The 229744-nt window shown below is 70.8% G+C and carries 214 protein-coding genes, 3 tRNA genes and 4 pseudogenes (1 of these 221 cut by a window edge); 69 read left to right on the forward strand and 152 right to left on the reverse strand.

Annotation, left to right across the window (positions count from 1 at the left end):
- Nucleotides 1–151: PHP domain-containing protein (locus tag JHE00_RS36115; protein WP_200320493.1), on the reverse strand; the 151-nt coding region annotated here is incomplete at its 3' end.
- 305 nt (nt 152–456) lie between these two features.
- Here JHE00_RS36115 and JHE00_RS20365 point away from each other — a divergent pair.
- Complete coding sequence (locus tag JHE00_RS20365; protein ID WP_200320495.1) at nt 457–1203, forward strand: PP2C family protein-serine/threonine phosphatase; 747 nt, start codon at nt 457–459, stop codon at nt 1201–1203.
- Between the two features lie 19 nt (nt 1204–1222).
- Here JHE00_RS20365 and JHE00_RS20370 read toward each other — a convergent pair whose 3' ends face one another.
- The 7 genes from JHE00_RS20370 to JHE00_RS20400 all read right to left on the reverse strand — a co-directional run bounded on the left by JHE00_RS20370 (nt 1223) and on the right by JHE00_RS20400 (nt 6720).
- Nucleotides 1223–2329 (reverse strand): sulfite oxidase, encoded by a 1107-nt coding sequence (locus JHE00_RS20370; RefSeq protein WP_200320497.1) that lies wholly within the window; start codon nt 2327–2329, stop codon nt 1223–1225.
- A 48-nt stretch (nt 2330–2377) separates the two neighbouring features.
- A complete protein-coding gene (locus JHE00_RS20375) occupies nt 2378–3322 on the reverse strand; it encodes a neutral zinc metallopeptidase (RefSeq protein ID WP_200320499.1) in 945 nt (314 codons plus the stop codon).
- Between the two features lie 110 nt (nt 3323–3432).
- On the reverse strand, nt 3433–4818 hold the full coding sequence (locus JHE00_RS20380) for a PhoX family protein (RefSeq protein ID WP_200320501.1): 1386 nt from the start codon (nt 4816–4818) through the stop codon (nt 3433–3435).
- A 226-nt stretch (nt 4819–5044) separates the two neighbouring features.
- Nucleotides 5045–5413 carry a hypothetical protein gene (locus tag JHE00_RS20385; RefSeq protein ID WP_200320503.1) on the reverse strand — a complete coding sequence of 123 codons (369 nt, stop codon included), beginning with the start codon at nt 5411–5413 and terminating at the stop codon, nt 5045–5047.
- Between the two features lie 209 nt (nt 5414–5622).
- Nucleotides 5623–5694, reverse strand: a tRNA-Val gene (locus JHE00_RS20390).
- A 39-nt stretch (nt 5695–5733) separates the two neighbouring features.
- Nucleotides 5734–6195, reverse strand: coding sequence for a peroxiredoxin (locus JHE00_RS20395; protein WP_200320505.1), 462 nt, complete (start codon nt 6193–6195; stop codon nt 5734–5736).
- Between the two features lie 99 nt (nt 6196–6294).
- Nucleotides 6295–6720, reverse strand: coding sequence for a DUF3052 domain-containing protein (locus JHE00_RS20400; RefSeq protein WP_200320507.1), 426 nt, complete (start codon nt 6718–6720; stop codon nt 6295–6297).
- 394 nt (nt 6721–7114) lie between these two features.
- Between JHE00_RS20400 and aceE the strand changes: the two genes are divergently transcribed.
- The 7 genes from aceE (at nt 7115) to JHE00_RS20435 (ending at nt 16249) form a co-directional block, all read left to right on the forward strand.
- Nucleotides 7115–9943 carry a pyruvate dehydrogenase (acetyl-transferring), homodimeric type gene (aceE, locus tag JHE00_RS20405; RefSeq protein WP_200320509.1) on the forward strand — a complete coding sequence of 943 codons (2829 nt, stop codon included), beginning with the start codon at nt 7115–7117 and terminating at the stop codon, nt 9941–9943.
- Nucleotides 9944–10028: 85 nt separating this feature from the next.
- On the forward strand, nt 10029–11240 hold the full coding sequence (locus JHE00_RS20410) for an alpha-hydroxy acid oxidase (RefSeq protein ID WP_307832030.1): 1212 nt from the start codon (nt 10029–10031) through the stop codon (nt 11238–11240).
- Nucleotides 11241–11420: 180 nt separating this feature from the next.
- Nucleotides 11421–12614: a PucR family transcriptional regulator gene (locus JHE00_RS20415; protein WP_200320511.1), complete on the forward strand. Its 1194-nt coding sequence runs from the start codon at nt 11421–11423 to the stop codon at nt 12612–12614.
- 160 nt (nt 12615–12774) lie between these two features.
- Nucleotides 12775–13671, forward strand: coding sequence for an ACP S-malonyltransferase (locus tag JHE00_RS20420; RefSeq protein ID WP_268958339.1), 897 nt, complete (start codon nt 12775–12777; stop codon nt 13669–13671).
- Nucleotides 13668–14654 (forward strand): beta-ketoacyl-ACP synthase III, encoded by a 987-nt coding sequence (locus JHE00_RS20425; RefSeq protein WP_200320515.1) that lies wholly within the window; start codon nt 13668–13670, stop codon nt 14652–14654. Before JHE00_RS20420 ends, JHE00_RS20425 begins: the two co-directional genes overlap by 4 nt.
- Before the next feature lie 70 nt (nt 14655–14724).
- A complete protein-coding gene (locus JHE00_RS20430; protein WP_110342395.1) occupies nt 14725–14970 on the forward strand; it encodes an acyl carrier protein in 246 nt (81 codons plus the stop codon).
- A 31-nt stretch (nt 14971–15001) separates the two neighbouring features.
- Complete coding sequence (locus JHE00_RS20435; RefSeq protein WP_200320517.1) at nt 15002–16249, forward strand: beta-ketoacyl-[acyl-carrier-protein] synthase family protein; 1248 nt, start codon at nt 15002–15004, stop codon at nt 16247–16249.
- Nucleotides 16250–16303: 54 nt separating this feature from the next.
- On the opposite strand, the gene JHE00_RS20440 is transcribed toward JHE00_RS20435, so the two are convergent.
- From JHE00_RS20440 to JHE00_RS20450, 3 genes are all read right to left on the reverse strand, one after another.
- A complete protein-coding gene (locus JHE00_RS20440) occupies nt 16304–16891 on the reverse strand; it encodes a hypothetical protein (protein WP_307832031.1) in 588 nt (195 codons plus the stop codon).
- A 22-nt stretch (nt 16892–16913) separates the two neighbouring features.
- Nucleotides 16914–17405 carry a DUF3145 domain-containing protein gene (locus tag JHE00_RS20445; protein WP_200320519.1) on the reverse strand — a complete coding sequence of 164 codons (492 nt, stop codon included), beginning with the start codon at nt 17403–17405 and terminating at the stop codon, nt 16914–16916.
- A 223-nt stretch (nt 17406–17628) separates the two neighbouring features.
- Complete coding sequence (locus JHE00_RS20450; RefSeq protein WP_200320521.1) at nt 17629–19110, reverse strand: S8 family serine peptidase; 1482 nt, start codon at nt 19108–19110, stop codon at nt 17629–17631.
- A 170-nt stretch (nt 19111–19280) separates the two neighbouring features.
- On the opposite strand from JHE00_RS20450, the gene JHE00_RS20455 reads away from it, so the two are divergent.
- Both JHE00_RS20455 and JHE00_RS20460 read left to right on the forward strand, forming a co-directional pair.
- The gene (locus tag JHE00_RS20455) at nt 19281–20645 is read left to right on the forward strand and encodes a hypothetical protein (RefSeq protein ID WP_200320523.1); all 1365 of its coding nucleotides are present in this window, start codon (nt 19281–19283) and stop codon (nt 20643–20645) included.
- Between the two features lie 183 nt (nt 20646–20828).
- Nucleotides 20829–21659 (forward strand): Lsr2 dimerization domain-containing protein, encoded by an 831-nt coding sequence (locus JHE00_RS20460; RefSeq protein ID WP_200320525.1) that lies wholly within the window; start codon nt 20829–20831, stop codon nt 21657–21659.
- A gap of 12 nt (nt 21660–21671) precedes the next feature.
- On the opposite strand, the gene JHE00_RS20465 is transcribed toward JHE00_RS20460, so the two are convergent.
- Genes JHE00_RS20465 through JHE00_RS20475 form a run of 3 tightly spaced genes read right to left on the reverse strand, consistent with a single transcriptional unit; the run spans nt 21672 to nt 24495 of the window.
- On the reverse strand, nt 21672–23060 hold the full coding sequence (locus JHE00_RS20465) for an NAD(P)(+) transhydrogenase (Re/Si-specific) subunit beta (RefSeq protein ID WP_200320528.1): 1389 nt from the start codon (nt 23058–23060) through the stop codon (nt 21672–21674).
- Complete coding sequence (locus JHE00_RS20470) at nt 23057–23365, reverse strand: NAD(P) transhydrogenase subunit alpha part 2 (RefSeq protein WP_200320530.1); 309 nt, start codon at nt 23363–23365, stop codon at nt 23057–23059. Before JHE00_RS20470 ends, JHE00_RS20465 begins: the two co-directional genes overlap by 4 nt.
- Nucleotides 23365–24495, reverse strand: a complete 1131-nt coding sequence (locus JHE00_RS20475) for a Re/Si-specific NAD(P)(+) transhydrogenase subunit alpha (protein WP_200320532.1) — start codon at nt 24493–24495, stop codon at nt 23365–23367. The genes JHE00_RS20470 and JHE00_RS20475 overlap by 1 nt, the downstream gene beginning before the upstream one ends.
- Before the next feature lie 136 nt (nt 24496–24631).
- On the opposite strand from JHE00_RS20475, the gene JHE00_RS20480 reads away from it, so the two are divergent.
- Complete coding sequence (locus JHE00_RS20480; protein WP_200320534.1) at nt 24632–25042, forward strand: YjbQ family protein; 411 nt, start codon at nt 24632–24634, stop codon at nt 25040–25042.
- Here the strand turns inward: JHE00_RS20480 and JHE00_RS20485 are convergent.
- A pseudogene (locus tag JHE00_RS20485) lies at nt 24986–26050 on the reverse strand (ABC transporter permease); the annotation flags it as partial. The gene JHE00_RS20480 and the pseudogene JHE00_RS20485 overlap by 57 nt on opposite strands.
- 103 nt (nt 26051–26153) lie before the next feature.
- Here JHE00_RS20485 and JHE00_RS20490 point away from each other — a divergent pair.
- On the forward strand, nt 26154–26855 hold the full coding sequence (locus JHE00_RS20490; RefSeq protein WP_307832032.1) for an HAD family hydrolase: 702 nt from the start codon (nt 26154–26156) through the stop codon (nt 26853–26855).
- Here the strand turns inward: JHE00_RS20490 and JHE00_RS20495 are convergent.
- Together JHE00_RS20495 and JHE00_RS20500 are read right to left on the reverse strand one after the other, a co-directional pair.
- On the reverse strand, nt 26852–27859 hold the full coding sequence (locus JHE00_RS20495; protein ID WP_200320536.1) for a DUF8017 domain-containing protein: 1008 nt from the start codon (nt 27857–27859) through the stop codon (nt 26852–26854). The genes JHE00_RS20490 and JHE00_RS20495 overlap by 4 nt on opposite strands.
- Nucleotides 27860–27869: 10 nt before the next feature.
- Nucleotides 27870–29609, reverse strand: a complete 1740-nt coding sequence (locus JHE00_RS20500; protein WP_200321231.1) for a proline--tRNA ligase — start codon at nt 29607–29609, stop codon at nt 27870–27872.
- Between the two features lie 125 nt (nt 29610–29734).
- On the opposite strand from JHE00_RS20500, the gene JHE00_RS20505 reads away from it, so the two are divergent.
- Both JHE00_RS20505 and yaaA read left to right on the forward strand, forming a co-directional pair.
- On the forward strand, nt 29735–30088 hold the full coding sequence (locus JHE00_RS20505; protein WP_200320538.1) for a VOC family protein: 354 nt from the start codon (nt 29735–29737) through the stop codon (nt 30086–30088).
- A gap of 18 nt (nt 30089–30106) precedes the next feature.
- Nucleotides 30107–30850, forward strand: coding sequence for a peroxide stress protein YaaA (gene yaaA, locus JHE00_RS20510; RefSeq protein WP_200320540.1), 744 nt, complete (start codon nt 30107–30109; stop codon nt 30848–30850).
- Here yaaA and JHE00_RS20515 read toward each other — a convergent pair.
- Nucleotides 30837–31937, reverse strand: a complete 1101-nt coding sequence (locus tag JHE00_RS20515; protein WP_200320542.1) for an NAD(P)/FAD-dependent oxidoreductase — start codon at nt 31935–31937, stop codon at nt 30837–30839. The genes yaaA and JHE00_RS20515 overlap by 14 nt on opposite strands.
- 209 nt (nt 31938–32146) lie before the next feature.
- On the opposite strand from JHE00_RS20515, the pseudogene JHE00_RS20520 reads away from it, so the two are divergent.
- A pseudogene (locus JHE00_RS20520) lies at nt 32147–33110 on the forward strand (serine protein kinase RIO).
- A gap of 188 nt (nt 33111–33298) precedes the next feature.
- Nucleotides 33299–34630 (forward strand): DEAD/DEAH box helicase, encoded by a 1332-nt coding sequence (locus JHE00_RS20525; protein ID WP_307832033.1) that lies wholly within the window; start codon nt 33299–33301, stop codon nt 34628–34630.
- A 168-nt stretch (nt 34631–34798) separates the two neighbouring features.
- On the opposite strand, the gene JHE00_RS20530 is transcribed toward JHE00_RS20525, so the two are convergent.
- Nucleotides 34799–35503: a PIG-L deacetylase family protein gene (locus JHE00_RS20530; RefSeq protein WP_230424708.1), complete on the reverse strand. Its 705-nt coding sequence runs from the start codon at nt 35501–35503 to the stop codon at nt 34799–34801.
- Nucleotides 35504–35574: 71 nt separating this feature from the next.
- Between JHE00_RS20530 and JHE00_RS20535 the strand changes: the two genes are divergently transcribed.
- Nucleotides 35575–36762 carry an 8-amino-7-oxononanoate synthase gene (locus JHE00_RS20535; RefSeq protein WP_200320548.1) on the forward strand — a complete coding sequence of 396 codons (1188 nt, stop codon included), beginning with the start codon at nt 35575–35577 and terminating at the stop codon, nt 36760–36762.
- Here JHE00_RS20535 and JHE00_RS20540 read toward each other — a convergent pair.
- From JHE00_RS20540 to JHE00_RS20550, 3 genes are all read right to left on the reverse strand, one after another.
- Complete coding sequence (locus tag JHE00_RS20540; RefSeq protein ID WP_200320550.1) at nt 36759–37265, reverse strand: pyridoxamine 5'-phosphate oxidase family protein; 507 nt, start codon at nt 37263–37265, stop codon at nt 36759–36761. The genes JHE00_RS20535 and JHE00_RS20540 overlap by 4 nt on opposite strands.
- A gap of 56 nt (nt 37266–37321) precedes the next feature.
- Complete coding sequence (locus JHE00_RS20545; protein WP_200321233.1) at nt 37322–37708, reverse strand: GNAT family N-acetyltransferase; 387 nt, start codon at nt 37706–37708, stop codon at nt 37322–37324.
- Nucleotides 37709–37777: 69 nt separating this feature from the next.
- On the reverse strand, nt 37778–38554 hold the full coding sequence (locus JHE00_RS20550; RefSeq protein ID WP_200320552.1) for a S1 family peptidase: 777 nt from the start codon (nt 38552–38554) through the stop codon (nt 37778–37780).
- Between the two features lie 91 nt (nt 38555–38645).
- Between JHE00_RS20550 and JHE00_RS20555 the strand changes: the two genes are divergently transcribed.
- Nucleotides 38646–40142: a cobyric acid synthase gene (locus JHE00_RS20555; protein WP_200320554.1), complete on the forward strand. Its 1497-nt coding sequence runs from the start codon at nt 38646–38648 to the stop codon at nt 40140–40142.
- Here JHE00_RS20555 and JHE00_RS20560 read toward each other — a convergent pair.
- The gene (locus tag JHE00_RS20560) at nt 40127–41134 is read right to left on the reverse strand and encodes a CobW family GTP-binding protein (RefSeq protein WP_200320557.1); all 1008 of its coding nucleotides are present in this window, start codon (nt 41132–41134) and stop codon (nt 40127–40129) included. The genes JHE00_RS20555 and JHE00_RS20560 overlap by 16 nt on opposite strands.
- Nucleotides 41135–41216: 82 nt before the next feature.
- Between JHE00_RS20560 and JHE00_RS20565 the strand changes: the two genes are divergently transcribed.
- Nucleotides 41217–42608 carry a mycothione reductase gene (locus tag JHE00_RS20565; protein WP_200320559.1) on the forward strand — a complete coding sequence of 464 codons (1392 nt, stop codon included), beginning with the start codon at nt 41217–41219 and terminating at the stop codon, nt 42606–42608.
- Here the strand turns inward: JHE00_RS20565 and JHE00_RS20570 are convergent, their stop codons facing one another.
- Nucleotides 42609–43841 (reverse strand): CynX/NimT family MFS transporter, encoded by a 1233-nt coding sequence (locus JHE00_RS20570; RefSeq protein WP_200320561.1) that lies wholly within the window; start codon nt 43839–43841, stop codon nt 42609–42611.
- A 50-nt stretch (nt 43842–43891) separates the two neighbouring features.
- On the opposite strand from JHE00_RS20570, the pseudogene JHE00_RS20575 reads away from it, so the two are divergent.
- A pseudogene (locus JHE00_RS20575) lies at nt 43892–44554 on the forward strand (FadR/GntR family transcriptional regulator); the annotation flags it as partial.
- A gap of 16 nt (nt 44555–44570) precedes the next feature.
- Here JHE00_RS20575 and JHE00_RS20580 read toward each other — a convergent pair.
- From JHE00_RS20580 to dxr, 12 genes are all read right to left on the reverse strand, one after another.
- Nucleotides 44571–46370: a helix-turn-helix domain-containing protein gene (locus JHE00_RS20580; RefSeq protein ID WP_200320565.1), complete on the reverse strand. Its 1800-nt coding sequence runs from the start codon at nt 46368–46370 to the stop codon at nt 44571–44573.
- 4 nt (nt 46371–46374) lie between these two features.
- A complete protein-coding gene (locus JHE00_RS20585) occupies nt 46375–47700 on the reverse strand; it encodes an MFS transporter (protein ID WP_200320567.1) in 1326 nt (441 codons plus the stop codon).
- 47 nt (nt 47701–47747) lie between these two features.
- On the reverse strand, nt 47748–48500 hold the full coding sequence (locus JHE00_RS20590; protein WP_200320569.1) for a 3-hydroxybutyrate dehydrogenase: 753 nt from the start codon (nt 48498–48500) through the stop codon (nt 47748–47750).
- A gap of 96 nt (nt 48501–48596) precedes the next feature.
- On the reverse strand, nt 48597–49454 hold the full coding sequence (gene map, locus JHE00_RS20595; RefSeq protein WP_200320571.1) for a type I methionyl aminopeptidase: 858 nt from the start codon (nt 49452–49454) through the stop codon (nt 48597–48599).
- Between the two features lie 44 nt (nt 49455–49498).
- Nucleotides 49499–51301, reverse strand: a complete 1803-nt coding sequence (locus JHE00_RS20600; RefSeq protein WP_200320573.1) for a penicillin-binding transpeptidase domain-containing protein — start codon at nt 51299–51301, stop codon at nt 49499–49501.
- 47 nt (nt 51302–51348) lie between these two features.
- Nucleotides 51349–52203 (reverse strand): GNAT family N-acetyltransferase, encoded by an 855-nt coding sequence (locus JHE00_RS20605; protein ID WP_200320575.1) that lies wholly within the window; start codon nt 52201–52203, stop codon nt 51349–51351.
- Nucleotides 52204–52270: 67 nt separating this feature from the next.
- Nucleotides 52271–52678, reverse strand: coding sequence for a VOC family protein (locus JHE00_RS20610; protein ID WP_200320578.1), 408 nt, complete (start codon nt 52676–52678; stop codon nt 52271–52273).
- Nucleotides 52675–53520: a helix-turn-helix domain-containing protein gene (locus JHE00_RS20615; protein WP_200320579.1), complete on the reverse strand. Its 846-nt coding sequence runs from the start codon at nt 53518–53520 to the stop codon at nt 52675–52677. The genes JHE00_RS20610 and JHE00_RS20615 overlap by 4 nt, the downstream gene beginning before the upstream one ends.
- Before the next feature lie 10 nt (nt 53521–53530).
- The gene (locus JHE00_RS20620; protein ID WP_200320581.1) at nt 53531–54580 is read right to left on the reverse strand and encodes an LLM class flavin-dependent oxidoreductase; all 1050 of its coding nucleotides are present in this window, start codon (nt 54578–54580) and stop codon (nt 53531–53533) included.
- A 5-nt stretch (nt 54581–54585) separates the two neighbouring features.
- Entirely contained in the window at nt 54586–55731 is a 1146-nt protein-coding gene (ispG, locus tag JHE00_RS20625; RefSeq protein ID WP_200320583.1) for a flavodoxin-dependent (E)-4-hydroxy-3-methylbut-2-enyl-diphosphate synthase, read from the reverse strand.
- Nucleotides 55732–55885: 154 nt separating this feature from the next.
- Complete coding sequence (locus JHE00_RS20630; RefSeq protein WP_200320585.1) at nt 55886–57094, reverse strand: M50 family metallopeptidase; 1209 nt, start codon at nt 57092–57094, stop codon at nt 55886–55888.
- Nucleotides 57095–57099: 5 nt separating this feature from the next.
- Nucleotides 57100–58305, reverse strand: a complete 1206-nt coding sequence (gene dxr, locus JHE00_RS20635; RefSeq protein ID WP_200320587.1) for a 1-deoxy-D-xylulose-5-phosphate reductoisomerase — start codon at nt 58303–58305, stop codon at nt 57100–57102.
- A gap of 89 nt (nt 58306–58394) precedes the next feature.
- Between dxr and JHE00_RS20640 the strand changes: the two genes are divergently transcribed.
- A complete protein-coding gene (locus tag JHE00_RS20640) occupies nt 58395–58655 on the forward strand; it encodes a DUF2631 domain-containing protein (protein ID WP_200320590.1) in 261 nt (86 codons plus the stop codon).
- Between the two features lie 119 nt (nt 58656–58774).
- Here the strand turns inward: JHE00_RS20640 and rlmN are convergent, their stop codons facing one another.
- On the reverse strand, nt 58775–59881 hold the full coding sequence (rlmN, locus tag JHE00_RS20645; protein ID WP_200320592.1) for a dual-specificity RNA methyltransferase RlmN: 1107 nt from the start codon (nt 59879–59881) through the stop codon (nt 58775–58777).
- Between the two features lie 96 nt (nt 59882–59977).
- On the opposite strand from rlmN, the gene JHE00_RS20650 reads away from it, so the two are divergent.
- On the forward strand, nt 59978–60580 hold the full coding sequence (locus JHE00_RS20650; RefSeq protein ID WP_200320594.1) for a PadR family transcriptional regulator: 603 nt from the start codon (nt 59978–59980) through the stop codon (nt 60578–60580).
- Here the strand turns inward: JHE00_RS20650 and JHE00_RS20655 are convergent.
- Nucleotides 60541–61320, reverse strand: a complete 780-nt coding sequence (locus JHE00_RS20655; protein WP_200320596.1) for a class I SAM-dependent methyltransferase — start codon at nt 61318–61320, stop codon at nt 60541–60543. The genes JHE00_RS20650 and JHE00_RS20655 overlap by 40 nt on opposite strands.
- Nucleotides 61321–61405: 85 nt before the next feature.
- Here JHE00_RS20655 and JHE00_RS20660 point away from each other — a divergent pair.
- Nucleotides 61406–62251, forward strand: a pseudogene (locus JHE00_RS20660) (VOC family protein).
- Between the two features lie 9 nt (nt 62252–62260).
- Here the strand turns inward: JHE00_RS20660 and JHE00_RS20665 are convergent.
- From JHE00_RS20665 to rpsB, 5 genes are all read right to left on the reverse strand, one after another.
- Nucleotides 62261–63154 carry a phosphatidate cytidylyltransferase gene (locus JHE00_RS20665; RefSeq protein WP_200320598.1) on the reverse strand — a complete coding sequence of 298 codons (894 nt, stop codon included), beginning with the start codon at nt 63152–63154 and terminating at the stop codon, nt 62261–62263.
- Complete coding sequence (gene frr / locus JHE00_RS20670) at nt 63154–63711, reverse strand: ribosome recycling factor (RefSeq protein ID WP_200320600.1); 558 nt, start codon at nt 63709–63711, stop codon at nt 63154–63156. Before frr ends, JHE00_RS20665 begins: the two co-directional genes overlap by 1 nt.
- 2 nt (nt 63712–63713) lie before the next feature.
- Nucleotides 63714–64463: a UMP kinase gene (gene pyrH, locus JHE00_RS20675; protein ID WP_200320602.1), complete on the reverse strand. Its 750-nt coding sequence runs from the start codon at nt 64461–64463 to the stop codon at nt 63714–63716.
- Between the two features lie 100 nt (nt 64464–64563).
- Nucleotides 64564–65379, reverse strand: coding sequence for a translation elongation factor Ts (tsf, locus tag JHE00_RS20680; RefSeq protein ID WP_200320604.1), 816 nt, complete (start codon nt 65377–65379; stop codon nt 64564–64566).
- 45 nt (nt 65380–65424) lie between these two features.
- The gene (gene rpsB, locus JHE00_RS20685) at nt 65425–66285 is read right to left on the reverse strand and encodes a 30S ribosomal protein S2 (protein WP_200320606.1); all 861 of its coding nucleotides are present in this window, start codon (nt 66283–66285) and stop codon (nt 65425–65427) included.
- Between the two features lie 367 nt (nt 66286–66652).
- On the opposite strand from rpsB, the gene JHE00_RS20690 reads away from it, so the two are divergent.
- Entirely contained in the window at nt 66653–67213 is a 561-nt protein-coding gene (locus JHE00_RS20690; protein WP_200320608.1) for a M23 family metallopeptidase, read from the forward strand.
- A 19-nt stretch (nt 67214–67232) separates the two neighbouring features.
- On the opposite strand, the gene JHE00_RS20695 is transcribed toward JHE00_RS20690, so the two are convergent.
- The 18 genes from JHE00_RS20695 to JHE00_RS20780 form a co-directional block, all read right to left on the reverse strand.
- A complete protein-coding gene (locus JHE00_RS20695; RefSeq protein ID WP_200320611.1) occupies nt 67233–68117 on the reverse strand; it encodes a FliA/WhiG family RNA polymerase sigma factor in 885 nt (294 codons plus the stop codon).
- On the reverse strand, nt 68089–69174 hold the full coding sequence (locus JHE00_RS20700; protein ID WP_200320613.1) for a tyrosine recombinase XerC: 1086 nt from the start codon (nt 69172–69174) through the stop codon (nt 68089–68091). The genes JHE00_RS20695 and JHE00_RS20700 overlap by 29 nt, the downstream gene beginning before the upstream one ends.
- Before the next feature lie 337 nt (nt 69175–69511).
- The gene (gene dprA, locus JHE00_RS20705) at nt 69512–70681 is read right to left on the reverse strand and encodes a DNA-processing protein DprA (RefSeq protein WP_307832034.1); all 1170 of its coding nucleotides are present in this window, start codon (nt 70679–70681) and stop codon (nt 69512–69514) included.
- A gap of 824 nt (nt 70682–71505) precedes the next feature.
- Nucleotides 71506–73017: a YifB family Mg chelatase-like AAA ATPase gene (locus tag JHE00_RS20710; protein ID WP_200320617.1), complete on the reverse strand. Its 1512-nt coding sequence runs from the start codon at nt 73015–73017 to the stop codon at nt 71506–71508.
- Nucleotides 73017–73409 carry a YraN family protein gene (locus JHE00_RS20715; RefSeq protein WP_372440485.1) on the reverse strand — a complete coding sequence of 131 codons (393 nt, stop codon included), beginning with the start codon at nt 73407–73409 and terminating at the stop codon, nt 73017–73019. The genes JHE00_RS20710 and JHE00_RS20715 overlap by 1 nt, the downstream gene beginning before the upstream one ends.
- A 185-nt stretch (nt 73410–73594) precedes the next feature.
- Nucleotides 73595–73918: a DUF2469 domain-containing protein gene (locus JHE00_RS20720; RefSeq protein WP_200320619.1), complete on the reverse strand. Its 324-nt coding sequence runs from the start codon at nt 73916–73918 to the stop codon at nt 73595–73597.
- Nucleotides 73919–73988: 70 nt separating this feature from the next.
- On the reverse strand, nt 73989–74768 hold the full coding sequence (locus JHE00_RS20725; RefSeq protein ID WP_200320621.1) for a ribonuclease HII: 780 nt from the start codon (nt 74766–74768) through the stop codon (nt 73989–73991).
- A 47-nt stretch (nt 74769–74815) separates the two neighbouring features.
- Nucleotides 74816–75754, reverse strand: coding sequence for a signal peptidase I (gene lepB / locus JHE00_RS20730; RefSeq protein WP_200321255.1), 939 nt, complete (start codon nt 75752–75754; stop codon nt 74816–74818).
- 42 nt (nt 75755–75796) lie between these two features.
- Nucleotides 75797–76156 (reverse strand): 50S ribosomal protein L19, encoded by a 360-nt coding sequence (gene rplS, locus JHE00_RS20735; protein ID WP_200320623.1) that lies wholly within the window; start codon nt 76154–76156, stop codon nt 75797–75799.
- 138 nt (nt 76157–76294) lie between these two features.
- Nucleotides 76295–77044, reverse strand: a complete 750-nt coding sequence (gene trmD / locus JHE00_RS20740) for a tRNA (guanosine(37)-N1)-methyltransferase TrmD (protein WP_200320626.1) — start codon at nt 77042–77044, stop codon at nt 76295–76297.
- Nucleotides 77044–77559, reverse strand: a complete 516-nt coding sequence (gene rimM, locus JHE00_RS20745; protein ID WP_200320628.1) for a ribosome maturation factor RimM — start codon at nt 77557–77559, stop codon at nt 77044–77046. Before rimM ends, trmD begins: the two co-directional genes overlap by 1 nt.
- A 10-nt stretch (nt 77560–77569) precedes the next feature.
- A complete protein-coding gene (locus JHE00_RS20750) occupies nt 77570–77809 on the reverse strand; it encodes an RNA-binding protein (RefSeq protein ID WP_200320631.1) in 240 nt (79 codons plus the stop codon).
- Entirely contained in the window at nt 77806–78255 is a 450-nt protein-coding gene (gene rpsP / locus JHE00_RS20755; protein WP_200320633.1) for a 30S ribosomal protein S16, read from the reverse strand. Before rpsP ends, JHE00_RS20750 begins: the two co-directional genes overlap by 4 nt.
- Nucleotides 78256–78410: 155 nt before the next feature.
- Nucleotides 78411–79931, reverse strand: coding sequence for an aldehyde dehydrogenase (NADP(+)) (locus JHE00_RS20760; RefSeq protein WP_200320635.1), 1521 nt, complete (start codon nt 79929–79931; stop codon nt 78411–78413).
- Complete coding sequence (locus tag JHE00_RS20765) at nt 79858–81444, reverse strand: tripartite tricarboxylate transporter permease (RefSeq protein WP_200320637.1); 1587 nt, start codon at nt 81442–81444, stop codon at nt 79858–79860. The genes JHE00_RS20760 and JHE00_RS20765 overlap by 74 nt, the downstream gene beginning before the upstream one ends.
- 11 nt (nt 81445–81455) lie before the next feature.
- The gene (locus JHE00_RS20770) at nt 81456–81941 is read right to left on the reverse strand and encodes a tripartite tricarboxylate transporter TctB family protein (RefSeq protein ID WP_200320639.1); all 486 of its coding nucleotides are present in this window, start codon (nt 81939–81941) and stop codon (nt 81456–81458) included.
- Nucleotides 81938–82945 (reverse strand): tripartite tricarboxylate transporter substrate binding protein, encoded by a 1008-nt coding sequence (locus JHE00_RS20775; protein WP_200320641.1) that lies wholly within the window; start codon nt 82943–82945, stop codon nt 81938–81940. The genes JHE00_RS20770 and JHE00_RS20775 overlap by 4 nt, the downstream gene beginning before the upstream one ends.
- A gap of 41 nt (nt 82946–82986) precedes the next feature.
- Nucleotides 82987–83931, reverse strand: a complete 945-nt coding sequence (locus JHE00_RS20780) for a 5-dehydro-4-deoxyglucarate dehydratase (RefSeq protein ID WP_200320643.1) — start codon at nt 83929–83931, stop codon at nt 82987–82989.
- A 69-nt stretch (nt 83932–84000) separates the two neighbouring features.
- Between JHE00_RS20780 and JHE00_RS20785 the strand changes: the two genes are divergently transcribed.
- From JHE00_RS20785 to JHE00_RS20800, 4 genes are read left to right on the forward strand one after another with little or no spacing between them, the layout of a single operon-like run.
- Nucleotides 84001–84810: an IclR family transcriptional regulator gene (locus tag JHE00_RS20785; protein WP_307832035.1), complete on the forward strand. Its 810-nt coding sequence runs from the start codon at nt 84001–84003 to the stop codon at nt 84808–84810.
- 2 nt (nt 84811–84812) lie between these two features.
- Entirely contained in the window at nt 84813–85577 is a 765-nt protein-coding gene (locus JHE00_RS20790; RefSeq protein WP_200320646.1) for a sulfite exporter TauE/SafE family protein, read from the forward strand.
- Nucleotides 85578–85617: 40 nt separating this feature from the next.
- Nucleotides 85618–86742, forward strand: coding sequence for an L-talarate/galactarate dehydratase (locus JHE00_RS20795; protein ID WP_200320649.1), 1125 nt, complete (start codon nt 85618–85620; stop codon nt 86740–86742).
- Entirely contained in the window at nt 86739–87422 is a 684-nt protein-coding gene (locus JHE00_RS20800; protein WP_200320651.1) for a FadR/GntR family transcriptional regulator, read from the forward strand. The genes JHE00_RS20795 and JHE00_RS20800 overlap by 4 nt, the downstream gene beginning before the upstream one ends.
- Here the strand turns inward: JHE00_RS20800 and JHE00_RS20805 are convergent.
- The 7 genes from JHE00_RS20805 to JHE00_RS20835 form a co-directional block, all read right to left on the reverse strand.
- The gene (locus JHE00_RS20805) at nt 87416–88228 is read right to left on the reverse strand and encodes a CPBP family intramembrane glutamic endopeptidase (RefSeq protein WP_200320653.1); all 813 of its coding nucleotides are present in this window, start codon (nt 88226–88228) and stop codon (nt 87416–87418) included. The genes JHE00_RS20800 and JHE00_RS20805 overlap by 7 nt on opposite strands.
- A gap of 52 nt (nt 88229–88280) precedes the next feature.
- Nucleotides 88281–89018, reverse strand: coding sequence for a CPBP family intramembrane glutamic endopeptidase (locus tag JHE00_RS20810; RefSeq protein ID WP_200320655.1), 738 nt, complete (start codon nt 89016–89018; stop codon nt 88281–88283).
- A gap of 88 nt (nt 89019–89106) precedes the next feature.
- Nucleotides 89107–90168, reverse strand: coding sequence for an amidohydrolase family protein (locus tag JHE00_RS20815; RefSeq protein ID WP_200320657.1), 1062 nt, complete (start codon nt 90166–90168; stop codon nt 89107–89109).
- A gap of 3 nt (nt 90169–90171) precedes the next feature.
- A complete protein-coding gene (ffh, locus tag JHE00_RS20820; RefSeq protein ID WP_200320659.1) occupies nt 90172–91713 on the reverse strand; it encodes a signal recognition particle protein in 1542 nt (513 codons plus the stop codon).
- 326 nt (nt 91714–92039) lie between these two features.
- A complete protein-coding gene (locus tag JHE00_RS20825) occupies nt 92040–94361 on the reverse strand; it encodes a [protein-PII] uridylyltransferase (RefSeq protein WP_200320660.1) in 2322 nt (773 codons plus the stop codon).
- 9 nt (nt 94362–94370) lie between these two features.
- Nucleotides 94371–94709, reverse strand: a complete 339-nt coding sequence (locus tag JHE00_RS20830; protein ID WP_200320662.1) for a P-II family nitrogen regulator — start codon at nt 94707–94709, stop codon at nt 94371–94373.
- A complete protein-coding gene (locus tag JHE00_RS20835) occupies nt 94706–95998 on the reverse strand; it encodes an ammonium transporter (protein ID WP_307832036.1) in 1293 nt (430 codons plus the stop codon). The genes JHE00_RS20830 and JHE00_RS20835 overlap by 4 nt, the downstream gene beginning before the upstream one ends.
- Before the next feature lie 189 nt (nt 95999–96187).
- On the opposite strand from JHE00_RS20835, the gene JHE00_RS20840 reads away from it, so the two are divergent.
- Together JHE00_RS20840 and JHE00_RS20845 are read left to right on the forward strand one after the other, a co-directional pair.
- Entirely contained in the window at nt 96188–97042 is an 855-nt protein-coding gene (locus tag JHE00_RS20840) for a putative RNA methyltransferase (protein WP_200320666.1), read from the forward strand.
- Nucleotides 97039–97662, forward strand: a complete 624-nt coding sequence (locus tag JHE00_RS20845; RefSeq protein WP_200320668.1) for a (2Fe-2S)-binding protein — start codon at nt 97039–97041, stop codon at nt 97660–97662. Before JHE00_RS20840 ends, JHE00_RS20845 begins: the two co-directional genes overlap by 4 nt.
- Here JHE00_RS20845 and JHE00_RS20850 read toward each other — a convergent pair.
- Both JHE00_RS20850 and JHE00_RS20855 read right to left on the reverse strand, forming a co-directional pair.
- Complete coding sequence (locus JHE00_RS20850; RefSeq protein WP_200320670.1) at nt 97659–99599, reverse strand: MmgE/PrpD family protein; 1941 nt, start codon at nt 99597–99599, stop codon at nt 97659–97661. The genes JHE00_RS20845 and JHE00_RS20850 overlap by 4 nt on opposite strands.
- A 28-nt stretch (nt 99600–99627) precedes the next feature.
- A complete protein-coding gene (locus JHE00_RS20855; RefSeq protein WP_200320672.1) occupies nt 99628–101181 on the reverse strand; it encodes an SLC13 family permease in 1554 nt (517 codons plus the stop codon).
- A 115-nt stretch (nt 101182–101296) separates the two neighbouring features.
- Here JHE00_RS20855 and JHE00_RS20860 point away from each other — a divergent pair, with 115 nt between their 5' ends.
- Nucleotides 101297–102091 (forward strand): IclR family transcriptional regulator, encoded by a 795-nt coding sequence (locus JHE00_RS20860; protein WP_200320675.1) that lies wholly within the window; start codon nt 101297–101299, stop codon nt 102089–102091.
- Here the strand turns inward: JHE00_RS20860 and alc are convergent.
- Both alc and allB read right to left on the reverse strand, forming a co-directional pair.
- The gene (gene alc / locus JHE00_RS20865; RefSeq protein ID WP_200320677.1) at nt 102088–103086 is read right to left on the reverse strand and encodes an allantoicase; all 999 of its coding nucleotides are present in this window, start codon (nt 103084–103086) and stop codon (nt 102088–102090) included. The two genes, JHE00_RS20860 and alc, sit on opposite strands and share 4 nt — an antisense overlap.
- Complete coding sequence (gene allB, locus JHE00_RS20870; RefSeq protein ID WP_200320679.1) at nt 103083–104411, reverse strand: allantoinase AllB; 1329 nt, start codon at nt 104409–104411, stop codon at nt 103083–103085. Before allB ends, alc begins: the two co-directional genes overlap by 4 nt.
- A gap of 94 nt (nt 104412–104505) precedes the next feature.
- On the opposite strand from allB, the gene JHE00_RS20875 reads away from it, so the two are divergent.
- Nucleotides 104506–105096: a helix-turn-helix domain-containing protein gene (locus JHE00_RS20875; protein WP_200320681.1), complete on the forward strand. Its 591-nt coding sequence runs from the start codon at nt 104506–104508 to the stop codon at nt 105094–105096.
- Nucleotides 105097–105166: 70 nt separating this feature from the next.
- On the opposite strand, the gene gcl is transcribed toward JHE00_RS20875, so the two are convergent.
- From gcl to JHE00_RS20890, 3 genes are read right to left on the reverse strand one after another with little or no spacing between them, the layout of a single operon-like run.
- Nucleotides 105167–106867: a glyoxylate carboligase gene (gcl, locus tag JHE00_RS20880; protein WP_200320683.1), complete on the reverse strand. Its 1701-nt coding sequence runs from the start codon at nt 106865–106867 to the stop codon at nt 105167–105169.
- A gap of 11 nt (nt 106868–106878) precedes the next feature.
- Entirely contained in the window at nt 106879–107754 is an 876-nt protein-coding gene (locus JHE00_RS20885) for a 2-hydroxy-3-oxopropionate reductase (RefSeq protein WP_200320685.1), read from the reverse strand.
- Nucleotides 107751–108575: a hydroxypyruvate isomerase family protein gene (locus JHE00_RS20890; protein ID WP_200320687.1), complete on the reverse strand. Its 825-nt coding sequence runs from the start codon at nt 108573–108575 to the stop codon at nt 107751–107753. The genes JHE00_RS20885 and JHE00_RS20890 overlap by 4 nt, the downstream gene beginning before the upstream one ends.
- A 112-nt stretch (nt 108576–108687) precedes the next feature.
- Here JHE00_RS20890 and JHE00_RS20895 point away from each other — a divergent pair, with 112 nt between their 5' ends.
- The 5 genes from JHE00_RS20895 to JHE00_RS20915 are packed head-to-tail and all read left to right on the forward strand — an operon-like array spanning nt 108688 to nt 112245.
- Entirely contained in the window at nt 108688–109158 is a 471-nt protein-coding gene (locus JHE00_RS20895; protein WP_200320690.1) for a helix-turn-helix domain-containing protein, read from the forward strand.
- Nucleotides 109159–109211: 53 nt separating this feature from the next.
- Complete coding sequence (uraD, locus tag JHE00_RS20900; protein ID WP_200320692.1) at nt 109212–109685, forward strand: 2-oxo-4-hydroxy-4-carboxy-5-ureidoimidazoline decarboxylase; 474 nt, start codon at nt 109212–109214, stop codon at nt 109683–109685.
- Nucleotides 109682–110002 (forward strand): hydroxyisourate hydrolase, encoded by a 321-nt coding sequence (gene uraH / locus JHE00_RS20905; protein WP_200320694.1) that lies wholly within the window; start codon nt 109682–109684, stop codon nt 110000–110002. The genes uraD and uraH overlap by 4 nt, the downstream gene beginning before the upstream one ends.
- 4 nt (nt 110003–110006) lie before the next feature.
- The gene (pucL, locus tag JHE00_RS20910) at nt 110007–110921 is read left to right on the forward strand and encodes a factor-independent urate hydroxylase (protein ID WP_200320696.1); all 915 of its coding nucleotides are present in this window, start codon (nt 110007–110009) and stop codon (nt 110919–110921) included.
- A 10-nt stretch (nt 110922–110931) separates the two neighbouring features.
- Nucleotides 110932–112245 (forward strand): nucleobase:cation symporter-2 family protein, encoded by a 1314-nt coding sequence (locus JHE00_RS20915; RefSeq protein WP_200320698.1) that lies wholly within the window; start codon nt 110932–110934, stop codon nt 112243–112245.
- Here JHE00_RS20915 and JHE00_RS20920 read toward each other — a convergent pair.
- A complete protein-coding gene (locus JHE00_RS20920) occupies nt 112226–113083 on the reverse strand; it encodes an alpha/beta fold hydrolase (protein WP_200320700.1) in 858 nt (285 codons plus the stop codon). The genes JHE00_RS20915 and JHE00_RS20920 overlap by 20 nt on opposite strands.
- A gap of 58 nt (nt 113084–113141) precedes the next feature.
- On the opposite strand from JHE00_RS20920, the gene JHE00_RS20925 reads away from it, so the two are divergent.
- On the forward strand, nt 113142–113714 hold the full coding sequence (locus JHE00_RS20925; RefSeq protein WP_443678459.1) for a TetR/AcrR family transcriptional regulator: 573 nt from the start codon (nt 113142–113144) through the stop codon (nt 113712–113714).
- A gap of 2 nt (nt 113715–113716) precedes the next feature.
- Here the strand turns inward: JHE00_RS20925 and JHE00_RS20930 are convergent, their stop codons facing one another.
- From JHE00_RS20930 to JHE00_RS20950, 5 genes are all read right to left on the reverse strand, one after another.
- Nucleotides 113717–115144, reverse strand: coding sequence for an NCS2 family permease (locus tag JHE00_RS20930; RefSeq protein ID WP_307832037.1), 1428 nt, complete (start codon nt 115142–115144; stop codon nt 113717–113719).
- 87 nt (nt 115145–115231) lie between these two features.
- On the reverse strand, nt 115232–117520 hold the full coding sequence (gene pucD, locus JHE00_RS20935; RefSeq protein ID WP_200320705.1) for a xanthine dehydrogenase subunit D: 2289 nt from the start codon (nt 117518–117520) through the stop codon (nt 115232–115234).
- Between the two features lie 5 nt (nt 117521–117525).
- Complete coding sequence (locus JHE00_RS20940; RefSeq protein ID WP_200320707.1) at nt 117526–118860, reverse strand: 8-oxoguanine deaminase; 1335 nt, start codon at nt 118858–118860, stop codon at nt 117526–117528.
- Nucleotides 118857–119318 carry a (2Fe-2S)-binding protein gene (locus JHE00_RS20945; RefSeq protein WP_200320709.1) on the reverse strand — a complete coding sequence of 154 codons (462 nt, stop codon included), beginning with the start codon at nt 119316–119318 and terminating at the stop codon, nt 118857–118859. The genes JHE00_RS20940 and JHE00_RS20945 overlap by 4 nt, the downstream gene beginning before the upstream one ends.
- The gene (locus tag JHE00_RS20950; protein WP_200320711.1) at nt 119309–120172 is read right to left on the reverse strand and encodes an FAD binding domain-containing protein; all 864 of its coding nucleotides are present in this window, start codon (nt 120170–120172) and stop codon (nt 119309–119311) included. The genes JHE00_RS20945 and JHE00_RS20950 overlap by 10 nt, the downstream gene beginning before the upstream one ends.
- A 123-nt stretch (nt 120173–120295) precedes the next feature.
- Between JHE00_RS20950 and JHE00_RS20955 the strand changes: the two genes are divergently transcribed.
- Entirely contained in the window at nt 120296–121705 is a 1410-nt protein-coding gene (locus tag JHE00_RS20955; protein WP_200320713.1) for a PucR family transcriptional regulator, read from the forward strand.
- A gap of 11 nt (nt 121706–121716) precedes the next feature.
- On the opposite strand, the gene JHE00_RS20960 is transcribed toward JHE00_RS20955, so the two are convergent.
- The 3 genes from JHE00_RS20960 to aceB are packed head-to-tail and all read right to left on the reverse strand — an operon-like array spanning nt 121717 to nt 125272.
- Nucleotides 121717–122478, reverse strand: a complete 762-nt coding sequence (locus JHE00_RS20960; RefSeq protein ID WP_200321261.1) for a LamB/YcsF family protein — start codon at nt 122476–122478, stop codon at nt 121717–121719.
- Between the two features lie 17 nt (nt 122479–122495).
- Nucleotides 122496–123698 carry a DUF6986 family protein gene (locus tag JHE00_RS20965; RefSeq protein ID WP_200320715.1) on the reverse strand — a complete coding sequence of 401 codons (1203 nt, stop codon included), beginning with the start codon at nt 123696–123698 and terminating at the stop codon, nt 122496–122498.
- On the reverse strand, nt 123698–125272 hold the full coding sequence (gene aceB, locus JHE00_RS20970; protein WP_200320717.1) for a malate synthase A: 1575 nt from the start codon (nt 125270–125272) through the stop codon (nt 123698–123700). The genes JHE00_RS20965 and aceB overlap by 1 nt, the downstream gene beginning before the upstream one ends.
- Nucleotides 125273–125370: 98 nt before the next feature.
- Between aceB and JHE00_RS20975 the strand changes: the two genes are divergently transcribed.
- Nucleotides 125371–126144, forward strand: a complete 774-nt coding sequence (locus JHE00_RS20975) for an IclR family transcriptional regulator (protein WP_200320719.1) — start codon at nt 125371–125373, stop codon at nt 126142–126144.
- 6 nt (nt 126145–126150) lie between these two features.
- Here JHE00_RS20975 and JHE00_RS20980 read toward each other — a convergent pair whose 3' ends face one another.
- From JHE00_RS20980 to ftsY, 7 genes are all read right to left on the reverse strand, one after another.
- The gene (locus tag JHE00_RS20980) at nt 126151–126633 is read right to left on the reverse strand and encodes a YbaB/EbfC family nucleoid-associated protein (RefSeq protein WP_200320721.1); all 483 of its coding nucleotides are present in this window, start codon (nt 126631–126633) and stop codon (nt 126151–126153) included.
- A complete protein-coding gene (locus JHE00_RS35180) occupies nt 126633–127415 on the reverse strand; it encodes a DUF4333 domain-containing protein (RefSeq protein WP_307832038.1) in 783 nt (260 codons plus the stop codon). The genes JHE00_RS20980 and JHE00_RS35180 overlap by 1 nt, the downstream gene beginning before the upstream one ends.
- Nucleotides 127416–127519: 104 nt before the next feature.
- On the reverse strand, nt 127520–128239 hold the full coding sequence (locus JHE00_RS20995; protein ID WP_200320723.1) for a hypothetical protein: 720 nt from the start codon (nt 128237–128239) through the stop codon (nt 127520–127522).
- Nucleotides 128236–128730, reverse strand: a complete 495-nt coding sequence (locus JHE00_RS21000; RefSeq protein ID WP_200320725.1) for a hypothetical protein — start codon at nt 128728–128730, stop codon at nt 128236–128238. The genes JHE00_RS20995 and JHE00_RS21000 overlap by 4 nt, the downstream gene beginning before the upstream one ends.
- Before the next feature lie 17 nt (nt 128731–128747).
- Complete coding sequence (locus JHE00_RS21005; RefSeq protein WP_372440488.1) at nt 128748–130151, reverse strand: putative T7SS-secreted protein; 1404 nt, start codon at nt 130149–130151, stop codon at nt 128748–128750.
- Nucleotides 130148–130651, reverse strand: coding sequence for a hypothetical protein (locus JHE00_RS21010; RefSeq protein WP_307832039.1), 504 nt, complete (start codon nt 130649–130651; stop codon nt 130148–130150). The genes JHE00_RS21005 and JHE00_RS21010 overlap by 4 nt, the downstream gene beginning before the upstream one ends.
- Before the next feature lie 91 nt (nt 130652–130742).
- Nucleotides 130743–132143 (reverse strand): signal recognition particle-docking protein FtsY, encoded by a 1401-nt coding sequence (gene ftsY / locus JHE00_RS21015; protein WP_200320729.1) that lies wholly within the window; start codon nt 132141–132143, stop codon nt 130743–130745.
- Nucleotides 132144–132276: 133 nt separating this feature from the next.
- On the opposite strand from ftsY, the gene JHE00_RS21020 reads away from it, so the two are divergent.
- On the forward strand, nt 132277–133482 hold the full coding sequence (locus JHE00_RS21020) for an anhydro-N-acetylmuramic acid kinase (protein ID WP_200320731.1): 1206 nt from the start codon (nt 132277–132279) through the stop codon (nt 133480–133482).
- Between the two features lie 10 nt (nt 133483–133492).
- Complete coding sequence (locus tag JHE00_RS21025) at nt 133493–135076, forward strand: sodium:solute symporter (protein WP_200320733.1); 1584 nt, start codon at nt 133493–133495, stop codon at nt 135074–135076.
- Nucleotides 135077–135106: 30 nt separating this feature from the next.
- Here the strand turns inward: JHE00_RS21025 and JHE00_RS21030 are convergent, their stop codons facing one another.
- A complete protein-coding gene (locus JHE00_RS21030) occupies nt 135107–135268 on the reverse strand; it encodes a hypothetical protein (RefSeq protein ID WP_200320735.1) in 162 nt (53 codons plus the stop codon).
- A gap of 57 nt (nt 135269–135325) precedes the next feature.
- Here JHE00_RS21030 and JHE00_RS21035 point away from each other — a divergent pair, with 57 nt between their 5' ends.
- Nucleotides 135326–135676: a hypothetical protein gene (locus JHE00_RS21035; RefSeq protein WP_200320737.1), complete on the forward strand. Its 351-nt coding sequence runs from the start codon at nt 135326–135328 to the stop codon at nt 135674–135676.
- Between the two features lie 517 nt (nt 135677–136193).
- On the opposite strand, the gene smc is transcribed toward JHE00_RS21035, so the two are convergent.
- Together smc and JHE00_RS21045 are read right to left on the reverse strand one after the other, a co-directional pair.
- On the reverse strand, nt 136194–139832 hold the full coding sequence (gene smc, locus JHE00_RS21040) for a chromosome segregation protein SMC (RefSeq protein ID WP_200320739.1): 3639 nt from the start codon (nt 139830–139832) through the stop codon (nt 136194–136196).
- 161 nt (nt 139833–139993) lie between these two features.
- Nucleotides 139994–140281: an acylphosphatase gene (locus tag JHE00_RS21045; RefSeq protein ID WP_200320742.1), complete on the reverse strand. Its 288-nt coding sequence runs from the start codon at nt 140279–140281 to the stop codon at nt 139994–139996.
- 142 nt (nt 140282–140423) lie between these two features.
- On the opposite strand from JHE00_RS21045, the gene JHE00_RS21050 reads away from it, so the two are divergent.
- On the forward strand, nt 140424–141107 hold the full coding sequence (locus JHE00_RS21050) for a hypothetical protein (RefSeq protein ID WP_200320744.1): 684 nt from the start codon (nt 140424–140426) through the stop codon (nt 141105–141107).
- A 3-nt stretch (nt 141108–141110) separates the two neighbouring features.
- Here JHE00_RS21050 and JHE00_RS21055 read toward each other — a convergent pair whose 3' ends face one another.
- Genes JHE00_RS21055 through kdpF form a run of 6 tightly spaced genes read right to left on the reverse strand, consistent with a single transcriptional unit; the run spans nt 141111 to nt 148841 of the window.
- Complete coding sequence (locus JHE00_RS21055; protein ID WP_200320746.1) at nt 141111–141806, reverse strand: response regulator; 696 nt, start codon at nt 141804–141806, stop codon at nt 141111–141113.
- The gene (locus JHE00_RS21060) at nt 141799–144351 is read right to left on the reverse strand and encodes a sensor histidine kinase (protein ID WP_200321265.1); all 2553 of its coding nucleotides are present in this window, start codon (nt 144349–144351) and stop codon (nt 141799–141801) included. The genes JHE00_RS21055 and JHE00_RS21060 overlap by 8 nt, the downstream gene beginning before the upstream one ends.
- 21 nt (nt 144352–144372) lie before the next feature.
- Complete coding sequence (locus JHE00_RS21065; protein WP_200321267.1) at nt 144373–144984, reverse strand: potassium-transporting ATPase subunit C; 612 nt, start codon at nt 144982–144984, stop codon at nt 144373–144375.
- Between the two features lie 7 nt (nt 144985–144991).
- Nucleotides 144992–147079 carry a potassium-transporting ATPase subunit KdpB gene (gene kdpB / locus JHE00_RS21070; protein WP_200320748.1) on the reverse strand — a complete coding sequence of 696 codons (2088 nt, stop codon included), beginning with the start codon at nt 147077–147079 and terminating at the stop codon, nt 144992–144994.
- A complete protein-coding gene (gene kdpA / locus JHE00_RS21075; protein ID WP_200320751.1) occupies nt 147076–148740 on the reverse strand; it encodes a potassium-transporting ATPase subunit KdpA in 1665 nt (554 codons plus the stop codon). The genes kdpB and kdpA overlap by 4 nt, the downstream gene beginning before the upstream one ends.
- Nucleotides 148737–148841 carry a K(+)-transporting ATPase subunit F gene (gene kdpF, locus JHE00_RS21080; protein WP_200320753.1) on the reverse strand — a complete coding sequence of 35 codons (105 nt, stop codon included), beginning with the start codon at nt 148839–148841 and terminating at the stop codon, nt 148737–148739. The genes kdpA and kdpF overlap by 4 nt, the downstream gene beginning before the upstream one ends.
- 375 nt (nt 148842–149216) lie before the next feature.
- Here kdpF and JHE00_RS21085 point away from each other — a divergent pair, with 375 nt between their 5' ends.
- Both JHE00_RS21085 and JHE00_RS21090 read left to right on the forward strand, forming a co-directional pair.
- Entirely contained in the window at nt 149217–150488 is a 1272-nt protein-coding gene (locus JHE00_RS21085; protein ID WP_200320756.1) for an ROK family protein, read from the forward strand.
- 90 nt (nt 150489–150578) lie between these two features.
- Nucleotides 150579–151097 carry a YflT domain-containing protein gene (locus tag JHE00_RS21090; RefSeq protein WP_200320758.1) on the forward strand — a complete coding sequence of 173 codons (519 nt, stop codon included), beginning with the start codon at nt 150579–150581 and terminating at the stop codon, nt 151095–151097.
- A gap of 79 nt (nt 151098–151176) precedes the next feature.
- On the opposite strand, the gene JHE00_RS21095 is transcribed toward JHE00_RS21090, so the two are convergent.
- The 10 genes from JHE00_RS21095 to rsmD form a co-directional block, all read right to left on the reverse strand.
- The gene (locus JHE00_RS21095) at nt 151177–152307 is read right to left on the reverse strand and encodes an HAAS signaling domain-containing protein (RefSeq protein WP_200320760.1); all 1131 of its coding nucleotides are present in this window, start codon (nt 152305–152307) and stop codon (nt 151177–151179) included.
- Nucleotides 152304–152627: a PadR family transcriptional regulator gene (locus JHE00_RS21100; protein WP_200320762.1), complete on the reverse strand. Its 324-nt coding sequence runs from the start codon at nt 152625–152627 to the stop codon at nt 152304–152306. Before JHE00_RS21100 ends, JHE00_RS21095 begins: the two co-directional genes overlap by 4 nt.
- A 99-nt stretch (nt 152628–152726) precedes the next feature.
- Nucleotides 152727–153593: a bifunctional DNA-formamidopyrimidine glycosylase/DNA-(apurinic or apyrimidinic site) lyase gene (gene mutM / locus JHE00_RS21105; RefSeq protein ID WP_200320764.1), complete on the reverse strand. Its 867-nt coding sequence runs from the start codon at nt 153591–153593 to the stop codon at nt 152727–152729.
- 26 nt (nt 153594–153619) lie between these two features.
- Nucleotides 153620–154357 carry a ribonuclease III gene (gene rnc / locus JHE00_RS21110; protein ID WP_200320766.1) on the reverse strand — a complete coding sequence of 246 codons (738 nt, stop codon included), beginning with the start codon at nt 154355–154357 and terminating at the stop codon, nt 153620–153622.
- 11 nt (nt 154358–154368) lie between these two features.
- Nucleotides 154369–154551: a 50S ribosomal protein L32 gene (gene rpmF / locus JHE00_RS21115; protein ID WP_200320768.1), complete on the reverse strand. Its 183-nt coding sequence runs from the start codon at nt 154549–154551 to the stop codon at nt 154369–154371.
- Between the two features lie 82 nt (nt 154552–154633).
- Nucleotides 154634–155236 carry a YceD family protein gene (locus JHE00_RS21120; RefSeq protein WP_200320770.1) on the reverse strand — a complete coding sequence of 201 codons (603 nt, stop codon included), beginning with the start codon at nt 155234–155236 and terminating at the stop codon, nt 154634–154636.
- A gap of 84 nt (nt 155237–155320) precedes the next feature.
- On the reverse strand, nt 155321–156043 hold the full coding sequence (locus tag JHE00_RS21125) for a flotillin family protein (protein WP_200320772.1): 723 nt from the start codon (nt 156041–156043) through the stop codon (nt 155321–155323).
- Nucleotides 156044–156154: 111 nt separating this feature from the next.
- Nucleotides 156155–156559, reverse strand: a complete 405-nt coding sequence (locus tag JHE00_RS21130; RefSeq protein ID WP_200320774.1) for a guanyl-specific ribonuclease — start codon at nt 156557–156559, stop codon at nt 156155–156157.
- 49 nt (nt 156560–156608) lie between these two features.
- On the reverse strand, nt 156609–157091 hold the full coding sequence (gene coaD / locus JHE00_RS21135) for a pantetheine-phosphate adenylyltransferase (protein WP_200320776.1): 483 nt from the start codon (nt 157089–157091) through the stop codon (nt 156609–156611).
- Between the two features lie 28 nt (nt 157092–157119).
- On the reverse strand, nt 157120–157683 hold the full coding sequence (rsmD, locus tag JHE00_RS21140) for a 16S rRNA (guanine(966)-N(2))-methyltransferase RsmD (RefSeq protein ID WP_200320778.1): 564 nt from the start codon (nt 157681–157683) through the stop codon (nt 157120–157122).
- A gap of 119 nt (nt 157684–157802) precedes the next feature.
- Between rsmD and JHE00_RS21145 the strand changes: the two genes are divergently transcribed.
- The 3 genes from JHE00_RS21145 (at nt 157803) to JHE00_RS21155 (ending at nt 161745) form a co-directional block, all read left to right on the forward strand.
- Nucleotides 157803–159953, forward strand: a complete 2151-nt coding sequence (locus JHE00_RS21145) for a HelD family protein (RefSeq protein ID WP_200320780.1) — start codon at nt 157803–157805, stop codon at nt 159951–159953.
- A gap of 8 nt (nt 159954–159961) precedes the next feature.
- Nucleotides 159962–160966, forward strand: a complete 1005-nt coding sequence (locus JHE00_RS21150; protein ID WP_200320782.1) for an LLM class flavin-dependent oxidoreductase — start codon at nt 159962–159964, stop codon at nt 160964–160966.
- A 65-nt stretch (nt 160967–161031) separates the two neighbouring features.
- Nucleotides 161032–161745 (forward strand): SagB family peptide dehydrogenase, encoded by a 714-nt coding sequence (locus JHE00_RS21155; protein WP_200320784.1) that lies wholly within the window; start codon nt 161032–161034, stop codon nt 161743–161745.
- A 3-nt stretch (nt 161746–161748) separates the two neighbouring features.
- On the opposite strand, the gene JHE00_RS21160 is transcribed toward JHE00_RS21155, so the two are convergent.
- The 5 genes from JHE00_RS21160 to JHE00_RS21180 all read right to left on the reverse strand — a co-directional run bounded on the left by JHE00_RS21160 (nt 161749) and on the right by JHE00_RS21180 (nt 171726).
- On the reverse strand, nt 161749–162564 hold the full coding sequence (locus JHE00_RS21160; RefSeq protein WP_200320786.1) for an arginase family protein: 816 nt from the start codon (nt 162562–162564) through the stop codon (nt 161749–161751).
- A gap of 866 nt (nt 162565–163430) precedes the next feature.
- Complete coding sequence (locus JHE00_RS21165) at nt 163431–166805, reverse strand: pyruvate carboxylase (protein ID WP_200320788.1); 3375 nt, start codon at nt 166803–166805, stop codon at nt 163431–163433.
- 89 nt (nt 166806–166894) lie between these two features.
- Nucleotides 166895–167836 carry a S8 family peptidase gene (locus JHE00_RS21170; RefSeq protein ID WP_200320790.1) on the reverse strand — a complete coding sequence of 314 codons (942 nt, stop codon included), beginning with the start codon at nt 167834–167836 and terminating at the stop codon, nt 166895–166897.
- Between the two features lie 160 nt (nt 167837–167996).
- Nucleotides 167997–170156 carry an ATP-dependent DNA helicase RecG gene (gene recG, locus JHE00_RS21175; RefSeq protein ID WP_200320792.1) on the reverse strand — a complete coding sequence of 720 codons (2160 nt, stop codon included), beginning with the start codon at nt 170154–170156 and terminating at the stop codon, nt 167997–167999.
- 4 nt (nt 170157–170160) lie between these two features.
- A complete protein-coding gene (locus JHE00_RS21180) occupies nt 170161–171726 on the reverse strand; it encodes a DAK2 domain-containing protein (RefSeq protein WP_200320794.1) in 1566 nt (521 codons plus the stop codon).
- A gap of 148 nt (nt 171727–171874) precedes the next feature.
- Between JHE00_RS21180 and rpmB the strand changes: the two genes are divergently transcribed.
- Nucleotides 171875–172066 carry a 50S ribosomal protein L28 gene (rpmB, locus tag JHE00_RS21185; protein WP_091800800.1) on the forward strand — a complete coding sequence of 64 codons (192 nt, stop codon included), beginning with the start codon at nt 171875–171877 and terminating at the stop codon, nt 172064–172066.
- A gap of 75 nt (nt 172067–172141) precedes the next feature.
- Here rpmB and JHE00_RS21190 read toward each other — a convergent pair whose 3' ends face one another.
- From JHE00_RS21190 to JHE00_RS21205, 4 genes are read right to left on the reverse strand one after another with little or no spacing between them, the layout of a single operon-like run.
- Nucleotides 172142–172819, reverse strand: coding sequence for a uracil-DNA glycosylase (locus JHE00_RS21190; RefSeq protein WP_200320796.1), 678 nt, complete (start codon nt 172817–172819; stop codon nt 172142–172144).
- Nucleotides 172820–172839: 20 nt separating this feature from the next.
- Complete coding sequence (locus tag JHE00_RS21195; RefSeq protein WP_200320798.1) at nt 172840–173361, reverse strand: gamma carbonic anhydrase family protein; 522 nt, start codon at nt 173359–173361, stop codon at nt 172840–172842.
- 7 nt (nt 173362–173368) lie between these two features.
- Entirely contained in the window at nt 173369–173848 is a 480-nt protein-coding gene (locus tag JHE00_RS21200; RefSeq protein ID WP_200320800.1) for a GNAT family N-acetyltransferase, read from the reverse strand.
- Nucleotides 173849–173865: 17 nt separating this feature from the next.
- The gene (locus JHE00_RS21205) at nt 173866–174837 is read right to left on the reverse strand and encodes a thiamine-phosphate kinase (protein ID WP_200320802.1); all 972 of its coding nucleotides are present in this window, start codon (nt 174835–174837) and stop codon (nt 173866–173868) included.
- A gap of 133 nt (nt 174838–174970) precedes the next feature.
- Here JHE00_RS21205 and JHE00_RS21210 point away from each other — a divergent pair, with 133 nt between their 5' ends.
- Both JHE00_RS21210 and JHE00_RS21215 read left to right on the forward strand, forming a co-directional pair.
- The gene (locus JHE00_RS21210) at nt 174971–175204 is read left to right on the forward strand and encodes an Lrp/AsnC family transcriptional regulator (RefSeq protein ID WP_200320804.1); all 234 of its coding nucleotides are present in this window, start codon (nt 174971–174973) and stop codon (nt 175202–175204) included.
- A 48-nt stretch (nt 175205–175252) separates the two neighbouring features.
- Nucleotides 175253–175759, forward strand: a complete 507-nt coding sequence (locus JHE00_RS21215; RefSeq protein WP_307832040.1) for a DUF3515 domain-containing protein — start codon at nt 175253–175255, stop codon at nt 175757–175759.
- Here the strand turns inward: JHE00_RS21215 and JHE00_RS21220 are convergent.
- Nucleotides 175756–176853: a D-alanine--D-alanine ligase family protein gene (locus tag JHE00_RS21220; RefSeq protein WP_200320809.1), complete on the reverse strand. Its 1098-nt coding sequence runs from the start codon at nt 176851–176853 to the stop codon at nt 175756–175758. The genes JHE00_RS21215 and JHE00_RS21220 overlap by 4 nt on opposite strands.
- A gap of 11 nt (nt 176854–176864) precedes the next feature.
- A complete protein-coding gene (gene pdxR / locus JHE00_RS21225; RefSeq protein ID WP_200320811.1) occupies nt 176865–178247 on the reverse strand; it encodes a MocR-like pyridoxine biosynthesis transcription factor PdxR in 1383 nt (460 codons plus the stop codon).
- Nucleotides 178248–178314: 67 nt separating this feature from the next.
- Between pdxR and JHE00_RS21230 the strand changes: the two genes are divergently transcribed.
- Nucleotides 178315–178974, forward strand: a complete 660-nt coding sequence (locus tag JHE00_RS21230; protein WP_200320813.1) for a pyridoxamine 5'-phosphate oxidase family protein — start codon at nt 178315–178317, stop codon at nt 178972–178974.
- On the opposite strand, the gene JHE00_RS21235 is transcribed toward JHE00_RS21230, so the two are convergent.
- The 4 genes from JHE00_RS21235 to JHE00_RS21250 all read right to left on the reverse strand — a co-directional run bounded on the left by JHE00_RS21235 (nt 178917) and on the right by JHE00_RS21250 (nt 182007).
- On the reverse strand, nt 178917–179501 hold the full coding sequence (locus JHE00_RS21235) for a hypothetical protein (protein WP_307832041.1): 585 nt from the start codon (nt 179499–179501) through the stop codon (nt 178917–178919). The genes JHE00_RS21230 and JHE00_RS21235 overlap by 58 nt on opposite strands.
- Nucleotides 179502–179574: 73 nt before the next feature.
- Nucleotides 179575–180060, reverse strand: coding sequence for a cysteine dioxygenase (locus JHE00_RS21240; protein ID WP_200320817.1), 486 nt, complete (start codon nt 180058–180060; stop codon nt 179575–179577).
- A 221-nt stretch (nt 180061–180281) separates the two neighbouring features.
- The gene (locus JHE00_RS21245) at nt 180282–181301 is read right to left on the reverse strand and encodes an NAD(P)H-dependent glycerol-3-phosphate dehydrogenase (RefSeq protein ID WP_200320819.1); all 1020 of its coding nucleotides are present in this window, start codon (nt 181299–181301) and stop codon (nt 180282–180284) included.
- Nucleotide 181302: 1 nt separating this feature from the next.
- Complete coding sequence (locus JHE00_RS21250) at nt 181303–182007, reverse strand: lysophospholipid acyltransferase family protein (protein ID WP_200320821.1); 705 nt, start codon at nt 182005–182007, stop codon at nt 181303–181305.
- A gap of 80 nt (nt 182008–182087) precedes the next feature.
- Here JHE00_RS21250 and cofC point away from each other — a divergent pair, with 80 nt between their 5' ends.
- The 3 genes from cofC to JHE00_RS21265 all read left to right on the forward strand — a co-directional run bounded on the left by cofC (nt 182088) and on the right by JHE00_RS21265 (nt 185973).
- Nucleotides 182088–182738, forward strand: a complete 651-nt coding sequence (gene cofC / locus JHE00_RS21255) for a 2-phospho-L-lactate guanylyltransferase (RefSeq protein WP_307832042.1) — start codon at nt 182088–182090, stop codon at nt 182736–182738.
- A gap of 65 nt (nt 182739–182803) precedes the next feature.
- Nucleotides 182804–185032: an RNA degradosome polyphosphate kinase gene (locus JHE00_RS21260; protein WP_200320826.1), complete on the forward strand. Its 2229-nt coding sequence runs from the start codon at nt 182804–182806 to the stop codon at nt 185030–185032.
- The gene (locus JHE00_RS21265; RefSeq protein WP_307832043.1) at nt 185029–185973 is read left to right on the forward strand and encodes an NUDIX hydrolase; all 945 of its coding nucleotides are present in this window, start codon (nt 185029–185031) and stop codon (nt 185971–185973) included. The genes JHE00_RS21260 and JHE00_RS21265 overlap by 4 nt, the downstream gene beginning before the upstream one ends.
- 116 nt (nt 185974–186089) lie before the next feature.
- Here JHE00_RS21265 and JHE00_RS21270 read toward each other — a convergent pair whose 3' ends face one another.
- The 3 genes from JHE00_RS21270 to leuC all read right to left on the reverse strand — a co-directional run bounded on the left by JHE00_RS21270 (nt 186090) and on the right by leuC (nt 189033).
- On the reverse strand, nt 186090–186761 hold the full coding sequence (locus tag JHE00_RS21270) for an HU family DNA-binding protein (RefSeq protein WP_200320828.1): 672 nt from the start codon (nt 186759–186761) through the stop codon (nt 186090–186092).
- Between the two features lie 228 nt (nt 186762–186989).
- Complete coding sequence (gene leuD, locus JHE00_RS21275) at nt 186990–187592, reverse strand: 3-isopropylmalate dehydratase small subunit (protein WP_200320830.1); 603 nt, start codon at nt 187590–187592, stop codon at nt 186990–186992.
- A 25-nt stretch (nt 187593–187617) separates the two neighbouring features.
- Nucleotides 187618–189033, reverse strand: a complete 1416-nt coding sequence (leuC, locus tag JHE00_RS21280; RefSeq protein ID WP_200320833.1) for a 3-isopropylmalate dehydratase large subunit — start codon at nt 189031–189033, stop codon at nt 187618–187620.
- 95 nt (nt 189034–189128) lie between these two features.
- On the opposite strand from leuC, the gene JHE00_RS21285 reads away from it, so the two are divergent.
- Nucleotides 189129–189848 carry an IclR family transcriptional regulator gene (locus tag JHE00_RS21285; RefSeq protein ID WP_200320835.1) on the forward strand — a complete coding sequence of 240 codons (720 nt, stop codon included), beginning with the start codon at nt 189129–189131 and terminating at the stop codon, nt 189846–189848.
- Between the two features lie 601 nt (nt 189849–190449).
- Here JHE00_RS21285 and JHE00_RS21290 read toward each other — a convergent pair.
- From JHE00_RS21290 to gltX, 4 genes are all read right to left on the reverse strand, one after another.
- Nucleotides 190450–190522: transfer RNA gene (locus JHE00_RS21290), tRNA-Glu, on the reverse strand.
- Nucleotides 190523–190585: 63 nt separating this feature from the next.
- Nucleotides 190586–190657 (reverse strand) — tRNA-Gln (locus JHE00_RS21295).
- 93 nt (nt 190658–190750) lie between these two features.
- Nucleotides 190751–191536 carry an HAD family hydrolase gene (locus tag JHE00_RS21300; RefSeq protein WP_200320837.1) on the reverse strand — a complete coding sequence of 262 codons (786 nt, stop codon included), beginning with the start codon at nt 191534–191536 and terminating at the stop codon, nt 190751–190753.
- Nucleotides 191537–191616: 80 nt separating this feature from the next.
- Nucleotides 191617–193104, reverse strand: coding sequence for a glutamate--tRNA ligase (gene gltX / locus JHE00_RS21305; protein WP_200320839.1), 1488 nt, complete (start codon nt 193102–193104; stop codon nt 191617–191619).
- A gap of 86 nt (nt 193105–193190) precedes the next feature.
- Between gltX and JHE00_RS21310 the strand changes: the two genes are divergently transcribed.
- Nucleotides 193191–194426: an FAD-dependent oxidoreductase gene (locus JHE00_RS21310; protein WP_200320841.1), complete on the forward strand. Its 1236-nt coding sequence runs from the start codon at nt 193191–193193 to the stop codon at nt 194424–194426.
- Here the strand turns inward: JHE00_RS21310 and JHE00_RS21315 are convergent.
- The 8 genes from JHE00_RS21315 to JHE00_RS21350 all read right to left on the reverse strand — a co-directional run bounded on the left by JHE00_RS21315 (nt 194401) and on the right by JHE00_RS21350 (nt 204159).
- Nucleotides 194401–195171 carry a fumarylacetoacetate hydrolase family protein gene (locus JHE00_RS21315; protein ID WP_200320843.1) on the reverse strand — a complete coding sequence of 257 codons (771 nt, stop codon included), beginning with the start codon at nt 195169–195171 and terminating at the stop codon, nt 194401–194403. The two genes, JHE00_RS21310 and JHE00_RS21315, sit on opposite strands and share 26 nt — an antisense overlap.
- 14 nt (nt 195172–195185) lie before the next feature.
- Nucleotides 195186–196802: a citramalate synthase gene (gene cimA, locus JHE00_RS21320; RefSeq protein WP_200320845.1), complete on the reverse strand. Its 1617-nt coding sequence runs from the start codon at nt 196800–196802 to the stop codon at nt 195186–195188.
- Between the two features lie 280 nt (nt 196803–197082).
- Entirely contained in the window at nt 197083–198123 is a 1041-nt protein-coding gene (locus JHE00_RS21325) for a 3-isopropylmalate dehydrogenase (RefSeq protein WP_200320847.1), read from the reverse strand.
- Nucleotides 198124–198440: 317 nt separating this feature from the next.
- Nucleotides 198441–200036: a phosphoglycerate dehydrogenase gene (gene serA, locus JHE00_RS21330; protein WP_200320850.1), complete on the reverse strand. Its 1596-nt coding sequence runs from the start codon at nt 200034–200036 to the stop codon at nt 198441–198443.
- Nucleotides 200037–200262: 226 nt separating this feature from the next.
- Nucleotides 200263–200523: a DUF397 domain-containing protein gene (locus JHE00_RS21335; RefSeq protein WP_200320852.1), complete on the reverse strand. Its 261-nt coding sequence runs from the start codon at nt 200521–200523 to the stop codon at nt 200263–200265.
- 100 nt (nt 200524–200623) lie between these two features.
- Nucleotides 200624–201637 carry a ketol-acid reductoisomerase gene (ilvC, locus tag JHE00_RS21340; protein ID WP_200320854.1) on the reverse strand — a complete coding sequence of 338 codons (1014 nt, stop codon included), beginning with the start codon at nt 201635–201637 and terminating at the stop codon, nt 200624–200626.
- Between the two features lie 53 nt (nt 201638–201690).
- The gene (gene ilvN / locus JHE00_RS21345) at nt 201691–202197 is read right to left on the reverse strand and encodes an acetolactate synthase small subunit (protein ID WP_200320856.1); all 507 of its coding nucleotides are present in this window, start codon (nt 202195–202197) and stop codon (nt 201691–201693) included.
- A gap of 99 nt (nt 202198–202296) precedes the next feature.
- Nucleotides 202297–204159, reverse strand: coding sequence for an acetolactate synthase large subunit (locus JHE00_RS21350; protein ID WP_200320858.1), 1863 nt, complete (start codon nt 204157–204159; stop codon nt 202297–202299).
- A gap of 293 nt (nt 204160–204452) precedes the next feature.
- On the opposite strand from JHE00_RS21350, the gene JHE00_RS21355 reads away from it, so the two are divergent.
- Together JHE00_RS21355 and ilvD are read left to right on the forward strand one after the other, a co-directional pair.
- Entirely contained in the window at nt 204453–204998 is a 546-nt protein-coding gene (locus JHE00_RS21355; RefSeq protein ID WP_307832044.1) for a PH domain-containing protein, read from the forward strand.
- A 145-nt stretch (nt 204999–205143) separates the two neighbouring features.
- Nucleotides 205144–206988 carry a dihydroxy-acid dehydratase gene (gene ilvD, locus JHE00_RS21360; RefSeq protein WP_200320863.1) on the forward strand — a complete coding sequence of 615 codons (1845 nt, stop codon included), beginning with the start codon at nt 205144–205146 and terminating at the stop codon, nt 206986–206988.
- Nucleotides 206989–207086: 98 nt separating this feature from the next.
- Here ilvD and JHE00_RS21365 read toward each other — a convergent pair whose 3' ends face one another.
- Nucleotides 207087–207737 carry a DoxX family protein gene (locus tag JHE00_RS21365; RefSeq protein ID WP_200320865.1) on the reverse strand — a complete coding sequence of 217 codons (651 nt, stop codon included), beginning with the start codon at nt 207735–207737 and terminating at the stop codon, nt 207087–207089.
- A 170-nt stretch (nt 207738–207907) separates the two neighbouring features.
- On the opposite strand from JHE00_RS21365, the gene JHE00_RS21370 reads away from it, so the two are divergent.
- The 5 genes from JHE00_RS21370 to JHE00_RS21390 are packed head-to-tail and all read left to right on the forward strand — an operon-like array spanning nt 207908 to nt 214113.
- Nucleotides 207908–208258 (forward strand): type VII secretion target, encoded by a 351-nt coding sequence (locus JHE00_RS21370; protein ID WP_200320867.1) that lies wholly within the window; start codon nt 207908–207910, stop codon nt 208256–208258.
- Nucleotides 208258–212697 (forward strand): DUF6531 domain-containing protein, encoded by a 4440-nt coding sequence (locus JHE00_RS21375; RefSeq protein ID WP_200320869.1) that lies wholly within the window; start codon nt 208258–208260, stop codon nt 212695–212697. Before JHE00_RS21370 ends, JHE00_RS21375 begins: the two co-directional genes overlap by 1 nt.
- On the forward strand, nt 212694–213050 hold the full coding sequence (locus JHE00_RS21380; protein WP_200320871.1) for a hypothetical protein: 357 nt from the start codon (nt 212694–212696) through the stop codon (nt 213048–213050). The genes JHE00_RS21375 and JHE00_RS21380 overlap by 4 nt, the downstream gene beginning before the upstream one ends.
- On the forward strand, nt 213047–213532 hold the full coding sequence (locus JHE00_RS21385) for a hypothetical protein (RefSeq protein WP_200320873.1): 486 nt from the start codon (nt 213047–213049) through the stop codon (nt 213530–213532). The genes JHE00_RS21380 and JHE00_RS21385 overlap by 4 nt, the downstream gene beginning before the upstream one ends.
- A 2-nt stretch (nt 213533–213534) precedes the next feature.
- Nucleotides 213535–214113 carry a hypothetical protein gene (locus tag JHE00_RS21390; protein WP_200320875.1) on the forward strand — a complete coding sequence of 193 codons (579 nt, stop codon included), beginning with the start codon at nt 213535–213537 and terminating at the stop codon, nt 214111–214113.
- Nucleotides 214114–214495: 382 nt separating this feature from the next.
- Here JHE00_RS21390 and JHE00_RS21395 read toward each other — a convergent pair whose 3' ends face one another.
- Nucleotides 214496–215410 (reverse strand): 2-hydroxyacid dehydrogenase, encoded by a 915-nt coding sequence (locus tag JHE00_RS21395; RefSeq protein WP_200320877.1) that lies wholly within the window; start codon nt 215408–215410, stop codon nt 214496–214498.
- A gap of 79 nt (nt 215411–215489) precedes the next feature.
- Here JHE00_RS21395 and JHE00_RS21400 point away from each other — a divergent pair, with 79 nt between their 5' ends.
- Nucleotides 215490–216674: a PQQ-dependent sugar dehydrogenase gene (locus JHE00_RS21400; RefSeq protein WP_200320879.1), complete on the forward strand. Its 1185-nt coding sequence runs from the start codon at nt 215490–215492 to the stop codon at nt 216672–216674.
- A 54-nt stretch (nt 216675–216728) separates the two neighbouring features.
- On the opposite strand, the gene JHE00_RS21405 is transcribed toward JHE00_RS21400, so the two are convergent.
- From JHE00_RS21405 to gatC, 4 genes are read right to left on the reverse strand one after another with little or no spacing between them, the layout of a single operon-like run.
- Nucleotides 216729–217235 carry a hypothetical protein gene (locus JHE00_RS21405; protein WP_307832045.1) on the reverse strand — a complete coding sequence of 169 codons (507 nt, stop codon included), beginning with the start codon at nt 217233–217235 and terminating at the stop codon, nt 216729–216731.
- Between the two features lie 5 nt (nt 217236–217240).
- Nucleotides 217241–218746, reverse strand: coding sequence for an Asp-tRNA(Asn)/Glu-tRNA(Gln) amidotransferase subunit GatB (gene gatB / locus JHE00_RS21410; RefSeq protein ID WP_200320881.1), 1506 nt, complete (start codon nt 218744–218746; stop codon nt 217241–217243).
- On the reverse strand, nt 218743–220248 hold the full coding sequence (gatA, locus tag JHE00_RS21415) for an Asp-tRNA(Asn)/Glu-tRNA(Gln) amidotransferase subunit GatA (RefSeq protein ID WP_200320883.1): 1506 nt from the start codon (nt 220246–220248) through the stop codon (nt 218743–218745). The genes gatB and gatA overlap by 4 nt, the downstream gene beginning before the upstream one ends.
- The gene (gene gatC, locus JHE00_RS21420; protein ID WP_200320885.1) at nt 220245–220544 is read right to left on the reverse strand and encodes an Asp-tRNA(Asn)/Glu-tRNA(Gln) amidotransferase subunit GatC; all 300 of its coding nucleotides are present in this window, start codon (nt 220542–220544) and stop codon (nt 220245–220247) included. The genes gatA and gatC overlap by 4 nt, the downstream gene beginning before the upstream one ends.
- Before the next feature lie 334 nt (nt 220545–220878).
- Here gatC and JHE00_RS21425 point away from each other — a divergent pair, with 334 nt between their 5' ends.
- Nucleotides 220879–221532, forward strand: coding sequence for an ACT domain-containing protein (locus tag JHE00_RS21425; protein ID WP_200321273.1), 654 nt, complete (start codon nt 220879–220881; stop codon nt 221530–221532).
- Between the two features lie 7 nt (nt 221533–221539).
- Here JHE00_RS21425 and JHE00_RS21430 read toward each other — a convergent pair whose 3' ends face one another.
- Genes JHE00_RS21430 through JHE00_RS21445 form a run of 4 tightly spaced genes read right to left on the reverse strand, consistent with a single transcriptional unit; the run spans nt 221540 to nt 225960 of the window.
- The gene (locus JHE00_RS21430) at nt 221540–222049 is read right to left on the reverse strand and encodes a GNAT family N-acetyltransferase (RefSeq protein ID WP_307832046.1); all 510 of its coding nucleotides are present in this window, start codon (nt 222047–222049) and stop codon (nt 221540–221542) included.
- Nucleotides 222046–224196, reverse strand: coding sequence for an NAD-dependent DNA ligase LigA (gene ligA / locus JHE00_RS21435; protein WP_200320887.1), 2151 nt, complete (start codon nt 224194–224196; stop codon nt 222046–222048). The genes JHE00_RS21430 and ligA overlap by 4 nt, the downstream gene beginning before the upstream one ends.
- An 11-nt stretch (nt 224197–224207) precedes the next feature.
- Entirely contained in the window at nt 224208–224903 is a 696-nt protein-coding gene (locus JHE00_RS21440; RefSeq protein WP_200320889.1) for a hypothetical protein, read from the reverse strand.
- 10 nt (nt 224904–224913) lie between these two features.
- On the reverse strand, nt 224914–225960 hold the full coding sequence (locus tag JHE00_RS21445; protein ID WP_200320891.1) for a uroporphyrinogen decarboxylase/cobalamine-independent methonine synthase family protein: 1047 nt from the start codon (nt 225958–225960) through the stop codon (nt 224914–224916).
- 57 nt (nt 225961–226017) lie between these two features.
- On the opposite strand from JHE00_RS21445, the gene JHE00_RS21450 reads away from it, so the two are divergent.
- Both JHE00_RS21450 and JHE00_RS21455 read left to right on the forward strand, forming a co-directional pair.
- Complete coding sequence (locus tag JHE00_RS21450; RefSeq protein WP_200320893.1) at nt 226018–226851, forward strand: nitrilase-related carbon-nitrogen hydrolase; 834 nt, start codon at nt 226018–226020, stop codon at nt 226849–226851.
- A gap of 112 nt (nt 226852–226963) precedes the next feature.
- Nucleotides 226964–228007, forward strand: coding sequence for an MBL fold metallo-hydrolase (locus JHE00_RS21455; RefSeq protein WP_200320895.1), 1044 nt, complete (start codon nt 226964–226966; stop codon nt 228005–228007).
- Nucleotides 228008–228112: 105 nt separating this feature from the next.
- Here JHE00_RS21455 and JHE00_RS21460 read toward each other — a convergent pair whose 3' ends face one another.
- Together JHE00_RS21460 and mnmA are read right to left on the reverse strand one after the other, a co-directional pair.
- Complete coding sequence (locus JHE00_RS21460; RefSeq protein WP_200320897.1) at nt 228113–229627, reverse strand: fatty acyl-CoA synthetase; 1515 nt, start codon at nt 229625–229627, stop codon at nt 228113–228115.
- A 28-nt stretch (nt 229628–229655) separates the two neighbouring features.
- Nucleotides 229656–229744 carry the end of a tRNA 2-thiouridine(34) synthase MnmA gene (mnmA, locus tag JHE00_RS21465; protein WP_200320899.1) on the reverse strand. It continues 1000 nt past the right edge of the window, so the window shows 89 of its 1089 coding nt (coding positions 1001–1089); its start codon lies beyond the right edge, outside the window; its stop codon occupies nt 229656–229658.

The following is a 229744-nucleotide window of genomic DNA, read 5'->3' on the forward strand; positions in this document are numbered from 1 at the left end:
CCGCCCCGTACATGTTGCCGTGGTCGGTCATCCCCACCGCCGGCATCCCCAACCGCGACGCCTCCGCGAACAACGGAGCGATCTTCGCCGCACCATCGAGCATCGAATACTCGGTGTGCACATGCAGGTGGACGAAAGAATCGTTCGACACCAGCGAAAACCTCCCCTTGACGAGACCGTCAGACGCGCGCGAACTCCGGGCCCCACCCTAGACCGAGCCTCCGACGGAACGGGGCACGACGTGCCGCTGCGGGAGCCGATGCCATCCGCTAGTGGGCGCCCGGCAGGCCCACGGGGAAGACACCGTCGCCGGACGCTCACCCGCTGTCAGCGCCTCCAGCGCGCCCCCACGCGAGAGTGGATCGAGGGCGCCGTCACCCCTGGAGGGTGTCCGGTACGACCGGCTACGACCTATCGGGCGTCGTCAACGGAGGCGGCCAGTGGTTCACTGCACCCATGACACGTGACGAGGCGCCCGGAGTCCACTACGCCGTGGGCTCGGACGTCGGCCGGCGCCGCAGCGCGAACGAGGACTCCGCTTACGCGACCCCGCGCCTGCTCGCCGTCGCCGACGGGATGGGCGGGCACGCCGCGGGAGAGGTGGCCAGCGCGATCGCGATCGAGGCGATGGCCGACCTCGACGGCAGGCTGGCCGACGCTGACCCCGAGAAGCGCAATCTCCTGCACGAGCTGGGCGAGGGCGTCTCGGACGCCGCGACCCGCCTCAACGAGCGGGTGGCCGCCGAGCCCGAGCTGGAGGGAATGGGCACCACGCTCACGGCCATCCTGTGGGACGGCACCACCTTCGGTCTCGCGCACATCGGCGACTCGCGTGGCTACCTCCTCCGCGAGGGCGAGCTGAGCCAGCTGACGAAGGACCACACGATGGTCCAGTCCCTCGTCGACGAGGGCAAGATGCCCGCCGAGCTCGCCGCACGCCACCCGGGCCGCTCGGTGCTCATCAGGGCGCTCATGGCCGGCTCGTCCGCCGAACCGGACCTCACGACGCACACCGCCGAGCCGGGCGACCGGTACCTGCTGTGCTCCGACGGGCTCACCGACGTCACCACGCCCGACGAGATCCTCGAGGTGCTGTCGTCCTCCGAGACGCCGGAGGACGCCGTGGGCAGGCTGATCGACATCGCCAACGAGGGCGGCGGCCCCGACAACATCACCTGCGTGATCGCCTACGTGGACCACTGAGGCGACGTGCCGCCGTGAGTCACGGCAGGCACCACACCGGCACGCGGTGCACGGCGTTGTTGGAGAAGCCGCCGCGGTTCCACGGCTCGCGCAATGGCTGACTGGCACCGTCGGCGTCGGTGGCGCGCGCGGCGAGCGTGTACCGCCCCGGCTCGGCGTGCCAGGTGGCGCTCCAGCGCCGCCACGCGTGCCGGTGTCGCGTCTCGGGGTCGAGTCTCGCCCGCGCCCATGTGGCCCCGCCGTCGGTGCTCACCTCCACCCCGGCCAGCGGCGCACGGCCTGACCACGCTCGGCCGGTCAGCCGCACCGGGCCCGGCCGCACGACGCGCTGCCGGGTCTGGAAGTCCGGGAAGCCGGGAGGCACGAGCAGCGCCCTCGGCGCGATGCGGGTGACCGGCTCGCCCTCCTCGTCGGCCCGTCGCCTGGTCACGTAGGCCACGGCGTTCTGGTAGCCGGTGAAGCGCGACTCCGTCACCTCGATCGAGCGCAGCCACTTCACGTGGGCCATGCCGTACCAGCCGGGCACCACGAGCCGCACCGGGAAGCCGTGCTGCGGCGGCAGCGGCGCACCGTTCATCTCGTAGGCGAGCAGCACGTCCTCACCGAGCGCCTCGGCCAGCGGCAGCCCGCGCTGGTAGTCCTGCTCGACGCCGCGCTCCACACCGTGGTCGGCTCCGGTGAACACCACGTCCACCGCGGACTCGCCGAGCCCGGCCTCGGCGAGCACGTCGCGCAGCGGGACGCCGGTCCAGTCCGCGGTGCCGACGGCCTCGACGAGCCACGGCTGGCTCACCGGCCGGGGCCGCAGCGCCGCCCTGCCGTTGCCAGCGCACTCCATCGTGACCCGCACGGTGCGAGAGGGGCGGGCGCGCAGGTCGGCGAGCGAGAGCGTGAGCGCGGTACCGGTGCTGCCGCCGACGGTGAGCCGCCAGCTCTGCGCGTCGACGACCGGGATGTCGTAGTGGACGAGCACGTAGTGCAGTCCCGCGGGCGTCACGTCGTGGACCAGCGCCTCCAGCGGCAGACCGTGGTTGCGGGTGGCCAGCGCGAGCTCGGCCAGTGTGACGCCCTCGTCCTCACGCGCGAGGCGGGCCGGCAGGCTGATGTCGGAGAGCCGCGGGTCCATGCGGTCAGGATGCTCGGCCGTCAGGCCGCGCACGAGGGCCCAGAGACCCTAGAGCACGTGGGAGGACGGGACCGCCCACGTGTCGCACGTGGCGACCGTGCCGTCGTCGAAGCCCGCTCGCGCCCACCGGAGCTGGGTCTCGCTGCTGCCGTGGGTGTCGCTGTCGACCCAGTTGCGGAAGTCGTTCACCGCGGCCTCGGCGTCGGCGGCGCTGATGGAGCCGCGGCCGGAGGCGCTCGCGAGGAACAGCCCCGCGAAGCAGTTGGCCTGCAGCTCCACGCGGCGGTGCAGCTCGTGGTCCTGCGGACTGTCCCGCTCGTAGGAGCCGAGCTCGCGGTTGGCCATGTCCAGGATTCCGCTGAGCCGCTGCACGTGGTGCCCGTACTCGTGGGCGACGGTGGCCAGGTGCGCCTCGGTCGACGGGCCGAGCGAGGCGAGCACCCGGTCGTGCGGCAGGTAGATGGTGTCGTCGAGGTGGCAGTAGAGCCCCGTCGCCTCGGTGGCGGGCGGCAGCGCGCCGCAGCGGGTCGACGGGTCGTCGTCGAGCCGCACGGAGACGCCGGAGACCGTCGCGCCCACCTCGGCCAGCACGGGCGTCCAGGCCTGTTCCAGGCAGCGGATCTCGGCGTCGTAGTAGTCCTGCAGCGCCGAGGGGTCCAGGCCGAGCTCCGGCAACGAGCACGCGACGGACGGCAGCGGGACGGACAGGGTGAGCAGCGCGTTGTCCCGTGGGTCCGGTGCGGCGTCGGCACCGGGCCGGTCCGCGGCTCCCACGGCGCCGGGCCGGGTCTGGATCGCGGCGACCACGGCCACGAGGACACAGGCGAACAGGGAGCACACCACGAGCGGCAGCGCCCGTCGCCAGCGCGGAGGACGCCGCCGCGCCGGTTCCGCGGGAGGCTCCTGCCGGTCCCACCGCGACAGGGGCAGATCCTCGATCAGGGGAGCCGACGCGCGGCGCGGCACGGCGGAGTCCCGGTCAGCAACCCCCACGACAGACCTCTGCTCGGTATCCGACAACTTGGACAAAGAATCATTGCGGCAGAGGCGACCAAGGTCACGCGACGTTGCCGTACCGTGATCTTGGTCGCCTCCGTGTGGGTTCAGAGTGAACCGCGCCGCCAGGGGCCGGTGATGGCGAACGTGATCCCGGGGTTCTGCGCGTTGACGAAGAGCCAGTTGCCCCGCTTCGGCTCGAACGTCGAGCCGCACCACTCCGAACCCGAGTAGTCGCCGGGCTCCACGGACTTGCCCTCGACCCCGCCGTCGGGGATCACGATCCGGTTGAGGGCGAACGGGAAGATCTCGCCGTCGGTGGTGAGCCCGTGCAGGTACTCGCCCTCGTCGCCGTCCTCGCACAGCACGATGCCGCCGCGCGGGCTGACGCAGATGTTGTCGGGGTTGTTCAGCACCGTCGCGTCGGGCGAGGCGAACAGGATGCGCAGCCTGCCCCGCATCGGGGCGTACTCGAACACCTGGCCCTGTCCGCTCGGGCCGCCGCTGGTCGAGACGATGTACACGCGGTCGTTGCCCCACCACGCGCCCTCGAGCCTGCGGAACACGGCCGCACCCAGCGCGGCGCCCTGTTCCGCGGGCCGGGTCTCACCCGGCGCGTAGTCGGGGTTGGGCACGGTGACCCACGACGTGCGGTAGGTGGTGCCCGTGCCGTCCTCGTAGGTCGAGTACGAACCGCCCTCGTCGGTCTCGATCACGAGCATCTGCAGCGTGCCGCCCGCCTCCATCCGGCCCCGCTTGCGCGGCAGGAACCGGTAGAAGCCCGACGGGGTGGCGTCCTCGGTGAGGTAGACGATGCCGGTGGTCGGGTCGACGGCGACGGCCTCGTGGCTGAACCGGCCCATCGCCTTCAGCGGCGTCGCGTCGCCCAAGCGGTCGAACGGCACCTCGAAGACATAGCCGTGCCGGGTGCCGTCCGGGCCGACCTCGCTGGTCTCCTCGCAGGTCAGCCACGTGCCCCACGGCGTGGGACCGCCCGCGCAGTTGCGGATGGTGCCCGACAGGCTCGCCCACGACTCGAGGAACTCGCCGCGCTCGGGGTCGAACACCAGGTTGGTGGTGCCGCCCGTGGCGGCCGGGTCGTAGGCGGGCTCGGTGAACGCTCCGGTGTAGCCGCCCTGCTCGTGGTTGCGGACCAGGGCGATCCTGCCGTCGCGACGGCGGAACGCGGCCATACCGTCGTGCGCGCCGGGGGTCGGGACGCCGTCGGACATGACGTCACCCGTCCAGCCGTAGCTGACGTACTCGAAACCCCTGGGCAGCGCGAGCAGGGGCAGTCCGGTCGTCTGGTCCCTGACCGGCGAGAGCGGGCCGTAGTCGGGACTGGCGGGGCGCTTGGTCAGAGGTGCGGCACCGGCCGTGCGGGCGCCGAGCGCCTCGAGCGGGCCGAGTGCGGCGAGGCTCGCGGTGGCGGCCACGCCCGCGCGGAAGAAGCCCCTCCGGTCGAGGCCTCCGGTGGGTGCGGTGTCGGTCACGGGTTACCTCCCGTATTCGGGTACGAGAGGGACGCTAACCAGCGGATTTGTCCGTTCCGCCGAGTCCGGGCAGCCGCGTGACGAACCGGCGGTGAACCTTCGCCGACGGATCCAGCGGCGGGCGCGCGGGAAGCCCCGGGGGGAGTCTTCCCGGGTTCCCCGGAGCCCTCGCCTCGCGCGTCGGGTCGCCGCCGCGGGAGGTCCGCGACGGCGACCCGGCTCACGGTCAGGGCAGCTGGACCGACTGGCTCTGGCAGTAACCGCTGTCCTCGTAGCGGACTCCGGTGTAGTACTTGCCCGCCTTGGGCAGCCTGCCCGAGATGAGGATGGAGACGCCGTCGTTGACACCGCCGACGGTCGTGATGATCGGGTCCACCCCGAACTGGACGTCCTCGTTCACCTCGACACCGAACTCGTGGCCCCCGTCTCCGGTGACCCGTGCCACGCCGGTGAACGTGCCGTCCGCGTTCATGGCGGGTGGATACACCTCGATGGTGCCCAGGTTCTTGGCCTCACAGGTGACCGCACGCGGCGTCCCGTCGGCGGCAGTGTCGGCGGTGTCGGCGGCGGCGGGCACACCGGACATGGTCGTCACGGCGAGCACGGCCGCCGCAGAACAAGTGATGCGTGTTCGGCTACGCACTGTCAATCCCCCTTGGTCGACTGGATCTTGGTGAAACGTGACCGTAGGGACGCGCCACGGCAGCCAGGTGGCAACCAGGTGGCACCACGAGGGTGCGAGAGAACCGCGAGAACACGGATCGACTAGTCCGCTGACATTCTCGCTGGTACGAGACTTTCCGGTGGGCGCAGCAGGGTTCGAACCTGCGACCCCCTGCTTGTAAGGCAGGTGCTCTTCCGCTGAGCTATGCGCCCCGACGGCGGCGTCCCTGACCGGGACGCCGCCCGCGTGGATCAGGCGAGTTCGGAGACCGCCTTCTTCCACGACTGCTGGTCACGAGCCTCGCCGGGCTGGTTGACCTCGGCGAAGCGCACGACGCCCTCCTTGTCGATCAGGAAGGTGCCGCGGACCGCGAGACCGGCCTTGTCGTTGAAGACGCCGTAGGCCTGCGCGACCTCGCCGTGGGGCCAGAAGTCCGACAGCAGCGGGAACTGGTAACCCTGCTGCTCTGCCCACGCCTTGAGCGAGAACGGCGTGTCCACCGAGACACCGAGGACCTGGACGCCCTCGTTGTCGTACTCGGCGAACTCGTCCCTGAGCTGGCACAGCTCGCCCTGGCAGATGCCACTGAACGCGAACGGGTAGAAGACAAGCAGAACAGGCTTGTCCCCCCGGAACGACGACAGCGTGACTTCCTGCTTGTTGTAGTCGTTGAGCGTGAAGTCCGGGGCTTGCGAACCGACCTCGACCGCCATACCGAGTGTTTCCTCTCCCGTAGGTCGTCCGGCGAAAAACCGTGTGTGCAGGACAACCCTATCGTGGGCGCAGGCCCGTCACATGGGCCAGTGTCGTCGCTACCGGCGTGATTTCGACCTCGGTACCAGCCTGGTCGCCGCCCACGCCTCACTGAGGCTGAGATTCGACGTCTGGGACAACCCCACGGTCGGTACAGCCTCGGCGATATCGCTCGGCTCGACGTGACCGGGCTGACCGGTCTTGGGAGTCAGGACCCAGATGATGCCGTTCTCGTCGAGCGGCGCCCTGGCATCGACCAGGGCGTCTCCGAGATCCCCATCACCGTCGCGCCACCACAGCAGCACCACATCGATGACCTCGTCGGCATCCTCGTCGAGCAGGTCCGCACCGGTGTGCTCCTCGAGGGCCGTCCGGACGTCTTCGTCGACGTCCTCGTCCCAGCCGACCTCCTGGACCACCATGTCCGGCTTGATCCCAAGCCTCTCGGCGACGCTGCGCTGATCAGCGTCTCCCGCGGCGACCACGACCTCACTCCTCCAACTACAACTCGGTGCGGGACGTCACCCGAATATGACGACGACCCGCACGCTTCGTACACAGATGGGCTTAGCGAACACGGCCGGGGCGCACGACGCAACCGTCCACACCGGATCGCTGGCAACTCGTGTCCCGGAGCGTAGGTGCGCGAGCCGTCGAAAGCGAGTGGAAACACGTTGCTCACACCGCCGCGACGTCCCCCTTCCGAGGGCACTCAACTAGGGTGGGAGAGAAGCTCCAACTGGGGCTTCAACAGGCCAAACACGGCGTAGCCCGCCGGTGCAACGTTACCGCTGAGTAGCGGTGACGTGAGCCGCAGATGCGACGACGATGGGCTGGAAGAAGCACACAACACGAAGCGACAAACGGCGAGGAGATCCCTTGGCCCCCCAGAACGACAAGGCCGAGCAGGGCGCACTGGAAGGCACAGTCGGCGTCCCCGGTCAGGGAGCCCCGGCGCGGGTCCGCGTCATCCGTGACGGACTGGCGGCGCACCTGCCCGACATCGACCCCGAGGAGACGGCCGAGTGGCTCGACTCCTTCGACGCGGCGCTGGCGAGGGGTGGTCAGCAGCGCGCGAGGTATCTGATGCTGCGGGTGCTGGAGCGCGCCCGGGAACGCAACGTGGGCGTGCCGCCACTGACCGCGACGGACTACGTCAACACGATCCCCACGGAGAACGAGCCGTGGTTCCCGGGTGACGAGGAGATCGAGCGGCGCTACCGGGCCTACATCCGGTGGAACGCGGCGATCATGGTGCACCGGGCGCAGCGTCCCGGCGTCGGCGTGGGCGGGCACATCTCCACCTACGCCTCCTCGGCCGCGCTCTACGAGGTCGGCTTCAACCACTTCTTCCGGGGCAAGGACCACTCCGGCGGTGGCGACCAGATCTTCATCCAGGGTCACGCCTCCCCCGGTGTCTACGCGCGCGCGTTCCTCGAGGGCAGGCTCACCGCCGACCAGCTGGACGGGTTCCGGCAGGAGTACTCGCACGCCGGTGAGGGTGGCGGGCTGCCGTCGTACCCGCACCCGCGGCTGATGCAGGACTTCTGGGAGTACCCCACCGTCTCGATGGGCATCGGCCCGATGAACGCGATCTACCAGGCGCGGTTCAACCGCTACCTGCGCGACCGCGGCATCAAGGACACGAGCGACCAGCACGTCTGGGCGTTCCTCGGCGACGGCGAGATGGACGAGCCGGAGTCGCGCGGGCTGATCCACGTCGCCTCCGGCGAGGGCCTGGACAACCTGACCTTCGTGATCAACTGCAACCTGCAGCGGCTCGACGGTCCGGTGCGCGGCAACGGCAAGATCATCCAGGAGCTCGAGGCCTACTTCCGGGGCGCGGGCTGGAACGTGATCAAGGTCATCTGGGGCCGCGAGTGGGACTCGCTGCTGCACGGCGACCGCGACGGCGCGCTCGTCAACCTGATGAACACCACGCCCGACGGCGACTTCCAGACCTACAAGGCCAACGACGGCGCGTACGTCCGCGAGCACTTCTTCGGCCGTGACCCGCGCACGAAGGACCTGGTTAAGGACCTCACCGACGCCGACATCTGGAACCTCAAGCGCGGCGGCCACGACTACCGCAAGGTCTACGCGGCGTACAAGGCCGCGCTGGAGCACAACGGCAGGCCGACCGTGATCCTCGCCCACACCATCAAGGGCTACGGTCTCGGTCCGGCGTTCGAGGGCCGCAACGCCACGCACCAGATGAAGAAGCTGACGATCGACGACCTCAAGCTGTTCCGCGATGCCCAGCGCATCCCGATCAGCGACGAGGAGCTCGACAAGAACCCGAAGCTCCCGCCGTACTACCACCCCGGCAAGGACTCCGAGGAGATCCAGTACCTGCTCGGCCGCCGCACGGCGCTGGGCGGGTACCTGCCGGAGCGGCGCAGCGCGCGGGCCAAGCCGCTGGTGCTGCCGGGCGACAAGGTCTACGAGTCGATCCGCAAGGGCTCGGGCAAGCAGGAGGTCGCCACCACGATGGCGTTCGTCCGCCTGGTGCGCGAGCTGGCCAAGGACTCCGAGATCGGCAGCCGGATCGTGCCGATCATCCCGGACGAGGCCCGCACCTTCGGGCTCGACTCGATGTTCCCGACGGCCAAGATCTACAACCCGCACGGCCAGAGCTACACCTCGGTCGACGCTCAGCTGATGCTGGCCTACAAGGAGTCCGAGCAGGGCCAGCTCCTGCACGAGGGCATCAACGAGGCGGGCTCGACGGCGTCGTTCACCGCGGTGGGCACCTCGTACGCCACGCACGGCGAGCCGATGATCCCGATCTACATCTTCTACTCGATGTTCGGGTTCCAGCGGACCGGCGACGGCCTGTACGCGGCGGCCGACCAGATGGCGCGCGGCTTCGTGCTGGGCGCCACCGCGGGCCGCACCACGCTCACCGGCGAGGGCCTGCAGCACGCCGACGGGCACTCGCTGCTGCTCGCGGCCACCAACCCGGCCGCGGTGGCCTACGACCCGTCGTGGTCGTTCGAGATCGCCCACATCGTGCGCGACGGTCTCCGCCGGATGTACGGCGAGACCGGGCCGGACGGCAACGGCGAGAACATCTTCTACTACGTGACCATCTACAACGAGCCGTACCAGCAGCCGGCCGAGCCGGAGAACCTCGATGTGGACGGCCTGTTGAAGGGTCTCTACCGCTACGCCGAGGCCCCGCAGGGCGAGGGCCCCGAGGCCCAGATCCTGGTCTCGGGCGTCACGATGCCGGACGCGCTCAAGGCACAGCAGCTGCTCCTGGAGGAGTGGGGCGTGCGGGCCGCGGTGTGGTCGGCGACGTCGTGGACCGAGCTGCGGCGCGAGGCCGTCGACGTGGACAGGGACAACTTCCTGTACCCGGGCGACACCCCGCGCGTGCCGTACGTGACCTCCGCGCTGAAGGACGCCACCGGCCCGGTCGTGGCCGTGTCGGACTGGATGCGCGCGGTTCCGGACCTGATCCGGCCGTGGGTCCCCGGCGACATGCTCACGCTGGGCACCGACGGGTTCGGCTTCTCCGACACCCGTCCTGCCGCGCGCAGGCACTTCCTCGTCGACGCCCAGTCGATCGCGGTCGGCGTGCTGACGACGCTCGCCCGCCGTGGCGAGATCGACCAGGCGAAGGTCGTCGAGGCGGCGCAGAAGTACCAGATCGACGACGTCAGCGCGGCAGGTCCGCAGACGTCGGACTCGGGCGTGGCCTGAGCGAACGGCACCACCAGCACGACGACCCGTCACCGGCCCCGCGCCGGTGGCGGGTCGTTCGTCTTTCCAGCGAGAGGAGCGCATCGTGACCAAGCGCAGGCTGCCGAGGCCCGCGGAGCTCGCCCAGGTGCTGCGGCCGAAACCGGTGGTCCTCAACCCGACCGACCGGCGGCTCGGGGCCGCGCACACGATCGCCGACCTGCGCACGATCGCGAGGAAACGGACGCCGAGGGCCGTGTTCGACTACACCGACGGGGCGGCGGAGCTGGAGGACAGTCTGCGCAGGGCGCGCCAGGCGTTCCGCGGCGTCGAGTTCCATCCCAACGTCCTGCGCGGCGTGTCCGATGTAGACACCAGCGTAGAGGTGCTCGGCGCACGCTCGGAGCTGCCGTTCGCGCTGGCCCCTACCGGGTTCACGCGCATGATGCACCACGAGGGCGAGTCTGCGGTCGCGCGCGTGGCCGAGCGCGCCGGCATCCCGTACACGCTGTCCACGATGGGCACCACGTCGATCGAGGCCGTCGCCCAGGCCGCCCCCGGCGCTCGGAGGTGGTTCCAGCTCTACGTGTGGCGCGACCACGCCGCCGGTGCCGACCTCATGCGCAGGGCGTGGGAATCCGGTTACGACACGTTGCAGCTGACGGTGGACACGCCGGTGGGTGGCGCGCGGATGCGGGATGTGCGAAACGGTCTCACGATTCCGCCCGCCCTGACGCTGCGGACGTTCCTCGACGGCGCCACACATCCGGCGTGGTGGTTCAACCTGCTCACCACGGAGCCGTTGCAGTTCGCCTCGCTGAGCCAGTGGAGCGGCACGGCGGCCGAGCTCATCAACGCGATGTTCGACCCGACGCTGTCCTACGACGATCTGGCGTGGGTGCGCGAGAGCTGGCCCGGCACGCTCGTCGTGAAGGGCATACAGAATCCCGCCGACGCCAGGGACGTGGTGCGGGCGGGAGCCGATGCGGTGGTGCTGTCCAATCACGGCGGACGGCAGCTCGACCGCGCGCCGACACCGCTGGAGCTGCTGCCCGCGACGCTGGACGCCGTGGCGGGCGAGGCCGAGGTGTGGGTCGACACCGGCATCCTCTCGGGCGGCGACGTCGTGGCGGCCACGGCGATGGGCGCCGGCCTGTGCCTCGTCGGCAGGGCCTACCTCTACGGGCTCATGGCGGGCGGCGAGCGGGGCGTGCAGCGAGCGGTCGACATTCTGCGCGCGGAAATCGTGCGCACGCTGCAGTTGCTCGGCGTCCGCACCATCGGCGCGCTCACGCCGAGCCACGCCACCCTGCGCTGACCCGGGGAAAGGGGCCCACGAAAGGGTGAGTGCACTGGCGTTCGATGATCCACAAGGTCCATAGTGGAATCACCGGTGGGGACCGGGGAGACGAGACCGCCCGACGCAGCGAAAACCGCAGCGCGTCGGGCGGTCTCGTATTTAGGGCCTCGAACGCCGGGGACGTAGTATCGCAACACGATGGCAACCCCGAAGCGGCAGCGCCTGTCCGCGAAAACCCTGCGCGAACTCGAACGAGCCTCCGGTCGCCTCGCCAAGGCGAGCGTCGCGGCCATGGAGGAACGCCTGCCGTGGTTCGGGCGGATGCCCGCCGACCAGCGTGCCAGCGTCCTGTTGATCACCCAGACCGGAGCGGCGGGCTTCGTCAGGTGGCTGCGCGACTCCAAGGAGGCGCTCAAGCTCACCACCGAGGCGTTCCGCGCCGCGCCCCGCGAGCTGTCCCGCTGGATCAGCCTGCGGCAGACGGTGGGGCTCGTCCGGCTGGCGATCGAGGTCTTCGAGGAGCAGCTGCCCGAGTTCGCCGCCGACGACGATGAGCGCGCCGCGCTCATCGAGGGCATCCTGCGCTACGGCCGTGAGGTCGCCTTCGCCGCGGCCAACTCCTACGCGGCCGCCGCCGAGGCCAGGGGCGCGTGGGACGCGCGGCTCGAGGCGCTCGTCGTGGACGGCGTGGTGCGTGGCGACGCCGAGGAGTCGGTGCTGTCCCGGGCGGCGGCGCTGGGCTGGGACCCGGCCTCCGACGTCACCGTGCTCGTCGGCAACCCGCCCTCGGACGATCCGCCGACGGTCGTGTTCGAGGTCCGCAGCAGGGCGGCGAGGGCGGCCCGCCCGGTGCTGCTCGGCGTGCAGGGCTCACGGCTCGTCGTGCTGGTGGCCGGGCCCACCGGCGGCAGCGCGAAGGACCGCGCGATCCTGACCTCGTTGTCGACGGCGTTCGCGGAGGGACCCGTGGTGGCAGGACCCACGGTGGCGGGTCTCGCCGAGGCACACCACAGCGCCGTCGAGGCCCTGTCCGGGCTGCGCGCCGTGGTCGGCTGGCCGTCTGCGCCCCGGCCGACGCGCTCGGCCGACCTGCTGCCCGAGCGCGCCCTCGCCGGCGACGCGGAGGCCGAGCGGCAGCTGATCGAACTCATCGCGCGCCCGCTGGAGGACGCGGGTCCCGCGTTGCTGGAGACCATCGAGACGTACCTGGAGAGCGGCGGCGTGCTGGAGACGTGCGCGCGGCAGCTGTTCGTGCACTCGAACACCGTGCGCTACCGGCTGCGCAAGGCCGCCGAGCTCACCGGCCGCAACGCGGGCGACCCCCGCGACGCGGTCGTGCTGCGGACCGCGCTGACGGTCGGCAGGCTCGCCCGCGCCCGCGGCCTGTGGTGACACCAGTCACAAACAAACTGCTCGAACCCGACAATATCGCCACGTCGACGCCGGGTCGGTAAGCAGGAGCTTTGTAGGCTCCCCACAACGTCACGGGACGTACTTGGTCACCGGCCAGGATTCCCCGCGACCACCCTGTACGTGTTCCCTTAGAGAGGTGATGGCACTTCTCTGCCCCGGACAGGGGTCGCAGGCCCCCGGAATGCTCACTCCCTGGCTCGAACTCGGCGGCACGCGCGACCGCATCGGGCAGTGGTCCGAGCGCGCCGGACTCGATCTGCTCCGGCTCGGCACTGAGGCCGACGCCGAGGAGATCCAGGACACCGCCATCACGCAGCCGCTGATCGTGGCACTGTCGCTGCTGGCCGCCGAGCACCTGCCGGAGAGCGTCCCCGCCGACGCGCCGGTCGCGGGCCACTCCGTCGGCGAGCTCGCCGCGGCCGCGATCGCCGGGGTGCTCTCGCCGGCGGAGGCCGTCGCGCTGGCCGCCGTCCGCGGCGCCGAGATGGCCAAGGCGTGCGCGATCGAGCCCTCCAGCATGGCCGCCGTGATGCTGGGCGAGCCGGAGCGGGTCGTCGCGTGGCTGCACGAGCAGGGACTCGAGGCCGCCAACCAGAACGGGGCGGGCCAGATCGTCGCCTCCGGCTCCGCCGCGCAGATCGAGCAGATCGCCGCCGAGCCGCTGGAGGGCACCAAGGTGCGCCCGCTGAAGGTCGCGGGCGCGTTCCACACGAAGTACATGGCACCCGCCGAGGACGCCGTCCGGGCCGCGGCCGCGGCGATCACGCCGGCCGACCCGGTGCGCCCGCTGCTGTCCAACGCCGACGGCGCCGTGGTGACGAGCGGCTCCGAGTACCTGGAGCGCCTGGTCAAGCAGGTGACCCGGCCGGTGCGCTGGGACCTGACGATGCGCGAGCTCGCCTCGCTCGGGGTCACGAGCACCGTCGAGCTGCCGCCGGCCGGAACACTGACGGGCCTGGTGAAGCGCGAGCTCAAGGGCACCGTCACCTCGTTCGTCGCGCTCAAGACCCCCGCGAACCTGGAGGACGTCAAATGACGGGTGACCGGCCCGCGTTGCAGCTGCGGCAGGGCCCCGCCGCCACCCGGATCCTCGGCGTCGGCAGCACCCAGCCGGACCGCGTCGTCACCAACGACGACCTGTCCGAGGTGATGGACACCAACGACCAGTGGATCCGCGAGCGCGTCGGCATCATCGAGCGCCGGTTCGCCGACAAGGACGAGCTGCTGGTCGACATGGCCGTCACGGCGGGAGCCAAGGCGCTCGCCGACGCGGGCACCGATCCGTCCGAAGTGGACACGGTGATCGTGCCCAACTGCACGATGCCCGCTCCCATCCCCAACGCGGCGGGACAGGTCGCCGACCGCATCGGCATCAAGGCCGCGGGCGCGTTCGACCTCAACGCCGCGTGCGCGGGCTTCTGCTACGGCCTCGGCGTGGCGTCGGACCTGATCCGCGCGGGCTCGGCCGGCAAGGTGCTGGTGATCGGCGCCGAGAAGCTCACCGACGTCGTGGACCCGCAGGACCGCTCCACCGCGATCATCTTCGCCGACGGAGCGGGCGCGGCACTGGTAGGCCCGTCCGAGCAGCCCGGCATCGGCCCGGTCGCCTGGGGCAGCGCGGGCGACCTCGTCGACATGATCTACATGCGCGAGCACCGCTACCTGTTCCAGGAGGGGCAGGCCGTGTTCCGCTGGGCCACCACGCAGATCGCACCCATCGCCATGCGCGCCGTGGAACTGGCGGGCATCCAGCTGTCCGATGTGGACGTGCTGATTCCCCACCAGGCGAACCTGCGGATCGTGGAGGCCATCGCCAAGCGGCTGCGCGCGAAGGGCGCCAGGGAGGACCTGGTCGTCGCCGACGACATCCGCTACTCCGGCAACACCTCGTCGGCCTCGATCCCGATCGCGCTGGACCACATGCGCGCGGCGGGCACCGTGAAGTCCGGTGACGTGGTGCTCCTGGTCGGCTTCGGCGCCGGCCTCTCCTACGCGGGTCAGGTCATCGTCTGCCCGTGATTCACCCGGCTCCGGCGGACGTTAAGGTCCGTCGCAAGCACAAGTGCTTCGATTAGGAAGGAACCACCAAGTGGCAGACAAAGAAGAGATCCTGTCCGGACTCGCCGAGATCGTCGAAGAGGTCGCGGGCGTCGCGCAGGACGACGTGAGCACCGAGAAGTCCTTCGTCGACGACCTCGACATCGACTCGCTGTCCATGGTGGAGATCGCCGTGCAGGCCGAGGACAAGTTCGGTGTCAAGATCCCGGACGACGAGCTCGCGAACCTCAAGACCGTCGGTGACGCCGTCGACTACGTCGCGGCGAACTCCAAGTAACAACTCGGTTGGCTACCTCGGGGAGACTGCAATGAGCAACATCGACGTGGTGATCACCGGGCTCGGCGCCACCACGCCGCTCGGCGGGGACGTCACGTCCACCTGGGACGGCCTCCTCGCGGGCCGCAGTGGCGTCCGCGCCATCGAGGCGGACTGGGTCGAGCGCTTCGACCTCCCGGTGAAGATCGGCGCCAATCTCGCCGAGGAGCCGACGGAAACGATCCCGCGTGTGCAGGCGCGCAGGCTGGACCGCTGCGAGCAGGTCGCGCTGATCGCGGCGCGACAGGCCTGGGCGGATGCCGGCTTCGCGGAGCAGACGGACGAGCACACGGATGTCGAGCCGAACCGGCTCGGCGTCTCGATCGGCACCGGCATCGGCGGCCCCATGACGCTGCTGAACCAGGACGACCTGCTCGAAGAGCACGGGATCCGCAAGGTGTCGCCGCTGACGGTGCCGATGCTGATGCCGAACGGGCCCGCCGCGCACGTCGGGATCGACCTCAAGGCCCGTGCCGGGGTGCACTCGCCCGCGTCGGCGTGTGCCTCCGGTGCGGAAGGCATCGCCACGGGCGTCCAGATGATCCAGTCGGGCAGGGCCGACGTCGTGGTCGCGGGTGGCGCGGAAGCCTGCATCGCCCCGATCACCATCGCCGGCTTCGCGCAGGCCCGCACGGTCTCCACCCGCAACGACGACCCGCAGCACGCGTCGAGGCCGTTCGATACGGCACGCGACGGCTTCGTGCTCGGTGAGGGTGCCGGCGCCGTGGTGCTGGAGCGGGCGGACCGGGCGGCGGCCCGCGGCGCCCGGATCTACGCGCGGCTCGGTGGCTTCGGCATCACCTCGGACGCCTACCACATCACGGGCAACCACCCCGAGGGAATCGGTCAGATCGCGGCGATGCACCACGCGATCCAGATGGCGGGCCTGACCCCCGGCGACATCGGCCACGTGAACGCGCACGCGACCTCCACGGTCGTCGGCGATGTCGGCGAGGCGGCGGCGATCCGCAAGGCGATCGGCGAGCACCCGGTCGTCACGGCTCCCAAGAGCGCGCTCGGTCACCTCGTCGGCGGTGCCGGTGCGGTGGAAGGGATCCTGACGATCCTGGCGATCTACCACGGCCTGGTCCCGGCAACGCTCAACCTCGAGAACCTCGACCCGAAGGTCGACCTCGACGTCGTGGCGGGCGAGGCACGCAAGGTCGAGCTGAACGCCGCGATCAGCAACTCGTTCGGTTTCGGCGGGCACAACACGGCTCTGCTGTTCACCGCAGCCTGAGCGAACAGGCTCACCGAAGGCCCGGGGTCCGCGTGACCCCGGGCTTTCGTGTGCTCAGCAGGCTTCGCGCTCCGGGATGGTGCCCGTGGTGACGGCATCGATCTTCCACTCGCCGCCGACCTGCGTGAGCGGGAAGGCGAGGCGCCAGATGATGCACGGCTCCTGAAGGTCGGGCGGGCCGTCCGAGGCGTCCTGCGTGCTCGTGAAGCCGATCAGCGCCGTGAGGGTGTTCTCCGGCGCCGCCTCCAGCCGGAAGACGCGGATGCTGCCGTCCCTGGTGGTCTGGTAGTTCTTCTGCCATTCCTTGCGGGGCTGGGCCTGGACTCGTTCGGCCACGACCGTGTTGGACCACCGGTCGTAGTCGCCAGCGTTGATGGAGTCGAAGTGCCGCTGCAGCAGGTCACGCACCGGCTCGGCCTCGGGGTGCGCCGCGGCGTCGCTGGCCAGCTCCACCGTGGGCGGGCCGGGCTGCTGCTGCGGCCGCAACGGCGGCGGCGCGGGATCATTCGCCACCGCGGGCTCCGCGGTGCTGGGAGTTTGGTAGAGCTCCCTGGCCAGCAGGCCGCCTCCGACCGTCAACGACACCACCACGATGAGCACGGGCACGAGCCAGCGCGGGCGGGCAGGAACGACGGAAGGCACCCGGCAAGGGTAACCAGCTGGTTCAGCCCACCTGGTGCAACCACGTCACGGGCGCGCCGTCACCCGCGTGGCGGAACGGTTCGAGGGCTTCGTCCCAGCTCGCGCCGAGCAGTTCGTCCAGTTTGTGCGCGAGCTGCTCCCCCGCCCTGTTCCGGGACACGAGGCTGCGCAACTGGTCCTCACCGACGACGATGTCGCCGTTCGCGCTCGTGCGCGCATGCCAGATTCCGAGACCGGGCGCGTAACAGATGCGCTGCCCGTCGACGCCGGGGCTCGGCTCCTCGGTGACCTCGAACCGGACCATGGGCCAGGCTTTGAGGGCACCGGCGAGCTTGCCCGCCATGCCTGCGGGCGCGCGCCAGTCACACTCGGCACGGAGCTGCCCGGGGGCGGCAGGTTGTGCCGTCCACTGCAACTCGACCCGGACCCCGAGGGTGCCCGAGATCGCCCACTCGACGTGCGGACACACCGCAGACGGCGACGAGTGGACGTACACCACGCCACGAGTGCTCACTGCTGACCTCCGCTGCTCGACGAGGGGCGTCTTCCCCTACGACCTCGCGAGGTGACGGACGATCTCAGTGTCGTGACTGCTCCACTGGGTATTCTGCACTCAGCTCACCCATTTGACCACACGAGCACCAGAAATCACACCGGTCAGTGAGCATCGGGGCAAGGAGGGCAAGCACGCTGCCCGACCTGGAGCAGTCGCGCTCCCCCACCCGCCTTTCCTCAGGTCACGCAGGGGCCGCGCCGAACGCGGTCGTCGCCGCCACGACGTCGACGAGCCCGGCACCCTTGTCGAAGCTCGATGTGTACTGCCCCGCCTGCTCGTACGGGGCGCCGTCCACGAACTTGTGGGCGGTCGACTTGAGCACGTGCTCGATCTCCTCGGGCGTCGCGCCGGGCTTGGCCTGGAACAACTGCGCGACGATGCCGGCGATCTGCGGCGCCGCCATCGACGTGCCACTGATCACGTTGTAGGTGCCCAGATCCAGCGGGCCGGGGCCGTTCACCGGCTGCAAGCCGGTCGAGCAGATCGGCAGATAGGGCCTGCACGAGGACACGATGTTCTCGCCGGGAGCGGAGAGGTCGGGCCAGCTCTGCTGATCGCCTGCCGCGCCGCGCGAGGAGTACTCCGACACCGCGCCATCGCGCGTGCCCGTCCCCTGATCGTTGTACGAGGCGACCGACACGATGCCGGGGGTCGGGTCCTGGCCGGGCGGGTTGGACAGGTTCCCGGAGCCGTCGCCGCCGTCGTTGCCGTTGGCCCACACCGTCACGACGCCCTCCGCGGCCAGCGCGCGCTGGAGCTTGACGGTCGCCGAATTCGGGTCGAAGCCGCCGCCACCGCCCGGGCCGTAGGAGTTGTTGACCACCTTGATCGGCGGGCAGTCCTCAGCGGACACTCCCTCGCCGCACGGCGCGTCGTGGTTCTCCAGCACCCAGTTGAGCGCCGCGTCGCTGCCGAGGACCAGCAGCGCCGCACCGGTGGAGAGCGACACGATCTTCGAGCCCGGCGCCGAGCCACCCACGCGGGTCTCGCCGCCGAGGGTGAGGTCGTTGCCCGCCGCGATGCCGGTGACGTGCGTGCCGTGACCGCCGAGCGAGAGCGTGTCGGTGTCCACCGTGTTGGGGACCTTGGCGATGCAGCCGGTGTCGGTGCCCTGCAGGCACAGGCTCTTGAGGTTGGCGACGACCCTGCTCGTGCCGTCAGGTCCCCGGAACGCGGGGTGCGTGGGGTCGACGCCGGTGTCGATCACCGCGACGCTCACACCGCTGCCGTCGAGCGCACCGCCGTCGGCGCCGGTCAGTGTCTCCCGCGCCTCGGTGGAGCGGGTCGCGGCGGTGCCGCTGCTCGCGTGGACACGCAGCGGGTCGTTGTTCTCGACGTAGGCGACGCCCGGCGCGGAGCGCACCGCGGCCACCTCGTCGGCCGTCCCCGACGCCGCGACGACGCCGATGCGGGAGAAGCTCGTGATCGGCGTCAGTCCCGCGTCGCGCACGGCGGCCTCGGCCGCGGCGAGGTCGGTGCCGTGCACCAGTGCGGTCACCGGCGCGGCGCCGGATGCCGTCGAGAGCAGAGCTCCGAGCGTCTCCGACACGGGCGCAAGCGGTTGCGCCGACTGGGCGGGGGCGGCACCGGCGAGTATGAGGACCGCGGCTGACGCGGTGATCCACCAGGGGCGTCGGGAACGAGTCCAGCGCCGTGAGCGCATCTCAGCCTCCAAAACGGAGAGATCAACATTGACCTACTGTCGAGTAAGTACTCAACTAGGTGACGGCAATCACTGTCAATGACTACGTTCCGTGCACCCTGCCGCGCCCCGGCCCGGTAACTTGTCGCGCTAGCGTGTCAACGCGACGTACGGCTGCAGGGGAGGTCCGCGTGCGACTCGTCCGCTTCCCCCGGCAACCCGCACGGGTCTCCGAGGACATCCGCGCCGCACTCGCCTCGCTCGGCCGGGGCCGCAACATCGTCGGTGGCGTCGCACTCGCCGGCGTGCAACCGCCAGGCATGCCGAAAGCCGTCGACGCGGTACTGATCGTGCCGGGCGGCGTGCTGGTCGTGGTCGGCGTCGACCTGCCGGACCCGGCGATGCGGCTGGAGGCGCCGCTACAGGGCCGGTGGAAGTCCGACGGCTGGCCGCTGGTCAGCACCGACGACGCGGGCAACCCCGGCACCGCCGCCCTCGCACTGGCCGCGACGGTCGGCGAGCGCGTCCAGGCCGCCGCGCCCGGCGCCACGCTCGGCACCGTCATCGCGGTGGGCCCGTTCGTCGAGACCGTGGAGCAGCCGCCCGCCGACCTCGCCGGCTCGGTACGGGTCATCCACCCGACTCCCACGAGCATGCTCGCCGCCGCCGTGTCGCTCGCCGCCGCGGAGGAGCCGTTCACGGCGAGCCAGGTCCGCGCACTCGTGCAGGCACTCGAGCCGTCCACACCGGAACTGGACGACGACACGCTCGCCGCGGAAGGCTTCTCCACCGAGGAGCACCCGCTGGCACTGGCTCCACAGACCGTGCCGATCGACTACCCCTCGACCCCGGCCGCGATCCCCTCCCCCAAGCCCGTCACGGTCGCCGTCGCACCGGAACTGAACAGGCCGCCGCGGCCGGCTCCACTGCGCTCCCCCGCGCCGGCTCCGGCCCCGGCCGCACCGCCACCGTCGTTCACCACACCGCGGCGACCGCTGCGCTGGCGACCACTCGCCGCCGCGGGCGTCGCCGTGGCCGTCGTCGGCGCGGTGCTCGCGATCGTGCTCGCTCAGGGCGGTGACGACAGCGTCTCGCCGTCGGTCACGCCTGCCGCCGTGGCCACCGCGGCAGGCGTCGAGTTCACCGAACGCGCCGCGTCCGCCGCCGACGACTGCGCTCCGCACGCGGCGGGCGACCTGCAGGTCGCGCTCCAGGACCTCGGCTGCACCGGGATCCGCAGAGCCAGCTTCGACACCACGGCCGACGGCACCGCGATCGCGGTCTCCGTGGCCGCACTGGAGTTCTCCGACGAGGCCGCGGCACAGGACTTCCTCCGGCTCGCCGACACCCCCGGCAGCGGCACGATCATCGACCTGGCCACCGAGAACACGAGCTGGCCCGGCGCCGCGCCCTCGTTCGCCAACGCGGCCTACGCGGGCTCGCTCGACGGCAGCACGGTGCGCCTGGTGCTCACCTGCGTGCTCGACGGGCCGTCGCGCCCCGACGACCCCCGGCTCGCCGAGGCCGCCAAGGCCGCACTACAGCTGCCGGTCTGACCTGGTCACTCCATTTCGGACATCATTTCCGCTTTCGTCCACAGTGGAGCAAAGACGAGCTCGGCACGGTGGGTGATCTCACATTCATCGCCTCGTGAAACTCGCATCCCGGGCACCCCCAAGGGAAAACGCGTCAGGCGCTATCCTTGCTGCGAAGCAAGATTTCAGTACGGGGAGGTCCTCATGGCCAGGAGCACGGCGGTCGAGGTACTCGACGACATCAATGGAGAGCCCGCCGGGGAAACCGTGCGGTTCGCGTTGGACGGCGTCGAGTACGACATCGACCTCTCCGGCGACAACGCGGAAATCCTGCGCGAGACACTCGGCCGCTACGTCAGCGGCGGACGTCGGACCGGCGGCCGCAAGCGCATGCCCCGGGTGATCGCCGCCCCGGCGAAGTCGGCCAAGGCCTCGCCCGCAGGCACGCGAAAGTCGGCCGCCGCAAAGAAAACGGCTCCGAAAAAGGCCGCGGCCGTCACGAAGGCCACCCGCGGACGCACCGCGACGACCGCCGCGGCAAAAACCGCCAAGTCGACAAAGAAGGCCAAGTCCGCGGCCACGTCCACGGCGGCCAAGCCCGGTCGCAAGGCGGCGGGCACGAAGGCGGCTGCGAAGCCCGCCACCAAGGCCACACCGGCCCGCGGCACCGCGCCGAGCGCCCCCGCCAAGAGGGCCGCCGGGAAGACCGCAGCCGCTACGGGCGCCAAGACCGCGAAGGCCACACCGAAGACCACCGCCACGGCAACGACGAGGAAAACCGCCACGGGCTCGGGCGCCAAGACCGCCAAGGCTGCCCCGAAGGCCCCCGAAGCCTCGAGCGCCACAGCCGCACCGAAGACCGCCGCGGCTTCGAGCACGAAGGCTGCCCCGAAGACCACCGCCGCCAAGACCCCGAAGACCGCCAAGGCCGCTCCGAAGGCCGCCGCGCCCAAGAAGGCCGCGGCGAAGAAGCCCCGCGGTGCCGCGAGCGCGGCACCGATCCCGCAGGTCAGCTTCTCCGCCGCGGCCCGCTGAGCCGCGCCGGGCTCACAGCGCTTTGAGCTCCTCCACGATCTCGGCCACCGACGACTTCGCGTCGCCGAAGAGCATGGCCGTCTTCGGGTCGTAGAACAGGTCGTTGTCGATTCCGGCGAACCCGGAGCTCATCGAGCGCTTCAGCACGATCACCGAGCGGCTCGAGTTGACCGTCAGGATCGGCATCCCGTAGATCGGCGAACCGGGGTCGGTCTGTGCCGCCGGGTTGGTCACGTCGTTCGCGCCGATCACCAGCGCGACATCGGTCTGAGGGAACTGCGAGTTGCTCTCGTCCATCTCCTTGAGGCTCTCGTAGCGAACGTCGGCCTCGGCGAGCAGCACGTTCATGTGGCCCGGCATGCGCCCGGCCACCGGGTGGATCGCGTAGAGCACCTCGATGCCCTTGCCCTCCAACAGGTCGGCCATCTCGCGCACGGCGTGCTGCGCCTGCGCCACCGCCATGCCGTAGCCGGGCACGACCATGACCTTGCTGGCATAGGCCATCTGGATCGCGGCGTCGCCCGCGCTGGTGCTGCGCACCGGACGCTGCTCCTCCGAACCGGAGCCCGCCGTCACCGCGGTGCCGCCGCCGAACCCGCCCGCGACGATGGCCGGGATCGAGCGGTTCATCGCCTTGGCCATCAGGTTGGTGAGGATCGAGCCGGACGCGCCGACGATCATGCCTGCCACGATGAGCGCGGTGTTGTCGAGCGCGAGTCCCATCGCCGCGGCCGACAGTCCGGTGAAGGCGTTGAGCAGCGAGATCACCACGGGCATGTCGGCGCCGCCGATGGGCAGCACCACCATGACGCCCAGCGCGGCCGCCGCCAGCAGGACCCCGATGATCAGCAACTCGGAGTTCGCCCCCGAGGCGATCGCGACGGAGCACGCGAGCGCGACGAGCACCAGTACGACGTTGAGCGGCTGCTGCAGCCTGCCCACGGTGATCGGTCGCCCGGAGATCAGCTCCTGGAGCTTGCCGAACGCGATGTTGGAACCCCAGAACGACACCGAACCGACGATCGCGGCGAACAGCGAGGCGATGGCGACGTAGAGCGGTTCGTGCGCGTAGCCGTCGGTGGTGCGGAACTCGACCCAGGCGATCAGCGCGACCGCGCCACCGCCGACACCGTTGAACAACGCCACCATCTGCGGCATCGCGGTCATCTTCACCCTGCGGGCCGCGGGGACGCCGACCACGGTGCCGAGCACGAGGCCCAGCACGATCAGCCACCAGTTGCCCATGCCCGGCAGCAGCAGCGTCGCGATCACCGCGATTCCCATGCCGACGGCGGCGATCCAGTTCCCGCGCACCGCGGTGCGCGGTCCGGTCAGGCCCATGAGGCCGTAGATGAACAGTGCGAACGCGATGATGTAGAGGACGGAGACGAAGGTCGTCACTTCTCGACCTCCTTGGCGGCGTCCTGCTTGGGTTTCTCCTTGAACATCGCGAGCATGCGGTCGGTGACGAGGAATCCGCCGACGACGTTGATCGTGCCGAACGCGATGGCGATGACGAGCAGGATCTTGTTCAGCACGCCCTCGGCGCCCATGCCGAGCACGATCAGGCCGCCCAGCAGCACGATGCCGTGAATGGCGTTGGTGCCCGACATCAGTGGCGTGTGGAGCGTGTTGGGCACCTTCGAGATCACCGCGAACCCGACGAAACCGGCGAGCACCAGCACGGCGAGGCTTTCGACCAACATCAGTTCACCTCCTCGTCACGGCCGGCGACGCACGCGCCCGCCACCACCTCGTCGGAGAAGTCGACGGCGAGTCGGCCCTCACCGTCGACGATCAGCTCCAGCAGCTCGGTCAGGTTGCGCGCGTACAGCTCGCTCGCGTGCACGGGCATCTCGGCGGGCAGGTTGAGGGGCGAGCTGATCGTCACGTCGCCGACGACGATGTCCTCGCCAGGTTCGGTGAGCTCGCAGTTGCCGCCGGTCTCACCGGCCATGTCGACGATGACGCTGCCGGGCTTCATGCCGCGCACGGCCTCCGCGGTCACCAGCGTCGGCGCCTTGCGTCCCGGTACCAGCGCGGTGGTGATCACGACGTCGAATCCGCCGATGGCCTCGGTGAGCCGCCGCTGCTGGTCCGCGCGTTCCTCCTCGGTGAGCTCCCGCGCGTAACCGCCCTCGCCCGCCGCCGAGATGCCGAGGTCGAGCCACTGCGCGCCGACCGAGCGGACCTGCTCGGCCACCTCGGGCCGCACGTCGTAGCCCGTGGCCTGCGCACCGAGCCGCTTGGCCGTGGCCAGGGCCTGCAGCCCCGCGACCCCGACGCCGAGCACCAGTGCCTTGGCGGGCGGCACCGTGCCCGCGGCGGTGGTGAGCATGGGGAAGAACTTGGGCAGCCGCTGGGCCGCGAGCAGCACCGCGCGGTAGCCGGCGACGTTGGCCTGCGACGACAGCGCGTCCATGGCCTGCGCCCGCGAGATCCGCGGGATCGACTCGACGGCGAACGCCGTGACGCCTGCCTTCTGCATGGCGGCGACCTCGGCCTTATTGGTGAGCGGCGCGAGGAACCCGATCAGCACGGTCCCCGGTTTGAGCCGTTCGATGTCGGAGACGCTCGGCGGCACGACGGTGAGCACGATGTCGGCGCTCCACGCGTCGCCCGTCGTCGCGCCCGCCTCGGTGAACAGCCCGTCGGCGAGCTGGGCGCCCTCGCCCGCGCCCGGTTCGACGACGATCTTCAGCCCTCGTCTGGCGAGCCGCTCGATGAGCTTCGGTACCAACGCGACGCGGCGTTCACCCGGTTTGGTCTCCTTGACCACGCCGATCGTCAGCGGCGGTCCGGTCTGAGATTCGGTAGGCGATTCGGTCTCGGTCACCTTGGCGTCCTCTCGGGCCTGCGGTCCGGCGTGGTGACCATACTGGACGACAACGTAATCCAGATCACGTGACGAGTGTCGCAATCACCACAGTTTGGCATACAGTATGCACTATGTGGCCGGTTACGGTTGTGGTATGCACTCCACCGAAATCGAGCTGCGGACCGGCGGAAACGCCGTGGTCCACGACCTGACCAAGGACGCGGAACGATTCCTCACCGAGGCCGACGCCGGCGACGGCCTCCTGCACGTCTGGGTTCCGCACGCCACCGCGGGGCTCGCGATCCTGGAGACCGGCGCGGGCAGCGACGACGACCTGCTCGCCGCGCTCGACCACCTGCTCCCCCGCGACGACCGCTGGCGGCACCAGCACGGCAGCCGTGGTCACGGTCGTGACCACGTGCTGCCGGCCTTCCTACCGCCATACGCGAGCGTTCCCGTCCTCGGCGGCGTGCTCGCGCTGGGCACCTGGCAGTCGATCTGCCTGGTCGACACCAACATCGACAACGCCGTGCGCCGCCTGCGGTTCAGCTTCCTCGCCGGCTGAGCCCCGGCGGCGAGGCCACAGCACCACGACGAGCCCGGCGACGAGCATCGTCGCGAGCACCAGGACCCCGGTCCCGACGTCGGCGCTGTCGCCCGCGCCGACCAGCAGGCTCCGCAGGCCCTCCGCCGAGAACCGGAACGGAGTCCACGACCACAGCAGGTTCTGGTACGCCGGGTTCAGCATCTCGGGCACCTGACTCGCCACCGAGGGCGCGAGCAGGTAGAGCGGGCCGAGGATCGCCATGGCCCTGATGCCGAGCAGCCGCAGCAGTCCGCCCTGCAGCGCCGCGAACGCCGTCGCGGTGAGGAACACGAACCCGACGGTGTTCCAGCCGAGGTGCAGCGACGAGTCCCACAACGCGAGCAGGCCCACGAGGACACCACTCACCAGCACACCCGCGCCGAGCACCTGGGCGAGCCGTGCGAGCGGCGACGGCGTCCGGCCCGCCCGTAGCGAGAGCAGCGTCAGCACCGCCCCGGCGGCGAGCCCGCCGACCCACGCGAGCGCGCTGATGCCGAGCGGAGCGATCCGGCCTGCCACGCCGGTCTCGTGCAGGGTCTCGACGGCCACCTGAGGTACCGCCGCGCCGGGTGCGCTCTGGGCGAGCGCGCCCGTCACGGCCTGCCCGGCGCCGGTCAGGGCCTGCTGGGCGAGCTGCGTGCCAGCGGGGTTCACCGCGCCGGAGACCACCACGGTCGCGGCCGGTCCGGCCTGGCTCGCGGTGAGTTCGAGAACGCCGTAGACCTCCTTGTCCTCGAGCAGTTGCCTGCCCTCCGCAGGTGTCGTGACCCGCCAGGCGAGCGCCTCCCCGCCCTGGCCCGCGACCCGCACGGCCGCCTGACGCAGCGGCCCGTTCTCCGGCGCCGCGACGGCCACCGGCACATCCCTTGGCGCCGACGTGGTCTGCGCACCGAAGGTCAGAAACCCCAGCACCGTGGTGGCGACCGCGCCGACGAGCATCGCCAGCACGACGAGCGGCGCGACCGCGCGCCTCGGTGGATCAGCCATTCCGACCTCCAATTCTCGACACGTTGAATTAAGAGGAACGGTACGACCGAGCCTCCGAAAATGTCAACGCTTGTTGAAATAGGGGGCCGGTAGCGTGGTCCCGGTGAACGACGATCCGAACCGCCTCGTGCTGTGGGACATCGACCTGACGCTCATCGAGCTACCGGGAATCGGCGGGAGCTGGTACACCGAAGCCCTCGCCACCGCCGCCGGGATCGACCTCACCGAGATGCCGAAGTTCGCGGGCCGCACCGAACTCGCCATCACCAGCGAACTGCTCACCGCACACGGCGTCGAGCCGACCGGCGCACTCGTGCGGCACGTGTGGCGCGAGCTGATCTCGGCCTCGACGCGGTCGCGGCCGACGTTGAGCGAGCACGGGCGCGCGCTGCCGGGAGCCGCCGACGCGCTGACCGCGCTCGCCGCGCGGGACGGCGTCGTTCAGTCACTCGTCACCGGCAACCTGCCGGAGATCGCCGAGCACAAGCTCAGCGCGTTCGGGCTGCACGCCCACCTGGACTTCGAGATCGGCGGTTACGGCTCGTTCTCCGCGCACCGACCCGATCTCGTCGAGCGGGCCGTCGCGCTGGCGGAAGCCAAGCACGACACCCGGTTCGCGCCCGAGGCCGTGGTGGTGGTCGGCGACACCCCGCACGACGTCGAGTCGGCGCTGCGCCACGGCGCGATGGCCGTGGGCGTGGCCACGGGCTGGTTCGGCGGGGACGAGCTCCGCGAGAGCGGCGCACACCTCGTGCTGGACGATCTCTCCGACACCACGGCCGTACTGTCCGGGTTTCTGTCCTAAGAGGTCGGTGAGGCAGGGACGGTCGTGCGATCGCGCTCGGGAACCGACCGGAGGCTGCGCACGATCTCGACCAGCTCGTCGCGCGTGGGCGCGCCCGCGTAGCCCTGGTCGGCGTAGGCCACCGCGACCGGGTACTTGCCTCCGCCCGCCGGCTCGACCGCGAGCGCGGCCACGAGCGCCCGTTCCGGAACGCAGTCGCCGCCCGCCGCGGGCGTCACCTCCACGACCGTGATGCTCGCAGCGCGGCCGTCGCCCTGCCCGAAGGACACGGTCACCGGCTCGTCCTCACCGGTCTCGAGTGCGGGCGCGTCGCCGCCGTCCGGCGAGTAGGCGTAGCCGGCGAGACTCTCGGCGGTACTCCTCGCCGCGTCGGCGAGGCCGCTGCTCTCGACGGGCGTCACTCCCGCGCCGCCCTGGGAACTGCGGTCCTCGCACACTTCGTCGCCGGTGAACGCGCTGGCGGCGAGCGTGATGCCGGGGCCGGTGTCGTCGGCCTCCCAGCCGTGGATCACGCCCGGCTCGGGCGTCCACGACGGCGGCACGTCGTAGGCGTAGGCACCATCACCGCCCGGCACGGACTGCCAGCCCTCGACCACGGCGGGCACCACGACCTCGGGCCGCGGCGTGTACGGAGCCGCGGAGGCCGACGGCGGCGCCTCCTGCTCCGCGGAGTCGTCGGAGTCGTCGTTCGAGAGGCCGAAGGACAGACCGAGGCCGCTACCGAAGACGACCAGCGGCACGATGAACGCGAACGGGGCCTTCACGCGGCGCGGTCCCGGAGCGCGCTGGGGCCGCTGCGTGGGCTGCGTCTGCGGCGTCGGCTGCGTCTGCGGCGTGGGCCGGGTACGCGGAGCCTGCGGGGTCTCGAGCGACGACCGGATGTAGTCCGGTGTCGCGTCATTGGGGTCGGCGGGCTGGTAGCCGCCGATCCCCTTGAGCGCCGCACGGTCCTCGTAGCCCAACCGGCTCGACAGGTCGTCCGGTTTGCGGCGCCACCACCCCATGCGCGAAACCCTACCGCTTGGTCAGCGCGACCACGTGCTCCACGACGTCGTCGACGGCGATCTCGGAACGCTCGCCCGTGGCGCGGTCCTTGACCTCGACCACACCGTTGGCCAGGCCCCGGCCGACCACGAGGATCGTCGGGACGCCGACGAGTTCGGCGTCGGCGAACTTCACACCCGGCGACGCCTTGCGGTCGTCGAGCAGCACCCGCACGCCGCGCTCGGACAGCTGCGCCGCCAGGCGCTCCCCGCCCTCGGCCACGGACTCGTCCTTGCCCGCGATCACCACGTGCACGTCCGCGGGCGCGATGGACCGCGGCCACACGAGGCCGATCTCGTCGTGGTGCTGTTCGGCGATCGCGGCGACGAGGCGCGAGACGCCGATGCCGTAGGAGCCCATCGTGATCCGCACCGGCTTCGAGTCGGGGCCCAGCGCGTCCAGCTCGAAGACGTCGGCGTACTTGCGGCCGAGCTGGAAGATGTGGCCGATCTCGATGCCGCGCGCGGCGACCAGCGTGCCCTTCCCGTCGGGCGAGGCGTCGCCCTCGCGCACCTCGGCGGCCTCGATGGTGCCGTCCGGCGTGAAGTCGCGGCCGCACAGCAGGTCGACCACGTGGTGGTCGGCCTTGTCGGCGCCGGTGACCCACGCGGTGCCGTCGACGATGCGGGGGTCGACGAGGAACCGGACTCCGTTGGAGGCCAGCGCTCCCGGGCCGATGTAGCCCTTGACCAGGAAGGGGTTGGCGGCGAAGTCGGTGTCCTCGAGCAGGGCGACCTCGGCGGGCTCGAGCGAGGCCTCGAGGCGCTTCATGTCGACCTCGCGGTCGCCCGGCACACCGACGGCCAGCAGCTTCCAGTCCTTCTCGCCGGGCTGGCGGGTCTTCACGAGCACGTTCTTGAGCGTGTCCGCGGCGGTGAACGTGCGGCCGAGGTCGGCCGAGGCGTTCAGGTAGTCGACCAGTGTCTCGATGGTCGGAGTGCCCGGCGTGTAGTGCACCTGCGCCTCGGGCCTGCCCTCGAGCGGCTGCGCGGCGGGCGCGGTGGTGACGACGGCCTCGACGTTGGCGGCGTAGCCCGATCCGTTGCTGCGGACGTAGGTGTCCTCACCGGTCTCGGAGACCGCGAGGAACTCCTCCGACGCCGAACCGCCCATGGCGCCCGAGGTCGCCGACACGACGACGTAGTCGAGGCCGAGGCGGTCGAAGATCTTGATGTAGGCGGCGCGGTGCAGCTGGTACGACCGCTCGAGACCCTCGTCGTCGAGGTCGAAGGAGTACGAGTCCTTCATGACGAACTCGCGGCCGCGCAGGATGCCCGCGCGGGGCCGGGCCTCGTCCCGGTACTTCGTCTGCACTTGGTACAGCATGACCGGGTAGTCCTTGTAGGAGCTGTACTCGCCCTTCACCGTGAGCGCGAACAGTTCCTCGTGTGTCGGGCCGAGCAGGTAGTCGACACCCTTGCGGTCCTGGAGCCGGAACAGCAGCGGGCCGTACTCGGACCACCGGCCGGTCGCCTCGTAGGGCTCCTTCGGCAGCAGCGCGGGGAACTGGATCTCCTGCGCGCCGATCGCGTCCATCTCCTCGCGGACCACCGTCTCGATGTTGCGCAGCACGCGCAGTCCGAGCGGGAGCCAGGAGTAACCGCCCGGGGCCACCCTGCGGACGTAGCCCGCCCGAACCAGCAGCTTGTGGCTGGGTACCTCGGCATCCGCCGGGTCCTCACGCAGCGTGCGCAGGAACAGCGACGACATCCTGGTGATCGGGGTGTTCACGGTGTTCTCCTAGGAAGGACATAGACGTTCATCGAAGGGTAGTCAACCCGTCCCCAACTGCCGCAACCGGGATTTCGTCGTACCCGTTTCGTACCGTCGGTCGCATGACGATCCGACTGGGAATGGTGACCATCGACTGCGCTCGCCCGCGCGAGCTCGCGGAGTTCTGGCGTCAGGCGCTCGACATCGAGATCGCCGGTGACTACGGCGATTTCGTGATGCTGGCGAGCGCCGAGGAAGCGGGTGTGCGACTGGCGCTGCAACGCGTGCCGGAACCACGCGAGGGCAAGAACAGGGTGCACTTGGATCTCGAGACCGGCGACCGGGACGTCGAGGTCGCGCGGCTGACCGAGCTCGGCGCCACGCCCCTGTCCGAGCACGCGATGGACGGGTTCGGGTGGACCGTGCTGGCCGATCCCGAGGGCAACGAGTTCTGCGTGGGGAGCCCGCACGGCTGAGGATTAGACTTGGCCGCCGTGCTCGTTCTGCTTCCTCCCTCCGAGACCAAGGCCGACGGCGGCGACGGCGGTCCGCTCGACCTCGACGCGCTCTCCTTTCCCGAGCTGAACCCGTTGCGGCGCAAGCTCGTCGACGCACTCGTGGAGCTCTCCGCCGACGTGCCGGCCAGCCTGGCGGCGCTCGGGCTGTCGGAGCGGCAGGAGGACGAGGTGGAGCGCAACGCGCGGCTGTGGGCCGCCCCGACCACGGGCGCGCTCCACCGCTACACGGGCGTGCTCTACGACGCGCTCGGCGCGGCGAGCTTCAGCAAGGCCGAACTGGCGAGGGCGGGCGGACGGCTCGCGGTGGCCTCGGCGCTGTTCGGCGTGGTGCGCGCGCACGACCCGATCCCGGCGTACCGCCTCTCGGGCGGCAGCACGATGCCCGGTTTCGGCACGCTGCGCTCGCTGTGGCGGCCGGCGCTCGAACCGGCGCTCGCCGAGGTCGAGGGACTGGTGGTGGACCTGCGCTCCGGGACGTACGCGGCACTCGCGCGGGTGCCAGGCGCGGTGACGGTCCGCGTGGTCACCGAGGACTCCTCCGGCAAGCGCAAGACGGTCAGCCACCACAACAAGGCCTACAAGGGAAAGCTCGCCGCCGCACTGGCCACGAGCCGCAGCAATCCGTCCACTGTGGATGGCGTGGCAAGGGTGGCCGCGAAGGCGGGCATCGCCGTGGAGCGCACCGGCGAGCGCGAACTGGAACTGCTCACGAAGGCATGACGCGCTCGGGGCCGAGCGCGTCGAGATCCTCGCCCACGTGCTCGCCGAGCACGAGTGAGGCCGCGAGGCTCGCCGCGTAGGGCCCGAGCGTGAGTCCCGACGGCCCGAACCCGCTGAGCACCGACACCTCGGGGTGCGCCGACAGCGGGCCGAGCAGCGGCCTGCCGTCCGGCGTCGCGGGACGGAAGCCGACGCGGGTCTCCAGCAGGGTCGCGTCCGCGAGCCCCGGCGCGACGGCCAGCGCGTGCTCCAGCACCTCGCGCTGTCCCGCCGCGGTGACGCGGTGGTCGAAGCCGGAACCGGTCTCGCGCGTCGCGCCCGCGACCACGCGCCCACCGGGGAACGCGAGCAGGTAGTGGCTCGACACCGGCAGCACCACGGGCCACGCCGCCGTGTCGGTGCCCGGCAGTTCGACGTGGCTGATCTGGCCGCGTTGCGGCGCCACGGCGAGGCGCACGCCCAGCGGGGCGAGCAGCTGCGCGCTCCACGCGCCCGCCGCCACGACCACGTGCTCGGCGGGCAGGTGCTCGCCGCCCGCGCGGACCCCGTCGACCCGCTCCCCCACCACGCTCAGCTCGGCGGGAGCATGCACCAGCCTGGCGCCGTGACCGGCCGCGGCGCGCAGCATCGCCGCACGCAGGGCGCGTCCGTCCACCCGGCCCGCGCCTGTGACGTGCACGGCGCCGAGCCCGGGAGCCAGCGCGGGGAACAGCGCGCGGGCCTCGGCCGGATCGAGCAGGCTCACCTCGCCCGCCTCGGGCCAGCGCCCCGCCCGCTCACGCACTCGCTGGTACGCGTCGGCGAGCTCGGTCTCGTCGGCCGAGACCACCATGCCGCCGACGAGCTCGAACGACGAATCGGCGAGCCGCTCGGTGAAGTCGCGATGGTAGGCCGCGGCGCGCGCGGCGAAGGCAAGCTCGGCCTCGCCGAGGTTGCGCGAGGTCCACGGGCACACGATGCCCGCGCCCGCCGCGGTGGCCGTGCCGGCCAGGTCCGCGTCCACCACCACGACCTCGGCTCCGGAACGCGCGAGGTGGCAGGCCACCTCGGCACCGGCGATTCCCGATCCGATCACGACGATCCGCATGGTCCACAGCGTGCCGGAATTCGGTTGCGAGCGCGGCGCGGAGCCGGGAACAGTGGGCGGACACGACGGAAGAGTCCGGCGGGAGCCGGCGAGCTGGAGGAGGTGCCCGATGTCAATCACGGTCCCGGGCGCGATCACCGCCCGCCCCTTCGCCCCGCCGCGCTGAGTCGCCGAGAACCGGCGGGGCCCCGACTTCAGGAGTCCAACCGGTGCGACCACACGACTTTTCCGATTTTTCCGATTTCGACGACATTTCCGACACGCGAATGCGTCGTCGGAGGCGCTCACCGCGCTTCGACGACGAACCCGCGCCCACCCGCAGCGGCAGGCTCACCGAGGACGAACGCGCTCGCCTCGAGCGTCTGCGCGAGGACGCCTACACCGAGACCCTGCTTCCTGGCGGAGCCGATCGCTGGTCCACCTGGGACGCGGGCGGTCATGGGCCCGCCCCGACCCGGCTGGGTGGTGACCGAACTCGCCGCCCTCGACTGGGAACTGGGCGTGCTCAAGACGGGCAAGGAAGCCGACGTCCACCTGCTGCGCCGCGGCCTGCCCGACGGCTCCCGCACCTGCCTGCTCGCCGCCAAGCGCTACCGCTCCGACCAACACAGGTTGTTCCACCGCGACGCGGGCTACCTCGAGGGCAGACGTGAGCGTCGCTCCCGTGAGGCGAGGGCGATGAGCAGGCGCAGCGCGTTCGGCCGCAACCTCATCGCGGAACGCTGGGCGGTGGCGGAGTTCGCCGCGCTGAGTCGCTTGTGGACAGTGGGAGCACCGGTGCCGTACCCCGTCCAGCTGCACGGCACGGAGTTGCTGCTGGAGTTCGTCGGCCACGACGAGGTCGCCGCTCCCCGGCTCGCGGAGCTGCGACCGGAACCGGAGCTGCTGCGGGACCTGTGGCACCAGCTCGTGCTGGCACTGGAGCTGCTCGCGGCCGAGGGCCTGTGCCACGGCGATCTCTCGCCGTACAACCTGCTCGTCCACGATGGACGCTTGATGCTCATCGACCTGCCCCAAGTGGTCGATGTCGTCGCCAATCCGCGCGGGCTGGAGTTCCTCCAGCGTGACGTGCGCAACACAGCGAAGTGGTTCGCCGCACGGGGTCTGCCTCGCGACGTGATCGCCGAGGACGAGCTGGCCGCGAGCCTGGGCCGAAGTGCGGGGCCGCCCTGAGGTAGAGTGGTGGGGCACCGCCAAGCCGAACGGTTTCTCGCGGTGCTCCACCCATCAGTTGGCGCGTGGTGCTGCGTTGTGCCGTGCGCCGGGTCCGTCCCTGTGAACGCCCATCGCACCACCATCGCGACCTGCCCTGTGCGGGCAATCGGGCCTCCTTGCGACGTACCACGTCCGAGAGGCAATGCGTGACATCGACTTCGTTCGCCGACCTGAACCTTCCGACGCCGCTGCTGCGTGCACTGCAGCAGGCGGGCATGGAGGAAGCGTTCCCCATCCAGGCGGCGACCCTGCCCGACGCTCTGGCAGGCCGGGACGTCCTCGGCCGCGCCCAGACGGGCTCCGGCAAGACCCTCGCGTTCGGTCTGGCTCTGCTCTCCCGCCTGCACGGCGGCAAGGCGCAGCCGAAGCAGCCCCGTGCGCTCGTGCTCGTCCCCACCCGTGAGCTGGCGATGCAGGTCGCCGACGCACTCATCCCGCTGGCCAAGGCCATGGGCCTGTGGTGCCGCACCGCCGTCGGCGGCATGGCCTTCACCAGGCAGTCCGACGCGCTCGCGCGTGGTGTCGACCTGCTGATCGCCACCCCCGGCCGGCTCTCCGACCACGTCCGGCAGGGCACCTGCCGGCTCGACGCCGTACAGTTCGTGGCGCTCGACGAGGCCGACCAGATGGCGGACATGGGCTTTCTGCCCCAGGTCCGCGAGATCCTCGACCTCACCCCCACCGACGGCCAGCGGCTGCTGTTCTCGGCCACCCTCGACGGTGACGTCGAGCGGCTGGTCAAGCGCTACCTGACCAACCCGGTGACGCACTCGGTGGCGCCGGTCACCGCGAGCGTCACGACGATGGACCACTACCTGCTGCAGGTCTCCCACGAGGAGAAGCAGGGCGTCATCACCGAGATCGGCGCTCGTGAGGGCCGCACGATCATGTTCGTGCGCACCAAGCACCACGTCGACCGGCTCACCACGCGGCTGCGCGCCAGCGGCGTCCACGCGGGCGCGTTGCACGGCGGCAAGACGCAGGGCCAGCGCAACCGCGTGCTGGCCGACTTCAAGGACGGCCGCAGCAGCGTGCTGGTCGCCACCGACGTCGCGGCACGCGGCATCCACGTCGACGACGTGAGCCTCGTGGTGCACGTCGACCCCGCCGCCGACCACAAGGACTACCTGCACCGTGCGGGCCGCACCGCGCGTGCGGGCGCCTCGGGCACCGTGGTGACGCTCGTGACCCGCGACCAGCGGCGCACCGTGCGCAGGATGACCGACCGCGCGGGCGTGAAGCCCGACTCGGCGAACGTCCGCCCCGGTGACCAGGAGCTGGCCCGCATCACGGGCGCCCGCACGCCCAGTGGCGTCCCCGTGATCGAGCAGCACCGCGCACCGCGCCCGCAGGGTGGCGGCCGTCGCGGCGCCCCCGGCAGGGGCGGCAGGCCCTCCTTCGGTGGCCGTCGCGAGCCCGGCAACAAGACCGGCCGCCCGCAGCGCCCCAACCGCAGGCCGAGCCCCAGCCACGCCTGATCGAACCAGCGGTGAAGGCCGCCGTCAGCACCTCGCTGGCGGCGGCCTTCGCGCTGTCCGGGGCTATCCCGGGGGCAAGCTATCGCGCGGAATGGGTCTGTTGATGCGGTGAAGGGCACCTTTACTGCATTGAATGCAGTAAAGGTGCCCTTCACCGCATTCAGATGGCTACATCGGGATCAGTTCGAAATCGCAGGCGAGCACGCCGCCGAAGCGCGTGCCCGCCTCCTCGGCGGCCTCGCGCAGGAACTCCGGATCGGCCATCGGACCGGAGAGCGCAGCGAGGTAGGCCCGGTGCTCCAGCAGCGAGGCCACGGCCCGGTCCATCGTGGCGGTGATGTCCACGGCGTGGGTCGCCTTCGGGGAGGCGCCCACGGCCACCCAGCGCACTCCGGACCACGGCTCGAGGCCCTCGTCGAGCAGGTCGCGAAACACCCAGCGGTTCGCCGCGTCGCGCACGGCGTCGAGCGTCGCCAGCCCCACGTTGCGGTGGTCGGCCATGTTCAGCCACGGCCCGCCAGGCCACGTCTCGTGGTGGTTGGTCATGACCACCAGTTCCGGTCTGTGCCTGCGGATCGCGGCCGTGATGTCGCGTCGCAGCCCCAGCCCGTACTCGATCATTCCGTCGGCGTGGTCGAGGAACTCCACCGTGTCCACGCCCACCACCCGCGCGCTCGCGATCTGCTCGCGTTCCCGCAGCGGGCCCGCCTCCTCGGGAGGCAGCGTCTCGATTCCGGCCTCACCGCGCGTGGCCAGCACGTAGGCCACCGTGCGGCCCTCGCCGGTCCACCGCGCGATCGCGCCCGAGCTGCCGTACTCGAGGTCGTCGGGATGCGCCACCACGGCCAGTGCGCGCGTCCAGTCCTCCGGCATCGGTTCCAGTGTCGGCTCGTCGGTCACCCTCGCTCCCCACTGCTCGTCCGCCCGATGCGAGACTGCCAGGCGTGAACGCACCCGGTCCAGCATTCCCCGCCACTTCGCCAGACCAGGTTTTCGACTGGCTCGACACCGAGGCCGCCAAGCGCGGCGAAGCGGGCCTGACCAGGCGTCTTCACCCGCGTGGCCCCAGTTCCGACGAACTGGACCTCGCGGGCGACGACTACCTCGGGCTCGCCAGGGACAAGCGGGTGGCGGGAGCGGCCGCGGCGGCGGCGCTGCGCTGGGGCGCCGGCTCCACGGGCTCACGGCTGGGCACGGGCTCCACCGAGGTGCACGCGGAACTGGAGCACGCGCTGGCGCGGTTCTGCGGGGTGCAGTCGGCGCTGGTGTTCTCGTCCGGATTCACGGCCAACCTGGGCGCGGTCACGGCGCTGTCCGGCGCCGAGTCGGCCATCGTCACCGACAAGTACATCCACGCCTCGCTGGTGGAGGGTTGCCGGCTGGCGCGCGCCGACCTCGCCGCCGTCGCGCACGGAGACGCCGCGGCGATCACCCACGCGCTGGCGACGCGGCGCAAACAACGCGCGCTCGTGGTCACCGACTCAGTGTTCTCCGTCGACGGAGACCTCGCGCCGCTGGACGAGCTCTCGGCCGCGTGCCGGTCCCACGGCGCGGCACTGCTCGTCGACGACACCCACGGCTTCGGCGTGCTCGGCGAGGGCGGGCGCGGCGCCGTGCACGAAGCCGGACTGTCCGGCGCCCCCGACGTGGTCACCACCATCACGCTGGCCACGGCCCTCGGCACGCAGGGCGGCGCGGTGCTCGGCCCGCGCCGGGTGATCAAGCACCTGGTGGACACGGCACGCAGCTTCATGTTCGACGCCGGGCTCGCACCGGGCAGCGCCGCGGCCGCGCTCGCGGCGCTCGGCGTGCTCCGCGAGGAGCCCGAGCTGCCAGGCAAGGTCCTCACCGCCGCGCAAGGACTCGCGGCCGGGCTGACAGCGGCTGGGCTCCGGGTCAGCGCGCCCTCCAGCGCCGTCGTGTCGCTGCCCGCGCCCAGCGCGGAGGCCGCGCTCACGTGGGCGGCTTCCTGCTCCGAGCACGGCATCCGCGTCGGCTGCTTCCGCCCGCCGTCGGTGCCGGACGGCGCCTCCCGCCTGCGGCTCACGGCACACGCCGCGCTCTCGGAGTCCGATGTGGAGCGTGCGGTGAAGGTGATCGCCGAGGTGGCCCCGCGCGGAGCGCGGTCCTAGAAGCTCCAGCGGGTCTGGCCGTACGGCCCCTTGGCGAAGCCGAACACCGTCGTCGGTGACACGGCGTACACCAGCGCCACGCCGGGGCCGTGGACGAAGGCGTTGTCGCGCACGGAGAACCGCCAGTCCTCGCCGTACTTGCTCAGGTACGCGGCCGCGACGCGGCGCAGCACGTCCTCGTCGCGCTCGCGTTCGGCGCGACCCTCCACCACCAGGTCCGTGCCGCCCGCGAGGTCGTTGCGGCCCGTGATCAGCGCACACCACGGGTTCGCCTCGAGGTTGAGGTTCTTGCGCTCGCCCGCGCCCGTGCAGAAGTACAGCGCGCCCTCGTGCCACACCCCGATCAGCGGCGTGGTGTGCGGGCGGCCGCCGGGCCGCACCGTCGACAGCCAGTACAGCGGCGCCTCCGTGAGCGCCCGCCTCGCGCTCGGCCACTCGGTCGCTGTCGCCTCGGGGTCGCTGTAGCGGGAATCGAAGTGAGTCGCCGGTTCGGTGACGGTCATGATGGCTCCTCGTCGTCGTGGTCGTTCGCTAGGGAGACCACGACGACGAGCAGAACTCATCGCCTGGAGGCGGGCCTGCGCATCGTGATGTGCTGGATACCGTCCTCGTCGAACGGTTCGCCCTCCGGCTCGAAGCCGAAGCGCGCGTAGAAGCCCTGCGCGTACACCTGCGCGTCGAGCACGGATTCGGCGTCGCCCACGAACTCCAGTGCCGCGGCCATGAGCCGCGCGCCGAGTCCGGTTCCCCGCGCCGAGGCGGCCGTGCAGACCCGTCCGATGCGCAGCACCCCACCGGGCTGCTCCAGCACCCGCAGGCAGCCCTCGACGCCGTGCGCGGAGGGCTGCCAGAGGTGCGTGGTACCCGGGAGCAGGTCCTTGCCGTCGATCTCCGGGTACGGGCACTCCTGCTCCACGACGAAGACATCGACGCGGAGCCGGAGCATGTCGTGCAGTTCGGCAGCGGTCAGGTCAGGACCTGAGCGGGTGAGGAGTTCGGCCACCCGGCATGCCTATCAGATGCCCGCGACGTCCTGAACGTAGGACGACACCCTGGTGTAGACGCCCGGCTTGCCCGCCGCGGCGCACCCGTCGCCCCACGAGACCACGCCGACCAGCGTGTCCCCGACGACCAGCGGGCCGCCCGAGTCGCCCTGGCACGCGTCGATGCCGCCCTCGGGGAATCCGGCGCAGAGCATCGTCTGCGGGTCGTAGGTGCGGTACGACTCACCGCACGTCGGGTCGTCCACCACCGGAACCTGGGCACCGCGCAGGGTCTGCGACTTCTCGCCACCCTCGGAAAGCCTGCCCCAGCCCAGTACCGTGGCCATGGTGCCCGGCGCGTAGAGCGCGGCGTCGTCGGCGGTCGCGAGCCGCGCGGCGCGGTACGGCGCGTTGCCGGCCAGCTTCAGCACGGCGATGTCGTCGCCCGTCGTCGGGTCCTGATAGTCCGGAGCGACCCACATGCGCCGTACGTCGAACTGCATCCCGTCCGACGCGCGCTTGTCCTGCCGGCCCGCGACCACGCCCAGTTCCGCGCTGTCCACCGCGACCGCGCAGTGCGCGGCCGTGACGACCGTGTCGGACGACACCAGCGTTCCCCCACAGAACTGGTTGTCGTTCTCGTCCACCAGAAAGACGGCGTACGGGTGGTCCTGGATCGAGGCGTCCGTGCCGCCCACGATGTAGGGCTGCACTCCACTCGACTGCTGCGCGCCCGCAGCGGGGACGAACACCGATCCCGCAAGCAGAGCCGCGGCCGCGACGAGCACCCTCCGCAGTGTCCTGGACATGCGTTTCCCCCTCTCGGAAAGTTCCGCCCAACCCTAAGCGTGAGGCGGCCGGACTCAGGGTCACCGGATCGGGTGGTCTACCGTCGTCGGCGTGCGAGGTGGGCTGCTGATCGCCGGGACGACGTCGGATGCCGGCAAGTCGACGGTCGCCGCGGGCGTGTGCCGGTGGCTGGCCAGGCAGGGCGTGCGCGTGGCGCCGTTCAAGGCGCAGAACATGTCGAACAACTCGATGGTGTGCTCCGACGGTTCCGAGATCGGCAGAGCGCAGTGGCTGCAGGCCGTCGCGGCGAGAGTGGAGCCGGAGTCGGCGATGAACCCCGTGCTGCTCAAGCCCGGCAGCGATCGGCGCAGTCATGTCGTGCTGCGCGGCAAGCCGTGGGGCGATCTCGTCGCAGGCGACTGGGCGCACGGACGACGGCCGCTCGCCGAGGCCGCGTACTCGGCGCTCGCCGAGTTGCGCGAGCGCTTCGACGTCGTGGTGTGCGAGGGCGCGGGCAGTCCCGCGGAGATCAACCTGCGCGAGGGCGACTACGTCAATCTCGGACTGGCCAGGCAGGCCGGGCTGCCCGTGTTGCTGGTCGGCGACATCGACCGGGGCGGGCTGCTGGCCGCGATGGCGGGCACGGTCGCCGTGCTCGACAAGGACGACCAGGCGCACCTCGCCGCGTTCCTGGTGAACAAGTTCCGCGGCGACGCTGCCCTGCTGGAGCCCGGCCTGGAGACGCTGACCGGGATGACCGGGCGGCCCGTGCTGGGCGTGCTGCCGTGGCTCGACGACGTGTGGCTCGACTCCGAGGACGCGCTGGCCATCGCGCGCTGGGACGGCCACCGGCGCGGGGCGGGACCGACGCTGCGCGTGGCCGCCGTGCGGTTTCCCCGCATCTCCAACGCGACCGACCTCGACCCGCTCGCGGCGGAGCCGGGGGTGGCGGTGACCGTGACCGCCGATCCCGATGTCGTGGCCGCCGCCGACGTCGTGGTGCTGCCCGGCACCCGCTCCACTGTGGATGATCTGAACTGGTTGCGGGCCCGCGGCATCGCCGATGTGGTGCGGGCCAGGGCCGAGGCGGGCAGGCCCGTGCTGGGCATCTGTGGTGGCTACCAGATGCTCGGCGGCTCCATCCACGACGACGTCGAGTCGCGCTCCGGCAGCGTGGCCGGGCTGGACCTGCTGCCGTTCTCGGTCCGGTTCCACGAGCACAAGAGCCTGGCCAGGCCCTCCGGCGACTGGCGGGGCCACGCCGTCACCGGCTACGAGATCCACCACGGTGTCGCACAGCGCTCGCCGGGAGAGGCCGAGCCGTTCCTCGACGGGCTACGCCGCGGCGCGGTGTGGGCCACGATGTGGCACGGGATCTTCGAGAGCGACGACTTCCGCCGCGCGTGGCTCACCGAGGTCGCCGCGCAGGCGGGCGTGGCGTGGGAACCCGCCGCGACGCCCGGTTTCGCCGCCCGCCGCGAGGCGATGCTCGATGGGCTCGCCGACGCCATCGAGACCACTGTGGACACCGACGCACTGCGGGGGCTCATCACCGACGGCGTGCCGGCCGGACTGCCGTGGGTGCGGCTGGGTCAGGACTCCAGGTAGCGCAGCACCGGCAGCATGCTCTGCTCGTCGACCTGGTCCGGCTCCGGCTCCTCGCAGGCCTTCAGCTCCGCCCGCAGACCCTCCGGGTCGATGCCCGCGCCGATGAGCACCAGTTCGGTGCACCTGTCCTGCCCCGCCTCCCACCGTGCGCGTTCCAGCCGCGTGTAGGCACCCACCGTGTGCAGCACGAACCGCTGCCGGTGCCCGGGGACTCCGAAGTAGACGGTGCCCTTCATGCGGTAGAGCCCGCCGGGGCGGCCCTCGAGGAACGCGGCGAAGCGGCGGGGATGCAGCGCGCCCGCGGTCACCGTGAGCGTGTCGTAGGCGCTGTGGGCGTGCTGGTCGTGGTCGCCGCAGTCGTCGCGCAGGTCGTCGAACGACAGTTGCCGGACGACGGGATCGGGATCGCGCACGCGGTCGAACAGCAGCTCGGGGTCGATCCGGCCGTGGGCGGTCGGCAGCACGGGCGTGGCACCCGCGAGCTCGCGCACGAACGCCACCAGCCGGTCGGCGTCGGCCACCCGGTCGGTCTTGTTCAGCACCACCAGGTCGGCGAGCCGGACGTGGTCGTCCAGCTCGGGGTGCCGGGCGCGCGTGGTCTCGAACTCCGCGGCGTCGACCAGCTCCACCAGCCCGCCGTACTCGATGCCTTCCTCGGCGCTGGCGAGCACCATTCGCACCAGACTGCGCGGCTCGGCGAGTCCGCTGGCCTCGATCACCACCAGGTCCAGGTCGGCGCCGGCGAGCTTGGCGAGCATGGCGTCCAGCCCGGCGGTGTCGACCGCGCAGCACAGGCAGCCGTTCTGCAGCGACAGCATCGAGTCGACCTGGCCAGCGACGCTCAGCGCGTCCACGTTGACGCTGCCGAAGTCGTTGACGACCACCCCGATCCGCACGCCGCGCGAATTACTGAGAAGGTGGTTGAGCAGGGTGGTTTTTCCCGAGCCGAGGAATCCGGCGACGATGACGACCGGGATACGACGCTTGGCCAAGGACACACCTTCCCCGGGGAACAACTCCACGACCGATCGGGTTGGGCTGTAAACAGCCCACCACCGTCCGAAGGGTAACGCCGTGCCGCATTACGACCTGGTGATCATCGGGACCGGGTCGGGGAACTCCATCCTCGACCAGCGCTTCGCGGACAAGAAGATCGCCGTCGTGGAGAAGGGCGTATTCGGCGGCACGTGCCTGAACGTCGGCTGCATCCCGACCAAGATGTTCGTGCACGCCGCCGACGTCGCGGCCTCGCCCGCCTCGGGAGCGCGGCTCGGCGTCGACGCGACGCTGGACGGCGTGCGCTGGCCCGAGATCCGCGACCGCGTCTTCGGCCGGATCGACCCCATCGCCGCGGGCGGTCGCGAGTACCGCACCGAGCACGAGGACAACGCCAACGTCACCGTCTACGAGGGCGAGGCTCGCTTCACCGGGTACAAGGAGCTGACCGTCGAGCTGCCCGGCGGCGCGGAGACCCTGACCGCCGACCAGTTCGTGCTCGCCGCGGGCGGCCGGGCCGTGGCGCCCGATGTCCCCGGGCTGGCCGAGACCGGCTACCACACCTCCGACACGATCATGCGGATCGACGAGCTGCCCTCGCGCATGGTGGTGCTCGGCAGCGGGTTCATCGGCGCCGAGTTCGCGCACGTCTTCGCCTCGTTCGGCGTCGAGGTGACGGTGGTGGCCCGCTCGGGCGCACTGCTGCGCAGCGAGGACGACGACATCAGCGAGCGCTACACCGAGCTGGCGTCGAGCCGCTTCGACGTCCGGCTCAACCGCAAGACCGTGCGTGCGCACCGCACGCCGACCGGCGTGGCGCTGGAACTGGAGGGGCCCGACGGCGCCGAAACCGTCGAGGCCGACCTGCTGCTCGTGGCCACCGGCAGGCACCCCAACTCCGACGTGCTCGACGTCGAGAAGACCGGTGTGACCACGCTGCCCTCGGGCCACGTCGAGGTCGACGACCACCAGCGCACGGCGGTGGAGGGCATCTACGCGCTCGGCGACATCAGCTCGCCCTACGAGCTCAAGCACGTCGCCAACCACGAGGCCAGGGTGGTGCAGCACAACCTGCTGCACCCGGACGAGCCGATCGCCTCGGACCACCGCTTCGTGCCGCACGCCGTGTTCACGGCGCCGCAGATCGCCACGGTGGGAATCACCGAACGCGACGCGCGCGAGCGGGGCGTTCGCTACGTGACCGCCACGCAGGACTACGCGGGCATCGCCTACGGCTGGGCGATGGAGGACACGTCGAGCTTCGCGAAGCTGCTCGCCGACCCGGCGACCGGGCAGCTGCTCGGGGCGCACATCATCGGCCCGCAGGCCGCGACGTTGATCCAGACGCTGGTGCAGGCGATGAGCTTCGGCCTCGACGCCCGCTCGATGGCGCGCGGTCAGTACTGGATCCACCCGGCCATGCCGGAGCTGATCGAGAACGCGCTGCTGAACCTGCCGCTCGACGAGTAGCTAGACGTAGCGCGGCTTGCCCGCGAGGTAGCCGAACACGAGCTGGCCCACCAGCACGCACAGCAGCATCGCGCAGGGCGCCGTCCAGTCGCCGGTGAGGTCGCGTAGCAGACCGAACAGGAACGGTCCGGCCGCGCCGAAGAGGTATCCGAGGCCCTGCGCCATGCCCGACAACCGCGCGGTGTCGGCGCTCGTGCGCGCCCGCAGTGCGATCGTGGCGATGGCGAGGGTGAACACGCTCATGCCGATGCCGATGAGGATCGACCACAGCAGCGGCGCGGCCGAGGGCGCCAGCATCAGCCCGGTGACCCCGGCGATGCCGAACGTGCCGATCCCGACGATCCACCAGCTCTGACCGCCTCGCCGCGTGGCGAGCGGCGCCACCAGCAGGCTGGTCGGCAGGCCGAGCAGCGACACCATGCCCATCATCAGCCCGGCGCCCGTGCGGCTCACGCCCGCGTCGAGCAGCACCTGCGGCAGCCAGCCCATCATGATGTAGGCGAAGCACGCCTGAGAGCCGAAGAACAGCGTGACGATCCACGCCAGCGGGCTGCGCAGCAGCGAACGGCCCTCGTCGGGCGTCTCCCGCGCGGTCGCGGTGGCGTCAGCCCTGCCCCGCGTTGCCACCAGCCACACCACGAGCGCCACGGCGGCCAGCACGGCCCAGCTGCCGAGTCCCGCACGCCAGCCACCGAACGCGTCGCCGAGCGGCGGTGTCAGCGCGGAGCCCGAGGCGCCTCCCAGCTGCAAGGCGGCGGTGTAGACGCCCGTGATGAGCCCGATCCTGGCCGCGAAGGACGCCTTGACGACCACGGGGATCAGCACGTTGGCCAGCGCGATGCCCGCGCTCGCGACGAGCGTGCCACCGAGGATGACCCACGGGCCGTTGAGCACGCGGGCGAGCAGTCCGGCGGCGAGCACCCCGAGCGCCACGGCGACGGCGGTGTTGAGGCCGATCCGGCGGGCGAGCCACGGCGCCGCGAGCCCGGCGACGGCGAAGCACAGCCCGGGCATCGTCGTCAGCGCTCCGGCCCAGGTAGCGGACGCGCCGAGGGCCTGGCGCATGTCGTCGAGCGCGGCGCCGGCGGAGGTGACCGATGGCCGGAGGTTCAGCGCGGCGAGTACGACGGCGACCAGCAGCAGACCACCACCGGCGAAAGCCGTGGTCCTGGTCGCGGATCGCTCGTCGGCATGCGACTCGCTCCGCAACGACATCCCGCCGTCGGTTGGCATGTCGGCTACCCTAACAAAAAGGTAGGATGATCGGTTGAAGGGATGATCCGGTGCCTCTCGCGGCGACTCAGCGATCCGGGCTGGTCGACCAGGTGATCAGCCAGCTCCGCGACGCCATCCACCAGGGCGAATGGCCGCTCGGCGAGCGCATCCCCACGGAGGCGGCGCTCGTGGCGAGCCTTGGCGTGGGCCGCAACACCGTCCGCGAGGCCGTCCGCGCGCTCGCCCACAGCGGGCTGCTCGAGGTCCGTCAGGGCGACGGCACCTACGTCAGGGCCACGAGTGAGGTGTCCGGTGCGATCCGCAGACTCGCGGGCTCGGAGCTGCGCGAGGTGCTGCAGGTGCGCAGGCCGCTGGAGGTCGAGGGCGCGCGGCTGGCGGCCACCGAGCGGACCGACGAGGAACTGGCCCTGCTGGCCGACGCGCTCGCCAGGCGCGACCGCGCGTGGCACGCCCAGCGGTTCGACGAATTCGTGCTCGCCGACGCCGAGTTCCACCTGCTGACCGTGCGGGCGAGCCACAACACGCTGCTGCTCGAGCTCTATCGCGGGTTGACCGAGGTGATCACCGCGAGCGTGGCGGCGACCTCGCAGACCACGCTCTCCAACGCCGAGCCGATCGGCCACCACGGCCTGTTCGACGCGATCGCGGCCAAGGACCCCGACCGCGCGGTCGCCGAAGCGGGCGGCTTCCTCACCGAACTCCTCTCCCGCAGCGACGCCGACGGGCTCAGTTGGCGAGGCGTTGGAGGCGCAGGGCCAGTTGGAGTTCCAGGGAGCGGTCAGGGGCCTGCCAGTCCTCGCCGAGCAGTGCCGAGATCCGCTCCAGGCGCTGCGCCACCGTGTTGACGTGGACGTGCAGCTCGTCCTTGGCTCGCGTCAGGTTCCCCGCGCACGCGAAGTAGGCGCGCAGCGTCCGCAGCAGTTCGGTGCCGCGCGCCTCGTCGTAGTCGAGCACGGGGCCGAGGGTGGTGCGCACGAACTCGGGCACGTCCGCCCGGTCGCCCAGCACGAGCCCCACGAAACCCAGGTCGGCTGACGCGGCGCCGTGTCCGGTCCGGCCGAGGGTGAGCAGCGCCCGCAGGCACCGCGCGGCCTCCGCGTGGCCGGCGGCGAGGGCGGCGGGGCCGCTCGCGGGTCCGGCCGCGCCGACCGTCACGGGTGCACCGAGCTCGGCGCTCAGCTCGGAGGCCAGCGTGCGCGCGACGGCCCCCGGCTCACCGTCCTCGGCGAGCAGCACCACCTGCTCCGCGTGCACGCCCGCGAGCACCCCGCGCCGGGCCGCCGACGACGCGAGCCTGGCGCGTGAGCCGTCTCCGGCGTGCAGCGCGAGCACCAGGTGTGGCGAGGTGAGGGCGACGCCGAGCCTGCGGCCACGATCGATCAGCGCCGCGGGGTCGCGCGCGGGCACGGTGAGCAGGTCGGCGACCAGCTCACCACGCACGCGGTCCTCGGCCTCGGCGGCCGAGCGGCGCAGCAGCAACAGCAGCGCCGTCACCACACCCGCGCGCTCGAACAGCCGCCGGTCGGCGTCGGAGAGCTCCGGCCGGCCCGACAGCGTGATGCCGCCCAGCAGCTCGGGTCCGGCCAGCACGGCGCACACCCACGCGTCGCCGTCCGCGACCGCCCTGCCCGCCGCGCGCGAGGCGGCGATCGCCTCCGGCGAGCCGACGGGTCCGCTGCCGGAGCGGCCCAGTGCGGCGCCGTCCGGGTCGTGCACCACGATGCCGCCGCCGAGCACCGCCGCGACGGCCTCGGCCACCTGGCGCACGTCCGCGCCGCCGAGCACCAGTTCGGTGAGCCGGTCGTGCGCGTCCTGCGCCCTGGCCAGCGACTCGTGGTGGGCCCGGATCGTGGCGCCCGCGGTGGCGAGCTCGGCCAGCGCCCTGGCGTTGTCGATCGCGATGGCCGCGTGGTCGGCGAACGACGACAGCAGCGCCACCTCGTCGGGGGAGAACTCCCTGGTGCGCCGGTCGGAGGCGTAGAGCACGCCGATCACCTGCTCGCCCAGGGCGAGCGGCACGCCGAGGATCGCGATCAGGCCCTCGTCGCCGACGGCCCTGTCGATGGGCCCGGTGTGCTCGAACCGGGGATCGGCAGGGTAGTTCGCGGTGGCGTAGGGGCGGGCGGTCTGCGCGACGAGCCCGCCGAGCCCCTCCCCCATGCCCAGCCGCAGCTGCTGGAACAGCGCCGAGGCCGAGCCGTCGGTCACCCGCATGTGCGTGCCGCCCCGCGCCTCGTCGTGGAGATCGTCGTTGAGGCTGAGGTACGACACGTCCACACGCAGCAGCATCCTGGCCCTGCGCACGATCGAGCGCAGCACGGCGTCGAGGTCACGCAGTCTCGCGAGGTCGCTCGCGGTGTCGAACAGCGCCGCCAGCTCGGCCTCCCTGCGGCTGCGGGCGTCGAGCGTGCGGCGGATGTCCATGGCGAGCCGGACCGCGGCGCCGTCCGCGGGAACGCGAGCGAGCTCGTCGCTGCTCGCGCCCGCGGACAGCAGCTCCAGCAGGCGGTGTTCGCTGTCGGTCACGTGCTCATGCTGTCACCGCGGCGCTCTCCTCGGGGTCGCGCAGGGACGTCCCCTTGGTCTCCCTCGCCAGGAACACGGCCACGAGCGTCACCACACACGAGGCGGCGATGTAGCAGGAGATCAGGATGCTGGCGCCGGTGGCGTCGAGAAGCGCCGTGGCGATGAGCGGGGCGAGGCCGCCCGCGACGATCGACGCGAGCTGGTAGCCGATCGAGGCACCCGAGTAGCGCACCTTGGTGCCGAACAGTTCGGAGAAGAACGCGGCCTGCGGGCCGTACATCGCGCCGTGCAGCACGAGCCCCACCGTCACCGCGCCGATGATCGCCAACGACGAGGCCGTGTCGAGCATCGCGAAGAACACGAACGCCCAGCCGATCATGCCGAGTGCGCCGAAGGCGTACACGGCCCTGCGCCCGATGATGTCGGAGAGCAGGCCCCACAACGGGATCGTGGCGAAGTGGACGGCCGAGCCGATCAGCACGGCGTTGAGTCCGACCGACTTCGGGAGCTCGACCTGGTTGGTGAGGTACACGAGCACGAACGCGGTGAGCAGGTAGTAGGACACGTTCTCGCCGAAGCGCGCGCCCATCGCGATCAGCACCTCGCGCCAGCTGTGCCGGATCACGGTGACGATCGGCGCCTTCTCCGCGGCCGGGGCCTCGCCCTGCTGCTTCTTGACGGCCTCCAGGAACACCGGCGACTCCGACACCGACAGCCGGATCCACAGGCCGATCACCACGAGCAGGCCGGAGAGCAGGAACGGGATGCGCCAGCCCCACGACTCGAACGCCGCGTCGCTCTGCACGGCGGCGAGCACGGCGAGCACGGCCGTGGCGAGCAGGTTTCCGCCCGGCGCGCCCGCCTGCGGCCACGACGCCCAGAACCCCCGGCGTTTCGCGTCCCCGTGCTCCGACACGATCAGCACCGCGCCGCCCCACTCACCGCCGAGCGCGAAGCCCTGCACGAGCCGCAGGAACACGAGCAGCAGCGGCGCGGCGACGCCGATGCTGGCGTAGGTCGGCAGCAGTCCCATCGCGAACGTGGCGCCGCCCATCATGAGCAGGCTCAGTACCAGCAGCTTCTTGCGGCCGACCTTGTCGCCGTAGTGGCCGAAGACGAGCCCACCGAGCGGCCGGGCGACGAAGCCGATCGCGTAGGTGGCGAAGGCCAGCAGGGTGCCCGTGAGCGGATCGGCGTCCGGGAAGAACAACGTGTTGAACACCAGCGCGGCCGCGGAGCCGAACAGGAAGAAGTCGTACCACTCGATCGTCGTGCCGATCATGCTGGCGGTGACGATGCGTTTGATGGACGATTTTTGAGCCTCGGGCATGGGGACCACCACTTCGTTGTGCGGACGGGGGAACGGGACGTCGTTGGCTAGCTGGCGGTCCAGCCGCCATCGAGCGGGATCGACGCGCCGGTGAGGTAGTCGGCGTGCTCGCCGCAGAGCCAGAGCACCACGGCGGCGACCTCGGCGGGTTCGATGAGCCGCTTGACGGCGGTGCGGCCGAGGAAGACCTCGTCCACCACGGCGCGCTCGGGAATGCCACGGGAGCGGGCCTGGTCGGCGACCTGACCCTCGACCAGCGCGGTGCGCACGTAGCCGGGGTCGACGCAGTTGCTGGTCACGCCGCGCTGGGCGCCCTCGAGCGCGGCGACCTTGCTGAGTCCTTCAAGACCGTGCTTGGCGGCGACGTAGGCGGCCTTGTTGGGGCTCGCGCGCACGCCGTGCACGCTGGAGATGTTGATCAACCTGCCCCAGCCGCGCTCGTACATCGCGGGCAGGCAGCGGCGCATGAGCAGGAACGGCGTGGTGACCATCAGCTGCTGCAGCGCCGCGAAGCGCTCGGGCGGGAATTCGGGGATCGGCGCGATGTGCTGCACGCCCGCGTTGTTCACGAGCACGTCGACCTCGGTGGGCAGCCCGTCGACGGCGGCGGGGTCGGTCAGGTCGGCGACGTGCGCGACGGCGCCGGTCCGCTCCGCCGTCTCCGAGGCCGCGTCGGCGTCGGCGTCGACGAGGTGCACCTTGGCACCCGCCTCGCTGAGCGCGAGCACGCAGGCGCGGCCGATGCCGCTCGCGCCACCGGTGACGAGTGCGGTCCTGCCGTGCAGGGAGGTGCTGGTCATGGCAGCACACGGTACGAGCAGCACGGCTCGGCAACCATGTGCGCGAAGCCCACAACCCAGCACCCGGTTATGTGGGCGATACCTACCTCAGGGCGGTCAGGGCAGCGTGAGGATCTCCGCGCCCGACTCGGTCACGACGATCGTGTGCTCGAACTGCGCCGTCCACGACTTGTCCTTGGTGGTGACCGTCCAGTCGTCTGCCCACACGTCGTAGTCGATCGAGCCGAGGGTGATCATCGGCTCGATCGTGAAGGTCATGTTCTGCTCGATCACCGTGTCCACCGAGGGCTCCTCGTAGTGCAGCACGGTCGGCGCGGTGTGGAAGGCGGGCCCGACGCCGTGGCCGGTGAAGTCGCGGACCACGCCGTAGCCGAAGCGCTTGGCGTAGGACTCGATGACCCTGCCGATGACGTTGAGCTGCCTGCCCGGCCGCACCGCCTTGATCGCGCGCATCGTCGCCTCGTGCGTGCGCTCGACGAGCAGGCGCGCCTCCTCGGACACGTCACCGGCGAGGAAGGTCGCGTTGGTGTCGCCGTGCACGCCCCCGATGAAGGCGGTGACGTCGATGTTGCAGATGTCGCCGTCGTCGATCACGGTCGAGTCGGGGATGCCGTGGCAGATGACCTCGTTGAGCGAGGTGCAGCACGACTTGGGGAAGTTGCGGTAGCCCAGCGTCGACGGGTAGGCGCCGTGGTCGAGCAGGAACTCGTGCACGACCTTGTCGATGTCGTCGGTGGTGTTGCCCGGCTTGACGGCCTTGCCGCCCTCCTCGAGCGCCTGCGCGGCGATCCGGCTCGCCACGCGCATGGCCTCGATGACCTCGGGGGTGCGCACGCCGTTGCCGGAGTCGCGCTTCGGCGCGGGCCTGCCGACGTACTCGGGGCGCGCGATGGCGGTCGGGACGGGACGGAGTGGCGTCTGCACACCGGGCTGCAACGAGGCGCGAACGGGCATGCCCCCAGCCTACGACGCGCCCGGGGAACCGATCGGCGGCCCGCCTAACCGAGCGCACCGAGGAACCGCTGGGCGGCCTCGACGGCGGGCCGCGAGCTGCCCGCGTCCACGCAGAGCACCGAGAACGCGACGTCGCCCTGGTAGCCGGCGAACCAGCCGTGCGAGCGGGTGCCGTCGCCGAACTGGGCGGTGCCCGTCTTGCCGTGCACGCCGGGCAGCCCGGCCAGTGCGGTCGCCGTGCCGTCGGTCACGACCTCGCGCATCATCGCCCGCAGCGCGTCGAGCACGTCCGGCGCGAGCGGCTCACCGAGGTGCTTCGCCTCCGTCCGCTCACCGGTCAGCAGGCTCGGCACCGGCGTCTGCCCCGCCGCGACGGTCCCGGCCGCCACCGCCATGCCGAACGGGCTCGCGAGCGTGGTGCCCTGGCCGAAGCCGTTCTCGGCGCGCTGTACGACGTCGTCGGCGGCGGGCGCGGAGCCGGTGATCGTGGTGATACCGGGGATCACGAAGTCGGCGCCGATGCCGAGGTCGCGCGCCGCGGTGGTGAGCGCGTCGGGCGGCAGGTCCACGGCCAGGCGCGCGAACGTGGTGTTGCACGAGCGCGCGAACGCCGTGTGCAGCGGCACCTTCCCCAGCCCGAACTCGTCGTCGTTCGGGATGCGCCTGCCCTCGATGGTCGTGGTCGGCGGGCAGTCCACCCGCGTGTCCGGACCGGCCTCACCCGCCGACATCGCCGCGGCCGCGGTGGCGATCTTGAACGTCGAACCGGGCGGGTAGCGGCCGGTGAGCGCGATGGCGCCCTGCTCGTCGGCGGCCTCGTTCTGCGCGATCGCCAGCAGCTCGCCGGAGTCGGGCCGCAGCGCCACGATCGCGGCGACGCCCGGCACGCCGTCCAGCGCGTCCTCGGCGGCGCGCTGCGCGCCCAGGCTCAGCGTGGCCGACACGGCATCGGCGGGCCGCGCCCGCTCGGCGTGCAGCTCGTCGATCTCAGCGCCCGTGGGGTCGGTGGTCACCACGCGCCAGCCCTGCCTGCCCGCGATCCGCTCGGCCACGGCCGAGCGGATCGCGGGCAGCACCTGGCTGCCGAGTCCGCGTTCCGCGCTGAGCAACCGTTCCTCGCTCGTGAACCGCACGCCCGCGAGCTCGTAGATGGCGGGCTTGATGCGCTGGTAGTCGGCCGAGCGCAGGCTCGCCGCCAGATACCCCGTGCCCTGCTCGGTGCCCTTGACGCCGTCGAGGATCGAGCGCTTGGTGATGCTGGGCTCGATCCGGCCGAGCTCGCGGGCCAGCCTGCCCGCGACGGCGTCGAGCTCGTCCCCCGCCGCCTGGCCGTCCACGACGACGCCGATCACGGTGTCGGCCTGCAACAGCGGCGCACCGTCGCGATCGAGAACGGGCGCGGGCGGGGCCGTCTCGGTGCGCAGCGCGAGACCCTGCTGGATGCCGAGCTCCGGGTGCAGCACCGTCGGCGCCCAGCGCAGCTTCCACTCGCCGTCGACCTCGTGCAGCTGCGCCTGCGCGTCGTAGGACCAGCGCCGGTCGTCGCCGAGTCCCCAGTCGAAGCGGTAGTCCACGGTCGCGCCGCCGTCGCCCTCCTCGGCGACCGAGCCGACCGAGCCCTCGACGGACTTCGGTTCGAGCGCGCCACGGACCTGGTCGAGCGCGCCCTTGGCGACCTCGGGCGAGTCGGTCAGCGCGGCGGCCGCGGCGGTGTCGCCCTCGGCCAGCGCGGCGATGAACTCGTCGACGGCATCGCCCGGTTCCGGCCCGCCGAACACACCGCACCCGCTGACGACGAACGCCGCGCACACCAGCGCGGCACCGATTCGGTGACCTCCAGCTCGCACGGTTGACGAGTATGCAGCTCCCGGCCGCCGGAACGGCGATACGCCACTCAGAACAGCACCGTGGCGTACCGGCCCACCTGACGGAAGCCGATCTTGCGGTAGGCCGCGAGCGCGGGTGCGTTGAACGAGTTGACGTACAGGCTCGCGACCCGGCCCATGCCGCGCGCGAGCCGCGTCGCCACGGCGGCGGTGCCCGCCGAGCCCAGCCCGTGGCCGCGCTTGTCCGGGTGCACCCACACGCCCTGGATCTGTCCCACGGTCTCCGACAGCGCGCCGATCTCGGCCTTGAACACGACCTCGCCGTTCTCGAAGCGCGCGAACGCGCGCCCGCCCGCGATCAGCTCGGCGACCCTGGCGCGGTAGCTGGCGCCGCCGTCACCGATGCGCGGGTCGACGCCGACCTCCTCGATGAACATCGCGATCGCGGCGGGCAGGTACCGGTCGAGCTCGTCGGGCCGCACCGGCCGCACGTCGCGGTCACCAGGCACGGTCGGGAGCTGTTCGAGCGCCATCAGCGGCTGGTCGTGCCTGATCTCGCGGGCCGGACCCCATTCGCCGGCGAGCTCGTCCCACAGGCCGAGCACCTGCTCCGAGGGACCGACGAGCGAGGAGCACGTCCGCTGCCTGCGCAACGCCCGGTCGGCGAACGATCGGAGGGCGGCGGGGTTGCCCCGCAACGGGATCAGGTTCGGTCCCGAGAAGCACAAGCCGTGCAGGGCGCCGGCGCGGCCGGTCCGGCCGTCGGCGCCCCAGAGCTCGCCGCCGAGCCTCCACGGATCCAGCCCGGCCACCTCGACGCGGGCCGAGACCATGCAACTCACCACGGGGTCCGCCGCGAGCACGGCACGGACCGCCGGGTAGTCCTTGTCCTCGAGCAGTCGCGCACCTGCAACCCGCAGCACGGTCCCAGCCTGCCAGATCACGGCCGGATTCGGAAAAGAGAACCCCCGGACGGCGCCACGGCGAGGGCTAGGCCGCGCCCGGATACGTACCGAAGATCCAGTTGGTGCCCTCGGGATCGACGATCCCGACGTTGCGGGAGCCGTAGTCGGTGTCGCGGGGCTTGTCCGAGATCGTCGCGCCCGCGTCGAGTGCCCTGCGGTACACGGCGTCGGGATCGGCGGTCACGACGTAGATCCACTGCGTCCGCGCGCTCGGCTCGGCGACGCCCCCGTGGGACTGGCCGCGAGAACCGAACATCACGCCACCGCCCTCGGGCCACCTCAGCTCGCCGTGGACGATCGAGCCACTGTCGTCGCCGCGGACCACGAGCGCCTCGGTGAACCCGAACACGTCGATGAGGAAACGCCGGGCCGCGTCGGCGTCGTCGTACAGAACGGACGGCCACACTCCTGGGTTGTTCATAGCGTTGTTCATGACGCCGATTCTTCGCCACGTTCACCCGGGTCGTATTGCAGAAATGGGAGCTCCTCGGCGATCCACGTGCCGGGCGAGCAGCCCGCGAGCGCGCGCCATTCGTTGGTCAGGTGGGCCTGGTCGTGGTAGCCGCACTCCGCGGCGAGCTCGGCCAGGCTCACGCGGGCTCGGGTCCGCAACACCGTGCCCGCGCGCTCGAACCGCAACACGCGTCCGGCCTGTTTGGGCGTGAGCCCCACCTCGCGGCGGAACCGCTCGCCGAAGTGCCTCCTGCTCCACCCGACCTCGCGCGCCAGCGCGTCGACCCGCAGCGTGCCTCCCGCGTCGATCAACCGGTCCCACGCCCAGCCGATCTCGGGCGCGGGCGCTCGGCGCTCGTCGAGCTGGTCGAGCAGCACGGCGTCGAGCACCGCGAACCGGCGCGGCCAGTCCGGCGCCGAGGCGAGCCGCTCGGGCAGTCGCGCCAGCCCGGGTGAGCCCAGGTCGGCCAGGTCGACGACGTAGCCGGAGAGCTCGGCCGCGGTGACGCCGAGCAGCGCGTACGCCCCGAGCGGGTGGAGCTCCAGCTGCATCCCCGCCTGCACGAGGTCCTGCCGGATCAACGCGGGCGCGGTGTGCATGCCGCCGACGAGCCCCGCGAACGATCCCGGGGCTTCGCCGTGTTTCGGCATCGCGAGCACGCGCACGGGCTGTCCGAGGCCGACGACCAGGGTCAGGTGGCGGCTGGGCAGTCCGCGGTGCACGGAGAGCGTGTTGTGCCGCTGCGAGTAGCCGATGTAGCGCGTGACGAGCGGCCGCAGCACCGGATGGGGCGCGGCGACGGCGAACTCGGCACTGCCCATGGCACCGACTCTAGGCCGCGTCCCCGAGCTCGCGCCTGACCACGGGAGCCACCTCGGTACCGAGCAGCTCGATGGCGCGCAGCGTCTCCTTCTGCGGCACACCGCCGAAGGCGAGCTGGATCAGCAGCCGCTGGTGCCCGAACAGCTCGTGCTGGTGGAGGATCTTGTCGACGATCTCCTGCGGGCTGCCCACCACCAGCGCGCCGGGCGGGGACGACTGCGCGTCGTAGGCCTCGCGCGGGGTGTGGAAGCCGTGCCCGCGCTCGTGGAAGTTCTCCAGCATGCCGCGATCGAAGTACGGATAGGACAGCTCGCGCGCGGCCTGGCTCGTCGGCGCCACGAAACCGGGCGAGTTGATGCTCACCGGCAGCGTCGCGGGGTCGTGTCCCGCTTCCTGCGCGGCCCTGCGGTAGAGCCGGGCGAAGGGCTGGAACCGGGCCAGAGGGCCGCCGATGATCGCCAGCGCGAGCGGCAGCCCGAGCGTGCCCGCGCGCACCACGGAGGCGGGGGTGCCGCCGACGGCGACCCAGATCGGCAGGCGTTCCTGCAGCGGACGCGGCGCTACGTCGGCGTCGGTCAGCGCTGGCCGGAACCGGCCCGACCAGGTCACCGGGTTGTTCTCGCGCAGCGCCAGCAGCAGGTCGAGCTTCTCGGCGAACAGCGCGTCGTAGTCGGCGAGGTCGTAGCCGAACAGCGGGAACGACTCGACGTAGGACCCGCGCCCGGCGATGATCTCCGCACGACCACCCGAGAGCAGGTCGAGCGTGGCGTACTGCTGGAACACCCGCACCGGGTCCTCCGAGCTGAGCACGGTGACCGAGCTGGAGAGCCGGATGTTCTCGGTGTGCTCGGCCATCGCGGCCAGCACCACCGCCGTGGCCGACACGGCGAAGTCGCCGCGGTGGTGCTCGCCGATCGCGAACACGTCGAGCCCCACCTCGTCGGCCAGGCGCGCCTGCTCGACGTAGTCCCGCAGCCGACGGCGCGCCGTCGGCACGGCACCCGTCACCGGGTCCGGCGTGATCTCGCCGAACGAGTAGACCCCCAACTCGAAGGCCACGCGCCTCAGCTCACCGTGACGACCGGCTCGCCGCCGGTCTCCTCCGACTCCTCGGCGATGCGCATGGCCTCCTCGATCAGGGTCTCGACGATCTGGTGCTCGGGCACCGTCTTGATCACCTCGCCCTTGACGAAGATCTGGCCCTTGCCGTTGCCCGACGCCACGCCGAGGTCGGCCTCGCGGGCCTCGCCGGGGCCGTTCACGACACAGCCCATGACTGCCACGCGCAGCGGCACCTCCATGCCCTCGAGCCCGGCGGTGACCTCGTCGGCGAGCTTGTAGACGTCCACCTGCGCGCGGCCGCACGACGGGCAGGAGACGATCTCGAGCTTGCGCGGCCGCAGGTTCAGCGACTGCAGGATCTGGGTGCCGACCTTGACCTCCTCCACCGGAGGCGCGGACAGCGACACGCGGATGGTGTCGCCGATGCCCTGGCGCAGCAGCGCACCGAACGCGACGGCCGACTTGATGGTGCCCTGGAACGCGGGACCGGCTTCGGTGACACCGAGGTGCAGCGGGTAGTCGCACTGCTCGGCGAGGATCTCGTAGGCCCGCACCATGACCACGGGGTCGTTGTGCTTGACCGAGATCTTCAGGTCGTGGAAGTCGTGCTCGGCGAACAGCGAGGCCTCCCACAGCGCCGACTCCGCGAGCGCCTCGGGCGTGGCCTTGCCGTACTTCTCCATCAGCCGCTTGTCGAGCGAGCCCGCGTTCACGCCGATGCGGATCGGGGTGCCGTGGTCCTTGGCGGCGCGGGCGATCTCGGCGACCTTGTCGTCGAACTTCTTGATGTTGCCCGGGTTCACGCGCACTGCGGCACAGCCCGCCTCGATGGCGGCGAAGACGTACCTCGGCTGGAAGTGGATGTCGGCGATCACGGGGATCCCGGACTTGGCCGCGATCGCGGGCAGCGCCTCGGCGTCGTCGGCGCTCGGGCAGGCCACGCGCACGATGTCGCAGCCCGCGGCGGTGAGCTCGGCGATCTGCTGCAGGGTCGCGTTGACGTCGGCGGTGACCGTCGTCGTCATCGACTGCACCGAGATGGGGTGCTCGCTACCGACACCGACGGTCCCGACCTGCAACTGGCGGGTCTTGCGGCGTTCGGAGAGAACGGGGGGCGGAGTGGCCGGCAGGCCCAGGTCGACGGTCATCGAATCCTCTGCAAACGGTCTACGAGCGCGTCAGCACCAACGATACGTCAGCGTGATCGGGGGTTGGGGTGAACAGCGTCCACCGTGACGGTGAGCACGGGGTGCACCACAGCGGTGACGGCAGCGGTCCCCCGATGGAGGAACCGCTGCTCCATCACTGTGGCAGTCGGATCGGGTTGACGATGTCGGCGGTCACCGTGAGCAACACGACAGCCCCGCCGATGAGGACGATGACCATCGTCACGGCATTGAGCTTGGTGTAGTCGACCGGACCACCGGGCACCTTGCCGCGGATCTTGCGCAGCCAGTCGCGGACCCGCTCGTACCACGTGATCGCGATGTGCCCGCCGTCCAGCGGCAGCAGCGGCAGCAGGTTGAAAATGCCGACGAAGAAGTTGAGGCTCGCCAGCAGCAGCAGGAAGACCTCCCACAGCCCCTGCTCCACGGCCTCGCCGCCGATCCGGCTCGCGCCGACGACACTGACCGGGGTGTTCGGGTCGCGTTCGCCGCCGAAGATCGCCTCGACCACGGCCGGGATGCGCTCGGGGAACTCCAGCAGCCGGTTCCAGGTCTCCACCAGCATCGTGCCGGTGAAGCTCAGCGACTCACCGACGCCGGTGAGCGCGCCGACCGCCGGGGTCAGGCCCGACGGCGTGACGCCGATGGCGCCGACCACCTCGGTGCCGCCGTCGGTCATGGGCCGGGTGATGCGCGGCACGTCGACGGAGAGCGTCTGCGCCTGGCCGTCGCGCAGGATCTCGAACCTGGTGGGCCCCTCGGCCGACTGCACGGCCGCCAGCAGGTCGGTCCACTCCGGGGTGGGCGTGCCGCCGACCGAGACGACCTGGTCACCGGGTCGCAGTCCGGCGTCCTTCGCGGGGGCCGGGTCGTTCGGCGTGCACTCCGGGTTGTTGTACTCCTCGACGGTGGCTCCTCCGCGCACGCACGGGGAGACCTGATCGACGATCGGCTTGCCCGCCAGGTTGGGCAGGCCCATCGTGATCGCCATCAGGTACACGACGATGAGGCCCACCACGAAGTGCGTGAACGAGCCCGCGGCCAGCACGACGGTGCGCTTCCAGGTCTTGAACCGGTACATGGCGCGCGGCGCCTCGTCGGGGGTGACCTCGTCGAGCGCGGTCATGCCCGCGATGTCGCAGAAACCGCCGAGCGGGATGGCCTTGAGGCCGTACTCGGTCTCGCCGCGCCGGAACGAGAAGACCGTGGGCCCGAAGCCCACGAAGTAGCGCCGGACCTTCATGCCGAAGCCCTTGGCGGTGAGCATGTGCCCCGCCTCGTGCAACGCCACGGACACGCAGATGCCGAGCGCGAAGAGCACGACTCCCAGGATGTAGACGAGCACGCGCCCTACTTCCTTCCAGTACCGATTGCCGAGGCGCGCTGGCGCGCCCACCGTTCCGCTTCGAAGACGTCCTCGACGTCGCGGGGTGCGCGACCCCACTCGCCGGCCGCCTCGACCACCTTCCCCACAGTGTCCACGATGGACGTGAAGCTGGTGTTCCCTGCCAGGAAGGCCTCCACCAGCTCCTCGTTCGCGGCGTTGAACACCGCGGGCAGGCACCCGCCCTCTGTGCCCACGTGCCTGGCGAGCTCGACGGCGGGGAAGGCCTCGTCGTCGAGGGGTTCGAAGGTCCACTCGGCCGCCGTGTCCCACCGGCTCGCGGGGGCCGCGCCGGGCACGCGCCGGGGCCAGTTGAGCGCCAGCGCGATGGGCAGGCGCATGTCCGGCGGGCTGGCCTGCGCGATCGTGGAGCCGTCGACGAAGGTGACCATCGAGTGCACGATCGACTGCGGGTGCACGGCGACGTCGATCCGGTCGCACGGGATGTCGAACAGCAGGTGTGCCTCGATGAGCTCGAGGCCCTTGTTGACCATCGTCGCGGAGTTGATCGTCACGAGCGGCCCCATGGCCCACGTGGGGTGCTTGAGCGCGTCCTCCACGGTGACCACGGCGAGCTGCTCCCGCGTGCGGCCCCGGAACGGCCCCCCGGACGCGGTGAGCACGAGCCGCTCCACCTCGTCGGCGTCGCCGCCGCGCAGGGCCTGCGCGAGCGCGGAGTGCTCGGAGTCGACGGGCACGATCTGGCCGGGCTTCGCGGCCCCCAGCACCAGCGGGCCACCCGCGATGAGCGACTCCTTGTTGGCCAGCGCGAGCGAGGCGCCCGTGCCCAGCGCCTTCAACGTCGGCGCCAGGCCCTGCGAGCCGGGCAGGCCGTTGAGCACCACGTCGGCGGGCACCGCGTCGATCAGGTCGAGCACCGCGCCTGCCCCGGCGAAGATCCGCGGCAGCCGGAACTCGCCCCGCGCGTAGCCGCGCCGCTGGGCTTCGGCGTACAGCGCGAGCTGCAGGTCTTCCATCGCGGTCGGCCTGGTCACGGCCACGGCCTCGACCTCGTGGGCGATCGCCTGTGCGGCCAGCGCCTGCGGGTCGGAGCCGCCCGCGGCGAGCCCCGCGATGCGGAACAGGCCGGGGTTGCGCCCCGCGACGTCGAGCGCCTGGGTGCCGATCGAACCCGTCGAGCCGAGGACGAGCACACTGCGTGGATGGTTCATCGGTGACCATTCTCGCGGACGGTCCTCGTGGCCTGTCGGCAGGCATGTGGGATCATCGATGTGCATGTGATGGCAGGTGAGGAGTGATCGTGGCGAGCAAGGCGATCGAGAAGCGCAGCGGCACCGAAGTCGATACCCGCGACGAGCCGTCGGCGGAGTGGGGCTGGCACGGAGGCTTCCCGAAGGCCACGCGCTTCGCGGGCTGGTTCACGGTGTTCGCGCTGCTGATCATGCTGATCGGCAACCACGAGAACAACACCGAGAACGTGTGGCTGGTCGGCATGGCCATCGCCGTGGCCTTCGGTCTGGTGCTGGACATCCGCAAGCGCCGCACCGCCTGGCGCCGCTGAGCGGCAAGCGACTTCGAACAGCGCGTGGGGCTTGTCCCCGCGCGCTGTTTCGCTGTGCCGGGGGTGTCCGCGCGGCCCGGCCCGGCTGACCCCGCGCCGGGCCGGCTTGCGCCGGGTGCTCAGCCCTCGGCTGCGAGCTGGCCGCACGCGGCGGCGATCTCCTGGCCACGGGTGTCGCGCACGGTGCACGTCACTCCCCCGGCGTTGACCCGCCGCACGAACTCCCGCTCCACCGGCTTCGGTGAGGCGTCCCACTTGCTGCCCGGCGTCGGGTTCAACGGGATCAGGTTCACGTGCACCAGGTGCCCCAGGTGCTTGCGCAGCCGCTCGGCCAGCAGGTCCGCTCGCCACGGCTGGTCGTTCACGTCCCGGATCAGCGCGTACTCGATCGACACCCGGCGCCCGGTCGAGTCCGCGTAGTACCGCGCCGCGTCCAGCACCTCGTCGACCGACCACCGGTTGTTGACGGGAACGAGCGTGTCCCGCAGCTCGTCGTCCGGCGTGTGCAACGACACCGCCAGCCGCACCTGCATCTTCTCGTCGGCGAGCTTGCGGATCGCCGGGGCCAGGCCCACCGTCGACACCGTCACCGACCGCTGCGAGATGCCCAGTCCCGACGGAGCCGGGTCCGTGATCCGCCGCACCGCGGCGAGCACGCGGTTGTAGTTCGCCAGCGGCTCGCCCATGCCCATGAACACGATGTTGGACAGCCTGCCCTCGCCGCCCGACATCACGCCGTCGCGCATCACCGCGGCGGCCGAGCGCACCTGGTCGACGATCTCGGCCGTCGACAGGTTGCGCTCGAGGCCGCCCTGGCCGGTGGCGCAGAACGGGCACGCCATGCCACAGCCGGCCTGGCTGGAGATGCACAGCGTGGCGCGGTCCGGGTAACGCATGAGGACGCTCTCGAGCAGCGTGCCGTCGTGCGCGCGCCACAGCGTCTTGCGTGTGGTGCCTTCGTCGCACGCCATCGCGCGGACCTCGGTGAGCAGTGTCGGCATCAGCTCGTCCACCAGGCGCTGCCGGGACGCGGCCGGGATGTCGGTCATCTCCTCCGGGTCGACGGTCAGCCGGGAGAAGTAGTGGTTCGACAGCTGCTTGGCGCGAAACGGCTTCTCGCCCAGCGCGGTGACGGCGTCGGCGCGCTCGGCGGTGGTCATGTCGGCGAGGTGCCGCCGGGGCAGGCCACGGCGGGGCGCGTCGAAGACAAGGGGAAGGGCAGTCATAGCGCGCTCCAGTGTCCCACGGACCGAGTGGTTGCACTCCGACTGTTTCCGATATATCGTGAACCAGTCGAGATAGTTCACGAAAGGATCGACATCATGAGACACCACTTCACACACGACCAGTTCAGCCACGAACACGGCAGGCCTGCCTTCGGACCGCGCGGCCGCGGGCCGTTCGGCGACTTCCCTCCCGGCTTCGGCCCTGGCAAGCGCGGTCGCCCGCACCCGAGGTCCGGTGGACCCGGCAGGCGGGGCAGGCGCGGCGACGTCCGCTCGGCGATCCTCGCCCTGCTGGCGGAGCAGCCCCGGCACGGCTACGAGATCATCGGCGAGATCGGTGAGCGCAGCGGCGGGTTCTGGCGACCGAGCCCCGGCTCGATCTACCCGACTCTGCAACTACTCGCCGACGAAGGCCTCGTGCACAGCAGCGAGGACGGCGGCAAGCGCCTCTTCGAACTGACCGAACAGGGCCGCGCGGCGGCCGAGAAGTTGGAGACCCCGCCCTGGGAACACTTCGCCCAGGAGGCGGACCCCAACGAGGTCAAACTGCGCGAGGCTTCGGGCGCACTGATGGGCGCCATGCAGCAGGTCTCGCTCGTGGCATCGACGGAACAGAAGGCCAGGGCGGTCGAGTTGCTGAACGAGGCGCGGCGCGCGCTCTACGGCATCCTCGGCGAGACTCCGGCCGACGATGAGTGAACGAGCCCGGTGGGCTTGTCGCGGACCAGAACGCGATAGCCCACCGGAAGCTCCAGCGGCCCCGGGAGCCCGGCGCCGCGGCGGACGGTCTCCGCGACGGCTCGCTCGGCCACCCCGGGGCTGAACTCGATTCGCAGCACCGATTCCATGCTCTCGCGGTCGGCGAAGCGCCAGCGCGTTTCCACCCGCCGCAGGCAGAACCCCGCCGACGCGAAGAACTCGTCCACCGCGTCCGGGTCGTAGTGCGGCAGGTCCGCGCGCATCCAGTCACCGTAGGGCGAATGCCACGTGTCGAGGTCGACGATCACGAACCGGCCGCCCGGCCGTAACACTCGGTCTATTTCGGACAAACCAGGCTCACATCCCGGCCCGAAGAAGTACGCCGTGCGCGCGTGCGCCACGTCCACCGACGCGTCCGCGAGTGGAATCCTTTGCGCCGTCCCCCTTCTGACGACGACGTTGCCGAGCGCGGCCACCCGGCGCTCGGCGCGGCGCACCAAAGGCGGATGCGGTTCCACACCGATCACCGACGACGCGGTCTCCGCGAACCTGGCGAGGTGGAACCCGTCCCCGCACCCGATGTCGAGGGCCACTCCGCCTTGCCACGACACGGTTTCGGCCAGAATCCGCCAGATCTCACCGTCGACGTCCTGCGCATGGTTCTCCAGCTCGTACGCGTCGACGTGATACCAGATGTTGGGGCTGGGAATCACTTCCACCTTGCGCACGAACCTTTTCACGGATCCAGCCTATCCGTGCGGGCGAAGTCGTAACATCATCGGCGTGGTAGGTGCCGGGGGCCTTCACTCAAGGGGAGTTGTGAACATGTCAGTCGGTATGTCCGTTTCACCGTCTCTGCTTCCCGCCGGATTGCCGTGCTGGGTCGAGCTGGCATCCGCTGACGAGCAGTCGGCGAGAACGTTCTACGGCGAACTCTTCGGCTGGGAGTTCTTCCTCAAACGGGATCCGGCGACGATCAACCGCCGTTACTCCATCGCGCTGCTGAACGAGTTCGAGACAGCAGGTCTGTACCAGGCCGCGGGTGACCAGTCCACCGGCTGGATGGTGCACCTGGCCGTCGGCAACACCGTCACGACGGCGGAATGGGTGGAACACCTCGGCGGCACGCTGACGCTGGGGCCGGTCGACATCCCCGACCGCGGCAGCATCCTGCACGCCGTCGACCCGAGCGGTGCACCCGTCGTGTTCTGGCAGCCGCCGGAGAACTGGGCGTTCGCCACCACGATGCCGGGGACGTTCAGCGGCGCCGACCTCAACACGCACGACGCGCCGAGCGCAGACCACTTCTACTGCAGGCTCTTCGAGTTCACGGACCAGTAGATCGGCCAGGACGGCATCGACTACGTGGAATGGCGGCTCGAGCACGAACCCGTGCTCTATCGCTACGCGATGGACCCGAGCTACCAGGCCACCGTCTCGCCACATTGGATGGTCTACTTCGTGGCCGACCCCGCACGCGGGACCGACGCCATCGCCGGGCACGCACTCATGCTGGGCGGCAGCGTCGTGACCGCACCGCTCGACACGCCCTTCGGCAGGGTCGCGGTACTCGCCGACCCGGGCGGAGCGGTCTTCTCGATCGTCGACCGCTCCCGGCGGGTCGACACCGGCGTCGGCAGGGCCGAGGTCGACGACCCCTACGACGACTGACCGGCCACGTCAGGTGGTCGCGACGAACGCGCTGAGCAGCAGCCAGGAGACGACCGCCGACGGCAGCAGCGAGTCGAGCCGGTCCATGATGCCGCCGTGGCCCGGCAGGGTGTTGCCCATGTCCTTGATGCCGAGGTCGCGCTTGATGAGTGACTCCATGAGGTCGCCCAGCGTCGCGGTGAGCACGATCGCCGCGCCGAACAGCACGCCCTGCCAGGCCATGCCGTCGAGCAGGAACTGCAGGCACAGGCCACCCGCGATGACACCGGCCGTCAACGAGCCCGCGAAACCCTCCCAGGTCTTCTTCGGGCTGATGGAAGGCGCCATCGGATGCTTGCCCCGCAGCACTCCGGCCACGTAGCCACCGGTGTCGGAGGCCACGACGACGATCATGAACGACAGCACCCTGCCGACGCCGTCCTCGGGCGGCACGAGCATGGCGGCGAACGCGGCGAACAGCGGCAGGTAGGCGGCGGCGAAGACCGACGCTCCGACGTCGCGCAGGTAGCCGTCGGCACCGCCGGGCAGCCGCCACAGCAGGCACAGCAGCACCGTCAGCACGAACGCCGTCAGCGCCCCCTCGCGGCCGAACGGCCACGCCAGCCAGATCATGGCCTGCCCGCCCACCAGCACGGGGACGAGCGCGACCTTGATGTTCGCCGCCTTGCGGAACGCGCTGGCCAGCTCGACGGTGCCCACCGCGATCGCCGCGGCGACGATGCCGATGAAGACGTAGCGAACGGTGAACAGCGACACCAGGATCGCCGCACCCAACGCCACGCCCACGGCAATGGCCGCGGGCAGGTTGCGACCGGCCCGCGAGGACTTCTTCGCCGGCTCGGGCGTGTTCCCAGGCGCGGCGGCCGCCTCGCGTTCCTCCTGGTGCTCGCTCACCTTCGTCATCAGACCTCGAGCAGCTCTGCTTCCTTGTGCTTCACGAGCTCGTCGACCTGGTGGACGTACTTGTCGGTGAGATGCTGGAGCTCCTTCTCGGCCCTGGCGACCTCGTCCTCACCGGCCTCGCCGTCCTTGGCGATCCGGTCGAGCTCTTCCTTGGCCTTGCGGCGCACGCTGCGGATGGAGATCCGCGCGTCCTCGCCCTTGCCCTTGGCGACCTTCACCATCTCCTTGCGCCGCTCCTCGGTCAGCTGAGGGATCACGATGCGGATGATGGAGCCGTCGTTGCTCGGGTTCACGCCGAGGTCGGACTCCCTGATCGCCTTCTCGATGGCGACGAGCTGGGAGGCGTCGTAGGGCTTCACGATGGCCATCCGGGCTTCCGGGATGTTCACGCTGGCCAGCTGGTTGAGCGGGGTCGGAGCACCGTAGTACTCCACGACGATCCGGGAGAACATCGACGGATTGGCCCTACCGGTCCGCACCGACAACAGGTCCTCCTTGGCGACGGACACCGCCTTTTCCATCTTCTCTTCGGCGTCGAAGAGGGTCTCGTCGATCACGGCTACTCCAGGTGTGTCGGTGTACTGACCAGTGTGCCGATCCTCTCACCACTCACCGCACGAGCGATGTTCCCCTCGGTGAGGAGGTTGAAGACGATGATCGGCATGTTGTTGTCCATGCACAGGCTGAACGCGGTGGCATCGGCGACCTTGAGCCCCCGCTCGAGCACCTCGCGGTGGCTGATCTCGTCGAACAGCTTCGCGCCAGGGTCGATCTTCGGGTCGGCCGTGTACACCCCGTCGACGGCCTTCGCCATCAGCACGGCGTCGCAACCGATCTCCAGCGCGCGCTGGGCAGCGGCGGTGTCCGTCGAGAAGTAGGGCATCCCGGTGCCCGCGCCGAATATCACGACCCGCCCCTTCTCCAGGTGGCGTTCGGCCCGGCGCGGGATGTAGGTCTCGGCGACCTGACCCATCGTGATCGCGGTCTGCACGCGAGTCGGGACGCCCTCCTTCTCCAGGAAGTCCTGCAGCGCCAGCGAGTTCATCACCGTGCCGAGCATCGCCATGTAGTCCGCGCGGTCGCGGTCCATGCCGCGCTGGGACAGCTCGGCACCGCGGAAGTAGTTGCCACCGCCGATGACGATGGCGACCTGTACGCCCGCGCGCACCACATCGGCGATCTGCACGGCGACGGAGTGCACGACGTCGGGATCCACGCCGACGGACCCGCCGCCGAACATCTCACCGCCCAGTTTGAGCAGCACCCGCTTGTAGCCGTCGGTTGACCTGTCGGTGTCGTCCTCGTTCATGTCGCCTCCGCCCCGTTCAGGTGCTGCTCTACCGGTTCTCTCACAACTGTGCCCCGCCTCCAGATCTGGCGGGAGACGGGGCACAAGTGCCTGCCTGGGACTACGCCTGGCCGACCTCGAAGCGGGCGAACCGGGTCACGGTCACGCCTGCCTCGTCGAGCAGGGCCTTGACGGTCTTCTTGTTGTCCGTGACCGACGGCTGCTCGAGCAGCACGACGTCCTTGAAGAACGCGTTGACCTTGCCCTCGGTGATCTTCGAGATGGCCTGCTCCGGCTTGCCTTCCTCGCGGGCGGTCTGCTCGGCGATGCGGCGCTCGTTCTCCACCAACTCGGCCGGGACCTCGTCGCGAGTGAGGTACTTCGGCTTGAGCGCGGCGACCTGCAGAGCAGCGCCGCGAGCAGCGTCGGCGTCGTCGCCGGTGTACTCGATGAGCACGCCGACGGCCGGGGGCAGACCGGCACCACGACGGTGCAGGTAGGTGGTCACCTGGCCGTCGAAGGCGGCGACCCGGCGGATCTCCAGCTTCTCGCCGATCTTGGCCGAGAGCTCCTGGACCAGGTCGGCGACGGTCTTGCCGTCGACCTCGGCCGTCTTGAGCTTCTCGACGTCATCGGTGCGCAGCGTCTTGGCCGCCTCGATGACCTTGTCGGCCAGCTGCTGGAACTCCTCGTTCTTGGCGACGAAGTCGGTCTCGGAGTTCAGCTCGACCAGCACGCCGCCGTCACCGGCGACGAGGCCCTCGGCGGTGGCCCGCTCGGCCCGCTTGCCGACGTCCTTCGCGCCCTTGATGCGCAGGTACTCAACGGCCTTGTCGAAGTCGCCGTCGTTCTCCTCCAGCGCCTTCTTGCAGTTCATCATTCCGGCGCCGGTGAGCTCGCGGAGGCGCTTCACGTCTGCCGCGGTGTAGTTCGCCATCGTGCGATTTCCGTTCTCTGTCGCGGTATACGCAGGTGGTCAGTGTCAGGAAGCGGTGGTCTGCTCGGCGGCAGGCTCAGCGGCAGGCTCGGTGGCCGGCGCGGCGGCCGACTCGGTGGCCTGCTCCGAACCCGAGAGAAGCTCCTGCTCCCACTCGGCCAGCGGCTCGCCCGACGCGACCGGCTTGTCCTCGCCCTCGGGGGCGGAACCGTTGCGACCGGAGCGCGCCATCAGACCGGCGGCGGCGGCCTCGGCGACGACCTTGGTCAGCAACGCAGCCGAACGAATCGCGTCGTCGTTGCCCGGGATCGGGAAGTCGACCTCGTCCGGGTCGCAGTTGGTGTCGAGGATCGCGACGACCGGAATGTTGAGCTTGCGGGCCTCGCCGACGGCGATGTGCTCCTTCTTGGTGTCCACGATCCACACGGCGCTCGGCACCTTGGACATGTCGCGGATACCGCCGAGGGTCTTCTCCAGCTTGTCCTTCTCGCGGGTCAGCGTCAGGATCTCGCGCTTGGTCAGGCCCTGGAAGCCGCCGGTCTGCTCCTGCGACTCGAGCTCCTTGAGGCGCTGGAGGCGCTTGTGCACGGTCTGGAAGTTGGTCAGCATCCCGCCGAGCCAGCGCTGGTTGACGAAGGGCATGCCCACGCGCAGCGCCTCGTTGGCGATGGCCTCCTGCGCCTGCTTCTTCGTGCCGACGAAGAGAATCGAGCCGCCGTGGGCGACCGTCTCCTTGACGAACTCGAAGGCGCGGTCGATGTACGACAGCGTCTGCTGCAGGTCGATGATGTAGATGCCGTTGCGCTCGGTGAGGATGTAGCGCTTCATCTTCGGGTTCCAGCGCCGGGTCTGGTGCCCGAAGTGAACACCGGAGTCGAGCAGCTGCTTCATGGTGACGACGGCCATGGCCTGATTCGCACCTCTTCTGTGTTGTGCGCGCCGGGCGGAAAGCTCGGCACGCGGACCGGTTGTCGCCGCTGACCGGGAGGTCAGTGGCCCTGGTGCAGTGCCGGCGTCCGGACTCGTTGGTGACGTTCTCACCGCGGAGACCGCCGGGCGCCGTTCGCTTCGTCCGTGAGAACACGGCGAAGCGCGCACGTACACGCGAAGTCAGCCTGTGCGTGCACAGACCGCGCCCAATAGTGTACGCCGACCCCGGCCACCTGCTCCCACCGGCGGTACCCGAGTACCAGAGTTGTCCACACCGGCCCCCGTTATCCACAGATTCCACCTCAGCCCTCCACAGCCCTACCCCGGGACCCACGCTGGACAGATGACCGTCCTCCCTCCCGCGCGGCACGTCCGGCACCCGGTCCTCGCGGCGCTGACCCTGCTCGTCTCACTGGTGCTGACCGCTGTCCCCGCGCCGGTCTCCACGGCACAGGTCGTGGCAGCGCAGACCGTCACCGAGCCGCGCTTCGGCTGGCCCCTGTCGCCCGCCCCGTCGGTGGCCAGGCCGTTCGATCCGCCCGAGCAGCCGTACGGCCCCGGCCACCGCGGCGTCGATCTGGCGGCCGCGCCGGGACAGGACGTGCTCGCGGCGGGCGCCGGTTACGTGGTGTTCGCGGGCAGGCTCGCCGGGCGCGGGGTGGTGTCGGTCGAGCACGACGGCGGGCTGCGCACCACCTACGAGCCGCTGGAGCCCGTGGTCTCGGCGGGCGATCAGGTGTCGCAGGGCCAGGTCGTCGGCACGGTCGTCGAGGGTCACGCGGACTGCCCCGGCGCGGCGTGTCTGCACTGGGGCGTGCGCCGGGGCGAGGACTACCTGAACCCGCTGCGGCTGGTGGCGAGCACCACGTTGCGGCTCAAACCGTGGGAGGGGGTGGTGGACTGACGACCGTCACGCGGCCAGCTCAGACTCCGGCCTGCTCCACGAGCTTGGCACGCAACCTCAGCACCGCGCGCGTGTGCAGCTGGCTGACCCTGGACTCGGTGACGCCCAGGACCTTGCCGATCTCGGCCAGGGTCAGGCTCTCGAAGTAGTAGAGGCTGACGACGATCCGGTCTCGCTCGGTGAGCTGCGCGATCGCCGCGGCGAGCTGGCGCCGGTTGTCGCGGTCGACCAGGACCGCGGCCGGGTCGACTGCGTCCTCGTCGGGCAGGGAGTCGACGAGCGAGCCGCTGTCGCGGCCGACGGCGACCAGGTCCTCGAGCGCGACGACGCTGGTGAGCCGGAGCTGACCGTAGAGGTCACGCAGCTCCTCGAGAGTGATGCCCAGCTCGGCGGCGAGCTCGGCATCGGTCGGGGTGCGGCGCAGGCGCGCGCCGAGCCGGTCGAGCGCGCGCTCCACCTCGCGAGCCCTGCTGCGGACCACCCTGGGCACCCAGTCCTGGGAGCGCAGGTCGTCGAGGATGGCGCCCCGGATGCGCTGCATCGCGTAGGTCTCGAACTTGAGGCCGCGTTCGGGGTCGAACTTCTCGATCGCGTCGACGAGACCGAAGATGCCCGACTGGATCAGGTCTGCGACGTCGACGTGGGTGGGCAGCCCGGTGCCCACGCGGCCGGCGACGTACTTGACCAGTGGTGCGTAGTGGAGCACGAGACGGTCGCGGATGCGCTGGCTCGGCGAGTCGGAGAACTGGCGCCACAGGGCCTGGATGGCGGTCTCGGCGTCGGTTCCCGCCGGGATCTGCTGAGTGGTCACCGGCCCACCGTTCCCGGATGGACGGTCGTGCTGACGTTCCTCACCAGCCGAAGCTCCACCGGCGTCATTGGGCACGGGGGTGGGTTCGGTCATGAATCGCCTTCAGCCGCTCGACGGTCACGTGGGTGTAGAGCTGCGTTGTGGCTAGCGTAGCGTGACCGAGCAGTTCCTGAACGCTGCGAAGATCCGCCCCACCCTCAAGCAGGTGTGTCGCCGCCGAGTGCCGCAAGCCGTGCGGGCCCATGTCCGCGGCCCCCGGGACTGACTCTACGGCGTCGTGCACGACGCGTCGCACCGTCCTCGGGTCCACCCGCCGGCCCCTGACCCCGAGGAACAGGGCCGCACCCGACGTTTCCGCGGCCAGTGCGGGACGGCCGTGTTCGACCCAGCGGCGTACCGCCCGCTCGGCGGGTTGCCCGAACGGCACCATGCGCTCCTTATTGCCCTTGCCCAGTACTCGTACGACCCTGCGCTCGTAGTCGACGTCGCCCAGGTCGAGCCCGCACAGCTCCGACACCCGGATTCCCGTGGCGTACAGCAGTTCCAGCGTCGCGTGGTCGCGCAGCGCGGCCGGCGCCTCTTCAGCGGCGCCGGTGCCGCTGGCCTTCAGGACCTCACCGGCCTGTTCGGGCCGCAGAACACCGGGCAGCTTCCGGTGCGCTCGCGGGGCGACGAGGCGCGAACCCGGGTCCGTGGCGAGCACGCCCTGCCGGTGTGCCCAGGCGGTGAACACCCTGGCCGAGGCCGCCCTGCGGGCCAGCGTGGTGCGGCTGCGCCCGGCCGAGCGCTGCCCGGCGAGCCAGGCCCGCAGGACCCCGACGTCCAGACCATCGAGACCGTCCAGACCAGTGCGACCAGCGGCGACGGACCGGGCCCGGTCGCCGTGATCGGACGTGTGGTCGGCCTGCGCGGCGTCGGCGCCCTCGCTGCCGACGCCGTGCAGGAATCCGAGCAACGAGACCACGTCGCCCACATACGCCCTGATCGTGTGGTCCGAGAGTCCTCTTTCGGACCGCAGGTGGCGCTCGTAGTCGTCGACCAACCGCGCCGCGCCGGACGGTAACGCCGCCCGGACAGGCAGCAGCCCGGCACGCCCCGGGCCGGAGCGTGCCGCCCCGGAACCCGTACCGCGAACAGCTGATGACGCCATGTCACCGACGCTGCGGCACGAGACCCCGATGGTCAAGCATCGCCACGCCCGGATGATCAAGCCGCAACGCTGCTGTTCACCACGGGGCACCAGCGGACCAGACCAACCTCCCCCACCTGGGTTAGAGGCTCACCGGTGCGCTGTCCGCCGTCCGGTCGGCACCCGGTTGCGCGGCCGCCGACCGTCCCGCCGTGGTCGGTCACGGGCGGCCCCCGCACGCCACCCCGCCGCCGGTGTCCAGAGACCTCGTGCCCGTGAGTCGGCGGTTCGCGAGCCGATCCGGCGCCGGAGGCATCCGCCCGGCCGAGTGGTCTTGTCCACCACGGCGCGCGGGCGCTCACCGGCCCGCGTCCTCGCGGGTTTTGCCGGAACGACGCCAGCCGGTCTCGCACCGCTCGCTCAACTCGTCCAGCTCGAGCGCCGGCAGGAGTGCCCGGACCCGGGGCAGCGGCACCCCGGACTCGGTCGCGATGTCCTCCGGTGACTTGCCCCGGCGTTGCCCGAGTGCCTCGTGGACCCGGATGGCCTGCGGCCCGAGGCCGTCCGTGCGACGTCGCGGGCGAGGCGCCCCGTCGGGTCGGCCGACCCCCAGGCGACCGACCGTTTCGAGGACGTCGGAAACCGAGGCCACGAGCGTCGCGTGGGCGTCGCGGATGAGCTCGTGACAGCCGACCGACAGCGCCGAGCCGACGGGCCCGGGCACGGCCATGACCACCTTGCCCAGCACGCCCGCGGTGGTCGCGGTGTTGCGGGCGCCACTGCGCCTGCCTGCCTCGACGACGACCGTGCCGGTGGTGAGCGCCGCGATCAGCCGGTTGCGGACGAGAAACCGGTGCCGGGCGGGCGGTGTGCCGGGCGGGTACTCGCTGACGACCGCACCACCGCGCGAGGCCATCCGATCGAGCAGGCCGGTGTGGCCAGCCGGGTAGCCGGCATCGAGTGCGCAGCCCAGCGCGGCCACCGTGGTTCCCTGACCGGTCAGTGCTCCGCGGTGCGCGGCGCCGTCGATGCCGTACGCGGCACCGGAGAACACCGGCACGTCCTGGTCGGCGAGTGCGTAGCCGAGCTCGGCCGCGGCGTTCTCGCCGTACTCGGTGGCCGCACGAGCGCCGACGATCGCGACAGCGTCCTGTGCCGCCTCGTCGAGGCAGGCGTCACCGCGGACCCAGAGTGCGAGCGGCGCGGCGACACCTTGCGCTCCCCTGCCGGTCGCGACGTCGAGCGACAACAACGGCCACGCAGGCCATTCGTCGTCCTCCGGAGTCACGAGACGGGCGCCGTGCTGCGCCGCCTCGTCGAGGTCCCGCTGCGCGAGGTCGAGCTCGCGACGAGCGCTGGTCTCCTGCGCCACGGCCTCCGGTGCTCGCCCTCGCCGAACCAGGTCGGCTGCCTCGACCGGTCCGTGTTCGGCGACGAAGGCCGCCAGCGCCGGAGCAGGCGGTTCGGCGACGCGGAGCAGGTACGCGCGAGCGAGGCGTTCCGCCGACGCTCCACGGCGCGTCCTCACCTCGTGCTGCACCGGGTCGGCAGTGTCGGGGGCCGATACGGATTCGCGGTGCTCGCTCTCCGAGTCGACGTCGGTGCGTGGTCGCGGGCTCGTGAGCTCTGGCGCGACAGCACCTGCGCAATGCTGTGGTTCGGGACCACCCGGTGGTGCGGAATGCGTACTGACCTGCTCGGCGCAGCCGTGGGCAGGTATCGAGTGTTGGGCACCGGGCGGCGCGTCGGATCGCGCTGAGAGATCGGTGTCGGCAGGAACACGAAGTCGCATGTCGATCGGTGCTCCCGGTCGCGCAGTGGCCTGCTCGGCACCAGGGCCGCGGGCAGGTACCGAGCGTGTGGCGCCGGGCAGTGCTTCGCGCCGCACCTCAGGTCGCGGTGAAACTTCGGTGCCCGCCGGAGGTGGACATCGCGTGTCGATCGGTGATTCCGGCCGCGCACCGGCCTGCTCGGCACCAGGGCCGCGGGCAGATATCGAACGGTGCGGTGCTTCGCCTGGGACCTCGGCCTGCCCTGAAACCTCGGTGTCCGCCGGGGCTGGGAGTTGCGTGTCGATTCCCGGTCGCGCGCTCGCAGGCGCGGCGCGTCTGCCGCCGCCTACCGCGTGCGAGGCACCGGACAGTGCCGCGCGTCGCGCTACGGACCGCCCTGAACGTTCGGCGTCGGTCGGCGGTGGGCGTTCGGTACCGGCCGGCGGTTGCAGGTGGGTGATGGGCGGCCCAGAGGCGTCAGTATCGCTCGGCGTTGCGCGGTGCGGGCCGGTCCGTGGAGGCCCATGCGGGTGCGGGTTGCCGGGGCTCATCGAGGGATTCGGGTGTCCCGGGTCGGTCGTCATGCCGCCCTCCTGTCGCGGAACTCGAGGGCCGCCGCCACGTGGTCGGCGTCCGGGGTGTCGGACTCGGCCAGGTCGGCCAGAGTCCAGGCGATGCGCAGGCAGCGGTCCGCGCCTCGGGCGGTGAGGGCACCGCGGTCGAGGCTGCGGTCCAGCAGCCGCGTCACCTCGGCTGGCAGGGCGTAGTCACGTCGCAGTGCGGGACCGGGCACCTCCGCGTTGGTCAGCCAGCCTCGCTCCGCCCAGCGCTTCGCGGCTCGGTCCCTGGCCCGCAGCACCCGCTCGCGCACCGTCGCCGTCGGCTCCGGCTCGGCGCGCTCGTGTGCGCTCATCGCCGTGATCGGGCGCATCCGGACGCGGAGGTCCACGCGGTCGAGCAGCGGGCCGGACAGTTTGCTGAGGTAGCGCCGCCTGGCGTTGGGCGTGCAGCAGCAGTCGACGTCCCTCGGCGGCGCACACGGACACGGGTTGGTCGCCAGCACGAACTGGAACCTCGCCGGATACCGCACCACACCACGTGACCTGGCGATCCGGACCTCGCCCTCCTCCAGCACGGTGCGCAGCGACTCCAGGCGCTCGCCGCCGAACTCGGCCGCCTCGTCCAGGAAGAGCACGCCGTGATGGGCCTTGCTGATCGCGCCCGGCATCGCGATGCCGCTCCCACCGCCGACGAGCGCGGCCACCGAGATCGAGTGATGTGGCGCGACGAACGGCGGGACCCGGCTCAGCGGGGACGACGAATCCAGCGACCCGTCGACGGAGTGCACGGTGCTGACCTGGAGTGCCTGATCCGCCGACAACGGCGGCAACAGACCAGGCAGGCGCTTGGCGAGCATCGTCTTGCCGACTCCCGGCGGTCCCGTCATCAACAGGTGGTGGCCGCCCGCCGCCGCCACCTCGAGAGCCCAGCGCGCCTCCGGCTGGCCCACGACATCGGCGAGGTCGGGCGCGTCCGGTTCGACGGCCTCCTTCTGCGGACCGGGCCGTACGAGCTCCTGATCGCCGCACAGCCACGCGACCACCTCGGTGAGCCGCTCGGCGCCGCCGACCTCGATGCCGTCGACCAGTCCGCCCTCGAACAGCGACTCGACCGGGACCACCGCCCGCCGGTAGCCGTTCTCCCTGGCGGCGAGCAGGGCGGGCAGCACGCCGCGCACGGGCCGCAGCCTGCCGTCGAGCGCCAGCTCACCGAGCAGCACGGTCCCCAGCAGCTTCGTGGCGGGGACGGAGCCGGACGCCGACAGAACCGCGACCGCGATGCTCAGGTCGTAGCCCGACCCGACCTTCGGCAGGTCGGCAGGTGACAGACCGAGCGTGACGTGGGTGTCGGGCCACTTCTGGCCGCTGTTGCGCACCGCGGCCCGCACCCGGTCCTTGGCCTCACGCAGCCCGGCGTCGGGCAGACCGACGAGCTTGGTGCCGGGCATCCCGGCCCCGATGTCGGCCTCGATCTCCACCAGCCTGCCGTCGAGTCCGATCAGCGCGACCGACCACGCGCGTGCGAGCGGCATCAGAACGCCCCCACGAAGTGCCGCAGCGAAGGCGGGCCCGTCGGCGGGAACTCGATGGCGATGACGTCGAAGCGGACCGGGCACCAGGCCACACGGAACGCGGCGAGCCACCTGCTGGTGATGCGCCGGATCCGGATGCGCTTGTCCTCGGTGACCGCCTCCGCGGGTTGCCCGAAGCCACGTCCTGACCTGGTTTTCACCTCGCAGACGATCAACGTCGTGCGGTCGGTGGCCACGACGTCGAGCTCGCCCTCCCGGCAACGCCAGTTGCGGCTGAGCACGACCAAGCCGAGCCCACGCAGGTACTCGGTGGCCAGTTCCTCACCCCTGCGACCGAGCGCGAGATGGGATCTTCGCCTTCTCGTGCGCCCGGCACGCGTCGCGATGCTCACGGACAACATCACCCCCGGATTCGGCGAAGCCGGCCCTCCCGGCTTCGCCTCCGACGCTGTCAGTGCGTCAGGGGGCCGAAACAGAACCGATTCGCGAACCTGTGGACAAACAGGGTGATGTGGACAGCTCGCCCCACGCGCGCGTCAGCGCCCGTGGAACCGTCGGTGAGTGCTGCTAGAGCGGCTCAGCCGCCGAAGGGGCCGTCCTCGGGAAGCCGCAGCTCGGGCTTGTCGAGCTCCTCGACGTTGACGTCCTTGAACGTGATGACCCGGACGTTCTTGACGAACCGTGCGGGCCGGTACATGTCCCAGACCCAGGCGTCCGACATCCGCACCTCGAAATACACCTCGCCACCGCTGTCGCGGACCTGTACGTCCACGGCATTGGCCAGGTAGAACCGCCGCTCGGTCTCCACGACGTACGAGAACTGCCCGACGATGTCGCGGTACTCCCGGTACAGCGACAGCTCCATCTCGGTCTCGTACTTCTCGAGATCCTCTGCGCTCATCTACTCCGCGCCCCTCCTCGCAACCCTCGCAAAGCCGTTCCCGGCGGAACAACCATTGTGCACGAGCGCCTCACAACTCGGCGCCGGACACCTCGGCGACCTCGCCGGAATCCGGCAGCTCGAACAGGTATTGGTCGAGCTCCGCGTCCTTCGCCGCGCGTTTCCTCGCCTCGGCCTGCAACGCGGCCGCGGTCAGCATCACCTTGTGGGGAGCGACCTTGCCGTGCGCCCGCCCCGCGACGGCGACGTTCGTGTAGGACCAGCGATGCACCGGGCTCGGGCCGTGGGCCGTCAGCGCCTCGCCATGCTCGGTCGTCGTGTAGCCCTTGTGCACGTCGAACCCGTACACCGGGTGCTCGTCGTGCAGTCCGGCCATGATGCGGTCGCGCGTCACCTTGGCCAGCACCGATGCGGCGGCCACGCACGCGACCGCGCGGTCGCCCTTGATCACCGGCACGCTCGGCGCGGGAAGCCCCGGCACCCGGAACCCGTCGATGAGCACGTAGCCGGGCGCGAGGTCGAGCCCGGCGATCGCCCGTCTCATACCCTCGATGTTGGTGACGTGGATGCCCAGCGCATCGACCTCGGCGGGTGAGATCACCACGATCGAGTAGTCGAGCGCGCGGCGAAGGACCCGTTCGTAGACGCGCTCGCGCGCGAGCGCCGTCAGCAGTTTCGAGTCGGTCAGCTCGGTGAGTCTGGCTCCGTCACCGGGACGCAGGATGCAGGACGCGACCACGAGCGGACCCGCGCACGCTCCCCTGCCGGCCTCGTCGACACCGGCCACCGGGCCGAGGCCGCGACGGTCCAGCGCGCTCTGCAACGCCCAGGACGTCTCGCCGCGAACCACGGCGCGTGGAGGGCGCAGTACACCAGTGGGTCCGGCGCTCACTCGGTCTACCGCCCTCGTCTGACCGTCCCACGAACCGCGGCACCGACCTTGCGGCTCACCTGCACTGTCGGCCACGCGGCGACCACGCCGATACCCAACGGCACGCCCTGCTGCCAGGCGGGCGCGCTCATGGCGTTGGCGGGTTCGGCCTGCGGGTTGTGATCACTGACGGTGCCCCAGCGCGACGGCGGCAGGACGATCAGACGTGCCTTGCCGATGATGTTGTCGACCGGGACGGCGCCGCGCTCTCCGCCACCGCCCTGGAAGCGGGAGTCGAGAGAGTTGTTGCGGTTGTCGCCCATGACCCAGACGGTGCCCTCGGGCACGGTCACGGGGCCGAAGTCGTCCTGCTCCTCGCGGCCGCCCTGCCAGTAGATGTAGGGCTCGTCCAGTGGTCTGCCGTCGACGAGAACGCGGTTCTCGTCGTCACAGCACTCCACGGTCTGGCCGCCGGTGGCGATGATGCGCTTCACGAAGTCGCGCTCGTCGGGCGGCGCGAGGCCGAACACGGAGCCAATGCTCTGGAAGAAGCGGGCGACCGAGTTGCCGGACTCCGGGACGGGAGCGTCGTTCTCGACCCACGGCTGCGGGCCGCGGAACACCACGACGTCGCCGGGGCCCGGATCCGAGAAGTCGTACGTGATCTTGTCGACCAGGATCCGGTCCGGGGTGCAGCCCGCGCAGCCGTGGAGCGTCTCTTCCATCGATCCCGACGGGATCATGTAGACCCTGGCCAGGAACTGCTGGATCAGAAACGCGAGGACGAGCGCCACCACGATCAGGATCGGCAGCTCTTTCCAGAACGAGCGCTGCTTCTTCTGCTTCCGACGCGAAGCGGCCGGAGCGTCATCGGCGCCAGTCTCGGCGGACTCGGCTTGGTGACGACCGCGAGGGTCATTCTCCTCCGAGCGCTCCGGCTCGTCTTCCGCGGCGTTTGAAGGCACAGGCTCGACCACGTGGCCAGGCTACGGTAACGGCTTGACTACTCAGGAAGCAGAGGGTGCTTCGCGCCGCTCCTTGATCTTGGCGGCCTTGCCCCGCAGCTCGCGGAGGTAGTAGAGCTTCGCCCGGCGGACGTCACCGCGCTTGTCGACCTCGATCTTGGCGATGTTGGGCGAGTGCACCGGGAAGGTCCGCTCGACGCCAACGCCGAACGACACCTTGCGCACGGTGAAGGTCTCGCGGGCGCCACCGCCCTGACGGCGGATGACGACGCCCTGGAAGACCTGGTTGCGCTCGCGGTTGCCCTCGATAACGCGGACGTGAACCTTCAGCGTGTCGCCCGGGCGGAAGTGCGGGATGTCGGAACGCAGCGACTGAGCGTCCAACGCGTCCAGGGTGTTCATCGGTGGTCCGTCCTCGTCTTCATGTGGCTTCGGCGTACATCCGGGCGCGCGCCTGCATGACAGCGGGTGGCCCAGGAGCTTGGCGGCGCGTGATTACGTCGCGCCAACCGGTCAAGTATTGCAGATGGGATGCCGGGTCTAATCACCGGGTTCGTGGCGGAGCCGGTCGAGCACCGCTCGATCGTGCTTGTCGAGGCTGCCTTCGGGCAGCTGTTCCAGCAGGTCGGGCCGTCGGCGATGGGTGCGCTCGAGCGCCTGGTCCCTGCGCCACCGGTCGATCAGCGCGTGGTTGCCGGAACGCAGGACGTCCGGCACGGCCAGCTCTCGCCAGACCTCCGGCCGGGTGTAGCTGGGGCCCTCGAGCAGACCGTCGGAGAACGAGTCCTGCTCGGCCGACACCGGGTTGCCGAGCACCCCGGGCAGCAGGCGGACGACAGCCTCGACGATCACCAGTACCGCGGCCTCGCCGCCGACCAGCACGTAGTCGCCGATGGAGACCTCGTCGACGGGCATGCGCCTGGCGGCGTCGTCGATCACGCGCTGGTCGATGCCCTCGTAGCGCCCGCACGCGAACACCAGGTGTTCCTCTGCGGCGTAGGCGTGGGCGAGTTCCTGCGTGAACGGCCTGCCGGCAGGCGTCGGGACGACGAGCCGGGTGCGCTCACCGCAGACGGTGTCGAGCGCGTCGCCCCAGATCTGGGGCTTCATGACCATGCCGGGACCGCCGCCGTACGGCGCGTCGTCCACGGCACGGTGCACGTCGTGGGTCCAGTCCCGCAGGTCGTGGACCCCGATGTCGATGAGGCCGCGCTCGATGGCGCGGCCCAGCAGCGCCGCCCGCAGCGGCTGCAGGTACTCGGGAAAGATCGTGACGACGTCGATCCGCATCAGACGTCCAGCAACCCCTCTGGCGGGTCGACGACGACCCGCTTTCCGGCGATGTCGACGGTCGGGACGATGACCCGCACGAACGGCACGAGCACCTCGCCGCCGCCCTCACGGTCGATCGCGAGCAGTTCGCCGCCCGGTGAGTGGACGACCTCGCGCACGGTGCCGAGGGCTGTGCCGTCGGTCAGTTCCGCGCGCAGGCCCTCGAGCTCGTGGTCGTAGAACTCGTCCGGATCCTCGATCGGAGGGAGATCGGCGGTGTCGCCGAGCAGCAGGACGCCGCGCAGCTCCTCGGCGACCGTCCGGTCCGGAACCTCGGCAAAACGCATGAGCAGCCGCCCGCTGTGCCAGCGGGCGGCTGCCACGGTGAGCCGCGTGGTGCTGCCGTCACGAGCCTGACCGGTCAGCACCGTCCCCTCTGCGAAACGCTCTTCGGGCGAGTCGGTGCGCACGTCCACGGAGAGTTCTCCACGGATGCCGTGCGCTTTGGCGACCCGCCCGACCACGACCTGCACGGTGCGTTTCTCAGCGGTCGGTATCGATGACGTCGACGCGAACGCCCCGGCCGCCGATGGCTCCCATCACGGTGCGCAGGGCGGTGGCCGTGCGGCCACCCCGGCCGATCACCTTGCCGAGGTCGTCCGGGTGGACGTGCACCTCGAGGGTGCGACCGCGGCGGGTGGTGACCAGTTCGACCCGGACGTCGTCCGGGTTGTCGACGATGCCGCGCACCAGGTGCTCGAGCGAGTCGGCCAAGAAGCTCACGCCTCGTCGGCCTTCTTCTCGGTCTCGGCCTCGCCCTCGGGAGCGGCGTCAGCCTTCTTGGCGGCCTTCTTCTTCGGCGTGGTGGCGTCGCCGGCGGGCTCGTCGCCCGCGGCGGCCAGGGCCGCGTTGAAGAGGTCCTGCTTCGACGGCTTCTCCTCGCGCTGCTTCAGCGTGCCCTCGGCGCCCGGCAGGCCCTTGAACTTCTGCCAGTCACCGGTGACTTCCAGGAGACGCTGCACCGGCTCGGTGGGCTGCGCGCCGACCTTCAGCCAGTGCTGGGCGCGGTCGGAGTCGACCTCGATGAAGCTCGGCTCCTCCTTGGGGTGGTACTTGCCGATCGTCTCGATGGCCTTGCCATCCCGGCGGGTGCGCGCGTCCGCGACGATGATGCGGTAGTACGGCGCACGGATCTTGCCCAGGCGCTGCAGCTTGATCTTGACGGCCACGGGTGTGGGTACTCCTGTCGTTTCGCTACTCGGTTCGGGACACGATCCGAGTGGGGAGCCGGATCCGAATGCCCGCAGGTATGTGTGGTCGCCCCGGACGGTGAGAGGGTCCGAACCGGAGCGGGCAAGCAATCATTTTGCCAGACGGCCCGTGCTCACCCGTTCCCGGGGAGCGTGAGCACGCCGTCCACCCGAACGGGCACGTCGACGGAGCCGTCGCGCAGCTCCGGCGGCAGCACGGCCTGCGGAGCGCCCTGCCAGGCGAACGGGCGCAGGAAGCGGCGGATCGCCGTGGTGCCCACCGACGTGTGGATGCTGTTGGTGGACGGCCACGGCCCGCCGTGGTGCTGGGCCCACGACACCGCGACGCCCGTCGGGTAGCCGTCGAACACGAGCCTGCCCGACACGGCCTGCAGACCCGCCAACAGGTCGGTGGCCTGGGTGGCCTCGTCGGTTCCGAGGTGCACCGTCGACGTCAGCGAGGGCTCCAGTCGCGCCATTGCGGCGAGCAGCTCCTCGTTCTCGGAGTAGCGCACCACGACCACGAGCGGGCCGAAACATTCGGTGGCGACGTCGGTGTCGAGCTCGGCGGCGTCGATGGTCAACACGCGCGGCTGCGCCGTGAAACCCGAATCGTCCGGCTCACCGCCGGTGGCGGCCGTCCCCACGCCGGAGAGGCCCGCGAGCCGCTCCGAACCCGAGGCGAACGAGTCGCGGATGCCCTTGTTGAGCAGCACCTGCGCGCCCGTTCCCTCCACGGCCGTCCGCAGAGCGGCCAGCACGGCCTCGCCCTCGTCGGTCCTCGGCACGAACGCCAGACCCGGCTTGGTGCAGAACTGGCCCGCGCCGAGCGTGAACGACCCGGCCAGGCCCGCGCCGATCTCGTCGGCCCGCTCCTTGGCCGCGGCCTGCGTGACCACGAGCGGGTTGATGCCGGAGAGTTCGCCGTAGAACGGGATGGGCTCCGGCCTGGTGTTGATGAGCTCGAGCAGCGCCTTGCCGCCGCCGAGCGAACCGGTGAACCCGACCGCCTTGATGTCCGGGTGCCGCACGAGCCGCACCCCGGCCTCCCGGCCGTAGACCACGCCGATCGTGCCCTCGGGAGCGCCGTACTCGATCGCCGCGGCCTCCAGCGCCTCGCCGCACAGCCGCGAGGTCAGCACGTGCGAGCCGTGGGCCTTCACGATCACGGGACAGCCCGCCGCGAGCGCCGACGCCGTGTCGCCGCCGGGGACCGAGAACGCGAGCGGGAAGTTGCTCGCGCCGAAGACGGCGACCGGGCCCAGAGGCAGCAGCATCCGGCGCAGGTCAGGACGCGGGCCCATCGCCGTGTCGCCGGCGTGGTCGACCGTGGCCTCGAGGTAGCCGCCCTCGGTGACCACGTCGGCGAAGAGGCGCAGCTGGAAGCAGGTCCTGGTGAGCTCGCCGTTGAGCCGGGGCTCGCCGAGGCCGGTCTCGCCGTCCGCGGTGGCGACGATCTGCTCGCGGCGCGACTCCAGCCCGTCGGCCAGCGCCCGCAGCAGTCCCGCACGCCACGCGCGGTGGCGCAGGCTCAGCTCCGCGAAGGCCGCCCGCGCCCGCGTCGCGGCCGCGTCGACGTCGTCAGGGGTGCTCGGCAGGATCTCGGTCTCGCTGCTCTGCCCCGTCCTCGGGTTCACGCTCTGCAGGTGTGACATCGCTGTTCTTGTTCTCCTTGTTCTGGGTGGCCTTGTTCCGGGAGCGGACGGCTCGCAGCACTGAGAGCAGGATGAGAAGCACGATGGCGCCGAGCAGCGAGGCCGCGATCGGTTCGCCGAGGAAGCCGGACAGTTCGCCGTCGAACGTCCTCATCGAGCGGCGGAAGGCCGACTCGAGGATTCCGCCGAGCACGAACGCCAGCACGAGCGGCCCCGGCTCGAACCCGACCTTCTTCATCAGGTAGCCGAGCAGGCCGAGCCCGATGACGAGGTACATGTCGAAGACGTTGTTGCGGACCGTGTAGACGCCGATCATCGTGATGAGGATCGTCAGCGGGGCCAGGATCGCCGCCCGCACCTTGAGGATGCGCACGAAGATGCCGATCAGCGGCAGGCTCATCGCGAGCAGCAGCAGGTTGCCGATGTACATCGAGTTGACGACACCCCAGAACAGCTGCGGCTCCTCCTCGACCAGCAACGGGCCGGGGGTGATGCCCTGCAGCATGAGGGCGCCGAACATGATCGCCATCGTCGCGTTGGCTGGAATACCCAGCGACAGCAACGGGATGAACGACGACGTCGCCGCGGCGTTGTTGGCGGTCTCGGGACCGGCGACACCCTGGATCGCGCCCCGGCCGAACTTCTCGGGCCGCTTGGTGGCCTTCTTCTCGACGGCGTAGGCGACCATCGACGACATCGTGGCGCCGCCGCCGGGCAGGATGCCGAGCAGGAAGCCCGACAGCGAACCGCGCGCGATCGCGCCCTTGGACTCGGAGAAGTCCTTGCGGGTCGGGTAGACCGACCCGACCGGGGCCGCCTTCGGCGCCTTCTTCCGCAGCGCCTCGAGGTTGTAGAGGATCTCGCCGACACCGAACAGGCCCATCGCGACGATCACGAAGTCGATGCCGTCGAGCAGCTGGTCACTGCCGAAGGTCAGGCGCGCGGTGCCGAGCAACGGGTCCTGGCCGATGGTGGCGAGCAGCAGCCCCAGCGTGGCCATCGCCAGGCTCTTGAAGATCGAGCCGGTGCCCAGCGTGGTGACGAGCAGGATGCCGAGCAGCGCGAGCATCGTGTACTCGGCGGGGCCGAAGTCGATGGCGAAACCCGACACGAGCGGCGCCACGAAGGTCAGCGCGACGATGGCGATCGTGCCACCGATGAAGGAACCGATCGCGGCGATGCCGAGTGCGGCACCGGCGCGCCCCTGTCTCGCCATCTCGTGCCCGTCGATGGCGGTGACGACGCTGGAGGCCTCACCAGGCAGGCGCAGCAGCACCGACGTGATCGTGCCGCCGTACTGCGCGCCGTAGAAGATGCCGGCGAGCATGATGATCGCCGACGTGGGCTCGATGTTGTAGGTGATCGGCAGCAGGATCGCGATCGTGGCGGCGGGCCCGAGGCCGGGCAGCACGCCGACGAGCATGCCCAGCGTGACGCCGAGCAGGCAGTACAGCAGGTTGTCCGGCTGGAAGACGACCCCGAACCCGTCGAGCACCGGAGACAGGAAATCCATTGGCTAGTCCTCTAGAAGTGCACGATGTGGGGCAGCGACACCCCGAGCCCGGTGATGAACAGCAGGTAGATCGCGGTGGTGGCGGACAGCGAGACGATGGCCGTCATGAGCCACGACTCGCGGCCGAGCAGCTTGAGCCACAGCACCAGCAGCGCGACGGTCGGGATCTCGAAGCCGACGCGCTCGAACAGGAACACGTAGCCGAGCAGGGAGACGACGCCCGCCGCCACGACGAGGGACTCGCGGCCGAACCGTTCCTCCTCGCCGGTGGGGGCGGAGCGCACCACGAGCACGACCGCGATCACGGCCATGGCGACGCTGACGATCAGCGGCCACATCCCGGGCCCGGGATCGGCGAGGTCGCCGATCCCGAGCTGCCAGGACAGGAGGGCGGCACCCGCGCCGACGACGAACAGCACCGACGCAGCGATGACGTTCTGCCTGCGCGCGTAGCTCTCGCTCGGCCGCGCCTCCTGCTCCTGATCGGGAGTCGTCATGACTGACCCTTCATGTCGACGCCGAGCTCCTCCGTCATCGTCTTGAACTGGTCACGGGATTCGCGCAGCTGCTTCTCGACCTCGGCGCCGTCGGCGTCCCAGCGGCCGATGTAGCTGGACTCGAGCACGTCGGAGTACTCCTTGGACTGCACGGCCTCGTCGATGGCGGAGGAGAGCTTGTCGCGCACGTCGTCGGGAAGGCCGGCGGGTGCGGCGACGAAGCGGCGCTGGTCCACGGTCACGTCGTAGCCGAGCTCCGTGGCGGTGGGCACGTCGGGCAGTGCGTCGAGCCGCTCCTTCGAGAACACCGCGAGCCCGCGCAGCTCGCCCGCCTTGATCTGTTCGAAGGCCTCGGCGATCTGCAGCCCGGCCGCGTCGACCTTGCCGCCGAGCACGGCGGTGAGCGTCGGGCCGCCACCGTCGAAGGGCACCGCGGTGGCCTTCACCTTCTGCAGGCCGAGCAGCAGGGCCTGAGACAGCTGACTCCCCGTGCCCGCGCCGGTGGTGCCGTACTTGATGTTGCCCGCCTTCTTGAGGTCCTCCACCGACTTGATGGGCGAGTCGGCGGGCACCACCATCACGTAGTCCTCGACGGCGAGGCCCTTGATGAAGGTCATGTCCTCGAGCTGCACGGCATCGGGGTCGTCGAGCACGAGCGGGCCCACGGCGAACAGCGACTGGGGCATCACGGCCACGCGGTAGCCGTCGGGGTTGCTGCTGAAGACGTCCTTGCCCGCGATCTTGCCGTTGGCGCCGGGCTTGTTGAGGACGACGGCGCTCTGGCCGAGCGGCTCCTCGATGCTCTTGGCGAGCGCCCTGGTGACGAGGTCGGTGCTGCCGCCGGGCTCGGTGGGCACGCTGAACTCGACGGGGCGGGTCGGGTAGTCGCCGCCGCCGTCGCCGTCACCCGAGCCGCCCTGCACGGAGCAGGCCGACAGGGCGAGCGCCGCGGCGGCGAACAGGGCGGCACTCCGCACGGTGCGGTTTCTGGACAGAATCTTCATTGATCCTCCTGGGAAGTACTACCGGTGGGGAAGGAAGTACGTCAGCGGGTCGCACCCACGAGGGCGAGGCCCTTGGTCAGCAGTGCGTCCAGTTCTTCGAGGTGGTCGGTCGGCAGGTCGCGCAGCGGCGCGCGCACCGGGCCGACGGTGGCCCCGCGAAGCCGGGCGGCTGCCTTGACGAGCGCGACGGCGTAGCCGGTGCCCTTGTCGCGCAGCTCCACCAGCGGCACGAAGAACTCGCTGAGCAGTCGCTCGACGGTCGCGTGGTCGTCGGCGTGGAACGCGCGGAAGAAGGCCTGGGAGATCTCGGGCGCGAAGGCGTGCACGGCCGAGGAGTAGGCGGGAACGCCGATGGCGCGGTAGGAGCGCGCCTGCATCTCAGCGGTGGCGGCGCCGTTGAAGAACAGCCATTCCGGCGGGGCGGCGAGCTTGATGCGCTGGAGCTGGTCGAGGTCGCAGTGGCCGTCCTTGATGCCGATGACGTTGGGGATGGTCGCGAGCTCGGCCACGGTCGGCACGGCGATCTTGACCTGGGCGCGCTGGTAGACGATCAGCGGCAGCTCCGTGTTCTCGGCGACCTTGCGCACGTGGTCGACCAGGCCCGCCTGCGGGGTCTCGACGAGGTAGGGCGGCATCAGCAGCACCGCGTCGGCGCCCGCGCGCTGAGCGGCGGCGACGAAGCGGCCGGCCTGCGCCCACCCGTAGCCCGCGCCCGCGACCACGGGTGCGGTGCCCGCGGACTCCTCGACGGCGATCGTGATGAGGGTTTCGTACTCGTCCTCGGCGAGGGAGAAGAACTCGCCGGTGCCGCAGCAGGGGAACAGAGCGCCGGGCTTGGCGGCGAGCTGACCGCGCACGTGGGCACGGAAGGCGTCGGTGTCGATGGCGCCATCGGCGTGGAACGGCGTCAGCGGGAACGACAGCACCGCTGTCGCCATCCCGTTCTGGAGCCGTTCAACGGCCTCCGCTGTATACGTGGCAGTCAAGGTGTCTCCATATGTAGACGTCTGTCATGTGCGGAGCAGTGTTACCCGGGCCTTGATAAGCTGTCAACCGTGGAAGCTGAGCGAGAGACCGGTGTGCGAGGTGTGAAGTCCGCCGCCAGGACCATGGAACTGCTGGAACTGCTGGCGTCGCGACAGAACCGGCCCGCTCGCCTCCGCGAGCTGAGTGACGCACTGGGGGCACCGCGCAGCAGTGTCTACGCGCTGATCCGCACGCTCGTCGAGCACGGCTGGGTGCGGGCCGACGCCAGCGGAACTCAGTACAGCATCGGCATCCGCGCGCTGCTCGCCGGAACGACCTACCTCGACACCGACCCATACCTGCGGATCATCCAGCCGCTGATCGCCGACCTGTCCGCCGAGCTCGACGAGACCATCCACTACGGCAGGCTCGACCGCGGCGACATCGTCTACCTCGCCACGCGCGAGTCGAGCAAGTACATCCGGCCGTTCAGCAGGGTCGGCCGCAGGCTGCCCGCGTTCAGCACGTCGATGGGCAAGGCGCTGCTGTCCGAGCGGCTCGAGACCGGGATCGACGACCACGTGCCGGCCCAGGTCACGCCGCTCACCCCGAACACGCTGGTCGAGCGGGCCGACCTCATCGCCGACCTCGAGCTGACGCGCGAGCGCGGCTACGCGGTGGACAACGAGGAGAACTACGCGGGCGTCATGTGCTTCGGCTTCGCCCTGCGCTACAGCACTCCCCCGATCGACGCGATCAGCTGCTCGGTACCGCTGAGCGGGCTCACGCCCGAGCGGCGTGACGACATCGTCGAGGCCATGCAGCGCACGCGGCTGGCGATCGAGCGCATGGCCCCGGTCGACCTCGCGGCCACGGCCGATCTCACCACGGGGCGCTGAGCTTGGGGCTCGACTCCGCCGCACTACTGGTGCTGGCGGGCCTCGCCGCGGGCCTGGTCGGTTCCATGGCGGGCCTCGCCTCACTGTTCAGCTATCCCGCGCTGCTCGCGACGGGCCTGCCGCCGATCGCGGCCAACGTGACCAACACCGTGGCGATGTTCTCGACCACGGTCGGCGCCGCGAGCGGCTCGCGCAGGGAACTGCGCGGCCAGCTGCGCAGGCTGCTGCGGCTCGGCCTGCTCGCGGTGCTGGGCGGCTCGGTCGGCGCACTGCTCCTGCTCACCACGCCCGCGTCGACCTTCGAGCTCGTGGTGCCGTGGCTCATCGCGCTCGGCTCGGTACTGCTGTTGTTCAGCGACCGGCTGCGCGAGGTGGCCGACGGTCGCGCGAAGTCGCGGACCGGGCCGCCGTCGCTGCTGCCCCTCGGGGTGTCCGTGGCGCTCGTCGGCGTCTACGGCGGCTACTTCGGCGCGGGAGCGGGCGTGCTGATGCTCGCGGTGCTGTCGGTGTCGGCCACCGAGCCACTGCCGGTGACCAACGCGGTGAAGAACATCGCGACCGGGGCGGCGAACGTGACCGCCGCGGTGGCCTTCGCGTTCCTGGCGCCGGTGAACTGGGTGGCGGCCGCGGTCCTCGGCGCGGGCGCACTGGTGGGCAGCTGGGTCGGGCCCTCGATCGTGCGGCGGCTGCCCGAGCGCCCGCTGCGGATCGCCATCGCACTGGCCGGGCTCGTCCTCGCGGGGCACCTGTGGTTCTCCGCGATCTGACCGTTGTCTGACTTCTCGTCGAGTTGTACGATCTCTCGCCATGACCGCTGATCGCATCTCCTCAGTCACGATCTCCACCGTCACGCTGCCGCTGCACACGCCCATCAGCGACGCCAAGGTGCTCACCGGACGGCAGAAACCGATGACCGAGGTGGCCCTGCTCTTCGCCGAGATCCGGACCGAGTCCGGCCACGAGGGCTTCGGCTTCGGCTACTCCAAGCGTGCGGGCGGGCCCGGCCAGTACGCCCACGCCGTCGAGGTCGCCCCCGAGCTCATCGGCGAGGACCCCAGCGACATCGACCGCCTGTGGACCAAGCTGGTCTGGGCGGGAGCTTCGGTGGGGCGCAGCGGCCTGTCCACCCAGGCGATCGCGGCCATCGACGTCGCGCTGTGGGACCTCAAGGCCAAGCGCGCGGACCTGCCGCTGGCCAAGCTCATCGGCGCCCACCGCGACTCGGTCCGCTGCTACAACACCTCGGGCGGCTTCCTGCACGTCCCGATCGAGGAGGTCCTCGAGAACACCACCGCCTCCCGCGAGCGCGGCATCGCGGGCGTCAAGCTCAAGGTCGGGCACCCCGACTGGCGCGTGGACATCGAGCGCGTGACCAAGGTCCGCGAGCACCTCGGCGACGACGTGCCGTTGATGGTCGACGCGAACCAGCAGTGGGACCGGCCCGCCGCGCAGCGCATGTGCCGCAGGCTCGAACCGCTGGAGCTGGTGTGGATCGAGGAGCCGCTCGACGCCTACGACCACACCGGCCACGCCGAGCTGGCACGCACCTTCGACACCTCCATCGCCACGGGCGAGATGCTCACGAGCGTCGCGGAGCACGCCGAGCTGATCAGGGCGGGCGGCGCCGACATCGTCCAGCCGGACGCCCCGCGCATCGGCGGCATCACGCAGTTCCTCAAGCTGGCCGCGCTGGCCGAGCAGCACAGGCTGCAGATCGCGCCGCACTACGCGATGGAGATCCACCTGCACCTCGCGGCGACCTATCCGCAGGAGACGTGGGTCGAGCACTTCGAGTGGCTCGAGCCGCTGTTCACCGAGCGCATGGAGATCAAGGACGGCCGCATGCTGGTGCCCGACCGCCCCGGCCTCGGGCTCACCGTCAGCGACCAGGCGAGGGCGTGGACGACCGACAGCGTTACGGTGACCGCTTGAGCAGAACCCAGGAGCTTCTCGCGCAGCTGACGGCGCGCATCCAGGAAGGCGTGATCCAGCCCGGCGAGCGGCTGCCGACCGAGGGTGAGCTCGTGCGGACCTACGGCGTGAGCCGCACGGTGGTGCGCGAGGCGATCTCGCGGCTGCAGGCCGCCGGACTGGTCGAGACCCGGCACGGCAGGGGCAGCTTCGTGCTGGCCCAGCCCAGCACCACGCCGTTCGAGGTCGGCGAGGCGGGCGAGCTGACGATCGACGGGGCGCTGGAGCTGATCGAGTTCCGCACCGGCGTCGAGGTGGAGGCCGCCGCACTCGCCGCCCGCAGGCGCACCGACGCCCAGCTGGCGGACCTGCGTGAGGCGCTCGACGCCTTCGCCGCCAGCGGCGGCAACCCGAGCGCCTCGGTGCACGCCGACTTCCGGTTCCACCTGCGGATCGCGCTCGCGGCGGGCAACCGCTACTTCGCCGACCTGATCAAGTCGTTCGGGCCCGGGATGATCATCATGCACCGCGAGCGCATGCCGGCGAACCCGGAGCGGTTCGCGCGCACGGCGGGCGAGCACGAGAACATCTACACCGCCATCGAGCGCGCCGACGCCGACGCGGCCCGCGCCGCCGCGCGGGTGCACCTGGTCAACAGCAGGGCCCGCCTGCTCGACGCGCAGGCGCAGCAGCCTCAGTAACCGACCACGCCCAGCGCGGTCAGCAGGATCGCCAGCGCGGGCAGGAAGTTGTTCATCTGGTGGGCCACGATGCTGCCCAGCAGCCTGCCCGTCACCAGGCGGGCGAGCCCGATGGGAATGGAGATCACCAGTAGCAACGGTGTCCGCAGTGGTTCGAGGTGGCTCATCGCGAACACGGCCGTGGACAGCACGAACGCGGCGAAGCGGCCCCACTTCTCCTTGTTCCACTCCAGCCGTTCCGTCGCGCCCCACAGCAGGCCGCGGTAGATGATCTCCTCGCAGATCGGGCCCAGCAGCCACAGGTAGAGGAACATCACGATCGCCGCCGACACCGACATCGGCTTGTCCTCGACGAGCGCGCTGATGGCGGAACTGGAGTTCTGCTCTCCCACCGCCTTGGTCCACACGAACACGCCGACACTGGTGCACACCAGGCCGAGCACGCCGAACTTCAGCCCGAGCTTCACGTCGTCCCAGCGCCACGACAGGCGCAGGTCGGCGAGGGGGCCGTTGCCACGCACCTTGGTGATGGCCAGTGCGGTCAGCGCCGCGATCACGGTGGGGGTGATGGTGCCGATCAGGACGTCGTGCACCGGCAGCGAGTCGGCCGAACCGCCCTGCACCAGCAGCGCTCCCACCAACGCCGCGGACACGAGCAGAACGGCCTCGACGAACAGGAACGCACCGAAACCCCAGCGGTGAGCCGGCGGGGGCGCCTCGTCGACCTCGACAACGGGCACGTCGGACACATCGGGCACGTCGATCCCGGACACCGGTTCTCCCGCGTTCGGTGACGTCACACCCATCCTCCAGCGCCGAGGTCCAGACCTGGCGAGCCTACTGTGAGCACACGCTCGATTACGAGCCGAACAGCAGCAGCGCCGGGGGCAGGTTGTTCGTCGCGTGTGCCACCACGCTCGCACCGACCCGGTCGGTGATCAACCGCGCGTAGCCGATCACGATGCCCTGGCCGAGCAGCGCGATCGTGCGCGACGGCTCGCCGTGCAGCTGCGCGAACACCAGTGCCGTGAGCAGGAGGATCACCCACGGCGGCACGCGGTAGTGGGCGAGACCGTTCCACAGCGCTCCCCTGACGAACAGTTCCTCGGTGAGCGGCGCGCAGACCACCACGATCAGCGCGGCCACCACCAGCCAGCCGGTGTCGGTCGCGATCCCGCCGAAGACCTCGGTGAGCGGGTCGCTCATCCGCTCGGTGCCGTAGACCTCCAGCAGGAGCACGTTGAGCACATACCCCGTCAGCAGCGCGAACCCACCACAGGCGAGCCCGACCACGAGGTCCCTGCTGTTGGGCAGCAGGCGGTACTCGGCGAGCACTCCCCTGCCCCAGCGGCGGGCGCCGAAGACCGGCGCGAGGCCGAGCAGCAGGTTGGGCACGAACGCGAGCAGCACCAGCGGGCCCAGCTCGGGAATCCGCAGGGAGCCGACCTCTCCCTCGCCGCCGACCGCGACGGCGGTGAGGATCAGGCTGAGCAGGTAGTACCCGCCGAGCCCGGCGAAGAAGGTGAGAAACCCCCAGTGGGCGCCGAGAACGAGTCCGTCGCGAATCGGTGGCGGATCCTGTTCGTTGCGAGCCACCGCACCTCCCGTCCGCGACGTCGCACTGCTGGGCAACCTTAGTCGCGACGCGGTCCCGGTGGCGCCACCTCGGCCGCCGATGGGGTGACTAGATCAGGTTTCCGCGCAGGATGATGTGCCGAGGACCGCGCAGAACTTCCAGGTCCTCGCGGGGGTCGGCGTCGAAGATCACCAGATCGGCTGGTGCGCCCTCGGCGATGCACTCGTGGCCGAGCCACTCCCTGGCCGCCCACGACGCCGAGGCCAGCGCCTGCTCGGCCGACATCCCGGCGCGGTGCAGCGCCTCGATCTCGTCGGGCAGCCTGCCGTGCGCCACCATGCCGCCCGCGTCGGTGCCCGCGTAGACGGCGACGCCCGCGTCGAGCGCGGCACCGACCATGTCGGCGACCCCGGCGTGCAGTGCGCGCATGTGCGCGGCGTAGACCGGGTACTTGGCGGCCGCGTCGGCGATGCCGGGGAAGTTCTCGATGTTGATCAGCGTGGGCACCAGCGCGGTGCCGCGGCGCGCCATCTCGGCGAGCAGGTCGGCGGAGAGCCCCGTGCCGTGCTCGAGACAGTCGATGCCCGCGGCGACCAGGCCCGGCATCGCCGCCTCACCGAACACGTGCGCGGTGACCCGCGCGCCCGCGTCGTGCGCGACCTTGACCGCCTCGGCGAGCACGTCGTCCGGCCACAACGGCGCCAGGTCGCCGGCACCGCGGTCGATCCAGTCGCCGACGATCTTGACCCAGCCGTCGCCTGCCGCCGCCTGCTCGGCGACGGCCTCGGGCAGCTGGTCGGGACCCTCGAGGTCGATACCGAGCCGCGGGACGTAGCGCTTGGGCAGTGCCAGGTGCTGCCCGCCGCGGATGATGCGCGGCAGGTCGGCGCGCCGCTGCAACGGCCGCGTGTCGATGGGCACCCCACAGTCGCGAATGAGCAACGTGCCCGCGTCCCGGTCGGTCAGCGCCTGCTCGGTGGCCTCCTCGAGGCTGGTGGGGCCGTCGACGCCGATGCCGGGATGGCAGTGGGCGTCCACGAGGCCGGGCACGAGAAACGCCCCGTCGAGCGTGCGCGCGCCCTCGACCGGTTCGAACGAGATCCGGCCGTCGCTGATCCACACGTCGCGCTCGCCGCCGTCGGGCAGCACGACCCCGCGCAGGTGGAACACGGACTACTTGTTCTTGGGCAGATTGAGCTTCGAGGGGTCGAAACCGGGAGGCAGGTCGTTGAGTCCACCGCCGAGCTGCGACAGGTCCGGCATCCCGCCACCGCCGCCGGCGGCGGGCGGGAACCCGCCGGGCAGACCACCGGGGAAACCGCCGCGCGGCTTCTGCTGGATCTTCTTGCCCTTCTTACCCTTCTTGCCCTTGCGCACGTGCTGCTTCTTCGTGGCGCTTCCGCCGCCGAAGCCGAACCTGCCCGCCATCTGCTGCATCATCTTGCGGGCTTCGTAGAACCGGTTGACCAGGTCGTTCACATCGCGCACGGCGACGCCCGACCCGCGCGCGATGCGCTGCCTGCGGGAGGCGTTGATGACCTTCGGGTTCTCCCGCTCGGCGGGCGTCATGCCGCGGATGATCGCCTGCAGCCGGTCGAGCTGCTTGTCGTCGACCTGCGAGAGCTGGTCCTTCATCTGGCCCGCGCCCGGCAGCATGCCCAGCAGGTTGCCGATCGGGCCCATCTTGCGCACGGCCAGCATCTGCTCGAGGAAGTCCTCCAGCGTCAGCTCGCCGGTGCCGAGCTTGGCCGCGGCCTTCTCGGCCTTCTCCTGGTCGAAGGCCTCCTCGGCCTGCTCGATCAGGGTGAGCATGTCGCCCATGCCGAGGATCCGGCTGGCCATGCGGTCGGGGTGGAAGACGTCGAAGTCCTCGAGCTTCTCACCGTTGGACGCGAACAGGATCGGCTGGCCGGTGACGTGCCGGACCGACAGCGCGGCACCACCGCGGGCGTCGCCGTCGAGCTTGGTGAGGACCACACCGGTGAAACCGACGCCGTCGCGGAACGCCTCGGCGGTGGTGACGGCGTCCTGACCGATCATGGCGTCGACCACGAACAGCGTCTCGTCAGGCTGGACCGCGTCGCGGATGTCGGCGGCCTGGCGCATCAGTTCCTCGTCGACACCGAGCCGACCGGCGGTGTCGACCACGACCACGTCGTGCTGCGCGTGCCTGGCCTCCTCGATGCTGCGCCGCGCGACGTCCACCGGGTCGCCGACGCCGTTGCCCGGCTCCGGCGCGAACGTGGCCACCCCGGCACGCTCACCGACGACCTGCAGCTGCGTGACCGCGTTGGGACGCTGGAGGTCACAGGCCACCAGCATCGGCGCGTGGCCCTGCTTCTTCAGCCACTGCGCGAGCTTGCCCGCGAGCGTGGTCTTACCGGAACCCTGCAGACCGGCGAGCATGATGACCGTCGGCGGGTTCTTGGCCAGGTGGACGCGCCGCGTCTCGCCGCCGAGGATGCCGACGAGCTCCTCGTTGACGATCTTGATGACCTGCTGCGCGGGGTTGAGGGCCTCGGAGACCTCTGCGCCCTTCGCACGCTCCTTGACTTGGCCGATGAACTCGCGGACCACGGGCAGCGCGACGTCGGCCTCCAGCAGCGCGATGCGGATCTCGCGCGCGGTGGCATCGATGTCGGCGTCGGAGAGCTTGCCCTTGCCGCGAAGGTTCTGCAGGACCGACGTGAGCCGATCGGAGAGTGTGTCGAACACGGGGTGCACGCTCCAGCAGGTCGTTGGTGTTCCGTCGGCCGCGGGGCCGACATCTTCCCAGGGTACTGGCCGCGCCATCGTGCGGGACCGCCCGGCCGGTCACCTCCCCTGGTCCCGGCCGGGCGGCGGGCTGCCCCAGTGGGTGCCCTCGTGGGTCCGGCTCGTTCGCCAGACCCCCAGTACCAGGCGATCCGAGCCCGTTCCGGGCACCTCAACCCGGGCAGGTCACAGCCTGCCCGGGAGCGGGGTGGTCGCGGCAGCGTGAAGACACCACACCTGCCGTGGGTAGAACTACCCAGTCCACCCCGGTGCCCAGGCGGGCTCGTTCAGGTGGCCGCAGCGAGCACGGCCTGTTCGACCCGCGACCGCCACTCCTGGTCGACGACGCCGTGCCGCGCGGAGACGGCGAACGAGTCGACCACCCTGGACCCGAGCGTCGCCACCTTCGCCCAGCGCACCTCGGCGTCGCAGCGCCGCAGCGCACCGGCGACCCGGTGCAGCAGGCCGATCCGGTCTACCGCACGCAGTTCGAGCACGACGGCGCCGGGCGCCGCCGTCTCGTCGTCGAACCACAGCACCTTCGGCGCAGCGGGCGACGGCAGCGGCGTGTCGTAGTCCTTTTCCTTCTCAGCCAGCTTCTGGCTCAGCGCGAGTCCGCCCGCGACGGCCCTGGCGAACTGGTCGCGCAGCAACCCCGCGTCCGGCAGCGTGCCGAACCTCGGCGACGCCGTGAACACGCCGACGCGGCCCCCGCCGTGACTGCGCAACATCGCGGTGTGCACCTCGAGCGAGTTCAGCGCCAGCACCCCGGCCGCGGGGGTCAGCAACTCGGCGTTGGCCGGAACGGCGAGCACCACGGTGGCGAGCTTGCCCGCCGCGGTGACCCTCGCCTCGCCCCGCGTGGTCCGCACCGCCTCGGCCACCAGCTCGCGCTGGGTGTCGTCGAGCGGATCGGGCACCGAGAACGCGTCGCCGTGCAGCAGCCCTCGGCACCGGCTCACCAGTTCACGGATGAGCCCCGCCTTCCACTCCGTCCACACGCCGGGCCCTGTCGCGAGCGAGTCGGCCTGTGTCAGCGCGGCGAGCAGGTCGAGCAGCAGCGGGTTGCCGTCGACGGTCTTGGCCACCCGCTCGACGGTCTCCTGCTCACTGATGTCGCGGCGGGTCGCCGTGTGCGGCAGGAGCAGGTGGTGGCGCACCATGCCCGAGACGATCGTGATGTCCTCATCGGACAGTCCGATCCTGGACGCGACCTGTGCGGCGATCTTCGCGCCCAGCTCCGAGTGGTCGGCGTCGCGGCCCTTGCCGATGTCGTGCAGCAACGCGCCCAGCAGCAACAGATCGGGACGCGAGACCGTGGTGGTGAGCCGCGCGGCTTCCACACACGCCTGCACCAGATGCCGGTCGACGGTCCAGGCATGCACGGGCTCGCGCGGCGGCACGTCCCGCACCGCGCCCCACTCGGGGAACAGGCGCGCCCACAGTCCCGTGCGGTCCAGCGCCTCCACGGCGTCGACCAGCCCCTCCCCCGCACCGAGCAGCTCGGTGAGCGCCCTGCGTGCGGGTTCCGGCCACGGGGCACGCAGCTCGGGCGCCGAGTCGGCGAGCGTGCGCAGTGTCCCGTGCGCGATCGGCCTGCCCGTGCGGGCCGAGGCCGCCGCCACCCGCAGCAGGAGTCCCGGATCGCGCGCGGGCACCGCGTCGCGGGCGAGCGCGACCTCGTTGCCGTGCAACACGACGCCGTCGTCCAGCGGGCTGCGACCGGGCCGCCTGCCGAAGCGTGTCCTCGGCGGTTCCACGGCGGCCCGCAGTGCGACGTCGACGGCGTAGCCGACGGCCCTGCCCGCCCCGGAGAGCTTGCGGGCCAACGAGAACCGGTCTCCCAGGTCCAGTTCGCCCGCCACCAGCTCGGCATCGCCGGCGCCGAGCACGTCGCGGTCGCGGCGCAGTTCCCTGCGCAGCTCCGTGCGAACGTCGAGCAGGAGTTCCCGTGCCGCCTTGAGTTCCTCGTTGGGGCGGTCGGCGAGCTGCGCCACGGCGAAGGCGTCCAGCAGCCCCAGGTCGCGCAGGCCACCCCGGCCGTGTTTGAGGTCGGGTTCGGCCGACTGCGCGATCTCGCCGCTGCGCCGCCAGCGCTCACGCGTGGCCTCGGCCAGCTCCGGCAACCGTTTGCGGGCGGTCCGGCGCCACTGGTCCCGTGCCGCCGAGGCGAGCCGTGCGGTCAGCTCGGCGTCGCCCGCGAGATGCCGGGCGTCGAGCAGGCCGATCGCGGTGCGCAGGTCCTCGGAGGCCACCTTGAGCGCCTCCGCCGGGGTGCGCACCGCGTGGTCGAGGCCGATCCTGGCGTCCCACAACGGGTACCAGAGAGCGTCCGCGATCGTGCCGATGTCCGGTTGTCCGTTGTGCACCAGCACCAGGTCGAGGTCGGAGAACGGCACGAGCTCCTGACGACCGAGGCCGCCGACGGCGACCAGCGCGACACCAGAGGACGCGGTGTCCCTGACGTCGATGCCGGCCGCCGTGGCGGCCTTGCTCAGCCAGAACTCGTACAGGTCCACCAGCGCGGCTCGGAGCGCGGTCGCTCCGAGCCGCCCGTGGCGACCCTCCAACAGCCGGTCGGCCGCCTCGACGAGTCCGTCTACGACCACGGCACCTTCTTAGAGTGCATCGGCGCCGCGTTCACCGGTGCGGACGCGGATGACGGTGTCGACCGAGGTCACCCAGACCTTGCCGTCGCCGATCTTGCCCGTGTGCGCCGCGCTGACGACCGCGTCGATGACCTTGTCGACGTTGGCGTCGTCGGTCACGACCTCGACCTTCAGCTTGGCCACGAAGTCCACGGCGTACTCGGCGCCGCGGTAGACCTCGGTGTGGCCCTTCTGCCTGCCGTAGCCCTGGACCTCGCTCACCGTCATGCCCAGCACGCCGAGCTGCTCGAGAGCGGACCGGACGTCGTCGAGCGTGAACGGCTTGACGATCGCGGTGATCAGTTTCATGACTTCGTCTCCTCGAGCTTCTTCGCGTTGCCCGCGACTCCGGAATCAGCCGAGGCGGCACGGCCGCCACGGCCACCGGCGAAGTCGTACGCCGACTCGGCGTGCTCGGCCTCGTCGATGCCGTTGATCTCCTCTTCCCTGGTGACGCGGCCACCGTTGATCGCCTTGATGATGAGGCCGAGGATGGCCGCGATGATGCCCGAGTAGACCATGACCGCAAGGGCGCTGATGGCCTGCTTGCCGAGCAGCGCGACGTCACCGCCGTAGAACAGGCCGTCGGTGCCGTCGGGGGCGACGCTGGTGGTCGCGACGAAGCCGAGCATCAGCGTGCCGACCAGACCACCGACGAGGTGGACGCCCACGACGTCGAGCGAGTCGTCGTAGCCGAAGCGGTACTTCAGGCCAACGGCCAGCGCGCAGAGGACACCGGCGATCGCACCGATGGACAGCGCGCCCCAGGTGTCGACGTAGGCACACGCGGGCGTGATGGCCACCAGACCGGCGACCACACCGGAGGCGGCGCCGAGGCTGGTCGGCTTGCCGTCGCGGATGCGCTCCAGCAGCAGCCAGCCGAGCATCGCGGCCGAGGTGGCGGTGACGGTGTTGATGAACGCGATACCGGCGACACCGTCGGCGGCGTAGGCCGAACCGGCGTTGAAGCCGAACCAGCCGAACCACAGCAGACCGGCGCCGAGCATAACGTAGGGCAGGTTGTGCGGCTTCATGGGCTCACGCGGCCAGCCGACGCGCTTGCCGAGCACCAGCACCAGACCGAGCGCGGCCGCGCCGGCGTTGATGTGCACCGCGGTACCACCGGCGAAGTCGAGCGCGCCGAGCTCACCGATCCAGCCGCCGTCGCCCCAGACCCAGTGCGCGACGGGGAAGTAGACGATGGTCGCCCACAGGCCGCCGAAGATCATCCAGGAGCCGAACTTCATGCGGTCGGCCACGGCGCCCGAGATCAGGGCCACCGTGATGATCGCGAACATCGCCTGGAACGCGACGTCGACCGTCCCGGCCGTCGGGTCGCCCTCCGGCGTCATCAGGCCACTGAGGCCGAGCATGTCGAACGGGTTGCCGAGCAGGCCCGCGACATCGCTGCCGTAGGTCATCGAGTAGCCGTAGATGACCCACAGCACGCCGATGAGCCCCATCGCTCCGAAGCACATCATCAGCATGTTCAGCACGCTCTTGGAGCGCACCATGCCGCCGTAGAAGAACGCCAATCCCGGCGTCATCAGCAACACCAGCGCGGCGCTGATGAGCAGCCAGGCCGTATTCCCTTCCACGCTTCTCCTCCTTCGAGAGCCGGATCGCAAGAATTCGCAATTGCGGCACAGCATCGGGAAGGCGTGTTGCGCGGAATGGATTCTCAGGTTTCGACACCGTGAACCAAACGGTCGGACTTGTTACGGCTACGTTTCCCCGCACCTGTGCCGATTCGTCCGGCTACGAAACCTCGTGGTCGAATAGCGTGTGTGACCTCGCGTGAAACGGCTGCCACGTCGTTACCGTCCGCCGCGCTCGCGGCGCTGCGCTGCTCCGTCTGTGGCGAGGCCGTGGCGCTCACCGGTCACTCGCTGCGCTGCGAACGCGGGCACGCCTTCGACCTCGCGAAGCAGGGGTACGTGAACCTGCTGCACGCCAAGGTGGCGGCGGGCACCGCGGACACGGGCGAGATGGTGAGCGCGCGAGCCGACTTCCTCGCTTCCGGGTTCTACGCGCCGCTCGCGGAGCTGCTGGCCGAGCTGGCGAGCGGGGAGCTCGTGGTGGACGCGGGCGCCGGAACCGGCTACTACCTGGCGAAAGTCCTCGACGCGCTGCCCGGGGCCACCGGGCTCGCGCTCGACGTGTCGGCCCCCGCGCTGCGCCGTGCGGCCAGGGCACACCCGAGGATCGGGGCGGCGGTGTGGAACCTCTGGGAGCCGTGGCCGGTGGGCTCGGGCGTGGCGGACACGGTGCTCAACGTGTTCGCTCCGCGCAACGCCGCGGAGTTCCACCGCGTGCTCCGGCCGGGCGGCACGGTGCTGGTCGCCTCGCCGGGCAGCGGCCATCTGGGTGAGCTGGCGCGAAGCCTGGACCTGCTCGACATCGGCGAGGACAAACAACAACGCCTCGACTCCGCGTTCGCGGAGCGGTTCGAGCTCGTGGACCGGCAGCACCGGGGTGGCCCGGTGACCCTCGGTCCCGACGACGTGAGGAAGGTCGTGCTGATGGGCCCGAACGCACACCACCTGCACCGCTCGGGGCTCGGCGAGCGGCTGGCCGGGCTCACCGAGTCCGTGGAGGTCACCACGTCGTTCGTGGTGTCGGCCTACCGCAGGCTGCCGTGAGCGCGCGGGTCCCGGCCACGGTGCTCACCGACCCGGAGTGGCTGCGCGAGGACCTGGGCCGGGCGGCTCGGCTCTACGGCGCGGCGAGCGACCGGGTGCTGGGCACGATCCGGTGGTACTCGGCGTCGTCGATGCTCGTCGGGCCGTCGCTGGAGTCCTTCGCCCGCACCGGCTCGGCGCTCGACCCGGCGCTGGAGGCCGTCGCGTTCACGATGCACCCCGACGGCCGGATCGTCGACGCCCGCGCCGGTCGCGTCCTCGACGCGCCCGCCGGTGACGCCGCCGCGTTCGGGACCGCGCTGGGCGACGCTCTGGAGCCCGCGGTGGAGGCGATCGCGGCGACGTGCGGCGCCACGTCGCGCGCCCTGTGGGCGATCGCCGCCGACTCGATCGGCACCCGCCTGCTGTGGGCGGGCGCGACCGGGCTCGCCGGGCAGATCGCCGACGGGATCGGCCGCCGCATGCCCACGCCCCGGTTCGTCCACATCGGACCACACGAGGTGGTGCGCCGCTCGTCGTGCTGCCTCATCTACGAGGCGACGGGCGGCGACAAGTGCGTGAGCTGCCCGCGCCAGCTACCTGCCGAGCGCGAGCAGCGCGTCCGCGCACAGCTGGGTTAGGCCAACGCCGGTTCGGCGCTGAGCGCCAGCAGGCTCAGCAGTGCCCTGCGTCCGGTGAGCGGGTGCGCGGGACCGGTGAACCCGGCCCGCGCGAGCGCGGCGGCCTCCACCCCGTCCTCGGCCGCGTGCCGGGCCCGCACGGCGTCGAGCTCGCGCCCCTGCTCCGTGCCGGTGACCGTGGTGGTCTGCGTGGCCGCGAGCCCGAGCGCCGCCAGCACGGCCCGCGCCGGCGCCCCGTGCACCGCCGCGATGGTGGCCGTGAGCGTGGGCAGCCGGTCGGCGGGCACGCCGAGCCTGTCCGCGACGCGGGCGCCGACCGCGAGCGCCGTGCTCACCGCGCCCGCGTCCCCCGCCGCGGCCGCCGCCGCGGCGGCCGGTCCGTGGCCCGCCGCCACGAGCCGTGCGGCGACCGCTCCGGCGCGCTCGCGCTCGCCGGTCTCGGACACCTCGGCCCGCACGCGCGTCGCTTCCTCGGCGAGGGCGGACGCCTCGGCCGTGGTCTCCCGCGCCTCGGCGAGCCACCGGGCGAGCGCGTGGTCCTCGGAGTCGTCACCGGGCTCGGCGGCGAGCCCGACCACGGCGGGCCGCTCGGCCTGCTCCGGCGTACACGCCGCGAGCAGACCACGGACGTAGCCCGTTCCGTGCTGCCGGGTGGCGGCGTCGAGCGCGGCGGCGCCGCCGGGCAGCAGGCGCCCGACGAGCCCCTCGGCCTTGCCGGTGAGCTCCTCGCTCGTGAGCGGCCTTCCGAGACTTCCCTTGGCGTGCAACACGTCGTGGCTGAGCACGGTGCCGTCGGCGAGCGTCACCTCCAGGTGCGCGGCGTCGCGGGCACAGTCGGGCGTGGCGTCGAAGGTGACGAGCGAGCGCAGGCGCCGTGCCTGGTCCGACACCACGAACTCGGTGGCGTAGCCGGAGAGATCCACCGTCGGCAGGAGCAACCCGGCCGCGACGCCGTGTGCCGTGGAGAAACGGGCCTGCAGGCCGTCGACGGGCGCGAGGTTGCCCGTCAGCTCGGGCACGAGCGGGTGGCAGCGCAGGCGGATCGCCGCCACCGACGCGGCCCCGCCGTGCTCGGCCAACGGAGCGTGCAACGCCTCGGCGGCCTCGATGGCAGGGTGGGTGACGATGCCGCAGGGATAGGGCTTGAAGGTGTTCTCCAGCAGCTCCCAGCGCACTCCCGGTTCGCCGAGCACCGCGTCCGCGGCGAACTTCCCCCCGGCGAGCCTGGCTGCGAACCCAGCGGGCCCGGTGAGGGTGTCGCCGGGACCGGGCAGACCCGCCGCCGCGTCGCGCACGGCGCGCAGCGCGACGACCGCGGCTTTGCCGGGGTGCCACGGTTTGGTCATCGAGCCAAAGCCCTCGCGGTTGCCGAGCCCACCCTCGACCGCCCATTCCAGCGCCACCCGCAGCTGGGCCGTGTCCAGGCCGAGCAGCAGTGCCGCCGTGACGGCGGCACCGGCCGCGCCGCACGTGCCGGTGATGTGCCAGCCCGCGTCGTAGTGCTCCGGCGACACCGCGACCCCGAGCCGCAGCTGGGCCTCGACACCCCACGCGTAGGCGGTGAGCACCTCGTCGGCATCGGCATCGGCCAGCTCGTCCTGCAGTCCGACGAGCACCGCGAGACACACCGCGCCGGGGTGGATGACCGTGCTCAGGTGTGTGTCGTCGTAGTCGTCGAGGTGGGCGGCGAGGCCCGTCGCGAACGCGGCGTCGAGCGGGGCGAGCGTTCCCGCCCGGCCGGGAACGGCGCCCTTGCCCTCGGTGAGGCCCGCCGACACGGCGGCCACGACGTCCACGGCCGGTTCCCTGGATGCGCCGACAGCGGTCGCGAGCACGTTGTAGAGCGTGCGCCGCGCCGCCTCGCGCACCTCGGTGGGCAACGGCTGCCCGCTGTGGGAGGTGATGAGCTGGGCGAGCTGGCCGAGCGGGGCTGACATGGTTCTCCTTGCGTTCTGGTGTGCCGGATCAGATGCCGACGAGCTGGGACATCAGGAGCACGCCCGTGACCAGGACGGCCACTCCCAGCACGTCGAAGACGAGCCCGCTGCGCAGCATCCTGGTCATCGGGACCATCCCCGAGCCGTAGACGATCGCGTTGGGCGGGGTGGAGACGGGCAGCATGAAGCCGTAGCCCGCGGCGGCGGTCGCGACCAGACCGGGGATGAGCGGGTTGACGCCGACGGCCACGGCGATCGGGACCACGATCGGCACGACGATGCCCGCGCTGGCGGTGTTGCTCGTGGTCTCGGAGATGATCAGCCCGGCGACGGCGGCGAGAATGGTGATCGCCGTGAGCGACGAGACACCGAACTGCTCGGCGAGCCCGCTGCCGAGCGTGTCGGCCAGGCCGGTCTCCGACGACAGCGAGCCGATCACGGTGCCCGCACCGAAGAGCAGGATCACGCCCCAGTCGATCTTCACGGCCTCGGCCCAGCTGAGCGTGGCCTCGCGCCTGCCGGTGCTGCCTGCCTGGCGGCGCAGCGGGAGCAGGAACAACGCCGTGGCGGCGAAGATCGCGGCGACGCCCTCGGTGACGTGCTCGTGCAGCCAGGTGACCGTGCCGTGGTTCTCGCCGAGGACCAGGCTCGCGATGCCCGGCGTCGTCCACAGTAGAACCGCGAGTGCGAACGCCACGCACGTGTTGGCCTCACCGCGGGAGAACCGGCCGAGTTCGGCGCGCTGCGCGGCGATGTAGGACCCCGCACCGTCGAGCCTGCTGACCTCGGGCTTGTTGAGCCGCAGCAGCACCAGGCACAGCACCACGAACATGACGAGCACGATCGGCGCGAACAGCAGCACCCACTCGACGAAGTTGATCGTCTCGCCGGTCTGCTCCTCCACGAGGTCGCGGCCGATGAGCTGGTGCGGAGCGCCGATGGGAGTGAGCAGGCCGCCGATCGAGGCGCTGTAGGCGATCATCAGCATCAGCGCGGTCGACCAGCGCGAGTACCGCAGGTCCTTGCCGCCCTCCTCGGTGCTGATGGTGCTGACGGCGCTCACGATGCCGATGCCGATCGGGAAGAGCATCGCGACGGTGGCGGTGTTGGAGATGAACGCCGAGATCAGCATGCCCATCGCGCCGAAGGCGATCACGGTGCGCGCGGGCGAGCGGACGATCGAGCCGACCGACAGCACGCGCAGCGCGATGCGCCGGTCGAGGCCGTGCACCGTCATCGAGCGGGCGATCACGAACCCGCCGAGGAACGTGAAGATCGTGTCGTTGCCGAACGCGCCGAACACCGTGTCCTCGTCGGCGACGCCCAGGAACACGCACAGCACGATCGCGAGAATCGCGGTGACGGCGAGCGGAATCGCCTCGCTGACCCACCACACCACCACCAGCGCGAGCACGGCGGCGAGCGCGCGTTGCGGCCAGGGCAGCCCGCCCGTCAGCAGCAGTACGAGCCCGAACAGCACGGGGCCGAGCGCGAGCCCGACGCGCCCCCTGATCACGTCGAAGCGTTCCTGGCGGTCGGCCGTCGTCGTGGCGGCCGCGTCGTTGCGGTCCTGCGTCGTCATACACCCTCCGGTGTGCCCACATTGCGATACTGCGTTTCGTATCACGGGCACACTAGGGCGATGATCGAGTGCGGCGCAAGGGTGGGCCGCAAGCCGGGTCGTTAGGCTGAGCGATGTGAGCGCAGGGGACGACAAGGACGACGCCGCAGGTGGGCGCGCTTCCGGCGTGCAGTCGATCGACCGCGCCGTGGCGATCCTGACGGCGTTCTCGCGTGCCAGGCCCGTGGTCGGCATCAGCGAGCTGGCCAAGCACACCGGGCTGACGCGCGGCACGACGCACCGGCTGGTGAGTGCGCTCGCGGCGCACGGCATGCTCGCCCAGGTCCCGTCGTCGACGGCCTACTCGCTCGGCCCGAGGCTGCTCGGCCTGTCCGAGGCGGCCCGCGACCAGCTCTCACTCGACGTGCAGGCCCGGCCCGTGATGACGTGGCTGCGCGATCAGACCGGCGAGACGGTAGGACTGCACATTCTCGACTCGCTGCCGAGCCGCAGGACGATCGCGCAGGTCGAGTCCCTGCAGGCACTGCGCCGGACCTACACCGACCTCGGCGCCGCGAAGCCGCCACACCAGGGCGCGCCGGGCAAGCTGCTGCTGGCGCACGCGGCCGAGGACACGGTCACCGGGGTCGTCGCCGAACTGGAGCGCACCGACCCCGGCGCCGCCCGGTGGCTGAAGGGCGAGCTGGACCAGGTGCGCCGCGACGGCCACGCGATCTCGCTCGAGGAACGCGTGCGCGGAGTCGTCGCCGTGGCGGTGCCGGTGTGGGACCACACGGGCGTCGTGGCCGCGGCGCTCAGCGTGTCGATCCCCGCGGTGCGCGCGGGCCGCGGGGAACTCGTGGCGATGGTGCCGACGATGCGGGAGGCGGCCGGGACGCTGTCGTCACGCCTCGGCCACCTGCCCGGTTAGGACTCCTCGAAGCGCCGCACCAACTCGGCATGGCCCTGATCGGACAGGCCGCCGAACAGCCGCAGCCGCGCCAGGCCCCCGTCGGGATGGATGTCGAGACGCACGTACGTCGCCTCCGACCGGTTCTCCACGGCGACGCGGTGCCGGGTGTCGGGCTGCAGCCGCGTTCTCGGCACCAGCTCGAACCACTCCTGCCCGTCGGTGGAGCCGGACAGCTCGACCCAGCCGGGCGCGTTGCCCTTCAGGTTGCTGGTGTCGAACTCGGCGAAGCGCACCGTGCCCGCGCCTGCGAGGCGGATCACCGCCCAGTCGTTGCCGCCATCGCGCCTGCGCGCGGTCTCCCAGCCCTCGGCCTGGTTGGCGGCGAGCCCGGGAGCCAGCATGTTGCCGGGCGAGGAGTAGAACTCGTCGCTGCAGCCGGTGCACACGGCGCCGTTCTCGAGCGCCGCGAGGTCGAGCGCGTCGCGGTCCAGCAGCCGCGGGTCGGGCACCACCTCGCCGTGCACGCGCAGCCTGGCCACACCACCGTCGGGGTGCATGGTGAGCCGCGCGTGGGTGTAGCGCCTCGCGGAGCCGACGATGAAGAAGTTCTCGGCGTCGCCCGTCACCGGCTGGCGGTCCACGAGGACGTCCCAGTCCCGTGTGGACAGCTCGGCCACGTCCGGATAGCCGTCCACGGCCACGGCCTCCACCGTGACGAAGGGCGGGTAGTTGCCCTTGAAGAACGCCGTGTCCACCACCACGCCGGTGACCGTGCCGCCCGCGCCGAGCCGCAGGACCGCCACGTCGTCACCGGGTTCGCGATGCCTGCGGGTCTCCCAGCCGTCGTAGAGCTGCCCCTTGGGCCCGAACGTCTCGGGCTGGTGGCGGGGCCGCCACGGGTTGACGAGGTTCTCCTTCTCGGCGAACAGCTCGTCGCTCGCCCACATGACGGTGCCCCCGAGACGCCGGGAGGCCAGGTCGGTCAGCTGTGTCCACTCCGGACGGTCGGTCACCGCTCTCCTCTCGTCAGCAGGCGCCCGTGAGGCGCCGCACCCGTCACCCGCTCGCCGCGCAGCCAGGTGCCGCGCACGACGCCCGCCAAGGGCCGCTCGTGGTAGGCGCTCACGGCGTTGCGGTGCTTGAGCTTCGCGGCGTCGACGACGAACGCGTCGTCGGGCGCGAAGACGCAGAAGTCGGCGTCGTAGCCCTCCGCGAGCTGGCCCTTTCCGGGCAGGCCGGCCTGCGCGGCCGGCGCGTGCGCCATCCAGCGCACGACGTCGGTGAGCGCGAAGCCGCGCTGCCGGGCACCGGTCCACACGGCGGGCAGGCCCACCTGCAGGCCGGCGATGCCGCCCCACGCCTGCCCGAAGTCGCCGCTGTCGAAGCGTTTCAGCTCGGGCGTGCACGGCGAGTGGTCGCTGACGACGCAGTCGAGCACCCCGTCTGCGAGGCCCCGCCACAGCGCCTCCCGGTTGGCGGCCTCGCGGATGGGCGGGCAGCACTTGAACTGCGTGGCGCCGTCGCGGATCTCCTCGGCCGTGAAGCTCAGGTAGTGCGGGCACGTCTCGGCGGTCACCGCCACGCCGTCGCGCCGGGCCCCGGCGATCAGCGGCAGCGCCCGCGCCGAGGCGAGGTGCAGGATGTGCACGCGGGCACCCGTTCTCCGGGCGAGGTCGAGCACCCCGGCGATGGCCGCGTGCTCGGCCTCGGGCGGGCGCGAGGCGAGGAAGTCGGCGTAGCGAGGGCCGTGTGGCGCGGGTGCGCCGTCGATGGTGCCCGCGTCCTCGGCGTGCACGATGAGCAGTCCGTCGAACTCCCGCAGCGCGTGCATCGCCGTCGCGAGCCCGTCGGCGTCGAGCGGCGGGAACTCGTCGACGCCGGAGTGCAGCAGGAAGCTCTTGAACCCGGACACCCCCGCGTCGTGCAGCGGGCGCAGCTCGGCGGCGTTGCCGGGCACGGCGCCGCCCCAGAAAGCGACGTCGACGTGGACGCGACCGCGTGCGGCCGCGCGCTTGACCTCCAGCGCGGCCACGTCGACGGTCGGCGGCAGGCTGTTGAGCGGCATGTCGACGATCGTGGTGACGCCGCCCGCCGCCGCGGCGAGCGTGGCCGTCTCGAAGCCTTCCCACTCGCTGCGGCCGGGGTCGTTGACGTGCACGTGGCTGTCGACGAGACCGGGCAGCAGCACCTCGTCGGTGCCCAGCTCCACCAGCTCGGCGCCGGTGAGCCCGGAGTCGTAGGGCGCGACGGCGGCGATGCGCCCGTCGCGCACGCCGACGGTGCACGCCACCTCGCCCTCGGCGGTGATCGCCCTGGGCGCCCGCAACACCAGCTCCATGACACTCGAGCGTAGCGAGTGTGAAGCCATAACTGAACACCCGTGAAGATGTCACTTCAAATAACGTCGGGCCCGGGCTCGTAGACTGACGCGCATGCTCCCCGGTGCGCCTCCCGACGACGAGGAACTCGGAGCCCGCATCAGGGCACTGCGAACCCAGCGGGGGATGTCGCTGCGCGCGCTCGCGGGCGAGCTCGGCATCAGCCCGAGCGCGTTGTCGCAGCTGGAGCGCGGCAAGATGCGGCCCTCGGTCACGCGGCTGTTCCAGATCGTGTCGATCCTCGAGGTGCCGCTGTCGGCCGCGTTCGGCGAAGAGGCTCCCGAACCGGTCGAGCAACCCCTCGACGCCGACGAGGTGGTGGTCTCGCGAGCAGGCGAGGTTCCGGCGATCTCGCTGGGCCACGGAGTGGAGTACCGCAGGCTCACGGCCGTGCCGATCCCCGGCGTGGAGATCTACGAGTCGACTTACCCGCCGGGGTCGAGCTCCAGCCAGGACGCGGAGTTCCTGCGGCACAACGGACACGAGCTCGGCAGTGTGCTCAGCGGCACGCTCACCGTCGACCTCGGCTTCGAACGGCACGAGCTGGGCCCTGGCGACTCGATCCGCTTCCCCTCGGCGAAACCACACCGAATCCGCAACACGGGCGACCTCCCCGCGGTAGCGGTGTGGGTGAACCTTCCGTAACTGCGGTGAAGGGCACCTTTACTGCGTTCAACGCAGTAAAGGTGCCCTTCACCGCAATCGGGGCGCCACCTCAGGGGGTGGGTTCGAACTCCTTGACGTTGTTCAGTGCCGTGCCCATGGCGGCGTTGGCCTCGCGCTCGATCATGATCTCCACCAGCACGGGACGGCTGGTGCGCTCGGCCTCCTTGCGCGCCCACTCCAGCGAACCGCGGATCTCGGAGGGATCCACCACGCGCGTGCCGGAGCAGCCGTAGGCCTCCATGATCTTCACGTTGTCCGTGCCGTAGTCGTCGTAGTGCAGATCCACCTGGTAGTTCATGTCGTAGCCGAGTTCGGCCTGCCGGATGAGCCCCAGGTACTCGTTGTTGAGCATGATCAGCACGAACGGCACGTCGTACTGCGCCGCCACGGCCAGCTCCTCCACGAGGAACTGGAACGAGTAGTCGCCGACCACGCCCACCACCTCGGCGCCGGGACGCGCCCTCTTCACCCCGATCGCGGCCGGGATCTCCCAGCCGAGCGGGCCCGCCTGCCCGCACACCTGGTAGTGCCGCGGCTGGTGCACGCGCTGGAACTGGCCGGACCAGATCTGGTACAGCCCGATCGCGGTGACGAAGTAGGTGTCCTCGCCGTAGAAGTCGTTGATCTCTTTGAACACCCTGGGCGCCTTGATCGGCACGGCGTCGAAGTCCTCGCGCCGGGGCAGTTCGCGTTTGAGCTCGGCGATGCGGTTGACCCACACCGGCACCCTCGGGTCGATCGGCGCCGACCTGGTGTCGGCGGCCGACAGCAGCGCCTCGAGAAACGCCCTGCTGTCGGCCACCACCCCCAGATCGGGGCCGAACACCTTGCCGAGCTGCGTCGGCTCGATGTCGACGTGGATGAACGTGCGCTCGCCGCGGTAGACGTCGAGCGCCCCGGTGTGCCGGTCGCCGAAGCGCGCACCCACCGCCAGCACCAGGTCCGATTCGAGGAACGCCGCGTTGGCCCAGCGCTGCGAGGTCTGGATTCCCGCCATGCCCGCGAAGAGCGGGTGGTCCTCGGGAAAACTGCCCTTGCCCATGAGCGTCACGCCCACGGGCACGCCGAGCCGCTCCGCGACGGCACGCAGTTGTTCGCTCGCCTCTCCGAGCAGTACGCCGCCGCCGGCGAGGATCAGCGGCCGCTCGGCGGCGAGCAGCAGGTCCAGCGCCCGCTCGACGCGCGCGGGCGAGGGCTGAGGGGACACCACGGGAAACGGCGCGTCGATGGCGGCATCCCACTCGATCTCCTGCTTCTGCACGTCCAGCGGCAGGTCGATGAGCACCGGCCCCGGCCTGCCCGAGCGTGCGATGCGGAACGCCTCGCGGAAGATCCACGGCGCCTGCGCGGCCTCCTTGATCTGCACCGCCCACTTCGTCACCGGCTTGGCGATCTCCACGATGTCGACCGCCTGGAACGCCTCCTGGTGCAGCTTCGACGTCACGGCCTGCCCGGTGATGCACAGGATCGGGATCGAGTCGGCCTGCGCGGTGTAGAGCCCGGTGATCATGTTGGTGCCGGCGGGACCGGAGGTGCCGATGGCGACACCGACGTTGCCGGTGGTGCGCGCCCAGCCGTCGGCCATGTGCGTGGCGCCTTCCTCGTGCCGCACCACGAGGTGGTCGATGCCGCTGCCCTGCATCGCGGCGTAGAGCGGGAGGATCGCCGCTCCGGGACAGCCGAACGCGGTGTCGACACCCTCGGAGAGCAGCACGTCGACGACGGCCTCCATGACGGGGACTCGGGACATGACAGGCTCCTTCACGCTCGGCCGGAGAGCTGCTCGGTGACCTTCAGCAGCGCGGAGTGATCGAGGGACCCGTGCCCCATCGCCCTGGCGGAGGCGATGAGCTGGGCGACGAGCCCGGTCATGGGCAGCGAGACCTCGGCCTGCCTGGCGGCGGCGATGGCGATGCTCATGTCCTTGTGGTGCAGGTCGATGCGGAAGCCGGGCTCGAACCGGCGCTGCACCATCGACTCACGCTTGAGGTCGAGGATGCGGTTGGCGGCCAGCCCGCCCGCGAGGACGTCGAGCCCCGTGCCCGCGTCGACGCCGGAACCCTCCATCAGCACGATGGCCTCGCTGACCAGTGCGTAGATTCCGCCCACCACCAGCTGATTGGCGGCTTTGACCACCTGCCCGGCGCCGTGGGGGCCGACGTGCACGATGGTCTTGCCGAGCGCCTCGAACAGCGGCAGCACGACCTCGAAGTCGGCCTGCTCGCCGCCGACCATGATGGACAGTGCGGCCTGCTTGGCCCCCGCCTCGCCGCCGGAGACCGGGGCGTCGAGCACCCGGATTCCCTTCTCCTGCGCGGCTTTCGCGACCTCGAGGGAGGTCTCGGGGCGGATCGTGCTCATGTCGGCGAGCAGCGTGCCCGGCTTGGCCGACTCCAGCACCCCGCCCTGCCCCAGCACCACGTGCTCCACCTGCGGGTGGTTGGGCAGCATGGTGATCACGACCTCGGCGCCCTCCACGGCGTCGGCCACCGACGACGCGGCCCTGCCACCCGAGGCGGTGAGCTTGTCCAGCGACTCCGGCACCACGTCGTAGCCGCTCACGGTGTGACCCGCGGCCACGAGGTGCGCGGCCATCGGCGTTCCCATGATGCCCAGTCCGACGAATCCGACGTTCATGCTGCCCTCCGTTGCGGCGGTAACCAGGAAAGAGACGACTCGCTGTCGGCGGTCGGCTTGTACTCGAGGCCGACGAAACCCCGGTAGCCGGCCGCTTCGAGCGCGGCGAGGTGACGGTCGAGGTCGAGCTCGCCACTGCCGGGCTCGCCGCGGCCCGGTACGTCGGCGATCTGCACGTGCCCGATGCGGCCGGTGTGCTCGGCGATCACGGCGTCGAGGTCGTCGCCGTTCGCGGCCAGGTGATAGAGATCGGCCAGCAGGGTCAGGTTCGGCCTGCCCACCTTGTCGAGCACGGCCAGCGCGTCGGCCGCGGTGAGCAGCGGATACTTCGGCGCGCCCGACAGCGGCTCCAGCACCACGGTGCCGCCGACACTGTCCGCCGCCGAGGCCAGCGAGTCCAGTGTGGACAGGGCGAGCTCGTCCTGCTCGGCGGGCTCGACCCCGTCGAGCCGGTTGCCGTAGAGCGCGTTGAACGTGCGGCAACCGAGCCGTTCGGCGATGCCCAGCGCCACGTCGACGCTGTCGCGGAACTCCGATTCCCTGCCCACCCAGGACACCAGGCCCCGGTCTCCGCCCGGCATGTCGCCCGCGAAGAAGTTGAGGCCGACGAGCGACACGCCCGCCTCGTCGACGGCCGAGACGAACGCGTCGACCTCGGAGTCGGCGGGGACGGCGACTCCGAACGGCCACCAGAACTCGATGGCGGTGAACCCGGCCGCGCGCGCGGCCGCGGGCCGCCTGAGCAGCGGCAGTTCGGTGTAGAGCATCGACAGGTTGAGGCTGTAGCGCAGGCCGTGCCGTGCGCCGGATTGTTCGGCCATGGGACCACGCTTTCTCAGTACTTCCGTATTGCGGAATTAAGTTTTCGTACTACGACAGTAGCGAGGCGATCCTGGCCTCGTCAACGGTCGGGCCGGGAGATACGTTGCAGGCGTGGAGCTGGAAGCCGAGTTCACGAGCGAGCCCTTCCGGGGCGAGAGCGAGCCGCCCGCGCACGCCGTCGAGGCCATGCGAGCCGCGGGCCACGCGGGCCTGAGCACCGAGTTCGGCCCCCTCGGCACCACGGCGAAGGGCGACGCCGACGCGCTGCTCGACGCGCTGCCCGCGATCGTCCGCGCGGCACTCGACGGAGGCGCGACGCGACTGACCCTGCGCATCCAGCAGCCCGGCGACAACGCGGGCGCGTCGTCCGAACCGGGCAGCGTGCTCGACCGGATGGTGGCCGAGGTCGAGGCGGAGCTCGGCTCGGCGCTGGCCGAGTTGGACCGCGCGGGCAAGCAGCGCGCGGTGCGGCTACTGGAGGAACGCGGAGCTTTTCAGCTCAGGAAATCGGTGGCCACCGTGGCGGAATCACTGGGCGTCACGCGCTTCACCGTCTACAACTACCTCAACCGCGAACACTGATCCATTTCAACAAATTGTTGACTCGCGGCTCCGGTCGGCTTAGCTTTTGCGGGATGAGCGAACTCCGTCTCACCGAGTTCAACTCCGCCGATCCCGACCGGCTCCGTCCACTACTGACCGACTGCCTCGCCGTGCCGAGGTGGGCCGAGCACGTCCTCTCCGGACGGCCCTACGCGGGCCGCGACGAGCTGCTCGCCGCGACGTCGCTGACGCTGCGGCCCGACGAGATCCACGCCGCGATGGCGGCACATCCGCGCATCGGCGAGAAACCGGCGAGCGGAACCTCCCGCACCGAACAGTCCGGTGTGGACGATGAGGCCGCGCGGCGGTTCCGTGCCGCCAACGCGGAGTACGAACGACGCTTCGGGCACGTGTACCTGGTGTGCGCGAGCGGGCGCACCGGCGACGAGCTGCTGGCGATCCTGCGGCAGCGGCTCGGCAACGACCCGGAGACCGAACTGGCGATCGCGGGCGAGGAGCTGGTCGAGATCGCCCGGCTGCGACTGGACAAGGCGGTGACTCGATGAGCCTGGTGACCACACACGTGCTCGACAACGCGCGCGGCAGGCCCGCGACGGGAATCCCGGTGCGACTGGAGTCGGCGAGCGACGGGGCCACCCTCGCCTCGGGCCGCACCGACGACGACGGCCGCGTGCGCGAGCTCGGCCCCGAGACCCTGCCCGCCGGCGTGTACCGGCTCGTCTTCGACACCGGCGCCTACCTCGGCCCCGAGGGGTTCTTCCCCGAGATCACCGTGGCCTTCCGCATCACCGACCCGCACGCGCACCACCACGTTCCCGTCCTGCTCAGCCCGTTCGCCTACTCCACCTACCGAGGGAGCTGATCGCGTGGCCACCACACTGGGCCCCAACCAGTACGGCAAGGCAGAGGTCCGGCTCGTCACGGTCGAGCGCGAGGGCCCGGTGCACCACCTCAGGGACCTCACGATCTCCACCGCGCTGCGCGGCCACCTGGAGGCGACCCACCTCACCGGCGACAACGCCGACGTCGTGGCCACCGACACCCAGAAGAACACCGCCTTCGCCTTCGCCAAACAGCAGCCGGTCGGCCAGATCGAGGACTTCGCGCTGCGGCTCGGCAGGCACTTCGTCGGCGAGTTCGGCCAGATCACCGGGGCGCGCGTGCTGATCTCCGAGCACGGCTGGAACCGCATCGACGTCGGCGGCGCACCGCACGACCACGCGTTCTCGCACGGGGGCGGCGAGCAACGCTCGACGGCGGTGACCATCCGCGGCGAGCGCGCCTGGGTCGTGTCGGGCCTGACCGGGCTGGTGGTGCTCAAATCCACCGGCTCGGAGTTCCACGGTTTCCCCCGCGACCGCTACACCACACTCGCCGAGACCGACGACCGCATCCTCGCCACCGCGGTCACCGCGTGCTGGCGCTACCGCACGACCGAACTCGACTGGGCGGCCTCGTTCGCCGACATCCGCCGCCTGCTGCTGGAAACCTTCGCCACCAAGCACTCGCTCTCGTTGCAGCAGAGCCTCTACGCGATGGGCGAGGCCGTGCTCGACGCGCACGACGAGGTGGCCGAGGTGCGGCTGTCGCTGCCCAACAAGCACCACTTCCTGGTGGACCTCGCTCCGTTCGGGCTCACCAACGACAACGAGGTCTTCTACGCGGCCGACCGGCCCTACGGCCTGATCGAGGGCACGGTGCGCAGAACAGAGGAGAGTCCCGAGGAGTTCGCCGACGCCGACGCCGCGGGGCTCTCGTGGCACCCGCTGCCCGCTTTCTAGGAGGCCCCGCATGCATCCCGTCGACCGGAAACCCCCGCTGCCGCAACTGATCGCGGGCGGTCTGCAGCACGTCGCCGCGATGTACGCCGGGGTGGTCGCGCCCCCGTTCATCATCGGTTCGGCCGTCGGCCTCTCCCCCGGCCAGCTGTCGCTGTTGATCAGCGCGAGCCTGTTCACCGCGGGCCTGGCGACGCTGCTGCAGACACTGGGTGTGTGGCGGTTCGGCGCCCGGCTGCCGCTCGTCAACGGCGTCACGTTCGCGGCCGTGGCGCCGATCCTCGCGATCGTGGGCCAGCATGGGCAGGACGACGCGCTCGGTGTCGTCTACGGCGCGACGCTCATCGGCGGGGCGCTCGTGGTGCTCGCAGCGCCGTTCTTCTCGCGGCTCACCCGCTTCTTCCCGCCGCTGGTGACCGGCACCGTCATCACGCTCATCGGCGTGTCGCTGCTGCCGGTGGCGGTCGGCTGGATCGCGAACAGTGAGGACACGGCGAGCGGGTCGGGTCTGCTGCTCGCCGGTGTCACGCTGGTGGCGGTGCTCGCGTTCAACCGGTTCCTCTCGGGGTTCTGGAGCCGCGTCGCACTGCTGCTCGGGCTCGCGGCGGGCACGCTGCTCGCGTGGCCGCTCGGCCAGGTCGACACGTCGACACTCACCGAGGCGCCCGCGTTCGGCATCACCACGCCGTTCCACTTCGGAGCGCCGCAGTTCGAGGTCGCCGCGATCATCTCGATGGCGATCGTGATGCTCGTGGTGATGGCCGAGAGCACGGCGGACATGCTCGCGCTCGGCGAGGTCGTCGACCGGCCGACGAGCGAGCGGACGCTGGCCGACGGCCTGCGCGCCGACGGCTTCGCCACGGCGCTGGCCACCGTGTTCGGCGGTTTCGCGTGCACGGCGTTCGCACAGAACGTCGGCCTGGTGGCGCTCACCAGGATGGTGAGCCGCTACGTGGTGGCCGCCAGCGGCGCGATCCTCGTGCTGCTCGGCCTGTTCCCGGTCACCGGCGGCATCGTCGCGCTGGTGCCACAGCCCGTGCTCGGCGGCGCCGGACTGGTGCTGTTCGGCAGCGTCGCGGTCGCCGGGGTGCGCACGCTCGCCAAGGCGTCGTTCGAGCGGCCCGCCAACATCACGATCGTCGCCGCGGCGCTCGGCATCGGCCTGATCCCCATCGCAGTCCCGGAGTTCTACGCGCAGTTCCCCGCCGCCGTGCAGACGGTGCTCGGCTCGGGCATCAGCGCGGGCTGCATCGCCGCGGTGGTACTGAACCTGCTCTTCGGCGACCGGGCGACGCGGGCGCGCGAGGTCAGCCGCGAGCCCGCGTGACGGGAGTGTCCACGATGAACGAGCGGAGCTCGCGCGCCAGCACACCCGGCTGGTCCTCGGGGATCAGCGTGTAGCTGTCGTCCACCTCTACCAGCCGGGAGTCAGGGAACAGCTCGGCCAGGCGCGGGCCGTGCTCGCGGGGCATCAGCTTGTCCTCGGTCGCCCACACGATGAGCACCGGCTTGGTGAACGAGCGCATCCGCTCGGCCCAGTCGAGCAGCGTGCGCTTGGGCGGCGTCGAAGCACCGTAGCGGGCGAGGTCTCTCCGGATCGCCCGCTGTGTACGCCCCGGCGTGAACCAGCCGTCCAGCACCTCGGGCGGCACCGGGCGTTTCGACATCCAGCCCCACGCGCCCGGCGCCCGTTGCACGAACCGGAACCGCAGCAACGACATCAGCACCTTGAGCCCGCCCGGGATCTTGGCGGTGAGCACCAACATGCGCCCCGGCAGGCCGGGCGGGTAGTTGTCGAACGCCTCGCACGAGGTGAGCACCACGCGGGCGAGGCGCTCCGTGCGACCCTCGCTGAGCAGGATCTGCCCGCCGCCCCAGTCGTTGAGCACGAGCGTCACGTCGTGCAGGTCGAGGCGTTCGAGGAACTCCCCCACCAGCAGCCCGAGTCCGCGCAGGCTGAGGTCGGCGTCGGGCTTCATCGGCGTGCGGTGACTGCCCAGCGGCCAGGTCGGCAGAACGCACCGGTAGTCCTCGCCCAGTTCGGCGACCACGTGCCGCCAGACCGTGGAGTCGATGGTGACGCCGTGCAGGAACACCAGCACGGGGCCGGAGCCTGCGGTGTCGGTGTACTCGATCGGCCCGGCGGAAAGTTCGATCTCGGACATCTTCACCCCCGAAATTTGATAGATCGCTCTAGCGGGAGCGTAGCGTAGGATCGGCTTCGTGGCGAGCACGAAGGAACGGATCATGCAGGCGAGCGCGGAGCTCTTCCGGCGCAACGGCTACACGGGCACGGGGCTCAAACAGATCACCACCGAGGCCCAGGCGCCCTTCGGCTCGCTCTACCACTTCTTCCCCGGCGGCAAGGAACAGCTCGGCGACGAGGTGATCCGCTCCTCCGGGATGCTCTACACCCAGCTCTTCGACATTTACCTCACGCCCGCGCCGGATCTGGTCAGCGGCATCGAGTCGACGTTCGCCGGCGCGGGCGAGACGCTCGTGGAGACCGGTTACGCCGACGCGTGCCCCATCGCCACCGTCGCGCTGGAGGTGGCGAGCACCAACGAGCGGCTGCGCGAGGCCACGGCCGACGTGTTCACCGCGTGGATCGACAAGGGCACCGAAACCTTCGCCCGCTTCGGGCTGTCGGCCGAGGACGCACGCGCGCTCACCATCGCGGTCGTCACGAGCCTCGAGGGCGCCTTCGTGCTGTGCCGCTCGTTGCGCAGCACCGAACCGATGGCGGCCGCGAGCGCGACCGTCGTGGCACGGGCCCGCGAGCTCCAGGCGGGCTGAGCTCACAGCAACGCCGTCACGCCCTCGATCGCGAAGTACAGCGCGAACACCGCCGCCAGACCGCCCAGCAGCCAGCCGATCTCGCGGGCCTTTCCCCTGCCCAGCTTGATCACCACAAAAGCGATGAGACCCGCGCCGATGCCGTTGGTGATCGAGTAGGTGAACGGGATCAGCGCAGCGATCAGGAACACCGGGATCGTGAAGTCGGTGTCCTGCCAGGGAATCCGCCTGCACTGCGCCATCATCATGCCGCCGATCACCACCAGCGCGGGCGCCGCGGCCTGCGCGGGCACCACGGCGGCGAGCGGGGTGAGGAACAGCGTCGCCGTGAACAGCGCGCCCGTGACCACACTGGCCAGCCCCGTGCGCGCGCCCTCTCCCACGCCTGCCGCCGACTCGAGGAACACCGTGTTCGGCGACGATCCGGTGACGCCGCCCGCCACCGCGCCGAGGCCGTCGGCGAGCAGGATGCGGCCCATGCCCTCGACCTTGCCCTCGCGCACCAGGCCGGCCTCCTGCGAGACGCTGGTGATCGTGCCCATCGCGTCGAAGAAGCCCGAGAGCACCAGCGTGAACAGGAAGACGCTGGCCAGCACGGCTCCCGCCGACGAGAAGCCGCCGAAGAGGTCGATCTGCCCGAGCAGCCCGAAGTCCGGACTCGCCACGATGTTCTCGGGCACCTCCGGCTCCACCACGCCCCAGCCGTCGACGTCGAACACGCTGTTGACCACCACCGCCAGCACGGTGGCCACGACGATGCTGATCAGCACCGCACCGGGCACGGCCCTGCTCATCAGCACGATCATCAGGAGCAGGCCCACGCAGAAGACCACGATCGGCCAGCCCGCGAGGTGGCCGTCGGTGCCCATGCGCACGGGCACCGTCGAGTTCGCCGCGTCGGGCGTTCGCGTGACGAACCCGGCGCTGACCAGCCCGACGAGCGCGATGTAGAGGCCGATGCCCACGGTGATCGCCGTCTTGAGCGCCAACGGGATCGCGTTGATGATCCGCTCCCGCACGCCGGAGACGGCCATCAGGACGATGCAGAAGCCCTCCAGCACGACGAGCCCGAACGCCTGCGCCCACGTCATCGTCGGCGCCAGCTGGAACGCCACGATGCCGTTGACCCCGAGGCCCGCCGCCAGCGCCAGCGGCGCGTTGCCGATCAGTCCCATGAGGATGGTCGTCACCCCGGCCGCGAGTGCCGTGGCCGTGGTGATCTCCTCGGTGCTGAGTCTGGCCCCGGTGATGTCGGCCGAGGCGCCGAGGATCAGCGGGTTGAGCAGCACGATGTAGCACATCGCGACGAACGTGGTGATGCCGCCGCGGACCTCGCGGCCGATCGTGCTGCCCCGCTGGGAGATGCGGAAGAACCGGTCGAAACGCGGTTCCGGGTTGTCGTGAGGGCGGTCAGTACGCAACTGCGTCACGGTCGCTCCACTACGTCGTGGGGTTCTCCGGGCACGCGGCATCGCCGTGGGCGCCGCTGCGGGCGCCCACGGTGGCCGGGATGGGAATCAGGTGCCGGTGAGGTGTTCCGGGCGCACGGGCACCCGGTCGAGCGCGAGCCCGGTCGCGGCGCGGATCGCGGCGACGATCGCGGGCGTCGACGAGATCGTCGGGGGTTCCCCGACACCTCGCAGTCCGTAGGGAGCGTGCGGGTCGGCCAGCTCCAGCACCTCGATCCGCATCGGCGGCATGTCCAGCACCGTCGGGATGAGGTAGTCGGTGAAGGACGGGTTGCGGATGACGCCGCCCTCGGTCTGGATCTCCTCCATCACGGCGAGCCCGAGGCCCTGCGCCGAGCCGCCCTGGATCTGGCCGAGCACGGCCTGCGGGTTGAGCGCCTTGCCGACGTCCTGCACGCAGTCGAGCGCGACCACCTTCAGCAGGCCGAGCTCGGTGTCCACGTCGACCACCGCACGGTGGGCGGCGAAGCCGTACTGCACGTGGGCGTTGCCTTGTCCGGTCTCGGGATCGAGCGACTCGGTGGGCCGGTGCCGCCACTCGACGGTCCGGTCGAACGCCGCGTCGCCGAGAACGTCCACCAGGTCGGCCAGCACCCCGTCGGTGCGCGAGACGACCTTGCCGCCCCCGACGCTCAGGTCGCCGCGATCGTGACCCAGGATGCGGGCGGCGTGCTCGACGAGCGCCGCGCGCACCTCGAGTGCCGCCGCCCGCACCGCTCCCCCGGTCATGTAGCTCTGCCGCGACGCCGAGGACGATCCCGCGCTGCCGATCGAGGTGTCCATCGGCAGCGTCGTCACCTGCTCCACACCCAGCTCGGTGCGGATGATCTGCTGCAGGATCGTCACGAGCCCCTGACCCACCTCACACGCCGCGGTCTGCACGGTCGCGGCGGGTTCGCCACCGAGCGCCTCGAGCCGCACGCGGGCCGTGGAGTAGTCGTCGAAGCCCTCGGAGAAGCAGATGTTCTTGATGCCCACCGCGTAGCCGACGCCGCGCACGACGCCCTCGCCGTGGGTGGTGTTGGAGACGCCGCCGGGCAGGTGCCGCAGGTCGGGCTCGCCGGAACGGTCGGCGGGCAGCGGCATCGCCCGCAGCCGGGTGAGCAGTTCGTCCACCGGCGCGGCGGAGTCCACGACCTGGCCGGTGGGCAACCGGGTGCCCTCGCTCATCGCGTTGCGCAGCCGCACCTCCACCGGGTCGAGACCGCATGCCCGCGCGAGTCTGTCCATCTGCGACTCGTAGGCGAACGCGGCCTGCACGGCACCGAAGCCGCGCATCGCCCCGCACGGCGGGTTGTTGCTGTAGGTGCCCCAGCAGTCGATGGTCACGTTCGGCACCGAGTAGGGGCCCACGCCGAGTGTCGCCGCGTTGCCCGAGACCGCGCCCGTGGTGGAGGCGTACGCGCCGCCGTCGAGGTACATGCGCGCCCTGACGTAGACCAGCCTGCCGTCGCGATCGGCTCCGTGCTCGTAGTAGAGCGTCGCCGGATGCCGGTGCACGTGGCCGTAGAAGGACTCCTCGCGGTTGTAGACCATCTTCACCGGCTTGCCGGTGTGCAGGGCGAGCAGGCACGCGTGCACCTGGATCGAGAGGTCCTCCCTGCCGCCGAACGCACCGCCGACGCCGCCCAGCGTCAGGCGCACCTTGTCCTTGGGCAGGCCGAGCGCGGCGACGATCTGCTGCTGGTCCACGTGCAGCCACTGCGTCGCGACGAACAGGTCGACGCCACCGTCCTCGGCCGGCACGGCCAGGCCCGACTCGGGACCGAGGAACGCCTGGTCCTGCATACCGACCTCGTAGCGGCCGGTCACCACCACGTCGGCGGTCACGTCCTGCTCGCCGAAGCGGATCGGCACGTGGCGCACCACGTTGCCGCCGGGATGCAGCTCGGGACCCTCGCCCGCGACTGCGGCCTCGGAGTCGGTAACGGGCTCCAGCACCTCGTAGCCCACGTCGATCTTCGCGACGGCCCGCCGCGCGGTCTCCGGGTGATCGGCGGCGACGATCGCCACGGGCTCGCCCTGGTAGCGCACCACGTCCTCGGCGAGCACGGGCTGGTCGGGATGTTCGAGGCCGTAGCGGTTCACGCCGGGCACGTCGGTGTGCGTGAGCACCGCGTACACGCCGGGCAGCGCGAGTGCCGCGGAGATGTCGATTCCCGTGATGTGCGCGTACGGGTGCGGGCTGCGCAGGGTCGCGCCCCACAGCATGTCCTCGTGCCAGAGGTCTGAGGAGTACGCGAATTCGCCACGCACCTTCATCGTCCCGTCGGGGCGCACCGGGCTCGTGCCGATACCCTGCGCCGCGGTGACGTCCGTGCTCTCGGTCGTGGTCATCCTGGTCACCTCAGCCTCCCGCTCGCGGTGCGCAGCTCGGTCGCGATGACGGACTCGTCGGCCGTGCGCAGCTCGCCGCGCTCGACGACGGTCTCGCCGCCCACGAGCAACAGTTCGACGTCCGGCACGGCGCCGAGCACCAGCGCGGCCACGGGGTCCTCGATCCCGGCGTAGCGCAGCCCGTCGAGCCGCCACAGCGTCAGGTCCGCGAGCTTGCCCGGCTCGATCGAGCCCAGCTCGTCCTGCCTGCCTAGGCAGCGAGCGCCGCCCATCGTGCCCATCCACAACGCCTGCCGGACAGTCAGCGCCTGCGGACCGCCGCGTTGACGCGCCTGCAACAGCGCCTGGTGCAGTTCCTCGCCGAGCCCGGCCGACTCGTTGGACGCGGCGCCGTCCACTCCCAGCCCCACGGGCGCACCGGCGTCGAGCAGGTCGCGCGCGGGCGCGATGCCGGTACCGAGCCTGCCGTTGGACGTCGGGCAGTGCGCCGAGCCCGTGCCGGTCTCGCCGAGCCTGCGCACGGCCCCGGGCGCGAGGTGCACGGTGTGGGCGAGCCACACGTCATCGCCCAGCCAGCCGAGTGACTCGGCGTACTCGGCGGGTGTGCAACCCACCTCGGCCAGGCACTGCCGCTCTTCGTCGAGGGTCTCGGCGAGGTGCGTGTGCAGCCGGACTCCCTTGCGCCGCGCCAGTTCCGCGGCCTCCTTCATCAGCCGCTCGCTGACCGAGAACGGTGAGCAGGGGCCCGCCGCGATGCGGATGCGCGCGTTCGGCGAACAGTCGTGGTGGGCGTCGATGGCGCGTTCGGTGCCTGCCAGCGCGGAGTCGGTGTCCTCCACGAGATTGTCCGGCGGCAGGCCGCCGTCGGAGGCACCGCGGTCCATCGAGCCGCGCACGAGATGTCCGCGCACTCCGATCCGGCCGACCGCGGAGACCAGCGCCTCCAGCTGGTCGCCACCCTCGCGCGGGAACACGTAGTGGTGGTCGGCGACCGTGGTGCAGCCGGTGAGCGCCAGGCGTGCGAGCCCGGCGCTGGCGGCGGCGTGCGTGATCCCGGCGTCCAGCCCGCCCCACACCGGATACAGCTCCACCAGCCACTCGAACAGCGTCGAGTCGGCGGCGAGCCCGCGCGTGGCCCACTGGTAGAGGTGGTGGTGGGTGTTGACGAGGCCGGGCGTGACGAGACACCCGGTGCCGTCCACCCTGCGGCCCCCGCCGCGCGGCGCGGGCCCGTCGCCGACGGCGACGATGCGCTCGCCGTCCACGACGACGTGTCCCGAGCGGTACTCGGTGCCGTGGGCGTCGACCGTGGCGATGGCGGCGTTGTCGATGACGATCATCGCGCACCCGCCGCCGTCCGCACCGCGTCGAGGATCTTCTCGTATCCCGTGCAGCGGCAGAGGTTTCCGGCCAGTGCCTCGCGGATCTCCTCGTCGCTCGGGTCGGGTACGCGGTCGAGCAGGTCGTGGGCGGCCACGACGAGCCCCGGCGTGCAGAAGCCGCACTGCACGGCACCGGCGTCCACGAAGGACTGTTGCACCGGGTCCAGCGCCTCACCCTCGGCGAGGCCCTCCACGGTGCGCACCTCGCGCCCCTCGGCCTGCCCGGCCGCGACGAGACACGAACACGCGGGCACGTCGTCGAGGTAGACCGTGCACGATCCGCACTCGCCCTGCTCGCAGGCGTTCTTCGAGCCGGGAAGGCCCAGCCGCTCGCGCAGGACGTAGAGCAGGCTCTCGCCCTCCCACACGTCGTCGGCCTGCCGCCGCTCTCCGTTGACGGTCACGTTCAGGCGCATGCGCGAGCACTCCCTCGATAGGTGTCCCAGGCCCAGGTCAGCGTCCTGCGTGCGAGGACGCCCAGTGCGTGTGTGCGGTACGCGGCGCTGCCGCGCACATCGTCGATCGGGGTCGCGGCGGCGGCCACCAGTTCGGCGAAGCGCCGCTTGAACGAGTCGGCCAGTGGCGCGGGCGCGTCCCACGGCAGCTCGTCGAGCAGGAACCGCTCGGCCTCGGCGACCCGGCGCGGAGTCGGTGCGGCGGAACCGATCGCGGCCCCTGCGTGCCCGTCGCGCAGCACGATCGCGAACGAGCACACGGCGATGACCATCGCGTTGCGGGTACCGATCTTGGCGAACTGCTCGCCGCCGGTGGCGATGGGCAGGTGCACCGCGGTGATGAGCTCGTCGGGCTCCAGCGCGTTGCGTTTCACGCCGGTGTAGAAGTCCTCGGCCGCGAGCGTTCGCCTGCCCCGCACGGAGGCCAGCTCCACGCGCGCACCCGTCGCGAGCAGCACGGGATGGGTGTCGCCCGCGGGCGAGGCCGCGCCGAGGTTGCCGCCGACGGTGCCGCGGTTGCGGATCTGCGGCGAGCCGACGGTGCGCGCCGCCATCGCGAGCCCCGGCAGCACGTCACCGAGCTCGCCGATCAGCCGCGTGTAGGAAACGCCGGCGCCGAGCGAGATCTGTCCGTCCGAACTAGACCATTCGGCGAGCTCACCGATGCGCGTGAGGTCCAGCAGCGCGCCGGGGCGCCGGTGGTCGAAGTTCAGCTCGACCATCACGTCGGTGCCGCCCGCGATCGGCACGGCGTCGGGCCGCTGCGCCTTCACGGCGAGGGCCTCGTCGAGAGTGGTGGGGCGGAGGAAGTCCACGAGACGCTCCAGGAAATCGGGTTGTCGACCAGTAGACCGCCCAGCTCGGAGCGCGGCAACGGCACGAGAGCATGAAACACGGGGCAGCGCACACCGGCATTTCTGTGCTTTCCTACAAATCTGATGACGCTGGTGCGAACGCTGCTGGAGATACCCGAGCTGCGCATGCGATTGCGTGCGGGCTCTGGGTTCCTCGATCGCGAGGTCACCCGCATCTACGGCACCGAACTGCCCGATCCGAGCCGCTACCTCTCCGAGGGCGAGCTCGTGCTGAGCGGCCTGTTGTGGTGGCACGAACCCGGCGACGCGGAGCCGTTCGTGGCCGCGCTAGCGCAGGCCGGGTGTGCCGCGCTGGCCGCGTCGGGCGCCGACTCCGGCGGTATCCCCGACGACCTGGTGACCGCGTGCGAGCGGCACCGGATGCCGCTGCTGGAGGTGCCGGTCGACCTGTCGTTCGCGGTGGTCACCGAGCGGGTGGTGCTGGCGCTGGCCAACGAGGCCGGCGGGGCGCGCAAGCGGTTGCTCTCGGCCGCCGCCGACGACGCGTCACTGGCGGGACTGCTCGCCCATGGCGCCACAGAGCTGGGCGCGCACTGCTGGATCCGCTCGGCCACCGGCCGCGTCGTGGAGGCCAGCGCGCCGGGCCCGCCCGTCGAACGCACGGTGCTGCCGGTGAGCGGACGCGCCGCCGTGCCGTGGTCGCTGGTGGTCGCCGCCGAGCTGGGGCCCGGCCTCGCCGAGGTGGCCGAGGAGCTGGCGAGCCTGGTCGGGCTGGCCAGGGCGCGCGAGGACGAGGTCCGTCGGGTCCAGATGCGCGTGGCCGCGCCGCTCATCGCGTTGCTCGGCGACCCCGCGAGCAACGCGGCGGAGCTGGCGGGCGCGTTCGCCGCGACGGGCCTGCCCGCGGAGCAACCGCTGCGGGTGCTGCTCGCCCGCACCCCCGGCGCGCGCACCGGCACCGAGATCCTCGACGAACTGCTCGCCGGACACCCCGCGCCCGTGTTCGTCGCCGAGACCGGCGAGACGGGGGACGAAGCCTGCGCGCTCGTACTCGCCGACGACTCCTGGCCGCAGGACTGGGCGGAGTCGGCCACCCGCGCGCTGGCGCGACTCGGCGGGGGCCGGATCGTGATCGGGGTCGGCGGACCGGCGACCATGCCGGGACTGCGCGGTGCCGGCGAGGAGGCCCGGCACGCGCTCGGCGCGGCCGTGCGACGCGACGAGCGCGTGGCCGTGGTGGCGGGCGAGGAGATCGGCGTGCACCGGCTGCTGCTCGCGGGCGCGCCCGACGAGCTGCGCCGGGCGCTGCGCGAGCGCACGCTCGGCCCGCTGGCCGGACATCCCGAGCTGCTGCACACCGTGCGCGTGTTCCTGGAGTGCTCCGGTTCGCCCGCGCGAGCCGCGAAAGCGTTGCACGTCCACGTCAACACCCTGCGGTACCGCCTGGCGCGAGCGGGCGAACTGCTCGGCGCCGACCTCACCGACTTCCGCACCCAGGTCGACATCTACCTGGCGCTGTCGGTGGAGAACTGATCCGCCGAGCTCTAGGCGAACGCGCGCAGCTCCACCCCGGCGTCCACGAGGCCCTGCCGCACGCTGCGGGCGATCTCCACGGCTCCCGCCGTGTCGCCGTGCACGCACAGCGAGCGCGGCGCGGCCGCCACGGAGCTGCCGTCGGTCGCCACGACCGTGCCCTCGGTGGCCATGCGCACGCTGCGCCGCACCACCTCACCCGGCTCGTGCACCACTGCGCCGGGAAGCCGCCGCGAGACGAGCCTGCCCTCCGGCGTGTAGGCGCGGTCGGCGAACGCCTCCTGCACACCGGTGAGCCCCTCGGCCTCGGTCTGGCGCAGCAGCTCCGAACCGGGCAGGCCGAGGATCGGCAGCTCGGGGTCGTAGCGCTTGACGGCGTCGACCACGGCGGCGGCCTGCTCGGCGTGGTGCACCACGGCGTTGTAGAGCGCGCCGTGCGGCTTGACGTAGCGCACCCGCGTGCCCGCGATCTTCGCGAACCCCTCCAGCGCGCCGATCTGGTAGATGACGTCGTTGACCAGTTCGTGCGGGTCCATGTCGATGAACCGGCGACCGAACCCGGCGAGGTCTCGGTAGCCCACCTGCGCGCCGATCACCACGCCGCGCTCGGCGGCCCGCTCGGTCACCTTGCGCAGCACCGAGGGGTCGCCCGCGTGGAAGCCGCACGCCACGTTGGCACTGGTCACGATGTCGAGCAGCGCGTCGTCGTCGGTGAGGGGCCACATGCCGAAGCCCTCGCCGAGGTCGCTGTTGAGGTCGATCGCGTTGTTCACGTTGTCCGCCACGGCCGTCAGCGTAGGCGGCGCACCAGCCCGTCGAGCGCGGCCCGGTCGAGCGTCGTCAGTTCGGTCACCTCGGCCTGCGTCACGGCGCCGCAGTCGAGCCCCCGCACGAGGTACGCGGCGAGCGCCTGCGCGGTGGCCGGTTCGTCCAGCACCGCGCCCTCGGTGCGGCGCACGTAGTCGCGCACGCGCACCGCGGCCGAGGGCAGGGTGGCGCGGAAGAACGTGTACGTCGCGGCGTAGCGGCTCGGCAGCTGGTGCGGGTGCAGGTCCCAGCCCTGGTAGAGACCACGCTCCAGCGACCGGCGCACCAGTCGCAGGTGCTCGGCCCATGCCTCGCGCACCGCCTCGGCGTCGCCCACCGGCAGCCGGTTGGTGGAGCCGTCGGACAGGCGCACCCCGGTGCCCGCGGCGGCCACCTGCATCAGGTCCTTCGCGAAGTCGGCCGCCGGGTGGTCCATGCTCTGGTAGGCGCCGCTCACCCCGAGCCCCGCGGTGTAGTCGTAGGTACCGAAGTGCAGGCCACTGCACCGGCCCCCGGCGGCGCGCACGATGCGCGGCAACGCGACACCGCCGTCCGGCCCGAGCACCGACTGTGCCGTCTCGATCTGCACCTCGAAGCGCAGCGTCCCGGCCGCGAGCCCGTGGACCTTCTCCAGCTCGCTCAGCACCTCGGCACACGCCTCGACCTGTTCGATCGCCGTCACCTTCGGCAGCGTGAGCACGAACCCCGGCGGCGGCTCGCCCAGCTCACCGAGGAACACGTCGAGCGTGCGGATGGCCCGCCTGCGCGTCGGCGCCTCGAAGCTCTTGAACCGGATGCCGACGAACGGTGGGGACTCCGAGGAGGCCAGCTCGCGCGCCACGCGGACGGCCTCGGCGTCCTCCGCCTCGTCGCCGGGATGGCCGTAGCCGTCCTCGAAATCGAGCCGCAGGTCCTCGATGGGCTGCGTGCGCAGCTTCTCGCGCACCCGCTCCAGCACGTCGGCGGAGATGTCGAGCGCCTCGCCGTGCTCGGCGAGCACGGCCAGCGCGCGTTCGCCCCACTCGGCGCACAACCGCGCGTGGTAGGCGTTCGCGGGCACGTAGACGGTGTGCACGGGTTGCCTGCCCGCCGGCTCCCCCGGGTAGTCGGCGGCGACGCGCGCGTCCGCCTCGGCGAGCCTCGCGTCGACGCGGTCGTAGAACTCCCCGGGCAGCCGGCCCGCCACTACTTGATCCGCTCGTAGGCGGGCAGGGTCAGGAAGTCGGCGAACTGCTCGGCGAGCGCGACCTCCTCGAACAGCTCCACCGCCTGCGCCAGCGTGTCCGCATCGACCACATCGGACAGTTCAGAGCGCACGTCGGCCAGCACCGAGCGCACCAGCTCTTCGGTCACCGTCTCGCCCGAGTCGAGCGTCACGCCGTTCTTGATCCACTGCCACACCTGCGAGCGCGAGATCTCCGCGGTCGCGGCGTCCTCCATGAGGTTGTGGATCGCGGCGGCGCCGTTGCCGGAGAGCCACGACGCGAGGTAGCGCACGCCGACGTCCACCGCGCCGCGCAGGCCCGCCATCGTCGCCGAGCCCTCGGTGGCGGCGATGTCGAGCAGCTCCTCCGCGGTCACCGACACGTCCTCACGCAGCCGGTCGAGCTGGTTGGGCCGGTCGCCGAGGACCTTGTCGAACTCCTCCTCGCAGAGCCCGACCATGCCGGGGTGGGCCACCCACGAGCCGTCGAAGCCGTCGCGGGCCTCGCGCGCCTTGTCGTCGTGGACCTTGGCCATGGCCTTCTCGCTGACCTCGGGGTCCTTGCTCGGGATGAACGCGGCCATGCCGCCGATCGCGAACGCGCCGCGCTTGTGGCACGTGCGCACCAGCAGTTCGGTGTAGGCGCGCATGAACGGCGCCGTCATCGTCACGCTGTTGCGGTCGGGCAGCACGAACCGCTCGCCGGCGTCGCGGAAGTACTTGATGATGCTGAACAGGTAGTCCCACCGGCCCGCGTTGAGGCCCGACGCGTGCTCGCGCAGCTCGTAGAGGATCTCCTCCATCTCGAACGCGGCGGGGATGGTCTCGATCAGCACCGTGGCGCGGATGGTGCCGTGCTCGACACCCAGCGTCTTCTCCGCGTGGGTGAACACGTCGTTCCAGAGCCGGGCCTCAAGGTGGCTCTCCATCTTCGGCAGGTAGAAGTACGGGCCACGACCTCGGTTGAGCAACTCCTTCGCGTTGTGGAAGAAGTACAGGCCGAAGTCCACGAGCGCACCGACCGCGGCACGCCCGTCGACCTCGATGTTGCGCTCGTCGAGGTGCCAGCCACGCGGACGGACCACAATGGTGGCGTGTTCGACGTCGTCGCGAAGCGCGTAGTGCTTGCCGTTCGCGTCGAGCTCGATGGTTTCCCTGATCGCATCGGAGAGGTTCACGTGGCCCGAGACGACGTTCGCCCAGTGCGGGGTGTTGGCGTCCTCGAAGTCGGCGAGCCACACCTTGGCGCCCGAGTTCAGCGCGTTGATGGTCATCTTGCGGTCGGTGGGACCGGTGATCTCGACCCTGCGGTCGCGCAGCGCGGCGGGAGCCTCGGCCACCTGCCACTCCGACTCGCGGACCTGCTTGGTCTCGGGCAGGAAGTCCAGCCTGCCGGTGCGTTTGGCCTCGTCGCGGCGCTGGGTGCGAGCCTCGAGCAGCGTGTCCCTCGTCGCGGCGAAGGCGTCGTGGAGGCCGCCGAGGAACCGCAGCGCTTCCTCGGTCAACACCTCGTCGCCCCGCTCGACGGCGTTGCCGAGGACCCGGACATCAGACATGCGAACACCTCAGAGTCAGCTCAGGATAACGATCATCTTGTTTTACATGTCGGACTATAGTTTCTACATTGCGGAAGCTCAACGGGAGAGGAGACGGAGTGGCCCCCGAGAGGTCAGGTAACGGTGGGGTGCAGTCGCTGCAACGCGCCTTCGAGCTGCTGGAGCGGCTCGCGGACGCGGGGGGCGAAGCGAGCCTCTCGGAGCTGGCGACGTCGTCCGGACTGCCCATGCCCACGATCCACCGGCTGATCCGCACGCTCGTCGCGCTCGGGTACGTCCGGCAGAACACCAACCGCCGCTACGCGCTCGGCGCCAGGCTGATCCGGCTCGGCGAGAACGCGAGCCTGCAGTTCGGCACGTGGGCGCGGCCGCTGCTGGCCGAACTGGTGGACGAGGTCGGCGAGACGGCGAACCTGGCGGTGCTGGAACGCGACGAGGTCGTGTACGTGTCTCAGGTGCCGTCGAAGCACTCGATGCGCATGTTCACCGAGGTCGGCCGCAGGCTCCTGCCACACGGCACCGGCGTGGGCAAGGCCATCCTCGCCGGGCTGCCGGCCGAGGAGGTGCGGGCGCTGCTCGGACGCACGGGAATGCCGTCCTACACCGAGCACACCCACACCGACGTGGACAAGTTCCTCCGCCACCTCGCCAGGATCGCCAAGCAGGGCTACGCGCTGGACGAGAGCGAACAGGAACTCGGCGTGCGCTGCCTGGCGGTACCGGTTGAGGGCGCGCCGACCCCGGCCGCGGTGTCGGTGTCCGGCCCGGAGGGCAGGCTGACGAAGGAGGCGGTCACGCGCATCGCACCGGTCGTGCAGCGCATCGCCTCGGAACTGTCGGAGCAGCTGTCCTCGCACGACCTCACGGCCTGAGGCGGCTCAACGGTCCTCGGGTGAGCTGAAGACGTCGAAGTCGGTGAAGAAGTCCTCGTCGTCAGTTCCACCGCCGCGCCTGGCCGCTGGAACTGGCGCGGCGATGGGCCGCGAACGCTGGTCGCCGAAGAGCCGCTCGTCAGATTCGAGCACCCGGTCCAACAGCTCGGAGCTGCCCAAACCCTGCCGCACGATCTCCGCCTGCCGCCTGGCCGCCTCGGCGACGGCTGCGGCGATCGTCTGCCGCACCGTAGCGGACAAGGCCTGGGGCGAGACCTCGCGGACCCCGTCGGCGAACGTCACCGACGTGATCGCCCCACCCGGACCAGCGACGACGGTTACCACACCGTCAGGTGACGTGGCGGTGGCGTCGGCCGACTTGAGGTCCTGCTCCATGCGCCGGTACGCCTCGGCCCGCCTGCGGTTGTCGGCCGCCGCACTGTCCAACGCCTCGATCCTGCGCAGCAGCTGCGCTGCGAACTCAGTCATCACGCCCCCTCAGGCCGGACGGTGGACAGGAAGTCCTGAAAATCGCCGACCAGCTGGTCGAACTGCTCGGGTAGTGCGCTCAACACCACCTGAGTCACGGCCCTCCGGCTCGGGTCACCGGTGTCGGCCATGCCGATGAACGCCTGCAGCTGAACGAGGTACAGCTGCTTGCCCTCATACGGGATCGACAGCCGCACCGCCTGTGTCAGGCCGGGGTTGTCGTCGGTGCCCACCTCGTTGCGCTTGCCGAGCTCCACGTCGGACGCTCCGGCACGCAAGTCGTCCAGCGCCTGGTCGGCGGCCCGGGTCAGTGGCTCGTCGGCACTGCGCACATCGCCGGTGATGGTGATGTTGGCGGTGAACCCTTTACTTGAGGCGGGATGCACTGCGACGAACGCGGCGCCCTCGGCATTGACCTCCTTCGGCGGCACCGAACGCCAGCCGTCCGGCAGGGAGAACTCAATCGGCACCGGCAGCGTGGAGACCGTACTCATGTTCCCTTTTCCTTCCGTCGGCGCGGCTTTGACCTCGTCGTCGACCTGGATGTCTAGCTTGGCCTTGCCCTTGTCGTACGAGGTGACCGTGACCGTGAATCCGACGCTGCCGCCATCCTCGGCGGTGAGATCGCACCGCGCGGACTCGCCTTGCTTGGCCGCAAGCGGGCCAGGACACTCGACGGAGGCGGGCCGTTGGCCCGCCATCTCGGTGAGCGCCTCGGTGGAGCGCTCTTCCAGTTCATGCTTGGTCAGCGTCGGTTCGGCGGGCTCACCGGATGAGGTCACAGTGGCCGTGCACGCTCCAAGAGTCAGAGCTGCGCACGCGCTCACGAGTGCGGCCATTCTTGCGGGCCGGAACATCCTGGACACGTCCTTCGACATCGTGGTGGTCACGCCCAAACGGCAGCAGGCATGCGGTCGAGAATGTCGCAGCGCAGGTCGAGCGCCGGAATGAGCTCACGAGGATCGCGATGCTCGCTGATCGCGTCGAACACTTCGAGTTGGTCGCCGATCAGCATGAAGCCGCGCAACCGGGCCTGCCCCTCCAACAGATACTGGACCAGATCAGGGCTCAGCGCCGCCGTCGCGAACTGCGCGTTCTTGGTCCGCACGTCGAATCTCGCGTCGAAATCCGGATCACCGCTCTGCACGTCTCCGGTGCCGATCATGTCGTTGACACCGCTCGCCATCGGAACGACCTTCTGCACCGTCAGGGCGGGCCGTGCGACAGGCGTGCGGACCCAGATAGCACGGTGTGACGTGTACTGGCCCTTGTGAAGCGTGTCGAACACCGCTGCGACGAACGGCCTGCCGCGGTGCACGCCGGTGATGACCATTCTTGCAGCCTTTGCGTGTGGTGGCGCCACGAATGGCTCGAGCACGTATGGCTGCGTGTGCTGCTGGTAGAGCTGGTTGTAGAAAGGTACGAGGTCGTCATCGCGCTCGGCGTAGGTCCACCCACGTCGCGGCAATTCCTCGGCCATCCGCCCTTCCCAGCCCTCAGTCTTGGCCGAAACCGCACGGTTCACCTTGCTAATGAGGAAACCGAGCCCTCCGAGTAGGACGAGGCCGCCGACGACCGAAATGGCGATGATGATGCCAGTGCTCATACTGTCCTCTTCTCGGGACGGATGGTCGACAGAAACCTCTGGAAGTCCTCGACCAGCCGCGCGAACTGCTCTGGCAGACCGCTGAAGACCACGTGCAAGACCACGCGACGGTTATCGTCGTGCAAGTCCCGCATCCCAATAAACACCTGTAACTGGACGATCTGCGTAGGTACGCCGGCGACCGTCGCGGCGAAACGCACGGCCTGAGTGAAGCCGGGGTTGTCCGTAGACCCGACCTCGTTGCGTCGTCCCACTTGGACGCTCGAGCTCTCCTGTCGCAGCCGCTCAACTGCCTCGGCGGCGATCTCCGCCAACTCCACCTCCACCTCACGAATCTCGCCGCTGATGGTGATGTTGGCCGTGAATCCCTGGCGCGAAGCTGGGTGTAGCGCCACGAACGCTGCTCCACCAGCACTGACGGAGCTCGGAACCACCGACTGCCAGCCCTCGGGCAACGAGAACTCGATCGGCACTGGGATGGTCGCTACCACGCTGTCTCCGTATCCGTTTAGAAGAGTCCGCCGACGAAGTCGACGACGCCCTCTGCGGCGTCGGCGACACCACCGGCGACGTCCGACGCGACTTCGCCCACATCGTCGGCCACGCCTTGCACGGTGTCCACGACCTCGCCCGGGTCGATCGCGATGTCAAAGCCCAGAGAGGCACCGACCCCCACAGTGAGCCCCGCCGACGCACCGATGTGGAACTTGCCGTCGTCACCCATTCCGAACTGACCGCTCGCCTCGGCGCCGAGCCCATAGCGCACCTCGGCGTGGCCGCCCGCGTTGACGCCCGCGATCTCGGCGTTGCCGTCGACACCCGCCTGGCCTCCAACAAAACCGCCCACCCTGCCCTGTGCGCCGGTGAGCCCGATCGATCCCTCAGCGGAGGCCTCCGCGCCGACCGACGCCTCGGCGGTGCCCGAGAGCGACGTGTGCTCGCCGTAGTTCAGCTCCCCCTGAGCGCTGCCTTTCGCCAGGTAAGCCTCAGCGCTCGCCCCGGCCTCAACACCCAGCGCGCTCGCACTCGCATGCGCGTCGGCGCCCGCCCCGAGCAGTGAGCCTTCCAGCTTGCCGCTGCCCGCCCAATCACCGCTGTCGAACTCGCCCTCGACACCCCCGCCGAGCACGTCGACATTCGCCGAGCCCTCCCACTCTTTCGTCGGTATGTCGATGCCGAACTGCTCGAGGGTCTCCTTGACCGCGTCGTGCAACATTCCTTCGGATTGGCTGCCCCACTGCCCACTCCAACTGCTGCCGCCACGGTGCCGCTGCCAACCACCCGGGTCCTCCTCGACCCATTGGCCGCTCTCCGGGTCCCACCGCCGCTGTTTGTCACGCCGGGAACTGCCCCACTCAGTGCCACCGATGTCCTTCTTGAATCCACCCTCGCCGTCCGGCTCGAGACCGAACATCCTGGCCGCGCCATCACCCGCCTGCTCGAGCAGGCCACGCGCGTTGTCCAGCACCGCCTGGGCTTCCTGTGCCAGGGTCTCGCCGGGGTCGGAGAACGCCGCTCGCACCTCGTTCGCGGTGGAGCTCTGCGCCCACGCTTCGTACTGCGCCGCTGCGGCGCGGGATGCTGCCTGCGCCTGCGTGAACATCTCGATCGCCCGCTGGGCCTCGCCCTGACCCCAGACCAGCACGTCTGCGTAGTCGGCGAGCGCCTTACCTCCCTGGTTGGCGCGGTCAACGGCCTCGAACCATCTCGGCGGCTCAGCGGTGAACACATCGCGAAACGCAGTCGCCGCCTCGCCCGCCCACGAGCCCGCATCGACCCCTGAGAGGCCCTCACCAGTGGTGCCGAGCGCATCGATATTGATCGCCAGGTCACGGAGGTCACCGGTGATCAGCTCTGGTTCTCCAGGGATCAGTTCCTTGGGATCGGTGGTCTGCCCTAGCTCGGCAATCAGGACTGGATCCCGCTGTCCTCATGACCGGCCGGGTCGGTGTCGGGCTTGTCCATGCCCTGCGACTCAGCCAGCGCCCGTGCGCGTTGGGGGCTCATGACCCCGCCCGGTGCGTCGCCGGTCTCGTCCTGGCCGGCGCTGGAGAGCACATCGGCGATCCCGCCGGCGAATCCACCACCCGGCACGACGCTCGGATCGAGCCCGTCACCGTCCAGCAGGTCGCCGAGTCCGTCAACGACTCCTCCGACGTCGGCCTCGTTCGCGAGATACCTGCCGGCGGCAACGCGCAGGCCCTCGCCGTGTTCAGTCGCCTTTCCGTAAAGGATCTCCACCTGGCGCTGGGCGTTCTCGATGAAATCGGCCCAGCCCCGCTGGACGCCAGAGTGCCCGTACTCGCCGCTGGGCCCACGCCAGAGCAGCTGCAGCACGCCGCCCGCCACATCGTCGATCTTGCCCGCCGCCTGCCGCAGTTCCTCCGGGACGGCTCCGAACCCACCGGTCACGCAGAACAGCGTGCAGACAGCGCGGTCACCGCGCGGACGAATCGCACGGTTTACACCCGATCAAGGGACCCCCGGCCCCTCGCGTCGCAGGTCAGCCGAGCAGCGCGTCGACGAAGGCCTCGGGCTCGAACGGAGCGAGGTCGTCAGGGCCCTCGCCGAGTCCGACGAGCTTCACCGGCACGCCCAGCTCGCGCTGCACCTGGAACACGATGCCGCCGCGCGCGGTGCCGTCGAGCTTGGTCAGCACGATGCCCGTCACGTCGACGACCTCGGAGAACACGCGGGCCTGCGTGAGCCCGTTCTGGCCCGTGGTCGCGTCGAGCACCAGCAGCACCTCGTCGACCACGGCCTGCTTCTCCACGACGCGCTTGACCTTGCCGAGCTCGTCCATGAGGCCCGTCTTGGTGTGCAGCCTGCCCGCGGTGTCCACGAGCACGGCGTCCACACCGGCGTCGATGCCGCGTTTGACGGCGTCGAACGCGACCGAGGCCGGGTCGGCGCCCTCCTTGCCGCGCACGACCTCGGCGCCGACGCGCTCCGACCACGTCTGCAGCTGGTCGGCCGCGGCCGCACGGAAGGTGTCGGCCGCGCCGAGCAGCACCCCGCGGCCCTGCGCCACGAGCACACGCGCGAGCTTGCCGGTGGTGGTGGTCTTTCCCGTGCCGTTGACGCCGGTGACCAGCACGACCGCTGGCTGCTTGGTGCCGTCGACGGTGTGCGGCAGCGCGCGCACGGACCGGTCCGTGGCGGGCGTGAGCGCGTCGATGAGCACCTCGCGCAGCAACGCCCTCGCGTCGTCGGCGGTGCGGACACCGCGGGTCGACAGCTCCGAGCGCAGGCGCTCCACGATCTCGGTGGTGGTCGCCGCGCCGAGGTCCGCGATCAGCAGGGTGTCCTCGACGTCCTGCCACGAGTCCTCGTCGAGGTCTCCAGCGCCGAGCAGGCCGAGCAGGCCCTGGCCGAGCGCCGAGCGGGACTTCGACAGCCGTCCGCGCAGCCGCTCCATGCGGCCCGAGGCGGACGGCACCTCCTCAAGCTCCGGCTCCGGCTCCGGCGCGGTCTCCGGCTCCGGAGTGGGGGCGGGCTCCGGCACGGCGGGCGCCTCGGGCTCGGCCACCGGCTCGTCGGACTTGTCCTCGACCGGAGCCGCCTGCTCGGGCACGGCGGACTGCTCGTCCGGCAGACCGACGTCCACGATGCCGCGGCGAGGCGTGTCCCTCGGCACGGCGGCGTCGTCGCCGACGCCGGGCTCACCGTCGGTCTCGGTGCGCTCCTCCGCCGGATGCTCGGGAGCCTCGACTCCACCCGACGAGAACGCGAAGCCGCCTTCGGCCTGGTAACGACCGCCCTTGGGCTTCTCCTCCGGCTCACGCTCGAGGCTGATCCTGCGCTTGTTGCGCGCGACGATGAGCCCGGCGACGAGCGCGACCAGCAGAACGACGGCCGCGACGGCGATGATCCAGATCAAGGTGGTGCTCGACACGACAGTCATCCTCGCATCCGTCGACAGGGCGAGCCTGGCAACCCTTGAGGAAGCGTGGGAACTTAACGTCCGACGAACTTTTCCAGAGAATATTTCACCGAAAGTCTTGCCACAGTGGGCTGACCTGGACTAGACCACTGCCGTGGCGGATTCCAATGGTGCACCCGTGCGCGTGGCCGGGCTCCTCTCCGGCACGTCGATCGACGGTATCGACGTGGCGCTCGCCGACGTGCGCGCGGAGGGCGACGGCCTGGTCCTCACGCCGCTCGGCCATCTCGAGGAGCCCTACCCCGACGCCCTGCGCGCCGACCTCCTCGCCGCCCTGCCGCCAGGTCCGTGCACGGCCGAGCAACTGACCAGGCTCGACACCCGGGTCGGGCAGGCCTTCGCCGCGGCGGCGAGACGGGCGCTCGACGAGCTGGGCCCGGCAACGCTCGTCGCCTCACTCGGCCAGACGGTGTTCCACTGGGTCGAGGACGGTCGCGCACGCGGCACGCTGCAGCTGGGCCAGCCCGCGTGGATCGCCGAGCACACCGGCCTGCCCGTGGTCGCCGACCTGCGTGTGCGTGACGTCGCCGCGGGCGGGCACGGCGCACCGCTGGCCAGCACACTCGACGGGCTGTGGCTGCGCGGCCTCGCCGACGAGCGTGGCGAACCCGCCGCGGCGCTCAACATCGGCGGCATCGCCAACCTCACCGTCGTCCAGCCAGGCGGCGACGTCCTCGCCTACGACACCGGCCCCGGCAACGCGCTGCTCGACGCGGCCGCGGCCGAGCTCACCGGCGGCGCCGCGCGCAGCGACGTGGACGGAGCTCTCGCCGCGCGGGGCGAGGTCCGGCCCGACCTGCTCGAGCGTCTGCTCGCCGATCCCTACTACGCCGCGGCCGCGCCCAAGTCGACCGGCAAGGAACACTTCCACTCCGGCTACCTGCGCGACGCCGTCGCGGGACTGCCCACCGTCACCGGGCCCGATCTGCTGGCCACGCTCACCGAGCTGACCGCGGCGACCATCGCGCGCGAATGCGAACGGCACCACGTGCGCACCGTGGTCGCCTCGGGCGGCGGAATCCGCAACCCGGTTCTACTGCGCGCACTCGCCGCGAGGCTTACCGTCGTGCCCAGCGACGAGCTCGGCCTTCCCGCCGACGCCAAGGAGGCCTACCTGACCGCCCTGCTGGGGTGGCTGGCCTGGCACGGCGTGCCGGCGAACGTGCCGGGCGCGACGGGCGCGCGCGGACCCCGGCTGCTCGGCAGCTTCACCCCCGGCTCCTCCCCGCTCGTGCTGCCATCGCCGCTACGGACGGTGCCCTCACGTTTGCGGGTAGCGAAGACCTCCGAGAAACGGTAGGAGATACCAGATGCGGGCACTGGACCTCGTCATCATCGCGGTCTTTCTGGTGGGGATGCCGCTTCTCGGCATCCTCATCGGAGGACGCCAGAAATCGGGCAACGACTACTTCGTCGGCGAGGGCAAGATCTCGTGGTGGGTGGCGTGCCTCTCGGTCGTCTCCGCCGAGACCTCCACGCTCACGGTCTTGTCGGTGCCCACCGTCGCCTACCTCGCGACGCCCGAGTCCGGCGGCATGACCTACCTGTCACTGGCGATCGGCTACATCTGCGGCCGCGTCGTGGTGGCCTTCGTGCTGCTGCCCCGTTACGTCGCGGGCAATCTCGTCACCGCCTACGCGTTCCTCGGCAAACGCTTCGGCGGCGGCCTGCAGGGCACCGCGTCGGTGACGTTCCTGATCACCCGACTGCTCGCGGACGGCCTGCGGCTGTTCGCCACCGCCATCCCGATCCGGGTTGTGCTCGCCGCCTACGGGCTGGACGTCGGCTACTGGACGATCGTGGCCGCGCTCGGCCTCGCGATGGTGGTCTACAGCTTCTTCGGCGGCGTCCGCGCGGTCGTGTGGGTCGACGCCATCCAGATGCTCTGGTACGTCCTGGGTGGCCTCGCGGTGATCTGGGCGCTGTCGAGCAGCCTGCCCGACGGCTGGTTCGGCGCCGCCGTCGACGCGGGCAAGTTCGAGATCCTCGACTTCGGCTCCAACCCGCTCACCGGCCAGTACGCGATGGTCACCGCCGTCATCGGTGGTGCGGTGCTGTCGATGGCCTCGCACGGCTCCGACCAGCTGATCGTGCAGCGCCTGCAGTCGACCAACAACCTGCGCGCCAGCCAGAAGGCGATCATCGCGAGCGGTTTCGTCGTGTTCCTGCAGTTCGCGCTGTTCCTGTTCATCGGCGTGCTGCTGTGGGCCTTCTACCAGGGCGCCGACCCCGTCGAGGGGCTCGGACTGAACAACAACGACGAGCTCTTCGCCAACTACATCGTCAACGAGCTGCCGAGCGGACTCTCCGGGTTCGTCATCGCGGGCATTCTCGCCGCGGCTCTGAGTTCGTCGCTGGGAGCGCTCGCGTCGTCCACCGTCACCGACGTCTACGAACGGATCATCGGCCGCGAACTGTCCGACCAGGACCGGCTCAAGCAGGGCCGGATGTGGACGGTGATCTGGGCCGGGCTGCTGATCGTGTTCGCCGGGCTGTTCGCGTCCTTCGCCTCCAGCAGCGACCCCATCGTCGTGCAGGGGCTGTCGATCACCGGCTACACCTACGGCGCACTGCTGGGCGCGTTCCTGCTCGGGCTGCTCATCAAGAAGGCGAGGCAGGTCGACGCGATCATCGCGTTCGTCGCCACGGTGGTGGTGATGGGCTTCGTGATCCTCGGGGTCAAGTTCGACCCGGAGACCGGTTCGCTGCTGGGCATCGACTTCTCCGGCACGTCCGACACGTCCGTGGCGCTCGCGTTCCCGTGGTACACCTTGCTGGGTGTGCTGATCACGCTGGCCGTCGGCGGGCTGCTCTCGCTGCGGCACGCGACGCCGGACCCGAGGTCGGCCGAACTGGAGCGCAAGCCCGCCGAACACGAACAGGAGACCGCCTGACATGGACGCGACCGCGTTGCGCAGAGCAGGTCAGGACAGCACCGGATTCCTGCTCGCGCACGCGGACGCGGACTGGTCCTCGCACGCGCCGGACATGTCGTGGAGCACCGCCGAGGTCGTGGCGCACACCGCGGACACGCTGATCTGGTACGCCCACGACCTCGCGGCCGGCCCCGACGAGCTGTCCGCCACGGACATCACGGTCCGCAGGAACGCCCCTCGCCGGAGGAACTCACGCGGACGTTGTCGGTGGGTGTCTCGCTGCTCGGGGCCCTGCTCGCGCAGGTCGACAGCGGAACCCGCGGGTGGCACCCGTGGGGCAACGCCGACGCGTCGGGATTCGCGGCGATGGCGTGCGACGAGCTCCTCGTGCACACCGACGACGTGGCCCGCGGTCTCGGTGTGCCGTTCGCGCCGAGGCTGGAACTCGTCGACGCGACGTTGCGGCGGTTGTTCCCTTGGGCGCCCGAAGGGCAGGACCCGTGGCAGACACTGCTGTGGGCCAACGGCAGAGCCGCGCTGCCGGGCCACCCCCGGCTGGAGAAGTGGCGCTGGCACTGCGCCCCCCTGTCCGAATGGGACGGCCACACCCCCGGGTAACGCCCACCCGCGAGTCCCCCGCCCGGGCACGCGAGTCCCCCGCCCGGGCACGCGAGTCCCCCGCCCGGGCACGCGAGTCCCCCGCCCGGGCACGCGAGTCCCCCGCCCGGGCACGCGAGTCCCCCGCCCGGGCACGCGAGTCCCCCACTCGAGCACGCGAGTCCCCCACTCGAGCACGCGAGTCCCCCGCCCGGGCACGCGAGTCCCCCGCCCGGGCACGCGAGTCCCCCGCCCGGGCACGCGAGTCCCCCACTCGAGCACGCGAGTCCCCCGCCCGGGCACGCGAGTCCCCCGCCCGGGCACGCGAGTCCCCCGCCCGGGCATGCGAGTTCCCCGCTCGAGACAACGGCGAGGCGAGTGCCCCGCACAACGGCAACGAAAGCCCCTCGTCCGTTCCCCACAGAGCGCGCCGACAAGGTCGGGTGGCCGTCAGGAGCGGGGAACTCGCGCGCCCTGACGGGGAACTCGCGAGCCGTAACGGGGGACTCGCGCGCTGGAGCGGGGGACTCGCAGCTTGTTACGCCGGGGACGGCTCGGGGGTCGGCTCCGGGGTCGGGGCTTCGGCTTCTTGTTCGATCGGTTCCGCTCGCATGCGTTGCGAGATGACCTTGGTGATGCCGTCGCCCTGCATGCTCACGCCGTAGAGCGCGTCGGCGATCTCCATCGTCGGCTTCTGGTGCGTGATGATGATCAGCTGCGAGTTGGCCCGCAGCTGCTCCAGCAGGCCGATCAGCCGGCGCATGTTGGTGTCGTCCAGCGCGGCCTCGACCTCGTCCATCACGTAGAACGGCGACGGCCTCGCGCGGAAGATCGCGACGAGCATGGCTACCGCGACCAGCGACTTCTCCCCACCCGAGAGCAGCGACAGCCGCTTGACCTTCTTGCCGGGCGGGCGCGCCTCGACGTCGACGCCGGTGGCGAGCATGTCGCCGGGCTCGGTGAGCACCATCCGGCCGTCGCCGCCGGGGAACAGCACGGAGAACACGATCTCGAACTCCCGCGCCACGTCGTGGTAGGCGGACTCGAAGACCTCGAGGATCTTGTCGTCCACCTCCTTGATCACCGTGAGCAGGTCCTTGCGGGTGGCCTTGAGGTCCTCGAGCTGCGTGGAGAGGAACTTGTAGCGCTCCTCCAGCGCGGCGAACTCCTCCAGCGCCAGCGGGTTGACCTTGCCCAGCAGGGTGAGGTCCTTCTCCGCGCGCTTGGCCCGCCGCGTCTGGGTGTCGCGGTCGTACGGGATGGGCTGCGGCGCCATCACCGTCTCGCCCTGTTCCTTCGCGGCCTCGTACTCGGCCATCTCCCCCGCGCCTGGCGGCACGGGCACGTCGGGGCCGTACTCGGCGACCAGGTCCTCGAGGCCGATCCCGAACTCCTCGGTGATCTTGGCTTCGAGCTGTTCGAGGCGCAGGCGCTGTTCGGCACGCAGCACCTCGTCCCGGTGCACGGCGTCGGTGAGCTTCTCCAGTTCGCCGGTGAGCTCCCTGACCCGGCTGCGCACCTGCGCGAGCGCGGTCTCGCGGTGTTCCCTGCGCGCCTGCGCGGCGTCGCGTTCCTCGGCGGCGCGCAGCAGTGAGGTCTCGATGCGCTCCAGCGCGAGCTCGCCGCCGTTGACGACGGCGGCCGCGATCTCGGCGCCGCGCGCCCGCGCGACCCTGGCCTTCTCGGCGCGCTCGCGCGCCTGGCGCTCGGCTTCGGCGGCGCGGCGCAGCGAGTCGGCCTTGCCCGCGATGCCGCGGGCCCGCTCCTCGGCGGTGCGCAGTGACAGCCGCGCGTCGACCTCTTCCTGGCGCACCTCGGTCAGCGAGTCGGCGGCCTCGTCGCGCTCGCTGGTGTCGGGGTCCTCGTCGACGGGCTGGTCGGCGACCGCGGAGAGCCGCTCCTCGAACTCGCTGAGCTTGGCGAGGACCTCCTCGCGGTTCTGCTCGACCTTGGCGCGCTGGTTCCGGAGCCGGTCGACCTCGGACGACGCGGAGCGGGAAGCGCGTTCGAGGCTGCTCAGCCGCTCGGACGAGCGGGCCTGCCGGACCTTGGACTCGTTGAGCGCCTCCTTGGCCTGCGCGACCTCGGTGCGCCGGTCCTGCTGGTCGGCGCGGGCGCCCTCCAGCTCGGCGCCGGTGCGCTGCAGCGCACGCTCGGCGGCGGCGAGCCGGTCCTGTGCCTCGTCGACGGCGGCCTGCACCTCGATGACGCTCTCGTCGCGGGCCGAGCCGCCCGCGGCCCAGTGGCTGCCGAAGACATCACCGTCGGTGGTCACAGCGGTGACGTCGGGGTGGGCGGCCACGAACTCGCGGGCCTCAGCGAGCCCGGCGACGACGGCGACGCGCTCCAGCGCCCGCTCGACGGCGGGCCGCAGCGGCTCCGGCGACTTCACGACCTCGCGCGCCCACCTCGCACCGCCGGGCAGCGCGGGCCAGCCCGCAGTGTCCACAGTGGCCCCGGCACCGCCGAGCAGCAGGCCGGCACGGCCGGATTCGTTGTCCTTCAAGTACTTCAGCGCCGCGAGCGCGTCCTGGCCCGCCGACACGGCGACGGCGTCGGCGACGGGACCGAGCGCGGCGGCCAGTGCGACCTCGAAGCCCGCGTCGACCGTCAGCAGCGCGGCGACGGAGCCGAGCAGACCGGGCAACTCGTCGGCCGCGCCGAGCAGCGCGCCCGCGCCGTCCTTGCGCTTGAGGCCCATCGACAGCGCGTCGACCCTGGCCTTCTCGGAGGCGATGTCACGCTCGGTGGTGCGCTCGGCCTTGACGAGCTCCTCGACACGGGCCTTGGCGGCGTCGTTGGCCGCGACGGCCCGGTCGTGGCGCTCCCGTAGTCCCTCGTCGTCGGACTCCTCCACGCCGCCCTCGGCGCGGGCCTGCTCCAGGTTCTCGGCGGCCTCCTCGGCGCGAGCCGCGGCCTCCTCGATGCCTGCGGTGAGGCGCTCGATCTCCTCCGCCGTGGCCCCGCTCTTGCTGCGCAGCGCCTCGACCTGGCCGGTGAGCTTCGCGATGCCCTCGCGCCGGTCGGCGATGGCGCGGACGGCGGCCATGTGCGCGCGTTCGGCGGCCTGCACGGCGCGTTCGAGGTGCTCGCGGCGCTCGACGGCGTCGGAGAGCATGGCCCTGGCCTCGACGACGGCCTCGTTGAGTTCCTCTTCCCGCTCGGCGGCGCGCTCGGCCTCCGCGAGCAGCTCCTCCGGGTCACGGCCGGTGCCGCCGGTCTCGACCTCGGCCGAGAGGTGCCGCTGCCGCTCGACGGCGAGCCGCACGGTGCCCCGCAGCCGCTCCGCCAGCGACGACAGCTTGTACCAGGTGTCCTGCGCCGCGGCCAGGCGCGGCGCGTCCTCGGCGAGGGAGCTCTCGAGCTCGACCTCCTCCGTGGTGGCCGCCTCCAGGGTCTGCTCCACCTCGGCGCGGCGCGCGCGGGCGGCGCTCTCGTCGGCCTCGTCCCTGGCGATGTCGGCGCGCTGGGTCACCAGATCGTCGGCGTGCAGGCGCAGGCGCGCGTCCCGCAGCTCGGACTGGACCACCTGGGCGCGGCGAGCGATCTCGGCCTGCTTGCCCAGCGGCTTGAGCTGGCGGCGCAGCTCGGTGGTGAGGTCGTTGAGGCGGTCGAGGTTGGCCTGCATCGCCGTGAGCTTGCGAAGCGCCTTCTCCTTGCGCTTGCGGTGTTTGAGCACGCCCGCGGCCTCTTCGATGAACGCCCGGCGTTCCTCCGGCTTGGCCTGCAGGATCTCGGCGAGCTGGCCCTGACCGACGATGACATGCATCTCGCGGCCGATACCGGAGTCGGACAGCAGCTCCTGCACGTCGAGCAGGCGGCAGCCCTTGCCGTTGATCTCGTACTCGCTGGCGCCGTCGCGGAACATGCGGCGGGTGATCGAGACCTCGGTGTACTCGATGGGCAGCGCGCCGTCGGTGTTGTCGATCGTGAGCGTCACCTCGGCGCGGCCGAGCGGGGCGCGGCCCGCGGTGCCGGCGAAGATGACGTCCTCCATCTTGCCGCCGCGCAGGTCCTTGGCCCCCTGCGTGCCCATCACCCAGCGCAGCGCGTCGAGGACGTTCGACTTGCCGGAGCCGTTGGGGCCGACCACGCACGTGATGCCGGGCTCGAAGCGCAGTGTGGTCGCCGACGCGAACGACTTGAAGCCTTTGAGCGTCAAGCTTTTCAGGTGCACGCGGTGTCGACCTTCCCCTGCCGGCGGTACTCCCTCTTCAGTCGGACGATGCTACCCGGGGCTCTGGTGAGGCCGTGGGACGTGGGGCCGGACTCGCCCGGGGTCGTGCCGTGGCAGAGCCACACGAGCACCACCGGTCACAACGGGCTCACGCGCCGCGCTCAGCGTTCGACGAAGCCGCGCAGACCGCCGCGAGGATCAGACCAGCGCTCGGCGACGTGATCCACTCGACCGGGTGACCGATCGGACCGCAGGGCGGTCAAGAGCCGCTCACAGTTGTCCTTGGCACCCTCCGCGACGACCTCGACCCTGCCGTCCCTGAGGTTGGTCGCGGTGCCGACGAGCCCGAGCTCGAGCGCCCGGCTCCGCGTCCACCAGCGGAAACCAACGCCCTGCACCAGACCGTGGACCCATGCGGTGAGCCGGGCCGTGTCCTGTTCCTCAGCCACGGATCCATCGTGCCGCACACCGGGTGGTCGCACTGCGTTAACCCATGCCACGGAGGCGTTCGCCCGGTGTCACCCGCCGGTGGTACTGTGCCCGCCGGGTAAGCCAGTTGGTGAACAACCAGCAACTCCGAAGGAGTCGTGAATGACCCCGTCCCCAGGGTCACGGCCGCGCGCCGAAGTCGCTCCACCCCGCGAGTCCACCGGCAAGCTGCAGCGCACGGGCTACATCGCGCTCGCGGCCAGCGGACTCGCCCTGGCCACCGCGTTCGGCGCCGTCGCGCAGGTCGCGGGCGGCGCTTCCGGCTCGAGCACCGTCGACAGGACCGCGTCCGAGAGCACCGACAACGGCAGCTCCGGCGGCAACGGCGGCCCCGACCTCGTTCCCGGCCAGGCCGTCCCCGGCCAGACCCAGGTGATGGTGGACGGCGTCGCCGTCACCGGCACGCTGCCTCCCGCGACGACGTCCCCGACCACGGTCGTGCGCGTGCTGCCCGACGGGACCACGACGACCACCGTCATCACGCCGACGAGGGACTCCTCGTCGAACTCCCGGCCGGGCACCCCGCCGCCCGATGGCGGCAGCGACCTGCCGCCGTCCAGCGACCCGACGACGTCCGACCCGGGGCCGGATCCCACGGACCCGACCGATCCGTCGCCGGATCCCACAGACCCGTCGCCGGACCCGACGGACCCGGACCCGCCGGAGTCGAGCACACCGGGCGAGCCCAGTGACACGGAACCGAGCCCGTCGGGCGACAATCCGACGAGCAACCCCACCAGCAGCGACGGTGGCGCCGGCAGCGTCACCGCGCAGCCCGGCCGGTAGGCCTCAGCACTCGAAGCGGTAGCCCATTCCCGGCTCGGTCAGCAGGTGGCGCGGCCGGGAGGGCTCGGGTTCGAGCTTGCGGCGCAGCTGCGCGACGTACACGCGCAGGTAGTGCGACTCCGAGTCGTAGGTCGGGCCCCACACCTCGTGCAGCAGCTGTTTCTGCGTGACGAGCCGGCCCTGGTTGCGAACGAGGATCTCCATCAGCCGCCATTCGGTCTTGGTCAGGTGCACCTCGGCTCCGTCGCGGCGCACCCGCTTGGCGGCGAGGTCGATCGTGAACGTCCGCGTCTCCACCACCGCCTCGGCCTCGGCCGCCGAGACCCCCGAGCGCCGCACCGCCGCCCGCAGCCGGGCGAGCAGCTCGTCCATGCCGAACGGCTTGGTGACGTAGTCGTCGGCGCCCGCGTCGAGCGCGTGCACCTTGTCGGTGGAGTCGCCGCGTGCGGAGAGCACGATGATCGGCACCTGGGTCCAGCCGCGCAGGCCGCCGATCACGTCGACGCCATCGATGTCCGGCAGGCCGAGGTCGAGCACCACGACGTCCGGGCGGATCTCGGCCACGGCCTTGAGCGCCGCCGTGCCGTCGTGTGCGGTCACCACGTGGTAGCCACGTGCGGAGAGGTTGATCCGCAGCGCCCTCGCGATCTGCGGGTCGTCGTCGACGACGAGCACCGTGCTCGGCTCCGGGTCAGGCATGATCCTCCAGTCCGTGGAAGGCGGGCAGCGACAGCACGACGGTCAGGCCTCCGCCCGGCGTGTCCTCGGCGCGGATCGTGCCGCCCATCGCCTCGGTGAATCCTTTCGCGACGGACAGCCCGAGGCCGACCCCGGACGTCGCGTCCCGGTCGCCCGCGTACCTTCCGCCACCGTCGGCCTTCGACAAGCGCTGGAACGGCACGAACGCGGACTCGGCCGAGCCCTTCGGCAGCCCCGGCCCGTGGTCCACTATCCGCAGCTCCACGTGCTCGGCGTGCGCGCTGGCCCGCACGGCGACCGACTCGCCGCCGCCGTGCCGCAGCGCGTTGTCCACCACGTTGGCCACCACGCGCTCCAGCAGTCCGGGATCGGCGAGCACCCACGGCAGGTCCTCGCACACGTCGACCGACACGGGCGCCGAACCGTCCAGGTTGGACAGTGCTAGTGCCACCACCTCGTCGTAGCCGACCGGCTGCAGCTGCGGGCGCACGGCGCCGGTGGCCAGCCGGGACGAGTCGAGCAGGTTACCCACGAGCCCGGTCAGGCGGTCGGTGGAGACCTCGATGGTCTCCAGCAGCTCCGCGGTGTCCTCATCGGACAGGCTCAGGTCGGGCGCGCGCAGGCTGCCGACCGACGCCTTGATCGACGTCAGCGGGGTGCGCAGGTCGTGGCCGACGGCCGAGAGCAGCGCCGTGCGCAGCTCGGTCGCGCGGGCCTTGTGCTCGGCCTCGGCGGCAGCGGCCGCCATCCGCTGCTGCCGCAACGCCAGCAGCGCCTGGCCCGCGGCGGCCTCCAGCACGCCGCGGTCGGCGGCGGGCAGCGACCGCCCGCGCAACGTCAGGTGCACGTCGGCGGTCACGGGGATGTCGACGTCGGCGTCATCCGGCTCCGGGCACTGCTCGGGTCCGGACTGCGCGATGCGCCGCCACTGACCGTCGGTGCGCTCGACGATGCCCACCGACACCTGGCCGAAGTTCTCCCGCACCTTCTCCAGCAGCCGCTCCAGCGGCTGTGGGTTGGTCAGCACCGTGCGCGCGTAGGAGCCGAGCAGCGAGGCCTCCGTGCGGGCGCGCGCGGCGAGGCTCGCTCTCCGGGCGGCGGACCCGACCACGAGCGCCACGAGCACGGCGACCACGAGCATCACCGCGAGCGTCACGATGATCCGCGGCGACGACACCCCGAGCGTGTAGTAGGGCGAGGTGAAGAAGAAGTTCAGCAGTCCAGCCGAGACCAGCGCCGCCGCCAGCGCGGGGCCGAGCCCGCCGACCAGCGCCACCACCACGATCGCCAGGAAGAACGTGACGACGTCGGTGGAGAAGTCCAGCTGCTCGCGCAGCAACAGCCCGATCCCGGTCGCCAGCAGGGGAAGCCCGGCGGCGAGCGCCCAGCCGGTGAGCACGCGCGAACGGTCGAGCGCGCTGTGCCCGAACTTCGCGCGCAACCGCCCGCCCGCCTCGGCGTGGGTCACCATGTGCACGTCGATGGCGCCGGACTTCTGCACCACGGCGGCGCCGATGCCCTCGTCGAACAGGCGCGCCACGCGCGAGCGCCGGGACGTACCGAGCACGAGCTGGGTGGCGTTGACGCCGCGCGCGAAGTCGAGCAGCGCCGTGGGCACGTCGTCGCCGACCACGTTGTGGAAGGTGGCGCCCACGTCCTCGGCCACCGTGCGGAACGTGCCCACCGACGCGGGACCGAGCCCGGTGAGCCCGTCGCCGCGCAGCACGTGCAGCACGAGCAGCTCCGCGCCCGCCCTGGTGGCGATGCGGCGGGCGCGGCGGATGAGCGTCTCGCTCTCGGGGCCGCCGGTGATCGCGACGACGACGCGTTCGCGCGCCTCCCAGGTCTCGGTGATCTGCTGCTCGGCGCGGTAGCGCTGCAACGCGACGTCCACCTGGTCGGCCACCCACAGCAGCGCCAGCTCGCGCAGCGCGGTGAGGTTGCCGAGCCGGAAGTAGTTGCCCAGCGCGGCGTCGATCCGCTCGGCCGGGTACACGTTGCCGTGCGCGAGCCTGCGGCGCAGTGCCTCCGGCGTGATGTCGACGAGCTCCACCTGCTCGGCCCTGCGCACCACCTCGTCGGGCACGGTCTCCTGCTGCTGCACCCCGGTGATGCGCTCGACGACGTCGTTGAGGCTCTCGAGGTGCTGCACGTTCACGGTGGTGAGCACGGTGATGCCCGCCTCGAGCAGCTCCTCGACGTCCTGCCAGCGTTTCGCGTTGCGCGAGCCGGGCGCGTTGGTGTGCGCGAGCTCGTCCACCACGGCCACCTCGGGCTTGCGCGACAGCACCGCGTCGGTGTCCAGCTCGGCGAGCGCGGTGCCCCGGTACTCCACCGTCCGCCTCGGCAGCTGCTCGAGCCCGCCGAGCAGCTCCGCCGTCCGCTGCCTGCCGTGCGCCTCGACGACACCCACGACGACGTCGGTGCCTCTGCCGAGCCTGCGGTGGGCCTCGCCGAGCATCGCGTAGGTCTTGCCGACGCCGGGAGCCGCGCCGAGGTAGATGCGCAACTCCCCCCGGCGCGGGCGTCCGTTGTCCTGCTCCACGCTCACGTGACCAGTGTGCTCCTAGCCGGCCGCCGTGGCGCGCACGGCGAGGTTGAGTTCCAGCACGTTCACCGATGGCACGCCGATTCCGTCCCCGCTGGTGTATTTCGCGACGAGCGCCCGCACCTGCGCGTCACCGAGCCCGTTGTTGCGCGCGACGCGGTCAGTCTGCAGCCGCGCGTAGGCCGGGCTGATGTCGGGATCGACGCCGGAGCCCGACGCCGTCACCGCGTCGGCCGGCACGGTGGAGGGCGCCACACCCTCCCGTTCCGCGATGAGCTGCCTGCGCTCACGCACCAGCGTCACCTGCTCCGGGTTGAAGGCGGAGAGGTTGGAGCCGCCGGAGGTCGCGGGATCACCCTGGCCGAGCGGCGTGTCCGCGCTGGCCGAGGGGCGCGTGTGGAACCACGGGTCGCGCGTGGGCGGGCCGTCGAAGGTCGGGTTGATCCCGATCAGCGACGAGCCCACCACGGTGTCGTGGCGTTCGATCAGCGAGCCCTCGGCCTGGTGCTCGAGGCCCGGGACCCGGGAGAACGCCCAGACTCCCAGTGGATAGGCCACCCCGAGCAGCACCGTGAACACCAGCAGCACGCGCAGCGCGGCGCCGGACTGTTTCGCGAGAGACTTCAGCATCACGGATTCACCCGATTCCTGGAATGAGCCGGACCAGCTGGTCGATGAGCCAGATCCCCGCGAACGGGGTGACGATGCCACCGAGGCCGTAGACCAGCAGGTTGCGCCGCAGCAGCGCGGACGCGGTCGACGGGGTGTAACGGACACCGCGCAGTGCCAACGGGATCAGCGCCACGATCACCAGCGCGTTGAAGATCACCGCGGAGAGGATCGCCGACTCCGGGGTGGCGAGGTGCATGATGTTGAGCGCGCCGAGCTGGGGATAGATCGCCAGGAACATCGCGGGCAGGATCGCGAAGTACTTGGCGAGGTCGTTGGCGATGCTGAACGTCGTCAGCGCGCCGCGGGTGATGAGCAGCTGCTTGCCGATCTCGACGACCTCGATGAGCTTGGTCGGGTCGGAGTCGAGGTCGACCATGTTGCCGGCCTCCTTCGCGGCCGACGTGCCGGTGTTCATGGCCACGCCGACGTCGGAGGCGGCGAGCGCGGGCGCGTCGTTGGTGCCGTCACCGGTCATCGCGACGAGCCTGCCGCCCTCCTGTTCCTCGCGGATGAGGGCCATCTTGTCCTCGGGCTTGGCCTCGGCGAGGTAGTCGTCGACCCCGGCGTCGGCGGCGATCGCCTTGGCGGTCAGCGGGTTGTCGCCGGTGATCATCACCGTGCGGATGCCCATGTCGCGCAGGCGCAGGAAGCGTTCCCGCATCCCCGGCTTGACCACATCGGACAGCCGGACCACACCGTGCACGAGCGCCGTGCCGTCGCGCAGCTCGGCGACCACGAGCGGGGTGCCGCCCTGCTCGCTGACCTCCTCGGCGATCCGCGTGACCTCCTCCGGCAGCAGGCCACCGTGCTCGGCGACCCACCCGCGCACCGCGTCGGTGGCCCCCTTGCGCACCTGCCTGCCGTCGACATCGAGCCCGCTCATGCGTGTCTGCGCTGTGAAGGGCACGAACTCGCCGCCCGGCTCGCCACCGGCGCCGGGATGCTCGGCCTCGATCAGCTCGACGATGCTGCGGCCCTCCGGCGTGCCGTCGGCGAGACTGGCCAGGCGCGCCGCCTCGGCGAGCCGGTCCGGTGTGGACTCCGATGCGGCGATCAGCCCGGTGGCCCTGCGGTTGCCGAAGGTGATGGTGCCGGTCTTGTCGAGCAGCAGGGTCGACACGTCGCCGGCGGCCTCCACCGCGCGGCCCGACGTGGCGAGGACGTTGCGCTGCACGAGCCGGTCCATGCCCGCGATGCCGATGGCCGAGAGCAGTGCGCCGATCGTGGTCGGGATCAGGCACACGAGCAGCGCGGTGAGCACCACCACCGACTGCGTGCTGCCGGAGTAGCGCGCCATCGGCTGCAGCGCCACCACGGCCAGCAGGAAGATGATCGTGAGCGTGGAGAGCAGGATCGTCAGCGCGATCTCGTTGGGCGTCTTCTGCCGGGTGGCGCCCTCCACGAGCGCGATCATGCGGTCCACGAAGGACTCGCCCGGCTTGCTGGTGATGCGCACGACGACGCGGTCGGAGAGCACCGTCGTGCCGCCGGTGACGGCGCTGCGGTCGCCGCCCGACTCGCGGACGACGGGCGCGGACTCACCGGTGATGGCGGACTCGTCCACGGTCGCGATGCCCTCGACGACGTCGCCGTCACCGGGGATGGTCTGCCCGGCCTCCACCACCACGCGGTCGCCGACGCGCAGCCGCACGCCGGGCACCTCCTCCTCGCCGCCGTCGTCGTCGAGCAGTCTGCGCGCGACCGTCTCCTTCTTGGTGCGCCGCAACGACTCCGCCTGCGCCTTGCCCCTGCCCTCGGCGACCGCTTCGGCGAGGTTGGCGAACAGCACGGTGAACCACAGCCAGGCGGCGATGAGGATCGAGAACACCCCTGGCTCGGCGATCGCGAACACGGTGACCAGCACCGAGCCGACCCAGACCACGAACATGACGGGGTTCTTGAGCTGGTGCCTCGGGTCGAGCTTGCGCAGTGCGTCGGGCAACGACGTGAGCAGCTGGCGAGGGTTGAACACGCCCGCGCCGACCCGGCCCGCGTTCTCGGCGTGGTGGGCGCTCGCCTCCTCGGGGGGACGTTGCGGCGTGGTGACGGTCATGCGAGTGCCTCCGCGATGGGCCCGAGCGCGAGCGCCGGGATGAAGGTGAGTGCGGCCACGAGGACGACGGTTCCCGCGAGCAGCGCGCCGAACAGCGGGCTCGCGGTGGGCAGCGTGCCCGCCGTCTCGGGCACCTTGCGCTGGGCGGCAAGGGAACCGGCCAGGCAGAGCACGGCGATGATGGGGATGAATCTGCCGAGCAGCATGGCGATGCCCAGTGACGACTGGAACCAGTCGCTGGTCACCGTGAGCCCGGCGAAGGCGCTGCCGTTGTTGTTGCCCGCCGAGGCGTAGGCGTAGAGCACCTCGGACAGTCCGTGCGGCCCGGTGTTGCTCAGTGCCGAGGCGACCTCGCCGGGGACGAGCAGCGCGGCGCCGGTGCCGAGCAGCACCACGGTGGGCATCGCGAGCATCGCGATGGCGGCACACGTGACCTCGCGGCGGCCGAGCTTCTTGCCCAGGTACTCCGGCGTTCTGCCGACCATGAGCCCGGCGAGGAACATCGCGATGATCGCGAGCACGAGGATGCCGTAGAGCCCGGCACCGACCCCGCCAGGCGTCACCTCGCCGAGGAGCATGTTCAGCAGCGGAACCCCGCCGCCGAGGCCGCTGTAGCTGTCGTGCATGGAGTTCACGGCACCGGTCGAGGTGCCCGTGGTGCTCGTCGCGAACAGCACCGACTGGCCGATGCCGAAGCGCTGTTCCTTGCCCTCCAGGCTCGCGCCCGCGAGCAGCGCGGCGGGCCCGTTGGGGTGCGTCTCGGCCCACCAGGCCACCGCGAGCATCGCGCCCCACAGCGCGGCCATCACCGACAGCAGCGTGTAGCCCTGCTTGCGGTTGCCGACCATCGTGCCGAACGCCCGCGTCATCGACACCGGGATCACCAGCAGCAGGAAGATCTCGATGAGGTTGGTCCACGAGTTCGGGTTCTCGAACGGGTGCGCCGAGTTGGCGTTGAAGATCCCGCCGCCGTTGGTGCCGAGCTGTTTGATGGCCTCCTGGCTGGCGGCGGGAGCCAGCGGGATCGTGCTGCTCGTGCCGTCCGGGTTGGCCACGGTGACGCCCGAGCGCAGGCTCTGCACCACGCCGAACGCCACCAGCACCAGTGCGGCGACCACGGAGATGGGCAGCAGCACGCGGATCGTGCCCCTGGTGAGGTCCACCCAGAAGTTGCCGAGCCGGTCGGTCCTGCGGCGCACGAATCCGCGGACCAGCACCACCGCCACGGCGAGGCCGACCGCCGCGGAGAGGAAGTTCTGCACCGTCAGTCCCGCCATCTGCACGAAGTGGCCCATCGCCACCTCTCCGGAGTAGGACTGCCAGTTGGTGTTGGTGACGAAGCTGATCGCGGTGTTGAAGGCCATGCCGGGTTCGATGGCCCCGCGGCCGAAGTTCCACGGCAGCACCGACTGCAGGCGCTGCAACAGGTACAGCAGCACGATCGAGACGAACGAGAACGCCAGGATCGACACCGCGTAGGTGCTCCAGCGCTGCTCGGACTCGGGGTTCACGCGAAAGAGCCGGTACAGCCCCCGCTCGATCTTCCAGTCCCGCTCACTGGTGAACACGCGCGCGAGATAGTCGCCGAACGGCCGGTACACGAGCGCGAGCGCGGCGAGCAGGATCGCCGCCTGCACCAGGCCGGCCGCGAGGTCGCTCACTGGAACTTCTCCGGCCTGACCAGTGCGACGACCAGGTAGGCCAGCAGTCCCAGCGCGAGCAGCCCGCCGACGACGTTGGCGACCACGCCAGCGGCGCTCACAGTTTCTCCAGTCCGCGCACCGCGAACGCGAGCACGAGGAATCCGCCGATCAACAGGACGGCGAACAGCACATCGGCCACCATGCACCTCTCTTCGGGGGTCACCAGTGGTGGTGAACCCGTTCGAGGTCAGCCTGCGGCCGCGGCGAGGTGGATCGGGGCCCGCCTGATAGGTCCTTGACGCGGCCCTGAGGACTGTTGACGCGGCTTTGACGGCCGGTGAGACCGGCCACACCGAGTGCGACGGAAGGGCGAGGGGTCAGCGCTGGACACGACGTCCTTACGCTTTCGATCTTCCCTCTATTGCATGTAACGTACAGAAGTTTTGCACTTTCCGAGATATGATGGAGGACACCACACATAAGGGGGTCCCACGGTGGAGGAGCCGAGCGCCGAGCTGCTGGAGAGCTATACGCGGCTCCTGGATCTGGTGCGCACAGGGCAGGCGGACACCCGCCCCGCCCTGAGCGAACGCACCGGGCTCGGCCGTACAGCGATCACGCAGCGCACCACGACCCTGCTCGAGGCAGGGCTGCTCGAGGAGGGCGATCTCAACCCGTCCACCGGCGGCAGACAGGCCAGAACGCTGCGTTTCCGCAGAGACGCGGGCCGGATCCTCACGGCCGAGCTCGGCGCCACCAGCTTCACCGCGGGCGTCACCGATCTGATGGGCACCGTGCTCGCCATGCGGCACCGCGACTGCGACATCGCGCAGGGCCCCGACCCCGTGCTCACCGAGGTTGAGGACACCCTCGACCAGCTGCTCGCCGAGCTCGGGGCCACCGACGGGGACGTCTGGGGCGTCGGCCTCGGCCTGCCGGGACCCGTCGAGTTCGCCACGGCGAGGCCGTCGGAGCCACCGATCATGCCCGGCTGGAACAACCACCCCGTGCGCGATCGGCTCTCCAAGCGCTACGACGCCCCCGTGTGGGTCGACAACGAGGTGAACCTGCTCTGCCTCGGCGAGCTGCGCACGCCCGGTCTGCCCGCCTCCGGTGACCTGCTCTACATCAAGATCGGCACCGGTATCGGCGCGGGCATCAGCAACGCCGGCAGGCTGCACCGGGGTGCGCAGGGCTGCGCGGGCGACATCGGCCACGCCGCCGTCTCCGACGACAGCTTGGTGGTGTGCCGCTGCGGCAAGACCGGCTGCCTCGAGGCCGTCGCGGGCGGAGCCGCGCTCGCCAGGGACGGTGAGGCGCTGGCCCGCTCCGGCACGAGCGCCATCCTGGCCGCGGCGCTCGACGCGCACGGCACCGTCACGGGCGGAGACGTCACCGCCGCCGCGCGAGCGGGCGACCACCACGCCGTGCGGCTCCTCGTGGACGCGGGCAGGCGCATCGGCGCGATGCTCGCCACGATGGTGAACTTCTACAACCCCTCGATGATCCTGCTCGGCGGCAAGCTGGCCGGCGCCGGTGACCTGTTCCTCGCCACCATCAGGGAGACGATCTACCGCCGGTCACTGCCACTGTCCACGCGGGAGCTGCGCATCGAGCGCGCCCGGCTCGGCGAGGAGGGCGGGCTCGTCGGCGCGGCGTACATGGTGCTCGACGAGCTGTTCTCCGTGCGCTACTTCGGACAGTGGCTGCCGATGGGCTCCCCGAGCGGCCCGCTGAGCAGGCACGTGGCTGAGAGCACTCTGTGAATTCGTCAGGGCGGGCACTGATCGGCGCCGATCCGACGTTGACATCGGTGTAAGGACAACAACCGGTATCGCCCCCGAGGTGAGCACACAATGACCACAGCGTTCTCCCAGTCCGCGTTCGGTGCGGCGCAGCGAGCGCCACAGCTGCCGACGCCGCCCTCCGGCTGGCCGATCGGTTCGTACGACACGTACGAGCAGGCGCAGAAGGCGGTCGACCACCTCGCGGACAGCGACTTCCCCGTGCAGGACGTCACGATCGTCGGCGTGGAGCCGATGCTCGTCGAGCGCGTCTCCGCGCGGCTGACCTGGGGCAAGGTCCTCGGCAGCGGCGCGATGTCCGGTGCGTGGTTCGGCCTGTTCGTCGGTCTGCTGCTGAGCATGTTCACGCCGGGCGCCGGGCTGCTGCCGATCATCATCGGCCTGGTCGCCGGTATCGGGTTCGGCCTGATCTTCGCCGCGCTGGGCTACGCCGCCACCAAGGGCCGTCGCGACTTCGTGTCGCACAGCCAGCTGGTCGCCCGTCGCTACGACGTGCTCTGCCAGCCCCGCAACGCCGAGAACGGCCGCGAGCTCCTCGCCAAACTGGCGATGCGCTCCTACAACTTCTGACGCCTACTGAGGTGAAGGGCACCTTTACTGCGTTGAATGCAGTAAAGGTGCCCTTCACCGCGTTCGGGGCTCCGCGCTCCTAGTCGGGGATCGCCGCCGTGAAGGGCACCTTGTCGCTCTCGGCGCAGTCGGGGCGGTAGGCGTTGTACCCGTTGTAGTTGCCCTGGTCGTCGTAGCCGCCCTGCTGGATCCGCGGGCGCGGGAACTTGTTGTCCCTGCCCGTGGTGACCCTCGTCTCAGTCGACTCCTCGCAGCCGTAGCGCGGCACCGTCAGCGGCCTGCCGTCGGCGGTGTAGAGGTAGACGTCGGTGAGCGGCTTGCCCTCGGCGTCGAAGACGTAGAGGTTGTCCAGCTCCTCGTCCCCGTAGTTCAGCGCGGGCTCGCCGTCGTAGGACGTGTTGGCGGTGTAGTTGTAGGGATAGTCGTCAGACGGCCGGTCGATGCTGCCCGCGAGGTAGGTGACGAGCCCCGCGCCGACGGCGAGCACGAACACCGAGACCGGCACGCTCGCCCACAGCAGCCTGCGATCGGACTCGGTCCTCGGCCCTGCCCACAGCGCGAGCGCGGCCATCGCGACGAACAGCGGCAGCCCGATGATCGCGTGCCTGCTCTTGACCACCAGCAGCAGCGCGACGAGCGCCAGAACCACCGCGCACAGCACCCACCACGCGGGAGCCATCAGCCGCAGCTGGCGAAGCGCCGGGCCCGCCTTGGTCCGGAGCGTGTCGCGCAGCGCCTTGATCTCCGGCAGCTGCGCGACCGGGCTGGTGCCCTGCGCCCAGACGAACCAGGCCCCCGCACCGATCACCGGCACGATCACGAGCAGCCCGAAGAGCACACCGTCGTCGAGGTCGGAACCCAGCGCGAATCCGACCAGTCCGAGGGCGAACGCGCCGAGCACGAGCGACCACACCGCCAGCCGCGCGGGTGCCGTCGCAGGCCCGGTGTCCTCGGTGGTCGCCGTGTCCTCGGTCGGCGCGGGAGGGTAGTCGCCGGTCGCCCGCACCTCGGCGGCGTAGCTCTCCGGGGTGCCGAGCTGCTCGGTCATCGACTCGACGGTGGCCGCCTCCCCTAGGCCCTCCGCGATCTCCAGCAGGTGCGGGCGGACGTCCTCGACGATCTCGTCGACCTCCGCGGTGGGCAGGTCGGCCAGCGCCGTCCGCACGCGCGACAGGTAGGCGCGAACGGCGGGCGGGGTCTGTGTGCTCATCGTGGATCTCCCAACAGGCTGTTCATCGTGCTCGCGAAGGTCCGCCACGTCGTCGCCGACTCGGCGAGGCGGGCGCGGCCCTGCTCGTTCACGCTGTAGTACTTGCGGTGCGGTCCCTCTTCGCTGGCGACGACGTACGACGTGAGCAGCCCGGCCTTGTACAGCCTGCGCAACGTGCCGTACACCGAGGCGTCGCCCACCTCGTCGAGCCCCGCCTGCCGCAGGCGGCGGAGGACGTCGTAGCCGTAGCCGTCCTCCTCGCTCAGTACCGCGAGTACAGCGAGATCAAGTACCCCCTTGAGCAGCTGACTGATCTCCACCGCGTCCTCCAGTTGTGTGCCAGAGAAGCTACCACGCAATGCGCAATAGCGTGCACAGCACCACGCCATCCGGCCGAACGGGACATCTCGAGAGGTTTGTCAGGCGGCTTTGCGTCGCGGCTTCGGCTGGCAGCGAGGGCAGGAGAACGACGAGCGGTTCATGAATGCCTCTCGGATGATCCACGTCCCACAGCGCCGGCACGGTTCACCAGCCCTGCCGTAGGCGTCGAGCGAACGGTCGAAGTAGCCGGACTGGCCGTTGACGTTGACGTAGAGCGTGTCGAACGAGGTCCCGCCCGCGACGAGAGCCTCGGCCATCACCTCCGCAGCCGTACCCAGCACCGCCTCGGCCTGCTTGCCGGTGAGCCGGTCCGTGGGCCGTGCCCAGTGCAGGCGAGACCGCCACAGCGCCTCGTCGGCGTAGATGTTGCCGACCCCGGACACCAGCGTCTGATCCAGCAGCGCGCGTTTGACCTCGGTGCGTTTGGCCCGCAGCAGCCGTACGGCCAGCGCCGCGTCGAACAGCGGATCCATCGGGTCGCGGGCGATGTGGGCGATCGTGTTCGGCACGGGCGTGCCGTCCACCTCGACGAGCTCGGCCAGCGACAACCCGCCGAACGTGCGCTGGTCGACGAATCGCAGCTCCGGGCCTTCGTCGGCGAACCGGAACCGGGCGCGCAGGTGCTTCTCGTCGGGAGTGCCCTTGGGCTGGACGAGCAGCTGACCGCTCATACCGAGATGGGCGAGCATCGCCTCGCCGTCGGCCAGGTCGAGCCACAGGTACTTGCCGCGGCGGCGGGCCGCGTCGATCTTGAGGCCGCCGAGGCGGCCGGTGAAGTCCTCGGCACCGGGAACGTGGCGCCGGATCGCGCGTGGGTGCAGCACCTCGGCGGAGGTGATCACTCGCCCGGCGACGTGGCGTTCAAGACCTGCGCGGACGGTTTCGACCTCGGGAAGCTCGGGCACCGGGCCAGTTTAGTGGCCCGTGCTCCTCAGCTTTCCTGGTCGGGCTTGAGCTCGTCGGAGAGCGAGCGCCAGGCCGACTCGGCGGCCTTCTGCTCCGCTTCCTTCTTCGTCGTGCCATCGCCGAGGCCGAGATTGCGGCCACCGACGAACACGGTCGCGTTGAACTCCTTGCGATGGTCCGGACCGGTGTCCTCGACCTTGTACTCGGGCACGCCGAGACCCGCGGAGGCGGTGAGCTCCTGCAGGCTGGTCTTCCAGTCGAGCCCGGCACCACGCAGCGGCGCTTCGGCGAGCAGGTCGTCGAAGAGCCGGTGCACCAGCTCGCGGGCGATCTCCATGCCGTGCGCGAGATACGTCGCGCCGATCACGGCCTCGAGCCCGTCGGCGAGAATGCTCGCCTTGTCCCGGCCGCCCGTCAGCTCCTCGCCCTTGCCGAGCAGCAGATGAGCGCCGAGTCCCCCCGGACCGAGCCCACGAGCCACACCCGCCAGCGCGTGCATGTTGACCACGCTGGCGCGCAGCTTCGCGAGCTGACCCTCCGGCAGGTCAGGATGCTGCCGGTAAAGATGATCCGTTACCACGAGACCCAGCACCGCGTCCCCGAGGAACTCGAGCCGCTCATTCGGCGGCAACCCACCGTTCTCGTACGCGTACGAGCGGTGAGTGAGCGAGAGCGTGAGCAGCTCGGTGTCGAACTCGACACCGAGCGCCTCGAGTAGCGGTGTGGGATCTGCTGCCGGACCTGTAGGCGACTTACCCCCCATGGCCGACAGCCTTAAGCGGGCTCGACAACCTGACGGCCGCTGTACTGGCCGCACGCCGGGCAGGCGACGTGCTGGGGCTTCGGCTGCCTGCACGCGCGGTTGGAACAGGCCACCAGCACCACCGGCGCGGCCTTCCACTGGGCGCGGCGCGAGCGGGTGTTGGAACGCGACATCTTCCGCTTCGGGACGGCCACGACTGGTTCTCCTCATCAAGATCTGCTCGCGGGCGCGAGCGTGCTTGCCTCACAAATGGTCGAGCTCGGTGCTCGCCGGGCGTTACCGGTCGGAACCGTTCGCCGGGTCGTCGCCCTGAGTATCCTCGAGGCGCTCGACCAGCGCGGCCCACCGAGGGTCTATCGTCTCATGCCCGTGTCCGGGCTCGAGATCGGCCCACTTCACGCCGCATTCGGCGCACAGGCCTGCGCAGTCCTCGCTGCACAACGGCACCAGCGGGAGGGCGAGCACGATCGCGTCGCGCACGAGCGGCTCGAGGTCCACCCGGTCGTCGACGACTCGGCTGACCTCGTCCTCCTCGGTGGTCTCGTCCGTCGTCGAGTCCGGGTAGGCGTACAGCTCGGTGAGGTCGACCTCGACCTCGTCGGAGATCGGGTCGAGGCAGCGCGAGCACTGACCCGAGGTCGGCGCGGCGGCGGTGCCCGTCACGAGCACGCCCTCGACCACCGACTCCATCAGCAGGTCGAGCCCGACGTTGGCGCCCTTGGGCACGACGATGACGTCGGGAACGCCGAGCGGGGTGTCCACGGGCACGTCGCGCTGGAGCGGCCGGCTGGAGCCGGGACGGCGGCCGAGTTCGTGGGTGTCGAACAGCCACGGGTTGCGCGCGTCGGGGCGCGCGGGGCTGGTGCTTTCGTCAGGCATCGGACTTTTCGTGAAGATCGAGTGTCAGGACAGCGGCTCGCCGGATCGGGCGAGCGCCTGATCCAGAGTACGCCAGCGGGGCCGCTAGTGAGCCTGGTAGTCGTACACGGCTCCGCGGCCGCCGATACCCGGCGTTCCGCGCAGGTGGTTGCGGCCGGAGTCGACAGTGCGCAGCGTGGTGGACAGCAGCTCGGAGAACTCGGCGAGTTTGCCGTCGACGTAGGCGTCGCAGTCGCCACGCTGGCGGTCGGCCTCGGCGTGCGCCTCGTCCACGATGCGCGCGGCCTCGCCATGCGCGGCCTGCACGACCTCAGTCTGGGCGACGAGCCTGGCCTGCTCGTGCCTGCCCTCCTCGACCGCGCGGTCGTAGGCGTCGCGGCCTGCCTGGACCATGCGCTCGGACTCGGCGCGGGAACGTTCGGTGAGGTCGCGGTACTCGGCCTGACCGGCGGCGACGGCACGGTCGGCCTCGGCGATCGCGTCGGCGTGCAGCTGCTCGGCCCGCGCGCGGGCCTCGGCGACCAGGCGCTCCGCCTCGGCGGTGGCCTCGGCGAGCGTGCGCTCGGCCTCGGCGTTGGCCGAGGTCACGGCGGTCTCGGACTCCTCACGTGCCCGGTTGACGATCTCGTCGCGCTTGTCGAGCACGTCCTGCGCGTCGTCGACCTCGCCCGGCAACGCGTCCCTGATGTCATCGAGCAGCTCGAGCGCGTCACCACGAGGGACGACGCAGCTGGAAGTCATCGGGACGCCCCGCGCCTCTTCCACGATCGTGACGAGCTCGTCGAGAGCCTCGAACACCCGGTACACGGCAACTCCCTCGCACCATTGACCCCACGTGTGCAGGGCACCAGTCTGCCCGGTTCCGAGGGAGATTGCCGTGACCGTCGCGGGTACGGGCGTGTCAGGCCCCCGATGGGGTCAGATCCGGATCAGCACGAAGCTCTCGTAGTGGTCGGCGGTGTAGAAGAACTCGCCGCCGTCGCCGGTCACGATGCGGCGGGCGCCGCGGTGGTCGATGCCCGGGGTCTCGACGGTGAACTCGGCGTAGTAGCCGGTGTCGCAGTCGGGCAGCAGACCTTCGCGGTTCTGGAAGGTGGTGCCGTCCTGCGGGTAGGGATACGGCCCATCGGTTTCGATCAGCTCGTAGGTGTCAGTGGCTTCGGCGGGCAGGTCCCCCAGCGGCACCTGCTCGAACTCGGACGTGTCGCCACACTCGGCCTGAGCCGTGGCGAGCGGTTGTGCGACGACCGTGCTCGCACCCCCGAGGAGGGCGACGATCAGGGCCAGCAGGACTGCGGTGACGCGTGATCGGTAGTTGGTCATTTTCGAACCGTAACCGCAACACGTGATCGAGATGTGGCTTTCGCGTGAACTATCCGCGTTCGGCCAGCCTGGCGGTGAGCCGTTCCTGGACGACTCCGGGCACCATCTGCGACACGTCGCCGCCGTAGGTCGCGACCTCCTTGACCAGCGAGCTGGACAGGAAGCTGTAGGCCGGGTTGTTCGACATCAACAGGGTCTCGACCCCGGAGAGCTCCCGGTTCATCTGCGCCATCTGCAGCTCGTAGTCGAAGTCGCTCACCGAGCGCAGGCCCTTGGTGATCGCCGCGATGTCGTGCTGCCTGCAGTAGTCGACGAGCAGCCCGTGCCACGAGTCCACCCGCACGTTCGGCAGCTTGACGGTGACCTCGCGCAGCATCTCCATGCGCTCCTCGATGGAGAACAGGCCCTGCTTCTTCTTGTTGATCAGCACCGCGACCACGACCTCGTCGAAGAGCTGGGCCGATCTCTCGATGATGTCGAGATGCCCGTTGGTCGCTGGGTCGTAGGAACCGGGACACACCGCTCGACGCATGGCGCGGACGGTACCAATCGCCATCGGGTTACGCGCGAGATGTGACGCACTCCGCCCAGAACAGGGCCGTGTCGCCGTAGCGCTTCGTGCGCAGCGGCTCCAGGTGCTCCGGCCAGCGGGGTTCGCCGCTGCGCAGCGCCCGCTCCACGATCACCAGGCTGCCCTCGGCGACCCAGCCGCGGACCACAAGGTCACCGAGCACCGCGGCGAGCCGGTCGTCGTCGAGGTCGTACGGCGGATCCGCCACCACCAGTTCGAACGCCCTGGGCGCCTGCTCGGCGACCACCGACTCGACCTTGCCGTGCCGCACCTCGCCACCGAGCCCGAGCTGCCCGGCGTTGGCCCGCAGCACCTCGGCCGCTCGGCGGTCGGCCTCCACGAACAGCGCGTCCCGCGCACCCCTGGACAGCGCCTCCAATCCGAGTGCGCCGGAGCCGGCGTAGAGATCGAGCACGCCCGCGTCGTCGAGCTCACCGGCGACCTCGAGTGCGTTGAACAGCGCCTCGCGCACCCGCTCGGAGGTGGGCCGGGTGCCGCGCGGCGGGACACGGAGCTTCCTGCCACCCGCGCTGCCGGCCACGATCCTGGTCACGGGAGCATCTTCGCAGCCGCTTGCCGACTGTGACGCGTGCCAGGACCTCGTGAACCGTTGGCGAGGAACGCGTATTGTCGTTCTTCCACTTCCCGGCGATTTTGCTGCAGGAGCGCTGAGTGTCGGAACCTCGGGTCAGACGGGCCGAGATCGCCATCGAACAGTCCCACGTGGACCGGGTCTATGCCCGGCTCGCGGAGCTGCGCACCCAGGCGGAGGCCATGCGCGCCAAGGGATACGAGATCGGCCACGGCGCCCAGCGCGAGGCCGTCTTCGAGCAGGCCTCGATGCTGTTCGAGCGGGACATGATGGTCTACCACGCCAACCAGACGCTGCAGACGCTCGACGCCGAGTACGAGGGCCTGGTGTTCGGCAGGCTCGACCAGTCCGCTCCCGAGACCGTCTACGTCGGCAGGCTCGGCATCCGCGACGCCGAGTTCGAGAACCTCGTCACCGACTGGCGCGCACCGGCGGCGGCCGCTTTCTACCAGGCCACGGCCGAGGAACCGATGGACGTCGTGCGCCGCAGGGTGATCCGCTGCTCAGGGCAGTCGGTGCTCGATGTGGACGACGACGTGCTCATCCCCGACGCCGTGCCCGAGGACATGAACGTCGTCGGCGAGGGCGCCCTCATGGCGGCGCTCGGCCGCGCCAGGGGCGAGAAGATGCGCGACATCGTCGCCACGATCCAGAAGGAACAGGACGACGTCATCCGCGCGCCGTGGCGCGGGGTCACCGAGATCACCGGAGGTCCCGGCACCGGCAAGACGGCCGTGGCGCTGCACCGCGCCGCGTACCTGCTCTACCGCTACCGCCGCCAGCTGGGCGGCGCCGGTGTGCTCGTGGTCGGACCCTCCGGTGTGTTCACCAACTACATCTCGCGCGTGCTCCCGTCGATGGGCGAGACCAACGTCGAACTGCGCGCGCTGAGCGAGGTGCTCGACGGGATCGAGGCCACCCACCACGACCCCGCTCCCCTGGCGGCGGTCAAGGGCTCGCTGCGGATGCGCAAGGTGCTGCTGAAGGCGCTGCGCGACACCCCGCCGGACGCGCCGACCGAGATGAAGATCGTCTACCGGGGCGAGGTGCTCAAGCTCGGGGGCAAGGAGCTGGAGCGCGTGCGCCGCAAGGTGCACGGCCACGGCGGCCCGCCCAACCGCGCCAGGGTGCGCGCGGCGGAGACACTGCTGGAGGCGCTGGCCGACAAGGCCGAGGAGTACGCGAAGGCCGACGGTCGCACGGTCGACCGTCAGGAGCTGATCACCGCGCTCGGCGAGCGCATCGACTTCCACCGCTTCCTCGTCGTGTGGTGGCCGGTGCTGTACCCGGCCGAGGTGCTGCGCTGGCTCGGCGACGAGCGCAGGCTCGCGCGGGCGGCCAAGCAGGCGCTGCGCCGCGACGAGATCACCCTGCTGGCCGCGTCGATGGCCGACCGCTCGCGGGGCTGGTCGATGGCCGACATCGCGCTGCTCGACGAGCTGCGCGTGCTCATGGGCACCCCGCCGAAGCGCCGCAGGCGTCAGCTCCTGCAGCTCGACGCCGAGCAGGACAGGGACTCGCGCCAGCAGCCCACCCGCAACAGGCCCGAGCACTACGACGAGTACTCGCACATCGTCGTCGACGAGTCGCAGGACCTCTCGCCGATGCAGTGGCGGATGGTCGGCAGGCGCGGCAAGTACGCGAGCTGGACCATCGTGGGCGATCCCGTGCAGAGCTCGTGGCCCGATCCCGCCGAGGCCGCGCAGGCGCGCGACCAGGCGTTCGGCACGCACACGGCGCGCAGGCGCTACACGCTGCGCACGAACTACCGGAACTCGGCGGAGATCTTCGACCTCGCCGCGCGCGTGGTCGCGGGCCACGCCGAGGAGGGCGACCTGCCGCACGCCGTGCGCACCACGGGCCTCGTCCCGCAGGTTCGCCCCATCGAGCCCGCGGACACCGAGCTCGCCGTGCACGCCGCGGCCAAGGAGCTGCTGGACAGCGTGGACGGCACGGTCGGCGTGATCTGCGCGATGGACCGCGTCCCCGAGGTGGAGGACTGGCTCGCCGGCCAGGCCGAGGAGCGGCTCAAGGTCGTGGGCAGCCTCGACTCCAAGGGACTGGAGTACGACGGCGTGGTGCTGCTGGAGCCCACCGAGCTGATCACCGAGTCGCTCACCGGGCGGCGAGTGCTCTACGTGGCGCTCACCCGCGCCACCCAGCAGCTCACGGTGCTCGCCTCCGACGACGAGTGGCTCGACGGGAATGCCGCCGAGCCGACGGCGCGTTGACGCCTGGTGTGACCTCCCTGCGTGACATCCCGTTCTCGGTACTGGACCTCGCTCCCGTCGTGAGCGGAGGAGACGCGCGCGACGCGTTCCGCAACACCCTCGACCTCGCCCGCAACGCGGAGCGGCTCGGCTACCACCGCTACTGGCTGGCCGAGCACCACAACATGCCGGGCATCGCGAGCTCGGCCACGGCGGTGCTGATCGGCCGCGTCGCCGACGCCACCGAGCGGATCAGGGTCGGCTCCGGCGGCGTGATGCTGCCCAACCACGCGCCGCTGGCCGTCGCGGAGCAGTTCGGGACGCTGGAGGCACTGCACCCCGGGCGCATCGACCTCGGCATCGGCCGCGCACCGGGCACCGACCAGCGCACGGCCCACGCGCTGCGCGGGTCGGCCGGGCTCGGCGCCGAGGACTTCCCGCAGCGCCTCGCCGAGCTCATCGGCTACTTCGAGCACGACGACGACCGCGCGGTGAACGCGGTGGCCGCCGAGGGCAACCGGCCGCCCGTGTGGCTGCTCGGCTCGAGCGGATTCAGCGCGCAACTGGCCGGGATGCTCGGCCTGCCGTTCTCGTTCGCCCACCACTTCAGCTCCGAGAACACGCTGCCCGCTGTGCGCCTCTACCGCGAGTCGTTCCGCCCCTCGGCCGTGCTCGACCAGCCGTACGTGCTGCTCGGCGCGGCCGTGACCTGCGCGGACACCGAAGAGCAGGCGCGCTGGATCGCAGGGTCCTACGGCCTGACGTTCCTGAGCCTGCGCAAGGGACGGCCGATCCCGCTGCCGTCGCCGCAGGAGGCCGCCGACTACCCGTACACCGATCTCGACCGCGCGTTCCTCGACGACCGGATGGCGAGCACCATCGTCGGCTCGCCCGAAACCGTCCGAAAGGGACTCGAGTCGTTGCTGGCCGACACCGAGGCCGACGAGATCATGGTCACGACCATGGTGCACGACCACGCCGACCGGCTGCGCTCTTACGAACTGCTCGCCGACCTCGTCAACGAGACACCATGATTTCACTCGGACGGGCTACCATGCGGACATTCATGGAGGTACCCGGACCGGGACCGGAGGTGTAGATGAGCGGCCGCGAGACCACCGAGCGTGCCTTGGCGGTGCACCGGCTGCTGAACTCCCAGAGCCAGCACGCCGCACGACCACTGCCGAACGGGCGCCGGTTCCCGCTGCCGGACGTGCACCCTCCGCAGGCCGACCTCGTCGCGACACTGGCGCGCCGTCGCTCGTCGTACTCCTACGCCGACCGCGACCTGGAGCTGACCGCACTCAGCGCGTGGCTGCGGTTCTCCGTGGGCGTGCAGCGCTTCGTGCCCGCGTTCGGCGTCGCCGACTACCCGCTCGGCATGGCGCCGAGTGCGGGTGGACTGGACATCCTGCGGGCCTACCTCATCGTGCGCAGGGCCGAGCAGCTCGACCCCGGCGTCTACCGCTACGAGGCCGTGTCCCACGAGCTGGTGGAGCTGGGTGAGAGCGACCCGGTTCCGGCGTTGCAGGAGGTGTACCTGCAGCCCGAGTTCATCCCGAGGGCAGCGGTGTCGCTCGCGCTGACGGCGCGCCTGGACGTGGCGTTCGACAAGTACCCGCTGCGGCACTACCGCACGCTGCACGTCGACACCGGCGTCGCGGTGCAGAACCTGTACCTCGTCGGCACCTCCCTCGGGCTCGCGTGCTGCGCGGTCGCCGGGTTCGACGACGCGGCGCTCGCGAACCTCCTCGGCGTCACCGACACCGAGATCCCGACGATGCTCGTCGCGGCGGGCCACGCGGCTCTCTGAGCGTCAGGCCAGCAGCCCGGCCACCGCTTCGAGCACGGGGAGCAGGACCTCGACGTCCTCCCGTCGTGCGGCCGTGCATTCGGCGATGCAGGCGCCCACGACCTCGAACGCGGCCAGGCTCTCGATGCCGGCGACGAGCTGCTCGACCGACAGTCCGCCCGGCTCGTGGTAGTACGCCAGTGAGCCGAACTCGGCGGGGTCGAGTACGTCGAGGTCGAGGTGCAGATAGACCTTCGTGTCGCCCGAGGCGGTGACGGCGCCGGTGATCGCGGCCGGCTCGGCGGGCACGTGGCGCACGAGCCCGTCGGCGACGGCGCGCCGCTCGGCGGAGTCGAACGCCCGGGTGCCGACGAGCACCGCGCGACCGCGTTCGAGCGCTGGGCTCGCGGCGAATCCGGGGTCACCGTCGCCGAGCAGCGAGCGCAGGACCATGCCGTGGAAGGCGCCCGACGGTGAGGTGGCGGCGGTGTTGCAGTCGGCGTGCGCGTCGAACCAGACCGCGCCGAGGCCCGGCCCGTAGCGGTAGCGGGCGACGCCGAGGGGAACCAGGTCGGCGGAGCAGTCCCCGCCGATGGTGAGCACCGGACCCTGCGGGTCCTCCAGCGCGGCGAGCTGGGCGCGACGGTTGCCGACGAGCGCGGCCCTGTTGGCGATGCCGTCCACTGTGGAGGAGCCGGTGGCGCCGACGGGCACCTCGCGCACCGGCGTGCCCAGGACGTCGGCCGCGAGCGCCGCGAGCAGCCGGCACCCGGCGCCGAGCCGCTCCCGCGCCCCGTCCCAGGTGGCCCCCTGCCACTGCGGCACCGCGAACACCACCATGCCCCCACCCAAGCACCCACGCCCACCCCCCGCGAGTCCCCCACTCCAGCGCGAGTCCCCCGCTCAGGTCCGCGAGTCCCCCGCTCCGACGCGCGAGTTCCCCACTCCTGTCCACGAGTTCCCCAATCGAGCTCGCGAGTCCCCCGCTCCAGCGCGCGAGTCCCCCGCTCAGGTCCGCGAGTAGCGCAATCGGGCTCGCGCGCCGTGAGCTCCGCGCCGCGAGTCGTGCGCTCGGGCACGCGAGTGCTGCGTTAGGGCCCGCGAGCCGGACGCCAGGCGTGCGAGTCATGCGCTCGGCCGCGAGTCCCCGCTCCGGCGCGCGAGTCCTGCGCTCGGGTTCGCCAGTCGTGCACACCAGACGGTGAGTCCTGCGTTCGGGCCAGAGAGTCTGGTGCCACGCGTGCGAGTCACGCGCTCCCGTCGCGCGAGTTCCCCGCTCCGACGCGCGAGTTCCCCACCCAGGCGCGCGAGTCCCCCCGCCCAGGCTCGCGAATTCCCTGCTCCGGAAACGACTTGGGGCCGCGAGCCGTGTCGTTCGGTCCGCTTCGCGGTACCAACGCACAACTCGCGGCCCCAAATGCACAACTCGCGGTCCTGGAGGCGCGACTCGCGCCCGAACGGGCAACTCGCGCACCCAGCGGGCACTTCGGCCGCCCGAGCGGGCACTTCGCCCACCCCAACGAGCACTTCGCCCGCCCGAACGGGCAACTCGCCCACCCCAACGAGCACTTCGCCCGCCCGAACGGGCAACTCGGCCGCCCAACGGGCACTTCGCCCACCCCAACGGGCAACTCGCCCACCCCAACGGGCAACTCGCCCGCCCGAGCGGGGGACTCGCGCGCCTCGGCGGGGGACTCGCGGCCGGGTTACTCCAGGACTATCAGGAGGTCGCCGCCTTCCACCTGTTGGACTTTGCCGATGGCCAGGCGGGCGACGGTGCCGCCTTCCTGGGCGGTGATCGCGGCCTCCATCTTCATGGCCTCGATGGTCGCCACGGTGTCTCCGGCGGAGATCGTGTCGCCCTCGGCCACCTGCGCCGTCACCACGCCCGCGAACGGAGCCGCGACGTGCTTCGGGTTGTTCTTGTCCGCCTTCTCCTTGGCGGGCAGGTCCGAGGCCACCGAGCGGTCACGCACCTGGATCGGCCGCAGCTGGCCGTTCAGCGTCGCCATCACCGTCCGCATCCCGCGTTCGTCGGCCTCACCGATCGCCTCGAGCTCGATCAAGAGCCGCACGCCCGGATCGAGGTCGACCTGGTACTCCTCCCCCGGGCGCAGCCCGTAGAAGAAGTCCTTGCTCGGCAGCACACTGGTGTCGCCGTGCGCCTCGCGGTGCGCCTCGAACTCCCTGGTCGGCGCGGGGAACAGCAGCCGGTTTAGCGTCGTGCGGCGGTCCTGCGCCAGCGCCGTGCGGTCCTCTTCGGACAGCTCCACCACCGGCTTGGGCTCCGCCCTGCCCTCGAGTGCCTTGCTGCGGAACGGCTCCGGCCAGCCACCGGGCGGGTCGCCCAGCTCGCCGCGCAGGAACCCGATCACCGAGTCCGGAATGTCGAACTTCGACGGCTCGGCCTCGAACTCCTCCGGCGAGACCCCGGCACCGACGAGGTGCAGCGCGAGGTCACCGACGACCTTCGACGACGGTGTCACCTTCACCAGGTGACCCAGCATCGTGTCGGCGGCCTCGTACATCTTCTCGATGTCCTCGAACCGGTCGCCCAGCCCGAGCGCCCTGGCCTGCGTGCGCAGGTTCGACAGCTGCCCGCCGGGGATCTCGTGGTGATACACGCGCCCGGTCGGAGAGGCCAGCCCCGCCTCGAACGGCGCGTAGATCTTGCGCACGATCTCCCAGTACGGCTCCAGCTCACCGATCGACTGCAGGTCCAGACCGGTCGGCCGCTCGGAGTAGTCGGTGGCCGCCACGATCGCCGACAGCGACGGCTGCGACGTCGTGCCCGCCATCGACGCGACGGCTCCGTCCACGGCATCCGCGCCCGCACCGATCGCCGCGAGATAGGTGCCCAGCTGACCACCCGCGGTGTCGTGGGTGTGGATGTGCACCGGCAGGTCGAACTCCCTGCGCAGCGCCGTCACCAGCTTCACCGCCGCCGGTGCCCGCAGCAGGCCCGCCATGTCCTTGATGGCCAGCACGTGCGCGCCGGCCCCGACGATCTGCTCGGCCAGCTTCAGGTAGTAGTCGAGCGTGTAGATCTTCTCCGCCGGGTTGGACAGATCCGAGGTGTAGCACAGCGCCACCTCGGCCATACCCGTTCCGGTGTTACGGACCGCCTCGATCGCCGGCCGCATCTGCTCGACGTCGTTGAGCGCGTCGAAGATCCGGAAGATGTCGATCCCGGTCGCGGCCGCCTCCTCGACGAACGCGTCGGTGACCTCGGTCGGATACGGCGTGTAGCCCACGGTGTTGCGACCACGCAGCAGCATCTGCAGGCAGATGTTGGGCATCGCCTGGCGCAGCGCCGCGAGCCGCTCCCACGGATCCTCGGCCAGGAAGCGCAACGCCACGTCGTAGGTCGCACCACCCCAGCACTCCACCGACAACAACTCCGGCACCGTGCGCGCCACCACCGGCGCGATCGCCAGCAGGTCCTTGGTGCGCACCCGCGTGGCCAGTAGCGACTGGTGCGCGTCGCGGAAGGTCGTGTCGGTGACCCCGACCGTCGGCGACTCGCGCATCCACCGCGCGAAGCCCTCCGGACCCAGCTCGGTCAGCTTCTGCTTCGACCCCGCCTTCGGCTCACCGTCGGGCAGCTCCGGCAGCTTGCGCTCCGGATCGATCAGCCTCGGCCGCTCGCCGTGGGGCTTGTTCACCGTGACGTCGGCCAGATAGGTCAGCAGTCGCGTACCGCGGTCGGCCGAGTGCCGCGCGGTCAGCAGATGCGGCCGCTCCTCGATGAACGCCGTGGTGACCCGCCCCTGCTGGAAGTCCGGGTCGTCCAGCACGGCCTGCAGGAACGGAATGTTGGTGGCCACACCACGAATCCGGAACTCCGCCACGGCACGCCGCGCTCGGCCCACCGCGGTCGCGAACGTCCGCCCCCGGCACGAGAGCTTCACCAGCATCGAGTCGAAGTGCGCGCTGATCTCGGTGCCCGCGAACGCGGTACCACCGTCGAGCCGGATACCCGAGCCGCCCGGCGAACGATAGGCGCTGATCATGCCGGTGTCCGGGCGGAACCCGTTGGCGGGATCCTCGGTGGTGATCCGGCACTGCAACGCCGCGCCCCGCAGGTAGATCTTGTCCTGCGCGAGGTCCAGATCGGCCAGCGACTGACCCGAGGCGATCCGCAGCTGCGACTGCACCAGGTCGACGTCGGTGACCTCCTCGGTCACCGTGTGCTCCACCTGGATCCGCGGGTTCATCTCGATGAAGACGTGGTTGCCGTCGCGGTCGACGAGGAACTCCACCGTGCCCGCGTTGCGGTAACCGATCTGCTCGGCGAACTTCACCGCGTCCGCACAGATCTGCTCACGCAGCTTCGGGTCGAGGTTCGGCGCGGGCGCCAGCTCGATCACCTTCTGGTGCCTGCGCTGCACCGAACAGTCGCGCTCGTAGAGGTGGATCACCCCACCCTGGCCGTCACTGAGGATCTGGACCTCGATGTGACGCGGCTCCACCACGGCCTTCTCGATGAACACCGTGGGGTCCCCGAACGCGGACTCGGCCTCGCGGGCCGCCGCCTCGATCGAATCCCGCAGCTGAGCCGGATCCTCGACCCGGCGCATACCACGCCCGCCACCACCGGCCACGGCCTTGACGAACACCGGGAAGCCCAGCTCCCCCGCCGCCTCCGCCAGGGTGTCCACATCGGACGACGGCTCCGACGAGCCGAGCACCGGCACACCCGCCGCCTTCGCCGCGGCCACGGCACGCGCCTTGTTACCGGTCAGCTCCAGAATGTCGGCGCTCGGGCCGACGAACGTGATCCCAGCCTCCTCACAGGCCCGGGCCAGATCCGGGTTCTCGGACAGGAAGCCGTAGCCGGGATACACGGCATCAGCACCAGCCCTGACCGCGGCGCGGACAATCTCGTCCACGGAGAGATACGCGCGCACCGGATGACCCGGCTCGCCGATCTCGTACGCCTCATCGGCCTTCAGCCGGTGCAGCGAATTACGGTCCTCATGCGGGAACACGGCCACCGTTCCCGCACCCAGTTCATAGGCGGCGCGGAACGCACGAATGGCGATCTCGCCGCGGTTGGCGACGAGTACTTTGCGGAACATCCCCGGTCCTTTCCTTCACCCGGATCGGTCGCGAAGGACGTTACCCCTAAAGTCCCGCCTACCGGGAGTTCACTCCCAGGGTCTGGAATTCACCGGCCGCCCGCCGGGACAGGGCCGGCGTGGAGCACGCGATTGGCGGTGCCGTCCCGCACGCCCGTGAGCCCGTCAGGGGTCGCCCCGGCGACGATCGCCTCGGTCACCTGCTGCGGAGTCGCGTCGGGATGCGCGGCCCGGTAGAGGGCCGCGACGCCCGCCACGTGCGCGGCCGCCACCGACGTCCCCGTCAGCTCCGAGGTGCCGCCCCGCAGCGCGGGCGCCAGCACGTCCGCGCCCGGCGCGTACAGGTCCACCGCGGCGCCGAAGTTCGAGTCGGGGACCACCGCGTCGGTCCTGTCGCTCGCCCCGACGGTCAGGACCTCGGGCACACGCCCCGGGGAGCTCTGGCCCGCGTCGGAGTTCGTCCCACCCGCGGGCACCGCCACGGGCATGACCTCGGCGAGACCGCGCACGGCCTCGTCCACCACCTCGCTGGCGGGTCCGCCGATGCCGATCACGGCGACGGCGGGCTGCCGCGCGTTGTTGGCGACCCAGTCGATGCCGGCGAGCACGCTCAGCCCGTTGCCGCCGCCGTCCTGGTCGAGCACCCGCACGGGCACCACGCGGGCCGCCTTGGCGACGCCGTGCGCCTGACCGGCCGCGACACCGGCGAGGCTCGTCCCGTGCCCGTTGAGGTCGACGGGGTGCTCGTCGCCGTCGACGAAGTCCTTGCCGCCGGAGACCCGGCCGCCGAAGTCGGGATGCGTGCCGTCGACTCCGGAGTCGATCACGTACACCGTGACGCCCTCGCCGTCGCCCGCGTAGTGGTAGCGCTGGTCGAGCTGGTCGCCGCCCTCGCGCTGGTCGATCCGGTCGAGTCCCCAGTTGGGTGGGTCCTGCTGCACCCCGGCGTCGGCATGGGCGGGCGCAGCCGTGGCCGCGAGCAAGGCGACGGAGGAGGCGGCGAGCAGGGCGCGGGCGGGTCGAATACGCATGGGCACCCGTCTACCGGCTGCGCGCGCCACCCGCAGGCGGAGTACCACGATCGGGCAGTCGGCGAGGCAGTGACGACTGCGGTGAAGGGCACCTTTACTGCGTTCAATGCAGTAAAGGTGCCCTTCACCGCGGCGAGGCAGTGACGCTGGGCGCGGTGGGTCAGGACTTTTCCAGGAACTCCGCTCGGTCCGCGTCCACGACGTCGGCGAGCAGGCGCGCCAGTCCGGGATGCTCGCCGAGGCCGGGATCGGAGCCCACGACCTCCTGCGCGACGACGCGCGCCTGCTCGATCACGGCCTCGTCCTCCAGCAGCGAGAGCAGCTTGAGACCCGAACGCTTGCCGGACTGCGCAGCGCCGAGGATGTCGCCTTCCCTGCGCAGCTCTAGATCCAGCTTGGAGAGCTCGAATCCGTCGAGCGTCGACTCCACGGCACCGAGCCGGGCCCGCGTGCTGGTGCCGTCGAGCGCTTCCGTCACGAGCAGGCACAGCCCCGGCACGGAACCCCGGCCGACCCGACCGCGCAGCTGGTGCAGCTGGCTCACGCCGAACCGGTCGGCATCCATGATCATCATGACCGTCGAGTTGGGCACGTTCACGCCGACCTCGATCACGGTGGTGGCCACGAGCACGTCCACCTTGCCCGCGGCGAACGCACGCATCACGGCGTCCTTGTCGTCGCTGGGAAGGCGGCCGTGCAGCACACCGATGCGCAGGCCCTTCAACGGTCCGTCGGCCAGCTGTGGCGCCAGGTCCAGCACGGCGATCGGGGGACGTTTGTCGCTCTTGTCCGACGGCGGCTCGTCGCCGATGCGCGGGCACACGATGTAGGCCTGGTGGCCCTTGCCGACCTCCTCGGCGACGCGCCGCCACGCCCGGTCGAGCCACGCGGGCTTCTCCGCGACGGGCACCACGCTGGTCGAGATCGGCGAGCGCCCCGCGGGCAGCTCACGCAGCGACGAGGTCTCCAGATCGCCGTACACGGTCATCGCGACGGTCCTCGGGATCGGCGTCGCCGTCATCACCAGCACGTGCGGGCTCGTCGAGTCGGCGCCGCGCGAACGCAGCGCGTCGCGCTGTTCGACACCGAACCGGTGCTGCTCGTCCACCACGACGAACCCGAGGTCGGCGAACGACACGTGGTCCTGGATCAGCGCGTGCGTGCCCACGACGATCCCGGCTGCGCCGCTCGCGGTGTCCAGTAGCGCCTGCTTGCGTTCCTTCGCCGACATCGACCCGGTGAGCAGCGTGATCCTGGTGGCGTTGTCCGCGGCACCGAGCTCGCCCGCCTGGCCCAGTTCGCCGAGCATCTCTCGCAGCGAGCGCGCGTGCTGCGCGGCCAGCACCTCGGTGGGCGCCAGCATGGCGGCCTGCCTGCCCGCGTCGACGGCCTGCAGCATCGCCCGCAGCGCCACGATCGTCTTGCCACTGCCGACCTCGCCCTGCAGCAGCCGGTTCATCGGGTGCTCGGTCGCGAGGTCCGCGGCGATGGCCTCGCCGACCTGCCGCTGCCCCTCGGTGAGCTGGAACGGCAGCTTCTCGTCGAACGCCGCCGCGATGCCACCGGGCTTCGACGGACACGATGGAGCGGGCCGCGACACCGCGGAATGCCTGCGCTGCGCGAAGATCAGCTGCACCGCCATCGCCTCGTCCCACTTGAGGCGCTCGCGCGCGGCGTCGAGCCGCTCCCAGCTCTCCGGCCGGTGGATCTGGGTCAGCGCGTCGTGCAGCCCGTCGAGGCCGTGCCGTTCCCGAAGCCCTGGTGGCAGCGGGTCGTCGACGGGTTCCAGGGTGTCGAGCACCTGGCGCACCGCGCGGCCGATCGTCCACGACTGCACGCCCGCGGCCGCCGGGTACACGGGGATGATCTGGGCGAGGAAGCTGTCCATCGCGCTGGACTCGTCGCCGTCGGGATCGATGAGCTCGTACTCGGGGTTGGCCAGCTGCAGCGTGGTGCGAAACGCCGTGACCTTGCCCGCGAACAGCCCGGTGCGGCCGGGCCGCAGCTCGCGCTCGCGCCACACCTGGTTGCCGAAGAACGCGCACGAGATCCGGCGCTGGCCGTCGGTGATGGTGACCTCGAGAATCGAACCCTTGCGCTGGCGCATCGGCTTCTTCGTGGCGCCCTCGACCCTCGCGAGCACCGTGGCGTGCTCGCCGATCTCCAGCCCCGCGATGTCGGTGAGCTCGCCCCGCCTGGCGTAGCGGCGCGGGTAGTGCCGGAGCAGCTCGGCGACGTTGCCGATGCCGAGGGAGCCGTCGAGCGCCTTCGCGGTCTTGGCCCCGAGCACCCTGTCCAGGCCGTCGGTCAGCTCAGTCATCGGTTCACTCAACACCCATCAGCAGCAGCGCGTCCGTCTGTCCACCGGAATAGCACACCAGTTCGACTTCGGGGTGTGCGGCACGCAGGTGGGCCGCGATCGCGTCCTCGAGCCCGTCGGGCGCGCCGGCCCCGGTGAGCACGGTGACGAGTTCGCCGCCCACCACCAGCATCCGCTCCAGCACGGCGATGGCGGCGGCCTCGACGCCCTCGCGCCCGATGAGCACCACCTCGCCGTCGACGAGGCCGACCAGGTCTCCGGCCTGTGCCCGGCCGACCCAGGTGATGGACTCCTCGCTCGCCACCACGAGGTCGCCGCGGCGGGTGGCCGCCGCGGCCTCGGCCATCCCGACCACGTCGGCTCCCGCCCTGCGGTCGGCGTCGTGCACGGCCAGCGCCGCGAGCACCTGCACCGGCGAGGCGCACGGCACCACCACGACGTCACGGTCCTCCAGCATCACGTGCCCGGCGATCCGTTCGGCGGCCGCCGTGAGGTCGACGCCGCCGGGCAGCACGGTGACGTGGCTCGCGGCGGTCTCGGTGACCAGTCCGAGCAGCTCCTCCGCGCTCGGCTCGCCGTCGACGGGCACCGCCAGCACGGGAACACCCTCGTCGGCGACCAGCGCCGCCAGCCCCTCGCCGCGCACCACCGCGACGACCGCGCGATCACCTCGCACCGAGCTGGTCTCGACGGGAGGCGGGGTCATCAGCGGCTCGACGCGGACGCGGTGTGGCCTGCCGTGGGTGAGACCGGCCTCGATGGCGGCGCCGATGTCGGCGCAGTGGACGTGCACGGCGTGGTTGCCCGCACCGTCGCCCGCCACAGTGACGCTGTCGCCGAGTCCGGACAGCGTCCTGCGCAGGGCGGGCAGTGCGGCGTCGTCGACGTCGGCGAGCAGGTACATGACCTCCCACGCACGCGGCGCGGGCGTGGGAGCCGCGGGCATCGACAGCGCCCGCTCGGGCTCGCTCGTGCCCGAGACCACGCCCACGAGTGCGTCGAGCACGGCCACCAGACCGCGGCCGCCCGCGTCCACCACCCCGGCCACGGCGAGCGCGGCGAGCTGGTTCGGTGTCTCCTCCAGTGCGTCGGCGGCCGCCTTCGCCGCGGTGGTCGCGACCTCGGCGGGCGAGCCGTCGTCCACCGCCGTGGCGACGGCGTGCAGCACGCTGAGCATCGTGCCCGCGACGGGCCTGGCGACGGCGTCGGTGGCGAGTGCGTCGGCACGTTTGAGCGCGGAGGCCAGCCCGGGCCCGTCGAGCTCGGCGGTCTCGCCCGCCGACTCCGCGAGCCCGCGCAGGACCTGCGAGATGATCACGCCCGAGTTGCCGCGCGCCGCGGCCACGGCGCCGCGCGCGAGCAGGCCCAGTGCCTCGCCCGCGCCGCTGACCTCGGGTCGCTCCGTCAGCTCCGCCTGCGCGGCGGTGAGCGTGTACAGCAGGTTCGAGCCCGTGTCGGAGTCGGCGACCGGGTAGACGTTGATGCCGTCGATGTCCGCGCGCAGCGCCGAGAGGCTGCGGACGCAGGCGCCTGCCCACGCCCGCACAGCCACCGCGTCCAAGGCCCGCACCGCGTATCCTCCGTGCTGGTTTCGAAGGGGTCGCCGCGAGCGTATCGACCCGGCGGCGGCCGCCGGGAGCGCACCGGTTACGCTTGTCGAGTTGCCCGGCTTTCGCTGGGCGGATTTTGTTGACCTATTTCTTCGAGGAGTGTTCGACGTGGCTGCCGTGTGCGACGTCTGTGGCAAGGGGCCGGGCTTCGGCAAGTCGGTCTCGCACTCTCACCGGCGTACCAACCGCCGGTGGAACCCGAACATCCAGACCGTGCACGCCAAGATCGGGCTTTCCCAGAAGAAGCGCCTGAACGTGTGCACCTCCTGCCTCAAGGCGGGCAAGGTCGTTCGGGGCTGACCCCAGAGTCTTTGCCACAACGGCCCGGTGACCTTCTGGTCGCCGGGCCGTTGTCATGTTCGGGTCATGGTCCGCCTACGGCAGCTTCCAGTCGATCGGCTCGGCGCCCTGCTGTTGCAGTAGCTCGTTGACGCGGCTGAACGGACGGGAGCCGAAGAAGCCGTTGTGCGCCGAGAGCGGGCTCGGGTGCACCGACTCGACGCACGGAATGGCGCCGAGCAACGGCTTGAGCCTGCGCGCGTTGCTGCCCCAGAGGATCGCCACCATCGGCTCCTCGCGCGCGGCGAGTGCCTTGATGGCCTGCTCGGTGATGTCCTCCCAGCCCTTGCCCTGGTGGGAGTTCGGCTTGCCGGGCTGCACCGTGAGCGCCCTGTTGAGCAGCAGCACACCCTGCTCTGTCCACGGCGTCAGGTCGCCGTTGGAGGGCGGCGGGTGGCCCAGGTCCTCGCAGTACTCGCGGTAGATGTTGATGAGGCTCTTCGGCAACGGCCGGACCTCCGGCGCCACGGCGAAGCACAGGCCGATCGGGTGGCCGGGCGTCGGGTACGGGTCCTGGCCGACGATGAGCACGCGCACGCCGTCGAACGGCTGCTGGAACGCGCGCAGGATGTGATCGCCGGAGGGCAGGTACTTGCGGCCCTGGGCGACCTCCTCGCGCAGGAACTCGCCCATCGCGGTGATCTTGGCCTCGACCGGGGCGAGTGCGCTCGCCCAGCCCGGTTCGATGATCTCGTGCAGCGCTCGTCCGGTCACGGCACGCAACCCTAGCGGGCTCAGTCCAGGCGCCTCAGTTCGGCACGGAACCGCTTGGCCCGCTCCACGTAGCTGTTCACCACACGCGCGATCTTGTCCGGACCGAACGAGGTGTTGGGCCGCGTCTTCGCCGGAACACCCAGTGCGATGTGCCCCGCGGGAACGTGGCCGTTGTACGAGACCACGGCACCGGCCCCGACCATCGCGCCGTCCTCGACCACAGTGCCGTTGAGCACCACCGAACCCGACGCGATGAGGCAGCCCGTGCCGATCCGCGCGCCCTCGACGTGCACCGCGTGCCCGATGGCCGAGTCGGCGCCGAGGATCGTCGGGTCCTTGCGCGTGCAGTGCACCACGCAGCCGTCCTGGATGTTGGAGCGCTCCCCCAGCTCGATGTAGCCGTTGTCGCCCCGCAGCACGGTCTGCGGCCACACCGAGGCGAACGCGCCGATCCGCACGTCACCGATCACGGTGGCGTCGGGGTGCACGTAGGCGTCGGAGTGGATCGTGGGCTCGAGCTCACCGAGTGCGTAGATCGCCATGGGGTCGCTAGCTCTCCTTCAGTTCCTTCGCGAGGTACACGCTCTCCGGCTCGTCGCGGTAGACGCCGAAACCGGGGATGTCGCCGTAGCCCGAGGAACGGTACAGCGCGATCGCCTCCGGCTGTTCGGTGCCGGTCTCGAGCACCGCGCGCCTGCGACCGGCGGCGAGAGCGGTGCGCTCCAGTTCCGCGAGCAGCGCGCGGGCGAAGCCCTTGCCGCGTTCGGTGTCCAGCACGAACATCCGTTTGAGCTCGGCGTCGCCCGGCCGGAACGTGGGCTCGGGTCCGTCGTGCGCCCGCCAGCCGCCGCACGCCACGGCGACGCCCGCGAGGTAGCCGACCAGGAACAGGCCGCGCGGCGGCGCGAACTCCCTCGGCGCGACCGGAGTCACGTCGGGATCGCCGTAGCGCGTGACGTACTCCTGCTGCACGAGGTCGATCAGCTTCACCGCGTCCGGGTGATCGAACGGCACTACTCGAATGTCCACGCCGCCATGAAACCCGATCAGCGCCAGTGCTCCCAACCGCTTTCGTGCTCGTACGGTTTGCCGTCCACGGTGAGCCCGGTGTCGGGCAGCAGCACGGTGCCGATGCGCAGCCAGCCCTCCGGCAGGTCGGTGAACGAGGGGAACGTCGCGGCGAGCGCGTGGTCCTCGCCGCCGGTGAGCACCCAGTGCAGCGGGTCGGCGCCGAGCGCGGTGCCGACGTCGGTGAGCTTGCGGCCGACGTCGAGGCGGTCGGTGTGCACGTCGATGCCGACGCCGGACTCCTCGGCGAGGTGGCCGAGGTCGGCGAGCAGGCCGTCGGAGACGTCGATCATCGACGTGGCGCCCGCCAGCGCGGCCGCGGGTCCCGCGGCGTAGGGCGGCTCGGGGAAGCGCTGCGCGTTGACCACGCCCACCGGCGACCGGAAGCCCCTGCCCAGCACGGCGAGCCCCGCCGCGGCCCAGCCGAGCCGTCCGCACACGGCCACGATGTCGCCGGGCCGCGCGCCGGACCTCGTCACGGGAGGCCGGCCGCCGAGGTCGCCCAGCGCCGTGACACTGATCACCAACTGCTCCGAGCGCACCATGTCGCCGCCGACCAGGCCCACACGTGCGCGGCCCGCCTCCGCGGCAACGCCGTCCATGAGCTCGGTGATCACCGCGGTCTTCTGGTCGGGAGGGCAAGCGATCCCGACCACGACGGAGGTCGGTACGGCTCCCATCGCCGCGATGTCCGCCAGGTTCACGGCGACGGCCTTGTGCCCGACCTGCTCTGGAGTGGACCAGTCCAACCGGAAGTGCACGCCGTGCACCAGCACGTCCGTCGACACCACGACCCTGCCGTCGGGCGCGGCGACGACGGCCGCGTCGTCGCCGGGCCCGAGCAGCGTCGTCGACGGCTGGGTGCGGTTCGCGGTGACCGCGCGGATCAGGCCGAACTCGCCGACCGAGGCCACGGTGTCGCCCGCGCCACCCGCGGCGTGTCCGGTCACTGGTCTGTCCTCCACTGTCACCTCCGGTGTAGCCCGAGACTCATTGGATGTCCGATCGTTGTCCCGTTGGGGTACGTTGCTTCAACGTTCCTATCTTGAGCTTGCCGAACCCATCCAGACGAAGGGGCGCGCCGTGGTCCACGCATACATCCTCATCCAGACCGAGGTAGGCAAGGCAGCCTCCGTCGCGGCCGAGATCGCCGGGATCCCCGGCGTCACGAGCTCGGAGGATGTCACCGGTCCCTATGACGTCATCGTCCGCGCCGAGGCCGACAACGTCGACCAGCTCGGCCAGCTGGTGGTCGCGAGGGTGCAGAACGTGGAGGGCATCACGCGGACGCTGACCTGTCCCGTGGTCCACCTGTAGGCCTGTGCTGTAGTTGGGGGCGTGACCGACGCAGGTGGACCTCCCCGGGTGTTGATCGTCGTCGCCGCCGTGCTCGCGGCGGCACTCGCGGCCGTGGTGGCCGTCCTGGGCCTGACGTCCTCCGGCGAGGAGGAACCCGGCACCGGCCCGCTGCCCCTCGTGTCGATCCCCGCACCTAAGTCCGGCTCCGCCGACTGCCGGTCACTGATCGAGGCGGCGCCCGCCGAGCTGGAGTCCTCCGGCGAGACGCTGGAGCGGCGCGAGCTCGCCGAGCCCGCTCCCCCGGCGACCGTCGCGTGGGGCGAGGGCGATCCCGTGGTGCTGCGCTGCGGGCTCGACCGCCCGCCGGAGCTGAGCCCGACGTCGTCGCTGCGCCAGATCAACGGCGTCCAATGGCTGGACGTGCCCGGCGAGGGCGCGGCCACCTGGTACGTCGTGGACCGCGCCACCTACCTGGCGCTCACCGTGCCCGCCGGATCGGGCACGGGCCCGCTGCAGCAGATCTCGGACACCGTCGCGGGCGCGCTGCCCGCGACGGAGGTCCGGACCAACTAGCGCAGGCCGGTGCCACGCGCGAGCGCGGTCTCCACCAGCGTCTCGAGCAACCTCGGGTAGTCGACGCCGGTGACCGTCCACATCTTCGGGTAGGCCGAGGTGGAGGTGAATCCGGGCATCGTGTTGACCTCGTTGATGGTCAGCTCGCCGTCCTCGCCGACGAAGAAGTCCACGCGGGCGAGGCCCTGGCAGTCGAGCGCGGCGAACGCGCGCACCGCGGCCGCCCGCAGCCGCTCTGTCACGGAGTCGTCGAGCTTCGCGGGAATGTCGAGCTCGGCGGCCTCGCCCAGGTACTTGGTCTCGAAGTCGTACCAGGCGTCCTCGGCCTCGGCGAGCACCCTGATCTCGGCGGGCAGCGAGGCTTCCACGCGCCCGTCGGGGAACTCCAGCACGCCGCACTCGACCTCGCGGCCCACGACCGCGGCCTCCACGAGCACCTTGGGGTCGGTCTGCCTGGCGAGCGCGATGGCCTCGTCCAGCTGCGACCAGTCGGTGACCTTGGTGATCCCGATGGACGAACCCGCCCTCGCCGGCTTGACGAACACCGGCAGCCCGAGCCGCTCGCGGTCGGCGTCATCCAGAGTCGACTGTCCACGCCGGACCGTCGCGTAGGTGCCGACCGGCAGGTCCTCCGCGGCGAGGAGCTTCTTGGCGAACTCCTTGTCCATCGCGGCGGCGCTGGCCAGCACACCGGCTCCCACGTAGGGGATGTCGGCGAGCTCGAGCAGTCCCTGGATGGTCCCGTCCTCGCCGAAGGCCCCGTGCAGCACGGGGAACACGACGTCGACGCCGCTGAGGACCTCGCTCTCGCTGCCGGGTTCCAGGCTCACCACGCCCTGCGAGGTGGGGTCTCCCGCCAGCACGAGCGCCTTGCCGTCCTCGACGGCAGGCAGGCGCGTGCCCTCGATCCGCAGCGCCTGCGGGTCATTCGTGCCCAGCACCCAGCCACCGGCCTCGGTGATGCCGATGGGGACGATCTCGAACCGGTCGGGATCGAGGTTCGCCAGCACGCTGCCTGCCGATACGCAGGAAATGGTGTGCTCGGTGCTGCGGCCGCCGAATACGACGGCCACTCGCGTCTTGCGGCTACTCATGGCCGGTCACCCTACCGGGGCCGTTGACGCAGGAGGTCGACGAGCACCCACAGCGACTCCTGCAGCCCCTCGCGGGAGCAGCCCGCGTAACCGACGGCGACGCCGTAGACGGTGGGGGTGCGGGCGAAGTGCCTGCCGAGTCCGTCGAGCAGCACACCACGCCGTTTGCCCGCGCTCACGCGCTCGCGTTCGTCCTCCTGCGTCGGCAGTGGCACGACCAGGTGCGCGCCCGCGTCGTCGCCGAGCACGGGAACGCCCGCCTTCTTGAACGCCCCCACGAGCATCGTCCTTCGCTCGGAGAGTTCCCGGCGCAGCCTGCGCAGGTGCCTGCCGAGGTCGCCGTGGCGCGCGAGCTCCACGAGCACCCACTGCCCCGCGGGCGAGGGCCGCGTGCCGGTGAGCTCGCGGTAGTCGAGCACCGCGGTGGTCACCGAGGGCGGCGCCACCATCCAGCCCGCGCCGAGCGTCGGCGTGAGGATCTTGCTCGTGGTTCCCAGGTGCACCACCACATCGGGGGCCAGCGACGCCAGCAGCGGCAGCGGCGCGACGTCGTAGCGGAGCTCACCGTCGTAGTCGTCCTCCACGACGAGGAAGTGCTCCGCACGCGCCCGCTCCACCAGCTCGACGCGGCGCGCCGCGCTCATCCGGCAGCCCAGCGGGTACTGGTGCGCGGGTGAGCAGTACACGGCGCGAACTCCCGAGGGCAGCGCCTGTGGGCGCAGCCCCTGGCCGTCGATCGGCACACCCACCACGCGCACGCCCGCGCGCCGGAAGGCCTGCACAGCACGCTGGTAGCCGGGTTCCTCCACGGCCACGAGGTCGCCCGGCCGCAGCACCGCGCTCGCCAGTTCCACCACCGCGGCGGTGGTGCCACCGGTCGCCAGCACGGAGTCGGTGCCCGCGTCGAGCCCCCGGTGGCGCAGCAGGTGTTCCGAGATGGCGGCGCGGTATTCGGTGATGCCGGCCCGGTTGAGGTACGCGGCGGGCGCGGTGTCGGCGGCTGCGCGCCACGCCCTGCGCCACGCGGCGCGGTCGAGCCCGTCGGCCCACGGCACCCCGGGGGTGAGCATGAGCAGGTTGTCGGGGGCCTCGTCGTTGGTGACGAAGCCCCTGCGCTCCGGCCGCGCGGCGGGCGGCGAGGTGGTGACGTAGGTGCCGGAACCGTGCCTGCCGAGGATCCAGCCCTCGGCGTGCAACTGCTCGTAGGCGGCAGAGGTGACGGTCCTGCTCACCCCGAGCCGGTCCGCGAGCGCCCTCGTGGACGGCAGCCGGTCGCCGCCGCGCAGGTGCCCTGTCGCCGCCGACTCGCGCAGCTTGTCAGCCAGCTGCACGGCGAGCGGAACAGCGGAGCCCCGATCGAGCGTGACCGGCAACGCGGTATCACCCCGAGTCAAAGTGGCCTCCTATACTTCCGCAACTGTGGCCATTCTATGGTGCCACTATCGGTGTCAGGCTCTGCGCATGCCCGCACCACTGTCCTCCACCACGCGCAGCACGCTCACCCGCAAGAAGAACCGGGCCGCACTCGACCGCGCGGACCTCCACGGCGTTCTCGACGAGGCGCTCATCTGCCACGTTGGCCTCGTCCTGAACGGATCTCCCGTGGTCCTTCCCACCGGCTACGGCCGGGACGGCGACACGCTCTATTTTCACGGTTCGACGGGCTCTGGAAACCTCCGAGCGGCCGCCGCACACGTCGACGTCTGTGTGACGGTGACGATTCTGGACGGAATCGTCTACGCCCGCTCACTGAACAACCACTCGATGAACTACCGCAGCGCGGTCGTCCACGGAAGGGCCAGAGCGGTCACCGAGGCCGAGGAGAAGCTGCACGGCCTGCGGACCATCACCGATCACCTCACGCCGGGATCGTGGGAACACGCGCGCGAAGTGAACTCGAAAGAGCTCGCCGCGGTGGCCGTGCTGACGCTCGATCTCACCGAGGCGTCGGTGAAAATCCGGTCCGGCGATCCCTCCGACGAGCCCGAGGATCTGGCCGAGGGCACCGCGTGGGCCGGCGTCCTGCCGCTGCGCACGAGCTTCGGCGAGCCGACTCCGGCCCCCTACGTGCCGGGCGAGACCCCGATTCCGGACCACGTCGTCGCGCGCACGCATCCCTGACGGGTCACGCCGAAGGCAGCGAGCGCGGCGAGCACCGAGCCGAACAACGCGGTCCCGGAGCACACGCCGGAGACGAGTCCGACGACGCCGAGGTCCGCACCCGCCGCCGCGAGCACGGCTCCCGCGGCACCGAACACGACGAGCACCGCGCCCAACGGCACGAACAGCGCGAGCCGCCACACCTTGGCCAGCGCCACGAAATGGACGCCCACCACGAAGGCGATCCACGGCACGACGAACTCGGGACGGTCGAACACCGCGTTCAGCACGACGATCCCGCCGAACAACGCGAGCCCCTCGGCACCGGCGACCGCCCAGTACCTCCGCACGGCGAGCCCGGAGTCCCCGGCGGGAGTGTCCACGGGCCCGCGCGCGACCCGCAGCACCGCGACGGCGAGGACGAACGCGACCACGCCGCCCGCGATCCGGATGCCCAGCGCGACACCGGCGGGCAGCTCGCCCACGGTGGCCACGACGAAAACCAGGCCGAACCCGATCGCGATCAGCGAACCGATCGCCGTTCCCACGGGCCTGGTTCCCGTGGCTCCCGCGGCCACCACCACGACCCCTTGCGCGCTGTCGTGAGGTTGGTGAGCGAGGTCAAACCCGCACGGGGCCGGTCAGCGGGTCGAGGTGGTGCGGGCGCAGCGTGCGGCCGCCCTCGCGGTAGACGTGCACGCTCACGGCGGGATCCGGTCCGTCGTTGCGCACCTCGTGCACGTAGCCGGGACCGAAGACGCGCGACTGTCCCGCCGACGGCGTGTGCAGCTCGGTCAGCACGCGGCCACCGGGAGCCCTGCGCGTGACGGTCTCGGTGAGGGTTCCGCTGACGATGGTGAAGGCGCCGGTCGACTCGCCGTGGTCGTGCAGACCGGTGTGCTGGCCGGGAAGCCAGCTGAGCAGCCAGATCTCCTCGTCGGCTGTGCGCTCGAGCAACGCGGCGAAGCGCTCGTCGGGGTCGTAGCGCAGCACATTGCGCCAGCGGTCGCGATCGGCCGCGTACTCGAGCGCGGTGCGGACGGGGTGGCGCAGCACCGGGTTGGGCGCGGCAGCGGAGGCAATGGTGTTCTCGGGAACAGCGAACATGGGGGTGACAGGTCCTTGCTGGCAGAGCTGGGGCGAAATGGCTGAAGTCGAGAGATCCGGGACTAGTCGGTCACCGGCGACAACAACAAGGACACGGCGCGCAGACGACGGCGCGGAGACCGGAAAGGCCCCACGCTCCGTACCCAGCTCGCGCCGACATGCCGCACAGCAAACCAGCGCCGACACAGCGCGTCAAACCGATTCCAGCCCGTGGGCGCCCTTTACGACCACTCGTGTTTCTGCTGCCTGCCCAGCAGCTCCGCGCCCACGCGCACCGGGTCCATCCCCTCGTGGCACACGCGGTACATCGCCTCGGTGATGGGCATGTCCACCCCGACGCCGCGGGCGAGCTCACGGATCGACTGGCATGACATGACTCCCTCGGCCACCTGCCCGCCGACGGCTTCCTGCGCCTGCGCGGTCGTCTCGCCGCGCCCGATGCGCTCGCCGAAGGTCCGGTTGCGCGACAACGGCGACGCGCACGTGGCGACCAGATCGCCCACGCCCGCCAGCCCGGCGAACGTGAGCGGGTCCGCGCCGAGCTTCGCGCCGAGCCTGGCCGTCTCCGCGAGCCCGCGGGTGATGAGCGTCGCCATCGTGTTGGCCCCGAAACCGAGCCCGGAGGCGATGCCGCAGCTGAGCGCGATCACGTTCTTGCACGCGCCGCCGAGCTCGCACCCCACGACATCGGTGTTGGTGTAGGGCCGGAAGTAGCTGTTGAAGCTCGCCTGCTGGATCGCCACCGCGCGGTCGTGGTCCGCGCTCGCGAGCACCGCCGCGGCGGGCTGGCGCTGCGCGATCTCCTTGGCGAGGTTGGGTCCCGACACCACGACGACGTCGCCGGAGGGCACCTCCGCGATCTCGCTGATGACCTCGCTCATCCGCTTGAGCGAACCGAGTTCGACGCCCTTGGCGAGACTCACCAGGATCGCCTCGCGCGGCAGCAGCTCGCGCCAGCCGGTGAGGTTCGCGCGCAGGCTCTGGCTCGGCACGGCGAGCACCACGGCCTCCGCGCCCGCGAGCGCCTCAGCGGGATCGGACGTGGCGGTGAGCCGCGAGGGCAGCTCGACGCCGGGCAGGTAGCGGCTGTTGGTGTGGCCGTCCCGGATCTCGGCCGCGACCTCGGCGCGGCGCGCCCACATCGTGACGTCGCGGCCCGCGTCGGCGAGCACCTTGGCGAACGTGGTGCCCCACGAACCCGCGCCGAGCACCGTGACCGACTGCACAGTGACGCCGGTCATGTCAGCCACGGTCCTCCGCGTCGCTCTTGGCGGGCGGCTCTTCGCCCCTGACGTCGACGAGCAGCTTCAGCACCTCGGCCATGAGCAGGTCGGTGACCTCGCGCAGCACGGCCGGCGTGGGTTCGAGGTCGCGGTACTTCGCCAGCTCCACCGGCTCGCCGACGGAGTGGACCACCGTCTTGCGCGGCAGGGGACGGAACTTCTTGGTGTAGCCGTTCCAGATCTTCTGCGTGCCCCAGCGCGCCACGGGCACCACCGGCACGTCGTTCTGCAGCGCCAGCCTGGCCACGCCGGTGTAGGAACGCTTGGGCCAGCCCTCGGGGTCCTTGGTGATCGTCCCCTCTGGATAGATGAGGACGAGCTTGCCGTTCTGCAGTGTCTCGTGCGCGGCCTTGAGGCTATCGCCCGCGCTGGAGCTGCCGCGGTAGACGGGAATGCCGCCCGAGCCGCCGAGGATCTTGCCGAAGACCGGGATCCGGAAGAGGCTCTCCTTGGCCATGAACCGGGGCACCCGCTTGTTGCGGTGCACGAACACCGCGTCCACGGCGGGGTCGAGGTGCGAGACGTGGTTCATGACGAGCAGTACGGGTCCGTCCTTCGGGATCCGCTCGGCGCCGTGGTAGACGCTCCTGCTCATCCAGGTCAACGGATAGAACAGCACCGCGGCCGCCCCGACCCAGAAGCCACCCTTCTCCCGATCAGCCAAGACTCCTCCTCAACCTGTTGCACGAGCTCAGCCGATCCTCCCACAGGCACGTCACGGCCTGGATGGGTAAAGATGGGGGCGTGGCCACAGACCTCATCGTGCCGATGAAGCCGCCCCGCGCAGGCAAGTCGCGGCTGCGGGGCGCACTCGGCTACCCGGCGGACACGGACCGCCACGCGGCGCTCGTGCTCGCGCTCGCCTCGGACACGGTGCGGGCCGCGACGGCGGCCTCCGGAATCCGCAGGCTCCTCGTCGTCGGCACCGACCCGGAGGCGCTGGCCGCGTTGCGCGAGCTCGGCGCCGAGGTGACGGGCGAGCACGGCCAGAACGGCGAGCACGGCCTCAACGGCGCGCTGCGCACCGGCGAGCGATTGCTCCGGTCGGCCGATCCCGGTGCCGTCGTCGGCGCGTTGCAGGCCGACCTGCCCGCGCTGCGCTCCGCCGACCTCGCGGCCGCGCTCACGGAGGCGGGTGAGCGCAGGTCGTTCACCGCCGACCGTCACGGCACGGGCACGACGCTGCTCCTGTCCGGGCGCGGGGAACCACTCGCGCCCCGCTTCGGCGAGGGCTCCGCGGACGCGCACTCCACCTCCGGCGCCGTCGCGCTCGAGCTCGCCGCGCCGTCGCTGCGCAGCGACGTCGACACCGCGGACGACCTCGAACACGCCCGACTGCTGGGTCTCGGTCCCAGCACCACGGCGCTGCTCGAAAGCACATGCGTGCCGCACTGAGTGTCGTGCGGGCCGTGCTCGATTTGATCTGCGCAACCGCCCGCTTCGTGGGGAACAATGCAAGGGTGAGCAACGACGAGAGCATCTCCCCAGCCGGTGGGTCGCCGGACGGGCAGCGGGTCCGTGCAGCCACCCAGCCCCCTCCCTCCCCCGCCGTCCCCGACCACGGGCCCGCCATCGTGACGGGCGCCGTGCCCTCGGCCCCACCCGCGGCCACGGGCGCTCAGGAGCTCGTCGACTCGTTGCCCGACGACCGGTACTTCAACCGGGAGCTCTCCTGGCAGGACTTCAACGCGAGGGTGCTCGCACTGGCCGAGGACGAGTCCCAGCCGCTGCTCGAGCGCGCCAAGTTCCTGGCCATCTTCGCGTCCAATTTGGATGAGTTCTACATGGTGCGGGTCGCGGGCCTGAAGCGCAGGGACGAGACGGGCCTGTCCGTGCGCAGCGCCGACGGCCTCACCCCGCGCGAGCAGTTGTCCTACATCGCCAAGCGCAACCAGGATCTCGTGGAGCGGCACACCGAGGCGTTCGAGGAGCACGTCCGGCCCGCGCTCTCGGCCAAGGACATCCGCATCGTCCGGTGGTCCGATTTGGAGGGGACCGACCGGGAGCGGCTCTCCCGGTACTTCACCGATCAGATCTTCCCGGTGCTCACACCGCTCGCCGTCGACCCGGCCCACCCCTTCCCCTACATCTCGGGGCTCTCGCTCAACCTGGCCGTGACCGTGCGCGACCCGGAGGGCGGCACGGAACGCTTCGCCCGCGTGAAGGTGCCGAACAACGTGCCCCGGCTCGTGCGCATCGAACGCCAGCGCGACAGCGCCGCGGCGACCTTCCTTCCGCTGGAGGAACTGATCTCCGCCCACCTCGGGGAACTGTTCAGCGGTATGGAGGTCACCGAGCACCACGTGTTCAGGGTCACGCGCAACGCGGACTTCGAGGTGGAGGAGGACCGCGACGAGGACCTCCTGCAGGCGCTCGAACGCGAACTGGCGCAACGCCGCTTCGGCCCGCCGGTGCGGCTCGAGGTCGCCCAGGACATGAGCGAGCACATGCTCGAGCTGCTCCTGCGGGAGCTCGAGGTCGACCCGCGCGACGTCGTGGAGGTGCCGGGGCTGCTCGACCTCAGCTGCCTGCACCAGCTCTCCGGCGTCGACCGCAAGGAGCTCAAGGACCGTCCGTTCGTCCCGGCGACACATCCGGCCTTCGGTGAACGCGAGACGCCCAAGAGCGTGTTCGCGACCCTGCGCGAGGGCGACGTGCTGGTGCACCACCCGTACGACTCGTTCTCGACGAGCGTGCAGCGGTTCATCGAGCAGGCTGCCGCCGACGAGAAGGTGCTGGCGATCAAGCAGACGCTGTACCGCACCTCCGGCGACTCCCCCATCGTCGACGCGCTCATCGACGCGGCGGAGGCCGGCAAGCAGGTCGTGGCGCTCGTGGAGATCAAGGCGCGCTTCGACGAACAGGCCAACATCACGTGGGCGCGCACACTGGAACGCGCGGGCGTGCACGTGGTCTACGGCCTCGTGGGTCTGAAGACGCACTGCAAGGTGTCGCTCGTGGTGCGCCAGGAGGGCTCCACCATCCGCCGCTACTGCCACATCGGCACCGGCAACTACAACCCGAAGACCGCGCGGCTGTACGAGGACATGGGACTGCTCACGGCCGACCCCGCGATCGGGGCGGACCTCACGGACCTGTTCAACGTTCTCACCGGATATTCGCGGCAGGCGACCTACCGCAACATCCTCACCTCGCCCAACGGCATCCGGCGCGGCATCCTCGACTGCATCGCGACCGAGATCGAGCTGGCCGCCTCGGGCGCGCCCGCGGGAGTGCGCATCAAGTGCAACTCCCTGGTCGACGAACAGGTCATCGACGGGCTGTACCGGGCGTCGCAGGCAGGCGTGGCCGTGGACATCGTGGTGCGTGGCATCTGCGCGCTGAAGCCGGGTGTGCCGGGGCTGAGCGACAACATCCGCGTGCGCTCGATTCTCGGCCGGTTCCTCGAGCACTCGCGGATCTTCCACTTCACGGGAGCCGACGCCTACTGGATCGGCAGCGCGGACATGATGCACCGCAACCTCGACCGCAGGATCGAGGCGCTGGTGCAGGTGCAGGATCCGAAGCTGACCGGACAACTGGACGACGTGTTCGACTCGGCGCTGGATCCGCTGACGCGCTGCTGGGTGCTCAGCTCCACCGGCGAGTGGATGCCGTCCCCTGCCGACTCGTCCCAGGTTCGCGACCACCAGGTCGAGTTGCTGCGCAGGCACGGAGCCAACGGGTGAACGCTGCGGACCAGCAGACCGTCAGGGCCGCCGGAGCCGTGTTGTGGCGGCTCCGGCGATCCGGCGAGATCGAGATCGCCGTAGTGCACCGGCCCCGCTATGACGACTGGTCACTGCCGAAGGGAAAACTCGACCACGACGAGACGGCACCGGTCGCGGCCGTGAGGGAACTGGCCGAGGAAACGGGGTTCACAGCCGTTCTCGGACGTTTCCTGAAAAGGACCGAATACGACGTCGCCAAGGGTCCGAAAACGGTCGACTACTACGCCGCCAGTGCCGGTGAAGGACGATTCACCCCGAACGAGGAAGTCGACGAACTGCGCTGGCTGACGCCCGCCGAGGCCGAATCGCTGCTGAGCTACGGCAGCGACAGGCGGGTGTTACGGGAGTTCACGACGCTGCCCGCCGGTCTGACGACGCTGCTGCTCGTCCGCCACGGCAAGGCAGGCAAGCGGGAGGAATGGACGGGCGACGACGATCTGCGGCCGCTCTCGGAGGCGGGACTGCGCCAGGCCGACGCGTTGCGCGTGCTGCTGCGGACGTTCGGACCGGACCGCGTCTACTCGGCTCCTCGGCTGCGGTGTGTCCAGACGGTGCAGGGAGTCGCCGAGGAGCTGGGCTCCGAGATCGCGCACGAGTCCCTGCTGTCCGAGCAGACGTACTGGCAGGACCCGATGGCGGCGTGGGACCGGTTGCTCGGAATCGTCGCCGAGGGCGGCACAGCGGTGGTGTGCAGCCAGGGCGGTGTCATTCCCGACGCGGTCAGCGCGCTCGCCGAACACGGCGGAGTCGACCTGCCCGGCACGAAGGCCGATGGCGTCGCGAGCAAGAAGGGTTCGGTGTGGTTGCTGTCGTTCGCGCCCGGCGAGCAGGGACCGCGACTGGTGGCGGCGACGTACCTGCCGAGCCCGATGCCCGCGCCGGAGCCCGCGAAGCACTGAGCGCGGCCGGAGGAATCCGGGACTGAGTACCGAACGCGGCAGGGCCCCGCGCCGAGTTGGCGCGGGGCCCTGCCGAGAAGTGTCGCCGGAATGAACCGGCACAGCCCGGTACGGACTTACTTCTTCTTCTTGGCGGCAGCGGTGGTCCGCTTCGCCGTGGTCTTCGGAGCCGCCTTGGTGGTGGCCTTCGCCGTGGTCTTGGCGGGGGCCTTCTTCGCCGTGGTCTTCGCGGCGGTGGCCTTGGCGGTGGTCGCCTTGGCCGTGGTCTTGGCGGCAGTCTTCGCGGCGGTCTTCGGAGCAGCCTTGGTGGCGGTGCTCTTCGCGGCCGTCCGCGTGGAGGTGGCCTTGGTCGCCGTGCGGGTCGCGGTGCTGCGAGCCGTCGTGGCGCGCGTGCGCGTGGTGGTGCTGCGCGTCGCGGTCGGCCTGCTGGCGGCCGCACGGGTGGTGGTGCCAGTGCTCCGCGACGTGGAAGCCGTCGCGCGCTTCGGCGTGGTGGCCTTCGGCAGCTTCTTAGCGCCGCTCACCACGTCCTTGAAGGTCGTACCGGCGCGGAAGGCCGGAACGTTGGTCTTCTTGACGCGCACGGTCTCGCCGGTGCGCGGGTTCCTGGCGGTACGGGCAGCCCTGGCGCGCTTCTCGAACACACCGAAGCCGGTGATGTTCACCTTCTCGCCCTTGTTGACCGTACGGATGATGATGTCGACGAGGTTGTCGACAGCCTGCGAAGCGACCTTCTTGTCGCCCAGACGCTCGGAGAGCGCCTCGATCAGTTGGGCCTTGTTGGCCATTCCAGTCCTCCAAGAAGAACTACTTGTTACCCGGCCACACCGGCCGTCATGCGCACACGGTATTACCAACGCAGCACAAATTCCAAACGGCACGCGGATTTTTTCCTTATCGGGTGCGCTGTTACGCCCCCGCGAAGCCCCTTCCGGGGCCCTTCCGGAGCCGTTCGGCGTGGTTTCGCCGGCCGGTGGCCGAGCGCGGATTCCCTTTCTGAGCAGGGAATCCGTGTCTCAGGAAGCCGCTAGAGGGGTGGTCACGGGCTTCCAGGAAGGCCGTTGCCCCTCGAACGAGGCGATCTCGTCGGCGTGTCGAAGGGTGAGAGCGATGTCATCGAGTCCCTCGAGCAGCCGCCAGCGCGTGTAGTCGTCGATCTGGAAGGTCGCGACGAAGTCCTTGGCCCGTACTGTCTTCTCCGCGAGGTCCACCGTGACCTCCGTGCCGGGCTCGTTTTCGAGCAGCTTCCACAGCAGTTCCACATCCGCCTGCTCGCACTGGGCGGCCACGAGACCCTGCTTGCCGGCGTTGCCGCGGAAGATGTCGGCGAACCGGGCGGAGATGACCACCCGGAAGCCGTAGTCCATCAGTGCCCAGACGGCGTGCTCGCGCGAGGATCCGGTGCCGAAGTCGGGGCCCGCGACGAGGACGCTGCCCCGGTTGAACGGCTCCTGGTTGAGCACGAACTGCTCGTCGCCGCGCCAGGCGGCGAACAGCCCGTCCTCGAAGCCCGTCCGGCTCACGCGCTTGAGGTAGACGGCCGGGATGATCTGGTCAGTGTCCACGTTGGACCTGCGCAAAGGCACCCCGACGCCGGTGTGCTTGGTGAACGGCTCCATGGTTCGGTGACTCCCTGGCTGAGGTCTAGTTCAGGTCTTCCGGCGAGGACAGCGTGCCCCGGACGGCGGTTGCGGCGGCCACGAGCGGCGACACCAGATGGGTCCGGCCGCCCTTGCCCTGCCTTCCCTCGAAGTTGCGGTTCGACGTGGAGGCGCTACGCTCCCCCGGCTGCAACTGGTCCGGGTTCATGCCGAGGCACATCGAGCAGCCCGCCTGACGCCACTCGGCACCGGCGGAGGTGAAGATCCGGTCAAGTCCCTCGTCCTCGGCGGCCTTGCGGACGCGCATCGAACCAGGGACCACGAGCATCCGCACCCCTTCGGAGACGGTGCGACCCTGGAGCACGCCCGCGGCGGCCCTCAGGTCCTCGATCCGGCCGTTGGTGCAGGAGCCGAGGAAGACGGTGTCCACCGCGATCTCGCGCAGCGGAGTGCCCGGCTGAAGATCCATATAGGACAGGGCCTTTTCGGCGGCGAAACGCTCGTTTTCGTCCGGGATGGCCGTCGGATCGGGCACGGCGGCCCCCAACGGGAGACCCTGGCCGGGGTTGGTGCCCCAGGTGACGAAGGGGGTCAGTTCGTTCGCATCCAGGTGAACCTCGGCGTCGAAGACGGCGTCGTCGTCGGTGCGCAGCTCGCGCCAGTCGGCCACCGCGGCGTCCCAGTCGGCGCCCTGCGGCGCGTGCGGACGGCCCTCGAGGTAGGCGAAGGTGGTCTCGTCGGGGGCGATCATGCCTGCGCGGGCACCCGCCTCGATCGACATGTTGCAGATGGTCATCCTGGCTTCCATGGACAGCGACTCGATCGCGCTGCCCCGGTACTCCAGGACGTAGCCCTGCCCACCGCCGGTGCCGATCTTGGCGATGACGGCGAGGATGATGTCCTTCGCCGTGACGGACTCTCCGACCGTGCCCTCGATGTTGATCGCCATCGTCTTGAACGGGCGCAGCGGCAGTGTCTGCGTGGCGAGCACGTGCTCCACCTCGGAGGTGCCGATGCCGAACGCCATCGCGCCGAACGCGCCGTGTGTGGAGGTGTGGCTGTCGCCGCACACCACGGTCGTTCCCGGCTGCGTCAGACCGAGCTGGGGGCCGATGACGTGGACGATGCCCTGCTCGGCATCGCCCATGGGATGCAGGCGGACGCCGAACTCCTTGCAGTTGCGGCGAAGCGTGTCGACCTGGGTTCGGGAGACCGGGTCAGCGATCGGAAGATCGATGTCGACAGTGGGGACGTTGTGGTCCTCGGTCGCGATCGTGAGATCGGGCCTGCGTACTTGGCGGCCTGCCAACCGCAGGCCATCGAACGCCTGCGGGCTGGTGACCTCGTGCACGAGGTGCAGGTCGATGTAGAGCAGGTCGGGCTCGGCGCCTTCCCCGCGCCTAACGGTGTGCGCGTCCCACACCTTCTCCGCCAGGGTGCGGCCCCGTTCGTCTGCCATCAGGGCTCCTCCATGAATGAGCGTTTTCGGGCGAGAGCGGGAGAGTCGCTCCCGGATTCTGGACTTCCCAAACTTCGAGATTATAGTATCGCCTTGTGGGACAGCATAACCCTGAAAACCAGCAAAGCGGTATCGGCGTCCTCGACAAGGCCGTCGCCGTACTGCACGCCGTCGCCGAAGATCCGTGCGGACTGGCGGAACTGTGCACTCGCACGGGATTGCCGCGCGCCACAGCGCACCGGCTCGCCGTGGGCCTCGAGACGCACCGCCTGTTGCGCCGGGGACCTGACGGTCGCTGGCGCCCCGGCACGGCGCTCGCGGAGCTCGCCGGCGGCACCACGGATCCCTTGCTGGACGCGGCCAGCGTGATCCTTCCGAAGCTGCGCGACATCACGGGCGAGAGCGTGCAGCTCTACCGTCGCGACGGGGTGCAGCGCATCTGTGTCGCCACCGCGGAACCGCCGAGCGGCCTGCGCGACACCGTGCCGATCGGCCAGCGTCTGCCGATGACGGCGGGTTCCGGCGCCAAGGTGTTAGCCGCGTGGGCGGATTCGCACACGCAGCGCTCGATCCTCGCCGAGGCGGTCTATGGAGAGCGCACACTGCTGGAAGTGCGGCGCAGGGGCTGGGCGCAGAGCGTCGCCGAACGCGAGCCGGGAGTGGCGAGCGTGTCGGCACCGGTACGCGACTCCTCCGGTTCGGTCGTCGCGGCCGTGTCGGTGTCGGGACCGGTGGAACGCATCGGCCGCAAGCCGGGCGCGCGCTGGGCGGCCGATCTGCTCGCCGCCGCCGACGCGCTCCAGGAACGCCTGTAGGCCAACAACACCTGTCGGCCAATGGAGCCGTCGTGGGTCAGGAGAGACGCACGGGGTTCACGATGCCGGCGGTGACAGACGCCGGTGGGACCGCGGCCGGCCTGGTGTAGTCCACCCGCGATTGGTCCGGCATCGCCGCACGGCCGGAGCCGATGCCCGCGTTCGCGATGTCGAGCCGACGGTCGTCCCGCGCTTGTGGACGGTCGACACGTGGGACGTCCTCGGTCCCCGTCGGCACCGGCCGTGGTCCTCCAGGGCCGGAGAGCGTGGCCGACCGGTCGCGGGCGGTTCCCGTGGACGCGCACGGTCGGCCGGTGCGCGTGGTATCGGACGATCGCAGCGTTCGGCCTCGGTCGCGGCGCTGACGGACACGGTCTCGTCGTCTGCCGGATGCGAGTACGCGGAGCACGATGCCGCCGCCCAGCACCAGGCGTCAGGGTCGAGGTGGTCGCATCCGAGTACATCGCGGAGACCGTCGAGGGAATCCACTTCGCGCCGTGCTTCGGCCCAGGCGCGCCTGCACCCGCTGAGGCCGGCAACCGGACATACGGCAAAGGCCCCTGTCTGCGATGTCCGCAAACAGGGGCCTTTGCCCGTTACGTACCCCCGATGGGATTCGAACCCACGCTACCGGCGTGAGAGGCCGGCGTCCTAGGCCGCTAGACGACGGGGGCTAGGAGGTGTTGCTTCCTTGTTGCTGGAGAGAAACTTACCAGACCGGTTTTTTCCCTCTGCAGCTGGGGTACCAGGACTCGAACCTAGACTAACTGAACCAGAATCAGTCGTGCTGCCGATTACACCATACCCCAACGAGGTGCCTCGCCTGAGCGCGCTCCAGCTCAGCACCACTGGAGAGAAATACTAGACCACGCCGGAAACAGCGCCTCCACCGGCCCCGCCCCTCACCGTTGAGCGGGCACTCCCACGCGGACGAACTCCGAGACCAGCAGCTCAGGGAGCTCGGTGAGGCTCGAGATGACGTGGACGCCCGGCGGCACGTCCTCGGCGGACTCCGTCCGGTCGAGCCAGACCCCACCGAGCCCGGCGTCGCGGGCGCCGATCGCGTCGGTCCGTAACTTGTCGCCGATGTGCACGGCCTCGGATGGTTCGCAGTCGAGCTTGAAGCAGACTGAGTGGAACATCACCTGATCGGGTTTGGCGACGCCCATCTCGCCCGCGATCGCCACGTAGTCGAAGAACCTCGCGAGGCCGAGGCCGGCCAGTTTGTCGCGCTGGTGGTCGCCGGAGGCGTTGGTCACAGCGGCGACGCGCACGCCCGCGGCGACCAACCACTCCAGGCACGGCAGCACGTCGTCGAAGAGCCGCCACGACTCGCGCAGCAGTTCTTTGCGCCGTGTCTCGAGTTCCGCGGCCTCGGCGAGACCGACGTTGGTTCCCCGCTCGGCCAGGAACGCCTGGGTGCGCCTCGCGTGCATCTCGGCGTAGTCGAGCTCACCCGACACCACCTTGGCGACGTAGGCGTCGGTGACCAGTTCCCAGTGGTGCCACGCGTCGGCGCTGCCGATGAGAGCCTCCAACGATCTTCGGCCCGCAGCCGTGAAATCGATCAGAGTGTCATCGATGTCAAGGCATACGAGCCGAAGTTCGGGAGGGACCCAGGGAGGCGCGTCGTCGTCGCGATCGGAACCGGTTTGCGGTGCTGTCGGGGAGCCAAGCGCAAAAGCCACCCGCCGAGGCTAGGGCACTTTTTCCGTCACCGACTCGGCTGACGAGGTGATAAACCTCGGTCTGTTTCGGTCCAGGAGTTCTACGCTCGGTCGCGGTCGAGAGCCCGGCGCAACCGGCCGAGTGACACCTCGCGCCCCAGAAGCTCCATCGATTCGTACAGCGGCGGTGACACGGTGCGTCCGGTGATCGCCACGCGCACGGGCGCGAACGCCTTGCGGGGCTTGAGCCCGAGGCCTTCCACGAGCGCGTCCTTGAGCGCCTGCTCGATGTCCCCGGATTCCCACGACGACAACGCTTCGAGCGCGTCGAGGGAGGCCCGCAACACCGGCTCCGAGTCGGGGCCGAGCGCCTTGGTGGCCGCGTTCTCCTCGGGCGCGAAGGCCTCCTCGGAGATGAACAGGAACCGCAACAGGTCGGCGGCCTCGGAGAGCACGATCACGCGCTCCTGCACCAGCGGGGCGATCACGCGCAGCCGCTCGACCTGCTCAGCGGTGGGCTCGGCCGGGAGCACTTCCGCGGAGACGAGGTACGGCAGCGTCCGCTCGACGAAGTCGTCCAGCGCGAGCGCGCGGACGTGCGTGCCGTTGATGGCCTCGGCCTTCTTGACGTCGAAGCGCGCCGGGTTGGCGCTGACCTTCGTGATCTCGAAGGCCTCCACCAGCTCGTCGACGCTGAAGATGTCGTGGTCGTCGGCGATGGACCAGCCGAGCAGGGCGAGGTAGTTGAGCAGGCCCTCCCTGATGAACCCGCGGTCGCGGTAGTTGAACAGGTTGGACGAGGGGTCTCGTTTGGACAGTTTCTTGTTGCCCTCGCCCATCACGTAGGGCAGGTGACCGAACCGCGGCGTGAACTCGGCGACACCGATCCGCTGCAGCGCGTGGTAGAGCGCGATCTGACGGGGCGTCGACGGCAGCAGGTCCTCGCCGCGCAGCACGTGCGAGATGCGCATGAGCGCGTCGTCGACCGGGTTGGTCAGCGTGTAGAGCGGCTGGCCGTTGGCGCGCACGAGCACCGGGTCGGGCACGGTGCCCGCCTTGAACGAGATCTCACCGCGCACGAGGTCATCCCATGTCAGGTCCTCGGCGGGCATCCGCAGGCGCAGCACGGGGGCACGGCCCTCGGCGCGGAACGCGGCCTTCTGCTCGTCGGTGAGGTCGCGGTCGAAGTTGTCGTAGCCGAGCTTCGGGTCCTGCCCGGCATCCCGGCGCCGCTGCTCGACCTCGTCGTTGGTGGAGAACGCCTCGTACAGCTCCCCCGCCTCGAGCAGCCGCCTGGCGACGTCGGCGTAGATGTCACCGCGCTCGCTCTGCCGGTAGGGGCCGTAGTCGCCGCCGACCTCGGGACCCTCGTCCCAGTCGAGACCGAGCCAGCGCAGCGCGTCGAGCAGCGCGTCGTAGGACTCCTCGGAGTCGCGCGCGGCGTCGGTGTCCTCGATGCGGAAGACGAGCTTGCCACCGTGATGGCGGGCGAAGGCCCAGTTGAACAACGCCGTGCGGATCAACCCGACGTGCGGGGTCCCGGTGGGCGAAGGACAGAAGCGGGCGCGGACGGCGATGTTCTCAGTCATAACCCGGCCAGCGTATCGCTCTTGACGTGCGGGGCGGCCCGGTACATGGTGGATTTATTCAACGGCAGATGAATAAGGGGGATCCGATGAGCGAGCGGACGACGTGCGTCGTGGTGGGCGGCGGTCCCGCCGGAATGGTGCTGGGGCTCCTGCTGGCCAGGGCCGGTGTCGAGGTGACGGTGCTGGAGAAGCACGGCGACTTCCTGCGCGACTTCCGCGGAGACACGGTGCATCCCTCGACACTGCGGCTGCTCGACGAGCTCGGCCTCGGCGAACGCTTCGCGACGCTGCCGCAGAGCCGGATGGAGAAAATCGTCGTCCCGATCGGCGACGACGACGAGGTCACGATCGGCGACCTGCGCAGGCTGCGCACGCCGCACCCCTACATCGCCATCGCCCCGCAGTGGGACCTGCTCAACCTGCTCGCCGAGGCCGCAGCCGAGGAACCGACCTTCCGCCTGCGGATGCGCGCGGAGGTGACCGGACTGATCCGTGAGGACGGGGCCGTGCGGGGTGTGCGCTACCGCGGCGACGACGGCGAGACGGAGCTGCGCGCCGACCTCACGGTGGCCGCGGACGGGCGCTGGTCGATCGCCCGCCGCGACGCGGACCTGGCGCCGAAGGAGATCCCGGTGCCCATCGACGTGTGGTGGTTCCGGCTCGGACGCAAGTCCGGCGAGACCGAGAACACGCTGACACCGCGGATGCGCGGCGGGCGCATGGCGATCGTCGTCCCGCGCGAGGGCTACTACCAGCTCGCGTACGTGGCGAAAAAGGGAATCGACGCCCAGCTGCGCGAAGCCGGCATCGAGCACTTCCGCGAGGAGGTCGCCGCCGTGCTGCCGATGTTCGCCGACCGGGTCGGCGAGCTGGAGTCGATGGAGCAGGTCAAGCACCTCGACGTGCGGCTCAACCTGCTGCGCCGCTGGCACGTCGACGGCCTGCTGTGCATCGGCGACGCCGCGCACGCGATGTCACCGATCGGCGGCGTCGGCGTGAACCTCGCCGTCCAGGACGCCGTGGCCGCGGCCACGCTGCTGGCGGATCCCCTGCGCCGTGGCCGGGTCTCCCCCGCCGGGCTCGCGAAGGTCCGCACGCGCAGGCTCGCACCGACGCTGCTGGTGCAGGCACTGCAACGGCTGCTGCACCGCACGGTCGCCGCACCGGTCGTCAACGGAAAGCGGCTCGGGCCGCCGAAGCCGATGGTGGCGCTGCTGCGGCGCGTGCCGCAGGCGTCGTTCATCCCCGCGTACCTGATCGGGATCGGCCTGCGCCCCGAGCGCGCGCCGGAGTTCGCTAGGCGTTCTGCACGGAGTTCGTGAGCGTGCCGATGCCCTCGACGGTGATCGACACCGACTGGCCGTCCGTGATCGGACCCACGCCCTCCGGGGTGCCGGTGAGGATCGTGTCGCCGGGCAGCAGTGTCATCACCGACGAGACGAACTCCACGAGCTCAGGGATCTTGTGCACCAGCTGCGACGTGCGGCCGTCCTGCTTGAGCTCGCCGTCCACCTCGGACTTCAGCGACAGGTCGGCGGGGTCGAGCGAGGTCTCGATCCACGGGCCGAGCGGGCAGAAGGTGTCGAACCCCTTGGCCCTGCCCCACTGACCGTCGGACTTCTGCAGGTCGCGCGCGCTGACGTCGTTGGCGATCGTGTAACCGAGGATCGCCTGGGCCGCCCGCGCCGCGGGCACGTTGCGCACCGGCTGGCCGATCACGACGGCCAGCTCGCCCTCGAAGTCCACACGAGACGACGCGGGCGGCAGCTTGATGGCCGCGTTGGGACCGATCACGCTCGTGGACGGCTTGAGGAACATCATCGGCTCGCCCGGCACCTCGTTGCCGAACTCCTGCGCGTGAGCCGCGTAGTTGCGGCCGATGGCGATGACCTTCGACGGCAGGATCGGGGCCAGCACCCGCACGTCGGCCAGCGGCCAGCGCTTGCCGGTGAAGCTGGGCTTGCCGAACGGGTGGTCGGCGATCTCCTGCACCGTCGCGTCGGCACCGTCGCCCTCGACGGACACGAACGCGACACCTTCGGGATGAGCTACTCGGGCTAGACGCACACCCCTCACCCTAGTCACTGACGCAGGCTCTTGTGTACCAAGGCGTCGCACAGGGCGAGCCAGCTCGCCTCGACGATGTTCTCGTGCACACCCACGGTGGTCCACTCGCGTTCGCCGTCGGTAGAGCCGACGAGCACGCGCGTCACCGCGTCGGTGCCCGCGTGGTCGGTCAGGATGCGCACCTTGTAGTCGGTCAGCTCCACGCTGTCCAACCAGGACAGGTGCGGCACGAGCGCCTCCCGCAGCGCGCCGTCGAGCGCGTTGACGGGCCCGTTGCCCTCGGCGGTCGCGATCACGCGTTCGCCGCCCACGTGCACCTTCACGGTGGCCTCCGCGATCACCTCGCCGTCGCCGCGGTGGTCCAGGACCACGCGGTAGGACTCGAGTGTGAACGGCGGCTCGCCGGGCGAGGTGTCGTCGGCCTCGGCGACCTCCCTGCGCAGCAACAGCTCCAGCGACGCGTCGGCGGCCTCGAACGACCAGCCGCCCGCCTCGAGCGTCTTCACCTTGCGCACCGCGCCTGCGAGCGCGCCGGGCCGGCCGGCAAGGTCCACCCCGAGCTCACGTCCCTTGAGCTCGAGACTCGCCTTGCCGGCCATCTCGGTGACCAGGACCCTCATGTCGTTGCCGACCGAAGCGGGATCGATGTGGTTGTACAACAACGGATCCACTTTGATCGCGCTCGCGTGCAGCCCCGCCTTGTGGGCGAAGGCCGAAGCCCCGACGTAAGCCTGGTGGGTGTCGGGGGCGATGTTCGCGATTTCGGCAAGGGCATGGGAGACGCGGGCCAACTCGGCCGCGCCCCCGGTGGGGAGCACGTCGAGGCCGAGCTTGGTCACCAGGTTTCCCGTCACGGCGAACAGATCGGCGTTGCCGGCCCGTTCGCCGTAACCGTTCGCGGTGCACTGCACATGGGTCGCGCCGGCCTGCACGGCGGCGACGCTGTTGGCCACCGCGCAGGACGTGTCGTCCTGGCAGTGGATGCCGAGCCGCAGGCCGGTGCGCTCGGCGACCTCGCGCACCGTCTCGGCGAGACCGAGCGGAAGTGCTCCGCCGTTGGTGTCGCACAGCACCACGACGTCGGCTCCTCCCCGGCCCGCGGCGTCGAGCACGCGCAGTGCCGCGTCGGGATCGTGGGCGTAGCCGTCGAAGAAGTGCTCCGCGTCGAGGAACACGCGCCGCCCCTCGCCGACGAGGAACGAGACGGTGTCCTCCACCATCGCGCACGCCTCGGCGACGTCCACGCGCAGCGCGCGTTCGATGTGGCGCAGGTCGGACTTGGCCACCAGCGTCACCACCGCTGCCCGGGAGTCCAGCAGTGCGCGCACCTGCGGGTCGTCGGCCGCGGCCACGCCCGCCCTGCGGGTGGAGCCGAACGCGACCAGCACGGCGTGCTCGAGCACCAGTTCACCGGCGGCGGCGCGCGCGAAGAACTCGGTGTCCTTGGGCAGTGCGCCCGGCCAGCCGCCCTCGATGAACCCCACGCCCAGCTCGTCCAGCAGGCGGGCGACGGCGAGCTTGTCCGCGACCGAGTACGAGATGCCCTCCCGCTGCGCGCCGTCGCGCAGGGTCGTGTCGTACAGGTGGAACTGGTCGCCGAGCGGGGTTCCGGCTGGTTCCGTGCGAGTCACGGGGTGCTCCTCGAAGCCGTCCTTGAGAACGTGAGAGTTGTCCTGACAAACAAAAAGACCCCCCGCGAATGCGAGAGGTCTGCGCGCCGGGTGCCTTGTCGGGGCACTACCCGGCGCGCTGGGCGATAATGATCACGAGAGACGTGTTCATGCCGCGCATCATGCCACAGCCCGGCGCCCTGTCCAACCCGTGAGCGCCCGGTCCCACCGTCCGGGCACACGCGAAAGGCCACCCCGCGAGGATCGCGGAGTGGCCTTCACAGCGGGTCGGACCCGGCGGTCAGCTCGCCTGGCGTGAGTTCGAGGACACCAGTGCGGCCAGCCGGTCGCCGATCGCCTGCGTGGTACCCGGCGAGGCCTGGTCGCGGGTGGCGAGGTCGAAGGCCACCGACGCCTCGATCCGCCGCGCCGCCTCCTTCTCACCGAGGTGGTCGAGCAGCAGCGACACCGACAGCACGGCGGCGGTCGGGTCGGCCAGGTTCTGGCCAGCGATGTCCGGAGCGCTGCCGTGCACCGGCTCGAACATGCTCGGGTTGCGCCGCGTGATGTCGAGGTTGCCGCTCGCGGCGAGCCCGATGCCACCGGTCACGGCGGCCACGAGGTCGGTGATGATGTCGCCGAACAGGTTGTCGGTCACCAGCACGTCGAACCGGCTCGGGTCGGTGACGAGGTGGATCGTCGCGGCGTCGACGTGCGAGTAGGCCACCGTCACGTCGGGGTGCTCGAGCGAGACCTCCTCGACGATGCGCGACCACAACGACCCGGCGTGCTCCAGCACGTTGGTCTTGTGCACGAGCGTCAGGTGCTTGCGTGGCCGCTCCTCGGCGCGGTTGAACGCGTCGGCGACCACGCGCCGGATGCCGAACGCCGTGTTGACGCTGACCTCCGTGGCGATCTCGTGCTCGGTGTCCTTGCGCAGCAGGCCACCATTGCCCGCGTACGGGCCCTCGGTGCCCTCGCGGACCACGACCATGTCGACGTCGCCGGGGTCGGCCAGCGGGCCGCGTACGCCCGGGTACAGCCGCCCTGGGCGGAGGTTGACGTGATGGTCGAGCTCGAAGCGCAGGCGCAGCAGCAGCCCCCGCTCGAGGATTCCGCTCGGCACGCTCGGGTCGCCCACGGCACCGAGCAGGATCGCGTCGTGTTGGCGGAGCTCGCCCAGGACGGACTCGGGGAGGAGCTCACCGGTCGCGTGCCAGCGGGTAGCGCCGAGGTCGTAGTTGGTCGTCTCGGCGTTCGGGATGACCTCGGCGAGAACCTTGAGCGCCTCGGCCACCACCTCTGGCCCGATCCCGTCACCGGGGATCACAGCGAGCCGCATCCACACACCTCCGTCAGTCGGGCCACCGGCGTCCCGGATTGCCCCATTCGCATCGAACTCCAGCGACGGCAGGTTACCGGCCGTCGACAATTGACCGAAGCAGTACCACCCTTACGCCGCAGTGCGCTGCAATGGTGCCACCCGATCGTGGCACGGTGCTACCCAAGATGATCATCGAGCGGTACAAGGGGCGCGGATCACGCGCCACACTCGGGAAGGCGTCTTTCCGCTTCGGCTTCCCCACCGCCCCTGGACGCACGGAACCCCCGGCACATCCACTGTGGACGCACCGGGGGTTCGGAAGCGATCGCCGACCGTCAGTCGAAGTGGATCGCGCGGATCATGCGCGAGTCCACCGCTGCGCCGATCGGGTCGAGCAGGTGCTGGTCGACGACACGGTCGACACGCAGCAGCATCACGGCGTCCGCCCGGTCCGTGGTCTGGCTGAGCTGCGCGGCCTCGATGTTGACGCCGGCCTCGCCGAGCAGCGTGCCCACGCGGCCCATGACACCGGGCCGGTCCGGGTAGTCGAGCAGCAGCATGTTGCCCTCGGCGCGGATGTCGAAGTGCCTGCCGTCGATCTCGATCAGCTTCTCGACCTCGTCCTTGCCGTTCACCGCGCCCGACACCGTGTGCACGGTGCCGTCGGCGTGCACCGCGCGGACGGTGAGCTGGCTGCGGTAGTTGGTGCTCTCCGGCTCCGTCGTGACGCTCACCTGCACGCCGAGCTCCTCGGCGAGCCGCGGCGCGTTGACGAAGGTGACCTGGCTCTCCACCACGCTCGAGAACACCCCGCGCAGCGCCGCGAGCTGCAGCACGCTGACGTCCTCGCCGGACAGCTCACCGCTGGCGACCACCGCGACCGACGACGGCGCCTTGGCGCTGAACGCCGAGAGCACCGTGCCGAGCTTCTGCGCGAGCGCGAGGTACGGGCGCACCTCGTCGGTGACCTTGCCACCCGCGACGTTCACCGCGTCCGGCACGAAGTCACCGCGCAGCGCGAGCTGCACCGAGCGGGCCACGTCGGTGCCCGCACGGTCCTGGGCCTCGGCCGTGGAGGCGCCGAGGTGCGGCGTCACGACGACGTTGGGCAGGCCGAACAGCGGGCTCTCCGTGGTGGGCTCGGTGGCGAACACGTCGACACCGGCACCGCCGACCTGACCGTCGCGAACGGCGTTCGCGAGCGCCTCCTCGTCCACGAGGCCACCCCTGGCCGCGTTGACGATGATCACGCCCTTCTTGGTCTTGGCGAGCGCCGCGGCGTCGATGAGGCCCTTGGTCTCCGGCGTCTTGGGCAGGTGGACCGAGATCGCGTCGGCACGCTCGAGCAGCTCGTCGAGCGAGACCAGCTCCACGCCCAGCTGCGCGGCGCGCGCGGCCGAGGTGTACGGGTCGTAGGCGATCAGATGCGTGTCGAAGGCCGCGAGCCGCTGCGCGAACAGCTGGCCGATCTTGCCGAAGCCCACCACACCGATGGTCTTGCCGTTGAGCTCGATGCCGCTGTAGGAGCTGCGCTTCCACGCACCGGCCTGCAGGCTCTGGTCGGCGGCGGGAACGCGGCGGGCGACCGCGAGCAGCAGCGCGACGGCGTGCTCGGCCGCGGAGACGATGTTGGAGGTCGGCGCGTTCACCACGAGCACACCGCGCTCGGTGGCGGACTTGACGTCGACGTTGTCCAGGCCGACCCCGGCGCGCGCCACGACCTTGAGCCTGCTGGAGGCGCTCAGTACCTCGGCGTCGACCTTGGTCGCGGAGCGGACGAGCAGCGCGTCGGCGCTCTTCACCGCGTCAAGCAGCGCGGGGCGGTCGGTGCCGTCCACGTGCCGGACCTCGACCTCGTCCCCGAAGACGCTCACCGCGGAGGGTGCGAGCTTCTCGGCGAGGAGAACGACGGGCTGGCTGGAATTGGTCACGGTGCGCCTTTCGTAGCTCGGTTCGGATTCGCAGACGCGCTCGGAGGGCACCGCGCTGTGCCCACAACGACCCGCAGTCTAGTCCCACGCGTTAACTTGGCCGCAATGCCTCCACAGCGCAAGATGCCCCGCGAGCGGGGGTTTCGTCCCCCGCGTCCGAGCTGTCCGCACGAAGGAAAGGCGCGGAAGTCAACACCGTTCACTCGCGCGGCCGAAAGCCGCCGGGCTACGCGGGACGGTCGAACTCGCCGTCGCGGACGCCTGCCAGAAATGCGTCCCATTCGGACGGTGTGAAGATCAGGACGACGCCGCCGGGGTCGGAAGTCTGACGCAAGGCGACGTAGGTGACACCGTCCGTGTGCGCGACGAAGGTGTACTCGACCGTCTCGCCCTCCGGCTGGACCCGGTGCCACACGGCCTCGCTCAGGTCCAGTTCCCCCCGCAGACCGTCCTTGTCGTCAACGGCGGGCGAGTGATTCGTGCTCATGGCCAGCCACGGTAAGCCACGACGAGAAAAGCCCCCAGTGCCACCTGGGACACGCGACGCGCGCCTCAGGAGGCCCTGGGGGCTGGTGAGAATCCTGGTGTCAGGCGGTCTCGGTGATCGGACGGTCCACCCAGGACATGAGGTCGCGGAGCTTCTTGCCGGTCTCCTCGATCGGGTGCTGCTCGCCCGATTCCTGCAGCTTGCGGAAGTTCGGGCGACCGGCCTCGTCCTCGCCGACCCACTCGCGGGCGAAGGTGCCGTCCTGGATCTCGGCCAGGATCGCCTTCATGTTCTCCTTGACCTCCGGCGTGATCACGCGGGGGCCGCGGGTGAGGTCGCCGTACTCCGCGGTGTCGGAGATGGAATACCTCATCCGGGCGATACCGCCCTCGTACATGAGGTCGACGATGAGCTTCAGCTCGTGCAGCACCTCGAAGTACGCGATCTCCGGCGCGTAGCCGGCCTCGGTGAGCACCTCGAAACCGGTCTGCACGAGCGCGGAGGCGCCACCGCAGAGCACCGACTGCTCACCGAACAGGTCGGTCTCGGTCTCCTCCTTGAACGTCGTCTTGATGACGCCGGCGCGCGCACCACCGATGGCGGCCGCGTACGAGAGCGCGAGGGCCTGGCCGTTGCCGCTCGGGTCCTGCTCCACCGCGATCAGGCAGGGCACGCCCTTGCCGTCGACGAACTGCCTGCGAACCAGGTGGCCGGGGCCCTTGGGCGCGACCATCGCGACGTCCACATTGGCCGGGGGCTTGATCAGCTCGTAGCGGATGTTGAAGCCGTGGCCGAAGAAGAGCGCGTCGCCGTCCTTGAGGTGCGGCTCGATGTCCTCGGTGTAGATCGTGCGCTGCTTGGTGTCCGGCGCCAGGATCATGATGACGTCGGCTTCCTTCGACGCCTCCGAGGGCGACAGGACGCGCAGGCCCTCCTCCTCGGCCTTGGCCCGCGACTTCGACCCCTCGGGCAGACCGATGCGGACGTCGACGCCGGAGTCGCGCAGGCTCAGCGCGTGCGCGTGGCCCTGGCTTCCGTAGCCGATGACGGCGACCTTGCGTCCCTGGATGATGCTGAGGTCGGCGTCGTCGTCGTAGAAGATTTCGACTGACATGAGGGGTGGTACTTCCTTTCGGATTTTCTAACTGCGAGTTGAGGTCGCGGTGACTAGCGAGTCGAGGTCGCGGTGATGGACCGGGCGCCGCGACCAACCGCGACCATGCCCGACTGCACGAGCTCACGCACGCCGTACGGTTCCAGCATGCGCAGCAGTGCGCTGATCTTGTCGTTGGTGCCGGTGGCCTCGATGGTGAGCGCCTCCGGCGAGACGTCGACGACCTTGGCACGGAACAGCTGCACGGTCTCGAGGACCTGGCTGCGCACCGTGGCGTCGGCCCTGACCTTCACGAGCAGCAGTTCCCGCTGCACCGCGACGGTCTTGTCGAGTTCCACGATCTTGATGACGTTGACGAGCTTGTTGAGCTGCTTGGTCACCTGCTCGAGCGGTAGCTCGTCGACGGCGACCACGATCGTCATGCGCGAGACCTCGGGATTCTCCGTGGGTCCCACGGCGAGGGACTCGATGTTGAAGCCCCTGCGGGAGAACAGGCCGGACACGCGGGCGAGGACGCCGGGAACGTTCTCGACCAGAACACTCAAGGTGTGGTTACTCATGGGCGTTTTGCTCCCTTCGTTCCTCAGTACGCGAAAACGCCCATGAGGCACAAGTGGGCTGTGCTGGATGGAGCGCTTCCTCCCTCCGGTCGTCAGCGCTCACTGGGACACCTCGTCGTCGTCGAACAGGGGCCGGATACCGCGCGCGGCCATGATCTCGTCGTTGCCGGTGCCCGCGGCGACCATGGGCCACACCTGGGCGTCCTTGCCGACGACGAAGTCGATCACCACGGGCCGGTCGTTGATCTCCATGGCCCGGCGGATCACGTCGTCGACCTCCTCCTTCGTCTCGCAGCGCAGGCCTGCACAGCCGAGCGCCTCGGCGAGGAGGGTGAAGTCGGGGATGCGGTGCTTGTGGGTGCCGAGGTCGGTGTTGGAGTACCGCTCGGCGTAGAACAGGTTCTGCCACTGGCGGACCATGCCGAGGTTGCCGTTGTTGATCACCGCGACCTTGATCGGCGCGCCCTCGATGGCGCAGGTGGCCAGCTCCTGGTTGGTCATCTGGAAGCAGCCGTCACCGTCGATCGCCCACACCTGCTTGTCGGGTGCGCCGAACTGCGCGCCCATCGCGGCCGGCACCGCGAAGCCCATCGTGCCGAGCCCGCCGGAGTTGATCCACGTGCGCGGGTTCTCGTACTTGATGAACTGCGCCGCCCACATCTGGTGCTGGCCGACACCGGCCGCGTAGATGGCGTCGGGGCCGACGAGCTCACCGATGCGCTCGATGACGTACTGCGGCGAGAGCGTGCCGTCGACGGGCCACTCGTAGCCCGCGGGGAACGTGCCGCGCCAGGAGTCGATCTGGGTCCACCACGGGGTGAGGTCGGCCGTGCCGTCGCGCTCGGTCTCGGCCTTCACCGCGGCGATGAGCTCGTCGATGATCTCGGCGCAGTCACCCACGATCGGCACGTCGGCCTTGCGGTTCTTCGAGATCTCGGCGGGGTCGATGTCAGCGTGGACCACGCTGGCGTCGGGCGCGAACGAGGACAGCTGCCCCGTGACCCGGTCGTCGAACCGGGCGCCCAGCGCCACCAGCAGATCGGCCCGCTGCATCGCCGCGACCGCGGCGACCGAACCGTGCATGCCCGGCATGCCGAGGTGCTGCTGGTGCGAGTCGGGGAACGCGCCCCGCGCCATCAGCGTGGTCACCACGGGGATGCCGGTGAGCTCGGCGAGCTCCTTCAGCTTGTCCGAGGCCTGGGCCTTGAGCACGCCGCCGCCCACGTAGAACACGGGCCTGCGGGCGTGCGTGATCAGCCGCGCCGCCTCGCGGACCTGCTTGCCGTGCGGCCGCAGCGTCGGCCGGTAGCCGGGCAGGTGCAGCTCGGGCGGCCAGGTGAACGACGTCGTCTCCTGCAGCACGTCCTTGGGGATGTCGACCAGCACGGGGCCGGGACGACCGGTGCTCGCGAGGTGGAACGCCTCGGCGACGACCCTCGGGATGTCAGCGGGGTCGGTGACCAGGAAGTTGTGCTTGGTCACCGGCATCGTGATGCCGCAGATGTCGGCTTCCTGGAACGCGTCGGTGCCGATGAGGGCCCGCGACTGCTGGCCGGTGATGGCGACGACCGGCACGGAGTCCATGTTCGCGTCGGCCAGCGGCGTGACGAGGTTGGTGGCGCCGGGACCCGAGGTCGCCATGCACACACCGACCTTGCCGGTGGCCTGTGCGTAACCGGTGGCGGCGTGTCCCGCGCCCTGCTCGTGCCGAACGAGGACGTGACGCACCTTGGTGGAGTCGAGAAGCGGGTCGTACGCAGGCAGGATCGTGCCGCCCGGGATGCCGAACACCACCTCTACGCCGACCGATTCGAGCGACCTGACGAGCGACTGCGCCCCGGTCACCCTCACGGGCGTTCCCGCGGGCGGCGCAGGCTTGGGCCGCGCTCCTGTCTGGCTGGGCGACGCCGGGTCCGGTGTCGGCCCGGCGTTCGTTTCCGATCGCGAGGTCGCGCTTGTCATCGGTTCTGCCTCGTGGGTTCTCGGTGCTGGTGGGCTTTTCTGTTGTTCCGGGCACTAAAAAACCCTCGCCGACCATAGGGTCGTACGAGGGTCGCGCGTCGACGCAGAATTGCTTCCTAAGCGTCGACGCGCTTGGGAAGTACGAGACCGATCTGCGGTGTCACGCCTGCGACGTTAATCGCTGTCTGTCAACAGTGTCAACTCTGCGGGATCGTGATTCCGGATACTGGACACTCCTACAGTTGGACTCCCCCGCTTTCCGCGCGAGGCCAGGATGGGTGCACCATCGAAGGGTGGCAGACGAATCCCACGAGCAGGGGCAGACTCCGGCGGACGAGGGCAAGCGCGCGATTTTCCGCGTTCCCCCGACGTCGCTGCTCACCGTTTTGATCCTGCTGTTCTGCATCACCCCGGCCGCGTTCGCCGCGCCGGGGCTGCAGGTGCTGTACCTGATCCCGATCGGCGTGATCGTGTGGGTGGTGCGCTTCCGCACCACGGCGACGCGCGAGGGCCTCACCGTCCGCACCATCCTGCACACGCAGACCCTGCGGTGGAACGAGATCAAGGGCCTCGCCATCACTCCGAAGTCGAAGGTGCGCGCGGTGCTGCCCGACGACACCCAGGTGGCGCTGCCCTGCGTGCGGACCCGCCACGTGCCGGTGCTCTCCCTCGTCAGTGAGGGCCTGGTCGCCGACCCGTCCGGTGTGCTGAACGGCAGTGCCGACGAAAACGCCGACGAAAACGCCGAGGAAGGCGCCGACAGCGCAGAGGAAGACGACGCCACCGAGGCGCCCGCCGAGGAGTCCGGGAGCAAGGAGCCCGCCGAGGGCAAGGCCTGACCCTTCCCATTCCTCGGGACCGGTCGGTCACCCGCTTCGGTGATCATGGCGCCGACCTGGAGATTCATCGGCGCGCGTCGCCGCCGTCGCCGCCGCTCACCGCCACCACGTGGGACGGTGATCGGCCGGGCGTAACCTGAACGTCATGCCTGCACTGCGTTCCCGTACCACGACTCATGGCCGCAACGCCGCGGGGGCTCGCTCCCTCTGGCGGGCGACCGGTATGACCGACAGCGACTTCGGCAAGCCGATCGTCGCGATCGCCAACTCCTACACCCAGTTCGTGCCGGGGCACGTACACCTCAAGAACCTCGGCGAGATCGTGGCCGAGGCCGTGAAGGACGCGGGTGGCGTCGCGCGCGAGTTCCACACGATCGCCGTGGACGACGGCATCGCGATGGGCCACAGCGGGATGCTCTACTCGCTGCCCTCGCGCGAGATCATCGCCGACTCGGTCGAGTACATGGTGAACGCGCACCAGGCCGACGCGCTCGTGTGCATCTCCAACTGCGACAAAATCACGCCGGGCATGCTCAACGCCGCGATGCGGCTCAACATCCCCACCGTGTTCGTGTCGGGCGGGCCGATGGAGGCCGGCAAGGCCGTGGTCCTCGACGGTGTCGCACACCCTTCGAGCGACCTCATCACCGCCATCTCGGCGTCGGCGAACGCCGCGGTGAACGAGGAGGGCCTCGACGAGGTCGAGCGCTCCGCGTGCCCGACGTGCGGGTCGTGCTCCGGCATGTTCACCGCCAACTCGATGAACTGCCTCACCGAGGCCCTCGGCCTGTCACTGCCCGGCAACGGCTCGACGCTGGCGACCCACGCGGCGCGGCGCGACCTGTTCAGCAGGGCCGGCACGACGGTGGTCGACATCTCCAAGCGCTGGTACGGCGAGGACGACGACAGCGTGCTGCCCCGCTCGGTCGCCAACCGCAAGGCCTTCGAGAACGCGATGGCGCTCGACATGGCGATGGGCGGCTCCACCAACACGGTGCTGCACATCCTCGCCGCGGCGCAGGAGGGCGAGATCGACTTCACGATCTCCGACATCGACGCGATCGGCAGGCGCGTGCCGTGCCTGTCCAAGGTGGCGCCGAACTCCGACTACCACATGGAGGACGTGCACCGGGCTGGCGGAATCCCGGCCATCCTCGGCGAGCTGCGCCGGGGCGGGCTGCTCAACGAGGACGTCTCCTCCGTGCACTCGCCGACCCTCGACCAGTGGCTGTCCACATGGGACATCCGCGCCGAGTCGCCCTCGGCCGAGGCCGTGGAGCTGTTCCACGCCGCACCAGGCGGTGTGCGCACCACGGAGGCGTTCTCCACGTCCAACCGCTGGTCCTCGCTGGACACCGACGCGGAGGGCGGCTGCGTGCGCGACGTCGAGCACGCCTACACCGTCGACGGCGGGCTCGCCGTGCTGCGCGGCAACCTGGCCGAGAACGGCGCGGTGATCAAGTCCGCGGGCATCGACGAGGAGCTGTGGCACTTCGAGGGCCCGGCGCGCGTGATGGAGAGCCAGGAGGAGGCCGTCTCGGCGATCCTCGGCAAGAAGATCCAGCCCGGCGACGTGATCGTGGTGCGCTACGAGGGCCCCGCGGGCGGCCCCGGGATGCAGGAGATGCTGCACCCCACGGCCTTCCTCAAGGGCGCCGGACTCGGCAGGGTCTGCGCGCTGATCACCGACGGCCGGTTCTCGGGCGGTTCCTCGGGCATCTCGGTGGGACACATCTCGCCGGAGGCCGCGGGCGGCGGTCTCATCGGCCTCGTGCAGGACGGCGACCGCGTGCTGATCGACGTCCACGAGCGCAGGCTCGAGCTGCTGGTCGACGACGCCGTGCTCGCCGAGCGGCGCGCGAAGATGGAGGCCAGCGAGCGGCCGTGGCAGCCGGTCGAACGGCAGCGCCACGTCACGGCGGCTCTGCGCGCCTACGCCCGCATGGCCACCGCGGCCGACACCGGAGCCGTGCGCGACCCGAACAAGTAGCGCGCCGGCGTCTCCGCGAACGACAAAAGGGAGCGTGGTCCACCGACAGGCGGTGGGCCACGCTCCCTTTTTCAGTACGTGCCGCTGGTCCGAACGGGTCAGCGGAAGAGCGCGATCACGACTCCCGACGCGGCGCCGGCGAGCAGGAAACCGACCAGACCGAACGCGAACGGCCGCTGCCGCCACGGCGTGTTCTTGTCGAGCGAGGCACGGCCGGCGCCGGTGAACAGCAGCGCGAACGCGAGACCGGCCAGCACGAGCTCGTACTCGAAGCCCCCGCCGTCGCCGGTGAAGAAGCGGCCGCCCGCCTCGAACTTCACGAAGATGATGTTGACGGTGACGCCCAGGACCGCCGCCGCGCCGAGCGGTGTGAACAGGCCGAGCACCAGCAGCGCGCCGCCACCGACCTCGGCGAGCGCCGTCATCCACGAGAGCAGCGTTGTCTGGCTCGTGTACCCGAGCCCGGTCAGCGCGTCCGCGAACCCGCCGAGTCCCGGACCGTCGAACAGGCCGAACTTCTGCAGGCCGTGGGCGATCATCGTGCCGCCCAGCAGCAGGCGCAGCACGAGCAGGCCGAAGTCCAGCCCGCCGTGCCAGCGGTTCTGGTCCTCGTCGGGCTCGAGCTCGCGCGGGGGCGTGAGGCTCGTCGTCTGACCGGCGGCGCCCGTCGCGGAGAACCCGCTGTTGTCGTACTGATCAGCACTGAACTTCGTGGTCGGCTGATCGAGCTCATCGTCGTGAGTACTCATGCGCGGGCAGAGTAGAGCATTCCGGGGCCGTACGCGTGAAACGTTCGCGAACACACCACGGCGAGCCGGGAACCATCGACGTGTTTTGTCCACGGAACTCGACGGCGCTACGTTGCGTCGGAACGTCGAGTTCTCGGGTTCGAGGGTCGCAGTTGACTGGGGGTTGGCGCATGTCCGGTGGCGGGCACCAGGTGGAGGCAGCTGAGTTGCGGGGGTATGCGGGTCTGTTGGACCGGCAGGCGCAGCATTTCACCGCGATCGAGCAGCACGCGCGGGACAAGGGCGGTGACACCAGTGGATACACGGGCCTGCTGGCGTTGCTCGTCCCGGTCGTCAACGGTGTCGTGAGCCTGTACGGGGAAACGTTGCAGTTCGCGAACGGGAAGATGACCGAGGTCCGCGAGAACCTCGACACCGCCGCCGATCAGTACGAGGCGCGCGACGCCGACAGCCGCTCGCAGATGGATCGCCTCGGCGGCAACCTCGACGGGGTGTCGCAGCCGCAGGTCGGGGGCGCGTGATGCCCGGCTATGCGGATGTGGAGGACCCGGGGGCGCTGTTGGCGCAGGACCCCGGCCTCGAGGGTGGCGCGAGCATCGAGGAAGCGATCTCCGACGCCGGTTTCCAGGTGCAGGCGGTCAACTGGGTGTGGGAGAAGGTGGTCGGCGAGGATCTGGTCTCGTCGATCATCACGCCGATCACCGGCGACTTCGAGCAGATCGCGCGGGGCGCGGCGCAGTGGAACAACGTGCGCGACGCGTTGCAGGCGGTGCGCAACAACCTCAACGGCGGGCTCGAGGAGCTGCGGCCGAGCTGGTCCGGTGACGCGGCGGACACGTTCTACGACCTCATCGGCACCACGTGGACGCTGGGGATCGAGGCGGACGCGCAGGCGGCGAAGCTGATCGGTATCGCGCTGTCGAAGGTCGCGGACGGCTCGAAGCGCGCGTGCGACCAGATCCTGGATCTGATCGAGAAACTGGTCAACAAGCTCATCGAGGCGGCGGCGATGCTGCCGATCCCGGTGGTGGGCTGGGGCCGCGCGGTGAAGCTGGTCTACGACGGCATCCAGATCTACAACGCGATCATGAGCCTGATCGACGGCATCCAGCAGATCATCGAGGGTGCCCAGCAGGTGATCCAGGGAATCATCGGCGTTGGCACGGCGCTGTCGAAGCTAGGCAGCGCGAACAGTGTGAACGACCTGCTGAACGTGGCCAACGAGGCGGGCCAGGGCATCGCCGATGTCCGTGAGGGCGCCACCTCGGTGCGCGAGGGCGCGACGCAGGCCTCCAGCGCGGCCTCGAACGCGGCCACGTCGGCGTCGAGCGCGGCGGACAACGCGAGGGGCCTTGCCGACGAACGCTCCAGTGCCCGAACGGACAACACGAGCAACAGCTCGACCTCGGACGGCGGCACGGCGGGCAACACCGCGGGCGACAACGGGCGCGGCAATCCGGCGAATCCCGACGGGCAGTCCACGGCCCGGCCGGACGATCCGGACAGCACTCGCACCCCGGAGCAGAACCGGGTGTGCGAGAACGATCCGGTCGACGTGGCCAGCGGTGAGGTGGTGCTGGGGCAGACCGATGTCGAGCTGCCGGGGGTGCTGCCGCTGGTGCTCAAGCGCACGCACATCTCGTCGTACCGGGCGGGACGGTTCTTCGGCAGGAACTGGGCGTCCACGTTGGACCAGCGCCTGGAGATCGACAAGGACGGCGTGGTGTTCGTCGGCGACGACGGCGTGATCCTGGTCTACCCGGAGCCGACGGCGAACCAGCCGGTGCTGCCGGTCACCGGCCCCCGCTGGGAGCTGGCCCGTTCCGAGACGGAGTGGACGCTCACCCAGCGCGAGACGGGCCGGATCCTGCGGTTCGCCGCGGGGCCGCACACCGTCCGGCCGCTGACGGCGATCAGCGACCGCAACGGCAACCGCATCGACATCGACCGCGATCCCACCGGCGTGCCGACCGCGGTGCGCCACCACGGCGGCTACCACGTCGACGTCGACACCGACCGCGGCGTGATCCGCGGGCTGCGCCTGCGCAACCAGTCCGGGCCCGCGATCACGTTGGTGCGCTACGGCTATCACAACGAGAGCGGCCTGCTGGCCGAGGTGCTCAACTCGTCGAATCGCGCGCTGCGGTTCGAGTACGACACCGACGGCAGGCTCACGCAGTGGACCGACCGCAACGACCAGTGGTACCGCTACTTCTACGACGGCGACGGCCGCTGCATCGCCAACCAGGGCTCCGGCGGTTTCCTCAACGGCACGTTCACCTACCAGACCGAACCGCGCACCACTCGCTTCACCGACGCGCTCGGCAACACCACGACGTACCAGCTCGACGCCCGCGGGAACGTCACCGCCGACACCGATCCGCTGGGCAACACGACGACGTCCGAATGGGACACCGGCAACCGGCTGGTCTCGCGCACCGATCCGCTCGGCCGCACCACGGCGTACACCTATGACGCCGACGGAAACATCACCACGATCACGCGTGCCGACGGTCGCCAGGCGGTCGCGGAATACAACGAAATGGGGCAACCCGTCGAGGTCACCGATCCCGACGGTGCGGTGTGGTCGCAGGAGTTCGACGAACGAGGCAACCGGACGTCGATGACGAATCCTGCGGGCGCCTCGTCGCGGTACTCCCATGACGATCGCGGCAACGTCATCTCGGTGACCAACGAGCTCGGCGCGGTCACGCGGATCACGGTCGATTCGGCAGGACTGCCCGTGACCATCACCGACGCCTCCGGCGCGGCACGGCGCCTGCAACGCGATCAGTTCGGCCGCATCGCGACGGTCACCGATGCGGTCGGCGCGGTGACGAGGTTCGGCTGGACCATCACCGGGCAGCGGTCCTGGAGAACTCTTCCCGACGGCGCCACGGAGAGATGGGCATACGACGGCGAGGGCAACCAGGTACTGCATGTAGACCCGTCGGGCCGGACCTCGCGGATGTCGTACACCCAGTTCGACCTACCGGCCTCGCAGACTCATCCGGACGGCAGCACGCTCTCCTACGCCTACGATCCCCAGCTCCGGCTCATCTCCGTGACGAACTCCCGAGGACAGACCTGGCGCTACGAACGAGACGCGGCGGGCAATGTCGTGGGCGAGGTTGACTTCGACGGCCGCGAGATTCGTTACTCCTACGACGCGGCAGGCCAGCTGATCGGGCGCAGCAATGGCGCCGGTGAGGTCACCGAGTTTCGTCGCGACCAGCTTGGTCACGTCGTTGAGCGGCGGTCCGGCGATCAGGCTGCGACGTTCGAGTTCGATCCGATGGGCCGCATGCTGCTGGCTGTCAATTCGGACGCAAGGGTCACCTACGAACGCGACGTGCTGGGCCGAGTCACCGCGGAGACGGTCAACGGGCGGACAGTCTCGTCGGAGTACGACCTGCTCGGCAGGCGGGTCTCACGTCGTACTCCGACGGGCACCGAGAGCTTGTGGGCATACGACGGCCGCAACCGTCCGCGTCAGCTGCGCACTGCAGGACGGACTCTGACCTTTGGGTTCGATCCCACCGGCAAGGAAATCGAGCACTCGCTGGACAACGGCACGACCATAGCCCTGGAACGGGACCGCAACGGACGAATCAGCGGACAGACCGTCTCTGTCTCGAGCTTCGGCGGAGTACCGGGCAACGGCAGGCAGCGACAGGTCATCCAACACCGGCGATACCGTTACCGGACCGACGGTTCCATCGGCGAAGTTGATGATCAACTCGCGGGCAAGCTGCAGTTCGATCTGGATCACGCGGGCCGAGTCACCCGGCTGAACGGGCCTTCCTGGACGGAGAACTACGCGTACGACGAGGCCGGCAATATCAGCGCCGGCAGTTGGCCGGAGCAGGACCGGGAGACCCAAGGGCCCAGGGAGTACGAGGGGTCGCGTCTGGTCGGAGCCGGCGCTGTGCGCTACTACTTCGACGCACAGGGCCGCATGATCCGGATGGTCCGGAAGCGGCTCTCAGCGAAGCCAGAGAGCTGGCGCTACGCCTGGAACGCGGATGATCGCCTCACCGAGGTCACGACGCCGGACGGCTCCCGGTGGAGGTACCGCTACGACGCCCTTGGCCGCCGAATCGCGAAGGAACACGTTGTTCCCGACGGCACCGTGGTGCTCGAACGCACGGATTTCACGTGGGACGGCCTGAAGCTGGCCGAAGAGGTGCGCAACGACAACACGGCCACCACATGGAACTGGCACCCACGCAGCTTCCGGCCGTTGACCCAGTCGCACAAGCTCGTCGCCGACCAGGACTGGTTCGACAAAGAGTTCTACTCCATCGTCACAGATGCGGTCGGTACTCCCACCGAACTGGTGGACGACTCCGGCTCCATCGCCTGGCGCAACCGATCGACGTTGTGGGGTCGCTCCGTTCTCGACCGATCGGGCGGCGCGCACACCCCGTGGAGATTCCCTGGCCAGTACCACGATGCGGAAACCGGGCTCAACTACAACTACTTCCGTTACTACGACCCGGAAAACGGGCGTTACGTCACCGCCGACCCCCTGGGGCTCGCGCCGTCGTCGAACCACTACACGTACGTCCCGAACCCGCTGAGATGGCTCGATCCCCTCGGGCTCATGAGCTGCGAGGACGGTGACGAGACAACTCTGTACCGCAACGTCGACGGTCGCGAGTTCGACTCGATCGCCGAGACCGGCGAGTTCTCGTCGGGCGGTGGCAGTTCGGAGGGTAAGTGGTTCGCATTGAACGGCGAGCATGCGGACCGCTGGGGCTCGGTCCTCAACGGGGGCGACGGAGTGACGATGGAGACGAACATCCCCAACTCCCTCGCCGACCAGCTCCACCACCATCCCGGGGGTAACCTTGACGGCATCGGTCCTGCGGTCTACGCAGACGCTGACCAAGTCGAGGAGATCAACCGCCAGGGCGACGGTGTTCGGATCTGGGAGGGAAACCAGGATCGCCGATGATCGAACATATCGAGAATCCAGCCGCCGTCGCCACGGTCACCTGGTTGCCGGCCGAGAAGGGCGGGCGCCGATCCGGCCCGCCCACTGGTCCGGTGTACGCGGCGACGACGGCGTTCACGACGGGCGACCCGATCGAGAGCGAGCCGGGCTGGCCGGCTACTGACCCGAGGACGATGAGCATTCTGCTCGAACGGACGGGATCCGCGCCCCAGATCACGGAGTCGATGCGAGTCGGATTCATCGCGCCCGAACTCGCTACCTCGTTCCTTCGTCATGGAGCGGAGTTCGTCGTTCTGGAGGGACCGAAGCCCGTCGCGCACGGCGTCGTGACAGAAGTACTGGAGATCGGATGACCAACCCCGACTGGTGGCAGACGCCGCAGATCCGCGAGGCCATGGCCAAGCTGGAGGAGGCCGAGGTCGGCCTCGACCAGACCATCGCCGACGCCAAGCAGATGGAGCGGCAACTGCCCCAGACCGGACTGTCGCAGCAGGACGTCGAGCAGATCGAGGCGCACGCCCGCAGCAAGGACGCCCCGAGGGAGCTGCGCGAGCTGCAGGAGCGTGTCGACCGCGGTGACCTGTCGTGGAACGACATCGCGGCCGGGCGGTTCATGGACGACCCGCAGGTGCGCAGCGCGCTCGAGAACGGCGTCGAGGGCATGCGCCAGGCGTACTCGATGATCCAGGAGGGCCACGAACTCGACGACATCATCGAGCCGGGCGGACCGCCGATCGCCACCGACGCTCCCCCGCGCGAGCCGCGCCCGTCGCGGCCCGGTGGCGACCCCGAGGACGACGACTACTTCGGCGGCTCGATCATGAAGCGCGACTGACGATGAACCCGCTGGCCGCGGCGCTCGTGAGCCGGGTCGAGTGGGCGGCGCTGCGGGCCGGACCCGGAACCGCGGTGGGCCTGCCGCGCGCGCTGCGCGGCCTCGCCTCGGCGGAGTCCGAAGAGGACGCCAAGGAGTGGTACTGGCGCGTCGACAACGTGGTCGTCGTGCAGGGCATGCTGCACGAGTCGGCGCCGCCGACGGTTCCGGTGCTCTTCGCGCTGCTCGCCGGAACGCTGTCAGGGCCGGCGCGCTACCGGGTCGTGGAGCTGTTGGTCGAGCTCGCGGGCGGTGAGACGGCTCAGTCCGAGGTCGATCGCGGAGACGCCGAGGTGCACCTGCGCTGCCAGGACGCGATGCGGCAGGGCCGGTGGACCGTGTACGGACTGCTCTCGGATCCTGATCCGCGCATCCGCATCGACGCGATCACATTGCTCGCTCTGCTCGAGGACGACGCCGCTCAGGCTGGGCCCGTTCTGCACGACATCGGCGCGAACGACCCAGATCCACGGGTCCGTGCCGAGGCGAACGCACTGTTGTCGGAGTACGGAACAGCTGGCGGAGAGAAACCACTTCGATGACCCAGCCGTGGAGCATCTACACCCCGGCGGAGCTGGCTGAGCTCGCGGCGGAGGCTTCGCCACTGACCCACAACCGAGAGCGGCGCTGTCCGACCTGTGGGCATACCGCCGTGCGGCGTTACCTCCACGAGCACCAGGGCTCCCGGCGCTCGGTCAACATGGCCTACACCTGGTGTCACCGGTGTCGTCGCTACACCTCCTCGACCGGGCCCTCCCTCGCAGGCACATACCGCTTCGACGATCCGGCAGACGAACTCGCTCGACTGCGCCGGCTTCGGGAGACCGATCTGCCCGGGTTGCTCGACCACCTCGATCAGCTGTGGACGGAAGGAGTGCTCCCGCAGCGGTTCGAGCGGCGCGGCTGAGGTCCTTCGGCCAGCGCTCAGTACTCGCCGTGGACCAGGTTGTCCGGCAGTTCCCCCTGCACGTAGCGCTCGAGTTCGGCCACCGCCACCGCGTACGACCGGCGCCGCGCCCCGCTCACCGAACCCGCCACGTGCGGCGTGATCAGCACACCCGGCGCCGTCCACAACGGATGGTCCGAAGGCAGCGGTTCGGGCTCGGTCACGTCGAGGGCCGCGCGCAGTCGCTTCTTGCCGAGTTCCGCCAGTAGCGCGTCGGTGTCGACCACCTGGCCGCGCGCGGCGTTGACCAGCACCGCACCGTCGGGCATCGCGGCGAGGAACCCGGCGTCCACCATGCCTCGGGTCCTGGACGTCAGTGGCACCAGCAGCACCACCACGTCGGCGTCGCCGAGCAGGTCCGGCAGTTCGTCCACCCCGTGCACGCCCTCGCGGGCCGAGAGGCCCACCATCACCACGCGCGCGTCGAACGGCTCGAGCCTGCGGCGCAGCGCGTTGCCCACGTCACCCGCGCCCACCACGAGCACGCGCTTGCCCTGGAGGCTGTCGCTGTAGGCGGGCGACCACGTGCGCTGGGCCTTGGCGCTCGCGTACGCGTCCAGCTCGCGATACATCGACAGCAGCGCGGCCACGGCCCATTCGGCGGTGGCGCCGCTGTGGGCGCCCCGGCACGTCGAGAGCAGCACGCCGTCGGGCAGCACGTCCACCCAGCTCTCGGCACCGGCCGTGAGCAGCTGGATCAGCCGCAGCCTCGGCAGGCCTGCCAGCAGCGTCCGGGCCCGCTGCGCCGCGCCGGGACCGGGGATGAGCACCTCGGCCTCCTCTGCGCCAGGCGGCAGCGGGCCGTCGGCGTCGTAGCGGATCGGCCGCACGCCGGCGACCTCAGCCAGCGCGTCCATGCCGTCGTCGTCGGGAACCAGCACTGTGATCGTCACGCAGACCATCGTGGCGCATCAGCCCGGACCCGCTTACTCGTGGTTCACGGTGCGCCGCCTAGGCTCGGAGATTGTGCTGATGGGGCCGCGGAGGAAGTCGTGGCCGCTGGCGATTCTGGCCGGCGGCGTCGTCCTGCTGTCCGGCTGCGCCCAGTTCGACGACAGCGCCGCCGGACAGGACTGGCAGCCCGCACCCGAGCTGACTCCCGAGGCCGGTCCCCAGCCCGAACTGCCGGAGGCCGAGTCGCAGTCGGCGCCGAGCGAGCCGCCGACGTCCGACACACCGATCCCGCCGCCCGACGGGTGCAAGGACTTCGACAAGGCCGTGATCGCGACCTGTCTGGACACGGTGTCCGCGATCGCGGCGCTACCCACCGACGGCTCGAGCATCGGCGCCCTCGCCGGTGAGCGCCGCAGCGGCAAGGTCTTCCTGGTGGGCGCCGACACGGAGAAGACCGAGTTCGCCAGCCTCGACGTGGCCGCCGACGGCGACGGCGGACTGACCGGGCTCGCGCTCTCGCCCACCTACGCCGAGGACGGGCTCGTCTTCGCCTACGTCACCACCCCCACCGACAACCGCGTCGTGCGCTTCGCGCAGGGCCAGCCGGCCAAACCGGTGCTCACCGGCATCCCCAAGGGCCCGAACGGCAACCGGGGCTCGCTGCTGGCCGACGGCAACGGCTCGCTGCTGGTCGCCACCGGCAATGCGGGCAACGTGCGCGCGGCGGACGACCCGGCCTCGCTGGCGGGCAAGGTCCTGCGCATCACCCCGGGCGGCCAGCCCGCCGAGGACAACCCCAAGCCCGACTCGCCCGTGCTGGCGGGCGGTCTGCACAACCCCGGCGGTCTGTGCAAAACCACCGACGGCTCGCGCATGTGGGTCACCGACCAGGGCCCTGACAAGGACTCGCTGTACCGGATCCAGCCCGGCAGCGACCTCAGCGCGCCGGCGTGGACGTGGCCGGACCAGCCCGGGGTCACGGGCTGCGCGGACTGGACCGACGTGCTCGCCGTCGCCACATCGGGCAGCGGCAACGTGCAGAACCTCCCGCTCACCGAGGACGGCTCGGTCGGCGGCGAGCCGCAGATCACGATGGACGGCGACAACGGCCCGAGCTACGGCAAGCTCGGCGCGCTCGATCCCGTGACGCCCGACGTCGCGGTGGCGGGCACCATCAACAAGGACGGCGGCGACCCGGTCTCCAGCGACGACCGCGTGGTGCTGGTGGTCCGCCAGCCCGCCTCGGGCTCGGGCCGCGACTAGGGATTCCTGCCGAGCGAGCAGGGCGCAGCCGGTAGCGGAATCGTCAGCCGCGCCCTAGCGGCGCGAACGGGTGCGCGGCGCCCGGAACTCGGCGCGGGCGGCGCGCAGGTCCAGCACCGCGGCCACCAGCGTGGCCAGCACCGCGACACCGGCGAGCCAGCGCCCGATCCCGGCCGCGATCGACACCCCGCTCTCGGTGAGCAGCGCGCGCTCCTCACCGCCGAACTGCCAGTCGATGAGCACCCAGCCCAGCACGAACGCCACCAGCGCCACCGCGGCCGTGATCAGCCACAGGTGCGGAAGTCCGCTCGTCCTCGCCGACGGCACGCGGCCGAACGCGACGACGAGCAGCCCGGCGAACAGCACGAGCAGCGGTGGGAACCAGGCGAAGAACGTCGAGTTCCACGCCGAGCGCGACACGTCGCCACCCGGCAGCGACGCGAGCGCCGCCTGGATCTCCTGGTTGTCCGCGCTGAGCACGGTCCACGGCAGGAACAACGTGACGAGCGCGAGCAGCCCGGCTCCGAGGCCGAGCCACTCGCGCCACGAGACGCGACTCACTGCGATCAGGCGCCCACGCGCTCGAGGATCAGCTCACGCACGCGCTTGGCATCCGCGGCGCCCTTGGTGGCCTTCATGACGGCCCCGACGATCGCACCGGCCGCCTGGACCTTGCCGCCGCGGATCTTGTCCGCGATGTCCGGCTGGGCGGCGAGCGCCTCGTCGACGGCTGTGATGAGCGCCGAGTCGTCGGAGACGACCTTGAGGCCGCGCTTCTCCACGACCTCGTCGGGCTCGCCCTCGCCCGCCAGCACGCCCTGCACGACCTCGCGCGCGAGCTTGTTGGTGAGCTCACCCGACTTCACCAGCTCGATCACCCGCGCCACCTGGGCGGGCGTGATCGGCAGGTCCGACAGCTCCACCTCGCGGGTGTTGGCCTGCTGGGTCAGGTACTGGACCCACCAGCTGCGGGCCTCGCCGGGCTCGGCGCCCGCGTCGACCGTGGCGGCCACGAGGTCGGCGGCGCCGGTGTTGACCAGGTCGCGCAACTCCTCGTCGGTGAGGTTCCACTCCTGCTGGATGCGCTTGCGGCGCTCCCACGGCAGCTCGGGCAGCGTCGCACGCAGCTGCTCGACCCACTCGCGGGTCGGGGCGATCGGCACCAGGTCGGGCTCCGGGAAGTACCGGTAGTCCTCGGCGGTCTCCTTGGTGCGGCCGGCCGCGGTGCTGCCGTCGGCTTCCTGGAAGTGCCGGGTCTCCTGCTTCACCGTGCCGCCCGCGGTGAGCAGCGCGGCCTGCCTGCTCATCTCGTAGCGAACGGCCCGCTCGACGCTGCGCAGCGAGTTGACGTTCTTGGTCTCGGTGCGCGTGCCGAACTCGCTCGCGCCCTTCGGCATGAGCGACACGTTCGCGTCGCAGCGCAGCGAGCCCTGGTCCATGCGGACGTCGGAGACGTCCATGGCCCGCAGCAGGTCGCGCAGCGCGGCCACGTAGGCGCGGGCGACCTCGGGTGCCCGCTCCCCCATGCCGACCACCGGCTTGGTGACGATCTCGATCAGCGGCACCCCGGCGCGGTTGTAGTCGAGCAGCGAGTGCTCGGCGCCGTGGATGCGCCCGGTCGCGCCGCCGACGTGCAGCGACTTGCCCGTGTCCTCCTCCATGTGCGCGCGCTCGATGTCGACGCGCACGACCTCGCCGTCGTCGAGCACGACGTCGAGGTAGCCGTCGAAGGCGATCGGCTCGTCGTACTGCGAGGTCTGGAAGTTCTTCGGCATGTCGGGGTAGAAGTAGTTCTTCCGCGCGAAGCGGCACCACTCGGCGATCTCGCAGTTGAGCGCGAGCCCGATGCGGATGGCCGACTCCACCGCCTTGCCGTTGACCACCGGCAGCGAGCCGGGCAGGCCGAGGCAGGTCGGGCAGACGTGGGTGTTGGGCTCGCCGCCGAAGAGGTTGGCGCAGCCGCAGAACATCTTGGTGTTGGTGGACAGCTCGACGTGCACCTCGAGCCCCAGCACCGGGTCGAATCGCTCGAGGACCTCGGCGTAGTCCATCAGGTCGGCGACGGTGGTCACGCCGAGACCCCCTTCAGGTCAGGAATCCGGTCCAGCAGCGGTCCGCGAGCGACCTCGTAGGCCGCACCGACGCGGTAGAGGCGGTCGTCGGCCAGCGCGGGGGCCATGATCTGCAGGCCCACCGGCAGGCCGTCCTCGTCGGACAGTCCACTGGGGACGCTCATGGCCGCGTTGCCCGCCAGGTTCGACGGGATGGTGCACAGGTCGGCGAGATACATCGCCAGCGGGTCGTCCGCGCGCTCGCCGATCTTGAACGCCGTGGTGGGCGTCGTCGGCGACACCAGCACGTCGACCTGCTCGAACGCGGCGGTGAAGTCGCGCGTGATCAGCGTGCGCACCTTCTGGGCCGAGCCGTAGTAGGCGTCGTAGTAGCCCGACGAGAGCGCGTAGGTGCCGAGCATGACGCGGCGCTTGACCTCGGCGCCGAACCCGGCCTCGCGGGTCAGCGACATGACCTCTTCCGCGCTGTGCGAGCCGTCGTCGCTCACGCGCAGGCCGTAGCGCATCGCGTCGAACCGGGCGAGGTTCGACGAGCACTCGCTCGGCGCGATCAGGTAGTAGGCCGACAGCGCGTAGGTGAAGCTCGGGCAGGACACCTCGACCACCTCGGCGCCGAGGTCCTTGAGCTGCGCCACCGCGGCCTCGAAGGACCGCTGCACGCCCGGCTGGTAGCCCTCGCCGGTGAACTCGGTGACCACGCCGACCTTCAGGCCCTTGAGGTCGGCCCTGTAGCCGGCCTGCGCGGCCAGCAGCACGGGCGGGACGGGAGCGTCGATCGACGTGGAGTCCATCGGGTCGTGCCCGGCGATGACCTCGTGCAGCAACGCGGCGTCGAGCACGGTGCGCCCGCACGGACCGGCCTGGTCCAGCGACGACGAGAACGCCACGAGGCCGTAGCGGGAGACGCCGCCGTAGGTGGGCTTGACGCCGACCGTGCCGGTGACGGAGGCGGGCTGGCGGATCGAGCCACCGGTGTCGGTGCCGATGGCCAGCGGAGCCTCGAACGCGGCCAGCGAGGCCGACGAGCCGCCGCCGGAGCCGCCCGGGATCCGATCGCGGTCCCACGGGTTGCGGGTGGGGCCGAACGCGGAGTTCTCGGTGGAGGAGCCCATCGCGAACTCGTCCATGTTGGTCTTGCCGAGGATCACCACGCCCGCCTCGCGCAGTTTGCGCGTCACGGTGGCGTCGTAGGGCGGGATCCAGTTCTCCAGCGTCTTCGACCCGCACGTGGTCGGCACACCCTTGGTGGCCAGCACGTCCTTGAGCGCGAGCGGCACGCCCGCGATGGGCGAGGCGGGCTCGCGGCCCTCGGCGAGGTCCGCGTCGACCTTGCGGGCAGCGGCCAGCGCGCCCTCGGTGTCGACGTGCAGGAACGCGTTGACGTCGCCGTCGACCTCGGCGATCCGGCCCAGGTGGGCCTGGGTCGCCTCGACGGAGGTGATCTCACGGCCGTGGATCTTGGCGGCCAGCTCACCCGCGGTGAGCCTGGTCAGGTCGGTCACTGTTCCTCCCCCAGGATGCGCGGGACACGGAACCGGCCTTCTTCGGCCGCGGGAGCGCCTGCCAGCGACTCCTCCTGGCTCAGGCTCGGCCGGACCTCGTCGGCGCGGAACACGTTGGTCAGCGGCACGGCGTGCGAGGTGGGCGGGATGTCGTCCGCGGCCACCTCGCCGACCTTGGCCACCGAGTCCAGGATCTGGTCGAGCTGGCCTGCGAAGACGTCCAGCTCCTTCTCGGTGACGGCCAGCCTGGCCAATTTCGCGAGGTGCGCGACCTCGTCACGGGAGATATTCGACACGCGGGTGACTCCGGAAGGGGGTTCTCAAGTTCGCGAGCGGGATGGTCTGGCTACGGGTGTTTCCCCAGGGCAGTCTATGGCGTGCGGCCCGACGGGCTCGACCGGGTTCTCGGCCTGTCCCGGGGCCCCGCGCACGACGGGCCAGGCCGGCGGTGGCTGGGCTCGCCGTCCGCGTTCTGTCACAATCATCGGCCGGCATACGCGCTCCACGGCAAGGAGGGAGTGCCCGAGAGACGACAGGTCTGAAAGCTGCGGTGAGCTGCTTGAACGAGGTGACGAGGCTGCCCCGGCCGTGGGTGGCGCTGTGCCGGACGAGGACCGAAAGGGGCTCACGGTGTCGTTCCTGATCAGGGTTCAGCTACCTGACAGCCCGGGCACGCTCGGCGCCGTGGCGACGGCGCTGGGCCTCGCCGGAGCCGACATCCTCAGCGTCGACGTGGTCGAGCGCGGCAACGGGCTCGCCATCGACGACCTGGTCGTGGAGCTGCCCTCGGGCAGACTGCCGGACGCGCTGATCACCGCGGCGGAGAGCGTGGAGGGCGTCGAGGTCGACGCCGTGCGCCCCTACGCGGGCGTGCTCGACACCCACCGCGAGCTGGAGCTCGTCGAGGAGATCGCCGCCAAGCCCGCCACCGGGCTCGCACTGCTCGCCGAGGGCGTGCCGAAGATCATCAGGGCAGGCTGGTCCGTGGTCGTGCAGCACAGCGACGACGGCGTGGAGCCGCTCGCGTCGTCCAGCGCCGCCCCCGAGACCGCCATCAAGGACATGCCGTGGCTGCCGCTCGAGCGCGCGACCGTGCTCGACGGCGAGGAGTCGTGGGTGCCTGCCACCTGGCAGGAACTCGGCACCGAGCTGGCGGCGACGCCGCTGGGCAAGCCGGACCGTGCGCTGCTGGTCGGCCGCCCCGGCGGCCCGATGTTCCGCGCCGCCGAGGTCGCCCGGCTCGCGCACCTCGCGGGCATCGTCGCGGTGGTGCTTGACAGCTGAGCCCCGCTCAGGCAGGCAGCTCGTAGGCGATCAGGGCGACGCCCGGCGCGGGTTCCCAGTCGCGTTCGGGCAGCCTGCGAAAACCCAGCCGCTCGTAGAGCCGGTGCGCGGTCCGCATCGTGTCGAGGCTGCACAGCACCACGCGCGACGCGTCGAGCTCGCGGGCACGGTCGAGCACCGCCCTGGTGAGCGCCTCGCCGATCCCACGGCCACGGGCGTGGGCGGCCACCGCGAGCATCCGGAACTCCACCTCGCCCTCGCGCGAGATCTCCGCGTACTCCGAGCCGGGAGCGGCCACGGTGACCGTGCCGAGCAGCGCGCCCGACGGGTCGACCGCGGCCAGCAGCTCGGCGTGTTCGGCGCGGTGCGCGGCGGCGCGCAGCTCCTCGGCGTAGGAGTCGCCCGAACTGTGGCCGAGCAAGCCGTCGGCCCGGTACGCGGCGAGCGTCAGCTCCCCCAGTTCGGCGAACTCCTGGGGCCGCGCGCGGCGCACGGTGTAGTCACTCGGCACAGTCACTCCGCGTCTCCCGCCACCTCGGCGACCTCGCGGGCCGCGTCGGGGCCCTGCTCCAGCAACACGCGGAAACCGTTCTCGTTCAGCACCGGCACCTTGAGCTGCACGGCCTTGTCGTACTTCGAGCCCGGCGCCTCGCCGACCACCACGAACGCGGTCTTCTTCGACACCGAGCCCACGGCCTTGCCGCCCCTGGCCATGATCTGTTCCTTGGCCTCGTCGCGGGAGAACGTCTCCAGCGAACCGGTGACGACGATCGAGAGCCCTTCGAGGTGGCGCGGGATCGAGGTGTCGCGTTCCTCCTCCATCCGCACACCGGCGCGGCGCCACTTGTCGACGATCTCGCGGTGCCAGTCCACGGCGAACCACTCGCGGACGGCCGCTGCGATGGTGGGCCCGACGCCGTCGACGTCGGCCAGCTCCTCCTCGCCCGCCTCGTCGACGCGCTCGATGGAGCCGAACTCCCTGGCGAGTGCCTGCGCCGCCGTGGGGCCGACGTGCCGGATCGACAGGCCGACGATCACCTTCCACAGTGGACGATCCTTGGCCGAGTCGAGATTGGCGAGCAGCCGCGCCCCGTTGGCGGAGAGCTCGCCCGCCTTGGTGACGAACAGCTCGACCCGCAGCAGCTTCTCCTCGTCGAGCTCGAACACGTCGCCCTCGTCGGCCACCACGCCCGCCTGCAGCAACGCGCCCGCCGCCTCCCAGCCCAGCACCTCGATGTCGAAGGCGCCGCGCCCGGCCAGGTGGAACAGCCGCTCGCGCAGTTGCGCTGGGCACGAGCGCGAATTGGGGCAACGGATGTCGACGTCGCCCTCCTTCTGGTGAGCCAGTCGCGTGCCGCACTCGGGACAGTGCGCGGGCATCACGAACTCGCGCTCGGAGCCCGTGCGCACGTCGACGACGGGGCCGAGAACCTCGGGGATCACGTCGCCCGCCTTGCGGATCACCACGCGGTCGCCGATGAGCACGCCCTTGCGCTGCACCTCCTCGGCGTTGTGCAGCGTCGCCATTGCCACTGTGGAGCCCGCGACCTTGACCGGCTCCATCACCGCGTACGGCGTGACCCTGCCCGTGCGGCCCACGTTGACGCGAATGTCGAGCAACGTCGTGGTGGCCTCCTCCGGCGGGTACTTGAACGCGATGGCCCAGCGCGGGGCGCGCGACGTGGCACCGAGCCTGCGCTGCAACGACACCTGGTCGACCTTGGCCACCACGCCGTCGATCTCGTACTCGGCGTCGTGCCGGTGCTCGCCCCAGTACTCGATGTGCCCGACGAGCCCGTCGGCCGACTCGATCACCTTGCTGTAGCGCGACACCGGCAGGCCCCACGCGGACAGCGCGTCGTAGGACTCGGACTGGCGCTGCGGGTCGAAACCGTCGCGCCTGCCGAGTCCGTGGCAGATCAGCCGCAGCGGCCGGGAACGCGTGACCTTCGGGTCCTTCTGCCGCAGCGAACCCGCCGCCGCGTTGCGCGGGTTCGCGAACGGGGACTTGCCCGCCTCCACGAGCCTGGCGTTGAGCTCGGCGAACTCCTCGACGCGGTAGTAGACCTCGCCCCGCACCTCCACCAGGTCGGGCACGGGGAACTCGTCGGTCCCGGTGAGCCGGTCGGGGATGTCCTGCAGCGTGCGGACGTTGAGCGTGACGTCCTCGCCCGTGCGCCCGTCGCCGCGGGTGAGCGCGCGCGTGAGCCTGCCCTTCTCGTACAGCAGGTTCACGGCCAGCCCGTCGATCTTCAGCTCGCACAGGTACCGCGTGGTGCCGCCCACCTCGCGCTCCACGCGCTCGACCCACGCGCGCAGCTCCTCGAGGTCGAACGCGTTGTCGAGGCTGAGCATGCGCTCGAGGTGGTCGTGCGCGGTGAACTCGGTGGAGAACCCGCCGCCGACCTTCTGCGTCGGCGAGTCTGGCGTCGCCAGGCCGGGATACTCGGCCTCCAGCTGCTCCAGCTCGCGCAGCAGGCCGTCGAACTCACCGTCGGTGATCGTCGGCGAATCCAGCACGTAGTACCGGAACTGGTGGCCGCGAACCTCCTCGGCGAGCGCCGTGTGCCGCTCCCGCCGCCCGGCCGGCACGTCGGAGATGTCCTCCGCCACGACCGTCCCGGCGTCCGCTACCTGTCCCGCTGCAAGGTCCTCACTGCTCACAGCCCCAAAGCCTATGCGCTGCCACCGACAATGTCGTCGAGGCCACGAACGAGCTCGCGCAGTTCCACCAGACCGATGGTGCCTTCGGGCTTCGTGATCGCCGTCTCCACCCTGCGTAGCCGCTCGGCGGCCAGCCGCTCGCCCAGCGTCGCGTCGAGTGGCAGGAAGGTCATCGCCTTGCGCGCGGGCTCGGCCAGCTCCGCCATGGCGGGGTGGTGCACGGCGATGTCCACGACGTGCTCGGCCTCGTCGACCTGGGCCACCACCCTGACGTCGGCCAGCGCGATGCGGTGCTCACCGAGGTTCACCGTCACCTTCTCGGGATCGGGCACGGGCGGCACCGAGTCGTGGTACTCCCACAGCGCGTCGTCGGGCGGGGCCGCGGCCTTCCACGCGTCGGTGTAGGGCCGCAGCGCCGGGTCCTCCTGCCCGCTGAGCACGAGCGCGTAGATGGAGCGATGGCCCCGTTCGAGCGAGAACTGCAGCCCGGGATGCACGCGGGCGACGGCGTCGAGCAGCATCGTCTCGACGCGGTGCGGTTCGTTCTCGCCGAGCGCGGAGCTGACCTCGGGCAGCAGCTCGTCCCACTTCCGCCAGAACTCCGCGGCCGCGGCCGCCGGGTCCTCGGGCACGGGCTCGTCGGGCCACGGCGTGCGCGGGTCTGGAGGATCGGCCGCGTCTGCGCCCTTGCGCCGGAACCACTTCACGTCAGCAGTCCTACCAGCCCTGCGGGGGCTCGAGGAACGCTTTGCCGAGATCGCGCGTGAGCGACAGCGCGCGGCGCACCCACTCCCCCGTGGCGCCGGCCAGGCCGCACGTGGGCGTCGGCACGGCGCGCTCGGCGAGGATCGAGCGGTTGAAGCCGAGCCGATCGACCAGGCGCAGTGCGGGACCCGCGACGTCGAGCAGGCTCGGCGGCGCCGGAGGCGCCTCGGCAGGGACGAGGCCGAGCACCAGCTCCGTGCCCGCGTCCCACGCCTCGCCGAGCTCGTCGAGCAGCGAGCCGGGGGCTCCGTCGAACAGGGTCCCGTCGAGCGCGAGCGCCCCGGCCCCCGTCGACCGCAGCAACGCCACGGGCGGACGCGGCGCGCAGCAGTGCACCACCACGGGATTGCCGGTGAGCTTCTCGGCCCCCGCCACGACGGTCGCGAGCAGCTCGCGCGCTTCGGGCGCGGCCACGGCGGGCACCGTGCCGTAGCCCGATGGGGTGGGAATCGCGCCGGCGAGCACGGTCGGCAGCGACGGCTCGTCGAGCTGCACGACCACGCCGGCCCCGGTGCGCTGCGACAGCTCGGACACGTGCCCGGCGAGGCCCTCGAGCAGCGACTCGGCGAAGTCGCGAGTGGCGCCGTGGTCGGTGAGCACGCGGTGCCCCCTGGCCAGTTCGATGCCCGCGGCCAGGGTCCACGGCCCGGCGACCTGGGTCTTGACCACCGACGGCCGGGCGCCTGCCTGGTCGGCGGCATCGGCGAAGGCGTCGACGTCCCAGCGCAGGAGGTCCCGCGCGCGCCGGTGGTGGGCCCCTTGCCGCGCGGTCACGCGATAGCCGCTGGGCACCACCTCGACGGCCAGATCCACCAGCAGCGCGGCGGAGCGGCCGACGACGTCGGCGCCCAGCCCACGGCCGGGCAGCTCGGGTAGGTGAGGGAACTCGGGCAGCTCGCCGAGGATGATCGTGGCGGCCTCGGCCGGGTCGGAACCGGGCATCGAACCGATGCCCGTGCCCACCCCGTGGGGCCATACTTGCTCGGTCACACCCGACATTGTTCTCCAGGTACCTTCTCTCTATCGAAACCCCTGCGAACAAAGGAGGTGAGACGCATGAGAGTGGCACTCGCACAGACCGACTGCCGGCTCGGCGACGTTGACGGGAATCTCGCCGATACCGAACGGATCATCAAGGACGCGGCAGCGCAGAACGCCGACTTGGTGGTCTTCCCCGAGCTGAGCCTCACGGGCTACGCACTCGGCCAGCTGGCCGACGACATCTCGCTGTGGCCGGACGACGCGCGTCTCGCCGACCTGTCGCGGCACGGGCCGGACGTGGTCATCGGCCTGCTGGAGGACGGCCGGATCCGCAGGCACAACACCGCGCTGTACCTGTCGGACGGCCAGATCCTGCACAACCACCGCAAGCTGTACCTGCCGAACTACCTGATCTGGGAGGAACGCAAACACGCCAGCCCCGGCCAGCACATGCGGGCGTTCGAGACCGCCCACGGCCGGTTCGCGACGCTGATCTGCAACGACGCCTGGCAGCCGATGCTGCCGTGGCTCGCCGCGCAGGACGGCGCCGAGCTGCTGATCGTGCCGACCAACAGCGCCGCGAAGCTCACGGGCGGCTCGTTCGACCCCGCCGAGTACTGGCACGACCTGCTCACGTTCACGGCCCGCATGCAGCAGTGCTGGGTGGTGTTCGTGAACCGGGTCGGCGACGAGGCCGGGGTGCGGTTCTGGGGCGGATCGCGCGTGCTCGACCCGTGGGGGTCGGCGGTGGCGACCGCGCCGAACTGGGACGAGTCGCTGCTGGTCGTGGACATCGACCCGAGTGCGGTGCGCCGGAGGCGGCGGGAGATCCCACTGCTCGCCGACGCCCGGCTGGGCCTGCTCCGGCGGGAGCTGGAGCGGCTCATCTCCGAGAGCGGCAGCGACTGAGCAAGCGCTCGGTGACGTCGGTCTCAGGGAACTGGCTCCCGTGCGCGCCGAGCTGTTCTGATCGGAAAGACTGCCGGTTTCGGCACTCTCCCACAGGACAGCGAGGTCGCACGTGGAACCGCTCGAGGACGACAACAGCAGGCACTGGAGCGAACCGGGTGTCTACGCGGTCGCGCCCGGCGTCTACCGGATCCCGCTGCCCCTGCCCAACGACGCGCTGCGGGCCGTCAACGTCTACGCGCTCGTCCACGGTGACTCGCTCGCGCTCGTCGACTCCGGCTGGGCGCTGGACGAGGCGCAGGAGCAACTGGAGGCGGCGCTCGGGGCGCTGGGCGCCGGGCTGGCCGACATCGACCGGTTCCTGGTGACGCACGTCCACCGCGACCACTACACGCTCGCGGTCGCGGTGCGCCGCAAGTTCGGCGGCAGGATCGCGCTGGGGCTGCTCGAAGAACCGTCGCTGACGATCACGGCCCGCCCGGACACCCATCCGATGCTGGCCCAGGTGCGGCTCTTGCGGCGGGCCGGCGCGGCCCCGCTCGCCGACGAGATCGAGGCGCTGTTCGCCGAGCGGGGGCGCAACACCGAGGCGGCGCTCTGGGAGGAGCCCGACGAGTGGCTGACGTCGGACACGCGCGTCGTCCTGCCTGGACGGGAGCTCGACGTCGTGCACACGCCCGGCCACACCACGGGGCACGTGGTGTACACCGACCGGGCGGCGGGCCTGATGTTCTCGGGCGACCACGTGCTGCCGCACATCACGCCGTCCATCGGCTTCCAGCCCGCGCCCGCCGAGCTGCCGCTGCGCGACTACCTCGACTCGCTGCGCCTGGTGCGCGAGATGCCGGACCTGCGGATGCTGCCCGCGCACGGCCCGGTGTCGCCGAGTGTGCACGCACGCGTGGACGAGTTGCTCGACCACCACGACGCGCGGCTCACCGCTATCGGCGAGACCGTCGCGAACGGAGCGCGCACGGCGTACGAGTCGGCGTTGCGGCTCACCTGGACCCGGCGCGCGCGGGCGCTGACCGACCTGGACGTCTTCAACCGGATGCTCGCGGTCCTCGAGACCGGTGCACATCTGGACCTGTTGGCACACCAGGGAAAGCTCACCGCGACGACCGCAGAAGAACCCCGGATCTACACCCTGCCGTAGCGGCGGCCCCACATGCGGTGAAGGGCACCTTTACTGCGTTCAATGCAGTAAAGGTGCCCTTCACCGCAGTCGGCTCGGGGGCGGGCGCGAGCGGGTGGTTGGGGGTTAGTTCGTGAAGCGGTCGCGGAGTTCTCGCTTCAGGATCTTGCCGGAGGCGTTGCGCGGCAGGTCGTCGACGAAGTGCACGGTCTTGGGGACCTTGAAGCCCGACAGCTCGCCCTTCACGTGGGAGAGCAACTCGTCGGCGGTGACGTCCTCCCTGCGCACGACCACGGCGGTGATGGCCTCGATCCACTTCTCGTCAGGCAGGCCCACCACCGCGACCTCACCGACGGCGGAGTGTGTGTAGAGCGCGTCCTCCACCTCGCGGGAGGCCACCATCACGCCGCCGGTGTTGATCACGTCCTTGATGCGGTCGACGACGAAGACGTAGCCCTGCTCGTCGATCCGCACCAGGTCGCCGGAGTGGAACCAGCCGCCGGAGAACGCCTCGTCGGTCTCGTCGGGCTTGTCCCAGTAACCGAGGCACAGCTGCGGCGAGCGGTACACGACCTCGCCCAGCTCCCCCGCCGCGACGTCGTTGTCCTCCGAGTCCACCACGCGCAGCTCGACGAACAGCGCCGCACGGCCCGCCGAGTCCGGCCGCTCCGCGTGCTCCTCCGGCCGCAGCACGGTGGCCAGCGGGCCGATCTCGGACTGGCCGAAACAGTTGTAGAAGCCCAGTTCCGGCATCTCCTCGCGCAGCCGGTCCAGCACCGGCCCCGGCATGATCGAGGCGCCGTAGTAGGCCTTGCGCAGCGACGAGAGGTCGCGCAGCCCGAACTCCGGGTTGTTCACGATCGCCACCCACAGCGTCGGAGCCGCGAAGAACGCACGGTGCCCGTCGTGGGAGATCCTGAACATGATGTCGGAGGGGTCGGGCACCTCCAGCAGCGTGTTGGTGGCGCCGACCATCAGCCACGGCAACAGGAACACGTGCAGCTGCGCCGAGTGGTACAGCGGCATCACGTGCAGCGGCTGGTCGTTCTCGGTGAGGTCGAGGTTCACCACGCACGACAGGTACTCGTGCAGCAGCGCGCGGTGAGTCATCATCGCGCCCTTGGGCCGCGACGTGGTGCCGGAGGTATAGAGCAGCTGCACCAGGTCGTCGTCGGCCACCTCCACGTCGAGCACGGGCACCTCGCCCTCGCTCGCCGCGGCCAGCAGTGAGCCGTCCTCGTCGCGCAGCGGCAGCACGCGCTGCGGCGGCGCCTCGAGATCGTCCAGATCCTCGCGCAGCAACGGATCGGCGAGCACCAGGCTGCTGCCGGACTGCTCCAGCAGGTAGGCCAGCTCGGGCCCTGCGAGGTTGAAGTTCACGGGCACGTGCACGAGCCCTGCCCTGGCGCACGCGAGGAAACCGATCAGGTAGGCGTCGGAGTTCTTGCCGTACGCCGCGACGCGGTCGCCCTTCTCGAGGCCGAGGGCCAGCAGGTGCGCGGCAGCCCTGCTCACCGCGGCGTCGAGCCCGGCGTAGGTCCACTCGCGATCGGCGAAGCGCAGCGCGACCCTCGCGGGCACGCGCGTGGCGCTGCGGCGCAGGACGTCGGAGACCGTGCTGGAGCGGACCGTGCTCGTCATCGAGATACCTCCCGCGGCGTGGAGCGGCTCACGCCGTCGAGGCGATCTTCGCACTCCCGAGTACCAGGTCGCCAGCGGTGTCGGGCCGGTACAGCACCACGACCTGTCCCGGCGCCA

Origin of the sequence: Prauserella cavernicola, from assembly GCF_016595675.1 — a bacterium.
Classification (GTDB): Bacteria; Actinomycetota; Actinomycetes; order Mycobacteriales; family Pseudonocardiaceae; genus Prauserella_A; species Prauserella_A cavernicola.

Bases quoted from the DNA above. Each gene is read 5' to 3' on its own strand.
- JHE00_RS20365 (WP_200320495.1), top strand. From the start codon at position 457: ATGACACGTGACGAGGCGCCCGGAGTCCACTACGCCGTGGGCTCGGAC.
- JHE00_RS20370 (WP_200320497.1), bottom strand. From the start codon at position 2,329: ATGGACCCGCGGCTCTCCGACATCAGCCTGCCGGCCCGCCTCGCGCGT.
- JHE00_RS20395 (WP_200320505.1), bottom strand. From the start codon at position 6,195: ATGGCGGTCGAGGTCGGTTCGCAAGCCCCGGACTTCACGCTCAACGAC.
- JHE00_RS20415 (WP_200320511.1), top strand. From the start codon at position 11,421: ATGGCAACCCCGAAGCGGCAGCGCCTGTCCGCGAAAACCCTGCGCGAA.
- JHE00_RS20420 (WP_268958339.1), top strand. From the start codon at position 12,775: ATGGCACTTCTCTGCCCCGGACAGGGGTCGCAGGCCCCCGGAATGCTC.
- JHE00_RS20425 (WP_200320515.1), top strand. From the start codon at position 13,668: ATGACGGGTGACCGGCCCGCGTTGCAGCTGCGGCAGGGCCCCGCCGCC.
- JHE00_RS20435 (WP_200320517.1), top strand. From the start codon at position 15,002: ATGAGCAACATCGACGTGGTGATCACCGGGCTCGGCGCCACCACGCCG.
- JHE00_RS20450 (WP_200320521.1), bottom strand. From the start codon at position 19,110: ATGCGCTCACGGCGCTGGACTCGTTCCCGACGCCCCTGGTGGATCACC.
- JHE00_RS20460 (WP_200320525.1), top strand. From the start codon at position 20,829: ATGGCCAGGAGCACGGCGGTCGAGGTACTCGACGACATCAATGGAGAG.
- JHE00_RS20470 (WP_200320530.1), bottom strand. From the start codon at position 23,365: ATGTTGGTCGAAAGCCTCGCCGTGCTGGTGCTCGCCGGTTTCGTCGGG.
- JHE00_RS20480 (WP_200320534.1), top strand. From the start codon at position 24,632: ATGCACTCCACCGAAATCGAGCTGCGGACCGGCGGAAACGCCGTGGTC.
- JHE00_RS20495 (WP_200320536.1), bottom strand. From the start codon at position 27,859: ATGGGGTGGTGGCGCCGCAAACCGGACGACCTGTCGAGCCGGTTGGGC.
- JHE00_RS20500 (WP_200321231.1), bottom strand. From the start codon at position 29,609: ATGTCGTCGCTGTTCCTGCGCACGCTGCGTGAGGACCCGGCGGATGCC.
- JHE00_RS20505 (WP_200320538.1), top strand. From the start codon at position 29,735: ATGACGATCCGACTGGGAATGGTGACCATCGACTGCGCTCGCCCGCGC.
- JHE00_RS20515 (WP_200320542.1), bottom strand. From the start codon at position 31,937: ATGCGGATCGTCGTGATCGGATCGGGAATCGCCGGTGCCGAGGTGGCC.
- JHE00_RS20530 (WP_230424708.1), bottom strand. From the start codon at position 35,503: ATGCCGGAGGACTGGACGCGCGCACTGGCCGTGGTGGCGCATCCCGAC.
- JHE00_RS20540 (WP_200320550.1), bottom strand. From the start codon at position 37,265: ATGACCGTCACCGAACCGGCGACTCACTTCGATTCCCGCTACAGCGAC.
- JHE00_RS20545 (WP_200321233.1), bottom strand. From the start codon at position 37,708: ATGCTCCGGCTCCGCGTCGATGTCTTCGTCGTGGAGCAGGAGTGCCCG.
- JHE00_RS20550 (WP_200320552.1), bottom strand. From the start codon at position 38,554: ATGTCCAGGACACTGCGGAGGGTGCTCGTCGCGGCCGCGGCTCTGCTT.
- JHE00_RS20570 (WP_200320561.1), bottom strand. From the start codon at position 43,841: ATGCCAACCGACGGCGGGATGTCGTTGCGGAGCGAGTCGCATGCCGAC.
- JHE00_RS20585 (WP_200320567.1), bottom strand. From the start codon at position 47,700: ATGCCCGAGGCTCAAAAATCGTCCATCAAACGCATCGTCACCGCCAGC.
- JHE00_RS20590 (WP_200320569.1), bottom strand. From the start codon at position 48,500: ATGACCAGCACCTCCCTGCACGGCAGGACCGCACTCGTCACCGGTGGC.
- map (WP_200320571.1), bottom strand. From the start codon at position 49,454: ATGCCCGTTCGCGCCTCGTTGCAGCCCGGTGTGCAGACGCCACTCCGT.
- JHE00_RS20610 (WP_200320578.1), bottom strand. From the start codon at position 52,678: ATGAACAACGCTATGAACAACCCAGGAGTGTGGCCGTCCGTTCTGTAC.
- JHE00_RS20615 (WP_200320579.1), bottom strand. From the start codon at position 53,520: ATGGGCAGTGCCGAGTTCGCCGTCGCCGCGCCCCATCCGGTGCTGCGG.
- ispG (WP_200320583.1), bottom strand. From the start codon at position 55,731: ATGACCGTCGACCTGGGCCTGCCGGCCACTCCGCCCCCCGTTCTCTCC.
- dxr (WP_200320587.1), bottom strand. From the start codon at position 58,305: ATGAACCATCCACGCAGTGTGCTCGTCCTCGGCTCGACGGGTTCGATC.
- rlmN (WP_200320592.1), bottom strand. From the start codon at position 59,881: ATGACTGCCCTTCCCCTTGTCTTCGACGCGCCCCGCCGTGGCCTGCCC.
- JHE00_RS20650 (WP_200320594.1), top strand. From the start codon at position 59,978: ATGAGACACCACTTCACACACGACCAGTTCAGCCACGAACACGGCAGG.
- JHE00_RS20665 (WP_200320598.1), bottom strand. From the start codon at position 63,154: ATGACGAAGGTGAGCGAGCACCAGGAGGAACGCGAGGCGGCCGCCGCG.
- pyrH (WP_200320602.1), bottom strand. From the start codon at position 64,463: ATGAACGAGGACGACACCGACAGGTCAACCGACGGCTACAAGCGGGTG.
- tsf (WP_200320604.1), bottom strand. From the start codon at position 65,379: ATGGCGAACTACACCGCGGCAGACGTGAAGCGCCTCCGCGAGCTCACC.
- rpsB (WP_200320606.1), bottom strand. From the start codon at position 66,285: ATGGCCGTCGTCACCATGAAGCAGCTGCTCGACTCCGGTGTTCACTTC.
- JHE00_RS20690 (WP_200320608.1), top strand. From the start codon at position 66,653: ATGACCGTCCTCCCTCCCGCGCGGCACGTCCGGCACCCGGTCCTCGCG.
- JHE00_RS20695 (WP_200320611.1), bottom strand. From the start codon at position 68,117: ATGACCGAACCCACCCCCGTGCCCAATGACGCCGGTGGAGCTTCGGCT.
- JHE00_RS20700 (WP_200320613.1), bottom strand. From the start codon at position 69,174: ATGGCGTCATCAGCTGTTCGCGGTACGGGTTCCGGGGCGGCACGCTCC.
- JHE00_RS20710 (WP_200320617.1), bottom strand. From the start codon at position 73,017: ATGCCGCTCGCACGCGCGTGGTCGGTCGCGCTGATCGGACTCGACGGC.
- JHE00_RS20720 (WP_200320619.1), bottom strand. From the start codon at position 73,918: ATGAGCGCAGAGGATCTCGAGAAGTACGAGACCGAGATGGAGCTGTCG.
- rplS (WP_200320623.1), bottom strand. From the start codon at position 76,156: ATGAACACCCTGGACGCGTTGGACGCTCAGTCGCTGCGTTCCGACATC.
- trmD (WP_200320626.1), bottom strand. From the start codon at position 77,044: ATGCGGATCGACGTCGTCACGATCTTTCCCGAGTACCTGCAGCCGCTG.
- JHE00_RS20760 (WP_200320635.1), bottom strand. From the start codon at position 79,931: ATGTCACACCTGCAGAGCGTGAACCCGAGGACGGGGCAGAGCAGCGAG.
- JHE00_RS20765 (WP_200320637.1), bottom strand. From the start codon at position 81,444: ATGGATTTCCTGTCTCCGGTGCTCGACGGGTTCGGGGTCGTCTTCCAG.
- JHE00_RS20770 (WP_200320639.1), bottom strand. From the start codon at position 81,941: ATGACGACTCCCGATCAGGAGCAGGAGGCGCGGCCGAGCGAGAGCTAC.
- JHE00_RS20775 (WP_200320641.1), bottom strand. From the start codon at position 82,945: ATGAAGATTCTGTCCAGAAACCGCACCGTGCGGAGTGCCGCCCTGTTC.
- JHE00_RS20795 (WP_200320649.1), top strand. From the start codon at position 85,618: ATGACCGCTGATCGCATCTCCTCAGTCACGATCTCCACCGTCACGCTG.
- JHE00_RS20805 (WP_200320653.1), bottom strand. From the start codon at position 88,228: ATGGGTGTGACGTCACCGAACGCGGGAGAACCGGTGTCCGGGATCGAC.
- JHE00_RS20830 (WP_200320662.1), bottom strand. From the start codon at position 94,709: ATGAAACTGATCACCGCGATCGTCAAGCCGTTCACGCTCGACGACGTC.
- JHE00_RS20850 (WP_200320670.1), bottom strand. From the start codon at position 99,599: ATGTCAGCCCCGCTCGGCCAGCTCGCCCAGCTCATCACCTCCCACAGC.
- JHE00_RS20855 (WP_200320672.1), bottom strand. From the start codon at position 101,181: ATGACGACGCAGGACCGCAACGACGCGGCCGCCACGACGACGGCCGAC.
- allB (WP_200320679.1), bottom strand. From the start codon at position 104,411: ATGGAGCTGGTGTTGCGGGCGCCCAGGGCGATCACCGCCGAGGGCGAG.
- JHE00_RS20875 (WP_200320681.1), top strand. From the start codon at position 104,506: ATGCTCCCCGGTGCGCCTCCCGACGACGAGGAACTCGGAGCCCGCATC.
- gcl (WP_200320683.1), bottom strand. From the start codon at position 106,867: ATGTCCCGAGTCCCCGTCATGGAGGCCGTCGTCGACGTGCTGCTCTCC.
- JHE00_RS20885 (WP_200320685.1), bottom strand. From the start codon at position 107,754: ATGAACGTCGGATTCGTCGGACTGGGCATCATGGGAACGCCGATGGCC.
- JHE00_RS20890 (WP_200320687.1), bottom strand. From the start codon at position 108,575: ATGGCCGAACAATCCGGCGCACGGCACGGCCTGCGCTACAGCCTCAAC.
- uraD (WP_200320692.1), top strand. From the start codon at position 109,212: ATGAGCGAACTCCGTCTCACCGAGTTCAACTCCGCCGATCCCGACCGG.
- uraH (WP_200320694.1), top strand. From the start codon at position 109,682: ATGAGCCTGGTGACCACACACGTGCTCGACAACGCGCGCGGCAGGCCC.
- JHE00_RS20915 (WP_200320698.1), top strand. From the start codon at position 110,932: ATGCATCCCGTCGACCGGAAACCCCCGCTGCCGCAACTGATCGCGGGC.
- JHE00_RS20920 (WP_200320700.1), bottom strand. From the start codon at position 113,083: ATGTCCGAGATCGAACTTTCCGCCGGGCCGATCGAGTACACCGACACC.
- pucD (WP_200320705.1), bottom strand. From the start codon at position 117,520: ATGACCACGACCGAGAGCACGGACGTCACCGCGGCGCAGGGTATCGGC.
- JHE00_RS20940 (WP_200320707.1), bottom strand. From the start codon at position 118,860: ATGATCGTCATCGACAACGCCGCCATCGCCACGGTCGACGCCCACGGC.
- JHE00_RS20945 (WP_200320709.1), bottom strand. From the start codon at position 119,318: ATGCGCCTGAACGTGACCGTCAACGGAGAGCGGCGGCAGGCCGACGAC.
- JHE00_RS20955 (WP_200320713.1), top strand. From the start codon at position 120,296: ATGACGCTGGTGCGAACGCTGCTGGAGATACCCGAGCTGCGCATGCGA.
- aceB (WP_200320717.1), bottom strand. From the start codon at position 125,272: ATGTCTGATGTCCGGGTCCTCGGCAACGCCGTCGAGCGGGGCGACGAG.
- JHE00_RS20980 (WP_200320721.1), bottom strand. From the start codon at position 126,633: ATGACTGAGTTCGCAGCGCAGCTGCTGCGCAGGATCGAGGCGTTGGAC.
- JHE00_RS20995 (WP_200320723.1), bottom strand. From the start codon at position 128,239: ATGAGCACTGGCATCATCATCGCCATTTCGGTCGTCGGCGGCCTCGTC.
- ftsY (WP_200320729.1), bottom strand. From the start codon at position 132,143: ATGACTGTCGTGTCGAGCACCACCTTGATCTGGATCATCGCCGTCGCG.
- JHE00_RS21025 (WP_200320733.1), top strand. From the start codon at position 133,493: ATGCGGGCACTGGACCTCGTCATCATCGCGGTCTTTCTGGTGGGGATG.
- JHE00_RS21050 (WP_200320744.1), top strand. From the start codon at position 140,424: ATGACCCCGTCCCCAGGGTCACGGCCGCGCGCCGAAGTCGCTCCACCC.
- JHE00_RS21055 (WP_200320746.1), bottom strand. From the start codon at position 141,806: ATGCCTGACCCGGAGCCGAGCACGGTGCTCGTCGTCGACGACGACCCG.
- JHE00_RS21065 (WP_200321267.1), bottom strand. From the start codon at position 144,984: ATGCTGAAGTCTCTCGCGAAACAGTCCGGCGCCGCGCTGCGCGTGCTG.
- kdpB (WP_200320748.1), bottom strand. From the start codon at position 147,079: ATGACCGTCACCACGCCGCAACGTCCCCCCGAGGAGGCGAGCGCCCAC.
- JHE00_RS21090 (WP_200320758.1), top strand. From the start codon at position 150,579: ATGACCACAGCGTTCTCCCAGTCCGCGTTCGGTGCGGCGCAGCGAGCG.
- JHE00_RS21095 (WP_200320760.1), bottom strand. From the start codon at position 152,307: ATGAGCACACAGACCCCGCCCGCCGTTCGCGCCTACCTGTCGCGCGTG.
- rnc (WP_200320766.1), bottom strand. From the start codon at position 154,357: ATGGGGGGTAAGTCGCCTACAGGTCCGGCAGCAGATCCCACACCGCTA.
- JHE00_RS21120 (WP_200320770.1), bottom strand. From the start codon at position 155,236: ATGCCTGACGAAAGCACCAGCCCCGCGCGCCCCGACGCGCGCAACCCG.
- JHE00_RS21130 (WP_200320774.1), bottom strand. From the start codon at position 156,559: ATGACCAACTACCGATCACGCGTCACCGCAGTCCTGCTGGCCCTGATC.
- coaD (WP_200320776.1), bottom strand. From the start codon at position 157,091: ATGCGTCGAGCGGTGTGTCCCGGTTCCTACGACCCAGCGACCAACGGG.
- JHE00_RS21155 (WP_200320784.1), top strand. From the start codon at position 161,032: ATGAGCGGCCGCGAGACCACCGAGCGTGCCTTGGCGGTGCACCGGCTG.
- JHE00_RS21160 (WP_200320786.1), bottom strand. From the start codon at position 162,564: ATGGTGGTGTTCGCGGTGCCGCAGTGGCAGGGGGCCACCTGGGACGGG.
- JHE00_RS21165 (WP_200320788.1), bottom strand. From the start codon at position 166,805: ATGTTCCGCAAAGTACTCGTCGCCAACCGCGGCGAGATCGCCATTCGT.
- JHE00_RS21170 (WP_200320790.1), bottom strand. From the start codon at position 167,836: ATGCGTATTCGACCCGCCCGCGCCCTGCTCGCCGCCTCCTCCGTCGCC.
- recG (WP_200320792.1), bottom strand. From the start codon at position 170,156: ATGACTGAGCTGACCGACGGCCTGGACAGGGTGCTCGGGGCCAAGACC.
- JHE00_RS21195 (WP_200320798.1), bottom strand. From the start codon at position 173,361: ATGGCGATCTACGCACTCGGTGAGCTCGAGCCCACGATCCACTCCGAC.
- JHE00_RS21220 (WP_200320809.1), bottom strand. From the start codon at position 176,853: ATGAGTAGCCGCAAGACGCGAGTGGCCGTCGTATTCGGCGGCCGCAGC.
- JHE00_RS21230 (WP_200320813.1), top strand. From the start codon at position 178,315: ATGCCCGCACCACTGTCCTCCACCACGCGCAGCACGCTCACCCGCAAG.
- JHE00_RS21240 (WP_200320817.1), bottom strand. From the start codon at position 180,060: ATGTTCGCTGTTCCCGAGAACACCATTGCCTCCGCTGCCGCGCCCAAC.
- JHE00_RS21245 (WP_200320819.1), bottom strand. From the start codon at position 181,301: ATGACCGGCGTCACTGTGCAGTCGGTCACGGTGCTCGGCGCGGGTTCG.
- JHE00_RS21270 (WP_200320828.1), bottom strand. From the start codon at position 186,761: ATGGCCAACAAGGCCCAACTGATCGAGGCGCTCTCCGAGCGTCTGGGC.
- leuD (WP_200320830.1), bottom strand. From the start codon at position 187,592: ATGGAGCCGTTCACCAAGCACACCGGCGTCGGGGTGCCTTTGCGCAGG.
- leuC (WP_200320833.1), bottom strand. From the start codon at position 189,033: ATGGCAGACGAACGGGGCCGCACCCTGGCGGAGAAGGTGTGGGACGCG.
- gltX (WP_200320839.1), bottom strand. From the start codon at position 193,104: ATGACTGAGAACATCGCCGTCCGCGCCCGCTTCTGTCCTTCGCCCACC.
- JHE00_RS21310 (WP_200320841.1), top strand. From the start codon at position 193,191: ATGAGCGAGCGGACGACGTGCGTCGTGGTGGGCGGCGGTCCCGCCGGA.
- JHE00_RS21325 (WP_200320847.1), bottom strand. From the start codon at position 198,123: ATGCGGCTCGCTGTGATCCCCGGTGACGGGATCGGGCCAGAGGTGGTG.
- JHE00_RS21335 (WP_200320852.1), bottom strand. From the start codon at position 200,523: ATGAGCACGAATCACTCGCCCGCCGTTGACGACAAGGACGGTCTGCGG.
- ilvC (WP_200320854.1), bottom strand. From the start codon at position 201,637: ATGTCAGTCGAAATCTTCTACGACGACGACGCCGACCTCAGCATCATC.
- ilvN (WP_200320856.1), bottom strand. From the start codon at position 202,197: ATGAGTAACCACACCTTGAGTGTTCTGGTCGAGAACGTTCCCGGCGTC.
- JHE00_RS21350 (WP_200320858.1), bottom strand. From the start codon at position 204,159: ATGACAAGCGCGACCTCGCGATCGGAAACGAACGCCGGGCCGACACCG.
- ilvD (WP_200320863.1), top strand. From the start codon at position 205,144: ATGCCTGCACTGCGTTCCCGTACCACGACTCATGGCCGCAACGCCGCG.
- JHE00_RS21365 (WP_200320865.1), bottom strand. From the start codon at position 207,737: ATGAGTACTCACGACGATGAGCTCGATCAGCCGACCACGAAGTTCAGT.
- JHE00_RS21370 (WP_200320867.1), top strand. From the start codon at position 207,908: ATGTCCGGTGGCGGGCACCAGGTGGAGGCAGCTGAGTTGCGGGGGTAT.
- JHE00_RS21375 (WP_200320869.1), top strand. From the start codon at position 208,258: ATGCCCGGCTATGCGGATGTGGAGGACCCGGGGGCGCTGTTGGCGCAG.
- JHE00_RS21380 (WP_200320871.1), top strand. From the start codon at position 212,694: ATGATCGAACATATCGAGAATCCAGCCGCCGTCGCCACGGTCACCTGG.
- JHE00_RS21385 (WP_200320873.1), top strand. From the start codon at position 213,047: ATGACCAACCCCGACTGGTGGCAGACGCCGCAGATCCGCGAGGCCATG.
- JHE00_RS21390 (WP_200320875.1), top strand. From the start codon at position 213,535: ATGAACCCGCTGGCCGCGGCGCTCGTGAGCCGGGTCGAGTGGGCGGCG.
- JHE00_RS21400 (WP_200320879.1), top strand. From the start codon at position 215,490: ATGGGGCCGCGGAGGAAGTCGTGGCCGCTGGCGATTCTGGCCGGCGGC.
- JHE00_RS21445 (WP_200320891.1), bottom strand. From the start codon at position 225,960: ATGTCGGGTGTGACCGAGCAAGTATGGCCCCACGGGGTGGGCACGGGC.
- JHE00_RS21450 (WP_200320893.1), top strand. From the start codon at position 226,018: ATGAGAGTGGCACTCGCACAGACCGACTGCCGGCTCGGCGACGTTGAC.
- JHE00_RS21460 (WP_200320897.1), bottom strand. From the start codon at position 229,627: ATGACGAGCACGGTCCGCTCCAGCACGGTCTCCGACGTCCTGCGCCGC.